Source organism: Flectobacillus longus (genome assembly GCF_030056705.1).
Lineage (GTDB): Bacteria > Bacteroidota > Bacteroidia > Cytophagales > Spirosomataceae > Flectobacillus > Flectobacillus longus.
In genome coordinates, this window is the sequence record NZ_JASHIC010000002.1 from 57,672 (window position 1) to 288,357 (window position 230,686).

The following is a 230,686-nucleotide window of genomic DNA, read 5'->3' on the forward strand; positions in this document are numbered from 1 at the left end:
GTCTGGTGCGAGTTATTGGTTCTCAGTTGTGGCTTTGTCAGATAAGGCTGATGCTTCTTTGGAATTGCTAGGATTGAAAGAAAATTCTTTGCAAGGCGACTCAGTAGTTACTGACATTATGAGTCATTTGGGCGTGAAATCAGAATACACAGGTCGTGGGTTTAAATTGACAAAAATTGAGCCTGCCACTTCATTAGAATGGGATTTTACGAACTGTCCAGATTTAGCACAAACGATCTGTGTGGTGGCTGCTGCTAAAAATATCCCATTGACCTTGACAGGAATTGAGTCTTTGAAAGTAAAAGAAACAGACCGTATCATGGCGCTTCAAAATGAGTTAATTAAGTTTGGAGCTACCTTGAAAGAAGTCGAAACCAATCATAAGTACCAATTGACTCCTGCTGCGGCTGAGCGTCAAGCGGTGCCTGTATCAGTACATACTTACGACGACCACCGCATGGCAATGGCTTTTGCTCCATTGGCATTGGTAGAAGATGTAGTAATCGAAGAACCAGACGTGGTAGTAAAATCATATCCAAGTTTCTGGAATCACTTATCTAAAATCGTAACGATTGAATAATGGTGAATGATTTTTCAATTAAAAAGAGTCCGTGGAACCTTAGTTCTACGGACTCTTTTTTTGTATTGAGAAGATGTAAAAAGTGATTCAGAATTATGAATGGAAGTTTGCTATTTGTATAATATTTTTCAAAAAACACTTAGAAAATAAACAGCTTCAATGTCTAAAAATAGAAACTGCTTTTTAACAAATAAAGAAAAAATGCCTTTCAACAGAGTATGAAAACTGTAGATTCACCATTCACCAATTCACAATTCAACATTAATAGACGAAAGGCATTGCGCCTCTACAGTTTATTCTAACTCTTCTCATAACCACTCTGACTTTCAAATAGATATAAGGAAGTTAATGTTTTTGTTCAAAATATTTCTTGGGTCAAAGGAGAATCAAATAGTTGTTTTTTGTGTATATTTAAAGTTGAAGTGTCTGATAATCAATAGGTTAAATGCTGTTTTGTTGACTTAGTTTTTGAAAAAATCAAACAAAATCGATGCTTTTTTAAACTTATGCTATTTATTGATTATCAAAATATTGATAGACTTTAAACAAAACTTGTATGTTTGATTTGTCCTCAGACAGTAGTTCGGATGCTTTTATGAACATCCGATTGATTCATCCGCTACTAATTGGCAATGAATTTATGTCACCACCTATTGCCTTGTCCGAAGAGGCACAAAATGATTATGATATTATTTGTCGCTATGCTATCAAACAAGGCTGGATACGTTGGGCAGATTTTCGTTTACACCTCAAAAATCCTTCACATGCTGTAGTGGTTACCGACCCTCAACAAACGATTTTGTTAGCAAGCACTGGCTTCGAACGTATGACTGGTTATACACCCAAATTTGCCAGAGGTAAAAAGCCCAAGTTTTTACAAGGAAAAGATACCGAAGTGGAAGTTCGTGCTATGATTAGAGAACATATCCAGAAACGTATTCCTGTAGAAGGTGTTTTGACGAATTATCGCCCTGATGGGGAACCTTATTTGTGCAAAGTGCAGATTATTCCAATGTTTAATAAATCGTATGAGCTAGTCAATTTTATTGCCTTAGAAAACGAAGTATTTCCCTAGATTCAGCCATAACCAATAAAGCCCAATAGAACATTTTACCGAATTTTGTAGTTTTGGTTAAAGTATCATTAACCAAGCTTATGGCGTATGCACATAGGTAAAGACTAAAAATCAGCATTAAAATCATTTTCCAATGAAAAAAAGCATTATTCTTTCCGCTTTGTTTGGGCTATTGGTAAACACTTCTTTGTTGGCCAACACAGCTCCTAAGAAATCTCCTAAAGCACAGAAATCTATTAAGTTAAAAGCTGATGTTGATAACGGTGGTTTGACACTTCCAAAAGGTATCGGAGCTTTGGTGGTTGCCGATGGCTTGGGGAAAGCTCGCCATTTGGCAGTAGCTCCTAATGGTGATGTATATGTTCGTTTGAACAAATTGGTAAACGGCAAAGGTACTGTTGTCCTAAAAGATACCGATGGCGACGGAAAAGCAGACCAAAATACATCTTTTGGTAATTTTTTGGGTACAGGTATTGTCATTGGTAATGGCTATTTATATGCTTCGTCTGATACCTCTGTTGTTCGCTATCCAATGAAAGACGGAAAGGTCGACGAGGCTGCTGGGGAGACAATTGTAACTGGATTGGAGCATTACAGCGAACACGGTTCGAAGTCTATCGAGTTGGATGACAAAGGACATTTGTATGTGACTTTTGGTGCGCCATCAAACGCTTGTCAGGAGAAAAACCGCCAAAAAGGTTCTAAAGGAATGGATCCTTGTCCTATTTTGGAATGGCATGGTGGTATTTGGCAATTTGATGCCAACAAGAAAAACCAAAAACAAGCTGATGGCGTGCGTTATGCAACGGGTTTACGCAACGTGGTAGGTTTGGATTGGAACAAACAACAGGGTGAATTGTATGCGATGCAACACGGTCGTGACCAGTTGAATACCATGTTCTCGACTTTGTACAATGCTGAACAAAATGCAGAATTACCTTCTGAAGAGTTTTGTTTAGTGAAAAAAGGCTCTGATTTCGGTTGGCCATATTGTTACCATGATCGTTTCCAAAACAAAAAAATGTTAGCGCCAGAATATGGTGGTGATGGTAAAATTCAAGAACGTTGCGAAGGCAAAGACCAGCCTATTATGGCTTTTCCTGCTCACTGGGCACCAAATGCCTTGTTGTTTTATACAGGAAATCTATTGCCAGCTAAATATAAAAATGGTGCATTTATTTGTTTTCATGGCTCATGGAACCGCGCTCCATTAAAACAAGGAGGCTATTTTGTGGCCTTTGTTCCTTTTGGTAAAAATGGAAAACCTTCTGGCGAGTATGAAGTGTTTGCGGAGGGTTTTGCAGGTGGTAGCGAAATCAAAAATCCTAACGAAGCTAAAGCTCGTCCAATGGGCTTGGCACAAGGTCCTGATGGTTCATTGTATATCAGTGATTCGGTGAAAGGAAAAGTTTGGAGAGTTATCAAAAACTAAACATCATCTCATGTTCAAATATATTGTTACTGGTCTGTTGTTGGTAGGAATGTTAGGTTCGGCAGTTTCAGCAAGATACGGTCAAAAAAATACAATACATAAAGCCATACAGGCAGACTCAGGTCAGCTAGTATATGAAAACTATTGTCTGGCTTGTCACCAAGAAGATGGGAGTGGAGTACCCAATCTGAATCCTCCACTGATTCAAAATGAATGGGTTTTGGGCGATTCAGTACGACTGATTAAAGTTGTTTTAAATGGCTTGAAAGGCGTAGAGGTAGCAGGAGAAAGTTATTCAAATGAAATGCCTTCTCATGATTTTTTAAGTGATAAAGACATTGCTAATGTGCTTACGTACATTCGTAAAAGTTTTGGTAATAAAGCAAACGCTATTACTCCTGCCATGGTAAAAATGCAAAGAGCTAAGAAATAATATTTTCAGTAAAATACTTGATTTTCAGTAAAATAGCTTTTCTGTTAAGGCTTTAATTCTTTAGTTATAAACTTTTTTAGAGTTTAGACACTTTTGAATTAAAGCCTTTTTTTGCAACTAAATATTGAAATTTTATAATTTTATGTAAGAATATTATTAAAATAGTGCTAAATTTGAAATAATATTTGCTATCCCGCCATTTGTAGCAAATGCCTATCTTTATTGAACCCAAACTTTATTTTCTAAACAACCTCTATGAAGCAGTTTTTCCCAGCCTTAGCTATGATGGGTATCCTTGTCATGGGATTATCTTTTTGTGCCCAGTCTCAAGTAAAAGCACGTCCAAGCCGTGATGTAATGTTTGATGTGAAAGTCAATGACGAAAGTCGAGCCGTTCTTAGTTGGGTTAGCACTGAAGGACATCGCCCAGCAAGATTCATTGTACAACGGAGTAAAGACAACGATACTTTTTTTGACATTCGTGAAATTGCAGTAAAAGAAAATATGGCAGACGAAAGACTACAATTTACCTTTACTGATTCCAAAACTCTTCGTTATTCTGAGTATTACCGTATTGTCGAATATGAGCAAGATGGACAGTTTAATGTATATACTTCTATTGCAGCCAAAATCACTTCGCCAATCATTGTGGCTAGACAAAATGACCGCAATGTAATTACAGTCACAGTAGAGAGTAATACCAACGTTACTGCATTGATTGGTACTGAGTCTGGATTAGGTATTCCTTGCGAGCAAGAACCAACCTCTGATGCCAACAGTGTTGTGTTGAAATCGTTATATCCCTTAAATTCTGGAAGTTATATCGTAAAACTTCGTTCTCCTGGTGGTGAAAGACAGTTTAAATTTACCGTAAAAAATGATGAACGTATGATTTCGGATTAGGTTTTTGGAGGGTATAGGGGTGAGGGTATAGGATTTAGTTTTTTTCGAAAAAAGTGGGAGAAAATAGGTTAAATGTGAGTAGATAGGATATGGGAGCGTTTTTCCCTAAACCCTAAACCCTAAACCCTAAACCCTAAACCCTAAACCCTAAACCCTAAACCCTAAACCCTAAACCCTAAACCCTAAACCCTAAACCCTAAACCCTAAACCCTAAACCCTAAACCCTATTTCAGTAACTCATCTAGACTCGCATTTTTATTATTCATAAAAATGTCGTTATGATAGAAATCGAGCTTTTTCATGAGATATGAAAGCGTCGTGATTTCTGATGGAGCCAAGTCTCCTACTACGATTCGTGAGACTTTACTCATTTCTGGAAGCACTTTCATTACCTCCATTTTACCCTTGTCTGTTATACTTACCCTCACACTTCTTTTGTCTGTCAAATCAGAGAATTCATGAATCAACCCTTGTCCAACTAAGCGCTTGATTACTTCCACTCCAGAAGTTTTTTCCATTACCTGTTTCGAAATCAATTCGGTTTTGGTCAGGCTTTCAAAAGTGATAAGTGTAATCAAAAAGGCAAATTCGTCAGCAGTTTGAATGATGCTGTCTTGTAAGGCTTTCTTGATATATCCTTTGGCATAACGAAACAACAATGTTACCAAGATCGCCACATCGCTGTTACTCTCTTGTCGTACAGTATCTAAATGTTGCGCTTGATCGCCGCCCACTTTACGCATCTCAATATCTTTACTTGGACGTTGTGTGTTGAGATACCCCAAGAAATCATCCATGGTATAATCATTTCCACCTTTATATTCTGAGTGAAATTTATCGAGATGTTCTATTACTTCAATTAAAACTTGCTTATTCATGGGCCTCAAAACCGTTATGAAGTGATACGTAATAATGCAAACTGGCATTATTGAGCTTTAGGCAATAAGCTGTAAGCATTAAGCAATGAGCTAGTAATTTCGTATGAAATATTTTGATTCTTTTTGCTTATAGCATAAAGCCTAGAGCTTAAAACGGATAATTTTTTTCTCAAAGGTACGTAATTATTACTTATTCAACAGGGCAGTGCCTTTGCCCAAAAGCTGTCCAGATTCATTGTAGCAATAAGCCTCAAGAAATTTCTGGTGGGTGTTTGGGGTAGATAACCAATCTATTTCAATAATAAAATCATGGATAGACTGCTTATTTATAATCAAATTAATACAGTTAAAATTAGTGAGCTGGAAATGGTCGCCATATTCTACAAATCGTTTGTAAAGCTCAAGAGATTGAAGAAGTAATGTATCAATCGAAAAGCTTTTATCTTCTTTTGTAAAAATATTCTTTTTTGAAAATGATAAACTAAAATTATCGGCATCCAAATTCCAAGTTTTTAACTCGAAACCAAAAGACTCAATCGATGAATGAGTTATTTGAATGCTGTGCTTGATGGTATCAGGTTTGAGAGTCATGGGATTTATTTTTTGAATTTTTCGAGTAGGTTGCCACTAATATATAGCCTATCCATAAAGGTCTTATTGAGCTGCTCTTTGAGTTGTAACTCTTGCACAAGCGCTTTTTGTAAAGCGCTTTCTTGCGTATTTAACTCTGAGGCTTCAAGCTGTCCTGTTTGAAGTCGAGCTTGATAAACTTCTAAGTTTTCTTTTAAAAGGGCGATGTTTTTTTCGGCAAAAGCAATCTCTTTCTGTAGTCTTTCGATGGTATTAGTATTTTGTAAAATATCCTTATTTTTTTGAGACTTAAATTCTTCTTTCTGGTTTTCGACTACTGTGAGTTGTTTTTGGAGTTGTTTGCTCAAATTAATGGATTTGTCAGGTGCCAAAATGGGCAGTTTTACTGCTAATCCTACATAGCTATTGCCAAACCATGAATTAGCCAAAAAGGGATTGATACTTTGTGTGTATTGGTTGGCGCCAATAAATCCTTGTACTCCCAACGTTGGTTGATATTGGGTTTGTTCAGTTTTAATCTGCTGATTGAGCAGTTGTTCTTTTGTTAAGAATTTCTGAAAATCAATACTTGATTCAAATGTGGTATTGTTTGGCGTATTGTTCAAAACATCGTTGATAGGGGTATATGAATCTGCTAGCAGCTTTTCGAGACTGATATTGGTAAGATAGTTCAAGTAAATTTTCTCATTAATCAAGTTTGAAAAAGCCTTCTGAAATGCCGAAAGGTTATTGTTATGATTGATTTTGGCTGTATTCAACTCGGTTTTCAATACTTTTCCTTCTTTAAACTTTGCCTCTAACATAGACATAGAGATATAACTACGAACAGAATCAGAGGCGGATTCTTGACTTTGAAGCTGATAAAGAAGTATTTGGCTGTAGGATTTGATTATTTCAAAGACAAAATCTTCTTCTGCTTTTTTAAGATCCCAATTTGCCAGAGACTCATTGATTTTACTTTCCTTAATCTTACTTTTTAGTGACAAATCAATCAAGGGCTGATACACAGTAACGCCTGCATTTTGTTGCCATTTAGTTCCAAAACGAATAGCCTGTGTTTCGGTAGTAGGCGTACCGCTAAATAACCCCGTTGGAACTACCTGCGTGGCGATAATCGGGTTGTAGCGGTATTCATACGCTAAGGTAATTTGAGGCAAAAATTTAGATTGGGCATCCAAACTTTTTAGCGCAGCCACAGCAAGATCTGCTTGGGCTGTTTTGATATTAGGTTTATGTTTTAAACCATTTTCGATACATTCATTGAGTGTAATTTGAGCATACATTGAATGTACCAAAAACAGATGAATGATAACCAATATTGATTTCATGATATATCGTGATGTTGATAATGTCGAATGATAAGTTATGAATGTATTGAATCATAACTTGCTTAATACCTTTAATTCGATAATTTGTTAATTAAGTGGTTGATAATTAGTGGATTGGTTTGTAAATTTTTAATTTGTGACTCCCCATTCACCATTTACAACTCAACATTCAAAACTCACAGTTATCCTCTAAATACCGAGGCTGGCTCGACTCCATTGATTTTTTTGATGGCAAACAAAGAACCACCCATTGAGATAAATAGGGTAATGATAAACAAGCTCAGTATCTCCAATGTCGAATAGTTAATCGCTAACCCAGCATTTTCTACGCCTTTTTTGAAACCAAGTAAAAGCGTAAAGGCTATTACAAAACCGATGATGGCAAAAAAGAAGGATTGTAGTAAAATCAAGTTTCGGACATAGCTGTTGGTAGCACCAATAGCTTTGAGAGTACCATAATCCTTGATACGGTCGAGTGCCGCCGAATACAGTGTGAGACCAATAATAAAGAAACCACTGATGATAGCAAACACAACTAACGACCCAATACTTGTACCAATATTGGATGAGATGGTGATAAAGCTAATCGTGGAAGCCTGAAGCTCGTTGGCATCCCAAGCACGAATACCATAAAATTGGGTATTAATACTTTTGATGACAGACGCTACATCGTAGCCTGGTTTTACTTGAATAGCGACGACGCTGACCTTATTGTCTGCAAATCCACCATAGTAGCGTGCTTTGCTTAGTGTAGTATAAAAGAACGCTCCTGCAAAGCCTCTGGCATTTTTAGTTTGTAGCTGAACTTGGGCTTCTTTTCCATTAATTTCAACTCTAGTACCTACTTCTAGTTCTGCATCAAAGGTTTTTTGGTCAAAGAATTCTGCCGACACAGCTTGGTCTTGAGCAAGGTCATTAATTTTTCCTTTAAAAACCTTTTCAGGGTTTGGACCTGCCACAAAAACAGGTGCTTCACTTCCAATTAATAGAACAGAGGCTGTTTTTCCGTTTTTGAATTTTACCAAACCATTTGATACTACTACTGGGTAAGTATTGGCGACTCCATCAACACTTCTCATTTCTCGAACGTACCGTTCGTCTAGCTTGCCAAGTTCGTTGGCATTGCGGGTAATATTGTCGATGACCCAAATTTGGGCAATATCCTTACGAGAGTTCTCTACGAGTCCTCCCATTAGCCCTGTCAAGAAGCCAAGGATACCAATTTGTTGACCAATCAGGAAAATACTAATCACAATACCCACGATTACGCCAATACTTTTGGCGGTGTCGTATTTAATAAATTTAAAGGCCGTTTGTATCATAGCTTGATGTTACATTCAATTTTGGCATTGATTACGAGATTCTTATCGTCAACTACGGAAATGCGTATTTCACGAACTCTTCGATCTTCTTGGTCATCTGCTTTTTCAGAAAAGAGCGATTTCTTTTTCAAGTAAGGAGCCATCGACGAAATTTGCCCTTTTGCAATAACATTGCTACTACCAATATTGACGATTTCGACAGCGTCCCCAATTTTGATACTGCTACTAAACATTTCATCTACCTCGGCTCTGATGATAAGCTTTCCTTTAGGAGCTACCTCTGCATAACTGGCAAATTGACTAACAGATTCGCCTTGATTGACCGTTCTGTCAAGGATTATACCCGAAAAAGGAGCTCTGAATATCTTTTTGTTAGCCTCACGATAAAGGGTTTGTAATTGTGTTTGAAGTTCATTCAACTCACTATTTGCCAATTGTACTTGTGTTTTGGCAGCACTGAGATTGGCTTCCAAAACCTCTAGGTCTGTTGTTAAATTATCGTAGACTTGTTGGGTTTCGGCACCCTTAGCAATCAGTTGTTTTGCTCTTTCCAAAAGTAGTTTTTTGTTTTTTAGATTGGCCGTAACCTCTGCTACTTTCGATTGTGAAATGTCTATTTGAGTACGTTGAGTCGCTATTTTGACTCTCAATTCATTGATTTTATCTTGTTCAGTATCGTCATCGAGTTGTAAAATAACTTCATTGAGTTGTACCTTGTCACCATCATCTTTCATGACTTTTTTAACAATGCCTCCTACAGGTGCCGATAGCTTAATGATACCTTCTTGTGGTTCTACTCTTCCGATGGCTACTACCAATTTTGTAGGAGCTTTAGGATTGGATTGTTTTTGATTAGATGATTCTTTTGACTGGTCTTTATTACAGCTCATCAGTAGAGCTACTGATAGGCACAATAGTATGTAATGCTTCATTTGGAAAGTTATTTTGAATGAAAGTACAAAAGCATATTTCTAAAAAATCAAACTCTTTTTGTTATACGTAACAAACCTTAGTTGTCAGTTATAGGAGCATATCTTCCTCTTCCTGATGGTCGGAAATCATGCCGTTGTTGACGTAAATAATTCTATCTGCGAACTTTTTTAATCGTAAATCGTGGGTAACAACCGCCACAGATTTCCCTGAAGTCGAGAGTGTTTTGAGCTCTTCCATGACTACAGATACGCTTTTGGTATCGAGGGCTGCTGTAGGTTCATCGCATAGCATCAAGGGAGGGTTGGTTACTAGCGCACGAGCAATGGCAACTCTTTGTTGTTGTCCACCACTCAGCATCTTCGGAAGGTTATACATACGGTCTTCCATACTGACCTTGCGTAAGGCCTCTGTAGCGCGCTGACGTGCTTCTTTTCTAGAAATACCTAATAATAATAGTGGTTGCATGACATTTTCGAGGGCATTGAGTGGTGCCAATAAATTGAAGCTCTGGAAAACGAATCCAATATTTTGAAGGCGAACCTTAGCAAGTTGATTCTGATTAAGCCCATTGATTACTTGGTCACAAATAGTAACCTCGCCTGTACTCGGGAAAATCACACAGCCTAGGAGTGATAACAAAGTAGTTTTTCCAGAACCCGAAGGACCTATAATGAGTGTTAACTCATTTTTTCGGAATTCACAGCTAGAAGGTTGTAGGGCAGTAATTACTGTATCGCCAGTTTTGTACTGCTTTGAGGCATTAGATACACTTGCTACAATTTCCATAAATAGTACGATAACATTTTACTTTGTTAAAAGTAATACATTTGTTCATGTTTTATATATGTTTTCGTACTATATTTTTTGTAATAGTTCAAAAACATATATAAAACCTCTGGGACTGGTAAATTGTTTGAAGAAGTTTTAGGAAGTGTTAAAAGGTATTGAATGCAGAAATTTTATACGATTGATTTTCAGTTTTAAAACTGCTTAAAAAAGTAAGTTCAAGACTGAGTCTTGAACTAGTAGAGGCAAAAAATGGCTATTTAAAAACTAAAACCTACTCTAATACTTAATCGATTGAATACTTCGGTAGATTTTTGGAGTTTTTCTGTCACGGAGGATTCTTGATAACGATAACCAAGTCCGAGTAAAAATCCGTTATTTTCTTGAAAAAGAAGTTTGATACCTAGACCCACCGCAAAGGTTGCACCGCCTTGGTATTTGATGGTCGGAACATCATTGGACGTTGCATTGATACTGTATCCCCCTTCCACAAAGTAAAATGGAATTTTGGCGGAGGTAGTACTTAAATCACCGCGAATACTCAGCACAATAGGGACAAAAGTCTGAACGGCATACAAATCTGCCCCTACACCAACGCCAAGATAGAGGAGCGGATTGAATCTATATCCGTTGGTTGTTTGAAACGAGAAGGCTGAGGTTGTAACACCATTGGATGCTCGATTACTCATGGCAAGCGGTCCGAGTTCGGTATAATTGACAAATCCTTTTCTTTTATAGGTTGTTTTTCCAAAATTCTGACCGAGGGTATCTACTTGTTGGATTTCTGAATTAGTAAAAACCCATATAGATTGATCAATGGTTTGGATAGCAACTGAGGAGGCATCCGAATTTAATATTTTTCCTAAAATTTGACTTCCATTCTTCAGATGTACACGATGCTGCGCTATACCAATAGTCTGGTTTATTAAAAAGATGAATGCTAGGTAAAGGGTCTTAATAAGATAGTTTTTCATAATATTATTGGTCTAGCCATGTCTTAAACTCTGAACATCGCTCTTTGGATACATAAATTTCTGATTCAAAATTAGGCTTAAGTTTGACAAGCAAACGCCCATTGTACACGGCTTTGACAGTCGCAATAGAGGCAATTTTGGTAATTACTTTTCGGTTGAGACGAAAGAAAAAGTCGGGCTGTAAAAGCTGTTCGAGTTGCTCTAAAGTGTAATCAATGATATATCGTTTGGCATCATGGCAAACCAAATACACGATTTTGTCGTCAGCAAAGAAGTAGGCAATTTCGTCCAGTGTTTTATACTGTAGCGTATCGCCAAACTTGACCAAAAACCTAGATTTATACTTTTTCTGATTGGTTTCTATACTCTGGATGATTCGCTGAATGTCAAGCGAGTCGATGGATTTTCTATCGTAGCTGAGCTGGTGATATTTGTTGAGCGCTTGGCTCAAATCTTCAAAATCCAATGGTTTTAGAAGATAATCTATGCTATTAATTTTGAAGGCCTGAATCGCATATTGGTCATAGGCTGTCGTAAATATGACAGGATTTTTGACAGGTATTTTCTTGAAAATATCAAAACTTGAACCGTCTGCCAAATGTATATCTACCAATAACAGGTCTGGTTCTTGATGTTTGACAAGCCAGTTGGTAGCTTTTTCGACCGAGTCGACGGTGTCTACCACATTAATGTTTTGGTCGTACTCAAGGAGCAAACTTTTGGCTCGTTGTGCAGAGTGATATTCGTCTTCAATAATCAATACTTTCATAATAGATCTTCAGAGGATAATTTAATAATGGGAATTTTTACCAGAAATTCATGTGTAGTTTTAATCACTTCCACTTTCAAAGGACTCAAGAATTGATAGCGTTGAATGATATTGCTCAAGCCTTTATTGGTGGATTCTGTAGTATTAACCAGTTTGGGTTGTAAGTTGTTTGATAAAACTAAATAAGGGTGTTCGGTATAGAGTGTGATTTTCAAAGGACTGGCGCTGGTAGCAATATTGTGTTTGATGGTATTTTCGAGTAACATTTGTAATGCCATCGGTACAATTTGCCAATTGAGGTATTGTTCTTCTACCTTGATTTCAACAAGAATACCTTCATAAAAACGCTTTTGTAAAAGAAATAGATAGGATTTAGTGAAATCTAGTTCCTCTGCAATGGTAATCAATTCTTTATCGTGGTGTTTTAAAACATATCGATAAACATTGGAAAATTGTTTGACAAACTGGATTGAGCTGGCGGTATCGGTGCTAATCAAAGAGCTTAAAACACTCAGGTTATTGAATAAAAAGTGAGGGTTTATTTGATTTCGAATAGCTTGAAGTTGTGCTTGAGTACTGATTTGACGGAGCTTTTCGGTTTCTAATGCCATCATTTCAAACTCATGAACGTATAAATAAATAGTATTAAGAATATTGAGAAAAAGATTGATTCTGAAAGCAAACATCAAAAATAGTTTGATTAATAAACCGAAAGAATCATTGTGTTTGACTTCCCAAATGCTTGCAAAGATGTATCCCAAGCCAACAGCTAAAAAAGCGGTAAGCAAAATACTGCTAGCCATACCCAAAAGGAGTTTATACCATAGTTTGGGATAATTAAATCGAGATATAAATAAGAAAATAAGCCTATTCCCTTCCCAAATACCCAAAATTAATAGGAAGAACAAGAACAATAGCTCTGGCTCTTTCAAAGGAATAGGATAGTAGTTGAGGGTTTCGGTAACTAGCGTATTGGCAAAAGAATACACAGTGAGAATAGCAACCCACAAGAAACGAAACGAATGAGCATATAGACTTTGCATAGATTAAGCAGAAAGAGTGGTATATCGATAACGGTTTTGTATGCGGGTATGTTTGAAAATAAATAACCCCCGTCCAAGGTCGACGAGGGCTAAGTAAAGACACTATCTACTATTTATGGTAACAATACTTTGTCGATTACATGGATTACACCATTTGTAGCCAAAATATTAGCTGAGGTAATATTTGAGTTTCCGCTTGATTTGCCAATCACTTTAGCTCCACCAGCTAAGTTGAATGTCACTTTCGCTGCTGAATTAGCGGTTGCAACCTCACCCGAAACATTTGGTAAGTCTGTTGAGAACACACGTCCTGGTACGACATGGTACAACAATACATTGGTCAATAACGTACGATTGGCTGGGTCTAACAAGGTTGCCTTTGGAACAGTTTTATAAAGTTCTGTAAAAGCAGCGTTAGTAGGAGCAAAAACGGTTAGTCCGTTTGCTGATGCCTGAGAAAGGGCTGTTGCCACAGCTGGGTCGGCAGCAGTTACTAGACTTACAAGCTCAGTGAAGTTGCTATTTTCTGCCGCAATCGTAACCAAGTTTTTGGTTGGGGGTACAATCACATTATCGATTACATGAATTATACCGTTTGATGCATCCACATCAGTAGCAATTACTTTGATATTTCCGTTGATGAATACGCCATCTGTATTTTTCGAAATATAAATCGGGCTATTAGGATTTAGGGTTTGTGCAGTACCCGAAGTTACACTGGCAGCCATTACCTTTCCAGAAATCACATGGTTGGTAAGAATGTTGGTAAGGTCGGTGTTATTAATACCATCCAAACTAGTAATACCAGCTTTGGTAAATGCTGTATTATTAGGAGCAAATACCGTAAACGGTCCCGTCGCTTTTAGCGCAGTTACTAGATTGGCTTTAGTTAAGGCAGACACAAGGGTGCTAAATTGAGGATCAGCAATGGCAACATCTGTGATGTCTTTTGTCATGACAGTGTTGTTTTCGTCGTCTTTAGAGCATGCGCTCAAGCCAAGTAACACGAAACCTAATAAGGCTAGTCCGGTTTTTCTAAGGTTTTTCATAAGTATAAAGGATTAATGTTTAATTCAACTTTATAACTTGAGCTCCTTGAAATTGGATATTGAAAATGGAGTGAAGCGACTATATTATGGTGCGAATACTAAGTTCTTTTCCGTGAACTGTATTATGTTAGCCTTGGATTTAGGAGGTGTTTTAAATAAAAATTGCGCTATACATTTGAATCAAAATGTATAGCGCAATGAAGAAATGAAGCTTTGGCTTCTAATAAAGTAACAAAAACACAGCAATTCCTGCAAAATAGCCCAATAGTGCAGGAAGACTGATTTTGCGCATATACCAGATAAAATCAATTTTTTCCATACCCATAACTGCTACACCTGCTGCTGAACCTATAATTAAGATACTTCCGCCTGTACCAGCGCAATATGCCATGAATTCCCATAATTTACTATCGACAGGGTATTGAGCCAAATCATACATGCCCATCGATGCAGCTACTAGCGGTACATTGTCTATAATAGCCGAAGCTAAACCAATCGTAGTAACAATAATATCTTGATTACCAATGGTTTTATCCATCCACATAGCCAAGCCTGTAAGTAAATGCGTTGATTCTAAGGCCGCAATGGCAATAAGAATCCCCAAGAAGAATAGAATACTTGAGGTATCAATTTTACTAAGTGCGTGTGCTACCGAAAATGGCTTGCGTTCTTCTTCATCTTTTCCGCTATGTAAAATTTCGGAAACAACCCAAACGATTCCAAGCCCTAAGAGAATGCCCATGTAAGGGGGTAAGTGTGTTATGGTTTTGAAAATGGGCACAAATAACAAACATCCCAAACCTACTACAAGCATAATAGTGGAGTTTTGTGCCTCTACAATGAGTTGATGAGCATTTTCGGACGAATGAACCTCCTCCTCGGAAGGTAAAGATTTTACTTTTCCTTTGAGTCGAGAAGTCATAAATAAAAGAGGAATTAATAAAGAAATCAAGCTTGGCAAAAATAGACCTTTCATGATATTACTTGCTGTGATTTGTCCTCCAATCCACAACATGGTGGTAGTAACATCCCCAATCGGAGACCAAGCTCCACCTGCATTGGCGGCAATGATTACGATACCTGCAAAAAGTTTACGCGTCTCTGGTTCTTTAATGAGTTTGCGAACCACCGAAATCATGACAATAGCTGTAGTTAGGTTGTCTAAGGCAGCAGAAAGGAAAAACGTAATTAACCCTAAAATCCAAAGAAGCGTTACTTTATTTTTAGAAGTAATACGGTCAGTAATAAGTTTAAAACCTTGGTGGGCATCAACGAGCTCCACAATAGTCATAGCACCTAACAAGAAGAAAAGGATTTCGGCAACACTCCCTAAATGATGTGAAAGCTCGTCGACAACCTTTTCTGATTCATGAGCACTTCCGAGTGCGTAAACCGTCCAGCAAGCCACGCCTGTGAGTAATGCTGTCGCTGTTTTATTGACTTTGATAGGATGTTCGAGAGCGATGGCTAAGTAGCCAACCACAAATACAATGATGATGGTCGATAACATAATAAAAAGGATAATAATACTCGATAGAGTTTCGAAAGTACCAAAATACGCTATAAAGTCAAAACCCCTGCTTGGAAGAACCAAAACAGGGGTTTTCAATATGAGTAAGGAATGGTGAGTAATGAATGTAAATTTTACATACTAATCTATTATCTCACTAATTTCACTTTGCATTATTACACTAAGCCTAAAGCTACTTATTGCAATTTGGCTACAGCAGTTTTAATTCTTTCGCAAGCTTCTACTAATTGTTCGTCAGCCGCAGCAGTTGAAATACGCATACAGTTTGGTGCACCAAAGCCCGAACCAGCTACAGTAGCAACAAAAGCCTCAGCCAACAACCACATGCAGAAATCATCTGAATTGTTGATCATTGTTTTGCCATCTGTTTTACCGAAGTAGTAGCTAATATCTGGGAATGCGTAGAACGCACCGTCTGGCATGTTTACTTTAAAACCTGGGATTTCACGTAACAAGCCCACTACAAGGTGACGACGACGGTCATAAGCTTCCTTCATTTTGTAAGCCTCATCCAAAGGACCATTGAAAGCAGCAGTAGCAGCTTTCTGAGCGATTGAACAAGTACCAGAAGTAACTTGACCTTGTAATTTCTCAAGACCTTCAGCAATCCATTTAGCAGATGCTGTAAAACCAATTCTCCAACCAGTCATCGCATGACCTTTTGCAACACCATTTACAGTGATTACACGGTCTTTGATAGCTGGAATAGAACCGATTGAGAAGTGACCACCCGCTGTAAAGTTGATATATTCATAAATCTCGTCAGCTAAAACGAAGATATTTGGATGTTTTTCAACAATTGCAGCAATAGCTCTCAATTCTTCTTCAGTATATACCGAACCAGTAGGGTTGTTTGGAGAAGCAAACATCACCAACTTAGTTTTAGGTGTGATTGCTGCTTCAAATTGCTCTGGAGTTACTTTGAAGTTATTATCAAAAGCACCTTCTACAATTACAGAAGTACCTTCAGCTAATTTTACCATTTCAGAGTATGATACCCAATAAGGAGCAAAGATGATTACTTCTTCGCCAGGGTTTACCAATACCGAAATAGCATTTGCCAATGCGTGTTTTGCTCCTGTAGAAACTACGATATTTTCTGGACCCCACTCAAGGTTGTTGTCACGTTTTAATTTATCGGCAATTGCTTTACGCAAGTCAGGATAACCAGCCACTGGAGAGTAACCGTGAAAACCAGCATCGATAGCGTCCTTAGCAGCATCACAAATGTGCTTTGGTGTTTTGAAATCTGGTTCACCTACAGATAAACTAATCACTTTGTGACCTTGAGCTGCCAATTCGCGAGCTTTTTTGGTCATTCCCAACGTAGCCGACTCTTCTAATGCGTTGATTCGACTTGATAATAATTCGACAGACATTGTTTTTGTTGTTTCGGATTATGAAAAAAACGAGGAAGATTTGAGCAAATTACAGTCACCCCCAAAATTGCACAAAGTTACTCGAAGGAGATTGCTTAAACTAACTTTTTTTTGATTAATTAATATTGGCTTTTATTTTTTGTAAACTTGGTAAAAAATAGGTTGTTAAATTGCTGAAATGGTAATTTTTTTGGGTCAGGGGATAGGGTGAGGCACTAGGGGATAGGGTATAGTTTTTAGTTTTAGTGAACAGGCACAAAGGCACAAAGTGTTTGAGTGTTTTTTAGGGGATAGGGGTGAGGCACTAGGTGAATGGCTAACAATATGCAAGTTTTCCACTTAGCGGGTGAATTTATTCACCCGTAACGAGAAAGTTTAAACAGCTTCAAAGTTGAGTTGTTTGGGGTGTTCAAATTTTTCTAATTGCCCATTGTCAGAGAATTCAGTATTTTGCAGGTGAAGAGTAGGCAAGTATGAGTGCTGAATTGTGAGTGATGAGTTTTGAAGGTAATTTTATGATTACTAATATTTTATCTCAGTAGTTTTTTCAAATTGATTTTGCACTATTACTTATATTTCCGAAATCTAATATCAGAAATCTGAAATAAATTATTTTTGTATCCTTTGCACATTATTAATTCACAATTCGAAGCTGTTTAAACTTTTTTAAAAACACATTTTATTGATTAATTCTTCGTCTTACTTTTTGTCTTGAAACAAAAAGTAACCGCAGCGGCGGCCGCAAAAAATTCAAGAATTTATAAACTCGCTTCGCTCAAACAGTATAAATTCATTGTTTACGCGAGCAAGTTTACGAAAGTTTAAACAGCTTCTTCATAACTCACAAGTGTCACCCTCTCCATTATTAGCCAATCCTATATTTGTATGAGTCATTCGCACGATTTAATTCATTGTAAAAACTGTCAAAACGAATACCACGGGCACTATTGTCCTAATTGTGGGCAAAAAGCTACTACCAAAAGACTTGTTTTCAACGACATATTTTCGGAATTGCTCAATGCCTTTACCTATTTTAATAGAGGCTTGTTGTATACCTTAAAAATGATGAGCACTCGTCCTGGGCATTCGGTACGTGAGTATGTGGAAGGAAAAAGAGTGAATCATTTTCATCCTGTCAATTATCTGTTGTTGATTGGTGGAGTCGCTACTTGGATTTATATTCATTATTGGGACGACTTATTCAACATGAATGTGATGATGCAAAATGTGAATGCAAAAGAACAAAAGGCAATTATGCCATTTGTCAAAAAAATATTACACTTTGCATTTGAAAACTATACTTACCAACTCATGTTTAGTATTCTATTGTATGGTTTTTTCTCGATTAAAATTTTAGGAAAAGAACGATACAATTGGGTCGAAGGCATTGTTTTACATCTTTTTGTACTTTCACATTCTGAACTGATTAAGTTACTTTTGTTTCCATTTTTGTTTTTTTTGAAAAATAGTATTGTTGGTTTTTATGTTCAATCCATGATATCTTCCATCATCAGTATGGTATATATGATTTGGGCGTATAAGCAGTTTTTCGAGGAGAAAAACACTTGGTCAGCGATTGGAAAAACATTACTTTCTATATTCGCAGCGGCTATCGTAATTGCCGTGATTTCTGGTTTTGGAGGATTCTTTTTCTCGCTTGTAGGGGATAAAACCTCCTTGATTAATACTGTGACAGGAGGGAAATAAATAAGAGTGCTGAGTTTTGAGTTCGATGTATTGTGCAAAACCATAGCCCACAGCCTCATAAAATATAATTGATTTTGAAAATGAAAATATTACATACAGCAGATTGGCATTTGGGTAAAAGATTAGATATGTTTTCGCGCTTGGAAGAACAACGAGAGGTATTAGCCGAAATCGTAGAGATTGCCGACAAAGAGGATGTAGATGCCGTTATTGTAGCGGGTGATTTATTCGATAACTTTAATCCTTCTTCTGAAGCCACAGAATTGTTGTATTCAACTTTACACAGATTGTCCAAAAACGGTACACGAGCTGTTATCGCCATTGCAGGAAATCATGATTCTCCTGAGCGAATCGAAGTACCCGATGCTTTAGCCCGTGCTTGTGGGATTGTTTTTGTGGGCTATCCTAATGCCTTTTTGCGTCCGTTCTCTACCGAAGGAGGCATTGAGGTATTGCATGTAGATAATGGATATATTGAGTTGGCATTACCCAAGCAGCAAACGCCTCTACGTTTGATTTTGACGCCTTATGCCAATGAAGTACGCTTGAAAACCTATTTAGGTGTGGAGGATACAGAAGATAGCCTCCGCCAGCATTTGGCACAGCATTGGAAGCAATTGGCAGACCAATATTTCGACGAAAAAGGGATTAACTTTTTGGTGACACACCTCTTTATGATGAAAAATGGAGGAGAACAACCCGAGGAACCAGATGACGAGAAACCCATTCTCCATGTAGGAGGAGCATCAGCCATTTTTTCTGAAAATATTCCTCCTCAGACTCAATATGTCGCTTTAGGACATTTACACAGATTCCAAACGATTGATATCGAGCCTTGTCCGATTATTTATTCGAGTAGCCCTTTGGCCTATAGTTTTTCGGAAGCTAATCAGACGAAGTATGTTGTTATCGTAGAAGCAGAAGCTGGTCAGCCTGTCAATGTTTTACCTATTACTTTAACCAAAGGGAAAAAATTGTTGCGTAATAAATTTACCGAAGTAGAGGAGGCGCTAGAATGGCTCAATCTGCACCAAGATGCTATTGTACAGATTACGATGGTGACCGAAAGTTACTTAGAATCGGCAGATAAGAAAAGACTGATGGATGCACATCCGATGATGATGCCTATTATTCCTGAGGTAAAAAATCTGCAAAAGGGAAATGATGGGACTTCCAAAATTGTGAGTATCGATAATAAAAGTATGGAAGAGCTTTTTGTAGAATATTTTAAAAATAGCAAAGAAGGAAAAGGTCAAGCCCCAAGTGAATCATTGATGGAGCTTTTTAAAGAAATACAATCAGTAGAGATTTTTGAATAATTTTTGTCGAGTAGGCAACGGTTTTTGTCGACCAGCAGTCATGTACTTATGAAACGTTTCAACTATATTTTTTAATCTCATAAAAGTTAAACCAATAAGTACACATGAAAAAACAATTGTTATTATTGTTAATGGCTGTCGTTGGCCTTTATATGGTGGCTTGTCAATCACAAGATGGTGCTACACCTTCAAGTGATGGTGATTTAGAAGCAATCCAAGTTTCAGCTGCACGTACTGCTGCGGATTCGACTACAAAAACCAAATGTAAAGGCAAACTAACGCCTATTGATTCTACTGCTCTACCTAGCAAGGTTATTTCTTATATCAATACTAACTACGCTGGAGCACAAGTAAAATTTGCGGCGACAGACTCATTAGGACAATATGTTGTAGGAATATCTTTGAATAGTACACATACAGGATTATTGTTTGATGCAAGTGGTAATTTTATTCAGATTATCGAAAAATATGGCAAGAAGGCTAAACTTACAGCAGTAGATATTACAACGCTACCTGCTTCAGTGGCTAGCTATGTTACGACCAATTATGCTGGTTATACTATCAAAAAAGCAGGTACTAATGCCGATGGTAACTTGTTTGTAGGTATTGCGAATGATACCACAAGAGTAGTATTAGTATTTGATTCGACAGGTACTTTTGTCAAAGTAGCCGATATTCCTCCGATGAATGGTGGTCGTGGAAAAGGAAAAGGTAGAGGACATTGATATTTGTAATTTGAAAATTAGGGAATTTGAAGATTTGAAAATGACCTAATGTTCAACGATTGCTTACAGCATAACGCCAACAGCTTAATGCAGATAGAATAATTTAAAAGTGTAATTTGTATAATGTATATAACCACGCTCTCACAACGAGAGCGTGGTTTTTTATTGGTTAAAGTACAATATTTTACTTTCAGAATACTAACTTCGTTTAATTAATGTATTTTATATCAAACCTTCAGCTATCCCGTGAAAAAACTATTTCTACTCGTCGGACTTACCATGACGACCATGGTCAATGTCTTAGCTCAGACAGCCACCAAAGAGTTTTATATGATTGTAGGCACGTACACAGCCAAAACTAGTAAAGGCATTTATGTGTATCGCTTTAATCCTACTACTGGTAAATTACAATATGCTAGTCATGTTAGTGGCGTCAAAAATCCTTCCTTTGTAGCAGTTTCACCAACGCAAGAAATGGTGTATTCGGTAGGCGAAACCGATGGCGATGGCACGGTAAATTCTTTCAGATTTGACAGAAAACAAGGGGTATTGTCGTATCTCAATTCACAATCAGCAGGAGGGCCAGGTTCTTGTCATGTGACTACCGACCGTACAGGTAAGTGGGTTATGGTAGGTAACTATGGCGCAGGAAGCCTAAGTATATTGCCCGTTGAAGCTGATGGAACATTAGGGAAAGCCACACAGACTATTCAACACACAGGAAATTCGGTAAATAAAAATCGCCAAGAAAAACCACATGTTCACTCTGTCAATGTTGCGGTAAATAATACCGATGTTTTTGTGCCAGATTTGGGTGTAGATAAAGTGTACACATATAAGTTAGATACACAAAAAGGGCTTTTAAACCCAGGAAAACCTGCTTTTACTAGCTCGACACCAGGTTCAGGACCACGTCATTTTGTATTTTCTCCTAACAATAAATACGCTTATGTTATTGAAGAATTAACAGCCACAGTTACGGCATATCGTTATGAAAAAGGCGCTTTGAAACCAATTCAGACGATTTCGACAGTACCGTCTGACTACACAGGACTTAAGTGGGATGCTGATATTCATGTTTCGGCTGATGGCAAATTTTTGTATGCCTCCAACCGTGCGCACGAAAGTATTACGGTATATGCCATTGATGCCAAATCGGGTAGGCTTACATGGGTAGACAATACACCAGTGGAAGGTAAAACGCCAAGAAATTTTGCGATAGATCCGACAGGTAATTATGTATTAGTTGCCAATCAAGACAGTGATAATATCACCGTATTTAGTAGAGATAAAAAAACAGGTAAGCTCAAATACACAGGCTACTCAATAGAAGTGTCGATGCCCGTATGTTTAAAATTTGCCGATGCGTTGTAGGTGAAAGTAGTTTTCAAGACATCATTATAACACAAAATTAACCGAGATTGTACCGAGAGGCTTAGTGATTGATATCACTAAGCCTTTTTTGATTTTGAGTGAAGAATAAGTTTTTTATCGAGGCAAAAACTTTATTTCTTTGTAGTCTAAAATTCAACATGATATTATGAAACACCTTTACTTAATTATTTTGCTACTATTTAACTATCAGTTAGTTTTCGCTCAAAAAGCTGCATCAAATTCACCTGTATGTATTGGGAGTACAGTTTCGCTGACTGCCAGTGGGGGAAGCTCCTACAGTTGGACAGGACCCAATGGCTTTTCTTCAAATCTCCAAAATCCTTCGATACCCAATGCGACCGCATTAGCCTCTGGAAGATATACTGTAATCATTGACCAAAAAAGCTTTACTCAAGAAGTAGTTGTGGGGCAACGCCCGCAGTATCCAAGATACATGTTTCAAGAAATTACAGGCGCAAAATTGTCGTTAATCTCTGTTCCCGGGTTAGAATCCGACTATATAACCTATGCTTGGACAGGCCCCAATGGATTTAGTAGCAATGACAAGATACCTGTATTTAAGGGTTTTAATGAGAATGTACAAGGACTATATAAAGTAAAAATAACAGATGATTACGGTTGTATTCAAAAGGACTCGATTAATATCAAACTCACAAATGCAGATTGTCCTTATTCCTTAACAGCATTACTTCAGTCAAGTCAGACTGGTACAAGTAAGGAAATTTATATAGCATCATCATCTCCTCGTGATTACACTTTCTGTAAAAATACATTTGATAAATTAACCATCGATACTACCTACTGGGGAAGTGATGTGAAGGTTACTTGGTTTAAAAATCAACAGCAAGTTTCAATAGGGACACCAACAATTGGTATAGACACTGATGGAACTTATAGCGCCATTGTGACAAAAGGTACATGTAGGTATGTATCTTCTCCCATTAATATCAAGCTAACAGCCAATACATCAGTTTTAATAACGACCAGTGTAAATAGCAATATTATTTGTGATAAAAATGGCTCAATAACTTTGAATGGTAGTGCTGATGGGCAAACTGTAGACCAAAACTATGTGAATTGGCAATGGTTAAGAAATGATAAACCTATCGACAACACATCTCGATCAAGTATTACGGTATCAGATGAGAGTACGTACAAATTAGTAGTACGTGATGCGTTTTGCTCAGGTATATCGGAAGGTTTTGTCGTAAAAAAGACTAATAAGATAGAGGCTAATCTATCTATTAGAACTAGCGTTCTTAATAAATATGACACCAGGGAGTATTTGGTTTGTAACGACTGGTCAGATTACACTTATTTGTGGGTTGAAGGAGCAGGAGCAAAGCAGTTATTTCTAGACGGAAAGCTCATTGGAAGTTATTCTGAATGGGAGACACTCGTTTCAACTGATGATAAATTTGGAACTTTTGTACTGAAGGTACAGAATGGTGCCTGTGAGGCTTACGACACATTAACGATTACGAAAGGAAGTAAAGCAACTGCAGTACCCATTAGAAATAGCATAATGAACTTTGACATTTGCAAAAACCCTAATGAGGCTACGTCCTATCTTTATATGAAAGATTATATTGGTGGTGATTGGAGTAGTATTTGGTATAAAGATGGACAAGAGTTTAAAACTGGATATGGTACATCCATGAGAGAACCTGGGGTATACCAGTTTATTGCTAAAAATAGCAAGACTGGTTGTGTGGCTCAAAGTCAATTATTAACTATTTCTCCAGCTAAAACACCATTTGTCTATAAAACTTTTGAAAAGAAGAATATAAAAATTTGCACAGGTAATGAATACACACTGTCAAGCCCAGAGTGTCAGAGCACTTATATTACTCAAATATGGAAAAAAGATGGTAAAACTATTTCGCCAGATACCGATAATCCTTGTAACTTAACAGTCAGTGAAGGAGGGAAGTACTGGGTAGAATGGCAGTTACAAGATTGTACTAATTACTCAGATACAGTAACAGTTGAAATTACCCCAACACTAGCACAGCCAATATTAAGTATGAGCTGTAATGGAACCTCATGGCAACTAAACGCTGGTTCTAGTACTGCTAATACCTTCTTTTGGTACTCAAAGGGAGTTTATTTAGGCGCAACTACTTCTCCAAATTTACCAATAGGTCAAGGAGGTAATAATAGCTATCAAGTTGTGGCATATACACAAGGAAGCTGTCCCTCCATTTCTTCTTTTTTGAATGTCAAGAATATACTTGCAGTCGAAAAAAGTATGATAACGGCCTGTTCTGGCACACCGTTCACTTTGTCAGCACAAACCAATTTGAAAAATATTCAGTGGAGTGGACCAAATAGTTTTACTTCTTCAAATGCACAATTTCAAATACCTAATCCTTCACTTGCCAACAGTGGTGTTTACACAGTAAAAGCATGGGATACCCATATTGCTTGTGCTCTTACAGCAGATGTTTCAGTGTATGTATCAGCCGTTCCTACAATGACTTATGTTTCGACTCTAGAGGCTTGTGAAGGATTTACTTTTAAGTTTCCTAATCCTTTGTCTTTACCTGAAAATAAGAATGTATCTTTTCCTGCTGAAACCTACGAGTTATACGGACCAAATATCAATCAGAAGGGTACATTAAATACCTTTGATGTTACAATTCCTGTTTATAACAAGATCTATGAAGGGACTTACACGCTGGTAGGTTACTCCCCTTATTCGTCGTGTCCTGTGAAAGTTACCACTCAATTAAAAACTGTATCTACTTGCAAAGACCTTCAGATAGACCAACAAACTCTCAACTCCCTTAAGCCACCTTGTCCTAACGGAACATTTGATTTACCCTTCACTTTGATAGGAGATTTTCCTTCTAATCAACAGATTGTGGCTAAAATGGAGAAAAATGGTGCCATTATTACAGTAGGTACTGGAACAAGTAGCCCCGTTAAAATTACGATTCCTCAATGGTTTGATATAGCCAATGTGTGGGTTGAAACATCAGATGGAAGTGTTGTTTCTTCCAGAAGAACCCTTACCATCAATTCAGTAGATAAAAATAGTGTACCCCAATTATTACCATCCTTAGAGAGTGAACTGATTAGTAAAACCAATTTTTCAGGATGTGACTCGCTGGTATTGAAGATTGCCAATATATCTGCTTTAGCGCTGGACAAATCAAATACTCAATGGTTTTATAATCAAACTTTGACCACGACAAAGGATTTAAACTATACTGTCAAACAGAATAAAGGAGGGCAATATGCTGTTCAAGTAGCATTTGCTTCGGGCTGTTCGTTAAAAAGTGAGGAGGTAAATGTTAGCTTTCAATATATTTATCCACCCATTAATGTTTACACTTATAATAACGATAACTATTTGTATTGTGGCAGAGAGAGTATGACTATTAGAGCCAGCACATATAATAATGCCACCTATTCTTGGAGTCGGAATGATACGCTTATTGCTACAACAAAATCGCCAACTTTAGAAATTAACAAGGAAGGTGTGTATAAGGTATCGATGTCTCTGGGTGCCTGTCGTTCAAATTCTGAAACCTTGCAAATTAATACCCGAAAAGATAAACTAATACCTGTTTCTACTTATTTGGGAGATATGGCAGTAGCACAACCTCTTGCTTGTAATTCCACCAATTATGTTCTCTATTCGAGTATAATAGAACCCAAAAGTATCGTGTTTTCTTGGTTAAAGAATGATGTTAAAATTCCTAATGTAAACACTGAGAATTTGCCAGTAACTGAGTCGGGGAGATATAGGCTTCAAGTAAGCTCAGGAGATTGTTTTGGGTTATCAAATGAGGTCGTGATTAATAATCCATTAGTACCACCCACTATTGAATTTTCTATTACTACATTAGCTGATGATCTAAACCGTTACAATAGTATTCAGCCAGATACCATCAGTATTTGTAGTGGAAGTGGTATAAACCTAAGTTTTTCGATGTTTAATAATCTTACTTCGGAGCAAGAGAAAAACTTGGTAAGTGGTACCCAAACATGGTATAAAGACAATCAAGTTATTTATGTTCATAAATATGAAAATAATACCAATACCACCTCGTCTTTTTCAACTAATACTTTTTCCACTTATTCCTATGATTGGGGTCAGGCAGGGCTTCAAGAAGTTGGTACCTATAAAGTGGTGGTGAGTACAAAATTTAAAGATGGTTCAAGTTGTGATTTTTCTTCAAAAAACCTTACGCTAGTCTGGGCAAAAGATACCGTTGGTCTTCGATTTATTCATTCAGGCTTAAGTACCGCATTGTATCCTAACGTAAGAGAATTAAGAGCATGTTCTAATGAGATAAGACCATTTGAGGAATATATAAAATCAACGACGGGAAGGGTTAATGTAGCGAAATATACGATTCAGAAAAATAATGTAACGGTCAAAACAACCACATCCTTAGATACACTAAATAAGTTTACGATTTCTGAAAAGGCGACCTATCGCTTGATTGTAAATTATGTAACAGGTTGTGTTGCTAAAACACAACCAATCAATTATTATCCTAATTCAATCAAGGTTGAGCTAAGATCTGATTACCCTTTTTATATTACGAATGACTCTCTGAAAATTTGTAACACAATAGATGATAGCATTGAATCATCGATATATGTTGCTGCTTCAGACCAGTTTTCAAAAAACTATCAGTACGTATGGTATAAGGACAATAGTCCAATCAAGAATACAGATGCGCATGTGAAACAAGTCTCTGAGGGCATTTATCAGTTGAAAGTATCTTCAGGAAATTGTACAGGCGAATCAAAAAAAATAGTTGTATATAAACCTAAGCTATCCTTGCCCATTACTCCTGCAGATTCTGCGTATTTCTGTGAAGGTAAAACGGTAGAATTGAAATTGCCAGAAGCAAAAGGATTACGATACCATTGGCAAATGAATCAACAAGAAATCGAAAATGCCACGACCGCATCTTTGATAGTAATTAAGTCAGGAGTTTATCGTAGTTTAGTTTACGATGAAAAATGTTGGGATATGAGCCCATCTGTTAAAATTGGGCAACTACCCAACATCCCAGCTACAGCCAGTATCTCAGGCGATCAGTCGATTGATTATGGCAAGGAAGCCAAGTTGAAGGTAGATTTGGGTTCTCACGCCCCATGGACATTTAAGTTGTCGGACGGACGAGAATTTACTGCTCAGAAAACACCATTTGAGATTACGGTAAATCCTTTATCAACAACCTCCTACACACTTTCAGAGGTGAAAAATATTTGTGGTACAGGCACAGTAAGTGGTACAGCCAAAGTAACTGTATTGGTATTAGGTATAGAGGAGGAAAGCGGTATTCATGTGGAAGTATATCCCGTTCCTGCCTCAGATTATTTGACCTGGAAAGTTAGAACCGATAAGCCTGCTTCTTATGATTTACGCCTAAGTGATACCCAAGGACGAGTGTTAGAGGTACAACATAATACCGCTCGTTCCCAAGCGCATGAAGGACAATTGAATATTAGTATATTACCAGCAGGCGTTTATTTTCTGCAAATGACTGTAGGAGGTAAAACTTTTAGCCGTAAGGTGATAAAGGAGTAATGAGTTTATAATGAAGCTGTTTAAACTTTATTCACCTGTAATGAGAAAGTGTAAACAGCTTTAGTACATAAAAGTAGGTGTCCAAAACTGATATTTATCAATTTGTGACACCTACTTTTATTATACAGAGGAAATGACTCTATGCCTAATTTTGCGGGTTTTTCAGGAAGACTTGTTTTGAATAAGACAGGTTTATATCGTATCTCACTTGAGATAGATTTTTAAAGAATTTTGCAAAATGACACAATCATCTATAGAAATCATGGCTCCAGCTGGCTCTTGGGAGTCGATGATGGCCGCTATCAAAGCAGGGGCAAATTCAGTATATTTTGGGGTAGAACAACTCAATATGCGTGCCCGCCAAACCAATAACTTTCTTGTCGATGACCTGCCCGAAGTGGCTCGTGTGTGTGCCGAACACGGTGTCAAAAGTTATATCACGCTCAATACCATTATTTACGATCATGATATTTCTTTGATGCGAAGAATTATCGATCAAGCTAAAGAGGCAGGAATTTCTGCGGTGATTGCTTCTGACTTGGCTGTGATGAATTACTGTCGCAAAAAAGGGATGGAACTCCATATCTCTACACAGTCCAATATTACCAATATCGAAACGGTCGAATTATATGCTGATTATGCCGATGTGGTGGTGATGGCTCGTGAGTTGACCTTAAAACAGGTTGGCGATATAGTAAAAAATATTCAACGAAATCAAATTACTGGCCCATCGGGCAACTTGGTACAAGTTGAGATTTTTGCGCATGGTGCTTTGTGTATGGCTGTTTCTGGGAAATGTTATTTGAGTTTACATTCTCATAATGCTTCGGCAAATCGTGGAGCTTGTATCCAAAATTGCCGTCGAGAATATACAGTCATCGATAAAGAGGAGGGCATTGAGCTTGAAATCGATAACGAATATATCATGTCGGCAAAGGATTTATGTACCATTGATTTTTTGGACAAAATCATTGACGCAGGGGTGAAGGTCTTAAAAATAGAAGGCCGTGGACGTGCTGCCGATTATGTATTTACCACTACGCAGTGTTACCGACAGGCTGTGGATGCTATCGCAGAAGGTACTTATACGCCAGAAAAGATTGAACATTGGAAAGCTGAACTTAGCAAAGTGTATAATCGAGGCTTTTGGGATGGATATTACCTAGGTCGTAAAATGGGCGAGTGGAGTAACCAATACGGTTCGGTAGCTACTCAGAAAAAGGTATATCTAGGAAAAGGAGTGAAGTATTTTGAGAAAATTGGCGTTGGAGAGTTTTTACTCGAAAGTCAAGATATTAACATAGGTGATCAGTTAATTATTAAAGGACCAACAACAGGATATGTGGAGGCTGTAGCAGAAGAAATTCGAAATCATGAGGGAAATCCAGTAGCAAAGGCAAGTAAAGGCGAAACCATAGCGATACGTGTGGCTGAAAAGATTCGTCCATCCGACAAACTTTACAAAATTGTGCCTGCTCATGTTTAAGTTGATTCATTACCGAAACCGTTGTATTGGTTGCAACGCATGTGTTGAAATAGCCTATCATCGCTGGCGTATGTCCAAAAAAGATGGCAAGGCAGTCTTGCTAGGTGCTATCGAAAAAAAAGGGATTTATCAAGTTCAGCTTAATGAGGACGAACTATCCGAAAATGAACAAGCTTTAGAGGCTTGCCCTGTAAAGGTCATTCAGATTGTGAGATAGTGGGCTTGGGATAATATGATTTTCAGATATAAGTAACTGTTTTCAATAGATATCCGTAGGTGCGACAGAAAGTGATTTTGGTGCCCGTCACCTACGGAGCTATTTCAGCACTAGTACTTTTAATTTTTACTTATTGGTAATCAACGCCAGAGCAACTTTTTGACTCCCCGCTCCTTTTAAGCTTCCTTTAGCCACGAGGGTATAAATTTTACCAGTAGCAATCGATACCTTGTCCATTTGGAATAATAGCGAATCATTGCTTGCATCTTTTACTAGAAATGTGTAGTTCGAGCCTGGCGTAATTGCTTCAAAAGTCTGCATTCCAGTAAAACCCGTTTGTGAAAACAAAGGAGTGTTCTGTCCTTTTATATATAAATGTAAGCCCTTGCTCTCTGCCATAAAATTGGCAAAACGAATATGAGCAAACTTAGGACTGGGTTTGGATAAATCGTCATTGTAAACCATAATAGAAGGATTGGCTTTAGTGCCAGCCACAAATGCGGTGTAGTTACCTTGTTCTGATAAGGTAATTTCTTTTTTTGCCATGGTAGTTGTCGAACCTTTAGCGCTAAAACTTAACTCCATTTTATTCGTTGGGGAATCTTGGTAGCCAAGCTCGGTCATAAAGTCAATATCTTTATCAAGAAACTTTTTGGTACCTAGGTAAAAACTCACCGCTCCACAATCTGTACAGGCGTTGAATACCGATAGTTTTGCGGGTTTGGGTTCTACGTTGGGATTTACCTCGTAAACTTTCTTACAAGAAACGGACAATACTGCCACAAGAGCAAAAGAGATGTTTGTGAATTTCATAAAAGAGAAGGTTTAAATTTATCTCAATGAGGCATGACTTCAGAGGATGGTTGTAAACCTTTTCTGTATTTAACATTCTTTAACAAGCGAAGCCTAGAGGCAAAAAATAGCAGGGTCAATAGAGAGAAAGTATTATAAAACTGTACGTATAACACTATAGAACAGTTCTTGTGAAAGAATTTCTACGATAATACAAATTCTAGAAATGCAAAGTAGAGTTATCCCCAAAAAGCCTATCCTGCTTTATTAGCAATTGTCAACAACTTTATACAATTCAAAAAAATATATTAAAAAAACAATTTTTTATTTTTTTAATTAAGAAATAATTTTAAAATTTACATCGTGAAATATGACCTATTTAACACGTCGTTGCACTTTACGTAGTTAAATTCTTAAGCTCCTTTGACACATCTCAGTGTTGTTTTCACAAAAAATGAATGTTATAATCAGTTTTCTATAAATAATTAAGTACAATCACCCAGTTGAAACAATTTGCTAGGAAGGGCCGCTCTTAGTCGATGTTAAACATTTATTCCAAAAAACATATATATATCGGTTGTTGGATTGATTAGTTCTCTTTTGCTCTATAATTTTCGTTACAAAAGCACAAAAGCTGTCTTCTAATACCCACACAAAAAATTAAGTATGAAAGTGAAGCTCCATAGGATTGCTCATGTCCGTTGAGTAACCATCCTGTAACTATTAGCTTCTGAATTTTTAAATTATTTTATGAATGTAACAAATGCCCTGATAGTCATGGTGTTATGTTATTTGCGTATGCTTTCTAGTATAAGGGTATCCAAAAGTACTCTCATGTTACTGTGTGTTATATCCACAGGCTGGCACTTATATGCTTTATTCGAAACCAACAATTTAAACCAATTCTAAATCAATAAGTTACCAAGGCTACTATAGCATATAATCACATTTCCAGAAATCTTATCTTAATTCTGCAAGACTTTGTCTTGCATCGAAGGACTACGTATATACTTATTGTTTCACTTTGAGTCATTAGTCTAAAGCTTTTTGAAGAAGTTTTTTTTATAAACAATTGATTAAACGTTTAAGCAAAGAAAGGAGGTACATAAGCAACAAAAAAATCGCTTCAATATCATTGTTACATTTTTCCAAACACTATTTCTATGAACAACAAATTACTACAAAAACTTACAGGGGTAATTGCCCTGTGTTGTCTATTTTTAATTACTTGGACAGCCCAAGCCCAAGAAAGAAAAGTAACAGGTAAAGTTTTGTCAGCGGCCGACGGACAAGGTTTACCTGGCGCTTCTGTCATGGTAAAGGGTACCAAGGTGGGGGTTGCTACAGGCGCAGGAGGAGAGTTTACAATCGCAGTTAAAGGAGCTAGCGATGTCTTACTTATTACGTCTGTAGGTTTTCAAAATCAAGAAGTTAGAGTGGGAACTCAATCTAGTATTACCGTAAGATTATCTGAAGACGTGGCCAACCTGACAGAGGTGGTTGTAACAGGTTATGGTACGCAGTCAAAAAGAGATATTACGGGTGCTGTAACTACAGTGAATGCTAAAGATTTACAATCTGTTCCTGCAACTACGTTTGCTCAACAATTACAAGGTCGTGCCTCTGGTTTGAGTATCGTGAACGATGCTACACCAGGAGGTAACGCTACTGTTCGTATCCGCGGCTTCGGTACGATTGGTAACAACGACCCTCTTTTCATTATCGATGGTGTACCTACTGAAAATCAAGGTAACCTTAATCCAAATGACATTGAAACTATTCAGATTTTGAAAGATGCTTCTTCTGCGTCTATCTATGGTTCACGTGCTGCCAATGGTGTAGTAATCATTACTACGAAAAAAGGAAAAGCGGGTGTGCCAAAAATTACTTTCAGTGCTTATTATGGTAGTCAAAAAGTATCAAATGATGTACAATCTTTGAATGCTAAGGAATTAGGTCAGTATTTGTATTTGGCAGATAAATATGCAGGCAAAACACCTTCGCATGGACAATATACATTTGGACCAAATGGTGAAGTAACTATTCCTGACTATGTTTTCCCAAGTGCTGGTAAAGCTGGTACACCTGGGGTAGATCCTAAGTTGTATTCACTGACACCAGATAACATTTATGCTATTACTAAATCAGCAGATACCTATTGGTGGGGTGAGCTAACACAAACTGCTCCGATTTCAAACTACCAATTAACAGCATCTGGTGGTACTGATAATAGCCGTTATGCTTTGTCTTTGGGTTATTTTAGCCAAGATGGTGTCGTAAAATTCATCGGTTATGATCGTTATACTTTGCGTACCAATACCGAATTTTCAGCCTTGAAAAAACGCTTGAGAGTTGGTGAAAACTTTACAGTTTCAATCGATAACCGTAAAGGTGGATACAATAACAACGAAGAACAAAACGCAGTTTCGGGTTCGTACAAGCACCATCCATTATTGCCAGTGTATGATATTGCAGGTAATTTTGCAGGTAGCCGTGGTGCCAACTTAGGTAACAACTCAAACCCTTATGCTACATTGTATCGTCAAAAAGATGACCGTTTGTATCGTATGCGTGGATTTGGTAACGTATTCATGGAGTTTGATATTTTGCCAAACCTTACTGCTAAGACTAGCTTTGGGGTAGATGTTACTACTGAAAACAAGAAAGAGTTAGGTCGTGCCAACCCAGAATACGTAGAAGGTAGCTTTAACAATAGCTCTACTTCACGTACCAATTATGACTACCAGTGGGTATGGCAAAATACCTTGTCGTACAACAAAACATTCAATGAGTCTCACAAGGTTGATGCGTATGTAGGTCTAGAATCTATCAAACAATTTGGGGAGTATTTTGGGGCAAGTCGTAATGGTTATGCTTTCGAGGTTGTACCTATTATGAGCTATCTTGACCTTGGCGACCCAACAAAGGTTTCTAACTATGGGTCAGTAGGTAATGACTATACTTTGTCATCACAATTTGGTAAAATTAACTACTCTTACGAAGGTAAGTATTTGGTTCAGTTGATTGTTCGTAATGATGCTTCATCTCGTTTCTTGTCTGCTTCTCGTAATGCCTTTTTCCCTGCGGCCAGCTTAGGATGGCGTTTATCTGAAGAGAAATTTATCAAAGATCAATTACCGTTTTTCAATGATTTGAAATTGCGTTTTGGTTGGGGTAAAACAGGTAACCAAAAAATTGGTAAGTACAATGCTTATACAACTTATCGCTCTGATATTTACCACGCTGGTTATCCTATCGACGGCAATCAAACTACGCCAACGATTGGTTATGATGCCAGTGCATTTGGTAACCCTAATGCAAAATGGGAATCAACCACTTCAACAAATATCGGTTTGGATGCAGCATTATTTGGTAGCAAATTGACTTTTGAATTGGATATTTGGAATCGTAAGACTACCGATATGTTATTCACAACACCTATTACCTTTACAGCAGGCGATGCAACGGCGCCAGCTTTCAACGTAGGTGGAATGACGAACAAGGGGGTTGATTTTGGAGTAAACTACAAAAACTCTGTAGGTGATTTCCGTTATGGCATTGGCGCTAATATTTCTACGTATCGCAACAACGTAGACAAACTAGATGCTAGTCCAAATACTCGTTACTTCGGTTATGGCTCTCGTGTTCCTGCGGTTACTGTAACACAGGCAGGCTTGCCAGTTTCTTCTTTCTATGGTTATAAAGTATTGGGTATTTTCCAATCTGATGATGAAGCCAAAGCTTGGCCAGCTTATGGTGACTACAATAAGGCAGGTAAATTCAAGATTGCAGATATTAATGGCGATGGCAAAATCACGGACGATGACCGTACCATTATCGGTAATCCTCACCCAGACTTTACTTACGGTTTGAATTTCAATTTTGGTTATAAAAGCTTTGATTTGACTATCTTCTGTAATGGTACACAGGGTAATGATGTATTTAACTATACTCGTTATTTCTCTGACTTCAACACTTTCCAAGGTAACCGTTCGAAACGTGCATTGTATGATGCTTGGCAACCAACCAACAAGTCAGGTACTGTACCTATCATGGATGCCAACGACCAAATCAGTAGCCGTCCATCAAGCTATTTTATCGAAGATGGTTCGTATTTCCGTATCAAAAACGTTCAACTTACTTACAATTTGCCTCGTAAAATTGGTAGCAAGTTAGGTCTTGACAATGCTCAGGTGTATTTGCAAGCACAAAACTTGGCAACATTCACGAAGTACTCTGGACTAAACCCTGAAATTCAGACAGGTTCAGACAATACTTTGGGCTTTGATGGTGGTTATATGCCAGTTTCTAGAACCTTCATTTTGGGTGTTAATCTAGGATTCTAAGCACGATAACATTATCTGATTTGTAAGAAAATCAATGTTCGTTTTTACCAAAAGAGAAAAAATATGAAACGTAAAAATATTATAAAACTTTGCTTGTCGGCTGGTCTCGTTGTTGGTATTGCTACTGCATGTAGCGATGAATTCTTGACACGTGAGCCACAAGGTCAATATAGCCCATCGTCTCTCCAAACGGCCAAAGGGGTAGAAGGTATCCTCGTGGGTGCTTACGCCATGATTGATGGTCAGGGTTTGGATGGACAAGATGCTTGGAATAACGATATTCAAAGCTGGGTATTTGGTGGAATTGCCTCTGATGATGCCTATAAAGGTACTGATGCGGGTGACCAACCAGAACAATCTTTTATCGAAAAATGGGATTTTCAACCTACCAACAACCATATCAAAAACAAGTGGAGAGGTTTGTTTAAAGGGGTTGCACGCTCAAATGATGTGATAAATACCCTTAAAAATGTAAAGGATATTGGCGATGATCGTCGTAAACAAATTGTAGCGGAGGCTCGTTTCTTACGCGGACTTTTCCACTTTGAAGCCAAAAAAATGTGGAAAAATATCCCATATATTGATGAGACTACATATAATTTGAACGACTTGGAAAGTACCAAAGTGCCAAATGATAAAGACGCTTGGCCATTTATTGAAGCTGATTTCAAAGCTGCGATGGATGCCTTGCCTGCGACTCAAGCACAAGTTGGTCGCCCAACAAAATGGGCAGCAATGGCTTTCTTAGCAAAAGCTTACATGTATCAAGGTTGGAATATATCGACTGGTGCAGCTAATACGGCTAAATTACAAGCAGCAAAAGCATTGTTAGATCAGATTGTAGCGAGTGGTAAATTTAAGTTGATGGATAATTTCAGAGATAACCATGATGCTAATACTCGTAACAACGCAGAGTCTATCTTCGAAATTCAGTATGCTTCTTCTAGTGCAAGCGGTGATGCCGCTAATGCTGGTGTAGGTTTGGCTCACCCATATACATCGCCTTGGGGTTGTTGTGGTTTCTATCAGCCATCTCAAAACTTGGTAAATGCCTATAAAACAGACGATAATGGTCTGCCTTTATTAGATACCTTCAATAACTCTGATGTAAAGAATGACCAAGGAGTTGATTTAGATGCAGCATATACGCCGTATGAAGGTATGCTTGACCCTCGTTTGGATCATACAGTAGGTCGTCGTGGAATTTTGTTTATTGATTATAAAATCCATAACCGTGATTTTATCCGTGACCAAACGTATGCAGGTCCTTATTCTCCGAAAAAACACATTCCTTCAAAAGCCTTTACTGGCGTAAATGGTTGGGCAAACCTTACAAGTAACAACTACCGCATTATGCGTTATAGTATGATTTTGTTGTGGTTAGCTGAATGTGAGGTAGAATTAGGTAACCTTGAAAGAGCAAGAGACTTGGTTAACCAAATTCGTGCTCGTGCTGCCAATCCTGCTGGTTTTGTTCAGAAAGCTACGCAAGGAGCTACTCGCGATGCCTACACATTGGTATTTGATTCAAAAGGTGCTCCAGTGCCTGCTGCCAACTACAATGTGAAGCCTTACGCTTCGGCTTGGTCAAGTCAGGCTACAGCTCGTAAAGCAGTTCGTTTCGAAACTCGCTTAGAATTTGCGATGGAAGGTCACCGTTTCTTTGACCTTGTACGTTGGGGTATTGCTGCCGAAACATTGAATGCATACAATGCCGTAGAAAGCACTAAACGTGTTTACAAAAAAGGTGGCGTATTTGTAAAAGGTAAACATGAGTTTTTCCCAATTCCTCAAGAAGCAATCGACCGCTCTGAGAAGGATGGTAAACCAACCCTTACTCAAGACCCAGCTTATAAATAGATTGGATTGATAACTGAAAAATGGTGTCTTTACAGAGATGGTACCCTGTGCCATCTCTGTTTTTACTGTATATAAAATTGTTAATCAAGTGTTAGTGCAAAATTATATTTAAGTTTTTTGTCTTAGGGATAAGGCAACAGGCACAAGGCAAAGAGTGTTAAAATGTTTTTAACGACCACAGACATGCCTTTTCCCCAAATTCCACCGCCGAAAGCCGATACATGAAAGCTTAAAGCACAATTTTAAACTTTATTTTACGTACAAACTTAACTAATAACTTTTTTACTTATAATATGCCTCAAACCTCTACCGTAACTGCATACCGTTTTCTATATTTAATCACCCTAGTAGGCTTAGGTTTACTAGGGCTTTATGCTTGTGGAAGTGCATCAAAAGATGGGCTTTTCAAGAAAATTGATCCCAAAGATTCTGGTATCCATTTTTCGAATCGTATTTCTGAAAATGATACCATGAATATTCTGACGTTCGAATATATCAATAATGGGGGAGGAGTGGCTATGGCTGATTTCAATAATGATAGCTTGGTAGACGTGTATTTCACAGGCAATCATGTTTCTAACCAGCTATGCCTCAACGACTCTAAAACGAATCAACTACATTTTAAGGATATTACCAAAGAAGCAAAGGTGACAGGCGAAGGTCGCTGGTGTGCTGGTGTGGCGGTTGTAGATATCAATCAAGATAATTTGATGGATATTTACGTTTGTACAACTGCTCGAAAAACCGCTAGTCAGCGAGCTAATTTGCTGTATGTCAATCAGGGGGTAGATAGGGCAGGAATCCCACATTTTAAGGAAATGGCGCAAGAGTATGGTCTTGCCGATACAACACATTCAACCCAAGCCGCTTTTTTTGATTATGACAACGATGGCGATTTGGACGTGTATATAGCAGTAAATGAGATGGCGGATGTTCGTTTCCCTAATATGTATCATCCTCGTGTTTCTGACGGAAGTTCTCCTTTGACTGATAAGTTGTATCGTAACGATTGGAATCCAACACTGAAGCATGCCGTTTTTACAGATGTTTCGCAAACAGAAGGTATTCTCTTTGAAGGTTTTGGTTTGGGTATCAATATTACAGATATCAACCAAGATGGCTGGAAGGATGTCTACATCACCAACGACTATCTGACCAATGACCTGCTGTATATCAATCAGCATGAAAATGGTAAACACATTGGTTTTAAAGATGAAGCCGCTTTGTATTTTAAGCATACCTCACACTCTGCGATGGGGAATGATGTGACAGATATTAACAACGACGGTTTGGTTGATATTTTGGCTTTGGATATGATGCCTGAGGATAATTATCGTAAAAAGATGATGACACTAGGTAACAATTACCAAGCCTATCAAAACAACGAAAAGTTTGGATATGTATTCCAATATCCTCGCAATACCCTTCAGCTCAACCGTGGGATAAACCCTTATACTCACCGACCAGTATTTAGCGAAGTGGGCTTGTTGACTGGCTTGGCAGAATCTGATTGGAGTTGGACGCCACTGGTTACTGATTTTGATAATGATGGTTTACGAGATGTGATTATTACCAATGGTTTTCCGCAAGATATTACTGACCAAGATTTTATGGCGTACCGTGCCGAAGTGGGGGCTTATGTTGCACCTGTGCAGTTGTTGGATTTAATTCCTTCGGTAAAAGTCAAGAATAAAGCTTATCGTAATAAAGGTAATTTACAATTTGAAGAAGTGACAGAATCTTGGGGAATCACCGAACCAAGTTTTTCAAATGGCGCTGCCTATGCGGATTTGGATAACGATGGCGATTTGGATTATATCATTAATAATATCAATGATTCGGCTTCGGTTTTTTGTAATAATGTACGCCAACAATTACCAGAAAAAAGTAACTACCTGCGTCTCAAATTTGTAGGCAATGCTTCTAATAAAAATGGACTAGGTGCGACGGTGAAGGCTATTTATGGTAAAGGAGAACAACAATTCTATGAAAATACACCTTACCGAGGTTATTTATCCTCAGTAGAAACTGGTGCGCATTTTGGACTAGGTTCTCATAAAAAAATAGAGCAATTGGTCGTGACTTGGTCAAGTGGATTGGTGCAAACGATAACGAATGTGCCAGCCAATCAACAACTGGTTTTATATGAATCTCAAGCTAAGCCAGCTACAAAATCGGAACCGAATACTGACTTTCTTTTTACCAAAAAACAAGAACGAATAGAAAAAGACTTTGTACATGAAGAGGAGGATTTTATAGATTTTAATGTTCAAAAACTCATTCCGCATAAATTATCTCAATTGGGGCCATGTATAGCGGTTGGCGATGTCAATCAAGATGGGTTGGAGGATTTCTATATGGGAGGTTCGTTTCGTCGTAAAGGTGTGTTTGGATTGCAAAGACCTGACGGAAGTTTTGAGAAAAAAGACTTATTACCCGAAAAAGCGATTGATAAGAATTGGGAAGAAACGGGAGCCTTATTGTTCGATTTGGAAAATGATGGCGATTTAGATTTATATGTTGTAAGTGGAAGTAATGAATTGCCTGTGGGTGATAATGGCTATCAAGACCATATCTATATTAATCAAGGTAAAGGAAAGTTTGTACTAGGAAATGGTATTTTACCAAGTTTCTTGAAAAGTGGCTCTTGTGTTAAAGCTTGCGATTTTGACCACGATGGAGACCTCGACCTCTTTATTGGTGGACGTGTCGAACCCAATAAATACCCTAAAGCCACCAATAGCTATATCCTTCGTAACGAAGCACCATTATTGAAATTTTCCGATGTGACAACGACCATGGCGCCTACTTTGAAAGATATAGGATTGATATGTGACGCCTTGTGGACAGATTATGACAATGATGGTTGGGAAGATTTGCTATTAGCAGGAGAATGGATGTCGCCAACTTTTTTGAAAAATAATAAAGGACGCCTTCAGAATACTTCGAATACAGAGTTAGTAAACTATAAAGGTTTCTGGAATAGCATTGTTTCAGGCGACTTTGACAATGATGGAGATATGGATTATGTGTTAGGGAATCAAGGTGAAAATACCCTTTATCGTGCTAGCGACGATATGCCTGTAAGACTATATCATGGTGATTTTAACACAGATGGAAGTTATGATGCCATCCCGACGGTATATCTTAAAGACACCTTGGGCAAGCGCCAAGAGTTTCCATTTAATACGCGTGACGATATGGTGAAGCAGATGATTCAGACTCGAAAACGTTTTGATAAGTATCATAAATATGCCAAAGCTACTATCCATGAAGTCCTTACCCCAAGCGAATTGAGTACAGCTACGATATTGACTGCCAATTGGACAAAAACAAGTTACGTTGAGAACTTGGGCAATGGCTCTTTCAAGCTGAAAGCTTTACCAACGGTAGCGCAATTTTCGAGTGTCAATGCCATGTTAGTATCCGACTGGAATGCCGATGGTAATTTGGACTTATTACTCAGTGGCAATGATTATGGCAATGAAATCAGTATTGGTAGATTAGATGCAGGGATGGGTGAAGTATTACTAGGAGACGGCAAAGGAAGCTTTAACACTTTCCCATTAGCCAAAACAGGGTTATGCCTCGATGGAGATACCAAAGCTTTGGTAATGATTCCAACAGCGAAGGCGCAAATAGGATTATTGAGTTCGCAAAATAGAGGAGCTTTAAGAGAAATCCTTTTATCACAAAAACCTACTAAAATAATTCCTTTGCAAGCCAAAGACCAATCAGCCATTGTTTGGTTGAAAAATGGTAAAAAACGAAAAGAAGAGTTTTACTATGGCAATACCTATCTGTCGCAATCCGCTCGTAATCTGTATCTTAATTCAAGTATAAAACAGGTTCAGATTACGAATTTCAATCAGCAGAAGCGAGTTTACTAAAAAGAAAAGTTTATAAATTTTAAAGAGCACCTAGTCCAAGTTTTAGACTTGAGCTAGGTGCTCTTTAAAATTTCACGGGTTTAAGTTTTTGACTTGAGCTAGCTGATTTTGGCGTTTAAGGTTATAGCGTTTTATTTCCTTTATTTATTCCCCTTGCGTTAAATACGTTTGGTCAACGATATTTTTAATAATTATGTCTAGTTCTACAGTCGCTTCTTTTAAGTACTCCAAATACATATTCATGCTGGAAGAAGAACCCGATTCGAGTAGTAAATTGGTAATTCCCATGATATTAGCCAGTGGTTTTCGTACTTCGTGGGATTGTTGCCAAGCGATTTTTCTGAATAATTCCGAATGTAATTGTAGCTTTTCTTCTTGTTTGAGCAAAACACGAACGTCTCTTGCTGCTATGACAATGGTTTTATTGGTATTAAACCTGTAGGCATTGATGGTTATGTCCACGGTGACAAGTTCGCCTGCCTTATTAATTGTAGAAATAAATCTTTCTGAGGTAAGATTAGTAAAAAAGGCATCAGAATTTTCAAAAAATGGACTACTTTCTCTATCATCAAAGTAGGAGCAATAAATGATACTTCTGAGGTCTGTTCCTATTAATTCTTGAGAGGTATAGCCTAGCAGTTCCTCTGCTACAGAATTGAGTTGAATCACTTGGAAATTTTTGTCAAGCACAGCCAGTGCGATAGGCGTATTTTCGATGATATTTTTAAACCTGATTTCACTTTCATGAAGCGCTAATTCTAATTTCTTTTTCTGTGATACATCCAGAGACAAGATTGCAATACCAATCATTTTGTCACGCTGATTTTTGATGGGAAACAACTTTATTCTAAACCAGTGGGTTTGTCCGTTTATACCACTAATCGGGACTTCTCTGTCAATCATTTTTCCAGATAGGGCCAACTTTAATAAAAACTCTGTTTGTTCTTTATCTTTTTCGCTAACAATATCTAAAATGTTATTCCCTTGTTTGAGTAGATGGATATTCTCATACACAGATTGTTTCAAAATTGCTTCGTTGTAGTACAAAACACTTAAGTCGTCTTGAAGAAAAAGGATACCTTCGTGAGCTTCAGCAATAATACTTTCGAAGTAGTGCTTTAAATTGGCGATTTCATCAGATAATGCGCTAGGATGTCCAATATGGTTGAATGAAAAAAGAGCACCTTGAATAATGCCTTGGCTACTATAGAGCGCTTGCCCTTTGATTCGATATTGGATAGTAGAAGCTTGAGTGAGACTAGGTACGGTAGTATCAACTTTTTTGCCTGAGATAATCTCTTCAAATAACTGATGATATTTTTCGCTCTTGACGGGAAGTTTATACGCAGTAATCAGTTGCCCTTTTTGTAAGGACTGTGGATTAAACCATTTAATCATTGTTTCGAGATGAGCATTGTACGAAATAATCTCATGAGAAGGGGAAACAAATAGGGATGGTTCTTCGCTAAAATTGAGCATAGTCTGGACTACGTCGACTAGATGGGAGTTAAGCATAGTAAGGGATATAAAATGATAGGTTCAATAATGATGTGTTATAGGTAATTAAATTACCATTGCAAAATTATTATAGATACCTCAATATCCGAATGTTGTAATGCTTTTTAAACTACTCTACTGGTTCAAGTCCAATACTTGAACCTATTTTTTAGACCTTTCAAACTATTCACTTGCCACATTGATATGCTTTTCTTGATGCTCAAAAGCCCAAGTCGCCATGGCGTGTATGACAGGAAGGAGTTTTTTCCCAGATTCACTCAATTGGTAAGTCACAAAAGGAGGCACAACGGTTTTTGCTTCTCTGATTAACAATCCATCTGCTTCTAACTGCTTCAAATGCTGAATTAATACCTTTTCTGTAATAGCAGGAATCGCCTTTTTGAGTTCACTGTATCGTTTACTTTCAGTAGATAAATGATAAATAATGATAGGCTTCCAGTATCCTCCAATCTTTTCCATAGTAAAAGTTACAGGACACAGTTCCAAGGCTGTTTTCTTATTTTGTTGTATTGTCGATGATTCTTTGATGGCTGTCATTAATACATACTTTAGGGTAAGTACTTGTAAAAAAGTAAGTACAAAAATACCTTTGTATCAACAAAAAACAAAATATAAGATCATGAAAATTACAGTCACAGGTTCATTAGGAAACATAGGAAAACATTTGGTGAAAATATTGGTAGCAAATACTAACGAAGTAACCGTTATCAGTAGCAACGAAGATAGAAAATCTGCCATCGAAGCGCTTGGTGCTCAAGCTGCTATTGGTTCTATTACGGATACTGATTTTTTGGTAAAAACTTTTACAGGTGCTGATGCAGTATTTGTGATGACTCCTCCAAACATGGGTGGTCAGAACATTATCGAAAATACCGTTAGCGCAGGTAAATCGTATGCTGAAGCTATTACCAAAGCAGGAGTTCCAAAAGTAGTAATGCTCAGTAGTATTGGAGCCGAATACGAAAATGGGACAGGTCCAATTGCAGGACTTTATCATATCGAAAATTTGTATCGCTCTTTACTCCAAAATGTGAATGTTAGCTTTATGCGTGCGGGGTATTTTTACACAAATTTCTATAATGATGTTCCATTAATCAAAGGAATGGGAATCATTGGTTCAAACTATCCAGCCGATACCAAAATTCCACTCGTGCATCCACAAAATATCGCTGAAGCAGTAGCGGAGGAATTACAAACAAGCACTACAGGGCATCAGGTTCGTTATGTTGTAAGTGACTATGTAAGTTTAGCGGAGGTAGCTAAGGCATTTGGTGATGTTTTGGGCAAACAACTTCCTTGGGTAGAGTTTACCGATGAACAATCATTACAAGGAATGCAACAAGCAGGTTTACCTACTGAAATGGCTCAATTGTACACAGAAATGGGTACGGCAATTCGTGAAGGAAAATTACAAAAGGATTTCGAGGCAAGTGGAATTCCACAAATTGGTTCCATCAAAATTCAGTCGTTTGCCAAAGAATTTGCAGGCGCATTTTAAGGTTAAAAAGCCCTAATTATGATTTCATCCACAGTCTAAACAACTTCTTGTTTGGGCTGTGGATGAATTATTATTTACATATAGTAAGTTTTGCAATTGTGAATGATATTAAATTCATTAAAGTATCATGTTAGATATTGATTACTAGTTTATTAGTAAATATTGATATTCTGTTTTTATTTCGCACAATAATATTTACTTTGCACTTGTTTTAAGAAAGAGAAATACATTTTATGCCAATATTAGATATTAACGGACACCCTATTACCCACCTAAATACACAGTCTAACATTCGAAATATTGAATTTGGAGCAGGCAAAAATTATTTTGGAAAGGTTCTATATCCTGAGTGCTTTTTAACTGATAAAAATTTGCCTTCACTAAGTCATTTTACAGAGCTTCCATACTATGATAAAAATTCTGATTGTCATTACATAGATTTTATATGTGATTTTGATAATCATAACTTTAATGAACATATTTTTGATACAATAATCTTATGTAATCCTTTTGGGTTTGGATATTCAACTCTAATACTAGCGCAGTCATTTTTTAATCGTGTAGGAGATTTACTCAACGATAATGGTCAAGTTGTTGTAATATCTAGTCATACTAACATATTCGGTAAGCAAAAAAACTTGCAGCGATTTCTTGATAGTACCGAACCGGAATTTTATTCTAAATATATTTTTGAGCTTGAATCATTCGAAGAATTAACTCCAGAACATGTAATTAGATTAAACTTTACTTTTAGAAAAAGTTGTTTAGATGAGATAGCAACGCCAAGCCAAAAAATGATAATTAGAAAAATTGGTATTAGAAATAATGGATAAATTGTCGATAGATATACAGCTAGCAACTAGCTATACATCAAAAAAATACAAAAAATTATTAGGAGATCATCTAACAGGAATATTAGATGAGTCATTGGCGAGCCCAGAATATAGTAAAATGAATATACGCTTTTCAAATGAACTTTACTGGGAATGTGTTGAAAAAATACATGAAAAGTTTCATGATACAATTTCTGAATACTTTACAGAAGAGGAGGACGATAGATTGTTTGAAGAGAAGACAATACTTACAAAGAGAATAATTGCTAACCTTGGAAGTTTTTATGATAAAAGTAATGACCTAATTAAGTCAATTGATTTTACAGTGAATAATCACGCAAATAATTACATATTTAGCAAGCTTAAAGAACATGTAAAAATAAATAATTTGTGGGATAGTTGTGATAAGGTATTTACAGATCACGGGTTACTTTATCTTTTTTCAGAAGATAAGGATACTTATCGAAATTTACTAAAACATCAAGAAAGCGATTTGTCAAAAGAGGCCACCATTGGAGTCCTAAGAAAAGGTGCAAAGAAAGATTTCGGAATAAGTTATATTAGAGACAGTTATCAACTAAGAAAGACATTTTTAGATATACTTGAAGATGAAAAACATAACTTTGAAAATCCTATTAAGAAAGAAGATATATTCAAATTGTTTAGAGAGAAATTAGCAATACCAGCCGATGATTTAACAAATCAAAATATATCTAACTGGATCATAAAACCTCTCAAAAATGGTATAAGGATAGGATCAAATAAGGAAGGTTATTTTTTAATTAAGACATTTGATGATTTACTTCACTCATACAATAGTCATTATAATAATTATATTGGGTTTTATAAAACTCTAAATAAGTATGAGAAAATTGCTGATACTTTGTTTGGTGAAAGTAATATAACTGAATTTCGGAAACATAGGAAAAACGAAAACTAGTAAATAATTTTAGTTTTATCTCATCCACAGTCTAAACAACTTCTTGTTTGGGCTGTGGATTTTTATTTTATCTTTATGATAAAATAGACCTGAAATATGCCATAATTGTCTAATAGTTCAGGCACTTGGTCGATTGATAGTCGCAAATTTTTGGCTAAAAAATATGGATTGCGTAACATTACATCAGATGTACAGAGTTGATTGAATATTTGATTTTCGCCACGCTGTGTCTATTCCCTTCAATTTTTACATAAACCAATTTAACTATTTGAAAATGAACGATTACAATTCTTCTCGCCGTCAGTTTTTAGGTGCTGGCGCTGCCTTGCTTACAGGTACACTCATGGCCAATGGAAAACTCTGGGGGATGCCTGCCATTATCGACAATTTCGGAAAATCTGGCTCTCTGATTAAAGGCGTACAAATCGGCGTAATTACCTATTCGTTTCGTGAAATGCCAGACCAAAGTGCGGAGGCAACCTTACAATATGTCCGTGATTGTGGTATTAGTGCGATTGAATTGATGGGCGGGCCAGCAGAAAGCTTTGCTGGCGCACCCAAAAACCCTGTAGATTTCCGTGCTGTATTTCCCTTGATGCGTAAACGCAACGAAAAGCAAACCTTAACTCCCGAGGAGCAACAACAACTAGACGAAGCTGAAACTAAAATGAAAGCCCATCGTGCTGAAATGGCACAATGGCGTGCGACGGCTCCTATTAGTAAGTTTGAGGAATTAGGAAAAACCTATAAAAAAGCAGGAGTTTCTATTTATGCTTTCAAACCTGATGCGTTTGGTATGCAAAATACCGATACCGAAATAGAATATGGTATGCGTGCTGCAAAGGCTTTGGGTGCTACGCAGGTTACTTTGGAGCATCCAAGTAATGATGCTCATACCTTGAAATTGGGTAAAATGGCTGAAAAAGTTGGTATCAAAGTAGGTTACCATGGTCACGAGCAACAAACCTATACTTTCTGGGATACAGCTTTGGCGCAGTCACCTGCTAATGCTTTAAATCTTGATTTTGGACACTTTGTGGCAGCAGGAAATCCAGCGCCTTTAGAGATGGTCAAAAAATATCATGAGAGAATTGTGAGTATGCACATCAAAGACCGCCAGACAAAAGCCAATGGTCGTGGCAATTTGCCATGGGGACAAGGCGATACGCCTATTGCCGATGCGCTCAAATTGATACGTGATAATAAGTACAATTTCCCTGCAACCATCGAATTAGAATATCAAATCCCGAAAGGCTCAAATTCGGTAGAAGAAGTAAAAAAATGTTTAGAGTTTTGTAAACAAGCGTTGGCATAATAGGGGAGAGGGGTTAGGCAAGGAGGCAAAAGTAAATACTAATGCCTCTTTGCCTGATGCCTATACCCTAATTTTGTGCCTGTTCACTTAAGAATATGAACCTACAACACCTTTTCTCAGAATTACTTCAAGGGTATACTCGCGATAATTCGAAGATGATAACATATTGGACAGAGCTTAGCGATGCCTATTCGCAGCCTAGACGACATTATCATAATTTGACTCACTTAGAAAATTTATATCATGAATTAGTATCCATAAAGACTCAAATTCAAGATTGGGAGGTTCTCTTGTGGGCATTATTCTATCATGATGCAGTGTATGACACGTTAAAATCTAATAATGAAGAAAAAAGTGCAGCTTTGGCTGAAAAAAGAATGAAAAGCTTAGGGGTTTCGGAAGAAATCGTAGCCAGAGTTGTTGAGATGATTTTAGCGACAAAAACGCATGTGGTCTCTGAAAATCAAGATGTTAATTATTTTACAGATGCCGACTTATCTATTTTAGGAAAAGACTGGGAGGTTTATAAACAATATGCGAAGCAGGTAAGAAATGAATATGCGATTTATCCAGATTTATTGTACAATCCTGGGAGAAAGAAGGTCTTAAAACACTTTCTCGAAATGAACCAGATTTTTAAGACCGATTACTTCACTCAAAAATATGAGAAACAAGCGAGATTAAATCTAAGTAGAGAACAGGAAGGGGATAGGGTTTAGGCAAAAAGGCATTAGTAATTAAACTTTACTCTTGCCTTTTTGCCTAACCCCTATCCCCTCAAAAAAACTACTCCACTACAACCTCATCCACAAAAAGCCATGCTTTATCTCCTGCGCCAGTCATATTAGCAGGAATGGTTCCGTAGGCTTGAGCTTTGATTTTGAGAAATTTATATTGTTGATTTCCCAACGACATTGGTATCGTCAATACGCCCTCTTGTGCAGGAACACTAGGATTGACCGTCGATAAAGTAGTATAGTTTACCCCATCATTCGATGCTAAAATACTCACCGATTTAGGCATCCAAACCCAGCTAGAAGGTTTATGGAAAAAGCGAAGCGTGATTTTTGAAAAGTCTGTTGCCTGATTCCATTTAATCACACCTTCAAAATCTTGGTCATTCCAGCCAAGCCATTCTTCGTCATTGAATCGACCGTTACCGCCAAAAGTACCGTTGGTTATGGCGCCAATTCCCCCTCTAAAGTATCGTTTGCTTGGTAGTGTTGTCAATTCCATTTGTACTCCAGTAGCCTTGTTGATGCTGATGGTACGAGTGATTTCGTCTACCATTCTACCTTTCATTACGGTCGCCGCTTTGATATTGGTAGTTTGCGAAATCAAAATAGGTCCTGTGTATAAATTTGATTGCTGTGTCGGCGTGCTGCCATCGGTTGTGTAATAGATAGGCGCTCCATTGTTATCACATAACAACGACAAATTAATACGTTGGTTAGCATCTCTTGAAGTTTGTGTTTTGATTTCAAAAAAGTGCTTCGCATAATTAATCGAACGGTAATCCATACGAGTCAAATAGCTCGATAATCTATCTAGAAAGTTAGCATAATTGCGATCTTCCTTTTTCGACCAACCTACTTCCGCCAAGGCTACTCCTCTTGGAAAAGTCATATATTCGGCATGACTACCAACAGGTACTTGCTCTGTCCAAAGGTTTGCTTGTGGCCCTAACACATACTTCGCTTCTTCTGCTGTTAAGTTTTCTGGAATAGGTTCAAAGCTATAAATTTTTGGAAGATTAATAAATCCTGCAAATGCCAAAGGTTCGTTTGGATCTTCTGATTGATAATAATCCAAATAGCAATGCGAGGTTGGCGACATAATGGCATTATGCTTCATTTTGGCAGCTTCACCACCACTTTCTAGGCTTCTCCATGCCATAACAGTTGCATTTGGTGCCAATCCTCCTTCTAGGATTTCATCCCAACCAATCATCTTACGCCCACGGCTATTGAGGTGTTTTTCAAGCGTTTTGATAAAATTACTCTGTAATTCATCCACATTCTTTAAACCTAAATCTTGGGTAGTTTTACGACAAACTGGACATTTATGCCAAGCTACTTTGCTAGCTTCGTCACCACCTATATGAATGTACTCACTAGGGAAAATACTAATTACCTCATCTAAAATATCAGCAATAAATTGTGCTGATTCGGGTTTTGGACAAAATTCTCCTTGAAACAATAACTGCTTGCCAGTACTATCTTGACAAGCATACTGTGGATAAGCAACCAAGGCTGCTTGCGAGTGCCCTGGCACATCCACTTCAGGAATAATTGTAATAAAACGGTCTTGGGCATATTTGACCAATTCACGCATTTGTTCCTGTGTATAGAAACCTTCATTGGTTGGCCATTGTGGAGACTTAGCGGTGTGTAAAAGCGGATATTTCTTACTTTCAAATCTAAAAGCCTGTCCGTCGGTCAAGTGCCAATGAAAACGGTTGATTTTGAGTGCTGCTAATTCATCAATATACTTTTTCAAGAAATCAACAGGCATAAAATGACGAGATACATCGAGCATAATACCACGGTAACCAAATCGTGGTTCATCTTCAATCGTTCCGCAAGGAATCGTCCATTGTGTATCATTCGCACGGATTTTCTGTTCTATATCCGTTGGTAAAAGTTGTAATAAACTTTGTACACCGTAAAAAACTCCTGCTGGCGTTTTTGCCTTGAGTTGGATATGCTGAGGTGTAATGCTCAGTTTGTATCCTTCTGCCTGAGTCATTTTAGCATCCAAAATCACCTCAATAGGCTTTTTGCCCTTCGCTTTACTCACGACAGGCAATGCCAAACCCGCTGCCAAGCGACATTTGTCTTTCAGTGGTTGAAGCGCCATCAACGTTTGTGGGTTGTGGGTTTTGTCTACAATAACTACCTGCTTGTTTAGCTCGAAACTCCCATTTTGAGGAATAATCTTTTGGGGTTGAGGAATAATTGGATAACGATTTTGCGCTAGTATTGTACCCGAACAAAGCAGACACCATAAAAGCAAAAGTTGTTTTTTCATATTGATTTTAATTGAAATTGGGTGGGGTGATTATGACCTTAGTCTATCATTTCCAAAGGTATAAAATGATATTGGAGCTTTTATACTCATTTGTATAGAACGCCTTCCCAAACTTGAATTGTTGTGGTATTACCCACGAAGTACTAATTTGCATCCGATTTGTGGATTAAACTAGTGTGAAAGCATCAATAAAGAGTTTAATCTCATAACTCAGCACTAGAATTGTACGAAGGATTTCTATCTATTGCAGATTTAGGATTTCTGATTTCGGAAATAAAGTAAAACACCTTTATTTTTTACAAAAAATAGAAGCTTTCACTTCCGAAATCCAACATCCGATATCCGAAATAAATAGTTTTTATAATCCTATGTACACTCCTAACTCAGCACTCAAAATTCATCACTTATATGATTCCTATTAAGTTGTCCATAAAGGGCTTGTATTCATATCGCGATACACAGGTAGTTGATTTTACCAAGTTGACCGAAGCATCTATTTTCGGGATTTTTGGAAAAGTTGGCTCTGGTAAATCCTCTATTTTAGAGGCGATTACCTTTGCTTTGTACGGCGATACCGAGAGAATGAACAAGTCGGGCGACGACCGAAATTATAATATGATGAATCTGCGCTCAGATGACCTACTCATTGATTTTGAGTGTCGTGCGGGCAAAGACAATCACTTGTATCGTTTTACGGTAAAAGGTCGTAGAAATAGCAAGAAGTTTGACGATGTAAAAACTTTTGAAAGAAAAACTTATCAATGGATGCCCGAAATTTCAGATTGGGCGCCTATCGAAGTTGAAAATGCTTCCGAAAAAATTATAGGTCTTTCTTACGAAAACTTTAAAAGAACGATTATCATTCCTCAAGGCCGTTTTCAGGAGTTTATTGAATTACCCTTGTCGAAACGTACCCAGATGATGAATGAAATATTTCAATTGGAGCGTTTTGACTTGGCCTCAAAGGTAAAAATGGTCAAGGAAAATAATGAAAAACAGCTTGAGCATCTCAATGGAAAAATTGCCCAATTAGGACAAAGTACTCCTGAACAACTAGACGCTATCAAAGATCAATTACAGGCATCAGAGGCGCTATTAGTACTAAGAAATCAAGCGCTGGCAGATAAAGTTGCCGACGAGAAAAGCCTAGATTGGGTAGCCAAACTCTTTAAGAGCTTGGAAGAAACGGTCGCGCAGTTGCAAACTTTGGAAGCTCAGTCACTTGAGTTTGAGACAAAAGAGAGTCGATTGAAGACTTATCAAAAAGTTTTGATGCAATTAAAGCCTTTGCTTACCCAACAGCAAGCTCGATTAGTAGAACAACGAAAGGATACCTTGGCTTTTTCTAGTAAAAACCAAGAGCAGGAACAGTTGGTGAAAAATATTCAGGTTGCTCAACAAAAGTTGGATGAACTCAAACCAGCTTTTGAACAAAAAGAAAACTTGTTGAAAGAAGCAGAAGAATGGGGTTGGGCTTTGAGATGGAAACAGGCTTCGAGTGAGAGAACCAAATTGCTGGAGCGTCTAGAAAAAGGTAAAATTGCTGTTGAGCAACAACGGGTTCAAATTCAACATGGACAAGCAGAAAGGGTGCAGATAGAGGAGGCGTTGCAAAAACTCAAAAGCCAGCAAGTTGATCTTCATCGTCTCTCGATGGTGTCTACGTGGTTTGGACAAAAGAAAACGCTTCTTTCTCAGAGAAATACCATTACTGAAGCAGGAAAGGATGCAAAACTAAAAGCGGAGGATTTTGAACAAAAAATCCAAGCGATTTGTCAAGACGAAGTTTTTCAAGAACGTATTTCTAGTCAGCTCGAATTGCCAGAACGTCTTACCTTGATTGAACATCTGAAAGAGGGGTTTAACCAAAAAATAGATTTTCATCAACACCATATTTCACACTTCGAAACGCAAAAGGCATTGCAGGCCTATTCAAATGCTTTGCACGATGACGAGCCTTGTCCTTTGTGTGGTGCAATTCATCACCCCGCTAAGTTGACTTCTTCGGAGGATTTTTCTGGAAAAATACAAGCAGAAAAAACGGCCCAAAAAGCTTGGCAAAATCGCCTACAACGTATCGAACAGCTGACGGCTCAATGGGATGCGCTAGCGCAGAATATGACCATCTGGAATACAGAGCGAAACAAACAAGCGGTTTTGTACAAAGATATACAAGCCAAAATTCAGGAGCATGACCTGAGTTTTGTATGGACTGATTTTTCAAAAGATGATGAACAGGCGGTTCAAAAAGCCTTTGTATTGGCCGAACAACAACAAAAGGAAATAAAAGCATTTGAAGAAAAACGAGGGGCACAAGAACAACAACTGCAAGTTTGGCAGAAGGATTTGGAGGAAAAGTATTTGCCTACTTTACAAAAAATAGAGGTTGAAATCTCGGCTAAAATGTCGGAGATAAGTACTGCTCAATCGCAGATACAGCGTTTGGATATACAGACGCTAGAAAATGAAACCGCAGAAAGTATTGCTAGTCATGTCCAAAGACTTCAGCACCAGCATCAGGAGTTGGTCAAAAACGTTGAGCAATTGCAAAAGGATATACAATTGTTACAAGATCAAAGTAATAGATTGGGAGGTGAGATTGTAGCGTTGAAACAAAATCTGACACAGCATACACAAATCATCGAGACATTGGAGGAGCAACTCAGAGCTGCAATGTCAGAGATGGGTTATGTGGACAAAGAGGAGATAGAGCAAATTTTGGCTTGGGACTTGGTAATTGATGCAGAGCAAAAAGCCATAGAAACCTTTAAAGTACAATTACAAGCTACTCAACAGCGACACAAATCTCTGCTGGAAGAGACCCAAGGTTTACGCTACGATGTTGGAATTCACCAGCAACTTTTGGCGGATATAGCAACATTACAAAATGAAATAAATACCTTGCAAGCGGAAGCTGGAGCACTCAGAGGTAGACAATTACAACTTGAAAAAGACTTGGCAACTCAGGCCGATTTATTGAAGGAAAAGGAGGCTTTAGAAATTCGCAGAGCTGACATAGATACTTTAGCAAAACTCTTTAAAAGCCAAGGGTTTGTAGGGTTTGTGTCAGGAATGTATTTGCAAAATCTTTGTAATCAGGCTAATGAGCGTTTTAGTAAAATGACCCGACAGGCTTTGCAACTCGAAATTTATGAGACGCGTCCTTCAGAATTTGATTTTAGAGTGAGAGATTTACTCAATGAAGGAAGAACCAGAGCCGTAAAAACGCTTTCTGGTGGACAGAAATTCCAAGTTGCCTTATGTTTAGCCCTAGCTTTGGCAGATAATATCCATGCTCAAACACAGTCAACCAATAATTTCTTTTTCTTGGATGAAGGCTTTGGGTCGTTGGATAAAGATTCGCTAATAGAAGTTTTTGAAACCTTAAAATCTTTACGAAAAGAAGACCGCATCGTCGGTGTTATTTCCCACGTAGAAGATTTACAACAAGAAATAGAAAGCTATATCACCGTAGAAAACAACCCAGAAATGGGAAGCCAAATTAAGTTTTGAGTTTTGAGTGAGGAGTACAGAGTCTTTTTTTTAATTTGTCACTCCTCACTCAAAACTCAAAACTCCTCACTCAAATGAACTCAGCACTCAAAACTCAAAACTCACAACTTAAATGATTTCCGTAACAATACTTACCAAAAATAGTGAGGCGCGATTGGCGCAGTGTTTGGATGCCTTGAAGGGATTCGATGAAGTAATTGTGCTCGATAATGGGTCGACCGACCAGACATTGGCGATTGCACGCCAATACGCCAATGTATGTGTGCACGAGCACCCATTTATTGGCTTTGGTAAGATGCGCAATTTGTCTGTGAGTTTTTGTAAGAACGACTGGATTTTGTGGGTCGACTCCGATGAGGTATTGGACCCGATTTTGATTCAAAATATTCAGAATCTTTCGCTCAATCCTAACCATCTATATCGTTTTTTACGAAAACAATATTACAATGGCAAATACATCAACGGAGCAGGTTGGGGAAACGACAAAGTAACACGACTTTTTCATAAAAATAGCACGCAGTTCAACGACAAAGATGTTCATGAAGGACTGAATACCAAAGGTTTGCAAATTGTAGATATTGAGGGAGTTATTCATCATTATTCTTATGAAACGGCTGATCAGCTTTTGGCAAAAATGAACTATTATTCGACCCTTTTTGCAGTTCAAAATCAGCACAAAAAAGGCACACATCCCGTGATTGCCTATTTCAAAAAGACCTTCCATTTTTGGAATTACTATTTACTCAAAAAAGGATTTTTGTATGGCTACGAAGGATATTTGATTTCGTATTGCAATGCACAAGGAGCATTTTTCAAATACATGAAGCTTTATGAAATGAATCAGAAAGAAAAGTCATAACTTGCGCCTTTATTTTTGCTCTCTTTAAACAGTGAACCGAACTACTAAATTGGATGTCGTACATCCGTGCTACAATCCCCACGAAGGTTGGGATAAAGAGCTTATACATTATTATAAAATATTTGTTTCGCAACTCCCTTCACAAGTGGAGGTTAAATTGTATTTGGTTGATGATGGTTCTATAAGAGGCGTAACAGAAGCCCATTTACAATATCTCCGCGAAAACATCCCTGCTTTCGAGTATGTTACGTATTCCCAAAATAAGGGAAAAGGATTTGCTTTGCGTACTGCCATCGCCAAAACACAAGGCGATTTGATTATTTATACCGATGCGGATTATCCCTATCGTATGGAAAACGCTTGGGAGATGTTTAGGTTATTGAACGACGAAAATTATGATGTGGTTTTGGGCGTTCGTGACGACCATTATTATAGTCAATTACCATTTTTGAGAAAAATATTTTCCCTGTCTTTACGCACGATGAACCATGTTTTTTTCCCATCGATGTTCGTAAAAGATACTCAATCTGGCTTAAAAGGATTTAATCAAAAAGGAAAAGAGGTATTTCTCAAAACCCATATTAATTCGTTTTTATTTGATATGGAGTTTGTGGTACTGGCTTCACGTCGTAAGGATTTACGCTTGGCCAAAATACAAGTACACGTGCGCGATGGAATTAGTTTTTCACAAATGAGCTGGAAAACGATAAAACAAGAACTGCTGAGTTTTCAAAATATTTTTAGTCGAAGTAAGTAAGAGATAGAAGTGATGAATTGTGAGTTTAGAGTGATGAGTTGTCCTTACTGCCCTTGTTGGAGTTATCTCTAACAAGCATTTGCGTCAGCTACTGAACAATTGCGAGATGGTTAACTTGTTGGTTTATAGGGTTTTAATATTCAAAATTCACAACTCGTAATTCAGCACTAATACGTAAGCCTACTAATTTTTTATTATTATGCTAAAAGCAATCTTAACATTTGACGTAGAAGAGTTTGATGTGCCTTTGGAATACGGTCAACAAATCACAATGGAGGAACAGATAGAGGTTTCGACGCGTGGGACATTGCTTTTGAAGGCATTATTAGATAAACATCAAGTAAAAAGCACTATTTTTTGTACAGGACAATATGCACTTTCTCAGCCTGAGTTAATGAAAACTTTGGCCGAGAAACATGAGATTGCTTCTCATGGAATGTATCATAGTAGCTTCGATGCAAAGATTGATTTACCTGCTTCCAAAAAATTGCTTTCTCAAATCACAGGACAGTCTGTTGAAGGATTCAGAATGGCAAGGATGATGCCTGTCGAAAATCAAGATATTGCAGATGCTGGTTATGTGTATAATGCTTCGTTGAATCCTACTTTTTTGCCAGGACGTTACAACCATTTAGACAAACCGAAGCTCCCTTTTGTGCAGGATAGGTTATGGCAAATTCCTGCGACTGTTACCCCAAATTTGCGTTTTCCGATGTTTTGGTTGAGTTTTAAAAACTTACCCTTGAGTGTTTACAAAATGTTTTCGAATAGCGCACTCAATCGCTATGGGATTATTAATTTGTATTTCCACCCTTGGGAGTTTACCGACCTTTCGGCTTATACCACCATTCCTGCGTATGTCCGTAAGCACTCAGACAGAGTACTTTTACAGCGTTTGGATGACTACATTACTTGGCTAAAAGCTAAAGGAGTAACCTTCATCACTATGAAGGAATATGTAGAGGAGTTGAAGCTGAAGAAATAAACCTCTGTAAAAAACGCTCAAGTAAAGCCATTGAATATCTAATAAAATTCTCTTTCCAACCGCTAGATACATAGATAGTAATTTTTATGAAATTCGACTTTTTGCTCAATAAGCGCAACATCTTGTTGATTTGGATTGCAGTGGCTGTAGCAATGGCCATGAAGCAATATTTTACGGGCGATAATCCTCACGCACACATCAACAACTTCATTATTTTTAAGACCAGCTTCTGGCACTTGATTCATCAAGAGCACTTGTACGCCTATCATCCTGACGAATACGTAGATTTGTTTTTGTATGGACCGCCTTTTGCGGTAATGATAGCACCTTTTGCCTTAGTGCCGACTTTGCTTGGGGTAATTTTGTGGAATGTGGCCAATGCCGTTGCACTACTTTTCGCGATTTATGAATTACCTTCCTTCGACGAAAAAACCAAAGCTATTATGTCATGGCTTTGCCTCAATAGCTGTATTACCAGCCTTATCAATGTTCAGTATCATGGTATTGTGACCGCTTTGATTATTTTGGCTTATACTTTTATCAAGAAAGAAAAAGACTTCTGGGCAGCCTTTTGTATTGTGTTGGGTACTATGACCAAGCTATATGGCGTGGTAGGGCTGGCATTTTTCTTTTTCTCCAAAAATAAACTCAAACTTATTGCTTCTGGCTTGTTTTGGATAGCGGTATTGTTTGTATTACCAATGGCGTTTAGTTCGCCAACTTATATCCTTCAGACTTACCAAGAATGGTTTGATGTATTGGTGAAAAAGAATGATATCAACGAAGTTTTGACGAATCCTTATCAAGACCTTTCGGTGATGGGTATGGTACGAAGATTGGCGCAAGATGCCAGTATTTCAAATTTATGGTATATCCTACCAGCGGTTTTGATGTTTGCGCTGTCATATATACGAATCAACTTGTTTTTCAATACCCGTTATCAATTATTGCTTTTATGCTCGACGTTGATGTTGGTCGTTTTGGCAAGTACAGGCACCGAAGCATCTACCTTGTTGATTGGGTTTGTAGGCGCAGTGATTTGGTATATGCAAAGTGCTAAAACTTCTACCGATAAAGCATTGTTCATTTTTGCTTTGCTGGTGACAAGTTTTGGCCCTACTGACTTGATGCCCAAATATATTAGAAATGAATTTTTAAGAAAATATGCCCTAATGGTATTACCCATGTTATTAGTTTGGATAAAAGTGCATTGGGAAATGTTGGCGAGTAAGAAAGAGGAGTTTTGAGTGGAGGCACAAAGTGATTTGAGTGATGAGTTAGGAATGTGGAGTTTTGAGTGAAGAAAGGCATTTAGGCTTATCTAGTTCGAGACTTAGTCTCGGACTATCTATTGTTACAGTCTCTAAACTGTTTTAAAAAATGAGTCCAAGACTAAGTCTTGAACTAGGGATGTAATAATTCACTTTGTGCCTTCATTCAAAACTCTACACTCCTCACTCAGCACTTAAATGCCTTTGTCTCTCACTTTATACCTATTCTGCAAAAGCAATAATATCGAAGTGTTTCCAATCTAACATATTTTGTTTTTGAGGAATAGGCGTAATGGCTGCATCTTCTTCAAAATCATCCATTTTGTTGATTTTATAGCCTTTTTGACTAATATAATTAAACAAATCGTGGCGATCTTGCTCGGATAAGTCTTTGAAGCATTCAAAAATCAATGTGGGCTTGTACTGGTCAAGAAGCTTACTGATTGATTTCAAGATTTGAATATCATACCCTTCTGCATCTACTTTAATCAAGGAGATTTTATTCACTTCTGGATATTGTGTGTGAATAAAGTTTTGAAGGTTGACACCTTTAACTTTTTCTCCTAAACCAAATTTTCCATTTTTTCCACTGATTCCACCATTGTTGAAGCTGGCCTCAGAAGAAGCATACGAATACTCGCCTTCTTCCACGGCAATAGCGTAAGGTAAAGGAATGATGTTGGAAATGTGACGATTTTGGTCGGCGTTTTTCTGTAAAATTTTAAAAACGTGAGGGTTTGGATCAAAAGCTAGAACCGTGCCTTGTGCACCAACTGCCAAAGCCATTGGAAGAGTAGTGTCGCCAATGTGCGCGCCGATGTCAATAACAAAATCGCCAGTTTTAAGGAATTTACGATAAAAGTTAACCTGACTGAGTGAGATAGTTTTCTCTTGTTCTAAAGGATTTAACCAACAAGTGAAGTTGATATTGCCGATTCCTTGGATTGAGATGACAGAGGTCGCGTCACCATAATCACTAAATTTGCGTTTGGCCACAAACTTAGTATATTTCTTTTTTAGGTAATTGAACATTAATATATTGTTTAAAACTAATAAGTAACTATAATAAACGACTATTGTTTAATGCACAAAATTAAAGTTAATATGAAGAATTAACTAGATAAACTTTGAAATAATATTTTAGCGAAATGAATATACTAATTTTTCATAACGCAGTTTTGCCAGTCATTGAATATGGTGGAACTGAAAGAGCTCTTTGGTGGCTTACTAATGATTTAGTTAGATTAGGACATAGGGTTACTTTACTAGTAGCAAAAGGCTCTACTTGTCCTTTTGCAGAAGTCATATTCTATAATCCCAATATATCTCTGACTGAACAAATTCCTGACTATATAGATGTCGTACATTTGAGTATTCCACCTCCCGCTGATTTTCATAAGCCTTATATTCTTATGGTTCAAGGAAATCCAAAATCTAATGAGGTTTTAGACCAGAATACAGTTTTTGTTTCACAAAACCATGCGTTTAGACATAATTCTAATGCTTTTGTATATAATGGTTTGGATTTCGATGAATATCCTACTCCATCATTTTCAAATCAACGGAAACATGTACATTTTCTTGCTAATGCTTCTTGGAAAGTTAAAAATCTAAATGGAGCTGTAAACATTTCCAAAAAGGCAAATGAAAAATTAATGGTAATGGGAGGTTCACGTATTAATTTTAGAATGGGCTTTCGTTTCACACCGGATTTGCATGTCAAGTTTTTCGGTATGGTTGGAGGAAAAATCAAATTCCACTTGATGGATTATTCAAAAGCTTTACTATTCCCTGTTTTGTGGCATGAACCTTTTGGAATTGCAATTATTGAAAGTTTATATATGGGTGCATTTGTTTTAGGTACTCCTTACGGTTCACTTCCTGAGTTAATTACGTCAGAGGTTGGTTTTTTATCAAATAGAGAGGATGAGTTAATTGAAAAGTTAAAGTATTCTGAATCCTTCAATCCTAAGATAAGCCATGAATATGTGAGAGATACTTTTTCTTCTCGTAAAATGGCACTGAATTATCTAAAATATTATGAATTAGTTTTATCAGGTAAGAAAATTAATCCTGTTGCTCCCAAAGCAACTTTTGATACTCCAAAATATTTACCTTATTACACTTAATCATACAAGGTGATATTCTGAGATGAGCTATTCTAAATTTTCAAACATTGATATATAGAATGCCTCTCCATAATTGTACACCTTGTATAGTATTACTGACAAAAAATAAAATAGACTACGCTGTATTAAGTATGTCTTTAATATCTAAGTCAAAAACTTCTAAAATTTTAGCTAAATACTTGGTATTTGGTGTATAATTTCCTGTTTCCCAGTTGTGATAAGTACTCTGTGAAATATTTAGCTGAAAAGCAGCTTCTTCTTGAGACATTCTTTTTGCTTTTCTAGAGCGAATTAATAATGTAGATAAATTCATAAAATATATTTATATATAAGTAGAGAAAACGTTTTCAAGTAAATGATAATTGTTCAAAAAAGCTATCAAAAATTTGATAATTTTTATCAAATTTTTGATAGCTTTTTTTTTGTAGAGAGAATAATTTTGAACCAATAACTATATGCGCATGTGGTTTTTTCTTTTTTTACAATTTAAATTCTTCATTTATGAAATCGTTTAAATACAAGTTGTCTCTATTTATTTTCTCATTTGTAGTGTTATTATCCTCATGTACAAATGATTTAATTCAGCCTCAGGAAAACCCTGTTAATTCTACTCAAAATGATAAAGTTACGGTAGAAAAAGGACGTTTGGTTTTTAAAAGTATCGAGCATTTTAATAAGGTTGTAGCTTCCCTCGAAGGTAAAACACAAGAGGAGTTGAATGCTTGGGAAAAGCAAAACTCTTTTGTTTCACTTCGCTCTATTAATAACTCTATTCAAGATACTGAGAGTAAAAAGCTATCATTGTTCAACTTTCCTAGTTATTATGAAACTCTGTTAAATGCTGATGGTGAGTACGTTATTGGTGAAAACCTTGTTTGGTTTAATAATGGTCAGAAGCATTTTATCCCTAACAGAGATGAAAAGGTATTAAGTGAGGTTAAATTGAACCCTTCATTAAGTAAGATACATGGTGCTGTAGGTATTGTAAAATCAGAGATATTAAACCCTGAAATTAAAACAGATGCTTCAAACTGGAGTTTTGGTAATGCCTATAATGTATATGTAAAATATTTTAACCAATGGGGCGACTCGGGTAGTAAAAGACGTTCTACTTATCAATTTAATATTTGGAGAGATTACAACTGGGAAGATAATGCTGCTGTATATTATTTTGATAGAATATTTGTGAAAGTTATTTATGAGTATCAGGGCTCACAATGGAGACGAGCAGGCGAACCTAGAAAAATTTCATGGAATTTTTCATATACGACAATTTTGAATGGCGTTTATGGAGCTGTACTGGTAGGAGTACCCACAAATGGGTCTAGATCAAGTAATGAAATTGAGACATCTTCAGATTATGATATTATTGTTTCTGGAGGACCAGTTACGGTAGGTAAAGGTACAGGCATAACTGGTGATAGTTACAACGTATCAATAGCAGGTCGTTTCACAACATATACTACGAATGACCAAACAAATTCTTTTCACGAAGTTAATGGAAGTGGATTATTTGATTATCATCCATAACTAGTGACAAAATATTCTATTTAGATTAGAATTTGTAATTTTACCTAGAGATGAACTTTGTGTTCAGTATCTCTAGGTAAAATTTTTGTATCACCTTACTTGAAATTAAGTAATCGTGCAAGATAAAATTGCCTTAATACGCTTTTAGGCTGTAAGCCGTAGGTATTAGGCAAAAGAGTTTCTATTACTTCATGAAAAATACTATTTAACTTTTAGCCTACCGCATAAAGCCTAGAGCTTAAAGCGGGTAAAATTTAAGATTGGGCTTTGGGCTTTCAGGTAACGGCTTTCGGCGGTGGGTTTTGGAAAAAAGCATGGCTGTGGGTAATAAAAAACATTTTAACACTCTTTGCCTTGTGCCTGTTGCCTAGTGCCTAAACACATAACTTAAATCTTATTCTGCACGATTACTTACCATTCTTAATGGTTTAAATAAAATTTAATTCCTCCAGATGATGATTGAGAAATACTCAAAAAGTATTTGATTTCATTCTATATTTAGAATATTTTATAATTTTTATATTCTCCAATTCTCCAACCTGTTGTTTTTTCAATCCACATTTTTACTGAGTTTTTAAAATTGAGTTTCTTTTCTTTAATATCAAAATCAAAAAGCCAGTTCATCCGCTCTACACGGGCCTGCATGACTTGCGGATGAGAGCCGTCGAAATGTGTTAATGAGTCAATTTCGGAGTAGTCAAAATCCTCTAATTCTTGTGAAATCTTTTCTACTTTTTGTTCGCTATGCCAAAAGCGACTAGAGCTTTTAATCTTTTCCTTTTGGATTTCAGGAGGTTTTACCCAACCATAATGATAGATAAAGGCATCAATGAGTTTGACTTTGAGCTTCTGATTGTCTTTTGTTCTAAAGCCTTGCGCATCACGGTAAGACAAGACATTGCCTGTATTGCGCACTACTCGAATCTCTCGGCGATACCATCGATGTGCATCAGCTACATAATTGTAAGAGCCATAAAAGTGCAAGTATTTGAATAATAGTCCTTCTACTTCAGATTTGTGAAGGTTATCCTCCATGGCTTTTTTAATGACAGGAAGATACTTTTCATGTACCACTTCATCACCTTGGATATAAAAACACCAGTCAGCATCGGGCGAAATAGCTGCCAGAGCCTTATCGGTTTCGACTGCTAGCACACGTCCACCTTCACGTAAAGAATCATCCCAAATAGTTTCAATGATTTTGATTTTGGGCGAATCTATACTTTGTATTAGTTCTAAGGTACCATCTTCCGAATTTCCTACGGCAACTACCAGTTCGTCACATATTGGCAATATCGAAGTAATAGCCTCGATGATGGGATAGTCGTATTTGATAGCATTTCGGACAAAAGTAAATCCTGCAATCTTCATTTTTTTTGATAGCTTTAATATTGTAGTGGAACCCAATTTAGTAATTGAGTGATTTGGCGAATGAGTGATTTTTAACAAGATTTATACTTCCGAAATCAAAAATCCACAATCGTATCAGCTTTGTAGACTGCTTAGTTTGGCATAATAGCCATTTGGAATTTGCACAAGTTCTTCGTGTGTTCCTTCTTCTACGATTTGTCCTTTGCTAATAACGATGATTTTATCCGCATTTTGGATGGTACTCAAACGGTGAGCAATGACCAAGGTGGTACGGTTTTTCATCAAATTAGTCAATGCTTCTTGTACCAATTTTTCTGATTCAGTATCTAGTGCGGAAGTGGCTTCGTCCAAAATCAAAATTGGAGGGTTTTTTAGCACGGCTCTCGCAATACTCAAACGTTGGCGTTGTCCACCCGACAAACGACTTCCTCGGTCACCAATGATGGTTTGATAGCCTTCAGGTGACTGAGAAATAAACTGATGTGCATTTGCAATTTTGGCAGCTTCGATGATTTGCGCTTCTGTGGCGTTGGCACCAAATACGATATTGTTTTCGATTGTATCGTTAAATAAAATAGATTCTTGCGTCACAATCCCCATTTGGCGATGTAGAGATTCGGCAGAAATTGCTTTTAAATCGATACCATCCAAGAGGATTTCTCCACCTGTTGGGTCATAAAAACGAGGAACTAAATCAGCTAGGGTAGATTTTCCACCGCCAGACTCGCCAACCAGTGCCACCGTTTGACCTTTAGGAATGGTAAATGAAATATTTTTCAAAACGTCATTTTCTCCATTATAGCTAAATGACACGTTTTTAAATTCAATTCCTTTTTCAAAACTAGGTAAATTAATAGCATTCGGTTGGTCTTGTACTTCCGACGTTGTGTTCATTAATACGATTAATCTTTCAGCAGAAGCTATACCTCTTTGAATACCACTAAATGCATCGGCTATAACTTTTGCTGGGCGTTGTACCTGAGAAAAAAGCGCTAAATAGCTGATAAATGCGGAAGCGGTAAGCCCCCCCTCTTTATTGATAACTAAAGAGCCCCCGTAGAGCAAAATCCCTGCAATAACAATTACACCCAATGTTTCTGAAGTCGGAGAGGTCATTTCTTGTCGATATAACATCCTTTGGACAGATTTTTTATACTTTGTATTTAAAGTCTCAAATTGCTTTAGGATTGTAACTTCCGCATTAAATGCCTTTACCACTCTCATTCCTCCAAGTACCTCATCAATTGTACTGATGATCGTACTAAGATTTTCTTGAACTTCATGAGCCTTTTTACGTAGTCTTCGTGCAATTGCTGCAATAGTTCCTCCTGAAAGAGGTAATATAAGAATAGAAAAAAGTGTTAGTTTAGCTGAAATCATAAACAAGAATACAAAATATACTACTAAGGCAAATACCTCTTTTAATGAAGCTGTAAAAGCACGAGCAATAGAGTTTTCGATTTCTTGAATATCGGTTGTTAGGTGTGACATCAAATTACCTTTGCGCTCATTGTTGAAAAAGCCTAAATGCAGACTAACCGTTTTTTGAAAAACGGCATGTCTCAAACTCGCAATCGTTTCAGATTCAACAGTTTTAAGGATTCTTTGAGAAAGGTAACGGAATACGTTTGAAAGAAAAACGGATACCACAATAATGGCACAGGCAAACTGTAGCGCGCCCATACGACCATACACATCCAACATATTGTACAAATAGTAGTTGAAAGTATCAGAGAAAAACTCTTTACTCAAACTAAAATCAGGAAGTTGCGTAACTCTTTTTTCAGCTTCTCCACTTTCGACCTGATTAAACAAAACCTTCAATAAAGGCGAAAGTAGAGCAAAGTTGAGTACTCCAAATATGCTGGCTAATAAAGATAGTATGAAATAGGGCGCAATATACTTTTTGAGTGAAGTGGTATATTGTAAGATACTTAAATATGTTTTCAACGAATGATGATTTTGAGTTTGTTTTGAGTTATGAATAATATGAGCAGTTAGGAGCCTCTAGTTTTAAATATTTTATTCAAACTTTGCCAATAGCCGAACACCGATAGCCCATACCGTAAACTAATACTTCACCTGAATACCGTGATAATATTCTTGTGCTTGATAGTCCTTGCGGAGTGGGTGTCCGTCCCAATCTTCTGGTAATAGGATTCTTCGTAAATCTGGATGTCCCTCAAAACGAATACCTACTAGGTCAAATGCCTCACGCTCGTGCCAGTCTGCTGTACGCCAGATATGGCTTAGCGTAAGTACGCTTGGAGCAGGTTCATCTTTGGCATTTCGTGGGACAATCACCTTAAGCATCATTTTGTGCTCGTAAGGAATAGAGTACAAATTATAAATTACTTCCATTGTCGCTTTTTCGACACCATTATCCAAGGCTGTAATGCACGACAACATATCGAAATAACAGTTTTCATTTTCGAATAAAAACTTCGCTACAACAGCAATTTTATCCGTTGTAATATGTAGACATTGATGGTCTTTTCCTAGAATGATATCTGAACCTAATTCAGAAACAATTAGGTCATTGATTTGGTCGAAAGTCATGTTTGAGGATGCTAAGTTTGGCTATTGATTAAGAAGAAGCAAACGCTGGTTTTTGGTTACGAGCTTCTTCCTGTTCCATATCTAAAATGGCTTTAGGTGCTACGATAGTTTCTTGACGGATTTTTTCTTGCAATTTCAAAAAACCACCAATCAATGCTTCTGGACGAGGAGGACAGCCTGGCACATATACATCCACAGGAATAATGCGGTCGACACCTTTTACGACATGATAACCGTGTTCCCAGTAAGGTCCACCACAGTTGGAGCAGCTACCCATCGAAATCACATAGCGAGGTTCTGGCATTTGTTCGTACAAACGACGAATACGGTCAGCCATTTTGAAGGTAACAGTACCAGCTACAATCATCACATCTGATTGGCGCGGCGAAGGGCGTGGAAAAACTCCAAAACGGTCGAGGTCATAGCCCGATGCCATGGTCTGCATCATTTCGATTGCACAGCAGGCTAAGCCAAAACCCATGGGCCATAACGAGCTCAAACGTGCCCAATTGAGCAAGTCTTCTACTTGACTAAGTACAATATTATTTTCTTCGAATTGCTGGTCGAGTAATCCCTTCATATCTGAAAATGTTAGATTGAGGTATGTGATTGATGTTAAGGAATACCAATTCTAAATCAACAGCACAATATCATTTTTGACTCCCTAGCCTGCAAAGATACAAACCCCTCTGCAATTATGATGAAGGAAGGGGAAAAAAGGCATTTTAAGGAGGCATTAGTAGTGAGGCATTAGGCATTAGTAATAGTGTAGATGCAAAATTCTGCCACTCTCTGCCTGGCTACTACTCTTTAAGGTCTCAATATTCAACTTTTCACTCTTTGCCTAACCCCTAATCCCTGTCCCCTCAAAAAAACTACTTCACCACCGTCACATATCCTGTTAGTGCAGGGAGGTTTACGTTGGGTTTGATGACGTAGTAATAGGTTCCCGTAGGAATACGCTGACCCTCTTGGATACCGTCAAAAGGTTGATTGTAGCCTTTTGAATAAAAGATTTCATTGCCCCATCTGTTATAAATTTTTACTTCGATATTAGGATATTCGTCAATACCATCCAATTCCCAAGTATCATTCATCCTGTCGCCATTGGGGGTGAAAGAATTAGGAATGTCGATTTTGGGATAAACAAAAACATTGATTTTGTCGCTAGCCTTACATCTACTAGTATTGGCTACGACTTCAAGGGTATATTCCTGATGCGAAATAGGCGCAGCTATAGGAGAAAAATCTGTCGGATTCAATAAGCCTGTTGTGGGTGACCAAGTAAAACTATAATCAGAACCTTGACTACCAACTACTGGAATTTGGACTTGTTGTCCTCTGAAAATCGTAATATCTTCTCCTAATTGAACTCTGGGAACTCTATCGACGATAGCATTGCTAGTAGCAGAATTTTTACAACCATCAGCCGAGGTGTATTCATATACAATTGGCCACACACCCGAACCCGCTTTGGATGGGTCAAATACTGAGCCTGTCATTCCTTTTCCAGTGAATACTCCTGCATTAGAGCTAACAGGAGTAACATAGATGCTCAAATCTGTTGCGAGATTCTTAGCTTCGCAAAATGAAGGAATTGGGGCAAAGGTAACTGTTGGTTTGGGGGATACCGTAATCGCAACTTCGGGGGCATTCTTTTTACAGCCCTTATCTGAGGTAGCCTGTAACTGATAATTTCCTGATTGAGTTATATTGATGGTTTGATCAGTGCTAAGGTTTACACCATCTTTTTGCCATAACCATGTTGTACCCGTATTCACTTCGGCTTTAAGAGTTACTACATCACCTTCACAGATATAAGTTTTGTTTGAAACATTTTGAGCATCAACTTGAGGTAGTGGATTTACGGCAATATTAAGTGAGGCATCAAAAGTACAAAATGGACTATTTTTCTGGGTAATCACCAATCTGTAAACACCTGTGCGGGCGTACTCTGTGTCTCTATTACTAGTAAGTGTAAAACCGTCTAATGTCCAATCAAAGGAAAAGTCTGCTGATGTAGCTCCAGAAATACTTGGGGTAATGGTACCTGGCGATTTATCCTCACATATTGTTGTACCTAAAGATGGCGTTAAAGACAGTCCAACACCTCCATCGCCGATAACTCTGGTTAACAGAGAGGTCTCTCTAGGCTTACATGTAGCATTAGGGTCATTGATTTCAACTCTATAGTCACCAGTAACATCGTCGTTGATACGAAGTTTGTTGGTGGTAGCATTAGGCAGAGGACTACCATTATAATACCATTGGTAGGTAGCATTGGGATTTGCCTGAGTTTCAAGCACTCGGTAACTTTTCTGACAGAGAGTTATGGTGTTTACATGAGCTGTATTGGTACTTCCTTCAATATAAATCCTTGGTCTTTCTACTTCTTTACAGTCTTTTACCAAAACATCATACTCTACTTGAGCTTGGCTAATGATGCGTCCACCAAGTTTCTGTGTAGCCATAATTTTCATGGCATATAATCCTTCTTTACTAGGCAGAAACTGTACCGTTCCTGTATTGGATAATACAATAGGAATGCTTGATGCAATGGGTGACCTAGTTGAATATCCCGACATCCATGGTATTTCTTTGGGAGAAGCCAACTGAGGTAATACCAGAGGCGAACTCGGCGAACTTAAGCCTTTATACAGAGGCTCAAAATCATATTCTATACCGCCAGAGTTAATAACAGGTAGGTTCACAAAGCTGCTTTGGTTTAAGCAATAAAAACTTCCTTGTGCTTTTTGAAATTCAGGGGTTTGTGAGATGCCATTGGTGAAGAAAAGATAAAGTAGTAAACTCGTACTGCTAGGATTAGCAATATTGGTCAACTGACTACTTCTACAACAACGCTCCACAATGACGTAATAACCATCAGGATCTGACAGTTGGGTAAAATCTAGTGTGATATTTTTGCCCAGTACTAAGTCTTTTGACGCTAAGCTACCAATATTACAATTGTTGGGATAGCTCAAGTCAATACTAGTAGATGAACCTCCTGTAAAATCAATAACTCCTGAAGCATCAATTTGTGCAGTAACATCCACATTATCTCTTTTCCGATATACCTTAGCTCTTAAATCTTTGGTGAGTATGCCAGATGCCAAATCTGCCTGATTGGTGGTATTGTGTAAAGAGATGTATAAATGAATGTTAAGTTGAAATTGATTAGTAGTTCCAGCAACTTTTGAAAGCTGCAAATACCCTCCCACAAAAGGGTCTTGCGCAAACGTGTGTTGCATCGTAGTTAAACAAAGTAGGATGATTAATAAACGTAACCTCATTGACAATTTGGTTTATTATAAGTAATAGTACGTTATTAGTTAAGTAATCGTGCAGAATAAGATTTAAGTTATGTGTTTAGGCACTAGGCAACAGGCACAAGGCACAGAGTGTTAAAATGTTTTTTATTACCCACAGCCATGCTTTTTTCCAAAACCCACCGCCGAAAGCCGTTACCTGAAAGCCCCAAGCATAATCTTAAATTTTATTTTGCCCACTAACTTAATGGGGTATCTGTTATTGGAAAAGGCTCGTAATCAAAAAAACTTTTGTGCTACCGCCAGTTATCGAGTGATACACTCGACACTGATAGAATAAATCATATTTGACATCTTTTGAAATACGATCTAGCTAATAAACGAAAAAAGTGTATCCAATTGGATAAAAGGTGTTTGTAAAAATACATAAAAACCTTCTATCTTATTGAATACACTTTTTTTCTTTGAAAACTATAGGGTAGTTTTCTGTTGAAAATGGTTACTTTATTACGGTCAAATATCCTGTAAGCGTAGGCCAATCTTTTCGGATTTCGATAACATAATAATAGGTTGATGATTTTACTTCTTTATCATCTATAATTCCTTTGAAAGGATTACTTGCGTAGTCATTGGTAGTAAATACTTCGTTGCCCCAACGATTAAATAGCTTCACGGAAGCGTTGGGAAATGAGGTTGTGATGTCTGATAAATCCCAAAAATCATTGATTCCATCCTCGTTTGGCGTGAATGTGTTTACAATTTTTCCACTGACAAAAACCTTTACGATTTTTTCATCGGCACATTGGGTGGCATTATCGGTTACTTTCAACACATAATTGGTCGATTGGTTGGGCGTTGCCACAGTCACTGGCGTGTTTACCTCACTAAGTCCCGTAGCTGGTGACCACAGTAAAGTATAATCCGCAAGGTTGGTACTTGTTGCCAAACTACTGGTTAAAGTTGTGGATTCGCCCGCTTGAATAACCACATCAGGACTTAGTGTAAATACAGGTGCTGCGCCAATCTTGAGGTTAGCCGTAGCTTTGGATTGACACCCAGCATTAGCGCCAAAGGTGTAAGTAATGTCATACGAACCAGCTCCGTAGGTAGTAGGATTGATGGTTTTACTGGTCAAAGTTGTTCCTCTTGAGTCTTTAAAAACTCCTCCAGAGTTGTAGGGACTAACAAATTTCGTTAAATCAATCGTTGCAGTAGTTGGCAAACAAATAGGGTCTAATTTGAAGGTGACAGGTATTGAAGCTGTACCTGTGACGGTGATGTCGCTTGTTTTGGTACAACCTGATACTGTTGAGACCTTTAATTGAAAAGTATTTGTGCCTAAATCTTTTACTTTGATAGAATTACTTTTTTCATTGGGCATAATGGTATTATTCTTACTCCAAACGTAATCAAAATCTGAGCTATTGAGAGCACTTATTACAAAATCATCCGAATCACAATAATCAGTCAAACCGCTATTAGTAGTGAGTGTGGCGTTTGGTTGAGTAGGATAATCAATTGTTTTTTTCAGAATATAGGTACAATTATTTGCACTTGTGGCTGCATTTCTCAATGTAACAGTATATTCAATTTTTTGAGCCTGAGTAGGGAGTGGGAATTCATCTACAGCGAAATTAGTAATATCAGATTGAATACCATTAAACGTTTTTGTTTGCTTTACACCATCTATATACCATGTATAAAGAAAATCAGTTTCTTGGAAAGTAGAACCAGGAGGGTTTTCTTTCACATTTAAGAGAAACTTTGTGCAAGCATCACGATATACATGACTTAGGTATAAATCCAACCCTGGTCTTTCTGTCAAGGTAACATTCGAAGAGGCTTTAGGAAGTCCACAGCCATTTTTGGCTGATACCAAAACGGTATATGTCCCAGCGCCTTCAGCTTTTACCTTGGAATCTGTAGCACCAGCGATATTTAAGCCATCTTTTTGCCATTGATAAGTATAATTGCTACTGGCTGTAGTCGATAAGTCGACATAACCATTTTTACAAACGGTTCCTGTACTAATAGGACTTCCCGAAGCATCGCTAATTACAGGCGTGGCAGATACCGTTGCTGAACAATCTATAACCTTTAATACAAAATCTCTACGGGTTTTGCCAATTGTTACACCATTCCTTTTTTCTGTAACTTCAACACAAAACAAATATGTGCCTACTGTACTGGCTGTAACCGATAATATACCAGAAGCATTAACACTCAAAGCAGGACTCCCTGGGATTTGTGCGGATGCACTGCTTCCACCTGCCCAGCTTACAGTTGCGTAACTGCCCGAACCTGTTGGGGTAGGGTTGCTATTGGAGCTTGTCGATGAGCCTTTGTAAGGTGTTACCAAGGCGTAAGATAGTTGGTCGTTATCACGATCAGTTGCCCCAAAGTCATAGCTAAACGCTTGCCCTTTGCAGATATACGCACCTGTGATGGCATGAAATTCGGGAGAGGAATTATAAAACTCATTACTAGACTGCTTGAGTGCAGGAAACTCCAAATAAAATAATGCTCCTGTCGATGTCGGACTGCTAATATTGGTTACGTTGGCTCTACAGCATTTTTCTACAACCACATAGTATCCGCTAGCATCAGCATAGTCGGCTGAAGACACCACAAAGTCGCCTTCGTAGTCTACTTGCAAAATGCCAAGTTGCTGACTATTAGCACAATCTTGATTGTTGAAAGACACTTCTTTTCCTGTGAGCGAGGAAGCCTTGAGTGTAAGCGAAGCCTTGAGTGTGTTATTACTTTTCTGAAAAATACCTACCTTAAGATTATCATCACTACTTGTTGGCGCGCCACCAGATTTGTCATAATACACATGAAGTAATAGACGGAATTTTCCATTTGTAGTGCTACTTCTGCTGATTAGTTCTAAATTACCACCCAACACTGAAGCTGCGTGTACATAATTTGAAATAATCATACATAAACAAAAGCTTAAACACCTGAAAATGTGCTTTATCATTTGAAATAAGGGCTTATAGTGTTGTGTTACATTAAGCGGATTCACTGAAGCTGGCGGGCCTTGAAGGATTTCCAGCAATAATTGTGCTAGAACAACTATTTTATACTTGTTGACGATAGAAACTATAAAGTAATTGAAGATAAAAAGGTAGATGGGAGAACGGATTGTTTACCACAAAACTCTTAAAATATGGAGCAAATTAGTAAATGAATGTTTTTGTAAATATAATCTATCCAGTGACAGAAATTGGCTTCAATGGTATTGATATTGCTCTTTTGTAAATGATTAATAGTCAGATATAAAAGGGTGTTTATAACTTTTTCAGATAGTTACTTGTTAAAAACTAACCATACTAAATTTACAAAATATTTAGGAATATAAAAAGCGTTCAATGACTGTTTCGCATGAAAGATATGTGAGAAGAAGTTAAATTTGTAAATATTTTACATCGCATTTACCTGAGACCCAATTGACGAAAGTTCAAAGCGTGAGGCTAAGCCTTTGTCACTTAAAAATAACAACATGCAAAACGATTTTTTTGAAACTAGAATTGAGTTACTCCGAAACGTTGGCCCACAGCGCGGACAATTACTCAATACAGAGTTGCAGATTTTTACTTTTGGGGATTTGATTCAGTATTATCCATTTCGATATGAAGACCGAACGCAGTTTCACTATATATCAGAATTGACTGAGGATATGGAATATGCCCAAATCAAAGGTCGTTTGCGCACGCTTGAGAAGGTGGGAGAGGGTTTCAAACAAAGATTGACAGGGACTTTTACCGACGGGACAGGTTCAATGGAATTGACTTGGTTTCAGGGAATTACTTGGCTCGAAAAGCATCTTCGTATGGGAGCTGAATATGTGCTATTTGGTAAACCATCCTTTTTTCAGGGACGCCCACAAATGCAACATCCTGAACTGGAATTGCTCAATGGGACTAATGAAAAAGGAGGCTATTACCAACCCGTTTATAGTGTTACCGAAAAACTTCGCAAAAAGTACATCGAATCCAAACAAATTGCTTTGATGCAAAGGGCTTTGTTGGAAAAAGCCTATCCTCTGATTCGAGAAAATTTACCTACGTTTTTGCTGCAAAAATATCGTTTGGTTGCCAAGCGAGACGCCATTTATAATATTCACCTGCCACACTCTGATCAGTGGCTTCATCAGGCTCGTCGACGCTTGAAGTTTGAAGAATTATTTTATAATCAACTTCGCTTAATCAAACAAAAAGTGCTACGCCGAGTTGATTATGAAGGTCAGATATTCAAAAGTGCAGCTTTACTAAAAACTTTTTACGATGAGTACCTTCCCTTTCCGTTGACAAATGCACAAAAGCGAGTAATTAAAGAAATCTTCGCTGATATGCGCATGGGGCGACAAATGAACCGCCTTTTGCAAGGAGATGTAGGTTCGGGCAAAACCATCGTGGCTTTTATATGTATGTTGTTGGCAATCGACAATGGTGCGCAGGCTTGTTTGATGGCGCCCACCGAAATTTTGGCCGATCAACATTATCAAGGTTTGAAGGAATTTGCCGAACTGTTAGGAATAAGAATCGAAAAACTTACTGGTTCGACCAAGAAAAAAGCTCGTACGCTCATTCATGAAGGGTTATTGGATGGCTCTGTAAAAATCATCGTTGGAACGCACGCTTTGTTGGAGGATATAGTGCAGTTCCAAAATTTAGGACTTTGTGTAATTGATGAACAGCACCGTTTTGGTGTAGCACAGCGAGCTAAACTTTGGGAGAAAAACAAATATATGCACCCGCATATCTTGGTTATGACGGCCACGCCTATTCCAAGAACCTTGGCAATGACGCTCTACGGGGATTTGGATGTTTCGGTGATAGATGAACTTCCTAAAGGTCGTAAACCTATTAAAACCGTTCATCGGTACGATTCTCATCGTCTCAATGTTTTCGGTTTTATGCGTGATGAAATCCAGAAAGGGCGACAGGTTTATGTAGTTTATCCTTTGATTGAAGAATCCGAAAAGTTGGATTATAAAGACTTGATGGATGGCTATGAAAGTATAGTGAGAGCTTTTCCAGAATATCAGGTAAGTATTGTGCATGGAAAAATGAAGCCTGCCGACAAGGATTTTGAAATGCAAAGGTTCGTAAAAGCCGAAACTCAAATTATGGTTGCAACCACAGTAATTGAAGTAGGTGTGAATGTGCCTAATGCTTCAGTTATGGTGATTGAAAGTGCCGAAAAGTTTGGATTAGCACAGTTGCATCAGCTAAGAGGAAGGGTAGGGCGGGGTGCCGAACAAAGTTTTTGTATTTTGATGACCGATTTCAAATTGTCCAAAGATAGTCGTACTCGTATCGAAACGATGGTACGCACCACCGACGGTTTCGAAATAGCCGATGTAGACTTACAGTTGAGAGGTCCTGGTGATATTTCAGGTACACAACAAAGTGGTATTATCGATTTACAAATTGCAGATTTGGCGAAAGATGGCGAAATACTGAAAGTAGCAAGAGAGTGCGCCCAAGCCATTTTAGAAGCCGATCCCAATTTGAGCGCAGAAGAACATTCAATGATTCGTGAGCAAATAGATTCGCTAAAAACGAATCAAAGTAACTGGTCGAGAATTAGTTAAATTTATATTAAGCGTAGAAAAATGTATAGGAGCTTAGGATAAATCCTTATATTTGACTAAAGCAATCTAAATAACCCCCTTTTCTCGTAAGTTAATGGGCAAAATAAAATTAATTTTACCCGCAACAGGCATTAAGCTATATGCCATAAGCAAAAAGTATTTCTAACAAAATCATGAATACAATTTTTGCCTAATGCCTACGGCTTATAGCCTAGAGCGTATTAATGCAATTTTATTTTGCATTAATGCTTAAGTAATTATATAATAAAATTTAAAATCAGCAATCCCAAATCTACAATCGTAAAAGTTTGTCATGAATAATTCAATCAATAAAATCCAAGAAGCAATAGCCCCTTTGAGAGAGGCATTGACCGATCACTCAGTATATCATCAAATCAATCAAATCGAACATTTGCAGCTTTTTATGCAAGACCATATTTTTGCGGTATGGGATTTTATGTCGATTCTCAAAGCTCTTCAGCGTAACCTCACTTGTGTCGAAGTACCTTGGGTTCCTGTAGGTAGCGCCGAAACGCGTTATTTAATTAACGAAATTGTCAATGGCGAAGAAAGTGATGTTGACGAAGAAGGCGTTCGTATGAGCCATTTTGAGTTATATCTGGATGCCATGAGACAATCAGGCGCAGACTTATCTCAAATCGAGCAGTTTTTGGCGTTATTGTCACAAAAAACAAGTGTTTCAGAAGCATTGGATATGGTAGGGGTAAGTCAAAGTGTAAAGGATTTTGTCAATTTTACATTTGAAGTAATTGCTACCAACCAGCCACATATTCAAGCCGCTGTATTTACATTTGGTCGTGAAGATTTGATTCCAGACATGTTTATTGCCATGGTAAAAGACCTTCATGCCGAAATGCCTGAGCGTATTGCCAAGTTTAGATATTACCTAGAGCGCCATATCGAAGTAGATGGCGATCACCATAGTCATTTGGCTATACAGATGGTAACAGAACTTTGCGGAACAGATGAAACAAAATGGCAAGAAGCACTAACCTATTCGGAGAGAGCTTTACAGATGCGAAAAGTACTTTGGGACGGAGTAGAGGCTAAAGTGCAAGCCGTTGAGGTATAGGAATTAAGCAAAGAATCAATCGCATTGAGTATTCTTTAAATAAAACTGCGATTTTTAAGAAAATCTCCATATTGGTAGAATCCATTTTTTTAGATAGTCAATAAGTTGATAAAAAGCGGAAAGCCCTGTATAACAAGGTTTTCCGCTTTTTGTTTTTGAGATATTTCAAAAAAATATCAAAAGGCAGTTTTCAAGATACCTGATTCTAGGAAATGTAAAATAATTCCTTTTGCTAAATAATTAGTAGATAGGACGGTAATTCAAAGTGCTTCTTGTAAATTTGCAACTCTTATAACAAAACACAATTTTCAATTCACAAAACAACGTTTAAACCAATGTTAAATCTCGTCTTGTTTGGACCTCCGGGGGCAGGTAAAGGAACACAGTCAGCCAAATTGATTGAAAAATACAATTTAGTACACATTTCTACGGGCGATATGTTCCGTGGGCATATTGCCAACGATACTGAGCTTGGTAAGCGTGTAAAACAAATTCTTGCAGATGGACTTTTAGTTCCAGATTCGATTACTATCGAAATGTTGGAAGAAGAAGTAAAAAATAATCCACAAGCAGAAGGATTTATTTTTGATGGATTTCCAAGAACAGTTCCTCAGGCTGAAGCTTTAGATGCTTTCTTAGTGAAAAACGGACAAAGTATCAACGGCGTTGTTCAGTTGGACGTAACAGAAGACGAAATCAAAACTCGTATCGCTGAACGCCAAAAAGTAAGCGGACGTGCAGACGACGATGCAGATAAACTTTTGAAAAGAATTGATGAATATTTCTCAAAAACAATTCACGTATTGCCATACTACGAAGCACAAGGTAAAGTGAGTAAAGTAGATGGTATCGGTGCTATTGAAGAAATTTTTCAAAATATTTGTAGTGCAATCGATGCAGTAAAATAGTTAACTATTTGTAACTACTCACGCATCGTTTACCACTTATACAGCTAGGCTTTGGACAAATCAAATCATCGATTCCTTTGTCTAAAGCCTAGTTTATTATAACCCAGTAGACCCAAGGGTAAAATAGTAGAACTGCTTTACGGAATAGCGTAATTTGCTATCCTGATTAATTAGTTATTTACTTCCTTATAGGTCAATGCCTTAGAATTGCTTATTTTTGCAAAAGGATACAATAGAAGCTGCCAATTCTTATTCAATCTTGCTGAAAATATGTTCATAGCCAGTGGCTATTGGCTTTCAGCTAGGTCAAAAACCTAACCCCAAGTTTTATAGGAGATATTCTGTCAATAAAGTTGAAATGTTGAATAAGACTTTATCATGACAAATTCCCTCATTGAACTATCAAATAGCAGAAGGGGTTTTCTAAAGACTGATGACTCCTGACCACTCTGCTTGAAAATCTCAATAAATAGTATTTAATCATTACAATTGGCCACAATCATGGGCCCTTTATAAATCTCAATTAGTAATTATGACATCAAACTTCATTGACTACGTAAAAATCAACGTTCGTTCTGGACATGGTGGTGCAGGTTCAACTCACTTTCGTCGTGAAAAGCACGTTCCCAAAGGTGGACCAGACGGTGGCGATGGTGGTCGTGGAGGACATATTATCCTCAAAGGAAATGCCCAACATTGGACACTTCTCCACTTAAAATATCAAAAACATATTTTTGCTAAAGATGGAAACGGAGGCGAAGGTGGCCGTCGTACTGGCGCACAAGGTCAAGATATGTATATCGAAGTTCCGCTAGGAACGATTGCAAAAGACCCAGAGACAGGAGAAGTTTTGGCAGAAGTTACCAAAGATGGACAAGAAGTAATCTTGTTGAACGGCGGTAGAGGAGGCTTGGGTAATGTGCACTTCAAAAGCTCAACTAATCAAGCACCACACCATTCTCAGCCTGGCGAAGATGGCGAAGATATGTGGGTGATTCTTGAACTAAAAGTATTGGCCGATGTGGGTCTTGTTGGTTTCCCAAATGCAGGAAAATCAACTTTATTGTCAGTGCTTTCAGCTGCAAAACCAGAAATCGCTGATTATCCATTTACTACTTTGGTTCCAAACCTTGGTGTAGTTTCTTATCGTGATTTCAAATCATTTGTCATGGCAGATATTCCTGGTATTATCGAGGGTGCAGCCGAAGGTAAAGGATTAGGAACACGCTTTTTGCGCCATATCGAGCGTAACTCTATCTTATTGTTTTTGATTCCAGCTACGGCCGAAGACATTACAGAAGAATATAGAATTTTGCTGAATGAGCTAAAAGAATACAATCCAGCTTTGTTGGACAAAGAACGTATGATTGCCATTTCGAAGATGGACTTAGTTACAGAAGACGAAGATTTAGCAAGAATCAAAACGCAGATTCCAGAAAATCTTCCTTACGTAATGATTTCATCAGTGATGCAACAAGGACTTATGGAATTAAAAGATATGATTTGGGGCTCATTACAAAAAGCTCAAGAATCTTTTGTACAGCCAGAAGAGAAAAATGAGGAAGAAGTCCAAGAGGATAACAACCAAGATTTAGCAGAGTAAACAAGAATACTAATAGTTCGCCTAAAAAGATGTACTTATTTTGCAAGAAGATAAGTACATCTTTGATTCCCATCTAATTGCTTTTTAAAGAAGAATCATAATAAAGTACTTTGACCCATATAGTTAACAATGCACGTCTTATTTAGAAAGCATCCCAAAAGAGTAAAATATTAGCAATTATGAAACAAATTTTCAAACTCTTCTTTTTTGTATTGTTGAATTGTTTGACGGTACTGTACGGAATTTCGCAAGTTACCATCACACCTGTATCAGGAACCTACACATGCTCTGGCAATGGAACGGTAAAGCTTAGATTGCCTAAAAGTAAAGCCGCGTATGAATGGACTAATACGCAAACATCGACTATTATCGGTTCTGATAGTACCATAACTGTTAGTCCGGGTACTTATTCGGCAAGGTATAAAGAAACCATTGGAGGAGCATGGCTATCGGTGAGTGCTTACACTGTTGCGCAAATAGTTCCTACAACTCCTGTAATTTCTGCAAATGGTTCTACTTCGGGTGTTTTTTGTGGAACGAGTAGTATCATACTTTCATCAACAACAGCTACTAATTATTCATGGAGTAGAGGAGCTACATCTGTTGGGTCGTCTCAAACGCTAACTGTATCTGGTAATTCCATTGTTACAGGAGGTAATTATTCTTTTTCAGTTTCGACAACTGATGCAATATCAAGCTGTTCAGCTACTTCTAATACGATTACATTAACACTATATCCTTCCGCACCTTCTAAACCAACCATAACTCCCGATGGAAGTTTGTCTTTGTGTACTGGCGGTTCGGTAGGACTTAGTTCGTCTTATTCGGCTGGAAGTAATATTTGGACAAAAACAGTAGGTGTCTCTGTTACTACTACAGGTACCACAAAACTTACTGTGAGCGATGCCAACACTGTATATGTTGTAGCAAAAGACAATAATGGGTGTTTGTCTCCAGCATCAGATGCTGTAACAACTACTATGAATACTTACCCGTCTGCTCCGGTAGTAACCCCAAGCGGAACAGTAAGTATTTGTGCTGGAGATAGTATCTTACTTAGTTCAGATAACAAGGGGTCGGGTACTTATACTTGGAGTAATGCTGCAACAGGACAGACGATTTATGCAAAAACAGCAGGTACATATTCTGTCAAATTTAAGAATACAGCAGGATGTGAGTCTAGCTCATCAAATATAGTAACCGTTGTAGTAAATGCCTTACCTGCTACGCCTACAATATCCGCAGGCGGAATTACTACTTTTTGTAATGGAGGTTCGGTGACTTTATCTTCATCTTATACCGCAGGTAATAATTTATGGAGCCGTTCAGTCGGAGGAGATACGACAACTACAGCGGCAAATACCATTAGAGTAAGAGTTTCTAATACAATTACAGTGCGCGCTGTCAACGTCAATGGTTGTAAATCTTCGGCATCCAGTCCAATTACAATTACTGTGAATCCAGTTCCTACTGCTCCAATTATTACGCCTAGCGGAACTGTTAAAATATGTGCTGGAGATAGTATTTTGTTGAGTTCTGACAATAAAGGTACTGGTACTTACTTATGGAGTAATGCTAAAACAACTCAGACAATCTACGTTAAAACAGCAGGAACCTATAATTTGACTTTTACAAATAATTTTGGCTGCCAATCACCAGTATCAAACTCGGTTGCAGTAGTAGTAAATACATTGCCTACAAAGCCAACAATTACTGCCGATAGTCCGATTATTTTTTGTGAAGGATTTACTGTAGGATTATCTTCGTCATATACTGCTTATAAAAACGTTTGGTATCGAAATACAGATGCTGATACTACTACCAGTACAACTACAAAGTTGATTATTAGAAAATCTTCTATTATTACTGTACGAGCTTTAGATGCGAATGGATGCTATTCGGTAGCATCTGATCCTATTACTACTAAAATGAATGCCCGTCCTGCGACACCAATATTGAGTGTAGTAACTTATACAAATAATCCTATACTTCAGAATGGAGTGAACTTGGGTGTTTGTACGGGTGATAGTGTTCAGCTTGGCGTTGTTAATAGTTATACCAAAGGCACGTTTTTGTGGACAGATACCCGCACTACCAAAAATATAGTTATCAAAACCGCTGGTAACTACTCGGTCATATATACTGATACCTTGGGGTGTAAATCTGTAGTTTCACCAGTTTATACTGTCACAATCAATGGAAGACCTGCACAGCCAGTAATTGGATACTCCTCAGCTTTGGAGTTTTGTGCTGGTGGACAAGTAGTGCTTACTTCGTCTCAATCTGATAGATATTTATGGAATACAGGAGAAACAACTCCTTTTATTACGGTTCGAATTACAGGTAATTATAATGTAATTGCCATTAATGATAAAGGTTGTCGCTCTGTTTTGGCATCAGCCAACGTACCTGTAACAGTAAATCCATTGCCTGCAAAACCAATTGTTACAGCCAATGGTCCGCTAACATTTTGTCCCGATAAAAATGTAACGCTAACATCTACTGTATCCGAAACACAATATATCTGGACAGACTCGACGAGCGCTACCCAAAGTACTAGTTTTGACAGATCCATAACTATAAATAAATCAGGTGTTTATAGTGTTCAAACAAGATCTGCAAAAGGTTGTGTTTCACCAAGTTCTGAAAAATCGAGAATTGTGGTATTGGTAGCTCCACTTGCTCCAACCATTTATGCTTTGACGCCAACTAGTGTTTGCGAAGGTAATACCGTTAGCTTAGTAGCTTTGTATGCCAATGGGAATGTGGAAAAGTTTAGCTGGCGAAATGAAGATACACAAGAAGAAATAGCAACGACAGCTACAGTGATTTTAAAAACCTCTGGTCAATATAGTGTAAAAGTACAAGATTCTCAGACTTGTAATTCGGCTTATTCTTCGATACAAATTGTGAAAATCAATGCTTTACCAGCCAAACCTGTTATTCAAGCTGTGAATGGTAAAATTATCTGTGATGGTGATAGTGCGTTGTTGCGTTCTAGCCTACCAAATACTTTACCAAATGGCACTGCATCTTACAAATGGACCTTTAATGGAACATTATTGACTGTTATTACGCGAGATTTATACGTAAAAGGTGCAGGAGGATATGCGGTACAAGTAACCGATGCGAATGGTTGTCAATCTGTTGCATATTCTGATACAGCCAAAATTACAGTAAACCCATTGCCAACTGTACCTATTATCACGGCTGTAGGACAAAATCCTTTCTGTGCTGATAGAAGTCTGATATTGAATTCTTCTGCTGATGTTGGTTACAAGTGGAGCAACGGTGCAAGTACTAGAAGTATCACTATCAATCAAGCAGGTTTATATACCGTACAAACGATCAATGGGTACAAATGTTTGTCAAAACCATCTAACCCGATTGAAGCAAAAGTAAATGCACTTCCTGCGTCAACTAATATTTTTGCAGGAGGTAATACTATATTCTGCTCTGGTGATAGTGTCCAAATTAATACCATAAGTAATTTTAAGGCGTATTGGTGGGTAGACACAGACTCATTAGGATATGGAGCTAATAATGTCTGGTATGCCAAACGTGGAGGCAATTATACGGTACGTGTTCAGGACTTTAATGGTTGTTTTTCTCCTGCTTCAACACAGCGTTTTGTCGATGTTAGAAATACTCCTATCACCCCTGTTGTTACACAAATAGGTTCTTATACAATTGAATCAGCAGGCGATGGTGATGCTAACGGATACGAATGGCTACTGAATGGGAAGGTAGTTACTGGTAATGCTAAAGATCTTAAAGTAAGAATAGATGGCAACTATCAAGTGCGCTCTAGTTTTACCTATACTCCAATCGCATTACCTGATAACAGGTTGGTTTGCTACTCGAAAATTTCTTTAGCTAAAGCTTTCAAAGCAGATCCAAATCTCGATGGATTGAGTATTTATCCAAATCCATCAAACACAGGTATCTTTACGGTCGAAGTGGCTGAGGATTTAGTTGGAGCACAAGTTTCGGTATATGATTTAGCTGGTCGTTCGATATTGAATTATGTAGTCGATAAGTTTGACTCACGCAAACAAGTTGATTTAAGTAATCAACCTTTCAATTCATTTATATTGAGAGTAAAATTAGATGGTTACGAAAAAACAAAACATATATCAGTAATTAGATAGGTTTTCAGATACATGATTAATAGAAAAAGGCTGACATATATGTCAGCCTTTTTCTATTAATCATGTATAGCATTGAGTTGTTTTACCATTACCGAAATACCTTCTTCAAAGCTAACAGGATGATAACCTAGTTCATTGATAGCTTTATTCAATATAAAACCTGTTCGAGGAGGTCGTTTGGCTTCTTGCGTAAAGGTATCTGCTGTAACTTCAGTGATAAGTGTTTTATCCAAAGCAAAATAATTAGCAGTTGCTATTGCCATATCGTAAGGACTCATAAAATCTTTTCCTGAAATATGATAAATACCTTGTGCGTGCTTTTGTGTAGCAAGCCAACAGCCTAAGGCTAAGTCTTCTGCCAACGTAGGTGTCCGAAGCTGATCGCTAACTACCTTTATTGCCTGACCTCTTTCTAACGAATTTTTTACCCAAAGAATAATATTGCTTCTACTCATATCAGGTACAATTCCATAAACCAAAACAGTTCGAATAATACTCCAACGTAAGCCTGATGCTTTTACTCGTAACTCTGCTTCGTATTTACTTTTACCATAAACTGAGATAGGAGCAGGCTGGTCTTCTTCGTGATATGGACCATTTTCTCCATCAAAAACAAAATCGGTAGACACGTGACATAAATAAATATTGTGACGCTGGCATTGCTCAATCAAATATTCAATGGCCGTTACATTGGCCTCCCAACAACCTTCTGGATTTTGGTGGCATATATCCACATTAGTCATAGCTGCTGTATGGATAATGCTATCAGGGCGCACTTTATCGATTACCTCCTGTATCTGGACTGGGTCACTCAAGTCCATCTCTTGATAGCTGAACCCCTCCGAAATACTAAGTCTACTTTTTCCTCGCGCTGTCGCAATTAGTTCTATCGTTGGATTGTTGACCAATAAATGAACTATTTTTTGCCCTAGTAGTCCATTAGCTCCTGTAATTAAAATTTTTTGCATCTTACCTAATATGATATAGTTAAAATCAACGTACTCTTCTTATTGCTTACCGTGTTATTTCACAATGATAGAGCATAACCTTTTACTAACAAATCAAAAAAATAGAAAAAAATAAAATTATGTAAATCCGAACCTTCGTATAAGTCGTAGATATGTTTGTAAGTCGAAAATAGCTATCGGTTTACCTGCCGATGGTTGTTTGGGCCTTTACGCAATCAGCCAAGTAGTTATAAATTATCTTTAAATCATTTTTAATCCCTATTTTTCTTTTAAAACTTTCATTAAAAATTAAGGAAAAATAGTAACTGACTATCCTTGACAAGAAGTACCATTTACCTTGAAAATATATACGGATAATCCTTACAATTGACTTAAATCCTGAAATGTATATGAAAACTTTATTGAAAATTGTTAAGGCAGTTTCACTGACTGTGGGTGCTCTCTTTTTGGCCTTTGTAGTGTATGCAAACTGGGAAGAACCATCGTTAGCGGACAAGCTAAATTTGAAACCCATCCAATTGGTGGTATTCAATCTCTCAAAGCCACTTTCTACGACCGATAGCACATCGCTGGCTTCTTCGTTAGAAAGTACTGTAGGAGTAACAGCCTCAACTGTAAATCCTAAAAATCAGACCGTTAGTGTGACTTATCATGCTGATGAAGTAAATGAGGAAACACTCAAAGAAAAAGTAGAGACGTTTCCTGTAATGGCAACAAAGCTTGAGTTTAGTCAAATGGAAGGACCCAAATGTCCGATTCCTATGGGCTACATTGACTTTGTATTAGATGCCAAAAAAGCTCTATGTTTTAGGTAACTCTTAGCGACAAGATCTGTTCTCTGTTTGTCGTAAAAGATTACGTATAGTCATTAAATTTCTGTTTGTCAAAACGAAATTTGGCTTCTTGCTATTATGATTAAATTAGAAGAAAGCACATAAAATACATTTTAGAGACCATTTTGTGCTTTCTTCTAATTCTTTACTCTATATCGAATAACACTATTTTAATAAATAAATTCTGCTTTGTTTTAAGTGTTGAGCATATCAACACACTAAATTCTTATTGATTAAAATCTACCCGTTTTCTCTCTATTTTAATTCGCAAAAGTTGACCATTGCGGGTATGGATAGCTTTTGTAATCACCAATCAAATTTCAAAAAAAATATGAAAAAATCTGCGCAATTATGGGGAACTATCCTCATGTCTGGTATGCTCATGCTTACATCTTGCAAGAAGGACGATGACATGCAGCCTACGCAGTCGTTGTATCTGCGTCTTGGAGGTAATACAGCGATTTCGGCTGTTATAGACCAGTTTATTGCCAATGTGGCTAGTGATACTCGAATCAATGCCTTTTTTGCAGATGCTGCCGCCGACCCTACTCGTTTGACCAAGCTACGCAACAACCTTATCAATCAGGTAGGAATGGCAACTGGTGGTTCGGAAAAATATACAGGATTAGACATGAAAACAGCCCATAAAGGTATGGGTATTACCGATGGCGATTTTGGTGCTTTGGTAGAAGATTTAACTTCGGCTTTGGATAAATTCAAAGTAGGTACAACCGAAAAAACAGAATTATTGACAGCGTTAGCTGGTATGAAGGGCGATATTGTTGAAGGACAAGTAGCATTGTACAACCGACTAGGAGCCAATGCAGGTATTTCGGCTGTGATTGATGATTTTATTGGTAAAGTAGCTGCTGATACTCGAATCAATGCCTTTTTTGCTGCTGCTGCCGCAGATCAAGCTCGTTTGATGAAGTTACGTAACAATCTTATTAACCAAGTAGGACAGGCGTCGGGTGGACCTGAAAAGTACACAGGTTTGGATATGAAAACTGCTCATAAAGGTATGAAAATCACTGATGCACATTTCAATGCTTTGGTAGAAGATTTAACAGCCTCTTTGGTAAAATACAATGTCCAATCTAAAGCTAAAATCGAATTATTGACTGCCTTAGGTGGTATGCGTGCCGATATTGTAGGTCAATAATTAACTAAAATCATTGATGTCTTTTTATGATTTTGAGGGTGAGTAATTGATGAAAGTTCAGATATTTTGTTAATAACTCACCCTCAAAAACTAATAACTACGTTTAAACTTCTTCCTTTTTTTCTATCAAAATATAATAGCTGTCTTTATTACCATCAACCTAATTTTGGAGCACTAGCAAAAATTGTCATGTCATAATGTGATAAAAGTCATATTCGTGAGCGATAAATTTTACTAACTCGCAGTATGAAATTTAACGAAAGATTAAGCCTAAAAATAGTACATTTCCAAGTTTTAATCTTTCAAAATATCGTAATTATTTATACTCATTCTAAATTATGTTTAAGTATAAATAATTAGCGAAAAATGGAGTTATTAATGTCTATTCATGTTGTAATTTTGTGCTTGGAATAGTTAAGAGTTATGCAAAATCAATTCAAATCAATCAGTTTATCATATAAGTCGGCTCCCTTAGCGGTACGTGAGCAAGTAGCTTTGAATGAGGATGAAATCAAAAATTTCTCTCTCAGAATAAGAGATATGTTCGATATCCAAGAAGTCATTTTGGTATCGACTTGCAACCGTACGGAAGTTTACTATGTGTCAGAGGAAAACCGCAATACTGATATTATTAAGCTTTTGTTGCTTGACAAAGGCATAGCTACGACTGACGAATATTTTGCATATTTCCAACAATACAACGCTCAGGCTGATGCAGTACAGCATTTGTTTGAAGTTGCTACTGGTCTACATTCACAAGTAGTAGGCGACCTGCAAATTCCGAATCAAGTAAAGCAATCGTATCAAATTGCGGCTGACCTAAATATGGCTGGGCCATTTTTGCACCGTTTGATGCACACGATTTTCTTTGCTAACAAGCGTGTTGCGCAAGAGACCGCCTTTCGTGATGGTGCAGCTTCTACTTCATACGCAGCCGTAGCATTGACTGAGGAGGTAACTCAAAATATCGTTTTACCTAAAGTGTTGATTTTAGGTCTTGGCGAAATCGGTATCGATGTTTGTAAAAATATGGCAGACAAAGAGTTTGCTGAAATTACGGTTATGAACCGTACTCGCTCAAAAGCCGAAGCCATCGCCGAAGGACATAATTTCCGTATTGCCGATTTTGTAGATATGGAAGAAGAAATCAAACGTGCTGATGTGATTATCTCATCTGTAATGATTGACAAGCCATTGATTACCAAAGAAATGATTCAATCAATGGAGATTCTTACTTTCAAATATTTTATCGATTTGTCTGTACCTCGTAGCGTAGAAGAAAACCTAGAGGAAGTACCAGGAGTGTTGGTGTATAACATAGATACGTTGCGCCAAAGAGCAGATGAGGCTTTACAAACGCGTTTGGCATCTATTCCTCACGTGCAGCAAATTATATCAGAAGTTACTGTTAGCTTTGAGGATTGGTCAAAAGAAATGGTTGTTTCGCCAACTATTAATAAATTAAAAAATGCCTTGGAGCAAATCCGTAAAGAAGAGCTTGCACGCCATTTGAAAAATCTTTCTCCTGAAGAGTCAGAGAAACTTGATAAAATCACGATGGGTATCGTTCAAAAAATTATCAAGATGCCAGTTTTACAGCTCAAAGCAGCTTGTAAACGTGGTGAAGCTGACCAATTGGTAGACGTTATCAACGAGATTTTTGATTTAGAAAAACAAAACGAATCATCTTATTCTCATTAATTTGTTGCAACTAAGAGATACCGTTTATTAAAGATAATATTCCTCAAGCCTACAATTATTTGTAGGCTTTTTTTGTTACCTTGATAAAAATAGGAATAACGATTTTCAAAGATAAAGAATGTCGGATACCCTATTTTCATTTACCGATACACAATTAATTTTTTAAGGCTATGCTCAAAACAATCATCCGTTTGCTATTGCTTTTCCTTCTTATTGCTGGTGGAATTTGGCTTTGGGAACAATATAAATTTTTGAAAAATGATAATTCTACAACTCCAGAAGTAAGTCATAATATTTTGCTTCAAGAAATTACTTCAATGGGTAAAATCGAGCTGGTAAAATATAATTTCAGGGACGTAGTAGAGTCAAAAATTAAGAAGAATTTTTTGCCCGATGCCAAAGTTTTGCTAATCGTGACGGGCGAAGCTACAGGTTGTATCGATTTGACAAAAATCAAAGTTGCCGATTTACAGGAATTGAAGGATACAGTAGTTGTTCATCTGCCTGAACCTGAGATTTGTAACTACAAAATAGACCATTCCAAATCAAAGGTATATGATACACAATTTGCCTTCATGGATGAAGCAAAATTAGTAGATGAAGCTTTTCAGAAAGCCGAAGTTCAGGTGCAACAGTCTGCTCAATCGATGGGTATTTTGGAGCAAACCAAAGAATCCGCCGAACAGATGCTGAAACCTTTTATTGAAAAAGTTTCTGGGAAAAAAGTAGTCCTTAAATATGTAATGAAGGATACTCCAAGAAGGTTGAAATAAAGTCAATATATAAAGAAGGCACAATAGAATTATCCGATTGTGCCTTCTTTATGTATCAGCTTTTTCTCTTATTTATTCAAAATACGCTTAATATCGTTAGCCTGCGTCAAATAGTCTTTGAATTTATCGTAACCATCGGCTAACATCAAACCTTTAAATTTCAATAAGGTATTGATATATTCATCAAGTACGTCGATGATATTATCTTGATTTTGTCTGAAAATCGGAATCCAAGTATCAGGGTTGGATTTTGCCAAACGTACTGTTGACTCAAAACCTGAACTTGCCAAATTGAAGATGCTTTCTTCATCTTTTTCTTTTTCTAAAACTGTAGCAGCTAAAGCAAACGAACAAATGTGTGAGATGTGCGATATATAGGCTGTATGTACATCATGAGCTGCTGAGTCAAGATAGGTCAAACGCATCTTCAAACCTTCTGTGTACATTTTTTCAATCATCTTTACTAGCGCTGGTTTCGAATCTTGTACATCGCAAAGAACACAAGTTTTGTTATCAAACAAATTACGAATAGCTGCTTCTGGTCCCGAAAATTCGGTACCAGCCATGGGGTGAGTAGCAATAAAATTCCCTCTGTTAGGATGATTTCTGACAGAATCTACCGCAGGTTTTTTGGTTGAACCAACTTCTATCACTACCTGATTTGCAGAAACATGATTCAGAACTTCTGGTAAAAGCTTGACCAGAGCATCTACAGGCACAGCCAAAATAATAATGTCTGATTGTTTGATGGCATCGTTGAGCAAAGCCACACGGTCAACCAACTGGAGTTCTAAGGCTTTGATAACGTGTTCGGTTTTGTTATCCACGCCAATAACCGAATCCGCAAACCCACTTTCTTTAAGACTTAAGGCCATTGATCCACCAATAAGACCAAGTCCGACTACTGATATATTCATTTTTGTAAATGCTCAATGATGGAATTATCGTTTCCGATAAATATTGAAATATATTTAAAGCTTAGCCCGCTATCCTAAGAACAGATTCCCTTTGACTGACGAATGCGTTGGATAGCTTGGTCAAAAAGAGTGATTTCGGCACATAACGAAATACGAATATATCTTTCGCCAGCCGTTCCGAAAATACCTCCTGGGGTAATAAATACCGCCGAGCCTAGCAAAATCTCGTCTGAAAGCTCATAGCAATTGGTATAAGAATCTGGAATTTTAGCCCATACAAACATTCCTATTTGTTTTAGATCATATTTACAATCCAACAATTCCATAATTTCAAATACCTTGATTTGACGTTGTCTGTAAATTTCGTTTAAAGAGTCATACCAAGATTGAGGATTTTGGAGTGCTTTTACTGCAGCCATTTGTAAAGGCAAAAACATTCCAGAATCCATATTCGATTTGAATCTCAACACATGACTTATTAATTCGGCATTTCCAACTAAAACTCCCATACGCCAGCCAGCCATATTATGTGACTTCGAAAGAGAGTTTAATTCAATCGCCACTTCTTTCATGCCTTCAACCGCCAAAATACTTTGTGGAGAATCATTTAGGATAAAACTATATGGATTGTCGTTTACAATCAGAATGTTATGAGCAATCGCAAAATCTCTGAGTTTTTCGAAAAATTCAGTATTGGCTTGTGCACCCGTCGGCATGTGTGGATAATTGACCCACATCAATTTTACTTTTGACAAATCTCTTTGTGCCAAAGCATCCAAATCAGGTAACCAGCCATTGTCTTCAGCTAAGTCATAATCTACCACAGTAGCACCTGTTAGAAGCGAAGCTGCACGGTAGGTCGGATAGCCAGGGTTTGGAACTAGTACTTCATCGCCAGCTTCCAGATATGCCATCGCAATGTGCATAATACCTTCTTTCGAACCAATCAAAGGCAATACTTCATTAACAGGATTGAGTGTTACACCGTAGAATTTTTGATAAAACTGAGCAAAACCTTCACGCAAGGCAGGAATACCCACATAGCTTTGATAGGCGTGGTGTTTGGGATGTGCAGCGCTGTCTGTCAAGGCGTCGATGGTTTCGACAGACGGTGGCAAATCTGGGCTTCCAATACCTAAATTGAGCACATCAATGCCTGATGCACGCATATCTGCTATTTGTTTTAGTTTGGTAGAGAAGTAGTACTCCTGAACCAAGTTCATGCGGGATGCTGGTTTTATGTTCATTGTTTTACTAGGACATATTATTTAGTAAAAAGTTTTTCTTCACTAAATAATCAGGGCTATCGAATAATTGGTTAACAAAAAAGCCGACTCACTGAGTCGGCTTGTGTATTATTAGTTTTTTGATTTTTTCAAATTAAAGTCATAACACAACCGACTAAGCCTGCAAAGCGTAGTAATAATAAGCACGGTATGTGTTGATTGACTGGTTCATGACTTCAAAGGTAGTCTGAAAAAAATTATTTGACAAAAAAAAAGAGAATTTGTTGAAAAGAGCTAAAAATCTCAATGCCAAAGACATGGTTCTACAAGTCATTAAAGTTCTATTCGACCTAGGGCATCCCAAATTAAATCCTGCTCGTATCCTTTACTCAGAGCATAACGAAGCAATTTTTGTTTGACCACTAATGGATTGGTATCTTTAATCTCACCTCTTTTTTTGTGAAGAACATCTTCCAAAGTTTGAATATATTCATCGGGGTCGATTTCTTTCATACCCATCTGTAAGCAATAATCGGATACGCCGCGCATTTTTAGTTCTTGACGAATTTTGAGTCTGCCCCACTTTTTGACTCTAAATTTAGATCCTGCGAAGATTTTGGCAAATCGCTCTTCGTTGAGATAGTTATTCTCAATAAGCCAAACTACTATTTCATCGGCTTCGTCACCCCACACGCCCCATTCGTCGAGTCGCTCTTTTACCTCTCGATGGGTTCTTTCCTGATACGCACAGAATCCTGCGGCTTTTTTGAGAATTTCTTTATTCATAGAAATGTAGGTAAGTGTAAGTAGTGATTCAGGCTTTGGATAGTCAGCTATCGGATCATTTTGCATAACATCCTTATGCCTTTTCTTTTGTAACCTTTCATTTTTAACACAAAATCCCTCAATCCATGACAGATTGAGGGATTTTAGATTGCTTTAGCTAGTGCAGCAAACTAATAGCTCACGGCAAAGCCCAAAGCCAATAATTAAGACCCGCATGCTTCACAACCGTCTGGGTCGTCAATAGAGCATTGCATCGCAGACCAGTTTTGTTCTGTCACGTTGTTCAGTCCTGGAATGTTGAACGAGCTGGCACTAGCTTTCGCATTGGCAGCATAGGCCTCATAATTAAGGTCATGTTCGTGTACAACGTTTGCGTGCTCGATGGCTACATCGGCTTGCTTCTCAACTGTAAATTTGATAGCATCTGCTGCGGCCTTAGTACGTAGGTAATACATACCTGTTTTAAGGCCTTTCTCCCATGCGTAGAAGTGCATAGAAGTCAGCTTACCGAAGTTCGGGTCTTGAATGTGGATATTCAATGACTGTGACTGGCAGATATAAGCACCACGGTCAGCAGCCATTTCGATAATTGCTTTTTGTTTGATTTCCCAAACTGTTTTGTAAAGCTCTTTTAAGTCTTGTGGAATTTCTGGAATACCTTGAACCGAACCATTAGCTGAAATCAATTTATTCTTCATTGAATCACTCCACAAACCTAATTTTACTAGGTCTTTCAACAAGTGTTTGTTTACCACTGCAAATTCACCCGACAATACACGACGAGCATAGATATTTGAAGTATATGGTTCGAAACATTCGTTGTTACCCAAAATTTGAGAAGTAGAAGCGGTTGGCATTGGAGCTACCAATAAAGAGTTACGAACGCCATGTTCAACTACTTTTTTACGAAGCGATTCCCAGTCCCAACGATTTGAATCTGGTGTTACATCCCACATATCAAATTGGAAAATACCTTGTGAGATAGGTGAGCCTTCCCATGTTTCGTAAGGACCTTCTTTGATGGCAAGTTCCATCGAAGCTTCCATCGAAGCATAGTAAATTGTTTCGAAAATATCTTTGTTCAATCGACGAGCTTCATCAGATTCGAATGGCATACGCAACAAGATAAAGGCATCTGCCAAACCTTGCACACCTAAGCCAATAGGACGGTGACGCATATTTGAGCGACGAGCCTCTTCTACTGGATAGTAGTTGCGGTCGATGATTTTATTGAGGTTTTTAGTCGCCACTTTTGTTACTTCATACAAACGTTGGTGGTCGAATTCTAAGAATCCTCTTTCATTTTGCTTAATGAATTTTGGTAAAGCCAAAGATGCCAAATTACATACCGCTACTTCGTCTTTTGAAGTATATTCAATAATCTCAGTACACAAGTTTGAAGACTTGATAGTACCTAAGTTCTTTTGGTTTGACTTACGGTTTGCGTGGTCTTTGAAAAGCATGAACGGAGTACCTGTCTCAGTTTGTGCTTCCAAAATTTCGAACCATAAATCTTGTGCTTTTACCACACGACGAGCCTTACCTGCTTTTTCGTAGCTAGTGTAAAGTTCTTCGAATTTTTCACCGTAAGATTCATCCATGCCTGGGCATTCGTGAGGACAAAACAACGACCAAACGTCATTATCTTTCACACGCTTCATGAACAAATCTGGTACCCAAAGTGCATAGAATAAATCACGCGCACGAACTTCTTCTTTACCGTGGTTTTTACGAAGTTGTAAGAAATCGAATACATCAGCATGCCAAGGTTCCAAATAAATAGCAAAAGAACCTTTACGTTTTCCACCTCCTTGGTCAACATAGCGAGCAGTGTCGTTGAACACACGTAGCATTGGGATAATACCATTTGAAGTACCGTTGGTTCCTTTGATATAAGAACCCATAGCACGGATATTATGAATGCTCAAGCCAATTCCACCCGCTGATTGTGAAATTTTGGCACATTGTTTCAACGTATCATAAATACCCTCAATAGAGTCGTCTTGCATAGTTAATAAGAAACAAGATGACATTTGTGGTTTTGGCGTACCAGCATTGAAAAGGGTAGGAGTAGCGTGTGTAAACCAACGCTCAGAAAGAAGGTTGTAAGTATCAAGTACAGATTCTATATCATCAAAATGAATACCTACAGCCACACGCATCAACATGTGTTGTGGACGCTCAGCAATCTTACCGTCTAACTTAAGCAGATATGATTTCTCTAAAGTTTTGAAACCAAAATAATCATAGCCAAAATCACGATCATAAATGATAGCAGCATCTAATTCACCAGCGTGTTTTTTGATAATATCATAAACTTCTTTCGATAAAAGAGCCGCATTTTCACCAGTCTTAGGATCGACATAGTTATACAACTTTTTCATCGTTGCTGAGAATGACTTTTGGGTATTCTTGTGCAAGTTCGAAATAGCGATTCTTGCTGCCAATACCGCATAGTCAGGGTGCTTGGTAGTCATCGAAGCGGCTGTTTCGGCAGCCAAGTTATCTAATTCAGTCGTTGTCACACCGTCGTACAAGCCAGTAATTACTTTTTTGGCTACTTCCAGCGGTTGCACAAAGTAAGGGTCGAGGCTGTAGCAAAGTTTTTCGATTCGAGCGGTAATCTTGTCAAACTTTACAGACTCACGTCTGCCATCTCTTTTAATAACGTACATATCAACTATTGATTTTAGGGGTTAAAGCATTAGCCACTAATTTTCTTCTAAAAGGATTTTTGGGTGATAGACACATTTTAAACTTTCACTTAAAAGATTATAACATTATCTATCGAATATCTTGTAAACGATGAACATTTGAAATTTAGCGTAGCTGTCCACCTAAGCTACGAATTTATTAGCTTTTACTAATTGCAAATCTTTTTTCAATTTGCAGATTATTAATGTATTAGCAGTAAAATGGCCTAGATGCTCTACTTACCAAACTAAGGAAATTTGGAGTAGGCGTTTTTTAACGAGATTGTTCATTATTGAGCTGTACAAATCTGATGCATCAAGAAACTTGTCAGTCAAAATGATTTAATAATAAACAATAGTTAGCTCAAACTGAGCGGAGATGTTTGGTTTTCTGTGAGGCTCTCTCTTCTTCAAAGTTAGTAATTTTATCTACCCAACGCAATGAAAAAAAATAGTTCTCGCAAGGCCATCTCTAGCGATTATTTATAATGTACAACTCAAACTTTAGATAATCAGTTCACTAGACAAAGTGCAACTTGGAATATTACTACAATATTTTTTTCAAAAAAAAATCTTTAGCGAGTAAACGGCTGTCTATTAATATTTTCATGAAAAAAAGTTTTTGAAAGCACTAAAAAAAATGTAAATTTGCGTCCCGTTTCGAGACTCTTGTTTGTGAAACGTTATCGCCTTATCTTCAGATAATTGGCCTACTGATAACGCTAACCTCCCAGCCACGACTTGTCGAAACGCTTCAATTTAACCGAGACGGCAGGGAATCGTCTCAAAACTAAAAAATAGAAATGAAAAAAGACATTCACCCAAATTACAGACCAGTTGTTTTCCATGACTTGTCTGCTGACTTTAAATTTTTGACTCAGTCTTGCGTTAACACTACTGAAACAACAGAATTTGAAGGCGAAACGTACCCAGTATTCAAACTAGAGGTTTCTTCTTTATCTCACCCATTCTATACTGGTAAAAACGTATTGCTTGATACTGCTGGACGTGTTGATAAATTCTACAAACGTTTCGGTCAGAAGAAATAATTTCACAACAAAGCCTCTTTGGCTTACATGTTGTACCAAAAAGCCTCTTAGTTTCGTGCTAAGAGGCTTTTGTTTTTAAAAATCAATTCAAAGACGTTTATAACAAGTAATATATTGCGTATTTTTGAGGCAAAATCAAACACTATAAAAAAAGTACTGAATTTTTGAGAAACTTAGAAAAGTACTATGAATCAGATTGGGCTATTCTTAATACATCGTTATCGTCGATAGCTCATTAATTTAATTCGAAAATTTAGTATTCTCTCCAAGAATCTTTTAGGTTTGCTGGAACACAGCAAAAATTCGGTGCAACACACTCATTCTATTCAAATTTATATATACCGATGAATTATATCATATTTGATGACTCCTCAATTAGAGCGATTTTGCTTCCTCTTACCTTTGTGCGTCCAGTTAGCGAAATCCGTTTTGGAATAGATACCATTACTGAAAAATGGCAAGACTATCTCGACGATTCGGTTTCTTTTGCGACACAAGATTATCTGCAAGAGAAATATCCACTCCAACTTCAATCAGATAATATCTTTATCAACGGAGCCGTTTGCCCTAATACAGCTTTATTGGAGGCTATTCGAGGGTTAAGCTCAGGACAACTTTTAAGCTTAGAGGGTGTTACTTTGGCGTACCGATCGGCATCTTTGCTTGACACGCTCGATACCATTGAGGTGATAGAGTGGGATGGTACTGCGACAATTATTCGCCAATTTACTGATATATTTCTTTTAAATGGGGAACAAATCAAAGCCGATTTTGCCCGAATAACTCATGGACGAACTTCTCAGCCAATAACTGACCGTTTTACAGCGGTATATAACGAATCGCAAATTTTTGTAGAAGAGGGAGTAAATATTAAAGCAGCTACACTCAATGCCGAGAAAGGACCTATCTACCTTGGCAAAGATGTCATTATCATGGAAGGTGCCAAAATTCAAGGACCCTTTGCTATTTTGGAAGGGTCTGTCGTAAATCTTGATGGCAAAATGCGACCTAATACTACGATAGGTCCAGGTTGTAAGGTGGGCGGAGAGGTAAGTAATGTCGTCATATTTGGGAACTCGAATAAAGGGCATGAAGGTTTTATGGGAAATTCGGTCATTGCTGAATGGTGTAATTGGGGAGCAGATACCAATAATTCAAACCTGAAAAATGACTATTCGAAAGTAGAGCTCTGGAGTTACGTTACAAATCGTTTCGAAAACTCAGGGTTGCAGTTTGCTGGACTGATTATGGGAGACCATTCTAAGTGTGGTATTAATACAATGTTTAATACAGGCACGGTGGTTGGCATAAATTGTAATATCTTTGGAGCAGATTTCCAGCCAAAGCATATACCATCCTTTGCTTGGGGTGGTAGCGCAGGGTTCAAAACCTATCATTTGCGCAAAGCCAACCAAGTGGCTCGTGCAGTATTAGAGCGCCGAGGACGTGTTTTTGAAGGAATAGAAGAAAATATTCTCAAAGCAGTATTTGAACAAACCGAGGCGCATCGTAGCGCATTCTAAGATTCAATACTTCCTAAATATTTTCAGGAAAATAAGTAGAAAGTCTAAAAGGGTAAAGCAATCTGTTTTCCCAATAGCTCAAAGCCAGTTTAAAAGTTATGTTATTTAGAGAAATACCCGGTTTATCATCCATCAAAAAGACCCTTATTCATTCGGTGCAGAGCAATCACGTTGCGCATGCGCAGTTGTTTCATGGGCCAGTGGGGTCGGGTAATTTGGCATTGGCTTGGGCGTACGCTACCTATATCAATTGTGAGGACAAACAACCCGATGATGCTTGCGGGCGTTGTGCTTCTTGTGCTAAAATGCGCAAGTTAGTTCACCCAGATTTTTACCATATTTTTCCAACAGCAACGACAAAGAAGGTAAAAGAAGCAGAATCTGACGCCTATTTGCCTCTTTGGCGTGATTTTACAGCTGAACAACCATACGGGGCATTGCCCAATTGGCTTGAACATATAGGAGTAGAAGGCAATAAACAAGGCAATATTTCGGCAGAGGAAGCCAGAAAAATTATACAAAAATTATCCTTAAAAGCATTTGAGGCTGAATATAAAATCTTGTTGATTTGGCAACCCGAAATGCTCAACCAAAGCTCTGCGAATGCTTTGCTCAAAATCCTTGAAGAACCGCCAGCCAAAACACTTTTTTTATTGGTTTGCAATGACGCCAACAAATTGTTGACTACTATTTTATCAAGAACTCAACGTGTGAGTATCCCACAATTTTCGGATGAGGATATTACTTCGTATTTAGCTGAGAAGGCTCATGTGGAAAGTTCTCGTGCCAAGCAGATCGCTTATTTGTCGGAAGGTAATCTCAATAAGGCTTTGGCCTTGAGTAAAAACCAAGGACAAGGAAAACATCAATGGTTTGCCAATTGGATGCGAATGGCTTACAAGCCTGATGTGGTAGCATTGGTTAAATTGGCAGATGAGTTTGATGCTTTTTCAAAAGAAGACCAAAAAGGTATGATGGAGTATGGACTGAATATCTTTAGGGATTTGTTGATGTGGAAAAGCGGTGCAGAAAGTCTCGTGAGACTAGAAGGTGATGAGTTAACTTTTGTACAAAATTTTTCAAAAGCGGTTAATTTACGTGCCTTAGAGTTGATTAGTGGTGAGTTTTCACAAACACATTATTACCTTGAAAGAAATGCTCGTGCCAAAATCCTGCACTTGGATTTGTCTTTACAGATTGCCAAATTATTTAAACAGAAATAAAGAAATTCTGGTGGATGAGAATAGTCTCGGTCATTCACAACATACTAATTATATATCAGCATGCAAACGATTAAACTAGGAACGAGAGGGTCGAAATTAGCTTTGTGGCAGGCCTATTTTGTTAAAGAAACATTAGAGGCAGGTGGTTTACCAGTCGAAATTGTGATTATTGAAACAAAAGGCGACCAAATTTTGGATCGTTCTTTATCAAAAATTGGCTCAAAAGGTGTTTTCACAGAAGAGTTAGAAGAAAAACTTCTTTCTGGTGAAATCCATATTGCTCAACACTCGGCGAAAGATTTGCAGTCTGATTTAGGTGAAAATTTCGAAATTATTGCGTTTTCAGAACGCGAAAAAGTCAACGATGTCTTGATTAGTTTTGACAAAAGCTTGACCTTGGAAAGCGGACAGCCTTTTGTTGTTGGAACGTCCTCTACTCGTCGTGTGGCAATGCTCAAGCATTTTTATCCACATATCAAAACCGTAGATATGCGTGGGAATTTGCAAACGCGTATGGGCAAACTCGAAAGTGGTGTTTGTGATGCTTTATTGTTGGCATTTGCAGGTGTGCATCGCATGGGATACGAAGAACATATTGCTCAATTGATTACGACCGATACTTTTACGCCTGCTGTAGGACAAGGTTCGGTGGCGATTGAATGTGCGGTAAATTTGGATGCAGACATCAAAGGAAAGATTAGAAGTTTATTGAATCACCCACATACTGAAAAACAATTATTGGCCGAACGAGCATTTTTGAAGCGTTTACAAGGTGGTTGTAGTATTCCTGTGTTTGGTTTGGCGCAATATGATGCCGAAACAGATACCATTTCGATGACAGGAGGTATCATTAGTTTGGACGGAAAAGAAATTATCAAAGAGGTTCTTTCAGGCTCAAACCCAGAGGAAGTTGGTTTTGCTTTGGCAGACAAAATTTTAGATTTGGGCGGAGGGCGTATTTTGCAAGAAATAAAAGCAAATTTATAGAGAATAGTCAGGTACAAGAGTATAGTTTTTGAAGTGCCTCCAATTTGCCATCAACAACCTAAAGCTATATATGAAACTAAACCGATTGTTATTATTAAGTCTATTGTGTTTTGGAATTAGTCAGGTCTCATCGGCACAGCTATTCAAAAAACGTAGAGATTACTTATTGACTATTAGTACTCCTTGGGGAGATATGCACGGTATTTTGTATAACTCAACACCTTTGCACAAGAAGAACTTTTTGAAGCTAGTCAACAAAAAGTTTTATGATGGGTTACTTTTCCACCGAGTTATCAACACATTCATGATTCAGGGTGGTGATCCACAATCAAAAGGAGCAGCACAAGGAACCATGTTAGGCGAAGGTGATGTAGGGTATAGAGTTCCTGCTGAAATTTTACCCAATATTTTTCATAAAAAAGGAGTTATAGCAGCAGCAAGAGATAACAACCCAGAGAAAGCATCATCAGGATGTCAGTTTTATGTAGTGCAAGGCAAAGTTTGGGATGACAAAACACTGGCAGAACAAATGAAAAGAAGTCCTTTGCGTACTTATACACCTGAGCAACAGCAAGTGTATAAAACAATAGGAGGGACACCACATTTGGATGGGAATTATACAGTATTCGGACAGATGTTAGATAACCTCTGGGTAATTGACTCAGTGGCTACTCAAAAAAGAGATAGCAATAACCGCCCTTTGATGGATATTGCGATGAAGATTTCTTGTAAGAAAATAAAGAAGAAAAAGATTACGGCTCAATATGGTTACACAGATTGGTTGTAATAGGAGTCACCTTGAATTTAGTGAGTGGTGATTGAGTAAATGAGTGATTATTTTTATATGAATTTTGCCTGTAAAAACGTAATACTTTACGTCTCCACGGGTATGTAAATTAAAAATAATCACTCAGTCACTAAATCGCACAATCACTCAATTTTATCTATGTCCAAAGATAGCAGAGCCCACTCTCACAAGCGTTGAACCTTCTTCGGCAGCAATCAAAAAGTCTCCTGACATTCCCATCGAAATCTCTTTCCAAGCCGTGTTAGGTAATTGATAAGTCTTTGCAATACGGTCAAAAAGCTGTTTTAAGCTTTTAAATTCTACCCTAATTTGTTCTTGATTATCGGTATTACTTGCCATTCCCATCAATCCAACCAAGCGGATATGTTGGAGTTCCTTTAATTCTGGAGATTCTAGTAGTTCAATAGCCTCTTCTTCGGAAAGTCCAAATTTGGTATCTTCTTGGGCAATATAGATTTGAAGCAAACAATCGATAACCCGTTCATTTTTAACAGCTTGCTTGTTGATTTCTTGTAACAACTTAAAAGAATCTACCGAATGAATCAAACTAACGAACGGAGCTATATATTTTACCTTATTGGATTGCAAGTGCCCAATAAGATGCCATTGAATATCCTTGGGTAACACTTCCCATTTAGATACCATTTCTTGAACTTTATTTTCTCCAAATACCTTACAGCCAGCTTGATAAGCTTGTTCTAAATCGCTTATGGGTTTGGTTTTGGTCACAGCAATCAAGTGTGCTTGGGTGCCTTGAAGTTGCGTATTAATATCAGCTATATTTTGAGCAATAGTCATCTTGAGTAGGATTGTTTTGCAATATGATACAAAGATAAAGCACAGAAAGCGTAAAATTTGACTACTTTGTCGTAATACCCTACAAGTTCTTTTAGTTTTTGCGGTAATATCTTAGCTTTGTAAAATTAAATATGCTCATATAACGTTTTTTTTATACTTTTAAGAGCTTTTGTAATTGCTCATTAAAGATTATCAAACTCATAAATATCAAATAACAATGGAGTATAATCCAAATCGACAAAGTGAACAAAAACTAAAAGTAGCCGTTGCTGTACTCGCCATGCTGACTGTTGCTTTGGGGTATTTGTATTTGCGTGAGAGGCAACACAATAAAGATATTGAAGATTTGAAACTAGAGCACGCGGAGGAGTTATTGACGGCCAATACAAAGTTAGACTCGATTGCCAATCAGCTCAATATGAAAATTGCCGAAATACAGCGTTTGGGAGGAGATGTACGAGAGTTAGAACGAGCTAAAAAACAACTAAGTGAAGACAAACTTGCACTTGAAAAGTTGGATAAAGGTTTTTCAATGAAGCAATATGAAGCAAAGATTAAAAAGTACGAAGCATTATTAGGCCAAAAAGAACATGAAATAACTCGTTTACGTAAAGAAAATGGCATTTTAGTAGCTCAAAATGATTCATTAAGCCGTGAAGCGGAGTTGTTGCGTGAAGGTATTTCGTCAGCGCAAAAAGCCTTATTTGATTCAGCTAATAACTTCACTGCTCGTCAGCGTGAAATGGAAGCTAAAAATAAAGAATTATCTGATAAGGTTACACAAGCGGCAGCGCTTCGTGCCGAAAATATCAATGTTTATGCTATCTCGAATAAAGGAAAAGAGAGTGATGGAGGGGTGTATAAATCGAAAAAAGTAGATAAAATCAGAATAACTTTCTATTTACAAGAAAACCCTTTGACCAACAAAGAGGCCAAAACGATTTATTTACGTATCATTGATCCTTCAGGTAGTACCGTTGCAGATATGGCTACGGGGTCTGGTAATTTTGGCTATCATGGGCGTGATTTAACTTATACAGCCAAACAACGTATTGTTTACGATGACTCACATCAATCTGTAGAATTTATCTATAGTCGTGGGCAGGCTTATAAAGAAGGCAAACACACCATTGAGTTGTATGCAGAAGGTTTTAAAATTGGAGAGGGGATTTTTGAAGTGAAGTAGAAAAAAGTTCATCGTTCCAATATAATAAGCGGTAGAAGATAGGTTGTAGGTGCTAAATAGCCCGATACTTATTTTCTATCGCTTACTATTTTAGGCTATATTAGCTTGATTGTCAAAACTTTCTTATGAAAGTTTTGACAATTGTCTTAAAATAATTACCTTTGCAATCCTTTTAAAAAACAGTTTATAAAATATATCATTTTTATGGAATTACGTAATTATGAAACGGTGTTCATCTTAACTCCCGTTTTGTCAGAACAGCAGACAAAGGACGCCGTTGAAAAATTCAAAAAAGTTTTGACCGATAACGGTGCAGAAATCGTTAACGAGGAAGCATGGGGAATTCGTAAGCTGGCGTACCCTATTCAGAACAAAAACACTGGATTTTACCAAATTTTTGAGTTCACTGCAGCACCAACAATCGTTGCTAAATTGGAACTTGAATACAAGCGTGATGAAAAAGTAATTCGTTACTTGACAACAGTACTTGACAAACATGCGATTGAATACAACGACCGCAAGAGAAAAGGTTTAGTAGGTAAAAAACAAGAAGCGAAAGCTGAATAAGCTGTTGAATTGAAATGTTTTAACATTTCTAGAAAACACGATTCACAACTTAAACTTAAGAAATCATGACTTTAGTAAACGAACCAGTTGACAAAAGCGTAGTACGCAAGAAATATTGCCGTTTCAAAAAATCAGGCATCAAGTATATCGACTACAAAAACCCAGACTTCTTATTGAAGTTGGTTAACGAACAAGGAAAAATTCTTCCTCGTCGTATTACAGGTACTTCTTTGAAATACCAAAGAAAAGTAGCTCAAGCTGTTAAACGTGCTCGTCACTTGGCTTTAATGCCATTCGTAGCAGACGGTTTGAAATAGTAATTGTCGCGTTGTCGATACGCAAAAAATTAGAGTTAGAAGTTTAGGATTGTTTTACAATCATTGACTAAAAATCTTTTACAAAAATGGAAATCATCTTAAAGACTGACATCGCAGGTCTTGGCTATAAAAACGATGTTGTTACGGTAAAGCCTGGTTATGGTCGTAACTATCTCATTCCGCAAGGTTTCGCAGTAATGGCAACGCCATCAAACAAGAAAATTCTTGCTGAAAACCTTAAGCAAATTGCTCACAAACTTGAAAAAATCAAGTTAGATGCTCAAACATTAGCTGACTCAATCGGAGAATTAACACTTGGAATCGCTGCAAAAGTTGGTGAAAGTGGTAAAATTTTCGGTCGTGTTACAACTCTTCAAATTTCTGAAGCGTTGAAAGAAAAAGGTTTCGAAGTAGATCGTAAGAAAATCTCTTTGGATTCTGAAGTTAAGTTTGTAGGCGAATATGTTGCAACTCTTGATCTTCACAAAGACGTGAAACACAAAGTGAAATTCACAGTATTAGCGGACTAATCATTATGATACCGTCTACTCGAATTTTGTAGAAAAATAAGAAAAGCATCCCAATACTGGGATGCTTTTCTTATTTTTGTTGGATTATTCTAAAACACTGGTTTTTTGAATATTGCCTATGTAATTATAAAATAAACATAAGTTTTATTAATTCCTAGAGCAACCAAATGAACAAAAATGACGTCTAAGTAAAATAGATATAGTAAACATCTATTTTCTTAATGAAAATAAAATTTCTAATAAACATTCGACTCAAACCCTCCATTATTTAATCTAAAGTGGATATGCTTAAAAAATTACCATTACTACTATGTTTTTGGTTAATTAGCCATTTTGTAGTAAGTCAGATTACCATTACCTCTCCTGTACAACGTCAAGTGATTCAAAGAGATTTATCCAATAAGGCCATTGTTACAATCGTAGGTAGTTATTCGCAGCCTGTAGATGAACTTCAGGTCAGATTTATTCCTGTAAAAGTTGGGCAGGGTACAGCATTAGATTGGACTGCTTTTGTAACAAATCCAACGGGGGGGCTTTTTAAAGGTACGATTACATTAACAGGCGGATGGTATTCTATGGAGGTACGAGGGCTACTTCGTGGAGCGGTAGTTGGTAATGCAAGCCGTATAGAAAGAGTAGGTGTTGGTGAAGTTTTTGTAATTGCTGGACAATCTAATGCTGGAGGAAGCGGTTTAAGATCTACAAGTGAAACGGCGGCCTCAGATGATCGTGTCAATTGTGCTAACTTTATAAATGACCCTGGATATGGTACGGAATCTTCCTATATTAAAAACTTTGATTCCAAAAATAAAAGTTTTGTAACTACTACTACAGAATCTTTTTCTATTATTGAATTTTCTCAATTAGCTAAAGATGTTACTATTGGTCCGTTAGGTATTGGACCTTATTATTGGGGAAAAGTTGGTGATGCCCTTGCAACTAAGTTGAATGTTCCTATTGTATTTTTTAATGTTGCATGGGGAGGTGCTTCTGTTCGTGTGTGGCGTGAAAGTGCCGAGAACCCAACGATTGGTGCACCTAGTGATTTTCAGTTTGATCCTAATAATGTTAATAGATACTTACCGGGCTATCCTTATGCTAATTTAAAAGCAGTATTAGGATTCTATGGTATCAATATGGGTATTAGAGCGATTTTGTGGATGGAGGGAGAAACTCAGAACTTATTGAATCTATCAGTAGAACAACAAAATGCGTCTTTACCGACTTCTCAGCAAAAGCCGTTACCTGTAACTGAAGCCAATTATTTAGATAATTTAAAGCGTTTGATTACAAGAACAAGAAAAGACTTAGGAAATGACAACTTAACATGGGTTGTTGCAAGAACCTCATATTCTGGGGTGTTGAATTGTGGCTTACCAGGAGCACTTCCTCCAAAGCCATCTCCCGTAATTGTTCGTGCACAAAACCTTGCTATTGCAGATCAGTCATTTTCTCCTATCTTCCCTGGGCCTTTTACTGACAATATTCAAGTAGATAAAATTGGTGATAGAGATCAGTGTGTTCACTTCACTGGCTCTGGTTTAGATGAAGTTGCTAATTCTTGGATTAGTACTTTAACCAACCCTGTAAGCAGTAATGATTCAAGAAATTTCTTTGATTTGAATGCACCGATCATGGCTGAATCAATTCCAGCTGTGAGCCTTACATGTATTTCAGACCAAAAGCTTAGTTTGAGTTTACCTGCGGGATATTCTGCTTATCAGTGGGTGAGTAGTAATTACGAAGTTATGGGTAATACCAAAGATGTAACTGTTGGTTCAGGTACTTATTTTGCCAAAATAACAAAACCTAATGGAAATATTATTCAAATTCCACCAATCACAGTAAAAGCCAATACTCCTCCAGCACCTCCAATTGTTTCTGCTAACGCAGATTTGAATTATTGTGAAGGTACAACTGTGGGGCTTACGTCATCTGATGGTGCATTATATGAGTGGGTATCAAATACTTCTACGGATGTTATAGCAAGAACAAAAACTCTGAATATTGGGACTAATGGAACATATTCTGTTCGTATTATTGACCAAAATGCTTGCTTATCACCATTTTCAAATGGGGTTTCATTAGTTTCTAAACCCAGACCTGTACAACCTACCATCGCATTGAAAAGTTCAACAGAGTTTTGTGATGGACAAAGTGCAAAATTAAGCTCTTCAAATATAAGTGCAGTAGGATATCTATGGAGTAATGGATTAACTACGCAAGATGTAGATATCAAGACAGCTGGAACGTTTACTGTTCGCACAATAGGAGCTAATGGATGCTATTCGGCTCCATCGGTGGGAGTTCCAACGCTTGTAAATCCCCTCCCAACAACACCAACAATACGTGCAACTACAGATACAGTATTTTGTGAAGGCTCTAAAACCCGAATTTCATTGACCCCTGCTAATACAAATTATGTTGCTTTTAACTGGGAGAAAAACACAGCCTTGAGTGGCGAAAATGCTTCAGCCATTGATGTATCTACTACTGCTTTGATTAAGGGTTATGTAGTGGATGCCAAAGGATGTTATTCAAAACCTTCTAATGCCATTTGGGCAGTTCGTAAGGCTAAGCCTGCATCTCCTATTATTTATAGGGTTGGTCCATATTTATTGGCAGCGCGCTCTACCCAACCAGTAGACGAGTACGCATGGAGTTTAAGTGGGCAGGCTCTTAATACTAAAGATACTTTGATTCGTGCCATAACTGAGGGTGTTTATACTTTACAGTCAAAAAGGAAGTATCCAATACAGGCATCAACGTCTCCGTTAGTATGTATTTCGCCTGAAATTTCATTGGTAACGTATTTTGATACAAAAACAAATTCGACAATAGAGACAACCGAGTTTAAGTTTCCTGATGACAAGGGTGTTTCGATTTATCCAAATCCAACAAACGGCGTATTTAGTGTAGATTGTAAATATAATTTAGAGGGAGCTATTATTAGAGTTTATACAATGACAGGTATAGAAGTATATACATCAGATAAATTCGATTTTAGCAGTCGCCGAACTTTAGATTTGAGTCATCTACCCATAGGAACTTATTTGCTAAGAGTAGATTCTCAAAATTATCGTCTGACCAAGCAGCTCATTATTACGCGCTAAGAGGAGCGTATATTCTTGTTTTAAGGATATATAAAACATATTATATTTAACAAACATCATTTTATAGATGACTATCCTGAAGCATCTGTGAAATGATGTTTGTTTATAAATATTCTATACCAGTTACTAAGTTAGAACAAGACTAGGATAGAAATATGCCTGATAAGCAATTTCTTTGTAATGTTTTTGAACATAAATAATATGGTTAACCATGTTGCTTAACTTGAAATAGACTAAGTTTCGCAGAAGCCTCAGTGGATTTTTGAAGAAATAAAAACTGAATTTAGATTTATGCTTTTTTTAAGAAAATTATTAGGAGTCATAGTTACGTTATTGGGAGTAGTGAGCATAAGTTTAGGACAAATTTCCATTACCTCCCCGCTCAATCGTGCGGTTTATCAACGTAATAATGCTGGAGTTGCCACAATTACCGTATCTGGTACATACGAGCAACAAGTTGACAGAATTGAGGCTAGATTAGTTGCCATTAATGCTGGACAAGGAAATCCAGGAGAGTGGACTGACTGGAAAACATTGAAAGATTTTCCTACAAATGGAGGTTTTTCAAGTTCAATGACTATCAACCAAGGTTGGTATCGTATTGAAGTAAGAGGTGTCCTCAACAATAATGTAGTAGGGCAGATTGCATCCATAGATAGATTTGGAGTAGGAGAGGTATTTATTATTGCAGGGCAATCCAATGCTGAGGGATTGTTTAATATGGGACAGCAAGGTGCTCAAGATGATAGAGTTAATACATTTGGAACAGCCAATGATCAAACCAATGGAGGAAATAGTTATGCTACCTTGAGTCCTTTTTCTCAATTAAGTGCTGATACTTATATTGCTCCTAGAGGAAAAGGCGCATATTGCTGGGGAAAACTAGGGGATTTACTTGCTGCAAGGCTTAATGTACCTATTCTTTTCCTAAATGCAGGCTTTAATGGGACTTCCATTGAATCGTGGTTTGTAACTTCAATCGGTGGTAGCGCTTATAATACATATCTTGGAGGTTATTATCCTAATAGATTGCCCTACAGTGGATTGGAATCAGTGTTGCAATATTTTGTTCCCTTGTTAGGTGCTAGATCAGTGTTATGGTGTCAAGGAGAAGCAGACAATGTACCTTACAAAACATCTCAGGCTGACTATATTGCCAAGCTTCAAGTAGTTATCGGAAAAACAAGAGAACAGCTTGGTAAAAATATAGCTTGGGTTATTTCACAAACATCTGCTAGTGTTTCGCCAAATATTTGTAATCCTGCAATCGCATCTGAATCATGGGAGCCCGTACTAGCCGCTCAACGAACAGTAGCTACTACTATGTCAAATGCGTTTTTAGGACCAGAAACAGATAGAATACAAAATCCTGGACGTTCAGACTGTTTACACTTTCATGGCGATGGCTTGTTACAATTAGGACAAGCATGGAGCAATTCACTTAATGATAGTTTTTTTCAGAATTCTATCCCACAAGTACCAACAGTACAGCCTCAAATGACTTTTGCTTGTGGTAACAATACCTTGGATGTTACAATGCCATCAGGATATAATCAGTATCAATGGTCACGTAGTGTCAACTTTGAAAGTGCAATTTTTTCTACTCAGCAAAAAGTTACACTTACCAACGGGACTTACTATGCTCGTGCAATCGATAGCCGTGGTAATGTAATGCAATTTTCCCCAATTTTAGTAAGAACTTCAAGCCCTCAGACAGTCACAACAAATCCTTCGGGAACGGTTGGTGTTTGCCAGAACGATGGATTGACAGTTTCTGCTTCAAACGGCGTAGCATTTCGTTGGAGCACAGGTGCCTCAGGACAAAGTATTACTCTTAATGATGCAGGAAACTATACTGTAACAGCACTTGATAATTCTGGATGTTTGACACAGTCGGCACCATTGACTACTTTTATTAAAAGCTCACCAGCCCAACCAGCTATTAGTGCTAATAGTGCTTTAGAGTTTTGTGCAGACTCACAAGTCACATTAACTTCTTCAGGTCAAAATCTAGCTTACCGTTGGTCTACAGGAGCAACTTCTGCTGCGATTTCTGTAAATCAGTCAGGATCATATACAGTTAAAACGATTAACTCTGAAGGGTGCTCTTCGTTTGCTTCGAATGCTGTTGTTGTAAAGGTAAATCCTTTACCAGTGACACCAAATATTGTTCCTAATGGTCCAACAACATTTTGTTCTGATACCAGTGTCGATTTAATTTCATCGAATACAGGAGCTGTAAGCTATAAATGGAATACAGGAACAAGTACCAGAACTCTAAATGTTCGCCAAAGTGGCAACTATACCGTTCAGACAATTGATAGTAAAGGATGTGTTTCATTGAGTTCTTCTCCCCTGGCTATCAAAGTCAACCAAATTCCTGCAACCCCAACAATTGAATGGAGTAAGGATACTGTTTTTTGTGATGGTGATAATACCGTGTTACAAATGGCTTTGACAAATGGGAATTATCCTACTTGGATAGCAGTACAAGGTGGAAAAACAAGCCAATATCTTGTACAAAATCTCAATGTGAATATATCTGGCGTATTTAAGGCTTTCCAAACAGATAATAACAATTGTAATTCAGCTCCTTCTTCGCCGATTTATGTAGCGGTTAAACCTACTCCTGCAAAAGTTTTGGTTGATGAAATTGTACGATATAGCCCTTATTCGATTGGGGTGGCTAATCCTCAAACAGAACAATATGTCTGGAGCTTGAATGGTACTCAATTGGATGGTTCGACTAGCCAAATCAAACTAAGTGACCCAGGTGATATTCAAGTGGCAGCAAAGAAACTTTATTCTACACAGAGCTACGGAACTAAATTTTGTCTTTCTCCTATTTCGGACAGAAAAAATATACAGTTGTATGAAGATGGTGGATTTGCCGTGTATCCTAATCCAAGTAATGGAGCGTTTACACTCGATACTCGCTACCCTTGGGCAAATCTCAAAGTAGAGGTGTACACAAATAGAGGTTCGTTGATATATGCTTCTGATATAGCTACTTTTGAAACTAAGAAAGATATAAATTTAACTCAGTTGCCAGAAGGACCCTATTTAATTAGAATCCGAAACGATAATTTTACGGCAACCAAACATATTCAAATCAATCGCTAGTTATAGTTGCGTTTAAAAATATAGTATCAAACATGAGTCATCCTGAATTTTAAGATTGGGGTTATTCTCTAAGTTTTCATCAAAAAAGCGGTCGGAAAATATTTTCCGACCGCTTTTTTGATGCTACTATGCTAGATTTTACTCAGCTTAAGACGCATTAATTGCGTCTCTACTGCCAGAATACAAATTTTAAATTAATCACTCATCCACTCAATCTCAAGTCACTAAATTATTTAAAACACCCATCTGACGGATATTCTCTGTCCATCAAAAGCTATTTGGTTGAGTAGCTTGCTGTGCTTTAATCCATGTTTGTGATGCAATAGATACATGGCTCCATCGAATAAAAATAGGAATCCCCCCTGTAAGATTAAAGATTGTCCATATCCTTTCAACATTTCGGATGATGTAGATGTACTTCGATTCAGTAAATAGGCTCCAGTTCCAATATACACCAAGTCAAGCCCTGTATTGATAAGAAAAAGCTTTTCCACTTTCTTTTGTAAAGCCCTATTTGCTTCCCAATTGTCAGGTAGATGTTGAAGTTGCTTGTTTGCTTGCAATACACTAAGTGCCACCAATCCTCCATTTACGATATTCCAGTAAATATTCATTTGATGGAAATATTTAGAACTTCCTTGCGTTTGTGCAGTGGCTATACCACTCGCAATCATATTGGCAGCAGCCCAGCCTCCCAATACCTTCATGCCATCTTGGTTTATCTGAATCTGTTCTCTGTAAAATAAATTAGGGTCTGTTGTTTGTGCAAAACAACCAGACCCTAAAAGTACACCAACGAAAATGGTAAGATATTTTAGCATAAGTAAAAGATATGGATGTGAAAGAATGGTAGTTGAGCTAGTTTTTATATAGTCTACTACCATTCATTACTCTTAAACTAAGCTAGTGATGCTAATGTTTCCTTTACAATAGCAAAATTTGGTACGTCTCCAGCATTTTCTAATACCTCAGCATATTGGATAATGCCTTCGCCATCAATCACAAATGCCGAACGTTTAGAAACACCTTTTGTGCCAAAAGCAAACGTTTCGTAAATGCTATCGTAAGCTGTAGAAGCTTCTTTATTGAAATCAGAAAGCAAATGGAATGGAAGGTTTTGCTCTTCTTTGAATTTTCCTAAAGTAAACAAAGAATCTACCGATACCGCCAAAATTTCAGCTTTGAGGCTAGAATAAGTAAGAATATTGTCTCGCATTTCACACAATTCTGTTGTACATACGCTTGTAAATGCAAATGGGAAAAACAACAATACTACGTTTTTGCCTTGATAATCTGCCAATGAAATTTCAGCTTTCTCAGTGTTATAAAGCGTGAATGCTGGAGCTTTATCGCCTTTTTGTAATGCCATTTTGATAATTGTTTTAGATGTGAAATCAAGCAAACCTTGATTTTATAAAATAACTAAGTGATTGCAAAAATGTTTTTGGATAGCTTTTAGCACTAATGAAAACTCTTTCTATAAATTATTTAAAAAATCTCACTAGTAAGATTTCTATCGCTAAAAAGATAAGTGCTCCAATCAAAAAATAGCGCCATAAGGCTTTTCCAAAGTTTTGTTCTTTGAATGTTTTGACAAAATCTGTATCATCAATTTGGTCAAAAACCTGTACGTTTTTCTGAGTACCAAAAATAGATTTTAACTCTTCACTTGAATAAAAATCCATTTGTGATTCGCTATGGTCATGATTAAAGGCTAAAATACGATCAACTTTTCCATTATTCATCAACTCATAGTAGCCTGATTCAATTGCTTGCCCCTCGTTGAGTTGGTTTGCTTTAGGAAGCTCAATGGTTAGTTGCTTGCCATTGAGTTGTTGAATTGGAATCAGTTCAAGCTTGCCTTTTTTGAGTTTAAAGCTTGTGTTGGCATTGGCATTATCCACTTCAAGTGTAAAGGTATTGTCTTTGAATGAATATGCCGATGGCTCTTGACGAACACTAAGCGCACCGATTTTGTACATAATTGGGACAAATAAGGCATTTCGAGCAAAATCACCCCATTCTTTGGCGAGTGGCGAAGCTAACAAATATATTTCACCTTGACCAACACTCGTACTGCTCAAATAAGGCATACCATTGCGAAACTGCAAAAGCTTTTCGCCAGCAACTTGCCATGTCAGATTAGCCGATTGCGAAGGCATTTGTAACATAGCACGAAGATTTGAACTATCGAAAATATCTCCAAAGAAACCACCAGATTTGCTAGGTTCTGCTAGAATGTTTAATTCAGATGGCGTATTCGATTTGAGCTGAATATTTCGGATACCATATTTTCCTAAAAATGAAGTATAATTAGCCACATCTGGAGCAGTAGGAGGAATAATCATTACTGAGCCACCAGCTTTAATAAAATCTTGTAAACTTACACTCAAACTGCCATCTATAACTAGAACTCCTTCGAGTACAACCAAATCTGATGTTCTGATTTGACCTACATCCACATTGCTCGCCGACACACTACGAAGAGCAAATACGCTATCATTTTCGAAAACATGCTGGACAAATTTCTCAGGTGCACTTTGTCCAAATAAATGTAATACTCGAATTTTGGGTGCAGCATGCAATACAAAGTAGTAGTCGTTATCAAAAGCAATAGGAGTATCATCAAACGAAATTCTTCCTTTTTTGAAGCCTTTATCTTTTACCGTAAAATTAAAATTAGCTGTGGTAGTACCATGAGCATCAATATTAGCTATAGCAGAGGCTATTTGAACTTCGTCAACAAATAATTTTATGGGAAGATTTTGTACTGCTCTTTCGCCAGTGTTAGAAAGTTTTACGGTCAAAGTATTCACTTGCATTTCTCTGATAAAAGGCGTATTCAACCAAACGGAATCTACAAAAACATTTTGAATAGCTTTAGCTTGCACAGGAACCAAGAAAACCGTATTCGAAGTATCTACTTTTAATTGATTGAGTGTTCCTGCGGTACTTTTTTGAAAATCAGAAAAAAGAATGAATTGATTGCCTCCTTGAGATTGATGTTTGGCCGCTAAACTAGTTTGGCGCTTTAGCACGTTTTCGATAGTGCGAGGCGTGTGTGTATAATCAATCGTTGTGGTACGCTCTTTGAGTTGTTGAGCGTTGTTCAAACTATGTTCTTGTGCCGAAAAATCATTGGTGACCAATTGAAGTCTCGAACCTTGCGGAAAAGCCGTCAAGAGTTCTTCTACTTTATTGATGGCTTTGTCGAGATAACTTTTTTTGTTCAACTCATTTTGCATCGATAAAGAGTTATCGATATAAATGCTCGTAAGACCAGCGCTTTTGGAAATATTACCCGATTTTGGTGTAAGAATAGGTTGTGCAAAAGCCAACACCAAACAGATAATCGCTAAGATTCGAGCAGCCATAATCAGCAAATGCTTGAGTCTACGAAACGATGAAGTGGTAGTGTTAACAGCTTTTAAGAAAGCGACATTGGTAAAATAAACCTTTTTGGTCCTGCGGAAATTAAACAAGTGAATAATCACAGGAATGGCTGCCGCTAGCAAAGCCCACAAAAAACTAGGATATAAAAATTGCATGTACGAAATATAGGTCTTATTTCAGGGTTTTTAGTTTGACAACGATAGATTCTCGAAAAAATTTGCCCGAGTAGCTATTACGTTACATTCTTGAAGGGTGAGTTTTTAATATAATTATAAAACTACAAAAAAGCCCTCATTGATTTATCTCAATGAGGGCTTTTGCAAAATTTATTCCAAATATTTATGGACTTTTCGCTAGAGTAAAAGCTTAGAGGAAATAAAGCAGAGGGTATTAGCGAGAAATTTCCAAAATATCGAATTCTAGTTTTCCAGCAGGGGCAGTGATTTCGGCAACATCACCTACTTTTTTACCAAATAAACCTTTTCCAAATGGCGAAGAAATAGAGATTTTAAAAGCCTTTAAATCAGCTTCTTCTTCCGATACAATCGTGTAAGTTACTTCCATTCCATTACGACGATTTTTGATTTTTACCTTCGATAGAATAGAAACTTTAGAAATATCAATAGTAGATTCGTCTAAAGCACGCGCATTAGCTACGATTTCTTCCATTTTAGAAATCTTTAATTCCAATAATCCTTGTGCATCTTTGGCCGCATCATACTCCGCATTTTCACTAAGATCACCTTTGTCACGAGCTTCAGCAATTTGTTTAGCCATATCTGCACGCCCCTGAATTTTAAGGTAATGAAGTTCTGCTCTTAGCTCATCAAGTTTTTCCTGCGTATAATACTGTACCTTTGCCATACTGTTCTGCTATGTTTAAAATGTTTTAGACTGATTTGGTGGTGAATACAAAAAAAATTACTGACAATTTCTTGCCAGCAAAAAGACGGAATTCCCAATTAAAGTTTCAACTCAGACAAATAAAAAAGAACGGCTTCTGACCGTTCTACAAGATTTTAAGACCTTTGTAGAAAATCGAAGTTATATTTGTGCCGTTATTGCTTGTGTTCTTTTCATTTTGTGTGAATTGAGATTACAAAGATAGCTTATTTTTGCGCTTTTTCAAAAAAGAAATCCATTTTGTGTTTTTAAAAGAATAAATATAACTGACTGTTTTTACCCTTGTTTTTCATTAACGAAATCTAATGACAAATTGTTTTGTAAAATGTGAAAAGAGGCTATTAAAAGTGATTTTAGAAAAATAGACAATCAAAAAATTATGAAAATTATATTCATGGGTACGCCCGAATTTGCGGTAGAAAGTTTAAGGATTTTGGTAGATAACGGCTGTGAGGTGGTAGCTGTAGTGACTGCACCAGACAAACCCATTGGTCGTGGACAAAAATTGGGTATGTCAGCCGTGAAAGAATATGTTTTGAATAATGCACCACATATTCCGATTTTACAACCAGAAAAACTGAAATCTCCTGCATTTTTGGAAGAACTCAAAAGCTATCAAGCTGACTTACAAATTGTAGTGGCGTTTAGAATGTTGCCAGAAGTAGTTTGGCAAATGCCTCCTTTGGGGACTTTTAATTTACATGGTTCGTTATTACCTCAGTATCGTGGCGCAGCACCAATCAACTGGGCTATTATCAATGGTGAAAAAGAAACAGGAGTAACCACTTTCTTTTTGAAACATGAAATAGATACTGGCTCGGTGATTTTTCAAGAAAAAGAACCTATCAATGAAGATGATAATGTTGGTACTGTCTATGAGAGATTGATGCACATAGGAGCTAAATTAGTTCTTAAAACTGTACGTGCTATTGAATCGGGAAGTTATCCTCAAGAACCTCAAAACGAAAATCAGACTTTACACCATGCACCAAAGATTTTTAAAGAAACCTGTCAAATTGATTGGGAAAAGCCTGCTAAAGTAGTGTATGATTTTGTACGAGGTTTGTCGCCTTATCCTGCGGCGTGGACTTTCTTAGGTGATAAATCTTGTAAAGTTTATAAAACAAGTATTGTAACTGATTTTGAGAGTACAGAGGAGGTAAATGTAGGACAGTGGGTGAGTGATAATAAGAGTTATCTTTACTTCAAATGCTCTGAAGGATGGCTTGCAATTGAGGAACTTCAATTGGAGATGAAAAAACGCATGGGAATTCAGGACTTCTTGAGAGGAAATAAATTATAAGTGTGCTGTTTTATAAATAGTTAACAAAAGTTTTATCTTAAAAAGGTTGTTTGCGTTAGTAAAGCGTCTTACATTTGCAAGAGATAAAGTTATGCTTGCATAACTTTGAGGATTTTCCTCTGCTTAATTCACTAATATATTGGTTATAAATACTTAATCACACTAGGCTCAACTTTGTCAAAGTCTTTACTTTGACAAAGTTGATAAGCCAAATATCTTTATCTCCACTTTCCTAATTCTAGGGTAATAATTCCTTTTGAGGTTACTAATGACAATGTTTGGTCTTCTAAATCACCAATTATGACAATGTCATTTTGTGCATTGTAGGATGTACTTTTTAAAATTCCTTTTATTTTTTCAAGGGTATTCAAGTTAATTTTCTTAGCGACTTTACCACAGCTACAAGGTTGATTTCGGCGAAGTTCATTGAGTAGTGACAATAGGTCGGCGGTATCTACTACACGATTAATTTTACCTGATTTCACGGCTTTTTCTACTGTACTAAGATAAAAATCTCGATATGGTTCAAACTCAAATCTTAACACAGGATATTTTTGAACCAAAGTAGCTCCATTCTTGAAATATTGAATGTGGCCAGGGTCCATGAAGCCCACAAAATTACCTCCCCAAGTAAGTCCATATTGTGCAGTAAGCGTATCTAGGGGCTTATAGCTGGAAAGCGTATTTGAGATTCGACGACCTCTGAAAATGGCGAAGTCTGCTGCCAAACCAAAATTGTGCATTGACACAGGCGAAGCGGTACGTTTACGAGATAAGTACTTACGTTGGTTAGCAATAGAACGTAAATCTGAAATCACCTTAATACTGCTGTGCTTTTCGGCCATAATAGTTTTGATAGAATCACGTTTGGCTAGGAAAGTTGCACGGTCATTTTCGAGCATTCTTGTCCAACGGTCGTACAAATATCGAGGAGTATAAATGAGTGCACCCAAATATGCCTGTTCAATCCATGTAGAGGTGATTCCAGATGTTCCCGCTATGTTAGGAATTTCCATGGGTTGATTAAGAGAATCAAGCTTGTAACCAGTCATTTTAATCTCTTGGCGCAGGCCTACAGTGGCTACATAAATAGCAGTGGGTTTGATATTGAGCTGTAAAAAAGTATCTGTTTCATAAAAAGGTTGTACCATGTCATAAATGGCTAAGGTACTTACTTTTTGAGTAGTATCGCATCCCAAATCTTGCCAAGTGGCATCTTCTACAGAATCTTTTAAAAAACTACAGGCAAGCAACGAAAGAGATAATAAGGGTAATAATAGTTTAAAGAATCTTAACATAAATGGAATATCGGGATTATAATGGGCTTTCGGTTTTTTATGTGTATTAGGCAAAAATTAGCCATTTTGGGTGGCTGGATTGCGGAGGTATTACCTACTTGACTTCTACTTCCGAAATCCAACATCCGATATCCGAAATAAACAGTTTTATAATCCTTCGTACAAACCTAACCCCAATTCAACATTATTTCTTTTGCCAAATTAATTTAATTAATACCTAGGTTGATGATTTAGACTGAAATTTTTCTCGTTGTGCTACATAAAGACCCAAAATAACCAATGCCGTTCCTATGTAAGTATAAGTGGTAATAGGCTCGTCGAGGAGGACAGAGGCATATAAGAAACCAAAAATAGGGCATAAGAATAACCAAAGTGAAGCCTTGACTGCATCTGTTTTAAGCAAATATAACCAAAGCTGTACTGCTGCAATAGACACTGGAACAACCAACCAAAATACTGAGCTCCAGAAGCGTACTGTATAGTGATTGTTTTCCCAGTCTGTCATCAAAAATGTAACTGGTAGAAGCATGACGCCTCCTATAAGTACTTGCCAACCATTGATTGTCAATAATGGTAAATCCCATTTTTGTTGCGAATAATAAATCGTACCTACTGAATAGGAAATCATACTAGTTGCCAAAATCAATAGTCCATCTACGCTTGCGTAGCTTTTTACTAATAAAGGATAAGTCGCAATAGCTACGCCAGCAATCCCTAAAATTAGTCCTGTCAGTTCTCCTTTTTTGATGGCTCGTTTCATCCAAATAGCTGAAATGACACTAATAATCAAAGGATTAGTGGCTGTAGAAAGCGAGCCGATACCAGCAGAGACTTTTTTCATGGCCAAGACAAAACAACCCAAATATAAGGTCACATTCAAAAAGCCGTAAATAGCCAGCTGTTTCCATTCTTTACCTTGGGGGAGTCTAGATTTTTGGAAAATCAAGCTGGCGCACAGCATGATAAACCCCGCAATAAAGAATCGACAGTTACCTATTACGAATGGCTGGGCATCTAATAATCCAATTTTGGTCGCAGCCGATGCCGAAGCCCACAACATCGCAAAGAATAAGCCTGCAAGTATATTTTTCATGAGTAATTACAAAAAATCCCAAATCCATATTACTAGATTTGGGATAGATGCTATTTGAATTTCATTTTATAGTCAACTTTTACCTTGCCTTTCGAAATGTCACTGAGCTTATTTTTAAGCATACGTTTTTTGACAGGACTAAGGTGATCGGTAAACAAAATACCATCGATATGGTCGTATTCGTGTTGGATAATACGAGCTGCTAGACCTTCATAAACTTCTGTGTGCTCGTTCCAATCGGTATCGTAATAATGAATTTTTACAAATTCTGGTCTGTAAACATCTGCACGAATACCTGGGATAGACAAACAACCTTCTTCAAAACCCCACTCATCGCCATCTTCTTCTAGGATTTCAGCATTGATGAATACTTTTTTGAAATCTACAACTGAAGGGTCTTTATCTCTTTCGTCAAGATCTTCACCTTCATTGAATGGGCGACCATCTACGACAAACATACGGATACTCATACCAATTTGTGGTGCAGCCAAACCTACTCCAGAAGCTGCATACATGGTTTCGAACATATCTTCGGCCAATTGTTTAACATCAATCGAGCCTTTTTCTATATCGTCAGCTTCTTTTCTGAGAACGGGGTCGCCGTAAGGTATAATCGGATAAATCATTGTGCTAATTTGCTTTGTGTATAGGTCCTATCATGAGGACTATCTTTGTTATTTCAGAATTTGGATGCAAAGGTACGGAAAAAACCAGCTTTGAACTACACTTCTTTGCAATCTACCTGAGCCAAAATCAAGACTTTTGTTGAAAAGGTATCGCATGTTTTGTCAAAATATCCTTTTTGTGTTGCTTGACTTCCGATTTGGCTTTGTGTCCCCAAATCCGCTCCTTTACTTTTTGATGCTCTTTTTCTATATCCATCAAGGGAAAAGGATAGGTTTTTCCGATTTCTATTTGATATAAATGCTGTTCCATAGGGGTTAATTTCCAAGGCTCATGAATCAATGCTACGGGACAATTGGCAAGCTCTGGAACCCATTGTTTGATAAAAATCCCCTCAGGGTCATGATCTTGGGCTTGCTTGGTAGGGTTATAAATCCTGACGGTATTTACCCCTGTTACTCCAGCTTGCATTTGAATTTGTGGATAATGTATGCCCGGCTCAAAGTCTAGAAATTGTTGAGCCAAAAATAAGGCTGCTGGCTTCCAATGATAGGCAAGATTATGGGTCAAAAAGGAAACGAGCATAGCCCGCATCCGAAAATTGAGATAGCCAGTACTCACCAAACAGCGCATGCAAGCATCTACTAGCGGATAGCCTGTTTGTCCATTGCACCAAGCTTCAAAATGAGTATGATTATCAGAAAAATACAAGTCGTCATAGCCACGATTGAGGTTTTCAGACTCAATGCGTTCATCTGATTCAAATTTTTGAATAAAATGACAATGCCAACGCAGTCTCGAACGGAAGTTTTCTAGCGATTTTTTAAGAAAAGGATATTTTTTACTTTGTTGTAAACTCTCCTGATACACTTGTTTTATGGAAAGGTTTCCCCAAGCAATATAAGGAGATAGTCTGCTACAGGATTTGCGAGCTTCGAGTGGTTTTGAAATATGTTTTGAGTAAAATCTGCACCGCTCTTTCCAAAAACTCTGCATATATTTTTGAGCATAAGATTCGCCTCCAGGCTGCATAGGCTGCGCAGGAGAGTAATTGGGACAAATATCTTGAAAATTTGTGATTTCAAAACCTGATAAATCAATGTCTGAGAATGTAGCCTTTGACCAGTCAGGCATAGCTTGAGCTTCGTGCATAAAAGCATACCACGATTTCATCCAATCTTCTCGATGCTTCAGACCTCTTTTTACGCCATTACATTGATATTCGTGCCAAGTGACAGATTGAGTACTAAGATATTTTGCAAGGCTTTTATCTCTAGCAAATGTCAAAGAGATACCTGTTTCTTGGTAAGAGTATAACGAATGAATGGGATAGGAGGAAAGGCATTTTTGAAAAAATGGCAATACTTCCTCTCTTAAAATCCAAAGTTTGGCATTGGGGTTTATTTGAAAAAGTCTCTTCTGTAGATTAATCAATGACTCCCACACAAACTGCCAATGACGTGGACTATAATGTACATCTTGGATTAGACTTGGTTCGAAGATATACAAAAGTAATAGCGGTCGTCCATCTTCAATAGCTTTTTGCAAAGGCTGATGGTCGAGCAAACGTAAATCTCTTTTGAACCAGATAACCGAGATAGATGACATGCTAAATAATGTTTCGTTTTTCACATTGACGAGTGAGTGATAAGCAGATGGCATATCTCCCAATGCGGTGACCCATCTATGATAAATCAATTTGTGGAAGAATTGTTTTAATTTCGAAGTGTAAAACCACAAGGAATTGCGTCTTTACAGATGTATTTATTGGAAAAATCACTCAATCACCAATCGCTCATTCACTCAATAAAAACATGTATCTCAATATCCACACTCACCATATCGAAGCAGACGAAGCTATTATTCAGGTAGAAAACCTGATTATAGATTCGGAGATTTCTGATGAGATTTGGATAAAACCAATAGAAAACTCTTTACCTAATCAGTTTTTTTCGGCAGGGTTACATCCTTGGTATTTGAAAGAAGGTCAATTAGAAGCTGATTTGACTTTGTTAAAAAAGATTTTAGCTCATCCGAAGGTCTTGTTTTTAGGAGAATGTGGTTTAGATAAAATCTGTCAAACAGATTGGACTTTTCAAATAAATGTCTTTAAAACACAAATCCAAATCGCAGAAGAATTCAAGAAGCCTATGGTGATTCATTGTGTGCGAGCTTTTTCGGAAATCATCCAAATTAAAAAATTGTTACGTCCTAGACTCCCTTGGCTGATTCATGGTTTTAATAATAATGAGCAAATTTTGAAACAACTTATTCAGCATCAATTATATATCTCGTTAGGGTCGGCGCTTTTACAAGACAAATCCAATGCTAGCCGTTTAATCACATCTATCCCAATTAAGCAGTTATTTCTTGAGACAGACGATAAGAATTGCACAATATCAAGTATCTTTGTGGCTGCTTCTAAGCAATTAGAGGTTGATGTTGAATATTTACAAGAAAAAATATACTCTAATTTTAAACAAATAGTCTAACATCAAGGCTATCAATCAGTAATCAGCCGAGGAATACCCTCGCCCTCTATCCTTGATGAAAGACCGTGAGTAATCTCACCAACAACCCGCAGTGGAGACTGCAATTATTACTTATGCAACGTAATTTTTATAAAGCCCATCCTTGGCATGGTATCCAAATCGGAAAGGATATGCCGAAAATTGTTAACTCATTTATCGAAATCGTATCTACAGATACCGTAAAATACGAAATCGACAAGGAAACAGGGTATTTGAAAATCGACCGTCCTCAAAAATTCTCTAACATTGTACCTGCTTTGTACGGCTTTGTGCCTCAAACATACTGTGGTGAATTGACGGCTGAATTGGCTCGTAGCGCATCGGGTAAAGAAATCGAAAAAGGAGATGGTGACCCTCTTGATATTTTGGTTCTTTCTGAACGTGCTATCACGCATGGTGACATCATTTGCGAAGCTATCCCTATCGGTGGTATTCGTATGATTGACAAAGGTGAAGCTGATGACAAAATCATTGCTGTATTGAAAGATGACTCAATGTACGGTAAATGGAAAGACATCAAAGATTGTCCAAAAAGTATCATCGACCGTTTGGTTCACTACTTCTTGACTTACAAAAATATCCCAGGTGAAGAAAAAGTAGCTGTAGATATCGACGATGTTTATGGTAGCGAAGTAGCTCACCAAGTAATCTTGAAATCTCGTGAAGATTACCGTAACATGTTCGGGTGAAGCTTAGAGCTTGTAACAATTGCTGAGTTCGAAACACTTGGTTCGGCCGAAGATATTCAATCACGCTTGTCGTTGGCGGGTATCAAAGCGGAGGTTTCGAAAGATGCTCAGTTTGAGTTACAGGTGCTTGAAAAAGACGTTAATAGCGCATCGAAATTAATTGAGTACTTTATGTCTCAAAACTAATATGCCAAAAGCTCAAGCAATCCTGTTGCTTGGGCTTTTATTTTTATATTTTACCTACACCTTTTATCCCTGTCTTTTTCCACACAACACAAATTGCTAGAGATACCTTGGCTCTATTTTATTTTTGAATCTTTGAAACTGCAATTAGTCATTTACTCATTACTTCAAACAAAACATTTGAACAATGCGTATAAAAATTAACTTTGTAGTTTGAGTAAAAATAAAACTTTCAGATAATTTTTAATTGCCTTGCTCTGAAGTTGACTACTAATACACAAAACCAAAACGTAAAACACATTTTAAAAGAACTACTTGTAAGGTATTTCTTTAACATCTTTTAAAAGTATGCTAGGATTCCTCAAAAATGTATTTGCGACCATTGTTGGTCTTTTTCTCTTCTTCCTTTTTGGCTTTTTTATTTTAATAGGCATCGCAGCGGCTATTGGCGGTAGCGAAGACAAAACAGCCTTGAAAGAAAATACGGTCTTAAAATTAGACCTTAATCATCCTATCGTCGAAAATGTAGCAGAAGACGAAAATCCTTTGAAAAACTTAGGTGGTCCTTTTGCCGATAATAGCGATGAAGTTGGTTTGGTGCAAATTCGTGAAGCACTCAAACGTGCGGCTGTCGATACACATATCAAGGGTATTTCGCTTCAGGCGCATTATCCAATAGCTGGTTATGCACAGTTACAAGAAATCAGAGATGCTTTGCTGGCTTTCAAAAAGTCAGGGAAGTTTATCTATGCTTACGGGGAGTCTTTTACTGAAAAAGGCTATTACCTTACTTCGGTAGCAGATAAGATATTTTTAAACCCAGCAGGTGGTTTAGATTTTAATGGAATTAGTGCAGAGATTTCGTTCTTTAAAGGTACGCTCGATAAACTGGATATAAAGCCAGTGGTATTTCGTGTAGGACAATTTAAGTCAGCGGTAGAACCATTCATTCGTGAAAATATGAGTGAAGAAAACCGTGCTCAATACAACGAATTGCTAGGTTCAATCAATAACCAAATCATGTCTCAAATTGCTACTTCGAGAGGAATTAGTGCGGAGGCATTGAAAAAAGTAGCTGATGAACTAACGGCTTACGAACCAAAAGGCGCATTACAGTCTAAATTAGTGACTAATGTTGGATATTTAGATGAATTTGAAACAGCCTTGAAAAAGAAATTGAATATCGATGCCGACGACAAATTGACTTATGTTGGTTTAGGTAAATTCATGAAAGCTGAATCTGCTATTCCTTTCAATGATTCTGACAACCGTATTGCCGTAATTGTATCAGAAGGTACTATCGAAGGAGCTAAAGCAAGTTCGGGTAATATCGGTTCTGATGATTTTGTTGCCGAATTACGCAAAGCTCGTGACGACAAAAAAGTAAAAGCGATTGTATTGCGTATCGATAGCCCAGGTGGTTCATCATTGGCTTCGGATGTAATGTGGCATGAAGTACAATTAGCCAAAAAGGTAAAACCTGTGGTGGCATCTATGGGTGATTATGCTGCTTCTGGTGGATACTACATGGCTATGGGAGCAGATACCATTGTAGCATTACCAACGACTATTACTGGTTCAATTGGTATTTTTGCACAGTTCTTTAATTTTGAAAATTTCTTCAAAAATAAATTGGGTATTACTCACGACCGTGTGAATACCAATGCTCATTCAGATTTTCCAACAGTAACAAGGGAATTAACTGATTTTGAGAAAAACTGGTTCCAAGCTCGTGTAAATGCTGGTTATGAAACCTTTACTTCGAAAGCGGCACAAGGTCGTCACATGAATATCGACAAATTGAAATCTTTGGCAGGAGGTCGTGTTTGGACAGGTGAGCAGGCGAAGGCAAATGGTTTGGTCGATGTTCTAGGAGACTTGAACAAGGCAATTGAAATAGCTGCAAAAATGGCTAAGGTAAAAACTGATGACTATAAAGTAAGATATTATCCAACACCAAAATCATTCTTCGAAGAACTTATGGATAAGAAAGAAGATGAAATGGAAGCTAAATTCTTGAAAGCACAATTTGGTGAAATGGCATCTTATGTAAAACAGGTTCAGAAAGTTAAGACACAAGAAGGCTATTTGGCTTTGATGCCTTTTGCGATTGAATTCAAATAGTTATTTTGCTAAATATGCTACACAAAAGGGCTTCTCGTTTGGTGGAACGGGAAGTCCTTTTTAATTTTGGTATTGTGTAACACGATTGCGATGTGTCGCAGCGTATCAATTTGCAAACAATATGGATATGATTAGAAATAACTGGACAAGAGAAGAGATTGAAGAAATCTATAACCTTCCTTTTTTAGACTTAGTATATCGTGCAGCTACTGTACACCGTCAACACCATGACCCACAAGAAGTACAAGTAAGTACATTGTTGTCAATCAAAACTGGTGGTTGTCCAGAAGATTGTTCTTACTGCTCGCAAGCGGCTCGCTACCACACGAACGTAAAAGTTCAGAAATTGATGGAAGTTGAGGAGGTTATGGCTGCTGCTGAACGTGCACAAGATGCAGGTAGTTCTCGCTTCTGTATGGGTGCTGCTTGGCGTGAGGTTCGTGACAACCGTGATTTCGACAAAGTGTTAGAAATGGTGAAAGGCGTAAATGCTTTGGGTATGGAAGTATGCTGTACCTTGGGTATGTTGTCAGAAGAACAAGCTCAAAAGTTGAAAGATGCAGGCTTGTACGCATACAACCACAATGTAGATACTTCAGAAGAACATTATGATGATATTATTTCTACTAGAACTTACGACGATCGTTTGAATACGCTAGAAAACGTGCGTAAAGCAAATCTTTCTGTTTGTTCGGGTGGTATCATTGGTTTAGGCGAATCGTCAAAAGACCGTGTTGGTATGCTTCAAACCTTGGCTAACTTACCAAAACATCCAGATTCAGTACCTATCAACAACCTTGTACCAGTAGCAGGTACACCACTCGAAGGACAAGACCCTGCTTCGGTTTGGGATATGGTTCGTACAATTGCTACGGCTCGTATTATCATGCCAAAATCAATGGTTCGTTTGTCGGCTGGCCGTTTGGAGCTTTCTTACGAAGGACAAGCATTTTGCTTCATGGCAGGTGCTAACTCAGTATTCTCAGGAGATGTGTTGTTGACAACGCCAAACCCTAATGTGAATTCAGATAAAGAGTTATTCCAAATCTTGAATATCAAGCCTCGTAAGGCGTTCAAAGATGAGAGTAAAGCACCAGTTGAATTCCAAGTAACCCCAACAGCAGGAAAAGCTTTGGGTATTGAAGAAGTTGTAATTTCTTAATATTGATAATGGGTAAAAAAAGCTTCAAAGTAGTCTTTTTCTATGATGAAACCCCTATTTACCCAAAATTAAGATTGACATAAACACAGTAATGAATAGGACTTTTTAAGGAAAGTCCTATTTTTTTTGCCGTTTAATCAACTATCTATGTATTTGTGAGTGACTCCAAAGTTATATAGTTGTCTACATAAAAAATTTCCGTTTACTATAATGCTGTGATTATTCAGCAATCTCATTAAAAAAAAACAATTCAATCATCATGAAAAAAATTGCTCTCTTAATTCTTTTTTTAGCCTCTTTTGCTCTTCTTTATTCATGTAATACCATTCCTGATGTGGTGGCTCCTGGCCCAAATAACGAGCTACCTGCGGCTACAGGCAAATTGGATGTAAGCTTTACCGACCCAACACTCAATGCTAATCCAGAAGTATTGGCGGGATCGGGCGATAACGTGACTGTAACACTTTTAATCAAAAAATCACCAGATGGTGGCAAGCCTCGTGTGGCACGTGTATATGTGGCAGATAAAGCTAATTATCGTGGCACTACCGACCAACCTTTGTTTGAAGTAAAATTGAAAAATGTAGACGAGCAAACACAAACTTTTGAATATACCGTTTCGGCGAGTACTGGCGTAAACTATATTCATTTTGATGTACAAGATAATAGCGGTGCAATTTCTCGTAAAACCCTAAAAATTTCTATTGGCTCTGAGGAACAAATTGCCTCTTGGAATAATATCGAGCTTGGTGCACAAAGCAATGATTTGGGCTCACGTTTTGCTTCTTCAACAGGCGTTGTGTACAAAGTGTGTGATATTGATTCAAATATCAAATTTGTTGATATTACTTATGCTTCAACTCGTACGGCTGATGAACCACAGTTTTTATCAAATCCAGAAAGAGTTTTACAAGGATATTCGACAACTGTACCTGCATCAAATACTGATTGTGGAGGCTCTTCGACAGCGGGTGGCAATGCTACTTATTTCCAAGAAGCTCCAGTAGGTATCGACTTCGATGCAGCTAATAACACTACTTTACAAGCTTTAAGTATTTCTTCAACCAAACAATCAGTTTTGGTAAAAGAAGGTAAAATATATGCTTACTCAAAAGGCTCAGGAACCAAAGTGAAAAAAGGCTTGATTCGTGTAAAATCTATTACCAAAGGCACAGCGGCTTACGCCCAAGGAAAGGTAGTTTTTGATGTGAAAATTCAAAAATAAAACTGCCAACTTCAAACTATAGAAGTTTATTGGCTATCAATCAAACATGAGTAATCCCTAATTTAGCGATTTAGTGATTGAACGAGTGAGTGATTATGTAAAAATATGTATTCCATCAGTAGAGACGCAATGATTGCGTCTTAAACTGAGTAAAATCTAGCATGATAGCATTTAAAAAGGGTTCGGAAAATATTTTCCGAACCCTTTTTAAAATAAAAACTAGGAGAATAAAACGCTCTCTCTCTTACGATTTGCGAGAACGGTTTTCGTACGACTTACCGTATTTGCGCTTCATTTCGGCTTTATGGTCTCTTCTTACATTCACCTTCTTGTTCTTATCATTTTTGTCATGATAAGCACTATTGTCTGCAATGTCAGGAAGTTTGGTAATAAACTTCATTTTTGCCTTCGGAATTTCCTCTTCTAGCAATTTGTCTGAAATCATTAAACCTTCTGGAGAATCTAAAATAGGCAACTCAAAGTTCATGAGCGTTTCGACCTGTTTCAGATATTCCACTTCATTTTTGGTGACAAAAGCGATTGCAATCCCTTTTTTATCATAACGACCTGTACGTCCAATGCGGTGAATATAGTTTTCAGGCATATCTGGCATATCAAAGTTGATTACGTGCGTAACTTCATCAATATCCAAACCTCTAGCAATAATATCTGTAGCAATCAATACTTGGCAATAGCCTAACTCAAATAAGCCAACGCTATTGAAACGGTGGTTTTGATTCTTATTTGAGTGAATTACATCCACCTTGTGTTGAAGTGTTTTTTGCAATTGCTCATACAAAGTATCTGCTAACTTTTTGGTTGCCACAAATACCAATACCTTCGTCATACTTTCGTCATTTTTTAACAAAAGATTCAACAAATTTACTTTCGTATAAAAGTTCTGAACAAAGTAATAAGATTGGGTAATGTTTTGGTGTGGTGTGCCAACTGCCTCTGTCTCAATACGAACAGGGGAGTTAAAGAAGGTTTCGACTAAAGTTTCAACATCTTTGGTAAGCGTAGCAGAGAAAAGTAAGTTTTGACGTTTTGAAGGTAATTTGTCAAAAATTACAGTCAATTGAGCACGGAAACCCAAATTAAGCATTTCGTCGAACTCATCAATAATCAAACGTTTTACGTTTTTAGGATTAATGGTTCCGTTCATCAAAAAGTCTACCAAACGCCCTGGTGTTGCTACCAAGATATCAGCTCCTTGGAGTAATTCTGCCGTTTGTGGTTTGGTGTTTACCCCGCCAAAAATCCCTACAGTACGCACCGTCATATAAGTGGTAAGTGCTTTTACAGATTCCATTACTTGTACAACCAACTCACGTGTAGGCACCAAAATGATAATTTGAGGGTGTTTTTCCTTTGAGAATTGATAAAGTCGTAAAGCAGGTAATAGATAAGCGTAGGTTTTTCCCGTACCAGTTTGGGCAATGCCACAAACATCTCTTCCCGACATCACTACCGAGAAAACCTGCTCTTGAATGGGAGTTGGTTCTGTGAGCCCTAGATCATTGAGGGCATTTAATAAGAACGTATTGATATTTAATTCTTCGAATGTCATGGTTGTAAAAGTCGATAGCTCGACCTTGGCCGAGCTATGAAGTACTAATTTTTACAAAGTTACGATATATCTTTGGTAAAAAGCTATTCTTTATCAAGATTATTTCTTGGAAATAGTCTAAAAATACAATCGCTATTGTTTTGATTTTCAGTTAACTAGTTTTTGGTTTAGTTTGAAAAATTACAGAATAGATACCGATAGTTGATGGATAAAAAAAACTAAATATCCTTTGTCATTTTAAAATGAGGGATTTCTCCAAAAAGCAAATACGAATCCGCAATAATAGTATAGCCGATGGCTTTATAGAAAGCAACGGCATTTTGACGGGCATCTAGTACAATTTGCGTCATACCTTGTTGACGAGCTGCCTCTTCGAGATAAGCCATTAAAAGCTTGCCTACACCTTTTCCTTGGGCTTCGTTGGATACCGCCACACAACGAACTTGTCCTTCGGTCAGACTATTTTTTTGTAAACGAGCCACGCCCAAAATTTGCCTACTTTCGGTATCTACAGCCATAGCATGCGTTGCTTCGTCTTCGTCCTTTAGTACCTCACTACCTTTGGGCTGTCCCCATGGTTCACGTAAGATTTTAAAACGTAAATCATAATATTTTTCCCACTGTTCTGCACTCTGTGGCATACTAACTTCAATCATAGTTGATGAATGTTTATTGGTTTGTACACTAATCCTGCATATAGGATTTTTGAAATTATTTATACAAAATATTAGATTTTAGAAGTGTAATACACTTCTGAATTTTAATTTACTAAAAGAATAGAATATTTACCTATTTCCAAAATCATAGACGTATTATGCCCAACTCCATCTTAGTTATTATCCACTCTTGCTTCAATTACACTTTGAATATCTTTTGGTACATCTGAAAGAAAATCAAAGCCTGTAAGTTTTTCCAAGGCATCTACCGACACTCGATAGTCACGCCAATTGGTAGCTCCAGCTTGATTGGTGTTGGGAATGTTTACTGCAATCACACGAGTATCTGTGCCAATTCTATATAAGTCGTTCTGTCCAACAGGCAATACAACAATGATTTTCCAAACGGATTTAGGTACTACGATAGTATTTTTGTTTCCAATGGTTTGAGCTTCACCATTTGACCCAGAGCCTCCTTGTCCATAAGGCCCCGCAATGACATATAATTCATAACCTTGCTCTACGAGTCTACGAGCATATTCTTCTAGGTTTTTCCAAACACCACGGTTATTATCTGGTGCTTGAGGCATCATATTGGTCATCAAAAACGTTTCCTGATTTTCTTCCACGCTTCCATCTCTATCGTCTGACGGACAAATATGTCCTCTATCAAAACCCGAATCTGTATAATCTCTAGTATTTACTGCCGACCAACCCTGTGGAAGAGAGCTATCAGGTCTGAAATCATTTTGTCTTTGTGCATCGCCTTTCCATGCAGCGCTCACGTGCCAGCTAACCCAATTGGCTGTTGCTTTTGATTTGTTATAAGATAGGGTGTAAGCATTTTTCAACATCAAAAAATTATTCGAATAGCTAGTATTGCTAATAGCATTGCTTGGATTGCCTAGCAACAAATTATTATCCTTAGTTGCTACGTTGTTTGGCGCTGGCTTTGGATTTGGATTAGGTTTAGGACTTGGATTGGGCGTAGGAGTTGGCGTTGGGTTGGGAGTAGGAGTAACATTACCCGAATAAGCCAAAACGCTTACGTCGTCGATGTTCAATCGTCCGTTGGTGCCATCCACTTTTACTATTTCAAATCGGGTCGGAATAGTTGTATTTACCGTAAAAGTAAAGTCTTTTAAAAACTTATCAGTCAATGTGATGGTGTTGCCAATTTTAGACCAAGTATTTCCTCTGTTAGTTGAAATACGAACCTCAAAAGCAGCAGTTTTATCCGACTGATATAGCCCTGCCTTCAATTTGATTTGGTAAATACCTGATGTCAAGTCTGTATCAAAACGAACTAAACCATCTTCTTTGATACGAATCGCTTTTGCGCCATTTTTGACATCATTGTCAGTACTTCCCATCATGGCATTTTCAAAATACCAATCTCCTGAGTTGGTTGTGATGGTGGCAGTTTCATATTTATTTTTACTTACTTGGTCAAAGTTTTCTGGGAAATTACTGATTACTTTAACCACATTGGTGGTCTTGTTAGTATTGGTATTCGTGTTGGTATTGTTTGGTGTGTAAACACTCACACATGAATAGAATAACCACGAACTAGCAATGAAAATGGTTAGGTTTTTAAATAATGATTGAAAGTGTGTTTTCATAGGGAATAACAATGATATGGATTTGGGTTGAAAGAGTTTGACATAAAAAAGCCTCATCAAACATAGTAGTTTAATGAGGCTTTTGAGTGATTTATTGTGTGAAATTATTTTGCGTAATTTACAGCACGCATTTCACGGATAACAGTTACCTTGATTTGACCAGGATACTGCATTTCTTTTTCGATTTTTTGAGAAATATCGTAAGACAACATGCTTGCTTTTTCGTCAGACACATTTTCAGAATCTACCAATACACGTAGTTCACGACCTGCTTGGATAGCATAACATTTTTGAACACCATTGAAGCTTGTTGCCAATTCTTCAAGTTCTTTCAAACGACGCATATATGATTCCATCATTTCACGACGAGCACCTGGGCGAGAGCCTGAAATAGCATCACATACCTGAACGATTGGTGAAATCATTGATGTCATTTCAATTTCATCGTGGTGAGCACCAATAGCATTACATACCTCTACATTCTCTTTGTACTTTTCAGCAAGCTGCATACCCAAAATAGCGTGTGGTAATTCAGCTTCTTCTGGCCATACTTTACCAATATCGTGTAACAAACCTGCACGTTTAGCCAACTTCGCATTTAATCCCAATTCAGCCGCCATAGTAGCACAAAGTTTGGCTACTTCACGTGAGTGTTGCAATAGGTTCTGTCCATAAGATGAACGGAAACGCATACGACCAACCATCTTGATTAACTCTGGATGCAAACCGTGGATACCCAAATCGATAACAGTACGCTCACCGATTTCGATGATTTCTTCTTCAATATTTTTCTTCGTTTTAGCCACAACTTCTTCGATACGAGCTGGGTGAATACGACCATCTTGTACCAAACGGTGTAATGACAAACGAGCGATTTCACGACGAACAGGATCAAAGCCCGAAATGATAATTGCTTCAGGAGTATCGTCAACGATAAATTCAACACCAGTAGCCGACTCCAATGCACGAATGTTACGCCCTTCACGACCAATGATTTTACCTTTTACATCGTCAGATTCGATGTTGAATACAGACACACAGTTTTCGATAGCATTTTCGGCAGCGGTACGTTGAATCGTTTCAATAACCACTTTTTTAGCTTCTTTCGTAGCTGTCAACTTCGCTTCTTCGATAGTATTTTTGATAATAGAAGATGCTTTAGTTTCAGCTTCACCACGTAGTGCATCAATCAATTGTTGACGAGCTTCATCTGCGGAAAGACCTGCGATTTTTTCTAATTGTGCTACTTGAGAAGCTAACATTTTTTCAGCTTCGTCACGTTTACGGTCAGCTTCCTCTAGCTTACGTTTTAAGTTTTCATCCTTTGCATTCAACGATTGACGTTGGCTACTCAATTCAGATTCGAGGCGCTTCGTTTGCTCCATCGATTGTTGAATACTACGTTCTTTTTCTTTAAGTTTTTGTTCGTTTTGAATAAGGATTTGTTTCTTTTTATTTGAGTCGTCTTCAAACTCGGCTCTCAATTTGAGGAACTTTTCTTTTGCTTCGAGTATACGGTCTTTTTTGATATTCTCAGCTTGAGACTCAGCATTTTTTACAATGTCTGAAGCTTTGGCAATAGCCTCATCTTCGATTTTTTGTGTATTTTTTGCAAAAATCACTTTGCCAAGAAATATACCTGCCACAAGAGAAACTACAGCAGCAATAATGGGAGTTAACATTTTAGAATACCGTTTTAGAATCGCTTTATTAGTGAATCAAGCTCGGTAGCGAGCACAAATCAATAGTTAAATAACGATTGTGAAAAAAAATACTAAAACAGGTAATTACCGAAGAGGGGTATATCAAAGCTGAAGATTAGTTAATATCTATAAAACACAGATATTACAATATGATATATCTTGATACCAAGCTATAGTGCCAGACATTGCGTCAAAATATTCTAATTAAATAATCTATCTTGATGCTTTAGCTTAAGGATGCTTATAGGAAAACTTTAAGTATCAGAAGCAAAAACATTTAGTGCAAACGAATATACTTTAAGACTTTATTTCAAAATGGAATCTAAAAGAGTATCCATTTCTGACATTTTGGTCATTACAGTTTTTTGGAGATCAGAATGCTTATTGTCAAACTTTAGATTGTCGATAGCGTAATCTAATGCCACAAAAGCGAGTAGTTCGTATGATTCAGAGAGTCCAACTTTTTCTCTCACAAAATCCATTCTTTCATTAATCAACTTTGCTGCCTTGCGAACGTACTCTTCCTCCTCTCGTCCCACCATTAGGTTGAACTCCTTAAGACCTACATTGATATTGCAAGGGATTTTATCTGCCATTGGTTTAGGATTTTTAATGACTCATACCGTCTCGGCTTTGTCTGAGCTATAATTTTATATATGCTATATCCAGTTACCTAGAGATTTTTAAACGCTTAGTTGACTAATACACTTATCTATTTCCAAAATATATTCGTCGATTTTTTCCTTCAATTCGGCAGGGTCACCTGCGTTTTTGAGATTGTTCGTTACAATCTTAGTAAATTTATCTGACTTTTTAAAGTTTTTAGACTGTTCGTTTAATTTTTTCTGTAAATCTAAATTCTCTTTTTCTATCTCGATTATCTTCTTTTTTAGTAATTCTTTTTCCTTTTGTGACTCTTTTAGCTGATCTTTTAGTTCAGTGTAGGCCATGACCAATTTCCTTAGTTTTACCTCTAAGGAATCAATAATGGTTCTTATCTGAAATTCAGTCATGAGCAAAATGGATTTTAAATAAAGTAAGAATTACTGCGTAAATCGGATTAGTATGAAGAAAATAGTCTTATGGATTACATAAAAACTAAAGCTAATACAAATTTCTTAATTTTCTCTTAAATAATTGAGCAATTGTCAGCCTTTTTTTATTGAATGGTTTTTCTTTAGGTTTAATACCTAAAAACTCAACACAAAATGACCATTTTAACGTAAATTAAGGCGTTTTTGCCATTTCTCAGGAAGAACAGTTTTACGCTCCACAACAATTACTCCTATAGTGTATAGAATCAACAACAAAGCATGATATGGAATAGAAATCCAAAGATTTGCAATAGGTATTGATAATGTGAAATAAATTAGCACTCCTGCACTGACAATATAACCTACTGCCGATTTGATTCTATACGGAACAGGATAATATTTTTGTCCCCAATAGTAACATAGTACCGTCATCGTAAAACATGAAATCAGAAATGCCCAAGCACACCCCATATAACCAAGTTTAGGAATGAGGACAATATTTAAAACCACAGTTATTGCCAAACCTATAAACGTAATAATCGTGCCAAAATAGGTCTTGTTATTTAACTTAAACCAAACAGAAATATTGTAATAGACTCCTAAGAATAAATTTGCCAACAACAATAAAGGTACTACGGTAACGCCTTCTTGGTAAATTGCCTTGCGTAAAAATAGTTTTTTGAGCCAGTCAAGGTTAAGACACACTCCTAACCAGATAAAGATACAAACAATGGTGAACCATTTGGTGGCTTCTGCCAAGGTTTCGGTAGAGTTTTTATCCTTAGTCTTTGATAGGAAAAAAGGTTCAGCTGCATATCTGAAGGCTTGTGTAGACAAAGCCATAAAAATAGAAAGCTTATAGGCATTGCCATAAATTCCTAAGGCTTGACGGGAGGTACGACCTGGGTAAAAGTTTTCAGGTAAAAATTGTTCTAACAAAATTCTGTCAAACACTTGATTGATCATTCCTGCCAAACCCATAATCATAATAGGGTAGGCATATACCAAAAGTTCTTTAAATAAAGGCCACTCAAATTCGAACTTATAATCAAAGATTTCCTTTCTTAACAACCATATATATGAAGCGTTGGCTAACAAATTTGCCAAAATGATATACCCTGCACCAATCGAAGGAATATACAAGGTGCTAGCGAGAGGTTGTAAAAAAGTGAGATAATCACCTTCTGATATTTTTTTTAAGCCTAGTAAAAAGAATATATTCAAACCAACATTAATCAAAATGTTGAGAATTTTAGCTGTTACGAATTTTTTAGTTGCTTTCTCCAAACGCAACCGTGCAAACGGAATCGCAGTAATAGAGTCTAACCAAACAATGAGAGCCAAGCAGGTCAAATCTAACTCACGATGTGGATAACCCAAATCTGTGATGATTGAAGATGAAAATAAAATTAATATACCCGAAAAAATGGTACTAGTAATCAATAAAGCAGATTGAATAAGATTATAATAACGGGTCTTATCTTCGGCTGCAAAGCGAAAAAATGCCGTTTCCATTCCATAAGTGTAAAGAATATTGGCTACCGCTACATAGCTGTATAGCTTGACATTGATACCCAAATCTTCTGGCAAAAATGCTGCGGTATGAATAAATACTAATAGGAAATTGAGCGAACGCCCCAAAATGGTAGAGATGCCATAAGATGCGGTTTCGCCCGCCAATTTTTTTAAAACTGACATATTAGAGTAAGTTCAGTGTATTTTAATCAATAGTGCAAAGTTACAGAGAGTTGATGATTTATTATTGGTTCGCCATAAGACTTCTTTTATCTTTGACATAAATCGACTTGGAGATATTGAATTATCATAGTTGGTTTTTGACTATTTGGAATCATTTTTATTTATACTAAAAAAAAAAATTATGAGGAAAAGCCTCTTATTATTAGGGCTAATCTTGGTTTTATCGAATACGATAAAGCTTCAAGCACAGGCCATTAGTTATTATCCTTGGAATAATATCCTTTCTGTATCGAGCAATGCTACCAAAAGACTGTGGGTAGATTGCCGTTTTCAACTCAACTCATTCTCTTCATCTTTGAATACTGAGCCTGCATTGATGCTCAATGTGGCAAAAGCTGGGAAAGCTAATTTTTATGTTGGTGGCGGTGTAAACTTTGGGTTTATCGGAGCTATTGTCAATAAAGATGATTTAGTGAAAGGGTACTTTGGCTCAATAGGAACAAGAATATATCCTTTAGAGAAACTACCACAATTGAGTGTCAACTACGAAATATCACCTTATATCAACAATATTCAAGGAACAAGCGGTATTATTCGCTCGTGGTTGGGAGTTGGTTATCAGTTTGGGAAAATAAAATAGTAGAGAACTTTCATCAAAATAATAAAGCCTCCAAGTTTTTTATATGACTTGGAGGCTTTGATTTTATTGTCTACTCAATGCTTTTTTTCGTAGTATTTTTGCCGTTTGTTGCTCGCCATTAGGGTGCCATCCTGGAGGCATAAAGATATATTTGATTTTATTGATTCCTTTCGCATTTTTGACATCGTGCCATAATGCCACATACTCACCAAAATAAACATCCCAAAAGTTATTGGCATTCATAGGTCGTGTAATACCGTATTTGATAGGCACTTCGATTTTTTCTTCTTGGTATGTGCCAAAAAATCTATCCCAAAAATTGATAATAGAACAAAAATTGGTGTCCATGTATAAATCATTGCTAGCATGATGTACTCTATGATGAGATGGCGTTAGAATAAGTTTTTCTAAAAAACCAAGTTTACCATTTTTAAGAGTTTTTTCACTGACATGAACAAATGCGCCCCAAATACTATCCAAAATCATTACGAAAAAGAATAAGGAGGGTGTTAGCCCCATTAGGGTACAAAAGCTAGCTGCAAATATATCGGTATAAATGTTTTCTAAATATGCAGTCGTTAAAGTAACAGAAGACGTTAGTTCTGTAGCAGAATGATGTACAGCATGGCTACACCAAAGTAATCTAATTTTGTGAGCAGCATAGTGTCTGATAAATGAGTTTAGTTCATAAATAAGATAACCAAGCGGGATAAAGTACCATTTTAAACTAATATTGAATAGAGCATAATCCTTGAATAAAGTGATGAAAAAGATAGTAATTGATAGTTTTAAGACTTTCTCAAGAATACGGTTAATGATAATAATAAGGAAAGGTATTGTATAGGTTTTTTTCTTGAATTGATGTGTGATAAAAAGAAGAAAAACTTCAGCAATAATAATAATTGGAGCCAAAGGCATTAGCAACGTGAAGATACCATCGGTAGTTTTGAATGCTCGCCAATTACCTTCATGAATAATTGACAAAAGACCTTCTAGTCTTAAAAAAATAATAAGCTCCTGTAGTAGACTTTGTAGGAAATGAAATATATCTTGCATAGTGTGAAACTTTATATAGTTGAGTTTTATGCAAAATAAATAAAATAAAATGTTTTTTTTCTTGGTTTATTGATTGATGATGATTTGTGTTTATAAAAGATTTATAATGGTTTTAATTGATGTTTTGCTCTGGGTTTTATGTTAAAAAAAAGAAGTATTCTATGAATGCTATATTAAATAGAGTCTTATTTCATAGAATACTTTATCTTATCGTTGTTTGACTTCGAATTTAGTTGTGTCGGCATTTACACCTGTAAATACGCCTAGTCCATTCGTAATGCTAGTCGGAGGGGTACTTATGTTTTGGGAGGTTGAGCCAGAGCTGCGATACAGGGCAGCATAATCAGGATTTACGTGCATCAAAATGACATTGTGCATCCCAAAATACTGAAATTCGTTGGGGTTTACACTTGTTGAGGTTCCTTGTACAGGCTGACTTCTAAAACGTCTTGTAAACATAGTAGAGTCGGCATCGTCGGCCAAAATATAAATTGGTGTAGGGTTTGCTTCGATATTGTCTACTACTACAAAATAATAATCGCTTGTGGTGTTGTCCCAAGTCACCTGAATGTTGGTTCCGCCCATGCCGCCCATAGGTCTACCACCACTACTCAAATCAATTTGTGATAAATAAATAGAGCTTTGGTCAAGAGCGTAATTTTCGGGCTTGCTTGGAATAATCGTTGTGGCCGAAACAGTTTTTCCATTATAGACAAAACTCATACTGTAGCTCACGCCAACTTTGAGCTTAACAGTTGTGTCTGAACGATAATCGCCATTACCCAAAGATTCAAGCGTGTAAGTTTTACCATCTCCCGTTACAGTAATCTTCAAGCCTTCAATTGGTTCTTCTGAACTAATACTTTGGTCACTGTACGGGATTTCTTTTTTGACGTGCATGGTAATATATTGACCAGCTACAAGATAAGCTTCTATTACTGCATTGTCGGTAACTTCTACAGAGCCTTCATTGCTACAGCTCGATAAGATGCCTCCCAACAAAATGGCTAATATAAAATGATATATTTTCATGATATGTAAATGCTTTTACGGATTATTTCAATTTATAAGTAAAGGTGATATTTGGCGTAAAGCCCAAGTAATTTACATTGGTAACAGACAAATACTTTTCGTTGGTGTCGCTGTCGGTAATGGTTTGGAATTTTTTGTACCAAACATTCTGACGTCCATATAAATTGTAAATAGACAAACCAATACTGCCGTGTTTGAAGTTATAAGTGGCTGCTACGTCCATACGATGTGAATCTGGCAAACGATTGGCATTTGTCGTTGAGGGGCTTGTGTAGTCTTTTTCGGTACCATCCAATAACTTGATGATATAGCCACCTGTAATAGAGGTATATGGCATACCAGAGGCATATATCCATGTAAGAGAAAAATCCCAGTGTCCCATTTTGTACATATTTACACTTTTGAATTCATTGCGAACGTCGTAGTTAGAAGGAAATGGCGTTGCTGAAAACTGTGCAATACTTTTTTCTGACTTGGCTAAGGTGTAGCCTATCCAACCTGTGTAGTCTCCAAATTTTTTCTGGATCAAAAAGTCAATACCTCTTACTTTTCCTGTACCTGTAAAGAAGGTTTCACTAGCAGACAAGCCTCTGCCTACCGTTGGTACAAAGCGCAGTGTGTAACGGGTATCGTTGTCGATGTCTTTGTAATAGGCTTCTACGTCAAATACATAATCGTCTATTTCATAACTAGCACCAATAATATAGTGCTTAGAAGAAGTAACAGGTAAGTAGCTGTCATTGGCCAACAACCAGAAACTACGGCTACCATTGGTAATATCTTCACGCTCCACTTGTTTAGCAAACTGATAATATTGCCCCAAAGCGCCTTTGAGCATGAGTTTTTTGGTTAAAGAAAAAGTCGCAGAAAGTCGAGGTTCTAAATAGTTCTTTTTGGTTACATCGTAATAAGTGGTTCTTAAACTTGGTTTCAAAACCAATTTGCTATCACCAAATTTGATTTGGTCTTGGAGGTAGGCCGAAATCAAATTTCCTCTATCATTTTTTCCTAAAATTACAGTGGTGTCATTTTGACTATAGGCATAATCTATTTGTAAGTGACTAGCCTGCACACCCATTTCAATCAACTGATGAGATGATAGACGATATTCAAAATCTGATTTAAAAGAAATATCCTTTAAGTCATTGTTTTCCAAAGAACCAAACTTGACGTTTTGAGTTGTGCCATCGGTAAGAGTAATCGTATTTTGGTTGGTGTTATCTCGGTTGCTGTAATAGTTTGAAAAACTAAAGAGCGTATTGGTATAAAAGCGCTCAGTCCATTGGCGTGACCATTTCAAACTTGAACCTGTATTGCCCCAGTTAGAGACGTCAGTATTAGCAAAACCACCTCCTCGACCGCCACCAAATGGCAGTGATAAGTTTTGTGAATTATCCAAAAAATCTTCCCCATTATAAAAACTCAGCGTAATATTATCTCGTTGGGTTGGACGATAGGTAACTTTGCCATTGAGGTCATAAAAATAAGAAGACACCGTTTGTCCAGACTGAAATCTACGAGCAAAGCCACCTGCAAAGCCAGCGTTGTTGCTACTATTGGCAGCTTGTTGAGCTTTGAAAGTATTGAAGATTTTGTTGTAAATCGGTCCAGCCCACGAGTGGCGAGCTGCTACCACGAAGGTCATCTTTTTGGTAATAGGGCCTTCTGCTAAAATATTGGCACTTAACAAGCCTACATCAGCAGTAGCATTAAATTCCTTTTGATTACCGTCTTTACTAGTTATATCAACCACACTGGATACACGACCGCCATATTTTGCTTCAAAGCCTCCTTTAAACAAACGTACGTCTTTGATGGCATTGGAGTTGAAGGCACTAAAGAATCCATAAAGGTGGTCGACATAGTACACGGTAAATCCGTCATATAAGACAAGGTTTTGGTCTGGCGTACCACCACGTACATATAAGCCTGAGGACGATTGGTTGGCAGCACTAATCCCTGGCATCAACTGAAAACCTCGGAAAATATCTTTTTCTCCCACGTTGGGAAGTTTTGCAATATTTTTAGGAGTCATCATAAACATCCCAACGGTTTCGTTGACTTTCATGATTTCGGTTTTTTCTCCTGTTACTTTTACCTCATCCAATTCTTCATTGGCAGGCACTAGGTCAATACGCAGGTTGCTAGTGGGCGTTTGAGGGTTTAGATAATAGGTTAAAGTTCTGTAACCTATATAGCTAATTACCAAGGCACTAGTATCAGAAGGGACTTTCTGGATAGTGAAAAGTCCATCGACGTTGGTCTGAACTCCAGTTTTTCTACCTTTTACGGTAATTGTTGTAAAAGCTAGCGATTCGCCAGTGAGCGCATCTACGATTTTTCCAGAAATACTAAAGTTTGTTTTCTCTGATTTGCCTTTGTATTGTTGTTCGGTAATGGCTTTGGCAACAGTAACTTTTTGAGATTTAGGTACGATATGAAGGACACTGTTTTCGTCGACATATATCTTCAACTCTGTATTTTTTAACGCATTAGTAAAGCCAATTTCTGCTTTGATTTTCTGAAACCAATAGCTAATACGGTATTTGCTCAGAAGGGTAGGATCAGCATCTATTTTCACTCCTGTTTTCTTAATTAAATCTTGACAAATTTCAGAAAGAAGAGCATTATTATAGAATTCATCGGCAATGGTAATTCCTGTTGTATTGACAGGTAGAGGTGTTTGTTGTCCCCATGCTTGAAAAGACCATTGAATGCAAATTAATGCGAACAGTAATAGTATTTTTCTCATGCTTGATAGTGTAACGAATGTGTTTGGTTAAGCTTTTGTGATGCAGTTTTTGCATTTTCCCAATATCAGGGACTAAAGAAGAACCGATAAACGTTGCCGTTTCAATATAAGAAATCGCTCTATCGCATAGGTTTGTAGATAGAAGTGGGAATTTTGGCGATATTGTTATTGGAGGAACAAAGTGGCAGAGGTGCAAATGCACAAAGGGTGTTTTGGGGTGAGAAATGTTTCGGATAAAAGGTAGTTTACTAGTCCAATATAGGTTGCTTTACCTTTCGCAATTTCCCAAAATGTAGAGAGAAGTCTGATTATTAAGAAAATTGTATTCCCTATGTTATTAAAAAAAGAGCGCTGTAGGTGAGAAACAATATCGGTTAGATTGAAATTTCTCTCTCCTACGGCGCTCTTTGAGCAAGGACAATTTTACACTCACAATTAACAACTCATAATTCAGCACTTGTTAGTTTTGCCCTATTCTTTTGAAGAATTCTTCAGAATAGTGCTCGCTGACAGGGATTTGCATATTGCCAATTTTGATTTTGAGATTACGAATAGACTCAATTTTAGGCATTGCTACGATATATGATTTATGAATACGGAAGAAATGTTCCGTAGGAAGTTTCTCTTCAATAGCCTTCATGGTCATACGAGTCACGATAGGCTTGGTGGTTCCTTCCAAATGAATTTTGATATAATCCTTCAGTCCCTCGATATACGTAATATCTGAGATTTTGACTTTTACCAAAGAATAGTCAGCATTGACAAAAATAGAATCTGTTTCATACACAAGCCCTTTTTCTTTTTCCTCGACTTCTGTAACCTGAGCGCTTTTTAATTTCAGGTTATGTAAATCGTAAGCTTTGTTTACAGCTTTTAGGAATCTATCAAAAGAAACAGGTTTGAGTAAGTAGTCTACCACATCCAAATCAAAGCCTTCTAATGCGTATTGTTGATAAGCCGTAATAAAAATTACCATTGGAGGTTCTTTGACACTTTGTAAGAATTGAACTCCCGTAATTCCGGGCATTTGAATATCTAAAAAAACTAAGTCAATCGACTCATTTTGAAGTGTTTCAATAGCATCAAAAGCATTTTTACAGCGTTTTACTAAGTTTAGAAAGGGAACTTTGTTAATATTATCTTCCAATAAATCTAGAGCAAGGTTCTCGTCATCTACCGCTAGACAGTTTAGTTTTATCATATTTTGAGAAGTATTTGAAAATCAAAAAGCAACTAATAAGCTAATGAGTAAAATTACATTAATATTACCCGCATTAGGCTTTAAGCGTTATGCTGTAGACCAAAAGTTTAATCATATTTCTAATGAAACAATATAAACCTTTTAACCCAATGCTCACTGCTAATTGCCTATAGCATTAAGACTATTAGTTACCGAAAAGAGTTGCCTTAGGCTTTGCGAATGTAGAAAAAGTCAAGCAGATTTTTAGCCTTGTGTGCCCTTGACACAAGGTATTTATAGCCTAACAACAGCTAGGTTAAGCTAAAATACAAGAATTATCCGACTTATACTTGAATGTGTAGACGAACGTCATACCAATGACTATCCTGTGTGATGATGAGTTGATGTTGTTCTGGATACAACAATGCTAGGCGACGCCTCACATTACTTAGTCCAATACCAGAAGCATGGTCTTTGGCTTCAGGTTTAGGATTTATTTTATTTTTTACCGAAAATATCAAGCCTTTATCTTCTACCTCCATAGCGATATGAATTTCTGGGTTTAGAATCATACCAATACCATGTTTAAAGGCATTTTCGACAAATGGAATAATGAGCATGGGTTCGAGTAAAATATTAGATTCTTTTTCGGGTTTCTGAAAAGAAACGACAACATCATCTCCAAAACGAATCATTTGTAAGTCGATGTAACTTTGTAAATATTGAATTTCTTTGCTCAATAATACTTTTGTTCCTTCAGACTCATATAACATATAACGCATAAGTTCGGAGAGCTTAATAACCACAGGTTCAACCATATCAGGCTTGCGTCTTGACAAGGATACAATGCTATTGAGCACATTGAACATGAAGTGTGGGCTTATCTGCGAACGCAAAAATGAAAGCTCAGATTTGAGCCTCTCATTTTCTTGTTCTTTGCGAACTTCTTCTTTGTGGATATTATCGGCCATAATGCGGTAGCTTGTGCTAATTGCCAAGACAAACAGCGTTTGGAATATAGTACCCAAACGAGGGAATCTTGTTGCATTTGGTCCAAATAATAATACCTTTCCTAAACCATTTAAGTAAAAAAGTGCAGTCATTGCCACAATTAGCGCAATGATATACAACCACACATTATTACGCTTTGTCCAAATTTTAGGAATCAAAACTTGTGAATTGAGGTAAAAGAAAGGGATATTGAGCATACTCAACAACGTAAAATACATGGTTGCATTTGCGTTGGGAGGAGGCAGGCTAGGATTGATTTTGGGAGGATCTGGAGTTGTTCCTCTTAGTAAATATGGTAATGACAAGAAGCAAATCCACCCAATAATGTGGAAAAGTGCTTGTTGTTTGTTGATATTTTTGATAGAAATAGTCACACTCAGTTTTTTCTACAAACATAAGTACTTTACACTTCCCTCCCAAGAGAGAAGTGTAAAGTATTGTATTTCAACGACGAAAATGTTTTTTCTTGAGACAAGGAAGCTGCTAGTTATTCTATTCTAAGAAGTACTGGATTGTTTGTGGAACATTATTCGGATCTCTAATGAATATGCTAGATAGAGACTATTACTTTCCAATATCCGCCGTTGTCGCCTCCAACTCTTTCGATTTTGTTTTCTGTTTTCAAGCTTTTAATAGCTCTTTCGATGGTTCTTTGGCTTTTGTCTAATTCTTTTGCTAAGGCTATTGTAGTAATATAAGGATTGTGATTGATTAGTTTAAGAACCTTCTCCGACATAACTATTTTCTTTTGTTTGATTTCGAGGGTTACACTCGCAAAATCATAATTAAATGTGGGAGTAAGTAAACCGTAGCCGATGCACTCATTGATTATTCTTATAGTACCACGTCTCTACATGTAAAAGCCAATTAATAAGACTGGTGACACTTCCGAAATCCCACATCCCAAATCCGCAATAGTTGTACAGCCCTGATTCACAATTCATCACTCACAATTGAGCTAGGGCTATCTAAAACTCAAAATTTATCCGTATTTTCGAAAAAACTCTTATTCAACAAACCTAATTCTTCATCGAAAATGAACAAATCCCTTTCGCTAGTATCAGCCTTGGTACTGGCTCCTATGTTAAGTATGGCGCAGTGGAAATACCCCGAAACAGCAAAAGTAAATCAAGTCGATAATTATCATGGTACACAAGTAGCCGACCCGTATCGTTGGCTCGAAGATGACCGTTCTGCCGAAACGGCACAATGGGTAAAAGCTCAAAATACATTGACTTTTGATTACCTCGAAAAAATCCCCTATCGTAACGCCCTCAAAAAGCGTATCGAGCAAGTTTTTAATTATCAAAAACTTTCTGCTCCTTCTCGCAAGGGCGAATGGTTTTATTTTTACAAAAACAATGGCTTACAAAATCAATCAGTTTTATATCGTCAAAAAGGCTTGAATGGTGCGCCTGAGGTGGTGCTTGATCCTAACCAATTGTCGCCCGATGGTACTACACGCTTGCAAAGTTTTGTGATTTCGAAAGATGGCAAATATGCAGCCTACACCCTTTCAAAAGGTGGTTCGGACTGGCAAGATGGCTATGTGATGGACTTGACAACGAAAACCAATTTGTCCGAAAAAATCGAATGGATTAAGGTTTCTACGATTTCTTGGCAGGGCAATGGCTTTTATTACAGCCGTTATCCCAAACCAGAAGGAAGTGCTTTAGCAGCCAAAAATGAAAATCACCAAGTTTGGTTCCACCGTGTAGGTACACCCCAATCTGATGACCAATTGGTTTATCAAGATTTGAAAAACTTACAACGTTTCCATTATTTACAAGTAACAGAAGACGAAAAGTTTGCTATTCTGATTGTCTCTGACCGTGGTAAAGGCAAAGAAGGAAATGCGCTTTTTTACAAAAAAGCAGGACAAGAGTCTTTCCAACCTATCGTGGCAGAAGTTGACAAATTTAGTTATTCGGTAATCGATAATATCGGCGATGAGTTTTTGATAGAAACCAATGAGAATGCTCAAAACTCGAAAATCGTTCGATTTAATCCTGCTAATAAATCTTGGAAAGTGGTTATTCCTGAAAAAGCTGAACCGCTTCAAGGGGCTCGTACTGCTGGTGGAAAATTGTTTTTGTCTTACCTCAAAGACGTAACGACTCGTGTATATGTACACGCAATGGATGGTAAATTAGAAAACGAAGTGAAATTGCCAGGCTTGGGTACTTGCTCGGGTTTTGGAGGCAATGCCGACGATAAGTTTGTATTTTATACTTTCACGTCGTTCACTTTTCCGCCAACGATATATCGCTATGATATTGCTACCAAGAAAAGTACAGTATTTACTAAACCTGAGTTAAGTTTTGATCCATCAGCGTTTGAAACGAAGCAAATTTTTTATACCAGTAAAGACGGAACCAAGGTTCCTATGTTTATTACTTACAAAAAAGGACTTCAGCTCAATAGTCAAAATCCAACCTTATTGTATGCTTACGGAGGTTTTAATGTAAGTTCGTTACCAGCTTTTAGTGCTACTTTGATTCCTTTCTTGGAGCAAGGTGGTGTATATGCTTTGGCAAATATTCGTGGTGGAGCTGAGTACGGTGAAAAATGGCATGAAGCAGGTATGAAGCTCAAAAAACAAAATGTGTTTGATGATTTCATTGCTGCTGGCGAATACCTGATTGCTCAGAAATATTGTGATAATCAACATTTGGCACTAAGAGGAGGCTCAAATGGTGGCTTGTTGGTAGGAGCAGTGATTAACCAACGCCCAGACTTATGTAAAGTGGCGTTCCCACAAGTGGGAGTAATGGATATGTTGCGTTATCATAAATTTACCATCGGTTGGAACTGGTCACCAGAATATGGTAATTCGGACGATGCTACCGATTTCAAGAATTTATTCCAATATTCTCCATTGCACAATATCAAATCGGTGGCATATCCTGCCACTATGGTAACGACCGCCGACCATGATGACCGTGTTGTACCAGCGCATTCATTCAAATACACAGCTGAGTTACAGGAAAAAGCGGGACCAGTATCTAGTAACCCTTTGTTGATTCGTGTAGATGTAAACTCTGGTCACGGTGCAAGTAATACTGCCAAAAGCATCGAGCAAACAGCAGATATTTATGCGTTTTTGTTTTATAACATGGGCTTTGTTCCGAAAAAATTGTAAAGAGGGGATAGGGATTAGGCAAAGAGGCACTAGTGAAAAATAAAAATACTCCTTGCCTAGTGCCTCTTGCCTAACCCCTCTCAGAAAGCTATGCTACCAAAAATCAATTTTGCTTCTCTATTTTGGGTAATGTTGAGTCTGACGGCTTGTCAGACCACCCAGAAGATTTATGTGGTTCGTCATGCGGAAAAGGATGTGGCTTTTCAAGGAAACGACCGTATGCGTCCACTCAATGTTCAAGGACATCAACGAGCTGGGGCTTTGTATCAACGCTTAGCAAAAGCAGATATTCAAAAAATCTTTGTAACTGAGTATTTGCGTGTGCAACAGACCGCTGATTCGCTTCGTATCAAAAATCGGATAGATACACTTTGGTATAGTGCCAAAGATGCAGTTTTGTCAGACAATTTGGAAAAAGTAGGTGTTCAAAACAAGACAATCTTGATTGTAGGTCATAGCAATACCGTACCAGATATCATCCGAAAATTTGGGGTTAATTTTGAAACCAAGATATTGCCAGATACAGAGTATGATAATCTATATATTATTAGCAGGAAGAAAGGCAAAGTGCTAAGGTTTGAAGCAAGTAAATATTAGCGAATAATAGGATGAGAAGTCCCCTGTATAGCTAGACTATGCAGGGGATTTTTGTTTGGTGCAAAAAAATATTGAAATATTTATAAGTAAAAATGCTTATTTCTTTTTTGGAGAAAGTACCCTCAATTATACCTACATTTGTCATTTTTCGTATGAATAATTGCTATAACAATAGTTTTTATATCTCCTTTTTGAAAAAAGAATTAAAATTTAGATATAAGGATACCGAATGTCAACTTGCAAGAAATTAAAGTACAAAAAAATATTTGAAAAATTTAGTTTTTATGTTTTTGAGAAAGAGTGCTATCAAAAAAAGCTGGTTTATCAATAAAAAATGATTTTTGTTGATAAAGTGTATTTTAAAAGTAGTATTAGTATTTAAAAAAAGGCTAAAATCATCTGAAAAAGGGCTAAAAATCAACTTTTTGTTAAAAAATGAGGTGCTTGACATTGATTTTTTTTATTGTAAACTTTCGGTCGTAATTCTTAGTAGAAGCAACAAACGAAACAAAATAAAACCACAATAAAATAAGGAAAGATATGGAAGCGACGATGAAATCAAATCAGTTTTTGACTCCTAATTTATATACAAGCATAAACGAGGTAGAGATATTAGATTGTTTAGTTGATTTTGGATATATGCCAAAAGAATTCAACCAAAACCAAGTCATCTCATTTGTAAAAGATGAGAACTTTTACTTAGTACTATTTATGGTACGCGAAGATGGACAGAAGGGTTTCTTAATGTATGAAATATTAGATTTTACTATGCACGAACAAGAGCTCTATATGATGTCTCATCTTTTCAGAAACTTAGTAGCGTCTAATAAAAATAACTATACTTATCGTAAGGCTCAGTACAAACTAGACGAAATGTTAGGTATGGTTCCTACATTCAGAGCGTTATACAAAAAACGTTTTGATGTAGATGATTATGGAATGGCTGCATAAGTTTTTCTTGATGTGAATTTTCTGAAACAAATCACATACAATTAAAATTTATTGAATCATGAAAGTATCAGTTTTTGGGGCGGGTTTGTTGTTGATGGCAAGCTTTGGAGCACTCGCCCAAGAAATCCCAGCGGGTGACCCTAGTTACAACACTGGCAACTACAAGCACCCAAACAAGGCAGCTGCGGCAGCCAAAAAATCAAAGTACATTACGCAGACCGAGCAGGTAGTTTCGAACAGGAATTACAAGCAGAGTTTAGGAAGTAAAACGGTAGAAAGTGGCTTAGTAATTGAGAGAACGTCGTCAACGGAGCCTGTTAATTACAAAATGCCATACACCAAGAAAGTCAAAAAATCTACCATTGCCCTTCAAGATACTAGTAAAGGTGTAGTAGGGGAGTAGTTTTTAGATTGAGTGAATGAGTGATTTAGTGATTGAATAAATTTTAGAATACTAAAACAATCACTAAATTACTCATTCACCAAATCACTCAATATCCTAGTCGTGATTCTCCAACTTGTTCAAATCTGCTTGAGCCTTCTTCTTACCAAGTGCATTAATCCAAGCCGCAATTTTTAGTACATCAGCCTTTGGCACATGCGTCATAGAAGCCATTTCGGTGGCATAATCTGGCCAGTTTTCTGGTTTTGGGTGATAGACCAATTCCAAAATTTGCTCATTTGTATAATTTCGTTTCGCAACCTCTGTAAACGGAGGACCTACTACACGTGTAGCTTCGGCATGACAACTGGTACAAGCGTGTTTTTTCAATAAAGTTGCTACTTGTTTGCTGTCAATTAAACCTGCATCTGCTACCTTTTTAGTACCATTAATAGGAGCCGTCTTTTTCGCTGGCGTGCTTGTACTTGGTGCTGGAGCTGTGCTAGCTTTTACTTTCTGAGATTCTGTTAACTGAGCCGCTTCGCCATCAGGAATATTGTTGAGTGTATAATACCCGACTTCATGCAAAAGAGGTTGTCCTTCCTCGTTTAAGATACCCGATGGGCGAACTTCATGGATATATCCTTTACGCAAGTTGTCAATTACTAAACGAACCTTCTTGCGGTCTGCTGATACAATAATTCCTTTCAATGGCGTCTTTTCTTGATTAATAATCGGACTACCGTAGTTGTGGTGATATTTATATGTGAAGCTTTTTAGTTCATAATTCGCTGCATCAGCGGCGGTTTTAGCGTCCACAGGTTGTGTAAATTCAATCTCAAAACCATCTGGTTGTGCACTAATTGTTTTCATTTCGAAAGGCAAACGACCATTCCAAACCAAGCGCTGTAAACCATATAAATCTTTTCCAGTAGAACCCCAACCACGTGAAGTCATCCCTACGAAAATAGAACCATCGTTACCCCAACGTGCACGCACAGTACCTGATTGGAAACCTTCGCGGAATGGGTAACAAGCACCTTGGTATTTGCCATTTACTTTTTCCAAACTCATACGCATGGCTTTTGATTGTCCTTGGTCAAATACAATGTATTGTCCTTGGAATGGGCCAAACTTGCCATTGGTTTCATCCTCAATCATATCGGCAGTCGAAATACCCATGATAGCATGAGGGAACCACACTGCTGGTAATTTCAACGCTTTTACTTTCTTGGCAGCTTCATACATTGGTTCGCCAGTATCTGGAAGGTCTTCTTTGGTTAATTTCAAAGGAGAATTTGGTTCTTTTGTCCAATACAATCCACCTGCGTTTCCTGCAAAATCTCCTTTTTCGAGGTGTGTCACACGTCCTGAACCAACCCAGTCACCTTGGTTTTCGCCAAATAATACATCACCATTAGAGTTTACCGTAAAGCCTGCTGGTGAGCGCAATCCTGTAGCAACTGGCTCTAGTTTGCCATCTTTGGTTACTTTTACCAACCATCCACGCCATTTGGCCAATTTGCCTTCGCCATAACCTACCCATGCCACGTTGAAAGTAAGATACATATCGCCGTTTTTATCAAAAACTGGTCCATAAGAATATTCGTGGTAGTTGCCAGACAAGTCCCAATTAGCTACATTTTCGTATAAATCAGCTTTGTCATCGCCGTCGGTATCTGTCAATTTAGTCAATTCACCACGTTGTGTACAGTAAAAAGAACCATCACGGTATGCTAAACCCAAAGACTCGTGCAAGCCACTCGCAAAGAGTTTGTAACTAGGTTTTGTACCATTGGTTTGGTAAGGGTTTTCAATAATCCAAACTTCACCACGACGTGTACATACACCCAAACGACCGTCAGGCATAGGAGCAAGACCACCCGCCTCTAAGCGGATACCGTCTGGAATGGCAACGGTTTTTATTTCATAAAAATCTTCTTCTGTTAAAGGCTTTGGTTTGTTTTGTGCTATTCCCGAAGATGCTCCAAGTCCCAAGAGTCCTAGGGTGAGGAGTAATTGATAATATCTTTTCATAAATCTTGAATGCTTAAATAGAAATGTTGAAAAATCTGTGAATACAATGATTGCTTAGAAAGTCACTTGGTAACTTACCTCTTTTAATCCACTCACAGGAATCAATAATTGGGTTTTGCCGTTTGACTGACGAACCACAGCTTGTTGATTGGCAGTCTCGCCCAAAAGCTCTACATAATAAGTTTGGTTATTGATGGCATACAAATTTTTACCAACATTCTTAATAACCTCTCCTTCTGCCACAAGTGCGTACAATGGCTGTGAACTGATTGCATTGCCTCCGATTTGTAAACGACGAACCAAACCTTCGTTTTTCGTAGAAGAAATCGTTTGATCTTTGATAGACAAACCATTGTATTCATAAGTAAATACAGGATATGCCACGCCATTTTCTTGCTTTACGAGTTGGTATCCTTTGTATTTCAATTCCGTTTTATTCAAAGAATCAGGAAAGTTAGCCGTAGCACTTGCGATAGAGGCTAACGGAAACTTACCATTTGACTGAACTGTAACGCCCATTGGCGCAGCAGTTTGTGGTTCGCCACGGTCATGCCACATTTGCGTTGCATCCAAAAATTTACCTCTCCAACATTCCAAGAAACCTCCTTGATTAAGGTCATAAGAGAAGTTTAACCCTCCTGGCAAACCTACACTAATAGCATGTGTTTTTTTACGGTCATTATACACAACAAAAGAGCGTTGTAGTTTTGGCTCTTGGTCAATCGTGATTTCTACTAATGGCGTTGCTTCTGGTTCAGGTAAAGAAGTACGTTCGGTAATCGACTGGCGATGCGTACCTACACGTTCTACAAAACACCCAAGGGCTTTTGGACCCCATCCAAAGTCCTTGGCATAGTACAAGGTATATTTATGAGCTCCAGCCGATAAGGTTCTTTTGCCTTGAACGTCTTCATTGTACCAGTGGCTACCTGTAGTAATAGTATCACCATCGACCAATAAGGCTCCTGTTCCAGTCCAATTGGTTGTGAAAGTATAGGCATCTTTTTCTGGAATTGTAATCGTGCCATCAAATTTCAACAAAAAGTCAGATTTAGCCTCTGCCAATTTCATTGAAGGTTCTTTGGTAGTACTCATAACTTCAGGTTTTTGGTCTTTTACCTTAAGGTCAGCCAATTTGCCTTTGTAATAAGAATATGTGGCAGTTCCCATTTGTACCAAAGGCTTATCAAAAACTTCATAGCGAATATTTTTGAACGCTACTTGACCATGGTCTCCTTGAATCATCAAAGGTGCTTTGCTAGTTTCTTGTGTCGAAACAGCACCGCGTGTAACTCCCAAGAGTTCTACATTTTCGTGAAGTGTAACACCATTAAGAGTGATTTTAACAAATTTTGCATTAGCAATTTTTTTGCCATTTGCGTCAAACTTCGGTGCTTGAAAATCTATCTCGATATGATTCCAAAGGCCTGGAGCTTTGATAGCATTTTGACGAGGAGGATGTCCCTCGTAGCCTTCTTTTCCTGTACCACGAGATTCGTCCCAACGATGATAAATAGCACCTGCGTCGCCATCACTTGGATGAAGTTTCAACCAGCTATCCAAAATTTGAATTTCATAACGGCTTTGCAAATAAATACCCGAATTAGACCCCTTCGGAATCATATAGTCGAGTGACAAACGAATGTCACCATGCTCCAACGCAAATACCAAATCGTCGGTACGTTGATATTTAGCAGCTTTTAAGGTATTTACCAAAATACCTTTGCCAGGGCTTGTGACTAAGGCTTCACCTTGAGGACTACCTACAATCTGCCCTTCGATAGACCAGTTGACACTAGGCTTTTGGAATTGACTCAAGTCATTGAGCTGTATTTCGGTTTGTGCATACACCGAAACTGGAAATAGAAGAAAAAATAGTCGCTTCAACATTAGGATGGATAGTAGTTTTGCTAGTTAGTTCAAGGCACAAAGAGCGCATTACAATGAGCCTTTTGACGGTTGAGGATTGTTGGATTTATATTTACAATTTTCTAATAATCAAATGTATCAATGGTTTTATAGAGTTCTACACTGTTCTATATTGGTAAAGATAAAAGACGTTTTTTTAAAATTTGAATGTTTTTTAGAAAAAATATACTTAAAGTAGCAAAAAAAAAGCAGTACAAAGTGAAAAATGAATTATCTATTGTGCTATTCAGACTTTTAAATTAGAACGATTCTATTGCTTACAATTTTGTAGATACAACTTTTCAGCTCGTTTGAGTCCCTTAGATGACAAAAAGCTCCAATCCATACAAGCATATTTTATAATTCCAGCCGACTGATAGCATTCGGCACGTTTGTAAAGAGCATCAATCGAATCTTCGGTCATTAAAATACATTTGGTAAGTAGCCCTACCGCTTTGTCGTATTTTTTGCGAGCCATCAAACCCATAGCACGATTATAGAAGTTATCATAAATTTCAGGGTCGTAGGCAATAGCTTTGGGGTCTTCTTTTTCTGTTTGAAATGCGTATTGGATTCTTGATTTATAGGTTTTTTCTTTCCATTTGGCAGGAAGCCACTTTCTATTTGTACTTTGTATGGCTGCTATTAGATAAGGATTATATTCGGGATTTGTACTTGAGGTAATCAAAATATTTTCAACTAATCCTCTGGTCGTCACATCAAACGAAACCTCAAAACGAGTGTTGATATCTTTAGGTAAATGTGAAATAAACTCATCTTCGATGAATTTGTAAGAAACCCCATAGGTATCGTCAAATGCCTGTTCAAAGTCAGGTACATTGCGTAACCATTCTGAGTTGCCTTTAAATTTGGGATAGACCTCCTGATTAAACAAAAATATGGTATCTCTTTTAGGATAATCTATTGTAATATTTGGTTTTATTAGTTTTCGTAAATAAATTTCAGAAGGAGTATCTTTAGTTGCCAAATAGTGAAATCTAAACTTCCCATCTCCATCAATGTTTTTAGCATAAACACTAAATATCATTTCATAATCATCGATTTTGTCTATTTTGTAAATAGCTTCATTAATAGTAACCAACGAATCTGCAATACGATAACGAAAAGAAGCTGCTTGTTCACCTTGAACAAATGAGCCAGTTCCATTTTTTCGAAACATCAAACACATCACCGTTTTACGTTCAGCAGCAGGGTCTTGAATAAGGCTTCCATCTTGCATATCCACGTAATTTTTTTCCCAATTGTATTTTGTCAATAACTGGAACACTCGAACAGGATAACTTGAAGAATCAATTTGAGATTGGGAAAAGACGATGGATTGGGCGAGGCATATTAATAAAAAAGATAAAACAGTTTTTTTCATAGGACTATTGTGTTTGTACGCGAGGGTAATAAAGTTGATACACCGAATATAAGGTATGTAAAAAGGAGTTGATTTTGATAAATAAAGTTTAAAAGTTTGTTTGTAAAATAAATGTAAAAAAAAATAGTTTCAAACAATCCAAACCTAAAGCATTCTCGTAAGTCTGGTTAAAGACATCAATCAATAATAATTATTTATGAAACAGCTTATGTTCCTCATGGTTTTGCCACGAACAAATGCTGTATTTTCTGCTCAGACTCAAAATACTGCAGTTTTTGGCCGAACGCAATCCCTGCTATCAGGAAATGGAAGCAGGCAACCAGTCCCGAAAAGGCAAGCTACCTAATCGGTCGTAATTCTGAAATGAACGTATTAATGAGAAACTTCATTTGAGTAGTTGAGCAATCAAATTGAACATTTGCAATAGTATAATTTTTCGAACAACCTTGATTCTAAGTAGTTATAAAATATATAGGCCTTCAAGCCATTGTCCACAAATATTTGTGAGCCTTGGAGAGATAGAATAATCCAGTGATTCTCAATCTAACTTATGCCTGAGAAAATTGTAAGATTCTATCTCACCAAATAAATAGGTGTGGTTTAATAATGGGTAATGTGCAAAGGGCTTTCAAATCTGAAAGTCCTTTGTTTTTAGATAGTTAATTCAAAGACATTTTTCTATCTTTGTTTTGACCCTATCGAATACTCTATTAGACCATATCATTGACACCCTCACGAAGTATTTATTTCTCCCATTATTAATTTAAGAGACCATTAAACACACCCCTATGTCAAAGCGAAAAACGGTCATATCTGAAGACTCATTGGTGGCTTTATTGCGAAATAAAGACCAGCGTGGTTTTTCGATTCTGTATGATAACTATTCGACAGCTTTGTATGGAGTTATACACAAGATTGTACACTCCGAAGAAGTAGCCGCAGATGTTATGCAGGATTCCTTTGTGAAAATTTGGAAAAATATCGATGGTTATAATCAGTCGAAAGGTACTCTGTTTACTTGGATTCTGAATATAGCTCGCAATACGGCCATTGATAGGATTCGCTCTCAAGAGTTTCAAAACTCTCAGCGTAATCAAGACTTAGATTCAACCATAAATTTGATTGACAGTCAAGGCTCAAGTCAGTTTGATGTAGATGCCATTGGCTTAGGCAAAGTTGTCGAAAAATTAAAACCAGAGCATCGTCTAGTAATTGATTTGTTGTATTTCAAAGGCTATACACAAGAAGAGGTTTCAAAAGAGTACGGAATTCCATTAGGAACAGTGAAAACACGTGTTAAGTCAGCTATCAATCATTTGAGAGATTACTTTGTTAGTTTTTCATTGATGCTTCTGACATGGCTAGTTTAGAAAGATCGAAACAGCCATTTCGGTTAGTATTAAAAGTTGGATCTTTCCCACTATAAAATTTTTTTAAAATGAATATTCAAGAATATATAGCATCAGGTGTTTTGGAAAGCTATGTGCTCGGAAGTACTACTGCCGATGAAACAGCAGAAGTCGAGCGTCTAGCCCAAACCTATCCAATAATTCAGCTAGAAATAGACGCTGTCCGAGACAGTATAGAAGAATATGCCCTAAAATTTGCTAAAACGCCTCCTCCCGAACTAAAATCAAGAGTGATGAACGCTCTATCGGAACTGGAAGAAGCTGAAAAGGCAAATACAAAGGCAGTTGCGCCAGAGGCAAAGGTGGTAAACTTTACGCCTGAAAGTAACAATTCAGCCTTCTCCTTCAAATATGCAGCCTCTTGGGTGCTCTTGGTTTTGAGTGTGGCAGCCAACTGGTTTTTGTACAGCAATTGGAAAAAATCTGAGGACAAAGTTGTAGCCTTAGAATCTCAAACGCAGATTTTGGCAAGTAGCGAGCGTGCTCTAAAGGCGAGTTATCAAGAAAATATAAATATCTTGTTGAGCCCTGAAACTAAACGAGTGCAATTGGGTGGACAAAAACCTGCGCCAGATGCACAAGCTGTTGTATATTGGAACTCAGCAACTCAAGAAGTGTACCTGTCCTCTGTGAAATTGCCTGTGGCTCCAGAAGGAAAGCAGTATCAACTTTGGGCAATTGTGGATGGAAAACCTGTAGATGCAGGTTTGTTAGATGACCCAGAGACTTTTGAAAAAATGAAGTCATTAGGCAATGCTCAGGCATTTGCGATTTCGCTAGAAGCTAAAGGTGGTAGTACTACCGAGTCAGGACCGAAAGGCGAAATTTTTGTACTTGGAAATGTATAGGTTTAAAGTTGAAAATAAATTGAGTGTAAAAACCTCGCAGGAAAATTCTTGCGAGGTTTTTGTTTGAATAGCGAATAAATCGCAACTTCACAAAATACTTAATTCCTATATTTGACTATGAAAAACCGTAATACTCAAACGATATTGTTTCTTTTTGGTATCGTATCTATTCTCGAATTATTTTCTCTAATCGTTCCACCTGAAAGCATTCCTATTAGGTATTTTACAAAACCTTTACTTTTGCCACTGCTTATTCTTTACGACTATCAAAACCAACAAAATCGAACGTCTTTTTTTTCTGCTTTTCGAATCGCTCTTATTTTTGCTTGGCTAGGCGATATACTTCTTATGTTGCCTAATGCTTTTGTGCCAGGCTTGCTGGCATTTCTGATAATGCAAGTATTATATATCAGGATTTTTTGGCAAGATTGTGCCACGCCTCGAAAGGGTTTTGTTTTCCGTCATTTGTGGATTATGTTACTATTAGTGGGCTATCACCTGATGATTATGTTACCTGTTTGGCCGTATTTAGGTGCCATGCAGATTCCTGTATCAGTATACTCTATAGTGATAAGTATCATGGTTTTAGCGGCTATCAATCGAATTGGAGAGGTGCCAAATGCTCTAACAGTGACCATCGGGGCTGTCTTGTTTATGGTATCAGATAGCTTGATTGCAATTACCAAATTTGGTTCCGATTTTGCTTATAGTGGCTTTTGCGTTATGTTAACTTACATTGTTGCCCAATATTTGATTGTAAAAGGTAGAAATAGGGTAAACGATTAGATGAGTGCTAGATTTAGCGTTTTGTAGCTCCTAGCTTTTCTGATAAAGAGACTATTCGTGTTTGTTCTAACCGAAAACCATATTTTTAAAAAAAATAAAAAAAGATAGGGGGTATATACTAAATAGTTGTCATAGAAGTGATTAAGGATACATAATTAGAATATTATTTTAGAAGCATCTGAGCTTCTCTAAAACGAACTATACCTTTTATAATTAATAGATGCCGTTTAAAACTAATTGCTTAAGATTAAAAAGTGAAGCTGTGTAACTTTGTGATGTCTTGATTAAAATTGCTTTTTTTAATCAAATTGATTTTCTTTAAACTTAAATCCATCACAAGCTCTTGGCCTTGCAACTTACTGATACCGACATACTCGAAGCAATTCGACAAGGAAATGAACGTGTTTTTGAAGTAGTCTTCCGAAAATACTATCAAGCCTTGTGTAATTATGCCTTTGGCCTTCTCAAAGATATGGACGATGCCGAGGAGATTGTTCAAGGAATGTTTCTGAAAGTATGGGATCAGCGTCAGGACTTAGAAATTACTGTTTCGCTGAAATCATATTTATATCGGGCTGTGCATAATACCTGTTTGAACCGTATTAAGCACCTCAAAATCCAAGATACCTATCGGCAGCACGTGGGGGATTTTATGGAAAATAACCACGTTTCAGCTACCGATGAATTATATAAAGCAGAATTAGAAGCGCGTATTGCCGAGGCCATCGAAAAGCTACCAGAGCAATGCAGATTGATATTTCGAATGAGTCGCTTTGAGGAACTAAAATACCAAGAAATTGCCAATGAACTTCAACTATCTGTAAAGACTGTTGAAAATCAAATCGGGAAAGCGCTCAAGATATTAAGACAAGAGTTAGCAGAATATTTGCCAAGTATTTTTTGGCTTGGACTTCTGTTATTTCACCACTGATAAAAGATTCTTACTTGTGCCAAGCGTACACTTGGCTTTGAATAAATATGGCAGAGCATAAAAACATAGACGAACTTTTAGCAAAGTATTTGGCAGAAGAAAGCCCAGAGGAGGATTTTTCCGAAATCCAAAACCATCTGAATGAGCTTCCTGATGGAAATACCGTCTTTGAACATTCCAAAATTATTTGGGATGCAAGCACTGCATTTCAACAAAAAAAATCTTGTGATATTAATGCTGCTTGGCAAAAAGTCAAAAAGCAAATGTCTTGCCCTTCTCAATTGGAAGATCATACGCCAATTGTTCATCTCAATGAAGCTTCAACAGTCATTCGTCCACTCTCCGAAAAACGAGTGATTCCTTTTCTGAAAGTGATAGGTATTGCGGCAAGTGTAATTGTGCTAATAGGGGCGTTGCTTTTTATATATAGGACTCCATCATCACAGTCGATAGCACTAAAAGAATCTACTACTCAGGAAAAAGTCCTCAATTATACCTTACCAGACGGTACAAAAGTGAGTTTAAATCGTGGCTCAAAGATTTCGTATCCTACTGTATTCGAAGGACAAACTCGTGAGATTACTTTACAAGGAGAAGCCTTTTTTGATGTTGCACATGATGCTCAACATCCATTTATTATCCATGCACAAGGAGCAGATATAAAAGTATTAGGAACGTCGTTTAATGTTAATGCCTATTCAAAACAAGTAAAAGTATGGGTAAAAACGGGTAAAGTTCAGGTCAAAAAATCTTCTTCAGTCATACAATTGCTTCCCGGCGAACAAGCGGAAGTACAGGGCGACGACGTTGTGCGCTCAGCCAATATAGATGCCAATCAGGCTGCTTATTTTTCTCAAAGTTTTAATTTTGAAAATACCGAATTATCTTCTGTCGTAAAGACTTTAAGTCAAGTTTATGGGGTAAAAGTAACCTTAGCCAACGAGGCTATGAATCATTGTAAGCTCACCGTAAATTTTGAAAAAGAATCTTTAGAAAATATTCTCGCCGTAATTGCTACAACTTTTGATATAAATGTACAAAAGCAAGGTCAAAATTTCGTTTTAGAGGGAAAAGGTTGCCAATAATTTCCTAATTTTGGAACCGCAAAAACTCTCTTTAAACAACTTGTATCTATGTCTTTTAGTGTACGAAACATAATAGCGTTTTGGACTTTGTCTGTATGCTTGTTGGTACACTCCAGTGCACTTGCACAATCTGCTAATCTTGAACGAGTAATTACAGCTCGTTTTTCGGATGCTTCCGTGGAGGAAGTTCTGTCCTATTTGTCTGCTCAGGGAAATTTTAAGTTTTCATATAATTCTTCATTAATTGACGAAGACAAATCTGTTGAGTTAATTCTTGTCAACAAAACCATTCGTGAAGCCATCGGGTTGCTATTTAAAGGAACGATTCGTTACAAAGTACAAGGTCAGTATGTGATTTTGCTCAAAGCTGAACGCGACCCTGTGTATGTAAGTGGAGTAGTGTATGATGCAGTATCGGGCAAAAAACTTCCTAATGTCAGTATTTATGAGCGTAATAGCTTGACCTCCACTATTACCAATCAGAATGGCTATTATCGGATAAGACTTAATCATACGAAAACTATTTTTAAGTTATCAGTATCAGAACCTGAACACGAATCACAAACTTTAGTTATCAAGATTTTACAGTCAGAAACAAAAGATTGGGCACTTCAGCCCAAGGTCAAACAACCAGAATTACCCTTTGACGATAATTCGCCATATTTTCCAAGCCTGATAGATACAGTTGCTGTTCCGAAGGAAGTCCCCATTTTAGTACCTAGAGTGCCTGTAACAGGTTTGTTGCTTTCAGAGTATAGTGTGGCTGATACGACCGATAATATTTTCCCAATTTATAGAAAGGACTCAAGTCGCTTATTTAGATTTTGGGACGAAATTAAGTCAAGATTTAGCCGAATGATGATTGCTCGCTCTCAAAGAATCCACGATAAAAACGTAACAGATACGCTATCTCGTCCTTTTCAACTATCTCTATTACCATTTTTGGGAACGAATAAACTCCTTTCTGGAAGTATCGAAAACAGAGTTTCGGTCAATATCGTCATGGGCTATTCGGCAGGTGTTCGCAAAATGGAATTTGGAGGAGGTCTGAATGGCGTCCGCCGAAATGTCAATGGTTTTCAATTTGCAGGTATAGGTAACATTGTAGGAAAAAACGTGACTGGTGTACAAATGGGTGGGGTTTTCAATACGGTTTTGGGCGAAACCCAAGGGGTGGCTATGACACTGGGTTGGAATCATACATGGAAAAATATGACAGGCTTACAAGCTGCTGGTCTTATCAATATTACGCATAAAGAAACCCGAGGAGCACAATTATCAGGTGTGTTAAACGTAACAGGTAAGCTGTCAAAAGGACTTCAAATGGCGCCAATTTTGAATGTTGTACTCAAAGAATCGAAAGGATGGCAAGTAGGACTTCTCAATTTTTCCCATAAAATCTCAAAAGGAGGGCATCAAATTGGCTTTTTGAACTTTAGTGATTCATCAGCCACCGCACCAATCGGTTTTTTGAGTTTTGTTGGAAAAGGTAATGGTTATAAAAGGTTTGAAGTAGCTATAGATGAGATCCAGTCCGCTAATATTACCTTCAAAACGGGTGTTCCTGCATTGTATAACATCTTAACACTTGGTTCTAATTTTGTTCGAGCCTACGAACTAGTCAATATTGGCTATGGTTTTGGACGAGCCTATAAACTAGGGGGAAGATGGATGATGAATACCGATGTTACAGGTGGATTAATCGTAGAATATAATCAGTACGGCGAAATAAATCAGGGGGTACTATGGCGTTTTGATTTAGGCTTTGAAAAGTTTTTGGCTCGTAACTCAACGCTCACCTTTGGCCCATCTATCAAAGCCCTCGTGATTGACCCTGCTAATTCTTCGTATGCCAATGGTAAACCGTTTAAAAATATGCCAACTTATCAGGCAATTCGATCTACAGAGAGATTTACACTTTGGTACGGCTTCCAAATGGGATTACGCATCAAACAGCGATATGGAGACTAGTATAGTGTGGAGTTGTGAGTGCTGAGTGAGGAGTTGTCCTTGCCTAAAATAGGTTGCCTTTTAGATTTAGCGTAAAAAGGCTTGGTAAATATCTGTTAAGGATTATTGTTATTGATGAGAAAAGCTCCGTAGGAGCGACAGCTTGGTAGCATCAACAATAATGTAAGCCATTTTAGAGCACCGTAGGAGTGAAGATTTCAATAACATTAGGATTCTTTCAAACTACTACTGTAAAACAAAAAAGGCGTCGAAAATTCGACACCCTTGTTGTATAATTAAGAGGTTAAAAGGGATTTCTATCAAATAATTTCTAGAAAACCGATGGAACCTCCCCTAAAGAACTTTCCGACTATTTACCAGATTTTTTCTTAGCAGGCTTTGCTGGAGCAGCAGGAGCAGCATTTTTAGTAACAGTTGGTACTGGAGCTACCGCAGGAGCTACCTCAGTAGTAGTTCCTTTTGGAGCTACTTCACCTTTGATTGTCAAAGCAATAGTTGGTGTTTCAGAGTTACTGATAACTGTAACAGTTTTGTTGAAAGCACCAGGACGGCCAGTTGAGTTAAAAGAAGCAGTTACTTTACCTGTTTTTCCTGGAAGTATTGGTTCTTTTGTCCAATCTGGAGTTGTACATCCACAAGAAGGTTGTGCATTAGAAATTACTACAGGTGCAGTACCAGTGTTAGTAAATTCAAATGTGTAAGTAGCCTGAGTTCCTTCTTCGATTTTACCAAAATCATGGATTTCAGTTTTGAATTTGATTACTCCTTGTGCATTTGCCAACGTAGCAGTGAACAAAAATGCGAAAAAGAAAAATAGTTTTTTCATTTGAACAGAATGTTTAGTTGTTATTAAATAGCTTTACAAGCTTTCGTAATAAATATACGAAAAAGTAAGGAATTTGTTTCCGCAAAACTTATTTAAAGGACCAAACTAATGAGCTTTAAGCGGATTTTATTCTAAAAAAAAACTAAAAAATTATATTTTATTGAAAAAAGTATAAAATAATACAGATTCAAAATATTACTTTAGTTTTTCTTGAGTGAATTGATTTATTCCAAAACAAAAGTAAACTACATTAAAAGGTTAGCAAAATCTTTGATAACCTTTAACAAATTATTAACAACTCTCCAAAATTTCCACTGTTTGTTATACTAATTAAATTATCTTATTTTTGATACAGCTTTAAGTCAAAGAGTAGATGTTGGATTTTAACTTGGAAAACTTAAACTCGCCATCAACTGTATCTTTAATTCTATTTTTATCAGCCCGAAATTGCCGTGTTGGAAAACGAACTACTGTCAGAAACAATTTTATTTAAAAAAGAGTCGGTTATCGAGGATTACCGTCTTGCACGTATTAGCCGTGAATGTTCTTTACTGGTAAGGAAAGAAGTATTTGCTGGACGTGCCAAGTTTGGTATTTATGGTGACGGCAAAGAGCTCGCCCAAATTGCCCTTGCAAGAGCTATGAAGGCAGGTGACTTTATTTCTGGGTATTATCGTGACCAAACGATTGTGGCTGCTGTAGGTGATTTGACTTGGCAACAGTACTTCGCACAACTGTATGGTCATCCTGATAAGGCACATGACCCCCACACAGGCGGGCGTACCATGAACAACCACCATGCTACACAATGGCTAGATGCTAATGGGCATTGGGTAGACCAAACAAAATTATTCAATTCTGTGGCTGGTATATCTTCTACCGCTGGACAAATACCAAGAGCTATTGGTATAGCCTATGCTTCGAAGCTTTATCGAAATGTTCCAGAACTTCAGGGCGCAATAGCTGATAAGTTTTCGAAACATGGCAATGAGATATGCTTTTCGACTATTGGTGATGCGTCTACTTCGGAAGGAATGTTTCTGGAATGTATCAATGCCGCAGGGGTTTTGCAGATACCTTTAGTAATGGCAGTTTGGGATGATGGCTATGGAATTTCGGTGCCAACTCAATATCAAACTACCAAGCATTCTATTTCAAAGGCTCTAGCTGGTTATCAACGAACAGACGATGAAGCTGGTCTTGAAATTATTTCCGTAAAAGCTTATGATTATGTAGGCTTGATGGAGGCTTTTCATAAAGCAGCTCAGCTGGCTCGTGAAAACCATATTCCTTCTTTAATTCACGTAGAAGAGGTTACCCAACAACAAGGACACTCGGCTTCTGGCTCGCACGAGCGCTATAAATCTCCCGAACGTTTACAATTTGAAATAGACTTTGACTGTAATACTCATTTCAGAAAATGGATTCTTGACAACGAGTTTGCTACAGAGGAAGAACTATTAGCTATAGATCAAGAAGCGGTAAAAATTGCTCGTAAATCTCAAAAAGATGCTTGGCAGGCTTACATGGACTCGATTAAGCCCGAGAAAGACGATGCTCTTTCTTTGATGAATCAAGCGGCTGTAGAAAGCAAGAATGGTGCTACAATTAAACAAATCGTCGAAGAACTTCGTAAAACCATGAACCCTATCCATCGTGATAGCGTGGTGGCGGTAAAGAAAGCTTTACGTTTGTTAAGATTCGAAAATTTTCCTGCTAAACGTGGACTAATAGAGTGGCTTGAAAAATCAAAAGAAGCTAATTTTGACCGTTTTAACTCCTTTCAATTTTCTACTTCGGATAAATCTGCTCTGAAAATTGCATCACAACCAGCTATTTATGGCGAAGATGCGCCTCTGGTAGATGGTCGTGAAGTTTTAAATAAAAACTTTGATCATTGGTTAGCAACAGACCCTCGAGTTTTTATTATTGGTGAAGACGTAGGTAAAATTGGTGACGTTAACCAAACACTCGCTGGTTTGCAAGACAAATTTGGAGCATGGAGGATAACCGATACAGGTATCCGTGAAATGACCATTGTAGGACAAGGTCTTGGTGCTGCTATGCGCGGACTACGTCCAATTGTAGAAATTCAATATTTAGATTATATATTTTATCCATTTGCAACCTTGTCAGATGATTTGGCATGTTTGCATTATCGTACAAAAGGTGGACAAAAATCGCCTATGATTGTGCGTACTCGTGGGCACCGCTTGGAGGGAATCTGGCACTCAGGTTCGCCAATGGGAGTTTTATTAAATGGATTGAGAGGGGTACATTTGTGTGTGCCTCGCAACATGACCCAAGCGGCAGGTATGTACAATACTTTGCTCCATAGCGACGATCCTGCTGTAGTGATTGAGTGCCTAAATGGTTATCGACTCAAAGAAAAACTGCCTTCAAATTTGCACGATACTCGTGTACCTCTGGGGGTTCCTGATATACTGCGAGAGGGAAGTGATGTTACTATTGTTACCTATGGCTCTATGTGCCGTATTGTGATGGAGGCTGCGTCCCAATTGGCTCAGGTAGGTATAGAAGTTGAAGTTGTAGATGTTCAAACGTTATTACCATTTGATTTAGGACACAAAATCGTAGAGTCAATCAAGAAAACGAATCGAGTGATTTTTGCCGATGAGGATATGCCAGGCGGAGGTACAGGTTATATGATGGAAGAGGTATTAGATAGACAAAATGCGTATCGTTGGCTCGATTCAAAACCAGTTTGTATTGCTGCCCAACCGCATCGTCCTGCTTATACGTCAGACGGAGATTATTTCTCAAAACCCAATGCTGACACTGTTTTCGATGCCGTTTATGAAATGATGTCAGAGGCTCAGCCAAGTCGTTTTCCCAAGTTATACTAAGCTTGAGAGGGTGATTTTTTTGAATACTTGATTTTGAGTTGAAGCTCTTAATCAAAAGCGTTCAAAATAATTCTTGAAGATATATCAAAATTGCAAAATTCGGTAAGGTAACTCTTACCGAATTTTTTTATAAAGGATACTCATCTTACAGGTACAATCTGTTACAAAAAACGATCCTCTCGGATTCATTTTTCAAAAAAAATGGTTTACTCTATAAAATCAGTATTTTATAGAGTAGTTTTGTGATAATTGTTTGGAGAGTGAAATTTTAAGAATAAAATTTTATCAAAAAACTCTCCAAATGATATTATTCTGTACCAAATTATGCAAAAAGGAGCTAACAATACATATTGGGGAAATATCAAAGAGGGAATCAAAACTTCTTTGAAAGGTTTGTCTTTGTCATTCAAGCACTTTAAAGATGCTCGACAAAGTCGCAAACCTATTTTTGTAGATGACCCACATTATTTCGACCAAAAAACAGGGATTGTAACTACACAATATCCTTATGAGCAACTCCCCGTACCAGATAATGGACGTTATCAGTTGCACAACGAAATGGATGATTGTATTGTATGTGATAAATGCGCTAAAATATGTCCTGTCGATTGTATTGAAATTGAACCTATTAAAGCAACTGGTGTAGTCAGTTATGCTTCAGATGGCTCAGCGATTCGTTTGTATGCTGCCAAGTTTGATATTGATATGTCAAAATGTTGCTTCTGTGGCTTGTGTACAACAGTATGTCCTACCGAATGTCTTACCATGAAAAAGGAGTATGACTTTTCTGTATTTGACATTACCGAGCACAATTTTGCATTTGGAAATCTTACAGAGGAACAAGCTGACGAAAAGAAAAAATTGTATGAGCAGTACATGCTCGAAAAAGAAGCATTTAAAAAGGAAACTTCCGCTCAAAAAGCAGAACCGAAAGTTGCTACAAAACCTGCTTTCAAACCAGCAGCTCGTCCTGTAGCTAATACTGAAATTCCCGCAGAGGCTTCAACTGAAGCTTCTGCCGAAGCACCAAAGCCAGCGCCAAGACCTGCTTTTAAACCAAAAATGAAGGTTGAAAGCTCAGAGCCAAAACCTATTATAGATGAGACCTCTACTGAAGATACGCCGAAACCAGTAGCTCGTCCAGCATTTAAGCCAAAAATGAAGGTTGCACCTTCAACCGAGACTCCTGTTGAAAATACGACAGAAGTCACCGATGAAAATATCACTAATGTTGCTGATGAAGTAAAACCTGCTGCTCGTCCTGCTTTTAGACCGAAGTTTAAACCAGCGTCAAAACCATCTGAGGAGGTATCTGAGCCAGTTGTAGAACCTAGCGCAGAGGTATCGCCAGAAGTTGAAACACCAGCAGAGGAAGCCAAACCCGCTCGTCCTGCTTTTAGACCGAAGTTTAAACCAGCGTCAAAACCATCTGAGGAGGTATCTGAGCCAGTTGTAGAAGCTAGTGCAGAGGTATCGCCAGAAGTTGAAGTACCGGCAGAGGAAGTCAAACCTGCTCGTCCTGCCTTTAGACCGAAATTCAAAGTTCTAGCAAAGACAGAAGAAGAAATATCTGAACCAGTTGTTAAAACAGAACAAGAGGAAGTAAAAGCAGAAGAGACCAAACAGGAAGATACTGCTACGAATGAAGAAGCGCCCAAGCCTCGTCCTGTGTTTCGTCCAAAATTTAAAAGACCAGAATAAGGTTTTTGAAATAGATATTTGACCAACCATAAATCTCAAGAGTTTTGATACAATTTGTATTTATAGCTTTCATGGTATTGACTTTAGCTTCGGCTTTGGTCGTATTACTTACCAAAAATGTCTTGTATGCAGCCTTTAGTTTGCTTGGTACATTTTTAGGAGTATCAGCATTGTATGTATTGGCAGGGGCAGATTTTTTGGCTGTAGCCCAAATCTTAGTTTATGTCGGAGGTGTATTAGTACTCCTTATTTTTGGCGTAATGCTAACCAATCAACAAGGAAATAAAAGCCGTGGACGCAACGATATTACCACCGAAAGTTCCAACCGAGTTCTTGGGGTATTTGTGATGTTGGGTTTTAGTGCCACTTTGTTATATACTTTTGGTAGAGCAAGATTTTTGACCATTCAAGATAGCTTATTTGAGGCTGTAGAACCTACTTCTACTACTCAAACGATAGGAGTAGAGCTAATGACGAACTATGTATTGCCTTTTGAAGTCTCAGGTGTATTATTGATGGCAGTGCTAATTGGGGCAGCTTATTTAAGTACAAAAACTAAAAATTAATCAATTCATGGATAACAGTTTTTTGCCTTACTACTTACTCACAAGTGCCTTGTTGTTTAGTATTGGACTAGCTTTGGTGGTTGTCAAACGAAACATTATTGTGGTACTGATGGGTATCGAATTAATGCTTAATGCTGTCAATGTGAATTTGGTGGCTTTTAGTAAAAATGACCCTAGTCTTCAAGGTCAAATATTTTCTTTATTCGTAATCGTTGTAGCGGCTTGTGAGGCAGTAATTGCTTTGGCTATTGTTTTGAAGGTTTATGAACATTTTAAAACAGTTAATCTTGACGAGATAAATGAGCTAAAGAAATAGATTTTTTCGATGGTACTTTTCTCTTTCGTATTCAATCCTGTCTGCCCAGGTCTGATATATATAACTTCATCAATCTAGTAATAGGTAGAAATTACTTTTATTTTAAACAATGGCAAAAAGCAAATCAGTTTCAGAATCGCTTACTACCATGACCGAAATGATTTTTCCGAATGATACCAATACACTTGGAAATTTGATGGGTGGAAACCTCATGAGAATGATGGACGTAGTAGGAGCTATTTGTGCACAAAAACACTCGAACCGAATCGTAGTAACAGCGTCTGTTGACAATGTGTCGTTCAAGGAGTCTATTCCACTTGGAAGCGTAGTAACGCTACAAGCTAAAGTGACTCGTGCATTTAGTTCTTCGATGGAAGTGGTGATTGATGTGTGGGCGGAAAATATTCCCGCGAAAGAAAGAGTATCGACCAATAAAGCCTTTTTTACCTTTGTGGCAGTAGACCAATCGGGTCGCCCTATTGATGTGCCTCAGGCTGTACCCGAAACTGAAGATGAAATTGCATTGTATGAAGGAGCATTACGTCGTCGTCAATTGCGTTTGGTATTGGCTGGTCGTATGAAAGCTCAGGATGCTGTCGAACTAAAATCGATTTTCGAATAAACGTTTCGAGTAACGATATAACATAAGTTATTCTAAATTGAGTGAATGAGTGATTATTATCTACATTCAAATAATAATCACTCAATCACAAATCACTCAATAATTTCAAGTCTCTCCGATGAAAAAGCAATAGGCTTTTCCTTAAACAATACCTTAGTCGCTGCCCAAGTTTTTTGAAAAAGCTCAGAATCACGATATTGATTCAAATGATTTTCGCTTTCCCAATAACTGTAAGTCATAAAAATATTGGACTGGTTGGCATCTCTAAGTAATTCTAGATGAAGGCAACCTTCAAAATGCCGAATCTTATTTTTGGAGCTATTAAAAATTTCAAGAAAATCATCCACTTTATCTTCCTGAAAAGTCATTCTTACAATTCTAATAATCATCTTTTTCTTGGGTTTTGTTTTGTTATTGCTGTAGGTTTTCGACTTATGGCTATCAGGTGATATGTTTGATTTTACCTGATAGCCGTAGGCTAAATATCAGTTATTTTATCTTAAATTTTTCCATGCCTTTGCGGTCTTGTAAAGTCACGAAAGCTTCTTTTTGGTTTGGACTAAACACAAGGTTACTGGTTTGTTTTCCTTTGGTACTAACTTCTTTTATTAGCTGTCCCGAAGGATTGAAAATAAGGATTTTTCCTAATCCCCAGCGTGTGGTATATAAATTACCCGCCTTATCACATTTCATTCCGTCTAAGCCTCCATCTTTAAAGGAGGTAAAAAGACGTTTGTTGCTAATATTCCCTTGAGCATCTAGGTCAAATGCCCAGATATTACGCTGGATACTTTCGTTGACATACAACGTCTTTTCGTCTGGACTTAGGCAAATACCGTTGGTTGTACCCATATCTGACGTCAACAAATGCGAAGAGCCATCTGTATCGATTCGCCAGATTTGACCTGTACTTTGTTTCCAATTTGGATCACTAGCAAAGAGTACATTTTTACGAGTAATACAAATATCATTAGGTTGATTGAAGCGGTCATTATGGCTAAATACCGACACCTCTTTGGTTTGCACATTTACTTTCAATACGTTATGACCAGAGAAATCCGCTAAGTACATAGCACCTTTGTCATCAAATTGGATAGCATTGGCAGTACTTCCTTGTGGCAAAGTGAGAAATAATTCACAAGAACCATCTGGCATCACTTTAGCAATAGTGCCGTCTTTTTGAAAATTGACAACATAAAGTTGCCCTTTTGAATCAAAATTAGGACCTTCGATGTTTTGAGTAAACAGATTTTCCTTAGTGAAATCTTGTGCTTGAAATAAAGTTTTGGGGCTACAAGATGAAAGCCCGATAGCTGCGATAGCGCAAGCGAGGTAAGTTGACTTTAACATAGTTGATTAGAAAAATTGGATAGTAGATTCGAAGATAGGAGTAATAGCGGAAATTTAAAAGTTTTGAATTGCCACAAGATAAAGGAAAAGCGAAAAAACGCTAGCAGAGAAACAGAGAAAGATATAACCAAAATATATTCTTTTTGTAAGAATACATTCGAAATCATGTTAACTAAAAAGAAATAAACTGCAAACTTTCTTCGGTTTAGTGCATATTATTCCAAATTTGCCTAATTTAGATGCAATTTATGATGCCTAAAGCTAGGGTTCGTAATAAATACTCAAAATAAGATTCTATTTTCGATTCATAAATCGTAAATTGCAACATCATTTGAATTTTTTGTCGAGTTGTCGAGAGCTCAAAAGCTGTAAAAAGTAGAAGAATTCGATAACTTTCCCCAATCATATCCCTTAAACTGTAACCGAAAGATGTCTTATCAAAGAAAGACCAAGATTGTAGCTACGATTGGCCCAGCATCAGAATCACCAGAGATGTTGACCAAACTTGCCCAAGCAGGTGCAAACATATTCAGACTTAATTTCTCGCATGGTACTCATGAAGACCACCTTCAGAGAGTAAAAAACATTAGAGCTGTATCTGAAGCATTAGGTACAAACCTAACAATTCTTCAGGATTTACAAGGTCCGAAAATTCGTACTCAGCTTGTAGAAAACAATGGCGTAGAATTGATTGCTGGAAAAACGCTTACTTTCGTAATGGACGAAAACGTTGTAGGTACATCAGAAAGAGTAGGTACTACTTACACTTCAATGTACTTAGACGTAAATCCAGGAGAGCGTATCTTGATGGATGATGGTAACTTAGAAGTAAAAGTATTAGCAGTAGACAAAGAGAAAAGAGAGGTAGTTACCGAAGTAATTTATGGTGGTATCTTGAAATCTAAAAAAGGTATTAATCTTCCAGGTACAAAAGTGTCATTGCCATGTTTGACTCCGAAAGACGAAGCTGATTTATATTTCGGTTTGGACAATGGTGTTGACTGGGTTGCGCTTTCATTCGTACGTAAAGCAGATGATATTTATGATATCAAACAAAAAATCGCTGCTTACGGAAAAGATACTAAAGTTATCGCTAAAATCGAGAAACCAGAGGCTATCGATAACCTAGACGAAATTATTGCTGCTACTGATGCTATCATGGTAGCTCGTGGTGACTTGGGTGTTGAAATGGATGGTGCTGAAGTACCGCATTTACAACGTGTAATGGTTGAAAAGTGTACTCAAGCTGGCAAACCAGTAATCGTTGCAACACAAATGTTGGAATCAATGATTACAAATCCAGTTCCTACACGTGCTGAAACTTCTGACGTTGCTAATGCAGTATTGCAAGGAGCTTCTGCGACGATGTTGAGTGCTGAGTCTGCTTCAGGTACTTATCCTGTGAAGTCTGTAGAAACAATGGCACACATCCAAGAGGTGGTTGAAGAGCAACAAAACAAAATCGAAATCTTTAAAGGTGACGAGGCTGCTATCTACTTCAAAAATCACTCGTTGGCAAACAATGATTCCAAATATGCCTTGAACGATCGAATGATTGCTAGTGCATGTCGTTTGGCTCGTGATACTAAAGCAGAAGCAATTCTTTGTATTACAAACAGTGGTTATACTGCGTTCCGTTTGTCGGCTCACCGTCCTAAGGCTAACCTTTATGTATTTACTTCAAACAAAGCTATCATGACTGTGATGGGATTGTTGTGGGGTGCTAAAGTATTCTACTACGAAGCTGATGGCAAAGATGTAGAAGCCACAGTAAATGGTATGACAGATATCTTGGTAGCTCAAGGATTGCTTGCTAAAGGAGATACGTATGTAACTACTTTGAGTGTTCCTTCAAACAAAGATTTGAAAACTAATACTGTACAATTAGGTGTAGTTGAGTAATATACCCTTTTGATAATCAAAAAAAGTAAAATCTTAAATATAGGAAATATTACTTAAGCGATTATTATTTTGCTCAATAGCTAAAATTCTAAAGAAGACGTACCCTCATGGTACGTCTTCTTTTATTATTATACAAAATTAAAACTATTATTTTAAGCTCGATGATAGCAGGAACTATCCCTTTTTAGAGTAATTTGTAGAGCTTATTTGAGCTGGATGACGGTTTTGTTGTGTTTTTACGGTAGTAAGCTATTTTAAATGGAGCCTTGTGAAAAATGCGTTGTAAGAGGGGAAATAAAGAGACTGTCGCTATTTCTTATTAGACGGTAGGAATAATTGGCAAGAAAGTTGTTAATTTTATCCATAAAATACATGATAGTCGTGAGAAATGGGATTTGATGCAGTCTTTCCTGAAGCAATTAAGTAAAACTTGCCTTAGCAATCCTTCTAGTTTTTGATGTTAATTTTTAATCATTTGAAGAAAAAATTAACATTTTGAGCAAAGACGATTTTTCGAATCTGTTTGACTAAAAATAGGGCTGAGTTTTTCGAAATAATCAATAAGGACACAAAAAATGCAATAGAATTTGCTATATTAGCAATAAATCCGAGGTATTTACTAAAATATCAATCCTGATTAGTTCACAGGTGTTGAACTGTTGTTGTTAATTAATTGAAAATCAGTTACTCAGGTATGGCTAATAGACTGCCTTATTCTCCAAGAGCTGGTAACCGCCATTATCACGACTTGTTAAATTTACAACCGATGAGTAAGAAAATTAAAACTATCTTGGTCGATGACGAAAGACTCGCACGCCAAGAGCTGAAGTACTTGTTACAGGAGTTTTCAGATATTCAAATTATTGATGAAGCTGAAAACGTAGATGAGGCTTTGGAGAAAATACACCGACTTCAACCTGATTTGATTTTTCTAGATATCGAAATGCCAGAGAAAAATGGTTTCGATTTATTAGAAGAATTGGAATTTGTTCCCAAAGTGGTGTTTGTAACGGCCTACAATCAATACGCAATTCAAGCATTCGAGTCTGAGGCAATGGACTATATTCTAAAGCCTACAAAGACTGAACGTTTGGCCAAAACGATTGAGAAAGTGCGTTCTGAAATTCAACAAGAAAGAGCTACTGCTGCTGTTTCTGAAGGTCGATTATCTCCTGATAAGCGTATTTTCTTGAAAGATGGCGAAAAGTGCTATTTCGTTAGATTGTCAGAAGTGTTTATGATTGAATCAGTTGGAAATTATTGCCGTTTTCATTTTGGTAATAATCGTCCTATGATTCACCGTTCATTAAACAAAATTCAAGAGCGACTCGACCCTACGATTTTCTTTAGAGCAAATCGCCAACAAATCATTAATACTGAATATATCCATGATATTGACTCTTACTATAAAGGTGGGATGAAAGTGGTATTAAATAATGGTATCGAATTAGAAATTTCGACCCGAAACTCTGTAGCTTTCAAAGAAATGATGGGAATATAAGTAAGTCTCATTTTGACAATTCATATTTATGATTTTAAAAATATACAAAGACTAAATATAATTCCTATAAGAAAATATTTCTAGAGCTTGGTAGCTATTGCTATCAGGCTTTTTTATTATGTACTCGATTCTTTCCTGACAATTATCTTCTCACAACTGAAGACTTTTCTCTAATTTTGTCTCTATGCGTATTTTTAAAACACTTTACAATATCTGGGCAGCGTTCTGGCTGATATTTATATTCTTGTTTCTGTTTCCTTTCTTCTGGTTATTTCTGCAAAAAGAATCATGGAAACCCCAAGCTCATTATCTGAATCGTTTGTGGGGAAAACTGTATTTTCCAATTATTGGTGTGCCTATTCGTGTTGAATATCGTTTTCAGCCTGATACACAAAAAGCCTATGTTTTTTGTGCCAATCACTTTTCGTATTTAGATATTGCTGCCATGGGAGTTGTGTTGAAAAACTACTACGCATTTGTGGGCAAAAGTGCTATTAAAAAGGTGCCTCTTTTCGGATATATGTTTTCTAAACTACATATTCAAGTAGATAGAGAGGATCGTAGTAGTCGTGCCAAATCGATGACTCGCTCGGTAAAAGCCTTGCAAAGTGGGCGAAGTATCGTGATTTTCCCCGAAGGTGGAATCAAATCTAAAAAACCTCCATTGATGCACAAGCCTTTGAAGGATGGTGCTTTTGTGATGGCTGTTCAGCAACAGGTGCCTATTGTGCCTGTTACGTTTGTGAATAATTACAAAATTATGTTCGATAGTAATCCTTCGCTGACTCGTATGCCTTTGCGTGTGGTTGTTCATGAACCTATTTCTACTATTGGTAAAACTCAGGAAGATATTGAAGCTTTGAAAGAAGAAGTATTTCAAGTAATTCAAAGTACGCTTTTGGCATATAACTCATAATACCTGTTAGTTTTTAGTGTACTGATATTTGATAAAGATAAGGTCGTCAGTTTTAAACACCGATTACTCAACGAATTTGCCAATTATCCACAAATGTTATTTTTAGAACTAATTCTTTATCTTAATTTGCATCATAAGATGAATATTTCTGAATCTAAAAACTAAAACATACTATCTATGTATTCGCACGAAATTGATTACAAGATTCTTGGTGAAGATATCCAAATTGTAGAGATTGAATTGGACCCTAATGAAACCGTTATTGCCGAAGCTGGCGCTATGGTTTATATGGAAGATGGCATTACTTTTGAAACTAAAATGGGCGACGGCTCAAATGCTGATAATTCTGTTTTGGGTAAAATCTTCCAAGCTGGGAGTCGTTTGTTGACAGGTGAGTCCTTGTTTATGACGCACTTTACCAACCGTGGTTATGGTAAACGTAAAGTAGCTTTCGCAGCGCCACATCCGGGTACTATCATTCCTATTAATTTGGCTACTATGCCAGGTAATACTTTAATTGCTCAAAAAGATAGTTTCTTATGTGCAGCTTTGGGCACAAAAGTATCTATTACTTTTAACCAACGTATTGGTTCTGGTTTCTTTGGTGGTGAAGGGTTTATTCTTGAAAAATTACAAGGCGACGGCTTGGCATTTGTACACGCTGGTGGTACAATTGTTGAAAAGTACTTGAATAATGAAACATTGAGAATTGATACAGGTTGTATCGTAGCCTTTGAACCAACCTTAAGTTACGACATTCAACGTGCAGGTAATTTGAAGTCAATGGTATTTGGTGGAGAAGGACTTTTCTTAGCGACTATGCGTGGTACAGGACGTGTTTGGATTCAATCAATGCCTCTTTCTAAATTAATCCGTACTCTTTCTCCTTATGGTCAAAATACCAACAAGGAAGGTGGTTCGGTTTTAGGTGGATTAGGTAATCTATTCGAAGATTAATCGGAGGTGTAAATTTTGCAATAAAGTTTACATAAGAACGTTTCCTCTTAGATTTTATATTTGAATGATGTAGTTTTGCAAGTATTATCAGCCTATCCAAAGCTTCTAGCTATTTGGAATATGGCACAATCACCAATAACTACTTTTGTAATGAATCTCAAAAAAATTCATACATATATGATTCAAAGAAAACCTCATGGTCTGATGGCTGTGAGGTTTTCTACTTTGTTAATAATCCTTTTGATGAGTGTATCTGCTTGTCGTCAAAAAAAGGATGATGATGGTTTTACGCCCAAGCCCAAAGGCTATAATCGCATTGATTTACCCAAAGCCGAATATCAAATGCTAACCGAAAAACATCCATATAGCTTTGAGTATTCTAAATATGCTATCATTAAGCCTGATACTGTTCGATGGGCGGAGCCACACTGGATTTATATTTATTATCCTGAAATGAAGGCAATGATTCAGTTGACTTATAAGTCTTTGAATGGTGACCAACAAAAGCTTGCTAAACTTATTGACGATGCACACCGTTTGGCAGCAAGACATAATATCAAGGCATATTCTATCAAAGACTTGGTTATGAAAACTAAATCAGGCAAAACGGCTAAGTTAATAGAATTAGAAGGCGAGGTGCCAACGTATGTTCAGTTTTATATGACAGACTCTACTAAACATTATTTACGTGGTGCTTTGTATTTTAATACTGCAACAAAAAGTGATTCTTTAGCTCCTGTAATCGACTATCTCAAAACCGACGTCATTCGTTTGATTAATACCTTGCAGTGGCATTAGTGGAATTGTGAATTGTGAGTGAAGAATTGTGAATTTCTTGAAAAGTCCCATTTAAAATTCCTACAGAAAAACTAGGAAATGATGAAAGGTTTGTGCTAGTTCAAAAAAAGACTCACAATTCACTCATTCAAAATTCACAATTATTTTATCGGTACTACCAATTTTACACTGATGTTTCTTCCCATGTTATAAACTCCGCGTCGTTGTGTAATGGGGTTGGTGTCGAGATATTTTAGTCGACTTTGATGGTTTTGATATGCTAAGTCAAAGAGGTTGTTGACATTGATATAGATAGAAGCAATTGTTTTTTTGTCTTTGTTCCGCCAAGTCATACCTGTTCCTAGATTTACTAGGGTATATGCTGTTGTAATCGTTTCGGTATTGTAAGCCAAAAGCACCTGATTTTGGGTTTGATGATGCTCTAACTCTGCTAAGAAATACACATTTTCTACATATTTCCCCCAAGCTTTTTTACTCCATTTTACTTGACTAATCCATCGTGCTGGTGGCATAAATGGCAAATACTTTGACGAGTCGTTAGTGGCTTGTTGATTAATGCCTTTAACCATTGAATAGCTTTGATTAATACTTAACCAAGGTACAGGAGTAAAGTTGACAGTTGCCTCCAAGCCTTGCAAAAGCGCATTACCTTGTACATATCTAAACACAGGCACTTGATTAATCAGAGAATCCTTGCCATTTGGCGCCTGAACTCTTTCAGAATAGGTATAATGCTGAATTTGATTTCTAAACCAGCTCACATCAAGATACCATTGACGATTTTCCCAAGTAAAACCAATATCTGTCTGTAGCGAAACTTCCGATTTTTGGTTTACATTACCTATTTCATAACGATAAGTTCCTGCATGTTCGCCATTAGATGATAGTTCTGGAACAGATGGTGCACGGAAACCTCTGGCGGTATTGGTTCGCAGACTTAGGTTTGAATTGAGTTTATAAACGACCCCCAAACTTCCTGTGATATTACTGTAAGAATTACTGAGCCCCCTAAAACGCTCTTCTACAGCTCCTTGAGGCGATGTCTGAAATTTGCCATCCGCATCTACATAAAGTTGTGCGATATTTAATTGACGGTAGTCATACCGAAGTCCTCCGCTAACAATCCAATTATTCCATTTCTTTTTCGAAAAAACAAAAATGCCTTTATCTGCTAAATTGAAATTGGGATATAGCGTTTCATTGCCTTTATTGTTCATATTTTGCCATAAACCATTGCTTCCAATGCTGGTTTCCCATTGATTGCGTTCGGGCAAATGTAAACGAATATCGTAGTAATAGTTTTGTAAAAAGAAATACAAATCAGGCTCTGAAGGTCTGAAAATATTTCCATATTCACGGCGGTGATTTTGAGTGTAAGAAAAAACAAAGCTCAAAGAAGAAGCTCCCAACTGAAATAATGAGCTACTTGTCCACTTATAATTGCTTAGCGCTTGAGAATTACTAGGGTTGATGGTACGACCTGCGAGTTCGTCAGACGATACAGGAATTAATTTCTCTTCTCCATTTTCCAAAACAGATTTGACAAAATGCCCTTGTGAATCACGTTGTCCATCAATGATATTGATATTTTGCCCAAACTTTGAAAAGTACAAACGGGAGTATCCCCATTTCTTTTGAACACCGACTATTCCTGAAAAATTAAGTTCATTGAAGTTTGAACCCCAAACTCGACCATCATATTTATTTTGATAGTTTTGCCCATCTTTCATACTAAATCTAGCTTGCCAAAGTAAGCCATTTTGATTATGTGCCAAAGTGCCAGATACTCCATGAAATCCTTGATTACTCTGATAATTGTACAAAATGTTTCCTGCCAGAGGAGTGTTTTCGGCAGGTAATATTGAAATGACAGACATCACACCTCCTATACCATCTGAGCCGTACATCAACGATCCTGCTCCTCGAATAATCTCATAACGATCAATTGAATATTCGTCGATGTGCAATGAGTGTTCTTCGCCCCATTGGTTATCTTCTTGACGTACCCCATCGTGCATGGTAATAACTCGGTTGAATCCCAAACCACGAATAATAGGCTTAGACAATGTGGCGCCAGTGGTAATTTGCGACATGCCAGGGAGCTTACTAATAGCATCGACAAGGTTGGTACTACCTGATTGAAGCCATTGTGTCTTTGAGAGCGCCGCAATAGGAATAGGGCTTTCTTTAATAACCGTCTTACTTGCCGAGCCAGAAACAATGACTTCTTCGAGCGAAACCGCACTTGGCGTAAGGGCAATTTGAAAAGTAGTATCTGATTTTATGCTGATTTTTTGAGTGAAAGTTTTGTATCCAATATGGCTTATCTGGAGCATATAACTCCCTTTTTTGACTTCCTCAAAGCTGAATTTTCCAGAATTTTGACTTAAAGTGCCACGACGGAGTTCTACCAAATACAGATTGGCTCCAATGATTTCTTCCTTTGTGTCAGAAGCAATCACATTGCCTTGGAGTCGCACTTGTGCTTGAGTACCAATAGAATACAATATGCCAAGTAATAGTAATAATTTTTTCATGAGAGTGAAACAAGAATTTTGTAGGGCTTAGATAGTTATAACTTAAGTAATAGTTTAGTTTTGGTTTATTTAATTTTTAGATTAATCTAAAAATTAAAACAAATATAGGCTAAAAAATATATTTGTCAATACTTATTCCTCTAAAAATCAGAATAGAACAAAGTTTGAAACATCAACTCGATTGTATCAAAATGATTTTTTCCTTGTTATTCCCTTCCTATCTGCTTTGTTTTTTGCCTAAGAATTTTAACTTTGTAAGACAAGCCCAGTTTAATTCATCAACATACCACACATGCAGCAAGATTTTTTTGCCAAGATTGTTAACTATCGCCGTTCGGTTCGAGTATATGATGCTCAAGCTGAAATAGACGAGCAGATTATCCAGAAAAGTTTGGAGTTGGCCACACTTTCGCCCAATAGTAGCAATATGCAACTCTGGGAGTTTGTATGGGTTAGTAGTCCTGACAAAAAAGAAGCTATAGCCAAGGCCTGTTTCAATCAGTCTGCTGCTCGAACAGCCCCTCATTTGATTATTTTCTTAACTCGCCAAGACCGTTGGAAAAATATGGCACAATGGAACTTGGACAATATCAAAAAGCAATTTCAGGGAAAAGAACTTACGGGTCGTGATAAGCGAGCTATGGATTATTATGGAAAATTGATGCCCTTGTTTTATCGCAATGACTGGTTTGGCTTTATGACTTTGCTTCGCAAGCTTATCGTTCTGGTCAAAGGATTTAATCGCCCCTTTCTGAGAGTTTCATCACATGCCGACCAACGAGTGATGGTGCACAAATCATGTGCTTTGGCAGCGCAAACTTTTATGCTGAGCATGGCATCTAATCAATATGATACTTGTCCGATGGAAGGCTTTGATAGTCGTTTGGTCAAAAAATTGATTGGTGCACCAGCAGGAGCAGAGGTTTGTATGATTGTAGCTTGTGGAAAAGGAACAGAAGATGGCGTTTATGCAGCAAGAACAAGAGTGCCATCTGAGCAAGTAATTCGGAAAATTTGACATTAATACTAAAATCCACAACATTCACTTTACTAAAACTTACCTTTATTTATGAAAAAATACGTTTTGTTAGTGCTTTCGATGTTATCATTCGCAAGTATGGCACAAAAAAAGAAGGCTGCTACAGCGAGCCCTTTGGAAGCTGAGAAGCAAGCAATGATTGGTAATCTTGACAAACGATTCGATGAATATGCCAAGATTTCAAAACAAATATGGGACTATGCAGAGCTGGGCTATATGGAGGAAAAGAGTTCTCTTTTATTGCAAGAGCAATTGAAAAAAGAAGGTTTTCAGGTACAAGCGGGTATTGCAGGAATACCAACTGCCTTTGTAGCAACTTATGGTGCAGGAAAACCAGTAATTGGTATTTTAGGCGAATATGATGCTTTGCCAGGCTTAGCACAAGAGGCTACTCCAGAAATCAAACCTATTCCTAATCAAAAAGGAGGTCATGGATGTGGACATAATCTTTTTGGTACAGCCTCTGTAGCTGCTGCTATTGAGGTAAAAAACTGGCTTCAAAAATCTGGTAAACCTGGTACTGTCAAGATATATGGTTGTCCAGCCGAAGAGGGTGGCTCGGGTAAGGTATATATGGTTCGTGAAGGATATTTCAACGATGTTGACGTGGTATTGCATTGGCATCCAAGTTCAGCGAATGCGGCGGATGCTAGTACTTCGTTGGCTAATAAAAATGCTAAATTCCGTTTTAAAGGCATCGCATCGCACGCTGCTGCTGCACCTGAGCGTGGTCGTTCGGCACTTGATGGGGTAGAGTCGATGAACTATATGATTAATATGATGCGTGAGCATATTCCTCAGGATACGCGTATTCATTATGTAATTACCAAAGGTGGCGAGGCTCCAAACGTAGTGCCAGCTTATGCCGAGGTGTATTATTATGCTCGCCACAAAGACAGAGCCATTTTACAAAGTATCTGGAAACGAATTGAAAATGCAGCACAAGGCGCAGCGTTGGGTACAGGTACAAAAGTTGAATGGGAAGTATTAGGTGGTGTCTATAATCTTTTACCAAACGTAACTTTAGCAACGCTTGTTCATCAAAATATGCAAAAAGTAGGAGGGGTGGTTTATAATGAAGAGGAGAAAAAATTTGCAGAGAAAATAGCAGAAACTCTCGGCGAGCAAAAGCAAGATATTAACAATGCTACTAAGATAAAGAATTTTAATGATGCCTCAGAAAGTGCAACCTCAGGTGGTTCGACCGATGTAGGCGATGTGAGTTGGGTAGTACCAACCGTTGGTTTAGGAACTGCAACTTGGGTGCCTGGCTCGTCGGCACATAGCTGGCAATCTACTGCTGCAAGTGGTATGTCTATTGGCCAGAAAGGGATGATTGTAGCGGCAAAAACGCTAGCAATTACTGCACTAGACTTGTTGAATGACCAAGCTACCATCGACAAAGCCAAAGCTGAATGGCTTGAAAAGCGAGGAGGAGCAGATTTTAAATATGAAGCCTTGTTAGGTGACAGAAAACCTGCTTTGGATTATAGAAAGTAAACATGAGTTATTCCCAATTTAGTGATTGAGTGTATGAGTGATTATTTTTAAGATGAATTTCACTTGTATAGACGCAATGCTTTGCGTCTAAAAATATGTTATTCTAAAATATAGTATCAAAAAGGCGTTCGAAAAACTCATTTCGAACGCCTTTTTGATTAAGTGCCAGTATATTAATAACATACGAGCAGATTTTGTGGAGATGCAACTAACTTTTGGAATCATAGTTTGCAGCAAAAAGTATAATGTCGAAACCCTCAGGATAAAATTGATTTCTAATCTTTAATGGTCTGAAACATTAACAAAGTACTGGTATTTGGGTATTTCAACATTCGAGGGGATTCTTATTTTTTAATAAAAAAGTTGATGTGAGAATGACATTTTTTGAAATCAATCGTTTCTATTTAGATGATATTATTTTTTTATTTTAAGCTAAAAGAATTAGGTTTTAACAAACAGAGGGATATTTTTTTTACATAAAACTTATTACCTTTATTCTAAAGCCTCATGATTAAAATTCCATTTTACCCCATTCTTACTTATGAAAACACTAGGATACCTTTGCTTCACTTTATTACTTTTTGTCAACCTATCTCAGGCTCAAAATTCTCTTAGCCCAGAAGACCAAAGCAAAATCAAACAACTTATAGCCGATGAGACTAAAGCTTTTTATGCCAAAGACTATGAAACATGGATGATGCTTTATCGCCAAACTCCACAAACGTATTTTGCGCAATACGATAAAGGTCAGTTAATTGTTAAAGATGGTTGGGATGCTCTGAGTTCTTGGGCTATAACTTGGTTTAATGATGGCAAAAAAGGAGTAAAGCCCACTTTTTCAAGAGAAAAAACAAACTTTAGAAAGGTAAATCCTACCTATGTATGGGTTACCTTCAAACAGGTAAAAAGCTTGGATGGTAAAAAAGAAACTTCTCAAGAGTTAAGAATTGTTGAGCTAATTAAAGGAGAATGGAAAATGGTAAATCATACAAGCATGCCAGCATCAACAAGTTCTGTCAAAGAAGAAACTACAGTTTCAGAAAAAGATAAAAAATCCTCAGTTAGGTCTGAAAAGAAACAATAATCGTCTAAATCTCAAATAAGCATACATTTTTGCAAGATTGAATTTTACTTTGTAAAAAGTATTTAGAAAAAGGAATAAAGGCACAAAGCGTTTTACAGCTTTGTGCCTTTATATTTGAGTAAATATTTGACATTATTTAAAGAAAAGGCCTATGTCACACAAAATAGGATGGAAGACCTCCACCATGTTGGTTATCTCCAATATGGTTGGAACTGGTGTTTTTACCAGTTTAGGATACCAGTTAGTAGATGTCCAAAATGTCTGGAGTATTGTATTGCTATGGGTATTGGGAGGTATTTTAGCATTGATAGGGGCATTTACTTTTGCCGAACTAGGAACGCATTACAATGAATCTGGTGGCGATTATATTTTTGTCAGTAAAGGTTTTCATCCTTTCTGGGGGTATCTTACTGCTTGGGCTTCTTTGATTGTTGGTTTTTCTTCTCCTGTAGCCATTGCAGCCCTTGCGATGGAAGCTTATCTGAGTCCATTCGATATACCTAATTTACGTTGGTATATCGTTTTGTTGATTATTTTGATAAGTTTATTACACTCATTTTCGCTCAAACATAGTAGTATTTTCCAGAATATTACCACGGTAGTAAAAGTGCTTTTTATAGGTTTTTTGTTAGGAATCGGCATCTGGTATGCACCTATTCCCCAAAATGCTATCAGTATTCAAGTACCGATTTGGAATGAAATTACTAATACTGGTTTTGCGGTTTCACTCTTATATGTGACCTATGCCTACACTGGCTGGAATGCTGCGGCGTATATCGTAGGCGAAATACGAAACCCTAGTGAAGATTTGCCCAAGGCATTGATTTTGGGAACATTAGGGGTTATTGTGGTATATGTGCTTTTGCAGTTAGTATTCTTAAAATTTGCTACTTATACACAATTAAAAGGACAAGCTGAAGTAGCTATTTTGGCGACTCAAAATATATTAGGGCCTACTGCCAATAAGTGGATTAGCGCAGGTATTGGCTTCCAATTGATAGCAACCATGAGTTCTTATATTTGGATTGGGTCAAGAATAGTACACTCGATGGCGCAACATTATACTTTATGGAAATGGATTCGCCCTACTAATAAACATGACGTACCCATCAGAGCAATATGGCTATTATGTGCCGTGATTTTGATTTTATTATTATCAGGAAGTTTACAACAGATTTTACTCTATTCTTCTTTTGTACTTCAATTAATGGGTACAATCGCAGTGGCAAGTTTCTTGAAAATCCCTCATGAGGGTGACCGCTTCAGGAGCCCACTGAGTCCTTATATACAGTACTTGTATGTAGTTTTTAGTATAATAGTTTTGCTATTTATCATTTATGACAAACCTCAAGAAAGCTTTATTGGTTTAGGGATTTTGCTAATTGGAGCAGTAACGTATTTATGGTCGAAGAGGATGTAAAATAAAAAAGAGCTATCCCTAATTTTGGTATATTTAAGGAAAGTCACCCTGTTTTGTTTGTTTGGAATTGAATTTTGGAGAGGGCTAAAATTTGCATAGATGTAAAGGATATGTTGACAGTTACTTAAAAAAGGCGTTCGAAAAACTAGTTTCGAACGCCTTTTTTGATACTATATTTCGAATGATAGCTCTTTAGACCCAAAGTATTGCGTCTCTACAAGCAAAATTCATATTAAAAAAATCACTAACTCGCTCAATCCGAATTCCAAAATCAACAATCCCAAATCTAAATGACTGGCATAGCAAATAGTTTTACGTCTTCGAGGTTGATAACATCGCCACACATGATGACTAGGCGTTCAACTACGTTGCGAAGCTCACGAACATTACCTGTCCATGGAAGTGCCTGAAGGTACTTCATTGCATCGTCGGTTACTTCTTTGGTTGGCTGGCCATACTCGTCTGCAATATCTTGTAAGAATTTATCAACCAATAAAGGTACGTCGGTAGGACGCTGATTCAAAGCAGGAACATGGATAGGAATCACGTTCAGACGGTGGAATAAGTCTTCACGGAAACGTCCTTCGGCAATTTCTAATTGTAAGTTTTTATTCGTAGCCGCAAAAACACGTACATTGATTTTGATTTCTTTGTCGCCACCCACACGTGTGATTTTATTTTCTTGCAAAGCACGCAGTACTTTGGCTTGTGCCGAAAGGCTCATATCGCCAATTTCGTCCAAAAATAAAGTACCTCCATCTGCTTGCTCAAATTTTCCGATACGTTGTTTGATAGCAGAAGTAAAGGCTCCTTTTTCGTGTCCGAATAGTTCAGACTCAATCAGTTCTGAAGGAATAGCAGCACAGTTTACCTCAATTAAAGGCATGTGTGCACGATTACTTCTTTCGTGAAGTCGTTTCGCAACCATTTCTTTTCCCGAACCATTAGGTCCTGTGATTAAGACACGAGCTTCGGTAGGTCCAACACGGTCAGAAGTATCAATTACTCGGCGAATAGCATCCGAATCACCAACAATTTCATTGAGCTTATATACTCTCTTTTTGAGTACTTTGGTTTCAGTAATCATTTTGCCTCTTTCTAAGGCATTGCGTACTGTTACCAAGAGTCGGTTCAGGTCTGGGGGTTTCGAAATAAAATCAAAGGCTCCACGTTTGGTTGCTTCAACAGCTGTTTCCACATTACCAAAAGCCGAAATCATAATGAATTGAGTACCTTTGCCCATTTCTGTGGCTCGCAGCAACAAATCCAAACCTTCGATTTTGGGCATTCGAATATCACAAAGAACTACATCATAGTCATTGTTTTTGACCATTTCTAGCCCTTGTTCTCCATCACTTGCTTCCTCTACGCTATATCCTTCGTATTCGAGAATATCTCGTAGTGCGCCACGGATGGCTTTTTCATCGTCGATTATTAATAGTTTTGCCATAGGCAGATTTTAAATTTTCTGGCGAACTGGTTCGTTTGGATTAGGGTTGGTATATTTAATATTAGCAATTTTCAAAAATACACAAAATTTAAAGGTTTTAGACTAAAACGCCTCGATAATATGAAGTTTTATTAACTTTCTAACAAAAATATATCGCTACAGTCGCTTCTAATGGTGGTTGGTCAAAGTAAAAAATATAAAATTATCTTATCTACTTAGTATATATTGGTTTTAGCCAAATAGATTTTTTTAGCCACAAATATATTTTGGTTTATTAGCCCAAAGATGTGGCTCGCTACTTTTAAATTCTTTCAGAAAGATACATACTATACGTAATTTTTAGCTTAAGGTTACTAAAATATTGACTTTTGTTAAGTTTTTATGGTAATTCTTTGCCACAATGTGGGCAAAATCGATGTTTTTCTCTCTCTTTCTTGTGAATATTGATATGCTCCGCAAAGCCCGAAGCTAAAATACCTGTAGGCAATGCAATAATAGCAATTCCTGAAATAGCGATTATTCCGCCGAATACTTTTCCTAAAATTGTAACTGGATAAATGTCTCCATAACCTATTGATGTTATGGTAGTTATGCCCCACCATAAAGTTGCAGGAATACTCGAAAAAACTCGTGGTTGCGCTGGACTCTCAAGGTAATACATTACCGAAGAGGATATTAAAAGAAGAAAAATCAAAAATACAAGGCTTAATACTAGTTCTTCTCTCTTTTCTTTGATTACTCCTTCTATGACTCGTAGTGCATGAACATATCTAGAGAATTTGAATAGCCTGAATACCCTAAATAACCTAAGAATACGGATTAGACCAGTATCAGAAGTAAAGTGAGATACATAAAAAGGCAAAATCGCAAGCAAATCAATAATACCGCCTGTAGAGGTCATGTATTTTAGTCGCCCCCAAATAGGATGTTTGTATTTCTCATTTTCAGTACAAACCCACAAGCGTAAGCAGTATTCTATGGTGAAAAATACAGCAGAAAAATATTCAAAATCAACAAAAACTTCATCAAACTCTCGACGAATACTCCGAACAGAATGAAGAATAATCGCTACAGTATTGAGGGCAATAATACTCATAATTAGCACATTGACTAACCAGTTGACTCCGTTTTTTTTCCCTCTTGCTACTTCTAAAACGTGATATACTTTGTGTTTGAATGTATGCTGCATAAGCACTTATCGTTTTCAAGAATATAATGACTGATTAGGAATTTTGTGGAGTAAATTTAGTAGTTCAAAAACAAAAAACGCTTTGCCTTTACAAGCAAAGCGTTTTGCTAAATATGTTAAAGCTAAATCATTACTCCAAATTTTATAAAGGTTAGCTCTAATTTACGAATTAGTTTCTTCTGTTTGAAGTTGTTTTTCAAAAAGTTCTTTATAGGCACCCTCTTTTGCCATAAGTTCATCGTGTGTACCTTGTTCGATAACATGACCCCCATCAAGCATAATAATTTTGTCTGCTAACTTGGCCGAAGATACTCGGTGCGAAATCACAACCGAAGTTCTTCCTTTCATAATTTCTTGAAGATTATTCAAAATCTGATGTTCTGTTTTGGTATCTACTGCCGAGAGACAATCATCCAGAATTAGAATCTTTGGGCTTTTAGCAATGGCTCTCGCGATTGACAAACGCTGTTTTTGACCACCCGATAATGTCACACCTCTTTCGCCCAACACGGTGTCAAATTTTTCAGGAAAGTCCATAATGTTATTATACAAATCGGCATCTTTGGTCGCTTGAATAACTTGTTCGTCCGACATATCTAGGCTTCCAAAGCGTACATTATTTTTGATTGAATCAGAGAATAAGAACACATCTTGAGGTACATAGCCTATTTGACCACGTAGACTTTGAACATTCCATTCTTTTAAATCAAAGCCATCAATTTTGATTTGTCCTTCGGTGGTATCATACATTCTACAAAGCAAATTAGCAACAGTACTTTTACCAGATCCTGTAGTTCCTAAAATCGCTACAGATTCTCCAGCTTTTACGTGCATACTAAAATCATGCAATGCTTCGATGCCTGAGTCAGGATACACAAACTTTAGGTGATTTATATCAATAGTTCCTTCAATAGGTTGTGAAATATCTTTCGTTGAAACAATATCTGTTTTGATATTCAAAAATTCATTAATACGTTGTTGTGAAGCTGCCGCACGTTGGATTTGAGAAGTCGTCCAACCCAAGGCAATCATTGGCCATGTGAGCATATACACATACATGATAAACTCCGTAATGCTACCTGGGGTAAGTCTTCCTGCCATTACTTCTTGTCCACCAATGTACACAACCAATACGGAACTCAACCCTGCCAAAATAGAAACCAAAGGCGTAAATAGAGAATCGACTTTTACCAAATCCAATGATTTTTCACGATAAATATTCGATTGTTTCGTAAAAGCTACTGTAGAAGGTTCTTCTTGAACAAAAGCTTTTAACACCCTAATTCCTGAAAAAGCTTCCTGAACAAAAGTGGATATTTTGGAAAGATTGGCTTGTATCTCTTCTGATTTACGAATGATAATGGTATTGACAAAATAGATACTTCCTGATAAAAATGGAACAGGTAAAAGCACATACCAAGTCAACTTGGCATTCACTGAAAGCATATATCCAACCACCAAAATAAATACCGAAATCAGGTTGAGCCCGTACATCAAACTTGGCCCTACGTACATTCTTACTTTGCCAACATCTTCCGAAATACGAGCCATTAAATCACCAGTATTGTTTTTACGATAAAAACTCAAAGGCAAAGTTTGATAATGATGATAGATTTCGTTTTTGAGGTCATACTCAATATGACGTGACATCACAATAAGAGTTTGTCTTACAAAAAATAAGAAAATCCCTTTTAGTAAAGCCATGATGAGAATCAAAGAGCCATAGAGTAAAATCGAGAAAGCAAAGATTTCATATACAACGGTTTGTGCGCCAAATCCATCATAAAGAAAATAGAAAGAGATAGTTTCTTTTACTAAATCTAAAGCGTAACGAACGATTTGGGCAGGAACTACTCCAAACAAATTGGAGATAAACGTAAAAAGCGTACCCAGAATCAAATACCACTTATATTGGAAGAAATACTTATTGAGATGTTTTAATGCTTTCATGTATGATTAACCAATGTCAATCCGCAATAGTTTCCAGCGAATGCGATACATTGATATGTTTTTGGGTCTATTGTACAATCTTCTACAAACATAATTAGATGATTGTGGATTTCGGATATTTGATTTTGTTTTTTTGCTTATCCCTTATATATTGAAAAGGTACTTCTTGAGGTTTTGAGTTGATTTAGAAAGAATTGCGAAAAGAATTGACAATTTTGAGAGTTAATCTTCCAAATGCTAAAATCACTATTCAAAATCGAAGCTTTTTTTCTTTTTACTAATGTATGTTTCTAAAAAAAATACTAATTTTGCACACTGAATTTCAGCGCCAAGGTATGGTGCAGTTAAAAATTTACAAAAAACGTTCTTTGCATATCCAATGGTCAACCGACGCTTACTCCGTACAAAAGCATTCCAAACTATCTATGCCTTCCGCACAGTGGAACGTGCCAATTATCAATTAGCCTTCGATTATATTGCCGAGCAATTTTTACCAAATCTTGATTTAATGATTCCGAAAGAAGAACAGATGCCTAAACTTGAAGGTTTACGCAAGCTGGCAGAACTCTATTTCGAAGAATTGTTCAAGGGTGAGGTTAAAGCTGAGGATATTCCTGCTGACTCGAAAAATGCGGGAAGACAAGCATTAGCAATTTATCGCGATGCGGTAAAACGCGACCGTGTGCGTATCAAGCACGCTATGATTGAAGAAGTAGAAAAAATCTATGATAATTATTTGAAATTACTTTTGTTGTTGGTCGAACTTGCCGACGTGGCAGTTTGGGATGAGCAACGTCGCCTTTTGGAAAGTGAACACAAAACTTCTCGTTTTGGCGAAAACCAAGTAATTCTTGCCCTTCGTAATCTTCCTAACTTCGAAAACGAAATTATCAGACGTGACCTTCGTTGGACAGAAGATGACCAAAACTTTATCCGTAAACTTTTCTTGGATGCTGTTTTGCCAGATACCGAGTTCCAATCATACCTTCGTACATCAAAACACAATTTTGAAGAAGATTTAGCCATTGTTGTACATATTCTTAAGACTTTCATTTTGAAACATCACTCTGTGGTGGCGTATTTTGAAGAAAAAGACTTAAATTGGGGCGAAAATAAAGATGTTTTGAAAAGCTTAACAACGAAGACTTTCAAAATCCAAAACATTGCTGAGTTGGTGTTACAGCCATTAGCCTTGAATTGGGACGACGATAAATTTTACTTTACAGACCTATTTGACCAAACACTTAACAATGACGATGAGTATGAAAAAATCATCATTGAGCAAACCAAAAACTGGGAAGCTGACCGTTTGGCAATGACCGACATGATTATCTTGAAAATGGGCTTGGCCGAAATGATTCATTTCTCAAGTATTCCAGTAAAAGTTTCTATCAACGAATATATCGAACTTGCCAAAAATTACTCGACGCCAAAATCGGGACAATTTGTAAACGGTTTATTAGATGTCCTTTCACAAAAGCTTGCTGAGGACGGCATCGTTCGTAAGTCTGGTCGTGGTTTGATTGATAATAAATAATTTTGATTGATGAGTTGTGGATGTTGATGTATATATTCGCAACTCATTGAATAATAAAAGTAGGCGATTAGTAGCCTGGTTATGGTGCGAAATGGATTGTAAACAGCAATGTTTACGATATATGTTTGAAAATTAGATGATAAAACGTGTTAGCTGACATCAAACCTATTTTGCCATAGCTTACCGCTCTACTAACGTCTTAACACTTGGTTCAGTTATAAATCTAATTAACGAAAACAACTCATGAGCAAATCATCAAAGACCTTTTGGGCATTTATGACAGGTGCTGCTGTTGGTGCGGTGTTGGGCATCTTGTATGCTCCAGATAAAGGAGAAAATACTCGTAGCAAATTGTTGTTCCAATTGCAAAAATATCGTGACCAACTACAAAACCTTATCACTGATTTGATTGATGGAAAAGAAATTCCTGAAACAATGGCAAAATCAGAAGGGAAGAAAGTAGTAAATGAAGCTCGTGAAAAAGCGGAAAGACTACTCGAAGATGTAGAAAATATGATGAATCAAATTAAAGCAAAAGCTTAATAGAACTCAAAAATACAGACGGTTGGTCAACACACACACCAATCGTCTGTTCTTCTTTTTGCCTTTATCATCATGAAAAAAATTCTTATCGTTGCTACAGCACTTGTAGCATTGGCAGCTTGCCAAAACAAACAAAAATCAACTAGCGAAGCTTTAGCCGATTCATTGGCGGGTCTTCGCCCTACAGCCGACAGCTTCCCTGTGATGCAAATCGATACTTCATTTGTCGATCTTGGCACACTTACCGAAGGCGATTCTGTCGTTCATACCTACAAATTCAAAAATACTGGAAACATGCCGTTGGTAATTAGTAATGTAAGTACTTCTTGTGGTTGTACTACACCTTCTTACTCAACACAGCCAGTAGCTCCGGGTGAACAAGGCTTTATTACGGTGAAGTTTAACAGTAAAAATAAAGAAGGTAAACAGAATAAAACCATTACGGCGTATGCCAACACGGTGCCTTCCGAAAATACCTTTAGCTTTAAAGTAGAAGTGTTTAAAAGAAAATAAGAATTTCTAAGCACAAAAGAATCCCAATAATTCCCATCTTTGGGAATATTTTCAAATGTTAAATCTTCAAATTGGTAAAATTTTATGTTGAATTCAATTCTTTTACAAGTAGCAGGTAGTAATATGTCATCATTGTTTTTGATTGTTGGGATGTTTGTAATCATGTATTTTTTCATGATTCGTCCTCAACAAAAGAAGCAAAAAGAACAACAATCGTATGTAGATTCGCTTAAAGCTGGTGACAAAGTAGTTACAATTGGTGGCGCTCACGGAACAATCGTTTCGGTTCGTGAAAAGACCGTTGTTGTTGAGGTTGATGCTAGCAAAGGTGTACGTATTGTATTTCTAAAGACAGCCATTTCTAAAGATGCTTCTTCTCAGTTAACTGCTGAATAAGTAGTAATGAGCACTTCATCTAAGGAAATAGAGTGGGTGTGAAGATTTACATTTCTCTTTTCTGACTGAAATTTAATTTTCGATGAAACCAAATACTTCTAAAACAGACTATCGTGCGTTTTTTCTAAGCATTTTGGCTGCAACAGTTTTTTGGATAATGAACGCATTGAATAAAGACGGTTATTCCCAAAAGATTTCGTTTCCGCTTCGTTTTACGTACAACGATTCTCTGTATATCCCAACTCAGCCATTACCCGAAAAAATTACTGTACATGTAACAGGTAACGGATGGAGTTTGCTACGAAAAGCCTTGGCTTTGGACGTAGCACCCGTATATTACTCGATTAATAAGCCTTTAAAAACTAGGTTTTTAAATACAGGTTCGTTAGCCGACTCTCTTTCTGATTATATCAAAGATGTTCGTGTAAATTATGTTGTGACCGACCGCTTTGAATTGGAGTTTGATAAAAAAGTAAAACGCACTATCAGGTTGCGTGTCGATAGTCTAAATATTCCTTTACAGGAACGCTATATTGTTTCTAGTGTGATTAATCTCAATCCTAGTACAATTGAAGTGGAAGGACCAGAAAGTACCTTGAATGAGCTAGGAGAGATACTTAGTGTCAAAGTACCAGGTCGCCGAATTCAAGATAACTATGACGATGAAATAAGAATTCCACTTCCTAAAAATTCTTATCTCAAAGCCAATAAAGAACGTGTTTCGGTGAGTTTTGAAGTTGCAGAATTATTGAAGTAATTCATAAATTAGTAGCCGATAGAAAACTATCGGCTATTTTTTTGTCTTTTTATCAAATGGAAACAAAATCTATTGTTGTTGGCATTACAGGAGGTATTGGCTCAGGCAAAAGTACTGTAGCCAAAGTATTTTCGCTATTGGGCGTACCCATTTACGAAGCCGATTCGAGAGCGAAATGGATTATTATCCAAAATCAGGAGCTAAAAAAAGATATTATTGCATTGTTGGGTACTGAGGCATATTTGCCTGATGGTAGCTATAATCGTACTTGGGTAGCGGCGCAAGTTTTTGGACAACCAGCATTGTTACAGCAGCTCAATACCCTTGTGCATCCTGCTGTACGCAGGGATGCGCAAGATTGGGTAATACAGCATCAGGAAGCGCCTTATGTATTGTATGAGGCTGCCTTGTTAAAAGGCGCGGGAGATGGTAATCTTTGTAATAAAATTATTAGTGTAATAGCTCCGATTGATTTAAGAGTACAACGTGTCAAATTAAGAGATAATCGTTCGGAAGAAGAAATAAGAGCAATCATCGAAAGACAACTTCCAGATGCTGAGCGAATCAAGTTTTCGGATTGGCTTATCCAAAATGATGACCAGACCCCAGTAATTCCACAAGTTTTACAGATTCATCATAGCTTGCTCAAATGAAGAATGAGTTTTCATATTTCGAAAAGCAAAAAAAGAGACTATCCGAAAGAATAGCCTCTTTTAAACCTTTTAACACTACAATATTTTATTGGTGTCTCACTAATAATTTTTTGGTTACCAATGAGCGTCCATCTGCTGTCAATTGATATAAATAAATGCCGTTTGGCCAATCTTTTGTTGAGATTCTAGACTTACGTTGATCTTTTTCTAAAATCTCTTCTTTCACTTCACTTCCCAAAATATTATAGAAAGTAATCTTTGCTTCACTTACTTGAGAGGAGATATTAAAATTAATATCTGCATGGTCGTCTGCTGGGTTTGGAAAAATATTAGATACCCAAAGCTTATCGTTAGAGAACAAATGTTCTTCTGCGTTCAATGTTTCTTCTGTACGAGCTGTTTCAGCTACAACATTGTTATTTGTAACCTCATTTTTTGCAACAGTCTTTGTTGATTGTTGTGACAATAACGAGTTTGAAAAATACTGATTGATGGCTGTAGAGCGTTGTACATGAATACCACGATCAAGTGTATTCGAATAAGGTTGAAAATAAGAAAAAGTAGATTTTCTTAAAGTTGAAACCGTGGATGCTGAAGTGCTAGTTTTTTGCTTAGGCTTAATATCCAAACGGCTTTTATATTTATTTTCAGCTTGGGCGTTAGCATCAATGCTCGACATCACTGCTGTCAGCATCAATAAACTACCCAATATGTATTTTTGTAGAAGTTTCATTTCATCTAGTTGGTATTAATAAATTTTAAAACAAAAAATAAGGAAATTTGTAATGATAAATTTAAAATCACTTTGGTGTTATTTTATTCTAAAGCAATAACCATACAAACTTTATACTATAGACTGATAAATGTATAAAAAGGTTGCTCTGAACGTAAAATTTTTTTTACTATTTACACAATAAATTCGCATAAGTACTATTACACAAAAATATAGTAAAATATTTCAATTATACTATCACTAACTATTTTTTAATATTTTTTTTAGCTAACGGCTTTGCAGGCGTTTTAACGGTGTTTTTCTTCTGTGAGACAGAATCTTTGGGTACAGGTTTAGTCTCGATAGGAGCTATATAAGCTACTTTTTTCAAAATACCTTCTTTACTAGGCTTATCTGCAATTTTCCATCTAAAACCATCCAATTCTTTATCATCTTCTTTGATTTCTTTGGGAGGCATGAATTTTCCGTCAGGTTTGGCCAAAAAGGCAATTTTTGTGATTTTACTTTTCCCAAAATACATATTCATTTTGCTACACTGAACACGGTTCATTCCTGTCATTTTATTTTTGTCGTCTATCGCAAAATAAATACTTTCGCCATTACCGTCTACACTTACTTTTTCTACCTTTGAATCTTTAGTAAAGTTGGCTACAATCTTACGCCCTTTCACTTGATTATAATTATTAAGTGTATCTACCGAAACTACAAAAGATTTACCTTTCATATTCATGACATGTACTTTGTTATTTTTCAACAAAATGTTGATAGAATCGGCTTCTGATTGGTTTTTATTATTCCAAAGAATGGGTTTCTGATAAAAATAAATCGTCGAATCGGATACATTATAACTCAGCGAATCACATTTTGCCGAAAGGTCAGATTTATACACTTGAACCTTTTTATAGGCATAAAGTTTACGTGTTTTTGTTTCTTTGTTATCTAAGGATACTAAAGTATCAGCAGTAAGAAATAGTGTATCGTTTTCGAATACATTTTTCAATAAGGCTCTTCCAAAAACTCTTGTAACACCTGTTTTCTTGGCATATCGCCCATGCTCTCCTGTAAGAATTGCTTTATCTTTTTTCGAAACAAAAACGATATTTCCATTGGCAATCCCAATCTCGGTAGGAGGGTCATAAATCATCGTATCGGCAGTCATGACATAGTCATCCGTCTTGACGGTTGAACGTCCTTTGAGATTGGCAATTTTTGTAATGGTATTATATTGACTTCCGGGGTTGGCATAGGTCGTATCCTTTTTGTTGACAATCGTGGTTGGGGCTATAAAAAAGGCCTCCTTCGATAATGTGCTGTAGCGCAAAGAGTCGGCGGTAAGTGAGCCATCTTTGTCTACAACTTTAACATTATGCTTAAAATCAAAAAGCTTCGTAACCGTATTATAATAACCTTCACGACTGGTCAGAGTACTTTTTTTATCCACAATTTTCCCGTTGGTATTGTAGTATGCCACGTGTGAATTGAGGTTGTAATCCATCTGTTTGGTCGTCAGAATGATAGTGCCATCGTCGAGTTTGACACGCCCGTTCATTTTTGCCAGTCTGTCGTTACCAAAGTAATAGGCAGTATCACCCGTAATAGTCACAGTGTCAGCCTGAATGATTTTTACTTTGCCATATGCTTCCAAAACGTTGGTGGTTTCATTCAAAATAGCTTGCGTACAGTACACCAAAGTGGTACCTTGACGTAGGGCTACATTGCCCAAAAGCTTACGAATTTGCATGAAAGGGGTATTTTGTCCCACCAAGCTATCTGCCTTGATAATTTCTACCTGACTTTGTCCAAAAGAAGTTGATTGAAAGCCCAAAAGACTGAAAATCATGAACAAAAGGATATACGGTTTTGAGGCAAAAAAAGATTTCTTTGTCTCAAATGAAGGAATCGAGCCGATAAATGTCCCGATTTGCTGTATTTTAGAGTAACTTTGTCGCATCATATTAGAGCTACAAAATTAGCCAATAAAACCATGCTTGACGAGTTTTTAACGTTTATTAACAACAAAAATCTGATTAATTCTTCCGATAAAGTCCTCTTGGCTGTAAGTGGTGGAATGGACTCAGTAGTAATGTGTGATTTATTTAGCAAAGCCAAAATCGACTTTGCGATTGCGCACTGTAATTTTGGACTTCGTGGCGAAGAATCAAACGAAGATGAGACTTTTGTAAAAAAGCTTTCTATAAAATACAAAGTTCCATTCTTTGTAACTACTTTTCAAACGGCTGAATTTGCTGAGAATGAGAAGGTTTCAATCCAGATGGCTGCAAGAATTTTAAGATACCAGTGGTTTGAAAAGTTGCGTACTCAGCATCAATTTGACTATATCGCTACGGCGCATCATCAGAATGATGTCTTAGAAACGGTACTTTTGAACCTGACAAAAGGCACAGGCATTGCAGGAATGCACGGTATCCAAATCAAAAATGGCGTAATCATTCGCCCAATTTGGTTTGCTGAAAAAGAAAAAATATTTGATTATGTAGTTGAAAATCAAATTATTTGGCGTGAAGACTCTTCAAATGAGTCTAATAAGTACCAACGTAATTTGATTCGTAATGAGGTGGTTCCTCTGTTGAAGCAAATCAATCCAAATTTGGAGCAGACTATTCAACAGACTGTAGAGCGTATTGCGGCAGTGGAGGAGATTTTTTATCAAGAAATCGAAATGCTTCGTAAGCAAATTGTTTGGAGTGATGGCAAGGTGTTTTTTGTGAATTACAAAGCGATTCAGACGCTTTCGCAACCAATTGTAAAACTTACAGAATTGCTAAAGCCTTTCAACTTTACTTATCAGCAATGCCAAGAGATTTTTGCTAGTTTTGACAAAGAACCTGGTCGCACTTTCTTATCACCTACGCATGAGCTGGTGAAGGATAGAACCGAATTGGTTATTACGCTCAAAAATTTGACTAGCTTCGAAAGTCGCGTCATTGAAGCAAATGATACTAAGGTTAGAACAGATAGTTTCCAATTAGATTTTGAGGTTTTTGATCGCCCAGATGATTATAAAGTGCCAACTGCGAAAAAGTATGCTTGTTTGGATGCTGACAAAGTTCGTTTCCCGTTGCAACTTCGCAAATACAAAGAAGGAGATTGGTTCTGCCCACTGGGAATGAATAAGAAAAAATTGATAAGTGACTTCTTGACAGACCAAAAAGTGCCTTTGAATCTGAAAAAAGAAACTTACTTGCTTACCTCCAATGGCTCAACCATGTGGGTGGTCAATCAGCGCGTAGATGACCGTTTTAAGGTAACAGATAAAACTACTCGTATTTTGTTGATTGAGTGTTTTAGTTAGGGTTAAAAATAGATAGAGAATATACCCTCGAAGGAATTTGTGTCTTTCGGGGGTATTTTTTTATACTTTTACAAAAAAATAGACCACTCCTGTAATTCTTCCATAGTTATGACGACAAATGTCATAAATTCCTTAAAATGAGTTTAACGGCAACTTATTTTAGGCAAGGACAACTCATCACTCAAAACTCAGCACTCATACGTGTCCATTGAAAAGCAATTTGTTACGGCATTACAGGCTCATCAAGCAATCATCCACAAAATTTGTGGGATGTATTGCCGTGACCTTGATGATCGAAAAGACCTTTTTCAAGAAATTGTGATACAGTTATGGAAGGCATTTCCAAAGTTTAGACATGAATCCAAAGTTTCTACTTGGGTATATCAGATAGCACTCAATGTGGCGATTTCAGATTTACGAAAAATTAAACGAAAACCTGTTTCTCATTCACTTGACGAACTTCATCATGATATTCCTGATTGGATACCTGATTCAGCACAAGAGGAAAAATTGCAACTTTTATACAAAGCAATGGAACACCTTTCTTCTGTAGAAAAAGCCTTGTTGATGTTATATTTTGAAGAAAAAGAAAACGAAGAAATCGCTGAAATTATGGGCATTACAGCCAATAATGTTAGAGTAAAAATGACTCGAATCAGAGAGAAACTGAGAACTGAAATAGGTCGAAAACAGTAACTTAGTCAGTTAAATCACTCCATTTTAAATTACAATATCCAACATGGAACTAGATGATTTAAAACATATTTGGCAGAATGCAGGTGAAGAATCTCAGCCTTCAATGGATGCTGAGGCTTTATTGCGGCTAACCAAGCAAAGCTCTCAAAATATCATTGAACGTTTGGTTCGTAATATCTGGTATGAACTGGTGGTTTCTATTTTCGTGGTAATCGCATGGTTTTATTATACCTTGTTTTATGCTGAAGAACATTGGAGAATAGGAGGGCTGACGATGGGTATTTTTATGATAGCAAGTTTAGGATTTTACCTGTTGGGTTTGTTTCGCTTAAAGTCTATTTCAATGGCTGATATTTCGTTGAAAGAATCTTTGACACTACTGATTAAACAGTTTAAGCTTTATCTCAAAGCCTATACATGGCTGAATATTTTGTTGATACCATTTGCCAATTTTTTAGGGGCATATCTTATTCTGAGTCCTTTGGAAGATGGCATAAAAACTTCGGCGATGGTAGCTGTTGGCATGGCTCCCTTAATGTGGTGGTTGATGCGTTGGTATATCAATCGTCTTTATGGTCAGCACCTCACACGATTAGAAAGCATTTTGCAAGAATTGAATGAATAGTTTTAGTTTTGTGGTTCAAATAGAACATGAATTATGCAAACAGATATTCTCAAAAATTTATTAGCACAAAAAGTAGAAGCCTTTTCGACTGAGCAGAAAAAACAATATAAGGTGATAGAACTCTACAAAGTTATCAATAAACTTAGTAAGTCCTTGAAAAACAGTGCTCAACAACAAACTGCTCTGAGACTTTTGAAAAAAACAATTGAGGCTATTTCAACCAAAAATCCAGAGCCTTCAGAGGAGTTTCTGAGTAATTACCAAGAATTACGTCAGTATCTCTTTATGGAGTACAAATATGACCCAGAAGCAAAGGCAACGGTTTATTTATTGGTGGGTTTACTTTTTGGAATTGTATTAGGATGGATTGTTAAAAGTTTTTGGCTTGGATTACCCATCGGTTTTTTTGTTGCCTTTTTCTTCTACTATACCTCTCTGAATAATGTGAAGAAGAACTAAAACATTTATCAACGAAAATAAAAACTCAAAACTCCTCACTCAAAATTCAAAACTCAACATGACTTATTTAGCCAAATGTTTTCTCATCGTTTTATGCTTTAGTGCATTGTTGCTTCCGCGCTTGTATGCACAAGAAAAACAGCATTCTTTGTTATGGGAAATTTCTGGAAATGGACTTTCTAAGCCTTCCTATATTTTTGGAACGATACACGCTATTTGTCCAAAGGATTTTGTCATGAATCAAAGCATTGAACAAAGTGTGACAAAAGCATCACAGGTGTATTTGGAGTTGGATATGGACGAGCCTTCGATGATGATGGATATGCAAAAAATGATGTTTATGCCAGAAGGTACAACCCTCAAGTCGTTGATGAAAGAAGGAGATTATCAGTTGGTATCACAGTTTTTTAAAGATTCTATTGGGATAAATGTCGATAAAGTCCAAAAGTTAAAACCTTTTGCGTTGAGTTCAATGACGGTGATGAAAATGCTTAACTGCCCTATCAAAAGCTACGAAATGACTTTTGTAGAAATGGCGAAAGCCCAAAAGAAAGAGGTGTTAGGATTAGAAACAGTTGAAGAACAAATGTCTGCCATCGATAAAATGGGATACGAGCAACAAGCAGATATGATGTTGGTTAAAATGGTAAAAAACTGGAATACCGATAAAAATACCTTTAGCCAAATGATTAAGGATTATAAATCTCAAAACCTAGAGGGTTTACTCAAAGATATGACCTCCTCTTCAACGATAGATGTGGAGTTTGAAAAGAACTTATTGAATGACCGAAATAAAAATTGGGTACCAAGAATCAAAAAAGTTATTCATGAAAAATCTACTTTTTTTGCGGTAGGAGCAGGGCATTTGCCTGGCGAAAATGGAGTGATTAATTTATTGAGAAAAGAAGGCTATACGGTGAAAGCTGTTGTGAAATAAGAAGTTTTTGGTCCATTTATTTGCCGTAGTTTACTATCTTTGAATGAGATGACTCCAATTGAAAAACATATAGATTCGATTGTAAACCTTTGTAAATCACATAAGGTAAAATCATTGTATGTATTTGGTTCAGTTTTGACAAGTCGTTTTGGCTCTGACAGTGATATAGACTTAATTGTAGATTTTGAGAACATCGCATTAGAGGACTATGCCGATAATTATTTCGATTTAAAGTATTCATTACAAACGCTCCTTCAAAAGCCTATTGATTTGCTTGAAGAAAAAGCAATCAAAAATCCTTTTTTTAGAGAGAAAATCACTCAACAAAAAAAAATAATTTATGGGAAATGAGGTGAAAATTTGGCTTTACCAACCAAATTACATCCCCAAAGCCTACTCCCCACTTGATTTATATCATCTTTTTTATTGACGGTGCTAAGAATAATATATGATGTTTCGTTCTACCTTTAGTATATAGAGTTTTCATCCAAAAACAAACTTATCTAAAGCTATGAAACTATCATTTCACGGTGCTGCTCAGACTGTTACAGGTAGTAAGCACTTAATTACCCTAAAAAACGGCAAAAAACTTTTATTGGATTGTGGCATGTTTCAAGGGCGAGGTAACGAAACTGATTCGCTCAACAGAGAATTTGGATTTGACCCTGCCGAAATTGACTATATGGTGCTTTCGCATGCTCATATCGACCACTCAGGTCTGATTCCTAAGCTGGTTAATGAAGGCTATAAAGGGAAAGTCTATTGCACCTATCCTACTAAAGATTTAGCCCAAATCCTCTTGTTAGATTCAGCGCATATTCAAGAAACTGATGCTAAGTTTATCAACAAAAAACGTCGAGATGCTAATAAATCAGCTTTAAAACCATTGTATGAAACACAGGATGTTATGCGTTGTTTGATACGATTTGTGCCCAAAGAACTAGACGAATGGCATCAAATCGATGAGGATATTCAGCTCAAATTTACCGAGGCAGGACATATCCTTGGGGCAGCGGTGGTAAATCTCAGAATTAAAGAAGATGAAGAAATTAAGCATTTGACATTTACAGGCGATGTGGGTCGATACAACGATTCTATTTTGAAATCACCCGCTCCTTTTCCACAAGCAGACATTATTATTTGTGAATCTACTTATGGCGATTCGTTGCATGATGATGCACAAGTTTCTGAAGAAGAATTTATCAAAGTTATTTTGAGAACCTGTTTCGAACGAGAAGGCAAATTGATTATTCCAGCCTTTAGTGTTGGACGTACACAGGAGCTAGTATATATCTTAAATCGTTTGATTGAAAGCGGTAGAATTCCTTCTTTGAATGTATATGTAGACAGTCCACTTTCTACCGAGGCGACGCGAATCACTTACAATCATCCAGAGTGTTTCAATAAAAAACTGTTGAAATATATGGAACATGATGAAAATCCTTTTGACTTTTCAACCTTAAGATATATTACCGATAAAGAATCTTCACAAGATTTAAACCAGAAAAAGGAGCCTTGCATTATCATTTCGGCATCAGGAATGGCAGAGGCAGGGCGTGTAAAACACCATATTGCAAATTCGATTCAAAATTCTAGAAATACCATTTTATTGGCAGGGTATTGTGAGCCCAACTCCTTAGGTGGACGCCTCAAATTACGTCCATCAATTGTCACAATTTTTGGAGAAGAATACCAAGTAAAAGCCGGAATTGCCGAGATAAAAAGCCTTTCAGCACATGCTGATTATGAAGATTTATCCCAGTTTTTATCTTGTCAAGATTCGCAACTAGTCAAGCAGTTTTTTGTAGTGCATGGCGAGCCTGAGGTACAAGAACATTTTAAAAGAAAACTTATCAAGAAAGGTTTCGTGGAAGTATATATACCAGCACCACACCAATCTTTTCATGTCTGATTTTTCTCAGAAATACGACTAATTTCTATCTCATAATGAAGTGATTAGCGTCATTTGGTAGTACATCAATGCTTTGTAGTTTTGACGTAGGAATTCAACCTAAACAGCATTGGTCATGAAAAAAGTTATCGTAGCGTTTGATGGTCTTCATTTCTCAAAAGGAGCAGTAAATTATGCCATTCAGTTGGCCAAAGATAGTGGCTCGGTTATTACGGGCGTATTTTTACACGATTTGTACTATCGCTATGGTGCTTCGGCTACCGTGTTAGAAGGTCAACCCTATTTTGATGCAAGTCCATTGTTGAAATTGGCAGAGGAAGAGGAAGTCGAACTCAATAAGAGTATTCAGCAGTTTGAGTGGTATTGCAAGGAGTTTTACCCACATTATGAGGTCGTAAAAGACATGGGAATTCCTGATTATGATTTGGTACGTGAAAGTCGCTTTGCGGATGTGATTATTGTAGGGGGGGAGGTTTCGTTTACCGAAGAAAAGCAAAAAGCCAATAATCAGTTTGTAAAAGAGCTGTTGAAAGATGCCGAATGTCCTGTTATCGTAGTGCCAGAAGACCCAGACCCGATTCATCATATTACGTTGACGTATGACGGCTCAGCGTCATCGGTTTTTGCGATAAAACAATTTTTATATCTGTTTCCTGCAAAGCGTTATAAAGAATTTACGGTAGTGTCTGTGGCAGAGAAAGAAGGTTCCATGACGATTCCCCGTGAAGAAGCGTTTATTAATTTTCTAAAAAAACAAGTTAGTACGGTCAGTTTTGAGGTGTTACCTCATGGTAATCCTGGCGAAACATTAGCCAATTATATCAATACACATCGTACCTCAATAGTAGTAATGGGGTCGTATGGTAGAAATGTACTATCAAGAATTCTGCATAAAAGTACTTCAGAAGAACTTTTAGAAAACTTGAAAGTGCCTGTATTTATTACACATATTTAAAAGATTGAAGTAGAGAATGTATAAATGGAGCCTAAAATCTCCATAAGCAATTGTAGTTTCATAGAGAGAGATAAGTATTAGGGATTTCAAAAAGCATCGACAAAATTTGTTGATGCTTTTTATTTAATCGTGAATAAATATTGTACATAATTTATAAATACCTCTCTCGTATAATCGACAAATGATGGGCTTCGTGGCCTGCGATAGCCCAAGCGTAGGCGCGTGCAGATACGGAAAAACCATTGGCATTTCCCATACGTGAAGCAATCTCTTCGGTCATTGAACGATAGAGTGCAATCGATGATTCACGTACTAAGCGATATTGTTCTAATAAATCCTCAAAAGGCTGTTCGTTGAAGTTAGCACCGTTCATATATTCGTTTTCGTCAAAGCCGGGCAATGGATTTTTTTCGCCACGAGCAATACACAAAGAACGATACGAAAATATACGCTCAGTATCGGTAATATGACCTAATAATTCCTGAATTGACCATTTCCCTTCGGCATATTGGTATTTTTGTTGCTCAGCTGACACATTTTTCATCAAAAAAAGTACTTCTTCTTTCTGTTTGATAAGCATCTCAATAACATCCTGACTATCAGAATACTCTATGTATCTTGAGAAATACTTATGCTGAGGATACTCAGATTTTTCGGCTTGTCTCATAATTTTTTTTGCTTTTTTTTTACAAAAGTATTGACTTCTTAAAAAAAAGCACTAATTTTGCATCACAATTAAGCAACGCAGTAGCAAAAAGCAAAAATTGTACAAAGGTTTGGTAGTTCAGTTGGTTAGAATACATGCCTGTCACGCATGGGGTCGCGGGTTCGAGTCCCGTCCAGACCGCCAAGTAAAAGTCTCATAATCAATAGATTGTGAGACTTTTTTATTTACATTGGTTTAAACTTTTGTAGCTTAAATCCTACTTTTCTGATTTAAACGATTGGAGAATGAAAAAAAAGATTAATTAAGGTAGCCTTTACACTCTCTATAAGCATACATATGCTTCAAATTAGAACCATTATCAATGAGAGAGATCACCAATGTTTTACTCTTTTCTAAAATTAGCAAACTGTCCAAACACATTCATAGTATAGTTTCCATAGCCTCCACGATGAGAATGTGCAATAATTCTGTAAGTTCCTTTAGGTAAATCTGGACTAATAAAAGTATATATTTTGTTTTCTAAAAAACTTTGTACATTATAGTCTATGGAAACACCTGAACTACTTTCTAAGTATAATTCCACAAAGGCATCACTGGAAAATAATTCAATATCTAATGGAGTAGCATTACCAGTCACTTCAACGGTATAAGAGTCATAAGCATAGCCATAAGTATCCTTTTGGCTTCCTGCAGTCCAAGCACCTTTTGTAGTAACCGACTGCGAAGGAACTCTTTGAAGGTTACTTATTTTACCAAAGGCTCTAAAATTATAATTACCAATAGCACCACGGTCTTCTGTACATATCACAGCGGTATAGGTTCCTTTTTTAGTAGCCTCTATTTTATAGACATAGCGGTAACCTCTGGGTATATAACCCAAATATTGTCCTAATTCATCATAGAGAACTAATGCCACATCTACATCTGGAGATTCAAGCTCTACGTCAATGGTCGCATTATCTTCTATTATATCAAAAGTATAAAAATGGTTCTTTAGCGTCTTTTTATAGGTGTATAGATAATTGATAAAACCTCCACCTCCCAAAGGACCCCAGTTTTGAGTACCTGATTGTAATTTTTGAAAATTAATCAATTCAGGGCTAGCCTTTACTCCTTTTAATATCAATGTGAATTTCCCAACCGCCTTTCTTTCAGCACAAATAACCAAGCGGTATTTCCCTGCATTTAGCGTATAATTTTTATTAAAAGTACGATTTGCATAGCTAAGGTCTATTCGTTGACCGAGCGGGTCAAATAAGGCATATTGAACATCAATAACAGAAGATGACAGTGTAATATCTACAGATTGATTGTTGGAAGATACTTCAAATGTATATTGAAAATTTTTGGGAGAATCAATAGATTGATAATTGTTACCTCCAGCTCCTCCTTCAGTAGACAACCATTCTCCTGTTATTTTTCGTTCTATCTTCGTTAGATCTTCTGGTATGACATCAGTATTATCCTTTTTACAAGATGTTAAATAAACAATACTTAGGATAAATAGAATGACCTTATTCATGATTGTTATTATTTTAATTAGTTGGAAAGTTGAATAATATTGCTCACCACAAGTGTGCTGAGCAATAAATTCTAACTACTTTAATTTAAACCCTACACCAATTCTTGCATTGGTTGAACCGACTGCTCCCAATTCTGCAAAAGCACCAACTTTATCTGAAAAGTAATACTTTGCCCCTAAATGCACACCTAAGTATATTCCACTTCCGTAAGAGTCTATGGATAGCCCAGAATATGAATCAGCCCAACTAAAACTTCTATAACCTAGGCCAGCTCCTGCATAAAGGTCAAACTTTTCATCTTTAATGTTTAGTACCCTATTGAAGTGATATGAACCTCTTCCTCCAAAATACAATGCTGTGAATCGATAACCATAATTTGATGTTGAGAGATAATCTACATTTGCCCCAACACTAAGGTCATTATCGATACCTACTTCAAAAGAAGCACCAAATGGAACACCCCCCGTATAATAGGAATTGAGACCAAGTCCAAGGTTCAATAATTTATCTCCATTTTTGAAGGATTGCCCGTAAGATTTCTCTGCAAATAGGGAGGTAGCAAAAATGGAAAAAGTTATTATTATTTTTTTCATGGTGAAAAAGTTAGTGTTAAAATTCATAGTTTTGAAATGTTTGATTATTGACTCAGAAAGAAAAATATGAGAAATACTAGAAGTGATAAATCTGAGTTACATATCGGAATTGCCCCATAACCTTAACTACTTTAACTCTCAAGAAATTAAAAATTTAGTTATAATCTTAGATTAATTCATACCTCAGAGCCATTTTACTTTCTTTACAAATTTCAATAGAATAAAATTTATAACTTTACCCTACACTAAGGCTATTATGAATAAAACAGAGTAATTAAACTTAGGAGCAAGGGTGTTTTCTATTTTGTAAGACTCCTTAATCTAGTGATATTTAAAAGTTAAAAAATGTAAAAGCACGCCTTGCATCTATCTAAAACAAGTGTGAAAGTTGAAAGAAATATACCCAAACGGCATTAGCAAGGAATGTCGTATATTCAAAAAGAGCCGAGACAGTTTAAGTTACCAATCAGTTAAGGACTGATGAAGTGTTAATGGATGAATTATCTCAATTGAGTAAGGATCATCCTCATGAAGGCTTTTGGAAGTTTTATTATCGTATTCGCAACGCAGCTCGTAACTTCAATCATTAGCGATTGTATCAGGTGTATGTGCAGATGGGTCTTTCTATTCATAGAAAGGCTAATAAATGCCTCACAGCTAGGGTAAAAGAGTCCTTAGAAGTTCTACAGAGCTTTCCACATACTTGGAACATAGATTTTGTGAGTGATGTTTTTAGCAATGGGCGTTCATTCCGAAGCTTTAAGGAGATAGATGACTACAATTGAGAAGTACTTTTCATAGAGACGGATTACTTGCTCAAGAGTAGTAGGGTGATTTATGTTCTTCGCCATTTAGTGAACAAATATGGTAAGCCAATTAAGATTCGGATAGATAATGAACCACAATTTGTAGCCAAACTAGCTCAAGAATGGAGTCAGATGAATGACATCGTATTTCAAATATCCAACCACGGAAACCAATGCAAAGTGCCTACATTAAGTGATTCAACCAAACTAGACATGTATTAGATGCTTATGCGTTTGATTCTTTGGAGGAAGTACTCCAAGAAACGGATCTATGGATGAGGGATTATAATTTCGTGCGTCTGCATATCTCTTTGGGTGGTATGAGCCCACTAGATTATCGAATGAATAAACAAAATACCCTTCTTTGGCTGAGTGTAGCGGAACGAAGCCAAAGAAGGGTTAAAACATAATCAAATCATATGACCTTTCCCCAAAAAACCGTAGCGCTGTAAATTAGAAATTCGGGGTAATTATTTGATAAAAAAGCTTAATATTTACCTAAATTTAAATGTCTGCTTAGAAGTTCTGAAAGAAAATTTTTAAGGATCTTGCTTAAAAATATTAATTTTAAAGCGGCAAACAAATGTTAGCGAATATCAATATTCTAGAGAAGCACTAAGAATATATATCGTTTTTATTAATAGTTTTCTTATTTTAAGAACTAGAAGTCAAGTAACTTGTTGATATGTGTTGCAATAATACCAAAGTTATACCCTTGAGCTTTCTCCATTCCTGCATAATTAACAGCAATTAACTCCCCTTTTTGATTAAAAACAGGAGAGCCACTTGCACCGTGGAATGAAGGAGCATTATACTGTATTTCGTATGTATCTGAAATTTTACTGATTTTTCCATGATCAAAAGTCGCTTTAATTCGACTTTCGCTATTTTTGAGGGCAAGATCAAGACCAAAAGGGTATCCAAAAATACTGACTTCATCATCTAATGAAATTTGCTCTTTCCCCTTAATAATGTTTGTTACTGGTGTGCAATTACTTGGTGTTTTTTTAGTATCTAACTGAATTAATGCCAAATCCATTTCTTTTTCACTTGCTAATTTGACAAGTTTACAGGGAAGCATATTTTTAAAGGGATCTGATTTATCAAGCGATGAGCCATTGGGGAAAATACCAAGTTTTGCGATAACACCTACTACTTTTGAGTTTACCGAGAACTCGCCATTCATAGCTCGTATCATATTTATTCTTTTTTCTATTTCTTCTTTATCAATTGCCAAGTCACTTTCCCAAGGTGATGCCACATGTTTATTTGTAATAATTTTCCCATCTTCACTAACGTAAAAGCCAGACCCTGTGATTTCTATTGGTTTTAAACTTTCTTTTAATGTTGGATTATTTATCATATCAGCAACACCGTCAGCACCTATATAATACAACGTATCTTTGTTGTCTATGTAAGCTAGGTAGTACGAATTATATATTAAGCCAATACTATTCTCATATTTTTTTGATACATCAGTATTAACAAAGTACTCCTTGAAATAGTAGGTTGCTCCTGAAAGTATGGCAAGACAAATTGGTAAAATATAATAAATAGGGTTTATACCTGCTTTGGGTATTTGTTTCCAGTCTAAATCTTGAACATTGGCGAAACTTACTTTATCACCTCTTTTAACTGGAAAATCGGTATATTTTGAGACACGGCTTCCATTTACAAATGTGCCATTGCTACTTTGGTCATTTATAAAAACGTTCCCTTTTTTGTCAATTTTGATGGTGGCATGATAGCGGCTTATGTTGTCGTTGTAAACTTGAATTATATTATCTGTATTTTTTCCTATGGTAATTATATGTTTAAAGTTACCATTATTGACTGATGATATAGGTACCTGATTCCAATCTAGAGGAACAATATTAGCGAAAAGAATTCTATCACCTCTTTTAACAGAAGTTGAACTATTATGTATATTACGTCCATTTACAGTAGTACCGTTTTGACTCCGGTCGGTTAAAGTTATATTGCCAAAATCATCTATGCTTAATTCAGCATGGTTACCACTTACATGAGCATTGTTGATGATAATTTGATTATTTGAGCCACGTCCAATAGTGATTAATATCATTGTATTATGCGTTTTGAGTGTTGATAATCTTCCTCGCGGACCTAAGTAATTTGGTTTCTAACTATGATAGGTTTGTTAAATGAGTATTAATCAATAAAAAGCATAAAGAAAAGAGTACTCTACCCAGCTTTTTTAACCAGAAGTATTTATTTGATAATGAGACATTTGCATCTTTATCCATCTTAAAAAGCTAAATATTCTATTCTCAATAGCTGTATCTGTCAGTATTGCCTGTCTGAAGAGTTCTTGAATCATATTTATACCCTTTCTAAGAAAACTATTGGATTTATAACCATGCTTTTTCTTTTTAATTTTTTGTACTTTAGTATGAAAGTAAATTCCCATACTTCTACAAACTGCATATGATATAGCGACTAAGGCAATGAGTTTTTTAATCTTTTTCAAACATTTTAAATGCGTTTTTTCTAAGTTAAAACCTCTACCTTTCAATCCTTGAAAACAAGTCTCAATAGTCCATCTTTTAGCATATAACTGCCCCATAAATTCTACATTTACTATACACAATAAATATAAAAAATCACCGTTTTCCAAGGCCTTGACCCAAACATTCGCCACTACACCATCTACTAGACAGTCTCTTAATATCAAAGCTTTGTTAATTTCTAAATTCAAGCTCTCTATTTTGCACACACTACCATCTGATTTTTGTAATAAATGATGTTTTGGCAAGCGTATTATAAAGTTTACACCATCGTATTTCAGATATTTAACTCATAAACAACCTATAAACTCACGGTCTCCAACTATGTATCCTATTCGTTCTTTGCCAATCAAATTTACACACATTTCTACGATAGCTTTACGGTCTCGGGTAGATGAATTTCCACTCTTATTATCCAACATTTCCCAATATAAAGGAAGCTGATAATCTCCACAACCTACTACTACCATCAAAATATTTACCTGACATGAGCCAAAATCCCATTCAGTTCTATCAAGGCATAAACGTAACTTTTTATTAGTCGGTAAGAACTGCAACAAAAGCAAAGCCACATAAAAATAATTAATATTAACCTCCCTGAAAAAATCCTGTATTCGAACTTCATTGGAGCTTAATTTAGCCTTGATATTTAGATGTTGGGCTACATTACAAAATTGAACGGCACGGGCCGCCCCGATTTCTACTTTTTATTAATCCTAAAATAAATGAGCAAATGAATTTCTTCCGTGATAAATTCTTAACAATTGGAAATTTTGATAAAACACTAGTAATTTCGCTTTCGAGCCGTTGGTTCATGGGAAGTGGGATGTTTTGGAGCTTGGTAACTACAAAACTCTTACTTCCCTTTCTTTTTACCTAATTTGTCCCATTTTTTAGTAGGGTCGAGTAAGAAAAGAGTAAAACTTTTATGAACTTATTTGGTCATTCAAATCCAATGTAACAAAACACAAGGATTCTTACCTCAGTTAAGTAGAGATAACTTGCGTTTGACTAGCGCTCCTATTGGTCAAAGTTAAGTTTTCAAAGATTGTAATAGTTACATTTGAATGAAACTAGCTTATGTGTGATGTATCGATTAGTATGATTTTTCAAAGTTCCTTAAATAGAACTATCTGTTTTAAATAGTATATCTTATAGTCTCACTTTATCGCTGTTTAATCCCAAACTTTATCTTTGCACGGTGTATACAAATACTCTTTCGGCGTATTCAACTAGCTGTTTAATAGCCTTTATTTTTTTTGGGTAGTCGTATTTTGTACTGCTTACCTATTTTAAGGTTTTTCCAATCAATATTTTGGTTTAAGACTTCCAATTCTAGTAAATTCTCATCTGAGTCCTTAATATTATAATGCCTCAAAATAGATCTTCCTGTATCACCTTTTTTTATAGTATAATCTACTAGTTGTTTTTTTTTTCACTTTCGTCTTTCTTACTGCTATCTTTATCTGATTCAGGACTGCTTTTTTGACTATCTATTTGTTGTCCTGTGGTTGGTTGGGTTTGACTGTCCAATTTTTTGCCTTCTGGTTTACTAGGTGCTTTAATAATTATAGTCGCTGGTGTAGAGACTAAATGATTGGTAGAGGAAGACTCAGCTGTAGTTGTTTTAGCTGTTGATGATTTAGTATTTAACTTGGATTTCAATGAATCACATTCTTGCTTAACTTGTCGTAAGTCTGCGTTTAATTGAGTTGTATCTTTTTTCAATGTGGCTAATTCCATTTCCATTTTTGATGTATCTGTTTTGGAACTTCCGAAGAAAAATAAATAACCTGCTAAACCTACAAACAATGCCAGGGCTGTACTGAGTGAGTATATAATAAGTTTGGTTTTCATATCAATTTTAACTTCTAATTTTGAGTTGACTAATGGTTGAACAAAAGAAACGGTTAGGTTGTCATGTCCACCGCCTTGTCTGTTGCCAAGCGTATCAATTTGTGTAATTACTTTTTCTGCTAAGGCTCTAATATCTTTTTCTTTTGTAAGCATTTGTAAGAGGTTTTCTTCGGGTACTGCTCCACAAACACCATCGGTACAAAGCATAAACAGGTCGTTTTTTAAGAAAGGAATATTATCGTTTATCTCAACTTCAATATCGGGAGCTATTCCTAACGCCCTTTGTATTACATTTGATTCTTCTGATAGCCTTGCTTGTTCTTCTGTCAAAATTCCTCGTTTTACCAGTTCAAATACTTTCGAGTGGTCATTTGTCCTAAATACTTTCTCTCCATCACGCAATAAATATATACGACTATCGCCAGCGTGGGCGATAGTTGCTTTATCATTATTTAGTATTAGTGCAGTCACGGTTGTTCCCATACCACGTAGTTCGGTCTGTTGGCGACCACGACTAAATATTTCATGATTAGCTTTGTTGATTGCTGTCAACAAAGCTAGTGCTGGATGTAATATTGTGGTATTGGCAACTTCCTGTAATATAATATTTACAGCCATTGTCGAAGCTGTTTTTCCTCCTGCTGCTCCTCCCATACCATCGCATACGACACATAAGAATCCTAATTTTGTCATTAGGCTTCCCTCACTATCTTGGTTTTCTCTTCTGCCACCTATGGCCGATTTAGAAACCGTTTTGAATTGAATATTTTGTATCATTGAGTAATATTTTTAACCAAAATAGATTTTAATTTACTCCACCAATCTTCTTCTTGAGCAATAGCCTTTAAGAGGGCATTTTTAAACTCCAAAGCACTTTGGTAACGTTGGTTTTGCTGTTTTGCGGTTGCTTTTCTAAGAACATTGTATATGTTGAGGGGTATCAAACGATGTAGAGGAATAGTGTTCTTTACCTGCATTTCCATAATCGAATACTCGTTTGTTCCGTCAAAAGGTGGATGACCCGTCAAAAGCTCGTAGAAAGTAATACCCGTAGCGTAAATATCAGTAGTAGGATTTATGTTATGGCTTTCTCCCCTTATTTGTTCAGGAGGAGAGTATTGAGGAGTACCCATAAGTACACCCACTTTGGTTTGACGCTTGCCTCCTGTAACTTTGGCTACTCCTAAATCCATTACGATCGCTTTACCATTTTCTACCATGATGTTTGCTGGTTTTATATCACGATGTATAATTTTAGGATTTTGGGAATGTAAAAAATGTAGTGCATCAAGCACTTCGCCAAATAGTTTAATTTTGGTTTCTATTTCTTGATTACTTTTTAGGTATTGTTCTATTGAACTACCATTAATTAACCGACTGATGATGTGGTATTTACCATTAGCAACAACAAAATCATAACTTTTAATAATATTGGGATGGTTGAGATTTGTTTGAATTTGGGCTTCTTTTTCAAATCGTTCAACAAACTGACTTTCAGTGGCCAACTCAGCAAAAAGAACTTTGATCGCTACGGGTGTGCCATCCGAATGTTTACCTGCATAAACCTTACCCATTCCTCCTTGTCCAATAGGACGATTGGGAGGAAATGGGTTGAAATTGTAAGAAGCGTTTCGACCTTTTAAATATATTTCAGGCATTTTATCGTCCGTTTAGGTTCATTATTCTAAGATTATTTATTGCTTGGACATTCCCTTTTGCAATTGCTTTTTCAAAATAATCTCTCGCCATAATGTAACTGCTACTATTATAGTATTTTACACCATTTTCGTTATAGTATATCCCTAAAAGTTTAGTGGCATCGACATTTCCATGCTGTTCGGATAACTCACAAAATATTATAAACTCAGATTCGCTGCTTTTCAATTTATATCCACCTTTAAGATATAAAAGTGCTATTCTAAGATAATTTTTACCAGCAGTAGAACTATCTTGCTTAATGGCTTTTAAATAGTATTTTTTTGCCTCAGCATAATCTTTTTCAACACCAGTCCCTTCTTTATAATCGAAAGCTAAGTTCTCAATGGCTGTTATGTTATCATTATCATAGTCAACTGCTTTTTTTGTATATTGAAACGAGCGTTCATAGTTGGTGGCCACATATTTCCCCATGTAGTATAAATAGCCTAATCTTGATAAAGCACTAGAGTAATTTTGTTTAGCGGCACTGTTTAATAATTCTAACCCTTTGACTATATCTTGAGGCATTCCAATACCTTCTAAATACATGTTCCCTAATGCTAATTGTGCCATTGGATGTCCCTTTTCTGCTGACTTTTTATACCATTTTGCAGCCTCTTCAAAATTAATGTCTGTCCCATTACCATAATAATACATTTGTGCTAGATTTGACTGGATAAAGGCATATCCTTTGTTCGCAGATTTTAGGTAATACTCAAATGCTATTTTATTATTTTTAGAAACACCATCCCCACTAGAATACATTGCTCCTAGATTTCCTAGGGCTTCTGGATCTCCTGATTCGGCTAATTTTTTCATGGCTTCAATTGCTTCCAAATAATATCTATCAGCTTTGTCTGGATCTTTTACTACACCTTTACCTGTTTGATAGGCATTTGCAATTCTCCAATACGCCATTTTGAAACCTTTTTTAATAGCTTTATTGGTATACTCCCAGCCTTTGCTATAATCTTTTACAGTTCCTAAGCCATTATACGTTAATTCTCCTAAGTAGTAATCAGCATCCCCAGAGCCTAATTCACTTGCTTTTTGTAGTTTTGAGAAGGCTTCTTTATATTTTGCATCGTAAAACGCAGACATAGCAGGAACTAGTTCATGTAGCATTGCAGATTTTTGTTTAGTAGAATCAGCATCAATGTATTCGAGAGCTTTGTCAAAATAAACTGTTGCACTATCATATTGGGCAATGCCTAAAAAATTACTTGCTTTTTGGTAGTTTTCCTGATGATGAGTGATTTTGTGCTTATGATTTAGATAAAAACCAATTACTCCCAAGGTTACAACAATACCACAAAGTCCCAAAATTTGAATCTGTTTTTTCCTCCACCAATCTATTGCTTGGGGATTGTTTAAAGCGTTACGAAACTCTGCTACACTCTGGAAACGATTTATTGGTTCTTTTGCAGTCGCTCTATCTAAAAAATCATAAACTGCCTCACTCAAAATACTATTTTTAGGTAATGGGCTACTTACTTGGGCTTGCATTGTATCAAATTCATTTCCCTTTTCGAAGGGTGGATTTCCTGTAAGCATTTCGTAAATAGTGATACCTAAAGCATATAAATCGGTAGTTTCTTTTATTTTATCATTTTCACCTTTGATTTGTTCGGGAGGTGAATAATTCGGTTTACCAATCAACGTACCTACTCCTGTTAAAGATTTTGTTTTTCCCCCTGTTATTCTAACGACTCCATAATCCATTAGTTTTACGCTACCATCACTACATATACGAATATTAGAAGGATCAATATCTCGGTGAATTATTCCATTTTGATGTAAAACCTCTAAACCATTCAATACCCCATTTATAATTGGTTTGGCTTCATCGTAGGAAAATACTTTGTTTTGGATTTTATTAGAAGCTATTTTATCGCTTAAATTTTCACCTGGAACAAAAACGCTCACATCGTGATAAATGCCGTCCTGTTCAACAAAATCAAGCATTTCAATTAAATTATCATGTTTTATTTTAATTTCTGAAGCTCGCTTTACCCTCTCTACATTATTAACATTTTCGGTAAGGTCTCTGAACAACACCTTAATAGCTACCTTTACCTCTTCATTCTCGTTATTCGTGTTTACTTTTTTTCCACTGAAAACACGGCCCATACCCCCAGCGCCTAAAAAACTATCGACATCTTTGGGGTTGAATATATAGGTATTATTATCGCCTTTGAGTTTGATATACGACATAGACAAGAGATTTTTAGTGAAAGGGTTTAGTAATTCATTGGTTTTGTCCCGTCTGAATTGAACTCTCTGGAAGAATAATCATAATCAACAATTCCTCTAAAAATATCGCTCTTCTTTAGATTTTCGGCGTATTTATCAACTATCATAAGCTTCAATTCATAATTGCCTATTCTTAACTTATCATTATTTTTAGCGATAATACCATTATAGGCTAATATTTTCTTGCCATTCAAAAATGTACCATTGGCTGAAGCTGTGTCAATAAGCACCACATCAAATTTATTTTCGTCCTCATTTCTAGTAATATTGAGTGTAGCATGTTTACTTGAGACAGTACCTTCGTTAAGTTTTATGTTACAATCGTTTTCTTTTCCAAGAAAGTTATTACCTTCTCTTAGTACCCAGTACTCCCCAAGTTCTGTCTTAGAGTAAGATACAAGGAAACCTACTAATGTATTGACACCTTCTGGATTTTCCGATTTATGATCGTCCTCGTGACCAGCGATAATTGTGCCACCACTTTTCATATTTCCTCCTTCACTATTTTGAATGGGAATTGTTCCTCCATTTTGAGCGGAATAGTTATTCAATTTGGTATTTGCCATGATTCTTAATTAATTGTTAGTACAAATTTTCCTATAGAAGAAGTTGGTGTTTAGTCACCTGTTATCCAGTCACAAATCTCAAGGACTTTATTAAATGTCAGCTTAAACTATAAATCATAAGCCTCTCATCAACAAACAAAATAATTCCTTATTTTTATTTGTTTTGTATAATTAACACGATGCTCAGCTTACTTAACTATTTTGACTTGACTCAATGCATTAGCTAGCTTAACTAACTAACCACAAGCAATTTACATTAACATACTCCTTCTAAACCACCGAGAAATAAGAAATATGTATTAGACTCAAAGCTCTGTGTAACTTCTAAAGGCTCTTTCACCCTAGCTTCAAGGCGTTTTTTAGCCTTTCTACGAATAGAAAGTCTCATCTGTACATACACCCGATGCACTCGCTTATGATTGAAGATATGACCCGAATTGCGCATACGATAATAAAACTTCCAAAAGCCTTCACGAGGATAGTCCTTGCTCAATTGTGATAATTCATTCATTAACACTTGATCGTCCTTAACGGATTGATAACTTAAACTGCTTCGGCTCGTTTTGAAGATAAGTATGCCGTGCTAATGCCTCTTGGGTATAGTCCTTTCAACTCTCACACAAGTGCTCGCTTGAAACAAGGCTTTAGAGCTTTTTTTCTATGACATATTTTGCCATATCCAACTCTAGGGCTAGTTCAGCATACATGCGCATGAGTTTGGCGCTCTCTTCTTCAAGTTGTTTGACCTCCTTGAGTTCGCTCGCTTCTGAGCCAACATAAGGCTGACGTCATTTATAAAATTTACATTGTCGACTCCATATTCGCGAACTATGGTGTCTAAGGATTTACCAGATTAAAATTCCTTAAGAATCTTAGCTATTTCGGTCGGACTAAATTTGCTGCTTTTCATAATACTTACTTAAAGTTAAAAAATATCACACTTTTTAAACTTTTAATCTGTACTATTTTTGGGGAACCTTACAGAAAGAGATTATCCAAAAACTTAAAACGACTAACCTACACCCATATACGTGCGATATTATATAGGCATAATACTCGCTTTAATTAGAAATAAGAGAAAATTGCTACAGCTTATTCTCGCTGGAACAGCAATAACAATGTCTCCCATCTTCATTTAATACGATACAATAGTAAAAATTGATTTCATATTAAATTATCAGAAAATCAAATAAATTAAGAAAACCACTTAATTGTTATAAAATCCAACTTGTTAAAAAGGTAAAGGTCTTACAAAATTTCTATAATAGTTTACATCTACTTCTATCAAATCATTTGCGGCTTTATATTCTGGATACTCTATTTTTGTTGCATAATTAAGTGCTTGCAAAAATTGTTTAAAATAAGCTTTCTTTTTCTCAGAAGGCGTTTTAGCTTTGCCTATTATATCTGAATATGAAAGCATAGTAGTTTCTAAATATAAGCGTTTTCTGTCTTTCTTATTGCTAGTATAAAATCCTAAAAAGCAATGATTATGAGTCAAAACCATTAAAGTAGAGATACCCATTGCTCTCAAAATAGAAGCTAAAACAACAGTACCATCCACACAGTTTGCCTGCTGTGTTTTTAAAGCATTATCAAATGTTCTAACTTGTTGGCTCTGAAAGTCAAGAGTACTATTTGTTGATGTTGCTGTAATACTACTATATTGGAAACCTCTATCATGAAGAACTTTCCATACCGCAGCAACTTGATTAATCGTATTCAACTCATCTCCCTGATAGCCATCCACTGAAGTAATCATTTTAGTATTCAATGCTTCTTTTAAGATTTTGTCTACCTCTGGATGTTGTTCTTGTATATACGAGGTGAAAAGGAAGTCAAGTTTTTTTTCTTTATAGCTATATAAACAATCATTTATACTTCTCATAAAAAGAGGGACCGATTTTTCTTCTTTATTCCCATCACTATCGAATATCCTAAAAACTACATTGAGAGGAGTGCTACTCAATTGTTTAGCGAGGGTGGAAACATTCCAAGGAACAGAAGGCATAAAATATATTTCTTGCTGTGCTTGTTGGAACATAAAATCACCACTTACCTTTTCGAAGTACTTTTTATCAACACTTTCAATTTCCCATCTAACTGGAATAAAGGATTTATCACTATTGAATCGAAAGCCTAATGAACTACTTTTAATAGAATTCATCATTGGATCATCTACCTCTCCTTTATAGGTTGCCATACTAATAATAACAGATGGAAAAAGTTGATTGTCAAAATATGCGATAGGCTCCCATTTAAAGTTTGTAAAGATTCCTCTCTTAAATTTAGGTTTTGTCTGTTGACTTTCAGGAACTGAAGCTTGAAAGGAATTATCTTTTACAACTTTAACTGATTTGTTAAATTCAGCGCTAGTACGTTTTGTTGCATCAATTAGTCCTCCCAAACTTTTTATAGCTTCTGCTCCATTTTTAAAGGTTTCTGAAGCATCTTTTAATAATTTGGGGAGTTGGGCTCTTGCATCAACACAATTTAGAAATAGAAATAAACATACAAAGCAGTTGGATAAGCTAAGGCTATTTTTCTTGTATTCCATTTTTAGTAAAATTAATTTATTGTGACCATTATTCTTATAAAGTTATACTTGTTAAATTCAAAAGGTAAAATACTATAAATTAGACCTTTAATCTTTCATTTATCACTTACAATTAAACATTCATAAGCAATCAGGTAAAAGGAGTATAAAGTATTACACTATAGGCTGTAGGCATGATGCAGAATAGCTTCAAATATTTCATAAAAGTACTTCTCAAAGATTAGAATACGGCATAAAGCCTAACTTGAAGTATGTAGAATTAAATTACCTTTACCCACTAAATTATTTATTAAATAATATTGTCTGAAGAATTAAAGCGGTTCTTAAGATGTTATCATTTTTGAATAAATCAGCATAATTGCACAAAGCTCCACAATTCATTTTTAAGCACTATTTTGAACGAATGATTTTAATATTTATCCAGAAATAGCCGTTGTTATTTGATGGGTCATTATCGTTTATAATAAACTGTAAATTACCATTCTCACTTACTGTAAATATTTTTTCATAATTTACAGAATCCCAATTTTTATTACCAACCCTAAACAATAAACTACCGTGTTTGAAGCCCTCTATTCTGTTATAACTAGTATAACCATCAATACCTGGAGGCTCTCCATTACCAGCAAAAGTACCAAGGGTTACTTCTCCACCTGCTTCCATGTAAACTTTATCTCCGATATTAAGGTAAATAGTTGTTGGATTGTTGAAAGAGTCTATTCTTTCATACCTGTACTCTAATCTCAGCCTTTCTATTGCTGATTTTGGAAAATCGTCTACTACCTTTGCGTCTTTATACCTCTTCAAGTCCGAAGTAGTTATATTTCTATACTTGAATCCATAAGCATATCCTATATTTGCATCAGGAATATCTCGCATTTCAATTGCATGTATTCTGTCTTTGAGTATATATATGTAGGCATTTGTATCGAGCAAAGATTGACAATAGTAAATAGCATTGTCATTTATTTGTTTTAGAAGCTTTGTACATAGCTCAAACTCAGAGCATCTATACTCATAGGCTTTGCCATACCTTGTAATTAAGAGTTCATTATAGTCTGTTGTAGTATTATATTCTACTTTAGAATATTTTCGCTCATAAGTCTTGAATCCTATTAAATGCCCTTCATCAAACTCTTCAAAGCATTTTTGTTGAAAAGTATTAACCAATTTTTCAGACGTAGGCATCTGAAAAAAACTAATTAATTCTCCATATGTAACTCCTTTAGTACAAAGGGGGGTATTATCCTGTGCATTTGACTTGTAAGTCATATGTAAGAAAATAACAATATAGGATAAAAGTGAAAATCGCATAACTATCATCGGGAATTGTATGTCTTCATACTAAAGATTGCCATTGCCTACTTATTAAAATAAAGGGCACTATTATTATTTGATTCCGAACCATTAGATATTATAATTAATAAATCATTAGAATAACATTTATACCAGTACACTATCAGTTAAAGGCTTATAATTCAAGACCTTCTTTAAATTTGAAGACAGATATTGACAGTTTATTCCAAGATTAGCGGTTCTCCTTCCGCAAAGAGCTACCCTTTAATATTGTATAAGAATTATCTCACGCTGATAAAAGTTATAGGAATGCTAAAATGAAATCCATACTTCTACTTTAAAGACATTGTTTATATTTTAATACAATCATCCTTATATTAAAATCTATTATCATATACTGTTACAAAATAATCGATAATCAGATATTAAATTATACCCTACCCTAAGGCTATTTTACAAAAAAATAGTATTATTATATCTAAAGTTAATCATTAGTATAACTCTAAATAAAAATGGACAAAAATGAGATATATTTAAGTATTAAAGCCTTTGCTGATGAATACTACAATCAAAAATCAAACTATGAATTTATCGTATCACAAGAAACACAACAGTCTGAGATAGACCGTTTAAAAAAAGGTATACGGCATGAGCAGTTTTTTATAATTGTTGACTTACTTAATTTCAAGATTATTGATCACGGAGGTTTGGAAGAGTTTGGCTTCGATTCTAAAGCCTTCTCTCTAAAAACTTATTTCCAAATGATTCCATCCAAAGGAATCACCTCTTTATTAAAACTTTTAGGAGAACAGACTTTCCTTAAAGCAAAATCTAATCTTATGTCTTTTTTAAAGCCATCATTTATTGTTCAGATACCAATAAAATTTATGCATGAAGAAGTTTGTTTTCTTACAAAACGAACAATATCTCCATGGCAAATGACCAGATGCGGAAAAATAACTGCTTACCTTGCTGAATTTACCATAATTAAAACTTATGATTTTGAACCCTTAAATCCAAGGATAAAAGGCCTATCAGAAGAATACTCTAATATAATTTTACGAGAATTTAATAAGAATTTTAATCAGCTAAAACCAGCAGACAATCCATTTTCACCTCGTGAAATATTAATATTAAAAGAATACATTGGTGGAGCTAAATCTTCCAAAGATTTGGCAGAAAGTCTAGGGCTTAAAATCAATACTGTCAATAGTTATAATAAGAGTATTCTAGAAAAAGCAAAACAGTTTTTTGGAGAGAATTTACCTTTAAATACCGCCTTTGACGTGGCTAAATTCATGAGCAAACAAGGTCTTTTAAAATAACATGAAGTAAATAGAGTTTAATTTTACTTCATGCTATTAATACTTTATCCTATTGTTACTTTTGTTTTCTTGAAAACAGAACCCCATTTTATCTTTAATTTCAATTTAAGTTCAGTACAGAGATTACTCCATATTAGATTATAAAGCAAACGTAAAGCTTGAAACCGCAATGAGCCAGCGTCCAAAAAATAAATCATTACAGCCATCCCACCAGATTTGTTAAGGGCTCCTTTATCCTGTGGTCTAATACCAAGATAAAACACTGTAGAAAAAAATTTTTGCTGAAATTGTTGGATGTGTAACTCTACAGAACCTCCAAAAATATATCTGTATCCTTTTTCTCGTACAAGTTTAAGCGTTTCAGATAGCATGATGCGATAAAAGAATATCCGATATTTAGGGATTATTTTTCTTTTCATCCAAATACAAGAGATTTCGACAGCCTCTTTTTCATCAACTCCAAATTTCTTTTTTAAGACTCTTAAAGTTCCAACTCCATCTTCATTACCTTCGAAGATACTGAAGTATCTAAATGAGTTACCATTTGATGCAGAAGCGAGTACAAGTCCTCCTACCATTTTAGGACCTGAAAAGAAGCAATATGTATCTGCTTTTTGTAAATAATCAATCGAAACTTCTGTCTTCGACAAAGCTTCATATTCAGTTTTATAAACCTTCAAGAGCTCTAACTCTGGATTTTTGAGGTAATAAAAATTATGTGTCATAATGATTTGTGTTAATAATTTGTCCTAATTGTATATTGGAAATTATAGCGCCTCTGTGAGTAATAAGGAAATAAAATATTCTCAAATTGATAGATTTTGGGGAGGATTAACCAACCTGCCTTCAACATCATAATTTGTTTGAATGGCTTGAAAAGATCCACAAGATTGCTCACCGCATAGTAGTGAGCAATAAATCCAAACTACTTTAATTTAAACCCTACCCCAATTCTTGCATTGGTTGAACCAACCGCTCCTAATTCTGCAAAAGCTCCAACTTTATCAGAGAAATAATACTTGGCTCCTAGATGTACTCCTAAGTAAATGCCACTTCCGTAAGAGTCTATGGATAGCCCAGAATAAGAGTCTGCCCAACTAAAACTTCTATAGCCTAAGTCCGCTCCTGCGTATAGGTCGAACTTTTCATCTTTGATGTTCAATACTCTATTGAAATGATATGACCCTCGTCCTCCAAAATACAAGGCAGTAAATCGATAACCATAGTTTGAGTTAGAGAGATAATCTACATTAGCACCTACACTAAGGTCATCGTCGATACCTACTTCAAAAGAAGCCCCAAAAGGAACGCCTCCACTATAATAAGAATTGAGACCCAAACCCAGATTTAATAGCTTATCGCCATTCTGGAAGGCTTGTGCTTGAGCGTTGCTTGTAATGAAAGCAGCGATAAACATGAATAATAACACGACTAACTTTTTCATGGTAATAAAGTTTTTTGTTAAAGTTTATGAATTACAAAACCCCTTCTAGAGGCTTCAACTTTAAATGGCTTTTTATAGAAGCTGTGTGAGTTTTTTGTTGAAAAAAATCTTATTTTTATTTACAAATCTTTTGGCCATAAATCACACCATGAAAACTCAATCACTTCTTTCGTTAGTAGGTCTTATCTTTTTTAATTTTTTGATGGGTTCTCAGGTTAAGGCAAAATCGCCCGTAGATCCTGTTATTACCCCAGCCACTAAGCCTAAACAGGTATATACCTTAGCCTTTATTGTTGGTGTAAGTGAATACAGCCAAATTAAAGGGTTTTAGTATGCAGATAAAGATGCTTGTGATTTAAGGGACTATAAAAAGAAACTAAAATTGGAAGGATTAGGGAACAAGGAAAGACAAATTCTCGGAGAAACTAATTATGAATAAAATTTCACTATCCATAATCAGTATTCTAACAAATACAAAATACCCCATTAATTGTGGTTTATTGATACACAATTAATGGGGTATTTTGTATTCTCTAAACGGACACTAAATTATTTAGAATATGTTTGTAACTGAAAAGATACTTAAACCTAATGTTGTTGTAATTTATAACCAATTATGAGATTCATGTGAGTTTATAGAATATAATGTACATTAGACTTTATCACGGTTTGTAACAAGTAGATTTAATTTATGATAATGCTTTCAGACAACTCAATCTATTTTGATAAGTGAAAACCGTAAATTAACGAAATTTAAGGCATTTATATATCCTTAGAAAATCAATGCAGATTACGCTCTTATCCCATAATAAATAGACCGTGATAAAGTCTATTAGAATCTTACTAAATATCTCTATTATTTTACTAAAACAAAGGCTCCCCAATGATAAGGAGAGTATTTTGCTTTCATAGATTTTTGGGCATTATAAAAAGCATCAGGAATAGACTGACCCAATATTACCATATTTTTGTAAAAATATCCCATCATTTCTGATGTTTCTTTATCGGGTATTCTCCAAAGACTTGAAAGTACATATTCTGCTCCTGCTATTTTAAATGCTCTTCTAAGTCCAAAAACCCCTTCATCTCCACCGATATCTCCTATCCCCGACTCGCAAGCACTAAGAACGACCAATGGTGTATCACTAAAATTTAGATCTGCAATTTCATAAGCAGTAAGCAACCCATCATCTGACATTTTAGTTTCAAGAAGCCTTGCTTTATTTGAAGAACTTCCTGATAGGTAAATGATTGATCTTAGTAATGGGTTTTTACTATTGATACTCCCTTCTTTTAAGTAGGCACCATGTGCAGCAATATGAATTATTCTAGAAGAGTTTATGTTTTTCTTTCCTATCTCAGTGAATTGTTTTTCTGTTGCCTTCTCTCTTTCATAAGATTGTACATTTGAAGACCTGAAGTATTTTTTAATTGTGTTTACTTCTTCTGATGCAAAACTTAATGCTCCTATTTCAGAATTTGGATTACCAAACAATATGAGTTGTGATTTCTTATCTATTTTATTTTCGTCTATTTCCTCTTTCCGTTCTCTTTTATTAGATTCGATAAAACTTGAGGTTGAAGAAAGACAATAAAATTTATATTTATCAATCAAGACTTTTTTTTGAGGTGTTAAAATTGAGACAAAAGATACTTGATTCATTAAACCCGCTGGTGAATAATAAATAGATGTGTCTGTACTTTCTATACTTGATTCTATCTCTTTCCAACAAAGTTCATATAATGAACCTTGTTTTGCAGTTTTATTTGTTTTTGTAGGTTGAGTTTTATTGGGAGAATTGGTTGGTTCAGTCCTTTCTCCTCTATATATAGCATTTATTTTTTCTTCCGATGATAAATTATTTTGAACGTTTAGTATATCTAATAACTCTTCATGTTTACATACGTATTTTAAAATAGGATTGAAAGAATCATATTTTAAAATTAAAGCATAATATTCAATGCCTTTATCATTTGAATTTATTTCAGTACTACTATTTTCCACGTAAAAGTATTGAACAAGAACTTGACCTGGCTTTAAAATAGATCTAATCTCTTTATACCCATAATTGATATACTCGTTTAATTCTGAATAAAAAGCCCCATATTCGTCGTTTAGTTCATCTGGATTAAAACTTCCTGTGATTCCCATTGCTTCTTCGACACCTGATTGCTCAGAATTGACGAATTGATTCAAAGCTACTTCTCTTACATTTTCATTAAATTTCGTTATTTGTCTTATCACCTCCGCAGCTTTATCAGGAGGTAAACTTTTTAGAAATGCAACGTCTGGAGAATCATCTTCTGAAGCTTCCTTTGCAATTTCCATAATTTCTTTCTTTGATTCTGTCCTATCCCAAAGTACAGAACCTTGATTTTGAACTATATGGTTATACAAAAATTGGACACCCAAATCTGTCTTTTTAGCCCATTCTAATGCAAAGTTTTTCACTTCATTATTTTGATGTTCAATATCTGGAAGTAACTCAAAATAAATAGTAGGGTTCTCATAAGGTCGTGAAGCTCGATTAATAGTTAGTTTAGTAGAAATTAGTCGCATTTCTTCTTCTACAGCCTTAATATAAAATCTATCTTTATTTACACTTTTAGGTTTTGAAAGGTTTTTCAAAACTTCTAAATAAATAGGGTGTATTCTACCATAAGTTTTTACAATTACATTTTGATGAAAAACTAAGTTGTCAAATTCTTCTTGATTTAAAACTGGTTTTCGTAATTTTATAATTTCTTCGTTAGTAGCTGGGTAATAGGCTAATCCTCTTTTAAAACTCTTTGCCTGTTCTGATTTTTTACTACTCTCAATCAATAAACTTATTTGATTTATATGTTTATTTTGCTTATTCAACTGATAGGAATAAAGTAAAAGCTTTAAAGAACATTGATAATTACTGCTTTGAATTCCATCATGTGCTTTTATAATATCGCATAATTTTGATACAAAGTCAGCGTTAAATCCTTCTTTTTGAGTAAGTGCTGGTGGTATATCATTTTTATTGGCGTTATTTAAGAAAATTTCAGTGACCTTATTATCTTTATTATTTTCAAAAAAAAGCTTCTTAGCCTCTAAAGCTTTAAATATACCTATTAATGATAATGCATATTCATAAGAAACCATTCCTACGTTCATTTTTTTGATTCTTAGTGCTTTACCAAACCATTGACCAGCCTCAACAGGCTTTCTTTTAGCTAAAAGAAAATAAGCATTTGCATCCAAAATTTTTGCATGAAGTAATTTATTGTGAATATCAGGACTTTTCAGATATTCCATGAGTATTTGAAGTAATAACCTATTTTTATCATAATCTGCGGTTTTATTAAATAAAGATGATAGCTGGAGTAATGACACAATATATTCATTACTATTACCATTTTTTTCATTCCATTCTATGCTTTTCTTTAGGAAATATTCTGCTTTATTGAAAACAGCTATTTCTTCATAGCTTTTTGCAAGAAGAGTCAGCATTTTATTAAAGTCAGAAGATTTTTGAATAATATTTTTGGGTATTACATTGAACGCAGCGTTTGCAAATGAATTGGCAATAACAAATTCTCCACGAGAATACGCACTTTCTGCTTCTTTAAGAAGTGTTTCCCAATTTTCAGAAGTAATACCGCAATCTTTATTTTTAAGTGCTTTCACGACTTCTATAAATCTTTTTTCTTGGGCTAAATCAATCGCAGATTTATTATCAACATTTTTTAAGAAAGGATCTGCTCCATATAGCATTAATATCTTACAAGTTTGAAGATGACCTTCTTTAGCGGCTAACATTAAAGGTGTATAATCATCAAGTATTTTGTACGTCCCCTCTATTTTTTTGTGTGTAGAAATATTAACATAATAGCCATATTTAATACCACCTAACAGGCTATCATTCTGCCCTTTCTGAGCATACGTATGAAATATAGTCCAACTATTATCTTTTTTATCAGAGGCTTTAGATACTACACTTTGCCCTTTGACAGATATAAAAAAGAGACTTAATAGGATTGAGATAAATATACTTTTCATGATATTAATGTATATTAAAGTTTAATGATTGTTTAAGTTAATGAATCGGTAAACCCTACAAGCACCCAAGCTTTTTATTCCTTTTTTAACTTAATCTTTCTACATTTTTTCATGTCTTTCTAATACAAAAGAGATAAATCACTGAGCATTAATTACCCATTGCTATTTTTCCACCACGGTATATTTTATTTCATGGAAATAGCGAATATGTTTAATTATCTCCCAAAGTTGATATTTTTGATATTCTTGTAATGGAGTGTTTTGCTTGGGGTCGCTATCAAAAAGATACTCTTTAAGGTAGTTACCATCAAAGGCTACATCACTCACGACTACCCATAAAGCAGAAGTTCCAAGCGGTGGAGTTATTTTAGATCGGAAAATATCAAATTCATTGTACTGATTGGATTGTTGATACTGAAATATAGGAATAGTATCAGAAGCATTTGCATCTTGAGTAACATAACAACTTCTTACCCCATTAGTTGCGGTTACATCCAAGATATTGTAATAATAGCCAATGGGAATTTTAACAGAAACACTAATATTATCCTTCAGACTAATAAGGGTTTTAAAGGCAGCACTGGGCAGACAATTATTATTATTTAAACGTATTGTATGGTCTGCTAAAAGTTCATACTGATTGATACAATCTTTCACATCAACAGCTAAAGAGGGATTATGGAACAGCTTTAGTACCGCTCCAATGTCTTCTCTTGATTGAACTTTTTGGAATAGTCTGATGGCTTCTTTAGTACGTTCGCTAATGTGAATAGAAGTTATTTTTTCGGCTTGGATACTTTGTGAGAATTTGATTGCAATGGCATCTTCTTCAATCTTTGTAACTAATCCTTCTGCTTTTTTTACTTTATTTTCAAACAGGGTAACAGTGTAGCCTTTTTCAAATAAAAAGGGGGCTTCTAATATAAAGGTTATCTCTTGCAAGGTATCTTCTATTGCCTCTTTACCTCTCTGTTGAGATTTGATTCCGATTGTCTTTGAGCCATTATTATTATTTTCCACACTAAAGGCACATTCTCCTTTAAAAATGGGCAATTGAGCTACTTTGGAGTTAGGTTCTAGCCGAATACTTGGATTACCTTGCTTTATATATCTTAAATGTTCACAGAATTTGTGATAGAATGACAGATAACTTGGTCTATCTAATGGATATTTCGCTTTGAAGGCATATTGAACCGCTGCAACAAAATAGCTTATGTAATTAGATGAAGCATTCACCTGCATTAATTGATTTGATGCTGCCATCACAATAAATGGTGCAGTATTTAAAGAACCCTTGAAAAGAAGACTATTGGCTTCAACGAAGTGAGAAGCATCTTTTAGGATAATATCTTCACTATCATTATCTCCTCTTTCTGACCTATTAGAATAACAAAAATCAGCCAACAATAGATAATGTCCATCTCTCCCTATTTTTTCTAAAATCTTTTCGTTAAAACGCCCTATTTCATCATCAATAATGGCATGGGGGCTATAATCAAACGTTCCCTTGTTGTCTGTTTGCTGTCTGTTATTGATTGATTTTGAGTCGTAAGGAGTATCTCTACAAACAAACACTTCGTCATCAGTATCTTTTTGATTTGGATTAGCTATTTTTTCATCCCCTGAATTATCATGAACTTTATTTCCATGTGAACAAAGATAGACTACACAAATAGATCCTTTGGGTAAGCTATTTATAAAGGTGTTAAACGCTTTCCTAAATTCAGTCGACGTTACATTTTCCTTAATAACGATATTATTGTTGGTAAAACCTTGGCTTTTTAAAAGATTGCCGATAGTTTGTCCGCTCTTACTAATATAACTCAATCCACCCGTATTATACCATGACTCATCATCAAAATCTGTATTTTGGACAATAAAAGCATATTTAGAAGATTTTTGGGCAAAAGTCTGCGATACTAACAATAGACTAACAAAACAACATCCAAGGATTGATTTAAGTAGCATAATGAGTAGATTAGAGTTTAGCCCTAAGCTACTCAAAAGAAAAGAATTTATCAAACAACAGCACTTTTTTTGTGCTGTTGTTCAGGGTTTTAATGCATTGTTTCCATTACTTTAGCAGCAAAGTCATGCGTATCTTTCCAGTCTATACGTTCTTTTAGTACGGAAGCAGCTACTTGGACTAAAATAGAGGTCTTCTTCTGATAAATGAGCGTTTTCATGTATCCAATCGTGGCTCTTTGTCTGGTTAATCCTGCAATATTTTTATCATTATATATTTTTTCAAAATAGCCTTGAGCCTTTGAGTATTGGTTATCGTACAGATATATCCACCCCAACCAGTAAGTTTTACATTGCTCTTGGTAAAGTTCAGTAGGTTTCCATTCGATTAAATAATGAAGGAGTGCTTGTTTATCCTTTGCAAATTTCAATCTCAAATCATTCCCACAATCGCATAATGTATCTATTTTTTCTTCTGTACTTGGGCCAGCAAAACCTTTAGTTTCAGCATTAGCACCAGCAAGATTGTTCAATTTTTCCCAAGTTGTATTATCAGGCGTTTTGACACTTACACTATCTGGACTATTTCTAGTTGTTGATATAAAAAACCATGTCAAACCAACTAAAACAGGAACAATAGCAGACGCAGCGAAAGCAAATGCCTTACGACGATACCAAGGAATAGGCTTTACTTTTGCTTCAAGCAATTCATCGATAAACGCTCGATTTTCAGCTAAGTGCCTGAAAACAGGGTCTTCAACTTGTTCTATCCTTGCTTGAAAATCAGGATTATTTTCAAGTAATTCTTCAAAATCAAGGGTTTCTTGAATTGTCATAAACCCGTTTTGATATCTATATAAATTTTCAAAATTTAGTTCCATTGTCATTTTTCTTTTTGTCTAAATACTTTTCTATTAATTCAAAAAACATTTCAAGTGCTGGATTATCCCTTATTAAAATAACTTTCCCTTGCCTTTTGGCTTGTCTGGCATTTGTCTTAGTGTCTTTTTCATTATTCCCATAAACTTGGATTGCTATTTTATCATAATCACCTACTTCTTCTAAATAACATAAAGCTGCATTAATTTCTATTTTCTTTCGCTTTTTCTCGTAAGGTTGGGTGTATTTTTTCATCAATTCTCGTATTTCTTCAAGCTGATGTTCTTTTATCTCTTGGTCAGTATAGTGGGCAAGTTGATTTATCATAGCTTTTTCCTTTTCTTCCCAATCAGTATGCGTAACAAATGCTTCTTCCTCGGTTGGTTTATCGTCAAAATCTTCCTCAGCATTGGTATCGTCATGGTCTTGGCTGTCATCATCCGAATAAAGAAACGCTTCGTCGTAATTACCCTCATCAATATCTTTCCGCTTTGTCACGATGATATTTTTGACAATCCTACCAACATAGCTGTGAAGGTTTCTTCCATCGTAAGTACTGTTCCATAGATTTTCACACACTTTCTCTGGCAAGTAGGCAAGCTCATCTTGATAATCAACATTATTGTAACTATTTTTCTTGATAATACTTCTGATTGTATCATAAAAAAGAGGTAGCTGTTTTTGATAGTCCGTAGATATATTGCTAAGAATCTCTATAAAATCATTGAAAACATGAGATGATAAATATTCATAGCTACTGAGTGTTAGTCGTCCTCCAGATGCTTCTTTGAATAGCCTTTGAAAAGAGGCTGTTTCTGACAAATTTACCAATTGCTTGATTAAAGGATGATGTAAGAAAACGTGGAAGGATGCTTTTTTAGCACAAAATAAGTAAAATAGCTTCTCTATTGGTGTTTTTACTTTGCTCGATTTCTTTGGATTTCTTATCTTATTTCCTTCTTCCAAAGCATTTTCATGGAACATTTCTATATAAAAATACTCCCTAATAGCTTGTCTTAACCTTGTTTGCACCCCACCCCCTTTTTGAATACCTACTGACCAAAACTCTTCATAAAGCTTTTGCTTATCCAATTTTTCAGTAACATTTCTTTCCTCACAAAAAGCATCGAAAGCATCACATACAAAGCGTGGAAGGTGTCCTTTGTTAAATAGATGTTTTGAATGATAATTTTGCAAATGCTTTTGAATATGGCTTTTGGCTGTTTCTAAGTTTAATGGCGATGCCTTCACATCTTGCAAAAGTAACCAAAAGGTTTTTTGCGTTTTGGTATCACTCAAATCAACTTCGTCCCAACGATTCAAATAATAATCAATTGTCTCCAAAGCATTTTGGATATACTTTATCCTTTTTAGGGCTGTCACAATGAGCGTAGCTTTTTCTTGTGGCAATAGATTGCTGCGAATCATGCTTCCATAGTAATCTCTATCGTTGGCATAGAGAAACATTTCTGCAACTTTAATATTTTCTATATTGACCATTGTATTACAATTTGGGGGTTAGTTTTGGAAAAAAAGTTATAAAGCTGTGAGTTTTGAGTTAGCAATTGTCATTACCTAACATATATTTTCCTCAAAATCAATTAACAGATAACTGATATACAGCAACTTAATCAACAAAAAAGCATTAGTTATTTCAAGGATGCCAACGCAATGAAAAGCTGACGACAGGTATTGATTCCACTTTTATTTACACAGCCTTTTATTTCGGTTATTAGCTCCTGATGCGTAATAGAGCTAACGGTATATTGAAGAACATTGCCTTCCATAAAAAACAGAAAAAGATTATTCTGCTCCAATGACCAATACCCCGAACATATCGTGGCAGTTTCTTTCTTTTTTCGATAACCATTTACCTTGAATGTACCTTCTGAAGAAAATACATAGACATAGCTAGAGTTTATGGTTTCTGCTTTGCTGTTTATGATATTTTTATTTGCTAAAAGCCATTTTTGATGTGTTAATAGCCCCAAAATATCTGGCTTGGGATGTAGCCTTTCACTACTCCACTGACTGAATGCCCAAGCCAATACTAACAACGATAAACCCAAAGCCCACTTTTTCATTTGATTGACATTTTTAATAATTTATGATTGATTTACTCTCAAAGAGTTGTTTATTAGACTATCTAAAAATGTAAAGGCTGTGTGAGTTTTTTGTAAAATTATTTTTGATATTTTTTGAGCAACGCACTAAACTCTGGTAAAGCCCTAATATTATCTAAATCTGTATCTTCTTTGATATGGGCAAAATCGTTATAGTCTTTTTGCAAGGCTTGCTCAAGATAAGACAAGGTTTCTTTAGCTTGGTTTTGTAGGGAGTATAGGCATGATAGATTGTAGTAAGGATTTTGTTACTGAGGATTTAAGGCGATTGATTTTTCAAAAGCATTTATTGTTTCTGCGTATCGTTCTAATCTATATGAAGAGGATCCATTGCTATTATAAATCTCTGCTATTGATTCATTGAATAAAAACGAGAATAAATACTTCTTATAAATCGCAATCGCTGAATCATAAGCGATAATTGCCTTTATGTCCTAATTTAATTTAGAAAAGCGATAACCCTTCATAATATATCCATTAGAATAATCTTTTTTTAATGCTATAACTGAATCAAACACAGTAATTGACTCAGTAAACCGTTCTAAATTAATTAGTGCTACCCTTATTATATAGCATTATAAATTCACCATTATCAATCTTCACATTAACAGAGTCGAATTTAGTATAAACATACCGATTTAAGTTTCTTCCAACATCAGACTCCTTGTTATAATTTGATACAAATCTATTATTTATGAGAATAGCAGAGTCGGAAGCTATTATTGCTTCGTTATTTCGGCCTAAGCTCATTAAATAAAGCCCTTTATAATTATATGCTTCAATTAAATATTAAGTTAGCGAGCAAAATAAGCTTGAATAAACGAAAATTTTCTTGTTTCCCTTTGTAAAAGCGCCTTAGGTGCGACAGAAAGCTAAAATCTTGAAGTCTGTCGCACCTAAGGCGCTCTTTTAATAGGTCAGGAAATAGATTCACGACTACCAAACTGTCGCTTCTACGGAGCTAATGAAAGTTTGGGTTCTGTAAAAAATCCTGATAATCAGGCTTATCAACGTTATATAATTGATAAAGTTAATTTTGCACGATTACGTAATGCAGTGTCAAAATAGCAAACAGCATTTGAGTACTCTAATAATTTAGTTTTTTCAAGAATGTTTTAACGCCTGATAACCGTCACAATTGTCAGACGTTAAAAATTAGTAATTATATCAAATAAAATTGGGATTCGATACGGCTTATCCATTCTCCGTCTCAACCTCTTCGAACTTCCTCTCCTCCTCTCTTTTCCCCTTAGGAGAATAGAAATAAACAAGAGATATACCAGCTCCAAATACTAGAAACAAAATGAAGAAGAGAAATCTCCACCAACTAAAACCTTTACTAGTAGATGGTGTGACCACTTCAATAGCTTTCTCAATTGCTAAACCTGATAGACTTTCGCCCACATTTTCAAACGGATTAGAAATTATTTCAAACATGATTACGAGAGTTTAACGGTGTCTAATAAGATGGTGTAAATATCTTCAATCTGGGTAATCGTTTGACTTACGGTCTCTCCATATATATTTCGGTATTCGAGAGTCTGACCTTTACGCAGTTGAAATGCGTTTTGCAATAACTCATTTTCATAAAAATCGACTTTCCTTTTAAAATGATGAAGGTCAGCTTTTTGTTGAGATAACAATGTCTGCAACTCAGAGTTGTTGTTTGATTTTGTATGCTGCTTTCGGGTTGATATGATAGTGTCTACATACTCGCTCAAAGTCATTCCCATTTGCTGAGCCTCTTGTGCCAATTCTATTTTAGTTCGAGCTTCACACTTGAAGCCTAAGGTTACTTTGTTGGTAGCATATTGGAGTCCTTCCAACTGTAATGCTCTCCCTGTTCTAATTTCGTTCATTGCTTAATGTTAGATTAATCGTTATTAACTTACTGGTTTAAAAATAATTAACCCTCGAAAACCACCTTTGGGTTAACGAGGGTTAATATGCGTTAATTCGAATTAATTGAAGTTAATTCACGATGTTTACATGAGTCAGTCAGGGGGCTCCCCTAGATGGTTTATAATTAACTCCACTTGCTTAGGGGTAAATATCCTTTGATTTTCAATCAGAACAAGATTAGAGATTAATCCAAGCCATTTATTAAAAGTAGGTAGACTTACCTTATATTTTCGAGCTAACTCCGTTCTATTCATCGGAGGAAACTTATTTGTATCAGACATAATATTGAGAGCTTTTATACGCTCGCATTCGCAGACCCATATATATGACTTTGCGAGTGCGAACATGTTAAAATGGAATAATTAATTTGTAATGTGCACTCTTCCCCACCGTAAATCGTTCAATAAATCCCTTGTCATCTAGTTCCTTGAGCCTATCCTCAACTATCCTCGAACCACAGTCAAAAGCCTCCGTAATCATCTCAATCAACTCCTTTTTACTTTTGGGTTCCTTCATATTATCTGTAAGCCAATTTTGAATATCTGCTATCTGTGCTTTACTTTTCTTCATAGCTAGCTTTTCATTAATAAAGTCACTGCTAGCAAGGACTAACCCCTTCGATTCTTCTGAGTACTGTACATAAATTGGGTCTAATCTCTTGGTATTTCTTGAGTGTAAGAATTTTAAACGTATCAAGTCTGTATTGTTTCCTTGATTATCTTTTTCAAAGCCTATTTGTATAACTTGTGAAGCCTTATTATTCAATTCCGTACCTAGGTGTCCACGACCTTTGTCGTTACCTGCTGAGGGATTTTCATGAATTACACAAAGAAAAGTAACATTATAAGTGTTAATGGTTTCATTGAGCATATCAACAAGTCTAAGGCTTTCTCTTACATCATTAAAGTTCTCAACGCAGTCAGTCACGACATCGAACACAATGAAGAGATTATATAACTCATATCGTGTTCTAAACCTTTTGATATACTCATTTAACGTATCAAACCTTTCACTTCGAGGAATATCAATTAACGATATGTAATCTAAATTTTCGGGTTTATCTTCTATCGAATAGCCTGAAAGTAGCTTGATTTTTTGAATAGCATAAGGGAATTGGTCATTGATATTACGTTCTGTATCGACATAAAGCACAACCGATTTCTGCATTGCATTTCGTTTCATCCCTAAAAACCGATGGCTTGATTGGGTAATATCTCTTTGCAACATCAATCCACAAAAAATCTCCGTTAACCTTGATTTATGTACACCTTTTTTACCTTGAATAATATTTATCGTGTTAGGGAAAATAATACCTGTTTCATTATACGTAATTATGGGAGAACTAAATGCAATCGTTTTACAGCTATTAGATTGTATCTTTTCCTGTGTTGCTAGTATCTTTGCAAGGTTGGTCTTTTCGTGAACTACTCCGCTAACCTGTTCAGGATTGAGGTATTGCTTATATTTATCAATATTCATTATTTTCTTCATTTAGGGTTGTAAAACATCGACTCAGAAGTAGATTAATGACATTATCCTGTAAATCATTACGCTCCCTTAATTCCTGATTTTGAAGTAATAGCACTTGTTTTTCACACGTTAGTTTCGATAATAATGAAGCGATTTGTGCCGTTTCTTCAAGATACGCCCTCTTTAGAAGTTGTACCATATCCAATAGACCAATGATTTGATTGATTTCTGTCTCTAAATTTTTAATTCTCATAGAGATATCTTCCTTCATTTCATCAAAAAGCATTTTTCTTAGCTTTTCCAGATATTTACATTTAGCATCAAGTAGTTTTTCTACATGAAAAAAGCTTTGAGCAAATGCTTCCTCCCAATACAAAACAAAAGCTTTAGTATCGGCTTGTTTATGAGGATTATTCATCGTAAGCCTCCTTTCTTACCAAAACCCTCTTCTTCGATTTCCTTTCGAGTTTTCTTTTTACCAGATTCGACCCACTGGATAAGGTCTCCTTTGAAGAAAAGAATCTTCTTTCCAATTTTTTGAAAAGGAATTTTCCTAGAGGAAGTAAATTGATACAGTGTTGATTTCGGAATATTTAAAAATGAAGAAGCTTCATCTATCGACAAAGGCTTGTCGACTGTTCCTAAAGATTTTGGTGTTTGCTCAGCAATGACTTGGCGAACGGAATGTTGAATTAGAGATACTAATTCTTCTGGAGTTACTAAGATTAATTTGGATGATATTTCCATTTGTGTCGTCTACTCAGGGGGGATGGTTCGTTGTCCCTTTCGATGACACAAAGTTTTATTGGTTTTTTGTGGTTGTTTATAGAGTTGTAGGGCTACTTTCTAAAGTTGTAACCCAAAACTCAAAAACAACTGACTGATTATCATTTAGTTAATTTTCGTAAAATATTTTGGGTTACAACTTTATCCGAACTTTCGTAATCCTTTAGATTCATCAACACTTTCATATTTTGCTTGCTATAACCAGTAAGAACCTGAATTGCTTTATAGATATTTTCTTTTGTTTGATAACTTTCGTCCTTAAAGATAATCTTTTCACTCCTTAGCATATTGAAAAGTATAGCTGTTTGAACACACGTAAGACTCGTTATTCCATCATTAGCCAATCTTTTGTTTAGCTTAGGTAATAAGATTTCTATTTTTTTCCCTGATGTATTTTCCTCTTCATCTATAATTTCGACTAACTGGTAATCTTTAGGGGAAATAAGTTTTTTATATTCTTCTCTTAAATATAAGTTAAGCTTACTATCATAATAAATTGAAAATATGTCACTCACAACATCCATAATAAGTTTTGATGGAGTAATTTCTCCTCTTTTAAAACGCATCAATCTTCCAAAAAAGTTATACAGTGTTGGTTTTGAAAGGATAAAGCTTCTAACTTTTTGTTTAGTCATATTATCAAAAACTGCAATTGAAGGTAATGTATTCGG

At 36.7% G+C, this 230,686-nt stretch carries 183 protein-coding genes, 1 tRNA gene and 2 pseudogenes (2 of these 186 only partly in view); 96 read left to right on the forward strand and 90 right to left on the reverse strand.

All coding sequences use genetic code 11. The features are described from left to right. From QM491_RS01685 to QM491_RS01705, 5 genes are all read left to right on the forward strand, one after another. A protein-coding gene (locus QM491_RS01685) for a 3-phosphoshikimate 1-carboxyvinyltransferase (protein ID WP_283325699.1) crosses the window boundary here: on the forward strand, nucleotides 1-580 show its 3' end. It extends 656 nt beyond the left edge of the window; 580 of the gene's 1,236 nt are visible here — the last part of the coding sequence; its start codon lies off the left edge, out of view; its stop codon occupies nucleotides 578-580. 556 nt (nucleotides 581-1,136) lie between these two features. Further along, the gene (locus QM491_RS01690; protein WP_283325525.1) at nucleotides 1,137-1,655 is read left to right on the forward strand and encodes a PAS domain-containing protein; all 519 of its coding nucleotides are present in this window, start codon (nucleotides 1,137-1,139) and stop codon (nucleotides 1,653-1,655) included. 133 nt (nucleotides 1,656-1,788) lie between these two features. Continuing rightward, on the forward strand, nucleotides 1,789-3,087 hold the full coding sequence (locus tag QM491_RS01695; protein WP_283325526.1) for a PQQ-dependent sugar dehydrogenase: 1,299 nt from the start codon (nucleotides 1,789-1,791) through the stop codon (nucleotides 3,085-3,087). A 10-nt stretch (nucleotides 3,088-3,097) separates the two neighbouring features. Further along, on the forward strand, nucleotides 3,098-3,520 hold the full coding sequence (locus QM491_RS01700; protein WP_166551629.1) for a c-type cytochrome: 423 nt from the start codon (nucleotides 3,098-3,100) through the stop codon (nucleotides 3,518-3,520). Nucleotides 3,521-3,775: 255 nt separating this feature from the next. After that, nucleotides 3,776-4,423, forward strand: coding sequence for a hypothetical protein (locus QM491_RS01705; RefSeq protein ID WP_283325527.1), 648 nt, complete (start codon nucleotides 3,776-3,778; stop codon nucleotides 4,421-4,423). A 224-nt stretch (nucleotides 4,424-4,647) separates the two neighbouring features. Here QM491_RS01705 and QM491_RS01710 read toward each other — a convergent pair whose 3' ends face one another. The 12 genes from QM491_RS01710 to QM491_RS01765 form a co-directional block, all read right to left on the reverse strand. Beyond that, nucleotides 4,648-5,301, reverse strand: a complete 654-nt coding sequence (locus tag QM491_RS01710; protein ID WP_283325528.1) for a MarR family winged helix-turn-helix transcriptional regulator — start codon at nucleotides 5,299-5,301, stop codon at nucleotides 4,648-4,650. Between the two features lie 186 nt (nucleotides 5,302-5,487). Beyond that, a complete protein-coding gene (locus QM491_RS01715; RefSeq protein ID WP_283325529.1) occupies nucleotides 5,488-5,892 on the reverse strand; it encodes a hypothetical protein in 405 nt (134 codons plus the stop codon). 5 nt (nucleotides 5,893-5,897) lie between these two features. Then, nucleotides 5,898-7,220 (reverse strand): TolC family protein, encoded by a 1,323-nt coding sequence (locus QM491_RS01720; RefSeq protein WP_283325530.1) that lies wholly within the window; start codon nucleotides 7,218-7,220, stop codon nucleotides 5,898-5,900. 182 nt (nucleotides 7,221-7,402) lie between these two features. Next, nucleotides 7,403-8,542 (reverse strand): ABC transporter permease, encoded by a 1,140-nt coding sequence (locus QM491_RS01725; RefSeq protein WP_283325531.1) that lies wholly within the window; start codon nucleotides 8,540-8,542, stop codon nucleotides 7,403-7,405. After that, entirely contained in the window at nucleotides 8,539-9,474 is a 936-nt protein-coding gene (locus QM491_RS01730) for an HlyD family secretion protein (protein ID WP_283325532.1), read from the reverse strand. The genes QM491_RS01725 and QM491_RS01730 overlap by 4 nt, the downstream gene beginning before the upstream one ends. Before the next feature lie 88 nt (nucleotides 9,475-9,562). Beyond that, nucleotides 9,563-10,261 (reverse strand): ABC transporter ATP-binding protein, encoded by a 699-nt coding sequence (locus tag QM491_RS01735; protein WP_166550578.1) that lies wholly within the window; start codon nucleotides 10,259-10,261, stop codon nucleotides 9,563-9,565. Between the two features lie 260 nt (nucleotides 10,262-10,521). Further along, nucleotides 10,522-11,235 carry a hypothetical protein gene (locus QM491_RS01740; protein WP_283325533.1) on the reverse strand — a complete coding sequence of 238 codons (714 nt, stop codon included), beginning with the start codon at nucleotides 11,233-11,235 and terminating at the stop codon, nucleotides 10,522-10,524. 4 nt (nucleotides 11,236-11,239) lie between these two features. Next, entirely contained in the window at nucleotides 11,240-12,004 is a 765-nt protein-coding gene (locus QM491_RS01745) for a LytR/AlgR family response regulator transcription factor (protein ID WP_166550579.1), read from the reverse strand. Beyond that, on the reverse strand, nucleotides 12,001-13,047 hold the full coding sequence (locus QM491_RS01750) for a sensor histidine kinase (RefSeq protein WP_283325534.1): 1,047 nt from the start codon (nucleotides 13,045-13,047) through the stop codon (nucleotides 12,001-12,003). Before QM491_RS01750 ends, QM491_RS01745 begins: the two co-directional genes overlap by 4 nt. A 113-nt stretch (nucleotides 13,048-13,160) precedes the next feature. Then, nucleotides 13,161-14,096, reverse strand: a complete 936-nt coding sequence (locus tag QM491_RS01755) for a fasciclin domain-containing protein (protein ID WP_283325535.1) — start codon at nucleotides 14,094-14,096, stop codon at nucleotides 13,161-13,163. Between the two features lie 220 nt (nucleotides 14,097-14,316). After that, on the reverse strand, nucleotides 14,317-15,606 hold the full coding sequence (nhaD, locus tag QM491_RS01760; RefSeq protein WP_283325536.1) for a sodium:proton antiporter NhaD: 1,290 nt from the start codon (nucleotides 15,604-15,606) through the stop codon (nucleotides 14,317-14,319). Between the two features lie 197 nt (nucleotides 15,607-15,803). Then, the gene (locus QM491_RS01765) at nucleotides 15,804-17,006 is read right to left on the reverse strand and encodes a pyridoxal phosphate-dependent aminotransferase (protein ID WP_283325537.1); all 1,203 of its coding nucleotides are present in this window, start codon (nucleotides 17,004-17,006) and stop codon (nucleotides 15,804-15,806) included. Nucleotides 17,007-17,891: 885 nt separating this feature from the next. Here QM491_RS01765 and QM491_RS01770 point away from each other — a divergent pair. The 7 genes from QM491_RS01770 (at nucleotide 17,892) to QM491_RS01800 (ending at nucleotide 29,412) form a co-directional block, all read left to right on the forward strand. Next, a complete protein-coding gene (locus tag QM491_RS01770) occupies nucleotides 17,892-18,713 on the forward strand; it encodes a DUF3667 domain-containing protein (RefSeq protein ID WP_283325538.1) in 822 nt (273 codons plus the stop codon). An 80-nt stretch (nucleotides 18,714-18,793) separates the two neighbouring features. Then, nucleotides 18,794-20,032 (forward strand): metallophosphoesterase family protein, encoded by a 1,239-nt coding sequence (locus QM491_RS01775; RefSeq protein WP_283325539.1) that lies wholly within the window; start codon nucleotides 18,794-18,796, stop codon nucleotides 20,030-20,032. Nucleotides 20,033-20,136: 104 nt separating this feature from the next. After that, the gene (locus tag QM491_RS01780) at nucleotides 20,137-20,757 is read left to right on the forward strand and encodes a PepSY-like domain-containing protein (RefSeq protein WP_283325540.1); all 621 of its coding nucleotides are present in this window, start codon (nucleotides 20,137-20,139) and stop codon (nucleotides 20,755-20,757) included. Nucleotides 20,758-21,003: 246 nt separating this feature from the next. Beyond that, complete coding sequence (locus QM491_RS01785; protein WP_283325541.1) at nucleotides 21,004-22,131, forward strand: lactonase family protein; 1,128 nt, start codon at nucleotides 21,004-21,006, stop codon at nucleotides 22,129-22,131. A 166-nt stretch (nucleotides 22,132-22,297) separates the two neighbouring features. Continuing rightward, entirely contained in the window at nucleotides 22,298-27,709 is a 5,412-nt protein-coding gene (locus QM491_RS01790; RefSeq protein WP_283325542.1) for a T9SS type A sorting domain-containing protein, read from the forward strand. Between the two features lie 238 nt (nucleotides 27,710-27,947). Further along, nucleotides 27,948-29,195 carry a peptidase U32 family protein gene (locus QM491_RS01795; RefSeq protein WP_283325543.1) on the forward strand — a complete coding sequence of 416 codons (1,248 nt, stop codon included), beginning with the start codon at nucleotides 27,948-27,950 and terminating at the stop codon, nucleotides 29,193-29,195. Then, a complete protein-coding gene (locus QM491_RS01800; RefSeq protein ID WP_283325544.1) occupies nucleotides 29,188-29,412 on the forward strand; it encodes a ferredoxin in 225 nt (74 codons plus the stop codon). The genes QM491_RS01795 and QM491_RS01800 overlap by 8 nt, the downstream gene beginning before the upstream one ends. A 126-nt stretch (nucleotides 29,413-29,538) precedes the next feature. Here QM491_RS01800 and QM491_RS01805 read toward each other — a convergent pair whose 3' ends face one another. Beyond that, the gene (locus QM491_RS01805; RefSeq protein WP_283325545.1) at nucleotides 29,539-30,225 is read right to left on the reverse strand and encodes a DUF4397 domain-containing protein; all 687 of its coding nucleotides are present in this window, start codon (nucleotides 30,223-30,225) and stop codon (nucleotides 29,539-29,541) included. 1,142 nt (nucleotides 30,226-31,367) lie between these two features. On the opposite strand from QM491_RS01805, the gene QM491_RS01810 reads away from it, so the two are divergent. The 3 genes from QM491_RS01810 (at nucleotide 31,368) to QM491_RS01820 (ending at nucleotide 40,300) form a co-directional block, all read left to right on the forward strand. Beyond that, nucleotides 31,368-34,550, forward strand: a complete 3,183-nt coding sequence (locus tag QM491_RS01810) for a SusC/RagA family TonB-linked outer membrane protein (RefSeq protein WP_283325546.1) — start codon at nucleotides 31,368-31,370, stop codon at nucleotides 34,548-34,550. 63 nt (nucleotides 34,551-34,613) lie between these two features. Continuing rightward, the gene (locus tag QM491_RS01815) at nucleotides 34,614-36,410 is read left to right on the forward strand and encodes a RagB/SusD family nutrient uptake outer membrane protein (protein WP_283325547.1); all 1,797 of its coding nucleotides are present in this window, start codon (nucleotides 34,614-34,616) and stop codon (nucleotides 36,408-36,410) included. Between the two features lie 293 nt (nucleotides 36,411-36,703). Then, complete coding sequence (locus QM491_RS01820; RefSeq protein WP_283325548.1) at nucleotides 36,704-40,300, forward strand: VCBS repeat-containing protein; 3,597 nt, start codon at nucleotides 36,704-36,706, stop codon at nucleotides 40,298-40,300. Nucleotides 40,301-40,444: 144 nt separating this feature from the next. On the opposite strand, the gene QM491_RS01825 is transcribed toward QM491_RS01820, so the two are convergent. Beyond that, a complete protein-coding gene (locus QM491_RS01825) occupies nucleotides 40,445-41,779 on the reverse strand; it encodes a PAS domain S-box protein (RefSeq protein WP_283325549.1) in 1,335 nt (444 codons plus the stop codon). Nucleotides 41,780-41,980: 201 nt separating this feature from the next. After that, nucleotides 41,981-42,355, reverse strand: a complete 375-nt coding sequence (locus tag QM491_RS01830; protein WP_283325550.1) for a winged helix-turn-helix transcriptional regulator — start codon at nucleotides 42,353-42,355, stop codon at nucleotides 41,981-41,983. 82 nt (nucleotides 42,356-42,437) lie between these two features. On the opposite strand from QM491_RS01830, the gene QM491_RS01835 reads away from it, so the two are divergent. The 5 genes from QM491_RS01835 (at nucleotide 42,438) to QM491_RS01855 (ending at nucleotide 47,123) form a co-directional block, all read left to right on the forward strand. Beyond that, entirely contained in the window at nucleotides 42,438-43,316 is an 879-nt protein-coding gene (locus QM491_RS01835) for an NmrA family NAD(P)-binding protein (RefSeq protein ID WP_283325551.1), read from the forward strand. Nucleotides 43,317-43,549: 233 nt separating this feature from the next. Next, entirely contained in the window at nucleotides 43,550-44,149 is a 600-nt protein-coding gene (locus QM491_RS01840; protein ID WP_283325552.1) for a hypothetical protein, read from the forward strand. Next, nucleotides 44,142-45,089, forward strand: a complete 948-nt coding sequence (locus tag QM491_RS01845; protein ID WP_283325553.1) for a hypothetical protein — start codon at nucleotides 44,142-44,144, stop codon at nucleotides 45,087-45,089. Before QM491_RS01840 ends, QM491_RS01845 begins: the two co-directional genes overlap by 8 nt. A 274-nt stretch (nucleotides 45,090-45,363) precedes the next feature. Beyond that, nucleotides 45,364-46,404, forward strand: coding sequence for a sugar phosphate isomerase/epimerase family protein (locus QM491_RS01850; RefSeq protein ID WP_283325554.1), 1,041 nt, complete (start codon nucleotides 45,364-45,366; stop codon nucleotides 46,402-46,404). Nucleotides 46,405-46,499: 95 nt separating this feature from the next. Next, nucleotides 46,500-47,123 carry an HD domain-containing protein gene (locus tag QM491_RS01855; RefSeq protein ID WP_283325555.1) on the forward strand — a complete coding sequence of 208 codons (624 nt, stop codon included), beginning with the start codon at nucleotides 46,500-46,502 and terminating at the stop codon, nucleotides 47,121-47,123. Between the two features lie 67 nt (nucleotides 47,124-47,190). Here the strand turns inward: QM491_RS01855 and QM491_RS01860 are convergent, their stop codons facing one another. Continuing rightward, nucleotides 47,191-49,434, reverse strand: a complete 2,244-nt coding sequence (locus QM491_RS01860; RefSeq protein ID WP_283325556.1) for a beta-N-acetylhexosaminidase — start codon at nucleotides 49,432-49,434, stop codon at nucleotides 47,191-47,193. A gap of 408 nt (nucleotides 49,435-49,842) precedes the next feature. On the opposite strand from QM491_RS01860, the gene QM491_RS01865 reads away from it, so the two are divergent. The 5 genes from QM491_RS01865 to QM491_RS01885 all read left to right on the forward strand — a co-directional run bounded on the left by QM491_RS01865 (nucleotide 49,843) and on the right by QM491_RS01885 (nucleotide 56,795). Further along, on the forward strand, nucleotides 49,843-52,947 hold the full coding sequence (locus QM491_RS01865; protein ID WP_283325557.1) for an AAA family ATPase: 3,105 nt from the start codon (nucleotides 49,843-49,845) through the stop codon (nucleotides 52,945-52,947). Nucleotides 52,948-53,059: 112 nt separating this feature from the next. After that, nucleotides 53,060-53,806 (forward strand): glycosyltransferase family 2 protein, encoded by a 747-nt coding sequence (locus QM491_RS01870; RefSeq protein ID WP_283325558.1) that lies wholly within the window; start codon nucleotides 53,060-53,062, stop codon nucleotides 53,804-53,806. 31 nt (nucleotides 53,807-53,837) lie between these two features. Continuing rightward, the gene (locus QM491_RS01875; RefSeq protein WP_283325559.1) at nucleotides 53,838-54,563 is read left to right on the forward strand and encodes a glycosyltransferase; all 726 of its coding nucleotides are present in this window, start codon (nucleotides 53,838-53,840) and stop codon (nucleotides 54,561-54,563) included. 199 nt (nucleotides 54,564-54,762) lie between these two features. Then, nucleotides 54,763-55,548 (forward strand): polysaccharide deacetylase family protein, encoded by a 786-nt coding sequence (locus QM491_RS01880; RefSeq protein ID WP_283325560.1) that lies wholly within the window; start codon nucleotides 54,763-54,765, stop codon nucleotides 55,546-55,548. 86 nt (nucleotides 55,549-55,634) lie between these two features. Next, nucleotides 55,635-56,795, forward strand: coding sequence for a glycosyltransferase family 87 protein (locus QM491_RS01885; RefSeq protein WP_283325561.1), 1,161 nt, complete (start codon nucleotides 55,635-55,637; stop codon nucleotides 56,793-56,795). 246 nt (nucleotides 56,796-57,041) lie between these two features. On the opposite strand, the gene QM491_RS01890 is transcribed toward QM491_RS01885, so the two are convergent. Beyond that, nucleotides 57,042-57,851, reverse strand: coding sequence for an FkbM family methyltransferase (locus QM491_RS01890; protein WP_283325562.1), 810 nt, complete (start codon nucleotides 57,849-57,851; stop codon nucleotides 57,042-57,044). Nucleotides 57,852-57,967: 116 nt separating this feature from the next. Here QM491_RS01890 and QM491_RS01895 point away from each other — a divergent pair, with 116 nt between their 5' ends. Beyond that, a complete protein-coding gene (locus tag QM491_RS01895; RefSeq protein WP_283325563.1) occupies nucleotides 57,968-58,948 on the forward strand; it encodes a glycosyltransferase in 981 nt (326 codons plus the stop codon). 115 nt (nucleotides 58,949-59,063) lie between these two features. Here QM491_RS01895 and QM491_RS01900 read toward each other — a convergent pair whose 3' ends face one another. Further along, on the reverse strand, nucleotides 59,064-59,261 hold the full coding sequence (locus QM491_RS01900; RefSeq protein ID WP_283325564.1) for a helix-turn-helix transcriptional regulator: 198 nt from the start codon (nucleotides 59,259-59,261) through the stop codon (nucleotides 59,064-59,066). Between the two features lie 188 nt (nucleotides 59,262-59,449). On the opposite strand from QM491_RS01900, the gene QM491_RS01905 reads away from it, so the two are divergent. Further along, entirely contained in the window at nucleotides 59,450-60,478 is a 1,029-nt protein-coding gene (locus QM491_RS01905) for a hypothetical protein (protein WP_283325565.1), read from the forward strand. A gap of 498 nt (nucleotides 60,479-60,976) precedes the next feature. Here QM491_RS01905 and QM491_RS01910 read toward each other — a convergent pair whose 3' ends face one another. The 6 genes from QM491_RS01910 to QM491_RS01935 form a co-directional block, all read right to left on the reverse strand. After that, the gene (locus tag QM491_RS01910) at nucleotides 60,977-61,849 is read right to left on the reverse strand and encodes a glycosyltransferase family protein (RefSeq protein ID WP_283325566.1); all 873 of its coding nucleotides are present in this window, start codon (nucleotides 61,847-61,849) and stop codon (nucleotides 60,977-60,979) included. Nucleotides 61,850-61,963: 114 nt separating this feature from the next. Further along, entirely contained in the window at nucleotides 61,964-63,799 is a 1,836-nt protein-coding gene (locus QM491_RS01915) for an ABC transporter ATP-binding protein (protein ID WP_283325567.1), read from the reverse strand. 120 nt (nucleotides 63,800-63,919) lie between these two features. Continuing rightward, a complete protein-coding gene (locus QM491_RS01920; protein WP_283325568.1) occupies nucleotides 63,920-64,408 on the reverse strand; it encodes an NADH-quinone oxidoreductase subunit C in 489 nt (162 codons plus the stop codon). A gap of 28 nt (nucleotides 64,409-64,436) precedes the next feature. Continuing rightward, nucleotides 64,437-64,988, reverse strand: coding sequence for an NADH-quinone oxidoreductase subunit NuoB (gene nuoB / locus QM491_RS01925; protein WP_283325569.1), 552 nt, complete (start codon nucleotides 64,986-64,988; stop codon nucleotides 64,437-64,439). A 295-nt stretch (nucleotides 64,989-65,283) separates the two neighbouring features. Next, on the reverse strand, nucleotides 65,284-67,659 hold the full coding sequence (locus QM491_RS01930) for a T9SS type B sorting domain-containing protein (protein WP_283325570.1): 2,376 nt from the start codon (nucleotides 67,657-67,659) through the stop codon (nucleotides 65,284-65,286). 517 nt (nucleotides 67,660-68,176) lie between these two features. After that, the gene (locus QM491_RS01935) at nucleotides 68,177-70,618 is read right to left on the reverse strand and encodes a T9SS type B sorting domain-containing protein (protein ID WP_283325571.1); all 2,442 of its coding nucleotides are present in this window, start codon (nucleotides 70,616-70,618) and stop codon (nucleotides 68,177-68,179) included. 564 nt (nucleotides 70,619-71,182) lie between these two features. On the opposite strand from QM491_RS01935, the gene recG reads away from it, so the two are divergent. The 5 genes from recG (at nucleotide 71,183) to QM491_RS01960 (ending at nucleotide 81,034) form a co-directional block, all read left to right on the forward strand. Further along, the gene (recG, locus tag QM491_RS01940) at nucleotides 71,183-73,279 is read left to right on the forward strand and encodes an ATP-dependent DNA helicase RecG (RefSeq protein WP_283325572.1); all 2,097 of its coding nucleotides are present in this window, start codon (nucleotides 71,183-71,185) and stop codon (nucleotides 73,277-73,279) included. A 313-nt stretch (nucleotides 73,280-73,592) separates the two neighbouring features. Beyond that, entirely contained in the window at nucleotides 73,593-74,372 is a 780-nt protein-coding gene (locus QM491_RS01945; RefSeq protein WP_283325573.1) for a DUF3050 domain-containing protein, read from the forward strand. A gap of 335 nt (nucleotides 74,373-74,707) precedes the next feature. Beyond that, the gene (locus tag QM491_RS01950; protein ID WP_283325574.1) at nucleotides 74,708-75,280 is read left to right on the forward strand and encodes an adenylate kinase; all 573 of its coding nucleotides are present in this window, start codon (nucleotides 74,708-74,710) and stop codon (nucleotides 75,278-75,280) included. Nucleotides 75,281-75,809: 529 nt separating this feature from the next. Then, on the forward strand, nucleotides 75,810-76,883 hold the full coding sequence (gene obgE, locus QM491_RS01955; protein WP_283325700.1) for a GTPase ObgE: 1,074 nt from the start codon (nucleotides 75,810-75,812) through the stop codon (nucleotides 76,881-76,883). Nucleotides 76,884-77,062: 179 nt separating this feature from the next. Then, complete coding sequence (locus QM491_RS01960) at nucleotides 77,063-81,034, forward strand: Ig-like domain-containing protein (RefSeq protein WP_283325575.1); 3,972 nt, start codon at nucleotides 77,063-77,065, stop codon at nucleotides 81,032-81,034. A gap of 56 nt (nucleotides 81,035-81,090) precedes the next feature. Here QM491_RS01960 and QM491_RS01965 read toward each other — a convergent pair whose 3' ends face one another. After that, nucleotides 81,091-82,002 carry an SDR family oxidoreductase gene (locus QM491_RS01965; RefSeq protein ID WP_283325576.1) on the reverse strand — a complete coding sequence of 304 codons (912 nt, stop codon included), beginning with the start codon at nucleotides 82,000-82,002 and terminating at the stop codon, nucleotides 81,091-81,093. A 389-nt stretch (nucleotides 82,003-82,391) separates the two neighbouring features. Between QM491_RS01965 and QM491_RS01970 the strand changes: the two genes are divergently transcribed. From QM491_RS01970 to QM491_RS01985, 4 genes are all read left to right on the forward strand, one after another. Next, nucleotides 82,392-82,817, forward strand: a complete 426-nt coding sequence (locus tag QM491_RS01970) for a heavy-metal-associated domain-containing protein (RefSeq protein ID WP_283325577.1) — start codon at nucleotides 82,392-82,394, stop codon at nucleotides 82,815-82,817. Between the two features lie 349 nt (nucleotides 82,818-83,166). Then, the gene (locus QM491_RS01975) at nucleotides 83,167-83,997 is read left to right on the forward strand and encodes a group I truncated hemoglobin (protein ID WP_283325578.1); all 831 of its coding nucleotides are present in this window, start codon (nucleotides 83,167-83,169) and stop codon (nucleotides 83,995-83,997) included. A 423-nt stretch (nucleotides 83,998-84,420) separates the two neighbouring features. Continuing rightward, nucleotides 84,421-85,698 carry a glutamyl-tRNA reductase gene (gene hemA / locus QM491_RS01980; protein WP_283325579.1) on the forward strand — a complete coding sequence of 426 codons (1,278 nt, stop codon included), beginning with the start codon at nucleotides 84,421-84,423 and terminating at the stop codon, nucleotides 85,696-85,698. Between the two features lie 170 nt (nucleotides 85,699-85,868). Beyond that, nucleotides 85,869-86,471, forward strand: coding sequence for a DUF4230 domain-containing protein (locus QM491_RS01985; protein WP_283325580.1), 603 nt, complete (start codon nucleotides 85,869-85,871; stop codon nucleotides 86,469-86,471). A gap of 68 nt (nucleotides 86,472-86,539) precedes the next feature. Here QM491_RS01985 and QM491_RS01990 read toward each other — a convergent pair whose 3' ends face one another. The 4 genes from QM491_RS01990 to QM491_RS02005 all read right to left on the reverse strand — a co-directional run bounded on the left by QM491_RS01990 (nucleotide 86,540) and on the right by QM491_RS02005 (nucleotide 92,075). Next, nucleotides 86,540-87,388 (reverse strand): prephenate dehydrogenase, encoded by an 849-nt coding sequence (locus QM491_RS01990; RefSeq protein WP_283325581.1) that lies wholly within the window; start codon nucleotides 87,386-87,388, stop codon nucleotides 86,540-86,542. 74 nt (nucleotides 87,389-87,462) lie between these two features. Next, entirely contained in the window at nucleotides 87,463-88,635 is a 1,173-nt protein-coding gene (locus tag QM491_RS01995) for a pyridoxal phosphate-dependent aminotransferase (protein WP_310589539.1), read from the reverse strand. 312 nt (nucleotides 88,636-88,947) lie between these two features. Further along, the gene (locus QM491_RS02000; protein WP_283325582.1) at nucleotides 88,948-89,400 is read right to left on the reverse strand and encodes a regulatory protein RecX; all 453 of its coding nucleotides are present in this window, start codon (nucleotides 89,398-89,400) and stop codon (nucleotides 88,948-88,950) included. Between the two features lie 203 nt (nucleotides 89,401-89,603). Beyond that, a complete protein-coding gene (locus tag QM491_RS02005) occupies nucleotides 89,604-92,075 on the reverse strand; it encodes a ribonucleoside-diphosphate reductase subunit alpha (protein WP_283325583.1) in 2,472 nt (823 codons plus the stop codon). 821 nt (nucleotides 92,076-92,896) lie between these two features. On the opposite strand from QM491_RS02005, the gene QM491_RS02010 reads away from it, so the two are divergent. From QM491_RS02010 to QM491_RS02030, 5 genes are all read left to right on the forward strand, one after another. After that, nucleotides 92,897-93,142: a type B 50S ribosomal protein L31 gene (locus tag QM491_RS02010; RefSeq protein ID WP_095160592.1), complete on the forward strand. Its 246-nt coding sequence runs from the start codon at nucleotides 92,897-92,899 to the stop codon at nucleotides 93,140-93,142. Nucleotides 93,143-93,486: 344 nt separating this feature from the next. Next, nucleotides 93,487-94,665 carry a GlmU family protein gene (locus QM491_RS02015; protein WP_283325584.1) on the forward strand — a complete coding sequence of 393 codons (1,179 nt, stop codon included), beginning with the start codon at nucleotides 93,487-93,489 and terminating at the stop codon, nucleotides 94,663-94,665. Between the two features lie 98 nt (nucleotides 94,666-94,763). Further along, nucleotides 94,764-95,888 carry a DNA polymerase III subunit gene (locus QM491_RS02020; protein WP_283325585.1) on the forward strand — a complete coding sequence of 375 codons (1,125 nt, stop codon included), beginning with the start codon at nucleotides 94,764-94,766 and terminating at the stop codon, nucleotides 95,886-95,888. 60 nt (nucleotides 95,889-95,948) lie between these two features. Then, on the forward strand, nucleotides 95,949-96,875 hold the full coding sequence (hemC, locus tag QM491_RS02025; protein WP_283325586.1) for a hydroxymethylbilane synthase: 927 nt from the start codon (nucleotides 95,949-95,951) through the stop codon (nucleotides 96,873-96,875). A gap of 70 nt (nucleotides 96,876-96,945) precedes the next feature. Beyond that, nucleotides 96,946-97,662 (forward strand): peptidylprolyl isomerase, encoded by a 717-nt coding sequence (locus QM491_RS02030; protein WP_283325587.1) that lies wholly within the window; start codon nucleotides 96,946-96,948, stop codon nucleotides 97,660-97,662. A gap of 153 nt (nucleotides 97,663-97,815) precedes the next feature. On the opposite strand, the gene QM491_RS02035 is transcribed toward QM491_RS02030, so the two are convergent. Next, a complete protein-coding gene (locus QM491_RS02035; RefSeq protein WP_166550639.1) occupies nucleotides 97,816-98,481 on the reverse strand; it encodes a YggS family pyridoxal phosphate-dependent enzyme in 666 nt (221 codons plus the stop codon). Between the two features lie 217 nt (nucleotides 98,482-98,698). On the opposite strand from QM491_RS02035, the gene QM491_RS02040 reads away from it, so the two are divergent. From QM491_RS02040 to QM491_RS02065, 6 genes are all read left to right on the forward strand, one after another. Beyond that, a complete protein-coding gene (locus QM491_RS02040; RefSeq protein ID WP_283325588.1) occupies nucleotides 98,699-99,667 on the forward strand; it encodes a DUF8428 domain-containing protein in 969 nt (322 codons plus the stop codon). A 204-nt stretch (nucleotides 99,668-99,871) separates the two neighbouring features. After that, the gene (gene rpsF, locus QM491_RS02045) at nucleotides 99,872-100,234 is read left to right on the forward strand and encodes a 30S ribosomal protein S6 (protein ID WP_095160617.1); all 363 of its coding nucleotides are present in this window, start codon (nucleotides 99,872-99,874) and stop codon (nucleotides 100,232-100,234) included. Nucleotides 100,235-100,299: 65 nt separating this feature from the next. Further along, entirely contained in the window at nucleotides 100,300-100,551 is a 252-nt protein-coding gene (gene rpsR, locus QM491_RS02050) for a 30S ribosomal protein S18 (protein ID WP_095160599.1), read from the forward strand. An 86-nt stretch (nucleotides 100,552-100,637) separates the two neighbouring features. Continuing rightward, entirely contained in the window at nucleotides 100,638-101,081 is a 444-nt protein-coding gene (gene rplI / locus QM491_RS02055; protein ID WP_283325589.1) for a 50S ribosomal protein L9, read from the forward strand. Nucleotides 101,082-101,365: 284 nt separating this feature from the next. Beyond that, entirely contained in the window at nucleotides 101,366-104,194 is a 2,829-nt protein-coding gene (locus QM491_RS02060; protein ID WP_283325590.1) for a T9SS type A sorting domain-containing protein, read from the forward strand. Nucleotides 104,195-104,485: 291 nt separating this feature from the next. Further along, nucleotides 104,486-107,317: a T9SS type A sorting domain-containing protein gene (locus QM491_RS02065; protein WP_283325591.1), complete on the forward strand. Its 2,832-nt coding sequence runs from the start codon at nucleotides 104,486-104,488 to the stop codon at nucleotides 107,315-107,317. Nucleotides 107,318-107,550: 233 nt separating this feature from the next. On the opposite strand, the gene QM491_RS02070 is transcribed toward QM491_RS02065, so the two are convergent. The 4 genes from QM491_RS02070 to greA form a co-directional block, all read right to left on the reverse strand. Next, complete coding sequence (locus QM491_RS02070; protein WP_283325592.1) at nucleotides 107,551-108,138, reverse strand: DUF6992 family protein; 588 nt, start codon at nucleotides 108,136-108,138, stop codon at nucleotides 107,551-107,553. Nucleotides 108,139-108,215: 77 nt separating this feature from the next. Continuing rightward, nucleotides 108,216-108,686, reverse strand: a complete 471-nt coding sequence (locus QM491_RS02075) for a redoxin domain-containing protein (protein WP_283325593.1) — start codon at nucleotides 108,684-108,686, stop codon at nucleotides 108,216-108,218. Between the two features lie 115 nt (nucleotides 108,687-108,801). Continuing rightward, the gene (locus QM491_RS02080; RefSeq protein ID WP_283325594.1) at nucleotides 108,802-110,865 is read right to left on the reverse strand and encodes a BatA domain-containing protein; all 2,064 of its coding nucleotides are present in this window, start codon (nucleotides 110,863-110,865) and stop codon (nucleotides 108,802-108,804) included. A 235-nt stretch (nucleotides 110,866-111,100) separates the two neighbouring features. Beyond that, entirely contained in the window at nucleotides 111,101-111,574 is a 474-nt protein-coding gene (gene greA, locus QM491_RS02085) for a transcription elongation factor GreA (RefSeq protein ID WP_166550646.1), read from the reverse strand. Between the two features lie 418 nt (nucleotides 111,575-111,992). Here greA and fmt point away from each other — a divergent pair, with 418 nt between their 5' ends. Then, nucleotides 111,993-112,916, forward strand: coding sequence for a methionyl-tRNA formyltransferase (gene fmt, locus QM491_RS02090; RefSeq protein WP_283325595.1), 924 nt, complete (start codon nucleotides 111,993-111,995; stop codon nucleotides 112,914-112,916). 218 nt (nucleotides 112,917-113,134) lie between these two features. Here fmt and QM491_RS02095 read toward each other — a convergent pair whose 3' ends face one another. The 4 genes from QM491_RS02095 to QM491_RS02110 all read right to left on the reverse strand — a co-directional run bounded on the left by QM491_RS02095 (nucleotide 113,135) and on the right by QM491_RS02110 (nucleotide 117,629). Then, on the reverse strand, nucleotides 113,135-114,214 hold the full coding sequence (locus QM491_RS02095; RefSeq protein WP_283325596.1) for a M15 family metallopeptidase: 1,080 nt from the start codon (nucleotides 114,212-114,214) through the stop codon (nucleotides 113,135-113,137). A 217-nt stretch (nucleotides 114,215-114,431) separates the two neighbouring features. Next, complete coding sequence (locus tag QM491_RS02100; protein ID WP_283325597.1) at nucleotides 114,432-115,307, reverse strand: DMT family transporter; 876 nt, start codon at nucleotides 115,305-115,307, stop codon at nucleotides 114,432-114,434. Nucleotides 115,308-115,357: 50 nt separating this feature from the next. Then, nucleotides 115,358-115,933 carry a peptide deformylase gene (gene def, locus QM491_RS02105; RefSeq protein WP_283325598.1) on the reverse strand — a complete coding sequence of 192 codons (576 nt, stop codon included), beginning with the start codon at nucleotides 115,931-115,933 and terminating at the stop codon, nucleotides 115,358-115,360. Between the two features lie 127 nt (nucleotides 115,934-116,060). Next, entirely contained in the window at nucleotides 116,061-117,629 is a 1,569-nt protein-coding gene (locus QM491_RS02110; RefSeq protein WP_283325599.1) for a cryptochrome/deoxyribodipyrimidine photo-lyase family protein, read from the reverse strand. A 116-nt stretch (nucleotides 117,630-117,745) separates the two neighbouring features. Between QM491_RS02110 and QM491_RS02115 the strand changes: the two genes are divergently transcribed. The 5 genes from QM491_RS02115 to QM491_RS02135 all read left to right on the forward strand — a co-directional run bounded on the left by QM491_RS02115 (nucleotide 117,746) and on the right by QM491_RS02135 (nucleotide 123,845). Further along, nucleotides 117,746-118,423: a TatD family hydrolase gene (locus QM491_RS02115; protein WP_283325600.1), complete on the forward strand. Its 678-nt coding sequence runs from the start codon at nucleotides 117,746-117,748 to the stop codon at nucleotides 118,421-118,423. A 113-nt stretch (nucleotides 118,424-118,536) separates the two neighbouring features. After that, nucleotides 118,537-119,151, forward strand: coding sequence for an inorganic pyrophosphatase (locus QM491_RS02120; protein ID WP_283325601.1), 615 nt, complete (start codon nucleotides 118,537-118,539; stop codon nucleotides 119,149-119,151). A gap of 531 nt (nucleotides 119,152-119,682) precedes the next feature. Further along, nucleotides 119,683-121,458 (forward strand): signal peptide peptidase SppA, encoded by a 1,776-nt coding sequence (gene sppA, locus QM491_RS02125; protein ID WP_283325602.1) that lies wholly within the window; start codon nucleotides 119,683-119,685, stop codon nucleotides 121,456-121,458. 121 nt (nucleotides 121,459-121,579) lie between these two features. Next, nucleotides 121,580-122,620 (forward strand): biotin synthase BioB, encoded by a 1,041-nt coding sequence (bioB, locus tag QM491_RS02130; protein WP_283325603.1) that lies wholly within the window; start codon nucleotides 121,580-121,582, stop codon nucleotides 122,618-122,620. Between the two features lie 259 nt (nucleotides 122,621-122,879). Continuing rightward, entirely contained in the window at nucleotides 122,880-123,845 is a 966-nt protein-coding gene (locus QM491_RS02135) for a hypothetical protein (protein WP_283325604.1), read from the forward strand. Nucleotides 123,846-124,089: 244 nt separating this feature from the next. On the opposite strand, the gene QM491_RS02140 is transcribed toward QM491_RS02135, so the two are convergent. The 7 genes from QM491_RS02140 to QM491_RS02170 all read right to left on the reverse strand — a co-directional run bounded on the left by QM491_RS02140 (nucleotide 124,090) and on the right by QM491_RS02170 (nucleotide 132,128). Continuing rightward, entirely contained in the window at nucleotides 124,090-125,415 is a 1,326-nt protein-coding gene (locus QM491_RS02140) for a DEAD/DEAH box helicase (protein ID WP_283325605.1), read from the reverse strand. A gap of 218 nt (nucleotides 125,416-125,633) precedes the next feature. Continuing rightward, on the reverse strand, nucleotides 125,634-126,071 hold the full coding sequence (locus tag QM491_RS02145) for a GNAT family N-acetyltransferase (protein WP_283325606.1): 438 nt from the start codon (nucleotides 126,069-126,071) through the stop codon (nucleotides 125,634-125,636). A gap of 173 nt (nucleotides 126,072-126,244) precedes the next feature. Beyond that, the gene (locus QM491_RS02150; protein WP_283325607.1) at nucleotides 126,245-127,693 is read right to left on the reverse strand and encodes a DNA/RNA non-specific endonuclease; all 1,449 of its coding nucleotides are present in this window, start codon (nucleotides 127,691-127,693) and stop codon (nucleotides 126,245-126,247) included. 104 nt (nucleotides 127,694-127,797) lie between these two features. Then, on the reverse strand, nucleotides 127,798-129,375 hold the full coding sequence (gene rny / locus QM491_RS02155; protein ID WP_095160212.1) for a ribonuclease Y: 1,578 nt from the start codon (nucleotides 129,373-129,375) through the stop codon (nucleotides 127,798-127,800). Nucleotides 129,376-129,701: 326 nt separating this feature from the next. Then, entirely contained in the window at nucleotides 129,702-129,992 is a 291-nt protein-coding gene (locus tag QM491_RS02160) for a cell division protein ZapA (RefSeq protein WP_283325608.1), read from the reverse strand. A gap of 87 nt (nucleotides 129,993-130,079) precedes the next feature. Continuing rightward, nucleotides 130,080-130,409, reverse strand: a complete 330-nt coding sequence (locus tag QM491_RS02165) for a hypothetical protein (RefSeq protein WP_283325609.1) — start codon at nucleotides 130,407-130,409, stop codon at nucleotides 130,080-130,082. 204 nt (nucleotides 130,410-130,613) lie between these two features. Next, on the reverse strand, nucleotides 130,614-132,128 hold the full coding sequence (locus QM491_RS02170) for an oligosaccharide flippase family protein (RefSeq protein ID WP_283325610.1): 1,515 nt from the start codon (nucleotides 132,126-132,128) through the stop codon (nucleotides 130,614-130,616). Nucleotides 132,129-132,309: 181 nt separating this feature from the next. On the opposite strand from QM491_RS02170, the gene QM491_RS02175 reads away from it, so the two are divergent. Further along, the gene (locus QM491_RS02175; protein ID WP_283325611.1) at nucleotides 132,310-132,768 is read left to right on the forward strand and encodes a hypothetical protein; all 459 of its coding nucleotides are present in this window, start codon (nucleotides 132,310-132,312) and stop codon (nucleotides 132,766-132,768) included. Between the two features lie 63 nt (nucleotides 132,769-132,831). Here the strand turns inward: QM491_RS02175 and QM491_RS02180 are convergent, their stop codons facing one another. From QM491_RS02180 to QM491_RS02205, 6 genes are all read right to left on the reverse strand, one after another. Next, nucleotides 132,832-133,824, reverse strand: a complete 993-nt coding sequence (locus QM491_RS02180) for a sterol desaturase family protein (protein WP_283325612.1) — start codon at nucleotides 133,822-133,824, stop codon at nucleotides 132,832-132,834. Between the two features lie 207 nt (nucleotides 133,825-134,031). After that, entirely contained in the window at nucleotides 134,032-134,856 is an 825-nt protein-coding gene (locus QM491_RS02185; RefSeq protein WP_283325613.1) for a DUF4249 domain-containing protein, read from the reverse strand. A gap of 22 nt (nucleotides 134,857-134,878) precedes the next feature. Further along, a complete protein-coding gene (locus tag QM491_RS02190) occupies nucleotides 134,879-137,608 on the reverse strand; it encodes a TonB-dependent receptor (protein WP_283325614.1) in 2,730 nt (909 codons plus the stop codon). Between the two features lie 460 nt (nucleotides 137,609-138,068). Next, the gene (locus QM491_RS02195) at nucleotides 138,069-138,809 is read right to left on the reverse strand and encodes a LytR/AlgR family response regulator transcription factor (RefSeq protein WP_283325615.1); all 741 of its coding nucleotides are present in this window, start codon (nucleotides 138,807-138,809) and stop codon (nucleotides 138,069-138,071) included. 323 nt (nucleotides 138,810-139,132) lie between these two features. After that, nucleotides 139,133-140,173 (reverse strand): sensor histidine kinase, encoded by a 1,041-nt coding sequence (locus tag QM491_RS02200; RefSeq protein WP_283325616.1) that lies wholly within the window; start codon nucleotides 140,171-140,173, stop codon nucleotides 139,133-139,135. Between the two features lie 176 nt (nucleotides 140,174-140,349). Next, nucleotides 140,350-140,535: an HTH domain-containing protein gene (locus QM491_RS02205; protein WP_283325617.1), complete on the reverse strand. Its 186-nt coding sequence runs from the start codon at nucleotides 140,533-140,535 to the stop codon at nucleotides 140,350-140,352. Nucleotides 140,536-140,835: 300 nt separating this feature from the next. On the opposite strand from QM491_RS02205, the gene QM491_RS02210 reads away from it, so the two are divergent. The 4 genes from QM491_RS02210 (at nucleotide 140,836) to QM491_RS02225 (ending at nucleotide 144,892) form a co-directional block, all read left to right on the forward strand. Next, a complete protein-coding gene (locus tag QM491_RS02210) occupies nucleotides 140,836-142,941 on the forward strand; it encodes a prolyl oligopeptidase family serine peptidase (RefSeq protein ID WP_374761241.1) in 2,106 nt (701 codons plus the stop codon). 90 nt (nucleotides 142,942-143,031) lie between these two features. Beyond that, nucleotides 143,032-143,538, forward strand: a complete 507-nt coding sequence (locus QM491_RS02215; RefSeq protein WP_283325618.1) for a SixA phosphatase family protein — start codon at nucleotides 143,032-143,034, stop codon at nucleotides 143,536-143,538. Between the two features lie 540 nt (nucleotides 143,539-144,078). Then, entirely contained in the window at nucleotides 144,079-144,489 is a 411-nt protein-coding gene (locus tag QM491_RS02220; protein ID WP_283325619.1) for a hypothetical protein, read from the forward strand. Nucleotides 144,490-144,547: 58 nt separating this feature from the next. After that, nucleotides 144,548-144,892: a hypothetical protein gene (locus QM491_RS02225; RefSeq protein ID WP_283325620.1), complete on the forward strand. Its 345-nt coding sequence runs from the start codon at nucleotides 144,548-144,550 to the stop codon at nucleotides 144,890-144,892. Between the two features lie 96 nt (nucleotides 144,893-144,988). Here the strand turns inward: QM491_RS02225 and QM491_RS02230 are convergent, their stop codons facing one another. The 3 genes from QM491_RS02230 to QM491_RS02240 all read right to left on the reverse strand — a co-directional run bounded on the left by QM491_RS02230 (nucleotide 144,989) and on the right by QM491_RS02240 (nucleotide 150,200). After that, entirely contained in the window at nucleotides 144,989-146,908 is a 1,920-nt protein-coding gene (locus QM491_RS02230) for an auracyanin family protein (RefSeq protein ID WP_283325621.1), read from the reverse strand. Nucleotides 146,909-146,962: 54 nt separating this feature from the next. Beyond that, nucleotides 146,963-148,798 (reverse strand): 3-keto-alpha-glucoside-1,2-lyase-like domain-containing protein, encoded by a 1,836-nt coding sequence (locus QM491_RS02235; RefSeq protein ID WP_283325622.1) that lies wholly within the window; start codon nucleotides 148,796-148,798, stop codon nucleotides 146,963-146,965. A 289-nt stretch (nucleotides 148,799-149,087) separates the two neighbouring features. Next, on the reverse strand, nucleotides 149,088-150,200 hold the full coding sequence (locus QM491_RS02240) for a tetratricopeptide repeat protein (RefSeq protein ID WP_283325623.1): 1,113 nt from the start codon (nucleotides 150,198-150,200) through the stop codon (nucleotides 149,088-149,090). A 788-nt stretch (nucleotides 150,201-150,988) separates the two neighbouring features. Between QM491_RS02240 and QM491_RS02245 the strand changes: the two genes are divergently transcribed. The 6 genes from QM491_RS02245 to QM491_RS02270 all read left to right on the forward strand — a co-directional run bounded on the left by QM491_RS02245 (nucleotide 150,989) and on the right by QM491_RS02270 (nucleotide 157,230). Beyond that, nucleotides 150,989-151,570, forward strand: coding sequence for an RNA polymerase sigma factor (locus QM491_RS02245; protein ID WP_283325624.1), 582 nt, complete (start codon nucleotides 150,989-150,991; stop codon nucleotides 151,568-151,570). Between the two features lie 68 nt (nucleotides 151,571-151,638). After that, nucleotides 151,639-152,457, forward strand: a complete 819-nt coding sequence (locus QM491_RS02250) for an anti-sigma factor (RefSeq protein WP_283325625.1) — start codon at nucleotides 151,639-151,641, stop codon at nucleotides 152,455-152,457. A gap of 117 nt (nucleotides 152,458-152,574) precedes the next feature. Continuing rightward, nucleotides 152,575-153,243: a lysoplasmalogenase gene (locus tag QM491_RS02255; protein WP_283325626.1), complete on the forward strand. Its 669-nt coding sequence runs from the start codon at nucleotides 152,575-152,577 to the stop codon at nucleotides 153,241-153,243. 349 nt (nucleotides 153,244-153,592) lie between these two features. Then, nucleotides 153,593-154,174, forward strand: a complete 582-nt coding sequence (locus QM491_RS02260) for an RNA polymerase sigma-70 factor (protein WP_283325627.1) — start codon at nucleotides 153,593-153,595, stop codon at nucleotides 154,172-154,174. A gap of 47 nt (nucleotides 154,175-154,221) precedes the next feature. Beyond that, complete coding sequence (locus QM491_RS02265; protein WP_283325628.1) at nucleotides 154,222-155,259, forward strand: FecR family protein; 1,038 nt, start codon at nucleotides 154,222-154,224, stop codon at nucleotides 155,257-155,259. Nucleotides 155,260-155,307: 48 nt separating this feature from the next. Further along, nucleotides 155,308-157,230, forward strand: coding sequence for an STN and carboxypeptidase regulatory-like domain-containing protein (locus QM491_RS02270; protein ID WP_283325629.1), 1,923 nt, complete (start codon nucleotides 155,308-155,310; stop codon nucleotides 157,228-157,230). 349 nt (nucleotides 157,231-157,579) lie between these two features. On the opposite strand, the gene QM491_RS02275 is transcribed toward QM491_RS02270, so the two are convergent. Beyond that, the gene (locus tag QM491_RS02275) at nucleotides 157,580-158,056 is read right to left on the reverse strand and encodes a DUF1573 domain-containing protein (RefSeq protein ID WP_283325630.1); all 477 of its coding nucleotides are present in this window, start codon (nucleotides 158,054-158,056) and stop codon (nucleotides 157,580-157,582) included. A gap of 452 nt (nucleotides 158,057-158,508) precedes the next feature. Between QM491_RS02275 and QM491_RS02280 the strand changes: the two genes are divergently transcribed. The 5 genes from QM491_RS02280 (at nucleotide 158,509) to QM491_RS02300 (ending at nucleotide 164,128) form a co-directional block, all read left to right on the forward strand. Next, nucleotides 158,509-160,923 carry an alpha-ketoacid dehydrogenase subunit alpha/beta gene (locus QM491_RS02280; protein WP_283325631.1) on the forward strand — a complete coding sequence of 805 codons (2,415 nt, stop codon included), beginning with the start codon at nucleotides 158,509-158,511 and terminating at the stop codon, nucleotides 160,921-160,923. A gap of 324 nt (nucleotides 160,924-161,247) precedes the next feature. Beyond that, nucleotides 161,248-162,624, forward strand: coding sequence for a 4Fe-4S binding protein (locus tag QM491_RS02285; RefSeq protein WP_283325632.1), 1,377 nt, complete (start codon nucleotides 161,248-161,250; stop codon nucleotides 162,622-162,624). 44 nt (nucleotides 162,625-162,668) lie between these two features. Further along, nucleotides 162,669-163,190: an NADH-quinone oxidoreductase subunit J family protein gene (locus QM491_RS02290; protein WP_283325633.1), complete on the forward strand. Its 522-nt coding sequence runs from the start codon at nucleotides 162,669-162,671 to the stop codon at nucleotides 163,188-163,190. A gap of 7 nt (nucleotides 163,191-163,197) precedes the next feature. Beyond that, nucleotides 163,198-163,506: an NADH-quinone oxidoreductase subunit NuoK gene (gene nuoK, locus QM491_RS02295; protein WP_095160186.1), complete on the forward strand. Its 309-nt coding sequence runs from the start codon at nucleotides 163,198-163,200 to the stop codon at nucleotides 163,504-163,506. A gap of 109 nt (nucleotides 163,507-163,615) precedes the next feature. After that, nucleotides 163,616-164,128, forward strand: coding sequence for an acyl-CoA thioesterase (locus tag QM491_RS02300; protein ID WP_283325634.1), 513 nt, complete (start codon nucleotides 163,616-163,618; stop codon nucleotides 164,126-164,128). Between the two features lie 92 nt (nucleotides 164,129-164,220). On the opposite strand, the gene QM491_RS02305 is transcribed toward QM491_RS02300, so the two are convergent. Continuing rightward, on the reverse strand, nucleotides 164,221-164,517 hold the full coding sequence (locus QM491_RS02305) for a putative quinol monooxygenase (protein WP_283325635.1): 297 nt from the start codon (nucleotides 164,515-164,517) through the stop codon (nucleotides 164,221-164,223). A 100-nt stretch (nucleotides 164,518-164,617) separates the two neighbouring features. Further along, entirely contained in the window at nucleotides 164,618-165,478 is an 861-nt protein-coding gene (locus QM491_RS02310; RefSeq protein WP_283325636.1) for an SMP-30/gluconolactonase/LRE family protein, read from the reverse strand. 429 nt (nucleotides 165,479-165,907) lie between these two features. On the opposite strand from QM491_RS02310, the gene pyk reads away from it, so the two are divergent. The 5 genes from pyk to gldD all read left to right on the forward strand — a co-directional run bounded on the left by pyk (nucleotide 165,908) and on the right by gldD (nucleotide 171,552). After that, entirely contained in the window at nucleotides 165,908-167,380 is a 1,473-nt protein-coding gene (pyk, locus tag QM491_RS02315) for a pyruvate kinase (RefSeq protein ID WP_283325637.1), read from the forward strand. A gap of 694 nt (nucleotides 167,381-168,074) precedes the next feature. Beyond that, complete coding sequence (locus QM491_RS02320; protein ID WP_229241890.1) at nucleotides 168,075-168,881, forward strand: LytR/AlgR family response regulator transcription factor; 807 nt, start codon at nucleotides 168,075-168,077, stop codon at nucleotides 168,879-168,881. 184 nt (nucleotides 168,882-169,065) lie between these two features. Further along, nucleotides 169,066-169,797, forward strand: coding sequence for a lysophospholipid acyltransferase family protein (locus QM491_RS02325; RefSeq protein ID WP_283325638.1), 732 nt, complete (start codon nucleotides 169,066-169,068; stop codon nucleotides 169,795-169,797). Between the two features lie 177 nt (nucleotides 169,798-169,974). Continuing rightward, nucleotides 169,975-170,754, forward strand: coding sequence for a TIGR00266 family protein (locus QM491_RS02330; RefSeq protein ID WP_283325639.1), 780 nt, complete (start codon nucleotides 169,975-169,977; stop codon nucleotides 170,752-170,754). A gap of 177 nt (nucleotides 170,755-170,931) precedes the next feature. Then, the gene (gldD, locus tag QM491_RS02335; RefSeq protein ID WP_283325640.1) at nucleotides 170,932-171,552 is read left to right on the forward strand and encodes a gliding motility lipoprotein GldD; all 621 of its coding nucleotides are present in this window, start codon (nucleotides 170,932-170,934) and stop codon (nucleotides 171,550-171,552) included. Nucleotides 171,553-171,692: 140 nt separating this feature from the next. Here gldD and QM491_RS02340 read toward each other — a convergent pair whose 3' ends face one another. Further along, entirely contained in the window at nucleotides 171,693-174,089 is a 2,397-nt protein-coding gene (locus QM491_RS02340; protein WP_283325641.1) for a TonB-dependent receptor, read from the reverse strand. Between the two features lie 292 nt (nucleotides 174,090-174,381). On the opposite strand from QM491_RS02340, the gene QM491_RS02345 reads away from it, so the two are divergent. The 4 genes from QM491_RS02345 to QM491_RS02360 all read left to right on the forward strand — a co-directional run bounded on the left by QM491_RS02345 (nucleotide 174,382) and on the right by QM491_RS02360 (nucleotide 179,132). Beyond that, entirely contained in the window at nucleotides 174,382-175,107 is a 726-nt protein-coding gene (locus QM491_RS02345) for a nitroreductase family protein (RefSeq protein ID WP_283325642.1), read from the forward strand. Between the two features lie 51 nt (nucleotides 175,108-175,158). After that, on the forward strand, nucleotides 175,159-176,628 hold the full coding sequence (locus QM491_RS02350) for an amidohydrolase (RefSeq protein WP_283325643.1): 1,470 nt from the start codon (nucleotides 175,159-175,161) through the stop codon (nucleotides 176,626-176,628). A gap of 541 nt (nucleotides 176,629-177,169) precedes the next feature. Further along, the gene (locus QM491_RS02355; RefSeq protein WP_283325644.1) at nucleotides 177,170-177,712 is read left to right on the forward strand and encodes a hypothetical protein; all 543 of its coding nucleotides are present in this window, start codon (nucleotides 177,170-177,172) and stop codon (nucleotides 177,710-177,712) included. Between the two features lie 151 nt (nucleotides 177,713-177,863). Then, on the forward strand, nucleotides 177,864-179,132 hold the full coding sequence (locus QM491_RS02360) for an APC family permease (RefSeq protein WP_283325645.1): 1,269 nt from the start codon (nucleotides 177,864-177,866) through the stop codon (nucleotides 179,130-179,132). Between the two features lie 286 nt (nucleotides 179,133-179,418). On the opposite strand, the gene QM491_RS02365 is transcribed toward QM491_RS02360, so the two are convergent. The 3 genes from QM491_RS02365 to QM491_RS02375 form a co-directional block, all read right to left on the reverse strand. Then, the gene (locus QM491_RS02365; protein ID WP_283325646.1) at nucleotides 179,419-180,582 is read right to left on the reverse strand and encodes a sigma-54-dependent transcriptional regulator; all 1,164 of its coding nucleotides are present in this window, start codon (nucleotides 180,580-180,582) and stop codon (nucleotides 179,419-179,421) included. 379 nt (nucleotides 180,583-180,961) lie between these two features. Beyond that, entirely contained in the window at nucleotides 180,962-181,771 is an 810-nt protein-coding gene (locus tag QM491_RS02370) for an ion transporter (protein ID WP_283325647.1), read from the reverse strand. Between the two features lie 162 nt (nucleotides 181,772-181,933). Further along, on the reverse strand, nucleotides 181,934-183,721 hold the full coding sequence (locus tag QM491_RS02375) for an ABC transporter ATP-binding protein (RefSeq protein ID WP_283325648.1): 1,788 nt from the start codon (nucleotides 183,719-183,721) through the stop codon (nucleotides 181,934-181,936). Between the two features lie 379 nt (nucleotides 183,722-184,100). Here QM491_RS02375 and nusB point away from each other — a divergent pair, with 379 nt between their 5' ends. The 6 genes from nusB (at nucleotide 184,101) to coaE (ending at nucleotide 188,120) form a co-directional block, all read left to right on the forward strand. After that, nucleotides 184,101-185,258: a transcription antitermination factor NusB gene (gene nusB, locus QM491_RS02380; protein WP_166550697.1), complete on the forward strand. Its 1,158-nt coding sequence runs from the start codon at nucleotides 184,101-184,103 to the stop codon at nucleotides 185,256-185,258. A 243-nt stretch (nucleotides 185,259-185,501) separates the two neighbouring features. After that, nucleotides 185,502-185,801 carry a YtxH domain-containing protein gene (locus tag QM491_RS02385; protein ID WP_166550698.1) on the forward strand — a complete coding sequence of 100 codons (300 nt, stop codon included), beginning with the start codon at nucleotides 185,502-185,504 and terminating at the stop codon, nucleotides 185,799-185,801. 72 nt (nucleotides 185,802-185,873) lie between these two features. Next, nucleotides 185,874-186,314, forward strand: a complete 441-nt coding sequence (locus QM491_RS02390; protein WP_283325649.1) for a DUF1573 domain-containing protein — start codon at nucleotides 185,874-185,876, stop codon at nucleotides 186,312-186,314. A gap of 84 nt (nucleotides 186,315-186,398) precedes the next feature. Next, the gene (gene yajC / locus QM491_RS02395) at nucleotides 186,399-186,710 is read left to right on the forward strand and encodes a preprotein translocase subunit YajC (protein WP_283325650.1); all 312 of its coding nucleotides are present in this window, start codon (nucleotides 186,399-186,401) and stop codon (nucleotides 186,708-186,710) included. A gap of 82 nt (nucleotides 186,711-186,792) precedes the next feature. Further along, nucleotides 186,793-187,467, forward strand: a complete 675-nt coding sequence (locus QM491_RS02400; protein ID WP_283325651.1) for a YbbR-like domain-containing protein — start codon at nucleotides 186,793-186,795, stop codon at nucleotides 187,465-187,467. Nucleotides 187,468-187,523: 56 nt separating this feature from the next. Then, the gene (gene coaE / locus QM491_RS02405) at nucleotides 187,524-188,120 is read left to right on the forward strand and encodes a dephospho-CoA kinase (RefSeq protein WP_283325652.1); all 597 of its coding nucleotides are present in this window, start codon (nucleotides 187,524-187,526) and stop codon (nucleotides 188,118-188,120) included. 85 nt (nucleotides 188,121-188,205) lie between these two features. On the opposite strand, the gene QM491_RS02410 is transcribed toward coaE, so the two are convergent. Together QM491_RS02410 and QM491_RS02415 are read right to left on the reverse strand one after the other, a co-directional pair. Next, on the reverse strand, nucleotides 188,206-188,853 hold the full coding sequence (locus QM491_RS02410; protein ID WP_283325653.1) for a T9SS type A sorting domain-containing protein: 648 nt from the start codon (nucleotides 188,851-188,853) through the stop codon (nucleotides 188,206-188,208). A gap of 244 nt (nucleotides 188,854-189,097) precedes the next feature. Continuing rightward, nucleotides 189,098-190,693 carry an OstA-like protein gene (locus QM491_RS02415; protein ID WP_283325654.1) on the reverse strand — a complete coding sequence of 532 codons (1,596 nt, stop codon included), beginning with the start codon at nucleotides 190,691-190,693 and terminating at the stop codon, nucleotides 189,098-189,100. Nucleotides 190,694-190,837: 144 nt separating this feature from the next. Between QM491_RS02415 and tilS the strand changes: the two genes are divergently transcribed. The 8 genes from tilS (at nucleotide 190,838) to QM491_RS02455 (ending at nucleotide 197,750) form a co-directional block, all read left to right on the forward strand. After that, nucleotides 190,838-192,166 (forward strand): tRNA lysidine(34) synthetase TilS, encoded by a 1,329-nt coding sequence (gene tilS / locus QM491_RS02420; protein ID WP_283325655.1) that lies wholly within the window; start codon nucleotides 190,838-190,840, stop codon nucleotides 192,164-192,166. A gap of 201 nt (nucleotides 192,167-192,367) precedes the next feature. Next, complete coding sequence (locus tag QM491_RS02425) at nucleotides 192,368-192,862, forward strand: RNA polymerase sigma factor (protein ID WP_283325656.1); 495 nt, start codon at nucleotides 192,368-192,370, stop codon at nucleotides 192,860-192,862. A 43-nt stretch (nucleotides 192,863-192,905) separates the two neighbouring features. Beyond that, complete coding sequence (locus QM491_RS02430) at nucleotides 192,906-193,487, forward strand: hypothetical protein (protein ID WP_283325657.1); 582 nt, start codon at nucleotides 192,906-192,908, stop codon at nucleotides 193,485-193,487. Nucleotides 193,488-193,520: 33 nt separating this feature from the next. After that, nucleotides 193,521-193,946, forward strand: a complete 426-nt coding sequence (locus QM491_RS02435) for a hypothetical protein (protein WP_283325658.1) — start codon at nucleotides 193,521-193,523, stop codon at nucleotides 193,944-193,946. A 58-nt stretch (nucleotides 193,947-194,004) separates the two neighbouring features. Continuing rightward, on the forward strand, nucleotides 194,005-194,883 hold the full coding sequence (locus QM491_RS02440; RefSeq protein WP_283325659.1) for a TraB/GumN family protein: 879 nt from the start codon (nucleotides 194,005-194,007) through the stop codon (nucleotides 194,881-194,883). Nucleotides 194,884-194,931: 48 nt separating this feature from the next. Next, complete coding sequence (locus QM491_RS02445) at nucleotides 194,932-195,234, forward strand: nucleotidyltransferase family protein (RefSeq protein WP_283325660.1); 303 nt, start codon at nucleotides 194,932-194,934, stop codon at nucleotides 195,232-195,234. Between the two features lie 160 nt (nucleotides 195,235-195,394). After that, entirely contained in the window at nucleotides 195,395-196,795 is a 1,401-nt protein-coding gene (locus QM491_RS02450) for an MBL fold metallo-hydrolase RNA specificity domain-containing protein (protein WP_283325661.1), read from the forward strand. A 115-nt stretch (nucleotides 196,796-196,910) separates the two neighbouring features. Further along, complete coding sequence (locus QM491_RS02455) at nucleotides 196,911-197,750, forward strand: universal stress protein (RefSeq protein WP_283325662.1); 840 nt, start codon at nucleotides 196,911-196,913, stop codon at nucleotides 197,748-197,750. 151 nt (nucleotides 197,751-197,901) lie between these two features. On the opposite strand, the gene QM491_RS02460 is transcribed toward QM491_RS02455, so the two are convergent. Further along, a complete protein-coding gene (locus QM491_RS02460; RefSeq protein ID WP_283325663.1) occupies nucleotides 197,902-198,417 on the reverse strand; it encodes a DinB family protein in 516 nt (171 codons plus the stop codon). A gap of 106 nt (nucleotides 198,418-198,523) precedes the next feature. On the opposite strand from QM491_RS02460, the gene QM491_RS02465 reads away from it, so the two are divergent. Next, a tRNA-Asp gene (locus QM491_RS02465) sits at nucleotides 198,524-198,600 on the forward strand. Between the two features lie 199 nt (nucleotides 198,601-198,799). Here QM491_RS02465 and QM491_RS02470 read toward each other — a convergent pair. Together QM491_RS02470 and QM491_RS02475 are read right to left on the reverse strand one after the other, a co-directional pair. After that, complete coding sequence (locus tag QM491_RS02470) at nucleotides 198,800-199,939, reverse strand: hypothetical protein (RefSeq protein ID WP_283325664.1); 1,140 nt, start codon at nucleotides 199,937-199,939, stop codon at nucleotides 198,800-198,802. A 75-nt stretch (nucleotides 199,940-200,014) separates the two neighbouring features. After that, the gene (locus QM491_RS02475; RefSeq protein ID WP_283325665.1) at nucleotides 200,015-200,533 is read right to left on the reverse strand and encodes a hypothetical protein; all 519 of its coding nucleotides are present in this window, start codon (nucleotides 200,531-200,533) and stop codon (nucleotides 200,015-200,017) included. Nucleotides 200,534-201,560: 1,027 nt separating this feature from the next. On the opposite strand from QM491_RS02475, the pseudogene QM491_RS25505 reads away from it, so the two are divergent. Then, a pseudogene (locus tag QM491_RS25505) lies at nucleotides 201,561-201,749 on the forward strand (integrase core domain-containing protein); the annotation flags it as partial. A 251-nt stretch (nucleotides 201,750-202,000) separates the two neighbouring features. On the opposite strand, the gene QM491_RS02480 reads toward QM491_RS25505, so the two are convergent. From QM491_RS02480 to QM491_RS02525, 10 genes are all read right to left on the reverse strand, one after another. After that, nucleotides 202,001-203,422 (reverse strand): FHA domain-containing protein, encoded by a 1,422-nt coding sequence (locus QM491_RS02480; protein WP_283325666.1) that lies wholly within the window; start codon nucleotides 203,420-203,422, stop codon nucleotides 202,001-202,003. Nucleotides 203,423-203,554: 132 nt separating this feature from the next. Beyond that, nucleotides 203,555-204,112 carry a transposase gene (locus tag QM491_RS02485; RefSeq protein WP_283325667.1) on the reverse strand — a complete coding sequence of 186 codons (558 nt, stop codon included), beginning with the start codon at nucleotides 204,110-204,112 and terminating at the stop codon, nucleotides 203,555-203,557. 42 nt (nucleotides 204,113-204,154) lie between these two features. Next, a complete protein-coding gene (locus QM491_RS02490; RefSeq protein ID WP_283325668.1) occupies nucleotides 204,155-204,436 on the reverse strand; it encodes a hypothetical protein in 282 nt (93 codons plus the stop codon). Nucleotides 204,437-205,283: 847 nt separating this feature from the next. After that, entirely contained in the window at nucleotides 205,284-206,498 is a 1,215-nt protein-coding gene (locus QM491_RS02495; protein ID WP_283325669.1) for a PP2C family protein-serine/threonine phosphatase, read from the reverse strand. After that, nucleotides 206,495-207,379 carry a serine/threonine-protein kinase gene (locus QM491_RS02500; RefSeq protein ID WP_283325670.1) on the reverse strand — a complete coding sequence of 295 codons (885 nt, stop codon included), beginning with the start codon at nucleotides 207,377-207,379 and terminating at the stop codon, nucleotides 206,495-206,497. Before QM491_RS02500 ends, QM491_RS02495 begins: the two co-directional genes overlap by 4 nt. A gap of 1 nt (nucleotide 207,380) precedes the next feature. Continuing rightward, nucleotides 207,381-209,633 (reverse strand): serine/threonine-protein kinase, encoded by a 2,253-nt coding sequence (locus QM491_RS02505; RefSeq protein WP_283325671.1) that lies wholly within the window; start codon nucleotides 209,631-209,633, stop codon nucleotides 207,381-207,383. A gap of 26 nt (nucleotides 209,634-209,659) precedes the next feature. Beyond that, on the reverse strand, nucleotides 209,660-210,238 hold the full coding sequence (locus QM491_RS02510; protein ID WP_044173642.1) for an FHA domain-containing protein: 579 nt from the start codon (nucleotides 210,236-210,238) through the stop codon (nucleotides 209,660-209,662). Nucleotides 210,239-210,494: 256 nt separating this feature from the next. Then, nucleotides 210,495-210,749, reverse strand: coding sequence for a hypothetical protein (locus tag QM491_RS02515; protein WP_283325672.1), 255 nt, complete (start codon nucleotides 210,747-210,749; stop codon nucleotides 210,495-210,497). Nucleotides 210,750-211,469: 720 nt separating this feature from the next. Further along, entirely contained in the window at nucleotides 211,470-212,795 is a 1,326-nt protein-coding gene (locus tag QM491_RS02520) for a hypothetical protein (RefSeq protein ID WP_283325673.1), read from the reverse strand. A 390-nt stretch (nucleotides 212,796-213,185) separates the two neighbouring features. Continuing rightward, a complete protein-coding gene (locus QM491_RS02525) occupies nucleotides 213,186-213,983 on the reverse strand; it encodes a hypothetical protein (protein WP_283325674.1) in 798 nt (265 codons plus the stop codon). 620 nt (nucleotides 213,984-214,603) lie between these two features. Between QM491_RS02525 and QM491_RS02530 the strand changes: the two genes are divergently transcribed. Beyond that, complete coding sequence (locus QM491_RS02530) at nucleotides 214,604-215,416, forward strand: helix-turn-helix transcriptional regulator (protein ID WP_283325675.1); 813 nt, start codon at nucleotides 214,604-214,606, stop codon at nucleotides 215,414-215,416. A gap of 44 nt (nucleotides 215,417-215,460) precedes the next feature. Here QM491_RS02530 and QM491_RS02535 read toward each other — a convergent pair whose 3' ends face one another. After that, nucleotides 215,461-216,141: a hypothetical protein gene (locus tag QM491_RS02535; protein WP_283325676.1), complete on the reverse strand. Its 681-nt coding sequence runs from the start codon at nucleotides 216,139-216,141 to the stop codon at nucleotides 215,461-215,463. A 200-nt stretch (nucleotides 216,142-216,341) separates the two neighbouring features. Then, a complete protein-coding gene (locus QM491_RS02540; RefSeq protein WP_283325677.1) occupies nucleotides 216,342-216,860 on the reverse strand; it encodes a hypothetical protein in 519 nt (172 codons plus the stop codon). Between the two features lie 148 nt (nucleotides 216,861-217,008). On the opposite strand from QM491_RS02540, the gene QM491_RS02545 reads away from it, so the two are divergent. Next, the gene (locus QM491_RS02545) at nucleotides 217,009-217,191 is read left to right on the forward strand and encodes a hypothetical protein (RefSeq protein WP_283325678.1); all 183 of its coding nucleotides are present in this window, start codon (nucleotides 217,009-217,011) and stop codon (nucleotides 217,189-217,191) included. 525 nt (nucleotides 217,192-217,716) lie between these two features. On the opposite strand, the gene QM491_RS02550 is transcribed toward QM491_RS02545, so the two are convergent. The 12 genes and pseudogenes from QM491_RS02550 to QM491_RS02605 all read right to left on the reverse strand — a co-directional run. After that, nucleotides 217,717-220,890, reverse strand: coding sequence for a CHAT domain-containing protein (locus QM491_RS02550; RefSeq protein ID WP_283325679.1), 3,174 nt, complete (start codon nucleotides 220,888-220,890; stop codon nucleotides 217,717-217,719). A 162-nt stretch (nucleotides 220,891-221,052) separates the two neighbouring features. Next, nucleotides 221,053-222,858, reverse strand: a complete 1,806-nt coding sequence (locus QM491_RS02555; RefSeq protein ID WP_283325680.1) for a caspase family protein — start codon at nucleotides 222,856-222,858, stop codon at nucleotides 221,053-221,055. Between the two features lie 89 nt (nucleotides 222,859-222,947). Beyond that, entirely contained in the window at nucleotides 222,948-223,691 is a 744-nt protein-coding gene (locus QM491_RS02560) for a hypothetical protein (protein WP_283325681.1), read from the reverse strand. A gap of 28 nt (nucleotides 223,692-223,719) precedes the next feature. Next, nucleotides 223,720-225,234 (reverse strand): hypothetical protein, encoded by a 1,515-nt coding sequence (locus QM491_RS02565; protein ID WP_283325682.1) that lies wholly within the window; start codon nucleotides 225,232-225,234, stop codon nucleotides 223,720-223,722. A 149-nt stretch (nucleotides 225,235-225,383) separates the two neighbouring features. Further along, nucleotides 225,384-225,818: a hypothetical protein gene (locus QM491_RS02570; RefSeq protein WP_283325683.1), complete on the reverse strand. Its 435-nt coding sequence runs from the start codon at nucleotides 225,816-225,818 to the stop codon at nucleotides 225,384-225,386. A 98-nt stretch (nucleotides 225,819-225,916) separates the two neighbouring features. Further along, nucleotides 225,917-226,084 (reverse strand): annotated as a pseudogene (locus tag QM491_RS02575) (TPR end-of-group domain-containing protein); the annotation flags it as partial. Between the two features lie 967 nt (nucleotides 226,085-227,051). After that, on the reverse strand, nucleotides 227,052-227,294 hold the full coding sequence (locus tag QM491_RS02580; RefSeq protein WP_283325685.1) for a hypothetical protein: 243 nt from the start codon (nucleotides 227,292-227,294) through the stop codon (nucleotides 227,052-227,054). A 2-nt stretch (nucleotides 227,295-227,296) separates the two neighbouring features. Continuing rightward, entirely contained in the window at nucleotides 227,297-227,716 is a 420-nt protein-coding gene (locus tag QM491_RS02585) for a hypothetical protein (RefSeq protein WP_283325686.1), read from the reverse strand. Nucleotides 227,717-228,107: 391 nt separating this feature from the next. After that, the gene (locus QM491_RS02590) at nucleotides 228,108-229,238 is read right to left on the reverse strand and encodes a hypothetical protein (protein ID WP_283325687.1); all 1,131 of its coding nucleotides are present in this window, start codon (nucleotides 229,236-229,238) and stop codon (nucleotides 228,108-228,110) included. After that, nucleotides 229,228-229,647 carry a hypothetical protein gene (locus QM491_RS02595; RefSeq protein ID WP_283325688.1) on the reverse strand — a complete coding sequence of 140 codons (420 nt, stop codon included), beginning with the start codon at nucleotides 229,645-229,647 and terminating at the stop codon, nucleotides 229,228-229,230. The genes QM491_RS02590 and QM491_RS02595 overlap by 11 nt, the downstream gene beginning before the upstream one ends. After that, a complete protein-coding gene (locus tag QM491_RS02600) occupies nucleotides 229,644-229,976 on the reverse strand; it encodes a helix-turn-helix domain-containing protein (protein ID WP_283325689.1) in 333 nt (110 codons plus the stop codon). The genes QM491_RS02595 and QM491_RS02600 overlap by 4 nt, the downstream gene beginning before the upstream one ends. 140 nt (nucleotides 229,977-230,116) lie before the next feature. Then, a protein-coding gene (locus QM491_RS02605) for a hypothetical protein (RefSeq protein ID WP_283325690.1) crosses the window boundary here: on the reverse strand, nucleotides 230,117-230,686 show its 3' portion. It continues 444 nt past the right edge of the window; the window shows 570 of its 1,014 coding nt (coding positions 445-1,014); its start codon lies beyond the right edge, outside the window; it ends in the stop codon at nucleotides 230,117-230,119.

Coding starts and splice junctions, on each gene's coding strand:
- QM491_RS01690 (WP_283325525.1), top strand. CDS start 1,137: ATGTTTGATTTGTCCTCAGACAGTAGTTCGGATGCTTTTATGAACATC.
- QM491_RS01695 (WP_283325526.1), top strand. CDS start 1,789: ATGAAAAAAAGCATTATTCTTTCCGCTTTGTTTGGGCTATTGGTAAAC.
- QM491_RS01700 (WP_166551629.1), top strand. CDS start 3,098: ATGTTCAAATATATTGTTACTGGTCTGTTGTTGGTAGGAATGTTAGGT.
- QM491_RS01705 (WP_283325527.1), top strand. CDS start 3,776: ATGAAGCAGTTTTTCCCAGCCTTAGCTATGATGGGTATCCTTGTCATG.
- QM491_RS01710 (WP_283325528.1), bottom strand. CDS start 5,301: ATGAATAAGCAAGTTTTAATTGAAGTAATAGAACATCTCGATAAATTT.
- QM491_RS01715 (WP_283325529.1), bottom strand. CDS start 5,892: ATGACTCTCAAACCTGATACCATCAAGCACAGCATTCAAATAACTCAT.
- QM491_RS01720 (WP_283325530.1), bottom strand. CDS start 7,220: ATGAAATCAATATTGGTTATCATTCATCTGTTTTTGGTACATTCAATG.
- QM491_RS01725 (WP_283325531.1), bottom strand. CDS start 8,542: ATGATACAAACGGCCTTTAAATTTATTAAATACGACACCGCCAAAAGT.
- QM491_RS01730 (WP_283325532.1), bottom strand. CDS start 9,474: ATGAAGCATTACATACTATTGTGCCTATCAGTAGCTCTACTGATGAGC.
- QM491_RS01735 (WP_166550578.1), bottom strand. CDS start 10,261: ATGGAAATTGTAGCAAGTGTATCTAATGCCTCAAAGCAGTACAAAACT.
- QM491_RS01740 (WP_283325533.1), bottom strand. CDS start 11,235: ATGAAAAACTATCTTATTAAGACCCTTTACCTAGCATTCATCTTTTTA.
- QM491_RS01745 (WP_166550579.1), bottom strand. CDS start 12,004: ATGAAAGTATTGATTATTGAAGACGAATATCACTCTGCACAACGAGCC.
- QM491_RS01750 (WP_283325534.1), bottom strand. CDS start 13,047: ATGCAAAGTCTATATGCTCATTCGTTTCGTTTCTTGTGGGTTGCTATT.
- QM491_RS01755 (WP_283325535.1), bottom strand. CDS start 14,096: ATGAAAAACCTTAGAAAAACCGGACTAGCCTTATTAGGTTTCGTGTTA.
- nhaD (WP_283325536.1), bottom strand. CDS start 15,606: ATGTTATCGACCATCATCATTGTATTTGTGGTTGGCTACTTAGCCATC.
- QM491_RS01765 (WP_283325537.1), bottom strand. CDS start 17,006: ATGTCTGTCGAATTATTATCAAGTCGAATCAACGCATTAGAAGAGTCG.
- QM491_RS01770 (WP_283325538.1), top strand. CDS start 17,892: ATGAGTCATTCGCACGATTTAATTCATTGTAAAAACTGTCAAAACGAA.
- QM491_RS01775 (WP_283325539.1), top strand. CDS start 18,794: ATGAAAATATTACATACAGCAGATTGGCATTTGGGTAAAAGATTAGAT.
- QM491_RS01780 (WP_283325540.1), top strand. CDS start 20,137: ATGAAAAAACAATTGTTATTATTGTTAATGGCTGTCGTTGGCCTTTAT.
- QM491_RS01790 (WP_283325542.1), top strand. CDS start 22,298: ATGAAACACCTTTACTTAATTATTTTGCTACTATTTAACTATCAGTTA.
- QM491_RS01795 (WP_283325543.1), top strand. CDS start 27,948: ATGACACAATCATCTATAGAAATCATGGCTCCAGCTGGCTCTTGGGAG.
- QM491_RS01800 (WP_283325544.1), top strand. CDS start 29,188: ATGTTTAAGTTGATTCATTACCGAAACCGTTGTATTGGTTGCAACGCA.
- QM491_RS01805 (WP_283325545.1), bottom strand. CDS start 30,225: ATGAAATTCACAAACATCTCTTTTGCTCTTGTGGCAGTATTGTCCGTT.
- QM491_RS01810 (WP_283325546.1), top strand. CDS start 31,368: ATGAACAACAAATTACTACAAAAACTTACAGGGGTAATTGCCCTGTGT.
- QM491_RS01815 (WP_283325547.1), top strand. CDS start 34,614: ATGAAACGTAAAAATATTATAAAACTTTGCTTGTCGGCTGGTCTCGTT.
- QM491_RS01820 (WP_283325548.1), top strand. CDS start 36,704: ATGCCTCAAACCTCTACCGTAACTGCATACCGTTTTCTATATTTAATC.
- QM491_RS01825 (WP_283325549.1), bottom strand. CDS start 41,779: ATGCTCAATTTTAGCGAAGAACCATCCCTATTTGTTTCCCCTTCTCAT.
- QM491_RS01830 (WP_283325550.1), bottom strand. CDS start 42,355: ATGACAGCCATCAAAGAATCATCGACAATACAACAAAATAAGAAAACA.
- QM491_RS01835 (WP_283325551.1), top strand. CDS start 42,438: ATGAAAATTACAGTCACAGGTTCATTAGGAAACATAGGAAAACATTTG.
- QM491_RS01840 (WP_283325552.1), top strand. CDS start 43,550: ATGCCAATATTAGATATTAACGGACACCCTATTACCCACCTAAATACA.
- QM491_RS01845 (WP_283325553.1), top strand. CDS start 44,142: ATGGATAAATTGTCGATAGATATACAGCTAGCAACTAGCTATACATCA.
- QM491_RS01850 (WP_283325554.1), top strand. CDS start 45,364: ATGAACGATTACAATTCTTCTCGCCGTCAGTTTTTAGGTGCTGGCGCT.
- QM491_RS01855 (WP_283325555.1), top strand. CDS start 46,500: ATGAACCTACAACACCTTTTCTCAGAATTACTTCAAGGGTATACTCGC.
- QM491_RS01860 (WP_283325556.1), bottom strand. CDS start 49,434: ATGAAAAAACAACTTTTGCTTTTATGGTGTCTGCTTTGTTCGGGTACA.
- QM491_RS01865 (WP_283325557.1), top strand. CDS start 49,843: ATGATTCCTATTAAGTTGTCCATAAAGGGCTTGTATTCATATCGCGAT.
- QM491_RS01870 (WP_283325558.1), top strand. CDS start 53,060: ATGATTTCCGTAACAATACTTACCAAAAATAGTGAGGCGCGATTGGCG.
- QM491_RS01880 (WP_283325560.1), top strand. CDS start 54,763: ATGCTAAAAGCAATCTTAACATTTGACGTAGAAGAGTTTGATGTGCCT.
- QM491_RS01885 (WP_283325561.1), top strand. CDS start 55,635: ATGAAATTCGACTTTTTGCTCAATAAGCGCAACATCTTGTTGATTTGG.
- QM491_RS01890 (WP_283325562.1), bottom strand. CDS start 57,851: ATGTTCAATTACCTAAAAAAGAAATATACTAAGTTTGTGGCCAAACGC.
- QM491_RS01895 (WP_283325563.1), top strand. CDS start 57,968: ATGAATATACTAATTTTTCATAACGCAGTTTTGCCAGTCATTGAATAT.
- QM491_RS01900 (WP_283325564.1), bottom strand. CDS start 59,261: ATGAATTTATCTACATTATTAATTCGCTCTAGAAAAGCAAAAAGAATG.
- QM491_RS01905 (WP_283325565.1), top strand. CDS start 59,450: ATGAAATCGTTTAAATACAAGTTGTCTCTATTTATTTTCTCATTTGTA.
- QM491_RS01910 (WP_283325566.1), bottom strand. CDS start 61,849: ATGAAGATTGCAGGATTTACTTTTGTCCGAAATGCTATCAAATACGAC.
- QM491_RS01920 (WP_283325568.1), bottom strand. CDS start 64,408: ATGACTTTCGACCAAATCAATGACCTAATTGTTTCTGAATTAGGTTCA.
- nuoB (WP_283325569.1), bottom strand. CDS start 64,988: ATGAAGGGATTACTCGACCAGCAATTCGAAGAAAATAATATTGTACTT.
- QM491_RS01930 (WP_283325570.1), bottom strand. CDS start 67,659: ATGCAACACACGTTTGCGCAAGACCCTTTTGTGGGAGGGTATTTGCAG.
- QM491_RS01935 (WP_283325571.1), bottom strand. CDS start 70,618: ATGATTATTTCAAATTATGTACACGCAGCTTCAGTGTTGGGTGGTAAT.
- recG (WP_283325572.1), top strand. CDS start 71,183: ATGCAAAACGATTTTTTTGAAACTAGAATTGAGTTACTCCGAAACGTT.
- QM491_RS01945 (WP_283325573.1), top strand. CDS start 73,593: ATGAATAATTCAATCAATAAAATCCAAGAAGCAATAGCCCCTTTGAGA.
- QM491_RS01950 (WP_283325574.1), top strand. CDS start 74,708: ATGTTAAATCTCGTCTTGTTTGGACCTCCGGGGGCAGGTAAAGGAACA.
- QM491_RS01960 (WP_283325575.1), top strand. CDS start 77,063: ATGAAACAAATTTTCAAACTCTTCTTTTTTGTATTGTTGAATTGTTTG.
- QM491_RS01965 (WP_283325576.1), bottom strand. CDS start 82,002: ATGCAAAAAATTTTAATTACAGGAGCTAATGGACTACTAGGGCAAAAA.
- QM491_RS01970 (WP_283325577.1), top strand. CDS start 82,392: ATGAAAACTTTATTGAAAATTGTTAAGGCAGTTTCACTGACTGTGGGT.
- QM491_RS01975 (WP_283325578.1), top strand. CDS start 83,167: ATGAAAAAATCTGCGCAATTATGGGGAACTATCCTCATGTCTGGTATG.
- hemA (WP_283325579.1), top strand. CDS start 84,421: ATGCAAAATCAATTCAAATCAATCAGTTTATCATATAAGTCGGCTCCC.
- QM491_RS01985 (WP_283325580.1), top strand. CDS start 85,869: ATGCTCAAAACAATCATCCGTTTGCTATTGCTTTTCCTTCTTATTGCT.
- QM491_RS01990 (WP_283325581.1), bottom strand. CDS start 87,388: ATGAATATATCAGTAGTCGGACTTGGTCTTATTGGTGGATCAATGGCC.
- QM491_RS01995 (WP_310589539.1), bottom strand. CDS start 88,635: ATGAACATAAAACCAGCATCCCGCATGAACTTGGTTCAGGAGTACTAC.
- QM491_RS02000 (WP_283325582.1), bottom strand. CDS start 89,400: ATGAATAAAGAAATTCTCAAAAAAGCCGCAGGATTCTGTGCGTATCAG.
- QM491_RS02005 (WP_283325583.1), bottom strand. CDS start 92,075: ATGTACGTTATTAAAAGAGATGGCAGACGTGAGTCTGTAAAGTTTGAC.
- QM491_RS02010 (WP_095160592.1), top strand. CDS start 92,897: ATGAAAAAAGACATTCACCCAAATTACAGACCAGTTGTTTTCCATGAC.
- QM491_RS02015 (WP_283325584.1), top strand. CDS start 93,487: ATGAATTATATCATATTTGATGACTCCTCAATTAGAGCGATTTTGCTT.
- QM491_RS02020 (WP_283325585.1), top strand. CDS start 94,764: ATGTTATTTAGAGAAATACCCGGTTTATCATCCATCAAAAAGACCCTT.
- hemC (WP_283325586.1), top strand. CDS start 95,949: ATGCAAACGATTAAACTAGGAACGAGAGGGTCGAAATTAGCTTTGTGG.
- QM491_RS02030 (WP_283325587.1), top strand. CDS start 96,946: ATGAAACTAAACCGATTGTTATTATTAAGTCTATTGTGTTTTGGAATT.
- QM491_RS02035 (WP_166550639.1), bottom strand. CDS start 98,481: ATGACTATTGCTCAAAATATAGCTGATATTAATACGCAACTTCAAGGC.
- QM491_RS02040 (WP_283325588.1), top strand. CDS start 98,699: ATGGAGTATAATCCAAATCGACAAAGTGAACAAAAACTAAAAGTAGCC.
- rpsF (WP_095160617.1), top strand. CDS start 99,872: ATGGAATTACGTAATTATGAAACGGTGTTCATCTTAACTCCCGTTTTG.
- rpsR (WP_095160599.1), top strand. CDS start 100,300: ATGACTTTAGTAAACGAACCAGTTGACAAAAGCGTAGTACGCAAGAAA.
- rplI (WP_283325589.1), top strand. CDS start 100,638: ATGGAAATCATCTTAAAGACTGACATCGCAGGTCTTGGCTATAAAAAC.
- QM491_RS02060 (WP_283325590.1), top strand. CDS start 101,366: ATGCTTAAAAAATTACCATTACTACTATGTTTTTGGTTAATTAGCCAT.
- QM491_RS02065 (WP_283325591.1), top strand. CDS start 104,486: ATGCTTTTTTTAAGAAAATTATTAGGAGTCATAGTTACGTTATTGGGA.
- QM491_RS02070 (WP_283325592.1), bottom strand. CDS start 108,138: ATGCTAAAATATCTTACCATTTTCGTTGGTGTACTTTTAGGGTCTGGT.
- QM491_RS02075 (WP_283325593.1), bottom strand. CDS start 108,686: ATGGCATTACAAAAAGGCGATAAAGCTCCAGCATTCACGCTTTATAAC.
- QM491_RS02080 (WP_283325594.1), bottom strand. CDS start 110,865: ATGCAATTTTTATATCCTAGTTTTTTGTGGGCTTTGCTAGCGGCAGCC.
- greA (WP_166550646.1), bottom strand. CDS start 111,574: ATGGCAAAGGTACAGTATTATACGCAGGAAAAACTTGATGAGCTAAGA.
- fmt (WP_283325595.1), top strand. CDS start 111,993: ATGAAAATTATATTCATGGGTACGCCCGAATTTGCGGTAGAAAGTTTA.
- QM491_RS02095 (WP_283325596.1), bottom strand. CDS start 114,214: ATGTTAAGATTCTTTAAACTATTATTACCCTTATTATCTCTTTCGTTG.
- QM491_RS02100 (WP_283325597.1), bottom strand. CDS start 115,307: ATGAAAAATATACTTGCAGGCTTATTCTTTGCGATGTTGTGGGCTTCG.
- def (WP_283325598.1), bottom strand. CDS start 115,933: ATGATTTATCCGATTATACCTTACGGCGACCCCGTTCTCAGAAAAGAA.
- QM491_RS02115 (WP_283325600.1), top strand. CDS start 117,746: ATGTATCTCAATATCCACACTCACCATATCGAAGCAGACGAAGCTATT.
- QM491_RS02120 (WP_283325601.1), top strand. CDS start 118,537: ATGCAACGTAATTTTTATAAAGCCCATCCTTGGCATGGTATCCAAATC.
- sppA (WP_283325602.1), top strand. CDS start 119,683: ATGCTAGGATTCCTCAAAAATGTATTTGCGACCATTGTTGGTCTTTTT.
- bioB (WP_283325603.1), top strand. CDS start 121,580: ATGGATATGATTAGAAATAACTGGACAAGAGAAGAGATTGAAGAAATC.
- QM491_RS02135 (WP_283325604.1), top strand. CDS start 122,880: ATGAAAAAAATTGCTCTCTTAATTCTTTTTTTAGCCTCTTTTGCTCTT.
- QM491_RS02140 (WP_283325605.1), bottom strand. CDS start 125,415: ATGACATTCGAAGAATTAAATATCAATACGTTCTTATTAAATGCCCTC.
- QM491_RS02145 (WP_283325606.1), bottom strand. CDS start 126,071: ATGATTGAAGTTAGTATGCCACAGAGTGCAGAACAGTGGGAAAAATAT.
- QM491_RS02150 (WP_283325607.1), bottom strand. CDS start 127,693: ATGAAAACACACTTTCAATCATTATTTAAAAACCTAACCATTTTCATT.
- rny (WP_095160212.1), bottom strand. CDS start 129,375: ATGTTAACTCCCATTATTGCTGCTGTAGTTTCTCTTGTGGCAGGTATA.
- QM491_RS02160 (WP_283325608.1), bottom strand. CDS start 129,992: ATGGCAGATAAAATCCCTTGCAATATCAATGTAGGTCTTAAGGAGTTC.
- QM491_RS02165 (WP_283325609.1), bottom strand. CDS start 130,409: ATGACTGAATTTCAGATAAGAACCATTATTGATTCCTTAGAGGTAAAA.
- QM491_RS02170 (WP_283325610.1), bottom strand. CDS start 132,128: ATGTCAGTTTTAAAAAAATTGGCGGGCGAAACCGCATCTTATGGCATC.
- QM491_RS02175 (WP_283325611.1), top strand. CDS start 132,310: ATGAGGAAAAGCCTCTTATTATTAGGGCTAATCTTGGTTTTATCGAAT.
- QM491_RS02180 (WP_283325612.1), bottom strand. CDS start 133,824: ATGCAAGATATATTTCATTTCCTACAAAGTCTACTACAGGAGCTTATT.
- QM491_RS02185 (WP_283325613.1), bottom strand. CDS start 134,856: ATGAAAATATATCATTTTATATTAGCCATTTTGTTGGGAGGCATCTTA.
- QM491_RS02190 (WP_283325614.1), bottom strand. CDS start 137,608: ATGAGAAAAATACTATTACTGTTCGCATTAATTTGCATTCAATGGTCT.
- QM491_RS02195 (WP_283325615.1), bottom strand. CDS start 138,809: ATGATAAAACTAAACTGTCTAGCGGTAGATGACGAGAACCTTGCTCTA.
- QM491_RS02205 (WP_283325617.1), bottom strand. CDS start 140,535: ATGTCGGAGAAGGTTCTTAAACTAATCAATCACAATCCTTATATTACT.
- QM491_RS02210 (WP_374761241.1), top strand. CDS start 140,836: ATGAACAAATCCCTTTCGCTAGTATCAGCCTTGGTACTGGCTCCTATG.
- QM491_RS02215 (WP_283325618.1), top strand. CDS start 143,032: ATGCTACCAAAAATCAATTTTGCTTCTCTATTTTGGGTAATGTTGAGT.
- QM491_RS02220 (WP_283325619.1), top strand. CDS start 144,079: ATGGAAGCGACGATGAAATCAAATCAGTTTTTGACTCCTAATTTATAT.
- QM491_RS02225 (WP_283325620.1), top strand. CDS start 144,548: ATGAAAGTATCAGTTTTTGGGGCGGGTTTGTTGTTGATGGCAAGCTTT.
- QM491_RS02230 (WP_283325621.1), bottom strand. CDS start 146,908: ATGAAAAGATATTATCAATTACTCCTCACCCTAGGACTCTTGGGACTT.
- QM491_RS02235 (WP_283325622.1), bottom strand. CDS start 148,798: ATGTTGAAGCGACTATTTTTTCTTCTATTTCCAGTTTCGGTGTATGCA.
- QM491_RS02240 (WP_283325623.1), bottom strand. CDS start 150,200: ATGAAAAAAACTGTTTTATCTTTTTTATTAATATGCCTCGCCCAATCC.
- QM491_RS02245 (WP_283325624.1), top strand. CDS start 150,989: ATGTCAAAGCGAAAAACGGTCATATCTGAAGACTCATTGGTGGCTTTA.
- QM491_RS02250 (WP_283325625.1), top strand. CDS start 151,639: ATGAATATTCAAGAATATATAGCATCAGGTGTTTTGGAAAGCTATGTG.
- QM491_RS02255 (WP_283325626.1), top strand. CDS start 152,575: ATGAAAAACCGTAATACTCAAACGATATTGTTTCTTTTTGGTATCGTA.
- QM491_RS02265 (WP_283325628.1), top strand. CDS start 154,222: ATGGCAGAGCATAAAAACATAGACGAACTTTTAGCAAAGTATTTGGCA.
- QM491_RS02270 (WP_283325629.1), top strand. CDS start 155,308: ATGTCTTTTAGTGTACGAAACATAATAGCGTTTTGGACTTTGTCTGTA.
- QM491_RS02275 (WP_283325630.1), bottom strand. CDS start 158,056: ATGAAAAAACTATTTTTCTTTTTCGCATTTTTGTTCACTGCTACGTTG.
- QM491_RS02285 (WP_283325632.1), top strand. CDS start 161,248: ATGCAAAAAGGAGCTAACAATACATATTGGGGAAATATCAAAGAGGGA.
- nuoK (WP_095160186.1), top strand. CDS start 163,198: ATGGATAACAGTTTTTTGCCTTACTACTTACTCACAAGTGCCTTGTTG.
- QM491_RS02300 (WP_283325634.1), top strand. CDS start 163,616: ATGGCAAAAAGCAAATCAGTTTCAGAATCGCTTACTACCATGACCGAA.
- QM491_RS02305 (WP_283325635.1), bottom strand. CDS start 164,517: ATGATTATTAGAATTGTAAGAATGACTTTTCAGGAAGATAAAGTGGAT.
- QM491_RS02310 (WP_283325636.1), bottom strand. CDS start 165,478: ATGTTAAAGTCAACTTACCTCGCTTGCGCTATCGCAGCTATCGGGCTT.
- pyk (WP_283325637.1), top strand. CDS start 165,908: ATGTCTTATCAAAGAAAGACCAAGATTGTAGCTACGATTGGCCCAGCA.
- QM491_RS02320 (WP_229241890.1), top strand. CDS start 168,075: ATGGCTAATAGACTGCCTTATTCTCCAAGAGCTGGTAACCGCCATTAT.
- QM491_RS02325 (WP_283325638.1), top strand. CDS start 169,066: ATGCGTATTTTTAAAACACTTTACAATATCTGGGCAGCGTTCTGGCTG.
- QM491_RS02330 (WP_283325639.1), top strand. CDS start 169,975: ATGTATTCGCACGAAATTGATTACAAGATTCTTGGTGAAGATATCCAA.
- gldD (WP_283325640.1), top strand. CDS start 170,932: ATGATTCAAAGAAAACCTCATGGTCTGATGGCTGTGAGGTTTTCTACT.
- QM491_RS02340 (WP_283325641.1), bottom strand. CDS start 174,089: ATGAAAAAATTATTACTATTACTTGGCATATTGTATTCTATTGGTACT.
- QM491_RS02345 (WP_283325642.1), top strand. CDS start 174,382: ATGCAGCAAGATTTTTTTGCCAAGATTGTTAACTATCGCCGTTCGGTT.
- QM491_RS02350 (WP_283325643.1), top strand. CDS start 175,159: ATGAAAAAATACGTTTTGTTAGTGCTTTCGATGTTATCATTCGCAAGT.
- QM491_RS02355 (WP_283325644.1), top strand. CDS start 177,170: ATGAAAACACTAGGATACCTTTGCTTCACTTTATTACTTTTTGTCAAC.
- QM491_RS02360 (WP_283325645.1), top strand. CDS start 177,864: ATGTCACACAAAATAGGATGGAAGACCTCCACCATGTTGGTTATCTCC.
- QM491_RS02365 (WP_283325646.1), bottom strand. CDS start 180,582: ATGGCAAAACTATTAATAATCGACGATGAAAAAGCCATCCGTGGCGCA.
- QM491_RS02370 (WP_283325647.1), bottom strand. CDS start 181,771: ATGCAGCATACATTCAAACACAAAGTATATCACGTTTTAGAAGTAGCA.
- QM491_RS02375 (WP_283325648.1), bottom strand. CDS start 183,721: ATGAAAGCATTAAAACATCTCAATAAGTATTTCTTCCAATATAAGTGG.
- nusB (WP_166550697.1), top strand. CDS start 184,101: ATGGTCAACCGACGCTTACTCCGTACAAAAGCATTCCAAACTATCTAT.
- QM491_RS02385 (WP_166550698.1), top strand. CDS start 185,502: ATGAGCAAATCATCAAAGACCTTTTGGGCATTTATGACAGGTGCTGCT.
- QM491_RS02390 (WP_283325649.1), top strand. CDS start 185,874: ATGAAAAAAATTCTTATCGTTGCTACAGCACTTGTAGCATTGGCAGCT.
- yajC (WP_283325650.1), top strand. CDS start 186,399: ATGTTGAATTCAATTCTTTTACAAGTAGCAGGTAGTAATATGTCATCA.
- QM491_RS02400 (WP_283325651.1), top strand. CDS start 186,793: ATGAAACCAAATACTTCTAAAACAGACTATCGTGCGTTTTTTCTAAGC.
- coaE (WP_283325652.1), top strand. CDS start 187,524: ATGGAAACAAAATCTATTGTTGTTGGCATTACAGGAGGTATTGGCTCA.
- QM491_RS02410 (WP_283325653.1), bottom strand. CDS start 188,853: ATGAAACTTCTACAAAAATACATATTGGGTAGTTTATTGATGCTGACA.
- QM491_RS02415 (WP_283325654.1), bottom strand. CDS start 190,693: ATGATTTTCAGTCTTTTGGGCTTTCAATCAACTTCTTTTGGACAAAGT.
- tilS (WP_283325655.1), top strand. CDS start 190,838: ATGCTTGACGAGTTTTTAACGTTTATTAACAACAAAAATCTGATTAAT.
- QM491_RS02430 (WP_283325657.1), top strand. CDS start 192,906: ATGGAACTAGATGATTTAAAACATATTTGGCAGAATGCAGGTGAAGAA.
- QM491_RS02435 (WP_283325658.1), top strand. CDS start 193,521: ATGCAAACAGATATTCTCAAAAATTTATTAGCACAAAAAGTAGAAGCC.
- QM491_RS02440 (WP_283325659.1), top strand. CDS start 194,005: ATGACTTATTTAGCCAAATGTTTTCTCATCGTTTTATGCTTTAGTGCA.
- QM491_RS02445 (WP_283325660.1), top strand. CDS start 194,932: ATGACTCCAATTGAAAAACATATAGATTCGATTGTAAACCTTTGTAAA.
- QM491_RS02450 (WP_283325661.1), top strand. CDS start 195,395: ATGAAACTATCATTTCACGGTGCTGCTCAGACTGTTACAGGTAGTAAG.
- QM491_RS02455 (WP_283325662.1), top strand. CDS start 196,911: ATGAAAAAAGTTATCGTAGCGTTTGATGGTCTTCATTTCTCAAAAGGA.
- QM491_RS02460 (WP_283325663.1), bottom strand. CDS start 198,417: ATGAGACAAGCCGAAAAATCTGAGTATCCTCAGCATAAGTATTTCTCA.
- QM491_RS02470 (WP_283325664.1), bottom strand. CDS start 199,939: ATGAATAAGGTCATTCTATTTATCCTAAGTATTGTTTATTTAACATCT.
- QM491_RS02475 (WP_283325665.1), bottom strand. CDS start 200,533: ATGAAAAAAATAATAATAACTTTTTCCATTTTTGCTACCTCCCTATTT.
- QM491_RS02480 (WP_283325666.1), bottom strand. CDS start 203,422: ATGATATTAATCACTATTGGACGTGGCTCAAATAATCAAATTATCATC.
- QM491_RS02495 (WP_283325669.1), bottom strand. CDS start 206,498: ATGATACAAAATATTCAATTCAAAACGGTTTCTAAATCGGCCATAGGT.
- QM491_RS02500 (WP_283325670.1), bottom strand. CDS start 207,379: ATGCCTGAAATATATTTAAAAGGTCGAAACGCTTCTTACAATTTCAAC.
- QM491_RS02505 (WP_283325671.1), bottom strand. CDS start 209,633: ATGTCGTATATCAAACTCAAAGGCGATAATAATACCTATATATTCAAC.
- QM491_RS02510 (WP_044173642.1), bottom strand. CDS start 210,238: ATGGCAAATACCAAATTGAATAACTATTCCGCTCAAAATGGAGGAACA.
- QM491_RS02515 (WP_283325672.1), bottom strand. CDS start 210,749: ATGAATGAATTATCACAATTGAGCAAGGACTATCCTCGTGAAGGCTTT.
- QM491_RS02520 (WP_283325673.1), bottom strand. CDS start 212,795: ATGGAATACAAGAAAAATAGCCTTAGCTTATCCAACTGCTTTGTATGT.
- QM491_RS02525 (WP_283325674.1), bottom strand. CDS start 213,983: ATGCCTACGTCTGAAAAATTGGTTAATACTTTTCAACAAAAATGCTTT.
- QM491_RS02530 (WP_283325675.1), top strand. CDS start 214,604: ATGGACAAAAATGAGATATATTTAAGTATTAAAGCCTTTGCTGATGAA.
- QM491_RS02535 (WP_283325676.1), bottom strand. CDS start 216,141: ATGACACATAATTTTTATTACCTCAAAAATCCAGAGTTAGAGCTCTTG.
- QM491_RS02540 (WP_283325677.1), bottom strand. CDS start 216,860: ATGAAAAAGTTAGTCGTGTTATTATTCATGTTTATCGCTGCTTTCATT.
- QM491_RS02545 (WP_283325678.1), top strand. CDS start 217,009: ATGAAAACTCAATCACTTCTTTCGTTAGTAGGTCTTATCTTTTTTAAT.
- QM491_RS02550 (WP_283325679.1), bottom strand. CDS start 220,890: ATGAAAAGTATATTTATCTCAATCCTATTAAGTCTCTTTTTTATATCT.
- QM491_RS02555 (WP_283325680.1), bottom strand. CDS start 222,858: ATGCTACTTAAATCAATCCTTGGATGTTGTTTTGTTAGTCTATTGTTA.
- QM491_RS02560 (WP_283325681.1), bottom strand. CDS start 223,691: ATGACAATTCAAGAAACCCTTGATTTTGAAGAATTACTTGAAAATAAT.
- QM491_RS02565 (WP_283325682.1), bottom strand. CDS start 225,234: ATGGTCAATATAGAAAATATTAAAGTTGCAGAAATGTTTCTCTATGCC.
- QM491_RS02570 (WP_283325683.1), bottom strand. CDS start 225,818: ATGAAAAAGTGGGCTTTGGGTTTATCGTTGTTAGTATTGGCTTGGGCA.
- QM491_RS02580 (WP_283325685.1), bottom strand. CDS start 227,294: ATGTTTGAAATAATTTCTAATCCGTTTGAAAATGTGGGCGAAAGTCTA.
- QM491_RS02585 (WP_283325686.1), bottom strand. CDS start 227,716: ATGAACGAAATTAGAACAGGGAGAGCATTACAGTTGGAAGGACTCCAA.
- QM491_RS02590 (WP_283325687.1), bottom strand. CDS start 229,238: ATGAATATTGATAAATATAAGCAATACCTCAATCCTGAACAGGTTAGC.
- QM491_RS02595 (WP_283325688.1), bottom strand. CDS start 229,647: ATGAATAATCCTCATAAACAAGCCGATACTAAAGCTTTTGTTTTGTAT.
- QM491_RS02600 (WP_283325689.1), bottom strand. CDS start 229,976: ATGGAAATATCATCCAAATTAATCTTAGTAACTCCAGAAGAATTAGTA.